Source organism: Bradyrhizobium sp. Rc3b (assembly GCF_900114915.1).
Lineage (GTDB): Bacteria > Pseudomonadota > Alphaproteobacteria > Rhizobiales > Xanthobacteraceae > Bradyrhizobium.
The window spans coordinates 284,458-510,721 of sequence record NZ_FOUS01000002.1 but is presented as its reverse complement, the minus strand read 5'-3'; the positions used below and the strand labels follow the sequence as shown (position 1 = coordinate 510,721).

Below are 226,264 nucleotides of genomic sequence, written 5' to 3'. Positions count from 1 at the left end.
CAGGCCCAGCGCAGTTCGGGGAAACTGCGAAAGGAGCCGTCCTGGAAGGTGATGAGGCGGTCGGGGGATGGCGGGAAGCCGCGCATCCAGCCGAGGGTTTCGGGGTCGGTGGTAGTGACGGATGGCGAAGATTCGGTGCGTGTAGTGGCGACGAACATAGAAACAATTCCGAGTAGCCGATTGGATGTCCTCATCAGAACAGAGCGGAGTAACGAACATTGGCACGAGACTCGAAAATCGAAGTTCGCCCTCCGAAGAACAATGCGGGCAAATTAAAGGACTTCTGTGCACGCCTGGTTCTGCACAAACTGCACCTCGGCTTCTTCCTCCTGGGTCAATATAGAGAGGTGCAGCGGCCGGCCAAACTGATCGACATCAACAGCACGGCGTATCGCGTCCGCAGCACTATCCGTCTCACATACAATGAGTAAATCTATGTCCAACGCGTCGTTCAAACTCTGCTGCGCGGATCCAAAAAGATACCAACGAGCGTCACCAACGTGCGCATTCGTCCTTCGGGCTAGGCCCCTTATCGCAGACATAAGCTCGTCGTTTGTCACGCCTTGTTAAGCCTTCCCATCAGATCGCCGAACTTAAATGCCTCAGCTTCCATCGATGCGGCGGCCTCTTTTGCGGCGGTCGTGATTGAGCCATAGCTACTGATCTTAACTGCAGCATCGAACCTCCCATAGGTCTCTCGCGCATTTCGAACATCCTCAGCAGACATATCATAAGCATCGACGAGAACTACGGTTATAGCCTTAAGACCACGATACCGATGAAGCTTGAAGACCCGATCATATAGGCGCTCTACAGCGCGGACAGCACCGTGCTGCTCGAAGGCTCTCTCGAAAAATTTGTACTCTCGGTGTCTATAAGAGCTAACGTCTTCGTCGCGGGCTGCGCGCCCTAATTCACCAAGCGTGCCGAAAGCTGCTGGTGCACCGTGAATAATCCCAATCGCAGGCCCCGACCAAATTACTTTAGATGGCACGTTCACAACAAACTGAGGCGACCGTACTCCGCCGAACAAGGGAGCAACATGATCCGGCAACACGACGCCCCGAATCCCAATCGCCGCCGCAGTAAACGGAGAGTGATCCTTGCGGACAATCTCAAGATACCCACCACCTACCGCGTTAACTGCCGTGAACTGCTGATCGTTCTGCAGCCTCTCCACAATCCATTTAGCGATGCCCTCGTCTCCGGCCACGCCTAATCCCTCAACAATTCGGCCATCTCTGCCGGAAACCGGGTTGCGCCCTCCTGATATCCGTGCAGGTGACGGGCTTGCAGATCATCAACATGCTGTCGAAACTTCTCGACTGTGTCAGCTTCGTCGCCCCCTAGCAGATGTCTATTTGCATCGACCTGAGCAAGCACCCTCATGTTATTTGGAATAATCTTCTCAAGAACTTTGCGCCTCCAGCGCTCAGCCGCACCACTTTCCGGATTCTGCGCTGCCTCGATTTGAGGGCCATACTCTTCAAAGATGTAATGGTTCTCGCGGAGGAGGCCTTCTATGGCAGCTCGCGCGTCAGCTCGTTTCGCGAATACCGTGACTCCGAATAACGAACGAAGCTTTTCCGCGTGGACTCTCTTCCAACCCGAAACGACCCGATCTGTATAGACCTCAGGGACCTTGTCAATTTTAGTGTGACAGAGTGAGCAGAGCAGGATTAAATTTTCAAAAGCACCTCGATCTTCAGCACTCAGCTCGGCGTTTGCCCGGGGACCAAAATCATTCGCAGCAAATACATGCGCCATTTCTGCGACGTGGAAGAACTTCTTGTCATACTCGACGAAGAGTTCGCGAGCGCATTCGGGGTTCTGACAATATCCGCCCGACGCGGCGAATAATCGTCGCTGCGTGTGTGCGTCAGGAGAAGCCGCGCCTCTCGAGCATGCCACTGTTAGTCCCCTACTCCCACTCAATCGTCCCGGGCGGTTTGCTCGTCACATCGTACACCACCCGGTTCACGCCCTTCACCTCGTTGATGATGCGCGTGGCGGTCTCCCCTAAGAACTTCATGTCGAACTGGTAGAAGTCCGCGGTCATGCCGTCGGTGGAGGTGACGGCGCGCAGGCCGACCACATAGTCATATGTGCGGCCGTCGCCCATGACGCCCACCGTCTTGACCGGGAGCAGCACGGCAAAGGCCTGCCAGATTTCGTCGTAGAGGCCGTGCTTGCGGATCTGGTCGATGTAGACGGCGTCGGCCTTGCGCAGGATGTCGAGCTTGTCGCGGGTGATGTCGCCGGGGCAGCGGATGGCGAGGCCCGGGCCCGGGAACGGGTGGCGGCCGACGAAGATTTCGGGCAGGCCGAGCTCGCGGCCGAGCTTGCGCACCTCGTCCTTGAACAGCTCGCGCAAGGGCTCGACGAGCTTCATGTTCATGCGCTCGGGCAGACCGCCGACATTGTGGTGCGACTTGATGGTGACTGAAGGTCCGCCGGTGAAGGAGACGCTCTCGATCACGTCGGGATAGAGCGTGCCTTGCGCGAGGAAGTCGGCGCCGCCGATCTTCTTGGCTTCCTGCTCGAACACCTCGATGAACAGGCGGCCGATGGTCTTGCGCTTGGTTTCGGGATCGGTGACGCCTTCGAGCTCGCCCAAGAATTGCTTCGAGGCGTCCACGTGCACGAGCGGGATGTTGTAGTGGTGGCGGAACAGGTCGACCACGGTCTTGGCTTCGTCGAGGCGGAGCAGGCCGTGATCGACGAAGACGCAGGTGAGCTGGTCGCCGATCGCCTCATGGATCAGCACGGCAGCGACCGCGGAATCGACGCCGCCGGAGAGGCCGCAGATCACCTTGCCCTTGCCGACCTGGGCGCGGATCTTGGCGATCTCCTCCTCGCGGAAGGCGCGCATGGTCCAGTCGCCGGTGAGCCCTGCGATCTTGCGTACGAAGTTGCGGATGAGTTTTGCGCCGTCGGGCGTGTGCACCACTTCGGGGTGGAACATCAGGCCGTAATATTTGCGCTTCTCGTCCTGGATGATCGCGAACGGCGCGTTCGGCGAGGTGCCGGCGACCGAGAAGCCCGGCGGCATCTTGGTGATGCGGTCGCCGTGGCTCATCCAGACCTGGTTCTTGCCGCCCGATGACCAGACGTCCTCGAACAGCTTGCTCGGCGCCTTCACCTCGACATCGGCGCGGCCGAATTCGCGGTGATGGCCACCCTCGACCTCGCCGCCGAGCTGGGCCGCCATGGTCATCTGGCCGTAGCAGATGCCCATCACGGGCACGCCGGAATCGAAGATCGCTTGCGGGGCGCGAGGCGAGCCGGCCTCGTGGACCGACTCGGGGCCGCCCGAGAGGATCACCGCCTTCGGCTTCATCTCATTGAAGGCGGCTTCGGCCTTGTTGAAAGGGACGATCTCGCAATAGACGCCGTCCTCGCGCACGCGACGCGCGATCAGCTGCGTCACCTGGCTGCCGAAGTCGACGATGAGAATCTTGTCGTGCGCCGAGGCCACCGAGGGCGTCGACGCGGAGCGGTCGTTCTGTGCTGCTGTCATGGCCAGCAGATACGCGACGCGCGGGCCAGCCGCAACCGCGGTGGCGGCGCGCCCACATGCTTCTTTGGGCATGGACAAATCGATATAGGTAAGTATTATTGACCTATTATGCCCACTCTCAAACATGGGCAGATCAGGGAGAACGCCATGCCACAGCATCATCAGCCATCAACGCTTGCCGCCCTCGGCCGGACCTGGGTCGAGGCCTGGAACGCGCGCGATCTCGAGCGCGTGCTCGCGCTCTATGACGAGGCCGCATTGATGACCTCGGACCGGATCCCCATGCTGGGCTTCGACGCGAGCGGCACCGTGCGCGGCAAGGACGCTTTGCGCGCCTATTGGGGGAAAGCGCTCGGGCTGGTGCCGGAGCTGCATTTTTCGCTGATCGAATTGTTCGTCAGCCCTGATAGCGTCGTGGTGTTCTACGCGAACGAGCGCGGCAAGAAGATCTGCGAATATCTGCGGGTGAATGACGCGGGCCTGATCGTGCAGGGCTCGGCGAACCATTTGCCCCACTAGCCCATCCTCGTCATTGCGAGCGCAGCTCTCGTAGGGTGGGCAAAGGCGCGCTTGCGCCGTGCCCACGATCTCTTTCAAGATCGCGAGATATGGTGGGAACGCATCCGCTTCGCTCCTCGAGCGGAAGCTTTGCGCACCCTACGAGACTGCCGGCTCTGAAACAGGACCTTCCCCATGAAACTCCCCGCCTCTCCCTTTACCGTCACCGACTGGAGCAAGGTCGAGGCGACCACGCATCCCGGCGAGACCGGGCAGGCGTTGTGGCGCACGCTCGATATCGGCGAGCTCCGGGTGCGGATGGTGGAGTATTCGCCGGGCTATTTGGCCGACCATTGGTGCGATCGCGGCCACGTGCTCTACGTGCTCAAGGGCGAGCTCGACAGCGAGCTGCGCGACGGGCGCAAATTCAAGCTCACCGCGGGGATGAGCTACCAGGTCTCGGACTACGGCGACGCCCCGCACCGGTCCTCGACCGCGACCGGGGCGACCCTTTTCATCGTGGACTGAGATCCGCCGGGCGGTTAATTTGCACCGCAAAATAGCAAAGTCGCGCGACGCGCCGGGTCACGGGTGGTGCCTTGAACTGGCCCCAAATTCTCGCTATATTGTGATCATCGATACTTGGCCGAACGACTGGGCCGCTTCGCTTCGTTGCTGACGGGCGCGCACGCTTCAGATGAATTCTCCAAACATCGACTCATCAGGGACTATGGGCGCAATGCTGCGTACCGGTCCGCGTGCGTACTCAATCTAACTAACTAAAGGAAATTCCCATGGCTATGGGCACCGTGAAGTGGTTCAACACCCAAAAGGGTTATGGTTTCATCCAGCCGGATGACGGCCAGAAGGACGTGTTCGTGCACATCAGCGCCGTCGAGCGCGCTGGCCTCTCTTCCCTCAACGAGGGTCAGAAGGTCTCGTTCGACATCGTCGCCGATCGTCGCAGCGGCAAGTCCTCGGCTGACAATCTCCGCGTCGGCTAACGCCCGCGCACCGTTCTGACCACGGACGTACCGGCAGAACGTCAAGTTAGAAAACCCCGCGACCGGGATCCGGTCTGCGGGGTTTTTGTTTTGGGGGGAACTGTGGCGCGGCAGATGCGGTGCCGTAGGGTGGGCAAAGCGAAGCGTGCCCACCATTTCAATCGCAACCACGGAGAGGTCGTGGGCACGGCGCTTTCGCGCCTTTGCCCACCCTACGAGACCTTTTTCAGGATCGAGACGAAGAACCCATCCGTCCCGGTCCGCCGCGGCGTCATCAGCAAGCCCTCGGGCGATTGCAGCGCGGCCTCGCCAAACGCCTCCGCCTTGTCCCACAGCACGCTCGCGGTCTGCTCGGGTGGCACGGGCGCGAACTCGGGGTGGCGCGCGACGAACGCCCTCACCTGTTCGCCGTTTTCTTCCGACAGCACCGAGCAGGTGATGTAGGCGATGCGGCCGCCCGGCTTCACCAGCGGCACCGCGCGCTCCAGCACCTCGGCCTGGTCGCGCAGGCGAATCTCCAGCGCGCCGGGACGCATGCGCCATTTGGCGTCGGGGTTACGCCGCCAGGTTCCGGTTCCCGTGCACGGCGCATCGATCACGACGAGGTCGGCGGTGCTGCGGATATCGGCCAGCGGATAGGCCTCGCCCTTGGGCGTGCGGACATCGGCATTGTGCACGCCCGCGCGCGACAGCCGTTCGTGGATCGGCGCGAGCTGGCGCTTGTCGCTGTCGGTCGCGATCAGCCGGCCCTTGCCCTGCATCAGGGCGGCGAGCGCCAGGGTCTTGCCGCCGGCGCCGGCGCAGAGGTCGATCACCTGCTCGCCGGGTTTTGCCGCGGTGAATTGGGCCGCAAGCTGCGAACCCTCATCCTGCACTTCAATCCCGCCCTTGATGAAATCCTCTTCGGCCTGGATCCCGGGGTTGCGCGCATCGGCCGAAAGCGCGATGCGCAGGCCGGTTGCCGACCAAGGCGTCGGTTTCGCATGAAGATGAGCAAGCGACTGCAGCACCTTGTCGCGATTGGATTTTAGCGTGTTGACGCGCAGGTCGAGCGGCGCCCGGCTCGCCATCGCGGCCGCCTCCGCGGCGCGGTCCTCGCCGAACACTTTGGCCAGGTGCGGATCCAGCCATTCGGGATAGTCGCCGGCGATCGCGGCCGGCGCGTCCTTCAGGGACCGCTGGCTGAGCGCCGCCTGCTCAGCCTCGGTCAGCGGCGCCGGCGCAAAGCGGCTGCCGTCGAACAAGGCGCCCATGGTGGCCGTGTCCATGTCGCGCTCGAGCCGGAGCATGCCGATCAGCCTGGCACGCGCGGTATCGGAATCCATCAGGAACGCGCTCGAGGCGTAGCGGCGCAGCACGTCCCAGACGAGGCCGGCGATGGCGGCGCGGTCGCCCGAGCCGGCAAAGCGGTGCGCGGTACCCCACTCCTTCAGCGCCTTGGCCGCGGGCACGCGGTCTTTCTCGATGGTGTCGATCAGTTCGATGGCTGCGGAGAGCCGGGCAGCGGGAGTCATTTGAATCTTTCAGATGGCATTGGCGGATGCGCCTAGATCAGCAACAGCATTTTCAGCGCGAAGTAGATCCACATCGCCAGCAGCACCAGCACGCCGGCGAGCCAGACCGTGGAGCGCCGGCCGAGATCGTTCGAGGAGACGAACACGCCGGCATGGACAAAGCGCGTCACCACGAACACCCAGGACATCAGCACGATGAAGAGATCGGCATGGCGCAGGGGCAGCGCCAGCGCGATCAGAACGTAGAGCAGGACCGGCAGCTCGAACTGGTTGCGGTAGCAATTGGCGATCTGCGTGGCGCCCTTCGGCCAGTTCGGCTCGCCGAGCGCAATGTCGCGGATCTTGGTCTCGCCGGAGACCAGCGTCTTGCGGCGCGCGAAAACCATGCCGATCAGCAGCGCGAAGGTGAGGCCGATCTGGACGAAGACCGGCAGCAAGACCATTTGAACGGACATCGGAACTTTCCCATCCGGCGGGCGGCGCCGGACCGTCCATTAGCTGCCGCTCCTCGTCCTGACAATCAACGAGTTGAACCGGCGTTCCCGCTCTCGCGACCAACCACCGATAGTTAAAGCGATTTCGGCCCCTTTTCGGGCCCAAGGCGAGATCGAGGCGAGATGGCGCCATGACCACCCTGTCCAGCCTTTGGAGCGAATCCGCCGACGGCCGGCTCGGTATCCTGATGTCGGCCCTCTCGGGTATCGCGATGGCGCTTGCGGTCGCGCTGGCGATGACGGTTTACTTTCGCCTGAGCTACCGAACCTGGCGCGATGTCGTCAGGCATGGCCTCGCCGCTCTGGCCGCGACGGCTTTGTTCGCCTTTGCCGCCTACGACATGCGCCACGCCGCGCTCGCCTATCTCGGTCTCAATCCGTCCAAGCCCGCCGTCGAGTTCGAAATCCGCATGCCCCGGGCGATGCTGACGGCGGTGACCGACAGCCAGATCGAGCTGCATACCGACCGCAACCAGACGCTGGCGCTGGTCGAGGGCGTGCGCGACCTCTCGGGCGGCCGCGCGCTGCTGCGCGGCGCGGTCGCGCTCAACCACCGCACCGCGGATCGCGTGCTGGTCGTGAACCTGCCCGGCAAGGGCATTTTCGAGTTCCGCCTCCGTCTGCCCGCCGAGCCGCATCGCTCCCAAGAGTTCGGCCCCTGGCACCTCGCCGACCGCATCGCCTCGCCGCTCGCCGACACCGTCGCGCCGCAGGACGCCTACACGATCCGCTACCGCGTGCTTTAAACTTTGTTCGTTGCGATCTATGCCCGCGCCGTCATCGTTCCGACGCGCGAGCACGGGTACGATGATCGCATGCCCGAATTTCGCCTGACGCAGATTTCCGACACCCATCTCGGCCGGCGCTTCCCCGGCCTGATCGCCAACTTCCAGGCGATCAGCGAGCATATCGACGGCAACCGGCCCGACCTCGTGATCAACACCGGCGATGTCGCCTTCGACGGGCCGACCGGCCGCGACGATGTCGTCTTCGCAAAAGACCTGCACGACGCCCTGCCCGTCGCCTGCCGCTACCTCCCCGGCAATCACGACATCGGCGATAATCCGACCGCGGTCGGCCCGGCGCCGAAGCCGCCGGTCACGGAAGCGCATCGCCGGCAATTCTGTGACCTGATCGGCGAAGACCATTGGGCGTTCGAGGCTGGAGGCTGGCGCTTCATTGGCCTCAACTCGCTGGTGATGAACTCCGGGCTCGCCTTCGAGGCCGAGCAGTTCGACTGGCTGTCGCAGGAGATATCTCGCACGAAGGGCAGACCGGTCGCGCTGTTCCTGCACAAGCCGCTATTTCTCAACCTGCCTGACGATCCCGAAACGCCGGAGACCGCGATCCGCTACGTGCCGCAGCCGGCCCGGGCCCGGCTGATCGAGATGCTCGGGACGATCGATCTGCGCCTCATCGCCAGTGGCCACGTGCACCAGCGGCGCGACTTCACCTATTGCCATACCCGCCATGTCTGGGCGCCGTCGGCCGGCTTCGTCATCAACGATCAGCGCCAGGACCGGATCGCGATCAAGGAGGTCGGGCTGGTGGAATACCGCTTCCGGCCCGACAGTTTTGAAGTCCGCCACGTCAGGGCCGCGGGCCAGGTCGATGTCGACATCGAGGAGTTGCTCGCCCAGATGGGCGGCGAGCATTAAGGCGCGCCGATCGGCTCAGGCGACGCTCTTGAGGTCCTGCTGGATCGCGGCGAGCAAGGATTGCAGCGCCTCGCTGTTCACCGGCTTGGCCGCGAGATCATTGGCAGGCGGCTGCCTGACAGGCTGCGCGGCCTTGACCGGGCGCTTCGGGAACGGCGGGGGCGGCGCCGGCATCGAGGGGCGAGCAAGATCGCCCTCCTCGTCGACATGGACGAACTTGCCATGGATGACGTCGTCGTGGCGGCCCATGACGAACATGGCCAGCCAATAGCCGGCAGCAAGCAGGATAACGCAGAAAACACTGATCTCTAACATCGCAGCACCTAAAATATGCCCGATGATTCAATGCCTTCGCGATCCCGTCAATGAACAGCCGGTCACACCTGCGGCTTTTGCGGGCAGGTGTGACCATTTGGTGACTCTTTCTTAACTATCCCCACGAGGCCTGTGGCTCTGTAACCACGTGAGTCCAAGTCTCTGTCGCGCTAGGCCTTGTCCGGCCCGACGCGGACCAGCTGCTTGCCGAAATTGGCGCCCTTCAAGAGGCCCATGAAGGCGCCGGGCGCGCTGTCCAGGCCTTCGGTGACGAACTCCTTGTACTTGACCTTGCCGTCGCGGACCCATCCCGACATGTCGCGCAGGAAGTCGCCATGGCGGGAGGCGAAGTCGGAGACGATGAAGCCGCGGAAGGTCAGCCGCTTGGTCAGCGTCGCGCGCATCATGCTGGCCGCCCATTTCGGCGCCTTGGCTTCGGTGTCGTTGTAGTGCGCGATCAGGCCGCAAACCGGCACGCGCGCGAACGGATTGAGCAACGGGAACACCGCCTCGAACACGGCGCCGCCGACATTCTCGAAATAGACGTCGATCCCTTTGGGGCAGGCGAATTTTAGCTTGGCCGGAAAATCAGTTTCGCGATGATCGAGACACTCATCGAAGCCGAGCTCCTTCACCACGTAGGCGCACTTGTCCTTGCCTCCGGCGATGCCGACCGCGCGTGCGCCCTTGATCTTGGCGATCTGCCCCACCGCCGAGCCGACCGCACCGGAGGCGCCGGCAACGACGACGGTCTCGCCTGCTTGCGGCTTGCCGATGTCGAGGAGGCCCGTATACGCCGTCATGCCGGGCATGCCGAGCACGCCGATCGAGGTCGAGATCGGACCGAGCTTCGGATCGACCTTGATCAGGCCCTTGCCGTTCGAGATCGCGTGAGACTGCCAACCGGTTCGTGCACGGACGATGTCGCCCTTGGCGAAATCCGGATTGTCGGAGACCGCGACCTCGCTAACCGCCTCGCCTTCCATCACGCCGCCAACCGGCACCGGCGCGGCATAAGACGGACCATCACTCATGCGCCCGCGCATATAGGGATCGAGCGACAGCCAGATCGTGCGCAGCAGGACCTCGCCTGCCGCAGGCGTCGGGACCGCGAATTCCTCCAGGCGAAAATCAGATGCTTTGGGTTCGCCGACGGGACGCGCGGCGAGAACGATGCGCTTGGCTTGGGACATGGCTTCCTCCGATTGTTTTTCGACATGAACGGAAGCGGAGGGAGCGAGGCGCGTCAATACAAAAGCGGCGGAGCCACACACTCGCTTTCATCGCCCGACTTGATCGGGCGATCCAGTATTCCAGAGACGGTCGTAATTGAGCCGAGAAGCCGCGGCGTACTGGATGCCCCGGTCAAGCCGGGGCATGACACCGTCGTTGAGGCAAGCGCGTCGAAACTCACGCGCTCGCGAGATCGGAGCGAGACTAACCTCCGCCCGGATAGTTCGGGCTCTCGCGCGTAATGGTGACGTCGTGGACGTGGCTTTCGCGCAGGCCTGCACCGGTGATGCGGACGAACTGGGCCTTGTCGTGCAGTTCCTTCATGTCGCGTGCGCCGACATAGCCCATCGCGGCGCGCAAGCCGCCGGCGAGCTGGTGCATGACGTTGCCGACAGGGCCCTTGTAGGGCACCTGGCCCTCGATGCCTTCGGGGACGAGCTTGAGCGTATCCTTGATGTCCTGCTGGAAGTAGCGATCGGCCGAGCCGCGCGCCATCGCGCCGACCGAGCCCATGCCGCGATAGGCCTTGTAGGAACGGCCCTGCCACAGGAACACTTCGCCTGGTGTCTCGTCGGTGCCGGCGAGCAGCGAGCCGACCATCGCGATGTCGGCGCCGGCGGCGAGCGCCTTGGCGAGGTCGCCGGAGAACTTGATGCCGCCGTCGGCGATGACGGGGATGTCGGCCTTCTTTGCAGCTTCCACCGCATCCATGATCGCGGTGAGCTGGGGCACGCCGACGCCGGCGACGATGCGCGTGGTGCAGATCGAGCCCGGGCCAATGCCGACCTTGATGCAGTCCGCGCCCGCGTCGATCAAAGCCTGCGTGCCCTCGGTGGTGGCGACGTTGCCCGCGACGACCTGCACGGAGTTGGACAGTCGCTTGATGCGGTTGACGGCGTGCAGCACGTGACGGGAATGGCCGTGCGCGGTATCGACGACGACGAGATCGACGCCAGCATCGATCAGCCGCTCGGTGCGCTCGAAGCCGGTGTCGCCGACCGTGGTGGCGGCGGCAACACGCAGGCGCCCCTGCGCATCCTTGCAGGCGAGCGGATGGGCGACCGCCTTCTCCATGTCCTTGACGGTGATGAGGCCGACGCAGCGATATTGCTCGTCGACCACGAGCAGCTTCTCGATGCGATGCTGATGCAGCATCCGCCGCGCCTCGTCCTGGCTGACATTCTCGCGCACCGTGACGAGGCCTTCATGCGTCATCAGCTCGGAGACTTTTTGCCGGCGGTCGGTGGCAAAGCGCACGTCGCGGTTGGTGAGGATGCCGACCAGCTTGCCCGGCGTATTCTTGCCGGCGCCGGTGACGACGGGAATGCCGGAGATGCCGTGATCGCTCATCAGCTTGAGCGCGTCGTCGAGCGTGGCCTCGGGGCTGATGGTGAGCGGGTTCACCACCATGCCCGACTCGTAGCGCTTGACCTGCCGCACCTGGGCGGCCTGCCCTTCGGGGTCGAAATTGCGGTGGATGACGCCGAGGCCGCCGGCCTGCGCCATGGCGATCGCCATGCGGGCCTCGGTGACGGTGTCCATGGCCGAGGCCATGATCGGGATGTTGAGCGGAATGGCGCGGGTGACGCGCGAGCGGATGTCGACCTCGCCCGGCATGACGTCCGACAGGCCCGGCTTCAGCAACACGTCGTCGAACGTAAAGGCTTCGCGGATGCCCTGAAGTTGCACCGTGGCCATTTGCCAACTCCTTCCTGCGGCCTTGCCGCAAATGCTAATGGATGAGCGCCGCCCTCGGCGTACCTTGCGGCATCGCCTTGAGAATCGGAGCCCATCGGTGGGGTTGACGCGGGTCGATAGCACGGCCGCGTGACGAATCAAAGCAATTCGGACCGCTGGCCAGCCATGCACAGGCTTTTTTGGCCGATTCAGCCGAGCGGTAGCCCACCCTCCCACTGTCATTCCCCGGGCGCGACGAAGTCGCGAACCCGGAATCCATCGCGCAGCGGGCCCTGCGGCCGAATGGATTCCGGGTTCGCGCCGAGGGGCGCGCCCCGGAATGACGGTGGCGGAGGGTCACACCGTTGTTACGCGGGACTTAGGTGCTATGCGTCGATCCGCAATGGTCGGGGACCAGTGGCGGTGATAAGCCGCAACTCCACCCCTCTTCCGATTTTCATTACCAATCCGTCATGGTCGACAAGCAACGCATCATTCCGCTGATCGTGGCCACCGCGCTTTTCATGGAGAACATGGACTCGACGGTGATCGCCACCTCGCTGCCGGCGATAGCGGCCGACATCGGCACCAGCCCGCTGACGCTGAAGCTCGCGATCACATCCTATCTGCTGTCGCTCGCGGTGTTCATCCCGGCGAGCGGATGGACCGCCGACCGGTTCGGCGCGCGAATGGTGTTTGCGATCGCGGTCGGCGTGTTCATGGTGGGCTCGGTGGGCTGCGCGCTCTCCTCCTCGGTCACCGATTTCGTGTTCGCGCGCATCCTGCAAGGCATGGGCGGCGCGATGATGACACCGGTCGGGCGCCTCGTGCTGCTGCGGTCAGTGGACAAGAGCGCTCTGGTCAACGCCATGGCGTGGGTAACGGTCCCTGCCCTCATAGGTCCTGTGATCGGACCACCGCTCGGCGGCTTCATCACCACCTACGCGTCGTGGCACTGGATCTTCCTGATCAACATTCCGATCGGGCTGCTCGGCATCTTCATGGCGCTGAAGTTCATCGACCCGATCAAGAGCGAGGAACGCGAGCCGTTCGACCTCTACGGCATGGTGCTGGCGGGCATTGGCCTTGCCGGCATCGCCTTCGGCCTGTCGGTTGCCGGTCTCAACCTGCTGCCGTGGAGCACCGTCGCCGCACTGATCGCGGGCGGCGCGATCTCGATGACGCTCTACGCCATTCACGCCCGGCGCACGGGCTCGCCGGTGCTCGATTTCTCGCTCCTGAAGCTGCCGACGCTGCGCGCGGCCGTGTTCGGCGGCTTCCTGTTCCGGCTCGGCATCGGCGCGCTGCCGTTCCTGCTGCCGCTCCTGATGCAGATCGGCTTCGGCCTGTCGCCGTTCCATTCCGGCCTCGTCACCTTCGCCTCCTCGCTCGGCGCCATGGGCATGAAGACGCTTGCCGCGCGCATCATCCGCACCTTCGGCTTTCGCAACCTGATGACGGTGAACGCGATCGTCAGCGCGTTCTTCCTCGCCGTCTGCGCGCTGTTCACGGTGACGACGCCGCTGCTGATCATCATGGTCATCCTGGTCATCGGCGGCTTCTTCCGCTCGCTCGAATTCACCGCGATCAACACCGTCGCCTATGCCGACGTCGAGACCGCGCAGATGAGCCGCGCCACCACCCTCGTCAGCGTCAACCAGCAGCTCGCCGTCTCCGCCGGCGTCGCCGTCGGCGCGGCCTGCGTGGAAACGACGATGTGGTTCAACCATGTCAGCGAAATCGACGCCACCGTGTTCGCCCCCGCCTTCCTCGTGGTCGCGCTGACCTCGGCGGCATCGAGCTGGTTCTTCTGGCAGATGCCCGTCGACGCCGGCCACGAGATCTCCGGCCGCAAGGCGGTTGAGATCGCAAGCCGCAAGGGCGCCGGCAAGGGTGCGGAGAAGGCGGCGGTCAAGGCGGCGAGCGAGGATACGCAGGACGTGCGGGATCAGCGGCTTGGATAATCAGAGGCTCGCGATGTCATGCACAGCATCGTGACTTCAAACTGCGCCCGCGCGTCAGCATTCGCCGCGGCGGCGAGAACAGCGCGGACGCCAGGTTCAGAAGCCGGAGAACAAACCTCTACCGGACATTCCCGATATACTTCATTCCCACATAAGGACCGGATAAGGCAAAGTCCGGTTGCGACGGAGGAGTGTTGAAACGGTTTGCGGCAGGATTGGCGTAGCTTCCGGTCTGCAATCCCTGAGGCTGAACCCTTGGCGTATTGGGGTTGGGCAATGTGCGGGACGTCACGCCGGTCCCGACGTTGGGCCTCTGTACATTCTGGGCATTTGCCAAGGCGGGCATCAGGACGGTGCCGAGTACAAGCGTCGCAGCTACGCGGGAAAGCGTTCCGATATGCATTGTGGCTATCCTCAAAATATTCGACCTAAAGTGGAGCACACCCCTCGAGGCCGATCAAGGGCTTGGGGCCGTGCTCCAGACGCGATGGCTGCTCAATTCCACGTGTAGCGGAGGCCGGCTTGAACTCCCGTGGTCTGGGTCGGGCTGTATCCTGCGAGCGGCTTGCTGGGACCGCTGGCCGGTCCGATCGCGTGCACCTCGATATAGGAGGTGAAACTCGGGCTCCAGACAACGGCAATCTTGCCGGACCCGCGATAGCCGATTGCACTTGTGGGAATGATTGGCCCAACAACTCCGAGCGCGCTCGAGTCGGTGATCTGATAGGCGAACAAGGAGACGGATGGCTGAACCGTATAATCCATCCATCTCATTTGGGTACCGAACCGGGCCCCGCCGTGCACCTCCGTCGTATCGGAAATTTTGGTCCCGAAGTTCTCCGAGTAGCCTTCGGAGTAGGTCATTCCGATCCCGGGCTCGATGAACACCGAAAAGGGAAAATCAAACCGGTATTGCACGTTTCCGGTGAAGCCGAGCGAGTTGCCCTCAATGACCGCTGGGGCGAATCCGGAGCCTGACAGCGTGCTTCTAGTCCAGCCGACGAAGCTGGTCAGATCGGCGGAAAGGCCTCCCCTCAGATATGCGACCGTGACCGAGGTCGAAGGTGCGGTGGTGTCGACCGTCAACAGACCGCCCTGGTGGGACCAGGAGCCACCCCCCGTCCCGATGAACGTAAGCGCGTCGTCACCGGCGAAAATCCCGATCTTCGTCACATCGAATGCTCCGGTGACTGACGAGGTGTCGGTCACGATGCCAGCGGTCATGGAGCGGTCTACGCCGCCGATCAAATTGCCGCTGTAGAGCCAGCCTGAAGCGACAGCAGGGACCGCGCCCGGCGCTTTCGCGTAAGCAAGAGCCCGGAAGGGATCATCGACACCACGGGCAGCGAACGGATCACGGTTGTCGAAATCCGATCCGCCTACACCGAACGCGAGTCTGCCGGAGGACGGCAGAACAATGTCTCGCCGGCGCAACTGGTCACGAACGTTCTGCAGAATGTTCTGCACTACGTTGTTGTTGATTTCCTGATAGATGCTGATGCCGCCGGACTGCGCTGCGGCCGGCTGCGCCACCATCAGTGTGAAAGCTGCTGCCGCAACGCTCGAAAATGCTCGAAACTTCATTTTGGCCTCACCCCGGGAATCCCGCGATGAAACTAGCCGAACAATGCGTTGCAGCACTAGTGCAAAACGGGACGTTGCAACCCGCTACAACCCGCCCCGAAATCCCGTCGCCAGCACGTAGCGTTCCGAGGAATCCTGCCGGCTCGCCGCCGGCTTGACATGGCGCACCGTCGCGAAATCGCGCTTGAGCTGGGCGAGCAGATCGGCGTCGGCGCCGCTCTGGAACGTCTTGGCCAGAAACGCGCCGCCGGGCTTGAGCACGTCGCAGGCAAACGCGGCCGCCGTCTCGACCAGGCCGACGATGCGGAGCTGGTCGGTCTTGCGGTGGCCGGTGGTGTTGGCGGCCATGTCGGACATCACGAAATCGGCGCCGCCGCCCAGCATCGCGGTCAGCTTGTCTGGCGCATCGTTGGCCATGAAGTCGAGCTGCGCGAAATCCACGCCGGGAATCTCGGGCATTTCCAACAGGTCGATGGCGACGACCTTGCCTTTGCCCTCTACCGATCCGACGCGCTTGGCCGCGATCTGGCTCCAGCCGCCGGGCGCCGCGCCAAGGTCGACCACGGCCATGCCGGGTTTCAAGAGCCGGAATTTGTCGTCGATCTCCAGAAGCTTGAACGCGGCGCGCGAGCGATAGCCCACCGCCTTGGCCTTCACGACATAGGGATCGTTGAGCTGACGCTCCAGCCACAGCTTCGACGACAATTTGCGCTTGCCGCCGGTCTTGACCTGGACGTGCAAGCGGCCGGTGGTGTCCTTGGCCATCTCACCAGCTCCTGAGCGCGCCGTCCTCGCGCATCATCTCGACCAGCATGCCCTCGCGCAGGCCCCGGTCGGCAACGCGCAGGCGCGGCAGCGGAAAGGCGCGCCTGATAGCATCGAGGATGGCGCAGCCGGCGAGCACGAGATCGGCGCGCTCGACGCTGATGCAGCTGTTGCCGGCGCGCTCCTCGTAGCTCATGCCGAGCAGTTTGTTGATGGTCGCGGTGATGTCGGAATCGTTCATCCAGATGCTGTCGATGCGGCGGCGGTCATAGCGCGCGAGATTGAGATGGATGCCGGCGAGCGTCGTCACAGTGCCTGACGTGCCGAGCAGATGCATGTCGGCGAGATCGCCGCCGTGGACTTCGGCGAACGGCGCAACGTGGTTCGCGACCTCCTGCTCCATCGCGGCGTAGATCTCCGGCGTCACGTCGCGGCCGCCGAACTGCTCGGCGAGCGTGACCACACCGTACGGGATCGACATCCAGGCCTTGATCCGCGGCTCCGGATTGTCCGCGTCGCGCTCGATCCGCACCAGCTCGGTCGAGCCGCCACCGATGTCAAACAGGATCGCGCCGCGTCCCCGCGGATCGACCAGCGGCGAGCAGCCGAGCACGGCGAGCGCGGCCTCGGTCTCGCGGTCGATCACTTCGAGCTCGATGCCAGTTTCGGCCGCGACGCGGCTGCGGAACCCCTCCGCATTCGACGCGGCTCGGCAGGCTTCGGTCGCGATCAGCCGCAACCGGCGCGCTTTGCGCAAATTGATCTTGTCACGGCAGATGCTGAGCGCGGCGATGGCACGCTCGATCGCGGCCTCGCTGATACAGCCGGTCGCCGAGACCCCCTCCCCGAGCCGGATGATGCGCGAGAAGGAATCGACGACGCGAAAGCCGTCCTGGGTCGGACAGGCGATCAGCAGCCTGCAATTGTTGGTGCCGAGGTCCAGCGCCGCATAGACGCCGGTTCCCGACGCCTGCGCGCCGACAGCCGGTTCGGTGGCCAACGCCACCGCCGCCATCGACCCCTCCAGCTCACCGTGCGGCGCATGGCCGTCGCGGAGCCGCGTGTGGTCATTCATACAAACTGTCTTTCCGCGGCCGGTCGGGCCGGTCTGGAATTGATTTTTCGCCTGAAACATTAGCAGCGCAGCCGGCCTGCGCAACAACGCATCACATGGGACCATGCCCATTCGTGCGTTGTCGTGAACGGGGTGGTGGGTTATCTCAAGGGGATCCGGTGCCCCGCTGCCGCGAAAATGCGCAAATGCCGGCTTTTCAGGTCAATTCCATGCAAGAACACACCAAATCGTCCACGCTCGAAAACGCTATTGCACTGCAAAAATATGGCGTCGGGCAGCCCGTCCGCCGCAAGGAGGACGACACGCTGGTGCGCGGCAAGGGCCGCTATACCGACGATTTCAACCTACCCGGCCAGGCCTATGCCGTGGTCATCCGTTCCACCCACGCCCATGGCACCATCCGCGGCATCGGCATTGATGCCGCCAAGGCGATGCCGGGCGTGCTCGGCGTGTGGACCGGCAGGGATCTCGATGCCGCGGGCTATGGCCCCTTCACCTGCGGCCTGCCGCTGAAGAGCCGCGACGGCTCGCCTTTGCTCCAGACCAACCGTCAGCCACTGGCGACCGACAAGGTCCGCTTCGTCGGCGATCCCGTCGCCTTCGTCGTGGCCGAGACGCTGGCGCAGGCGCGCGACGCCGCCGAGGCGGTCGAGCTCGATATCGAGCCGCTGCCGGCTGTGACCGACCCTGAAGAAGCTGCCAAGCCCGGCGCGCCGCAGCTCTATGAGCACATTCCCCACAACGTGGCGCTCGACTACCATTATGGCGACATGGACAAGGTCAACGCGGCCTTCGCCAGCGCCGCCCATGTCACCAGGATGGACATCGAGAACACCCGCGTCGCCGTGGTCTCGATGGAGCCGCGCGTCGGCCTTGCCTCCTACGACAAGACAACCGAGCGCTACACGCTTCAGGTGCCGACGCAGGGCGTCGCCGGCAACCGCGCCAACCTCGCCAAGAACCTGAAAGTGCCGAACGAGAAGGTGCGCATCCTCACCGCCAATGTCGGCGGCTCCTTCGGCATGAAGAACATCAACTATCCCGAGTACATGTGCATCCTGTACGCGGCGAAAGTGCTGGGCCGCCCGGTGAAATGGCTCGACGAGCGCTCGACTGCCTTCCTCTCCGACAGCCATGGACGTGCGCAAAAGATCCATGCCGAGCTCGCGCTCGACGCCGAGGGGCATTTCCTCGCGGCCAAGCTGTCCGGCTACGGCAATCTCGGCGCCTACATCACCGGCGTCGCGCCGGGGCCGCTCTCGCTCAACACCGGCAAGAATTTTTCCAGCGTCTACCGCACGCCGCTGATGGCCGTCGACATCAAGGTGGTGCTGACCAACACCACGCTGATGGGCGCCTATCGCGGCGCCGGCCGGCCGGAGGCGAACTACTACATGGAGCGGTTGATCGATCGCGCCGCCGACGAGATGGGCGTCAACCGGCTGACCTTGCGCAAGCGCAACTTCATCAAGCCGAACCAGATCCCGTTCGCGGCCTCCTCCGGAGTCACCTATGACAGCGGCGACTTCCCGGCCGTGTTCAACAAGGCGCTCGAGATCTCCGACCACGAGAATTTCGCCAAGCGCAAGAAAGAGAGCAAGAAGGCCGGCAAGCTGCGCGGCATCGCGGTCGGCTCCTATCTCGAGGTCACCGCGCCGCCGAGCCCTGAGCTCGGCAAGATCGTGTTCGACGCTGACGGCTCCGTGCAGCTCATCACCGGCACGCTCGATTACGGCCAGGGCCATGCCACGCCATTCGCGCAGGTGCTCAGCGAGCAGCTCGGCGTTCCCTTCGAGAGCATCAAGCTGGTGCAGGGCGACAGCGACATCGTCCACACCGGCAACGGAACCGGCGGCTCGCGCTCGATCACGGCAACCGGCCAGGCCATCGCGGGGGCTGCCAAGCTCGTCATCGAGAAAGGCAAGCGCGCAGCGGCGCATATGCTGGAGGCGTCCGAAGCTGACATCGAATTCGAAGGCGGCAGCTTCACCATCGCCGGCACCGACCGCAGCATCGACATCATGGAGCTCGCCAAGAAGCTGCACGACGGCAAGACGCCGGAAGGCGTGCCCGATAGCCTCGACGTCGATCACACCAGCGAACCGGTCGCCTCGGCGTTTCCGAACGGCTGTCACGTCGCCGAGGTCGAGATCGATCCTGAGACTGGCGTGGTGCAGATCGTGCGCTACAGCGCGGTCAACGATTTCGGCACGGTGATCAACCCGCTGCTGGTCGCAGGCCAGCTCCATGGCGGCGTCGTCCAGGGCATCGGGCAAGCCCTGATGGAGCACATCCGCTACGACGAGAGCGGCCAGCCGATCACGGGCTCGCTGATGGACTACGCCCTGCCGCGCGCCGAGGACGTTCCCAACATGACGGTCGGCGATCACCCGGTGCCGGCCACGACCAATCCGCTCGGCAGCAAGGGCTGCGGCGAAGCGGGATGCGCCGGCAGCCTGTCGACGGTGGTGAACGCGGTGCTCGACGCGCTCTCGGATTACGGCGTGAAGCACATCGACATGCCGCTGACCCCGGAGCGCGTGTGGCGGGCAATCCAGGATGGTAAGGCGAAGGCGGCGTAGTCGTCGTTCACCTCTCCCCGCTTGCGGGGAGAGGTCGAAGCCGGAGCGCAGCAAGGCTTCGGGTGAGGGGGACTCTCCGCGAGTCCAACTTTCATCGTCCTTGCGGAGACTCCCCCTCACCCGCCGCGCGTTCCGTGCGTCGGCCTCTCCCCGCAAGCGGGGCGAGGCGAAGACCCTACACCGCCTGCTCGCGCGGCTGGTAGATCGCAATGTGCTGGCAGTGGGCGAGCGGCGTGGTGCCGTTGGCGACGACGAGCGCGTCGAGCTCGACGAAGCGGTGGCCCTTCTTCTCGTAATTGGCCGTGACCTTCGCCCGCGCGGTGATCTCGTCGCCGGTGCGTACCGCCGACAGCAATTGCATGCGGCTGCCGACATGGATCCACGGGCCGAGAATGGTGTTGTCGACCAGCACGCGGTTCATGACGCGCTGGATCAGGCCGGGATGGCCGAGTCCTTCGCGCGCAAAGATCGGATCGGTTTCCCTGATGTCGGCGAGATAGTCAGCCGCATCCTGCCCGGCCCAGCGCCGGGGCGTCGTGCCCAGCCATTTGCCCATCTCGAACGTCGCGGGACTGACCGGCTTGCGCTCGGCCACCACGGGCATCGCGACATAGTCGCTCGGCGACACCACAGGCGCGGCCGCCGGCAGCGAGGCCGTGCCTGTCGCGCAGAGCTCGGTACGGCTGAACACCTCGATCGTCAGCAAGCCGTTGTGCTCGGTCGCATCGACATCGGCGGTCTCGCCGTCATAGACCGGCTTGATGAAGCGGGCCTCGACCAGCCCGCGGGACAGGAAATCGCGGCCCCAGCGCGCCACCGGCACGTGCATCATGTAGGCGAAGACATCGACGCCCGGGACCAGCCCGCCGGAAAAGCCGAAGCGGCGCGCCACCGTGTCGTCATGCATCTTGTTTTCGGATTGCTTGGCGGTGTTGTAGGCCTCGACGCGCCAGGTTTCGAGCCGGTTCGGCATGGGGTCATCTTCCCTGTTCTTGTTGTTTCGGGCGGATCGTAGGCCCCAGGGAACACCGGTCAATCCCCTCGCCTTTGCAGCCCGAATGGGGTACCACGCGGCGAATGACTGACACCCCCACCCGCATCTATGTCGACGCCGACGCCTGCCCGGTAAAGGACGAAATCTATCGCGTCGCGCTCCGGCACGGCGTGCCGGTGAGCGTGGTCGCCGGCAATTTCATCCGCGTGCCGCACGATCCGCTGATCGAGCGCATCGCCGCAGGCGCCGGCATGGACGCCGCCGACGACTGGATCGTCGAACGCGTCAAGCCCGGCGACGTCGTCGTGACCTCCGACATTCCGCTGGCGAGCCGCTGCGTCAAGGCTGGCGCCGACGTGATCGCGCCGAACGGCAAGCCGTTCACGGAGGAGTCGATCGGGATGACGCTGGCGGTGCGCAATCTGATGACGGATCTGCGCTCGGCCGGCGAAGTCACCGGCGGCCCGCGCTCGTTCTCGCCGCGCGACCGCTCCGCCTTCCTCTCGGCGCTCGACCAGACGCTGCGCCGGATCCAGCGCCGCCGCGCCGATCAGGCCGCGACGAGCCAGAATTTGAGTCAGGGCTGACATGGCGCCGCCGCTGATCCAACTGAAAGACATCAGGCTGACCTTTGGCGGCACGCCGCTGTTGTCGGGCGTCGAGCTCAATGTCGCGCCATCCGAGCGCGTCTGCCTGATCGGTCGCAACGGCTCGGGCAAGTCGACGCTGCTGAAGATCGCGGCCGGCCTGGTGGAGCCCGACGGCGGCGCGCGCTTCGTGCAGCCCGGCGCCACCGTGCGTTACCTGCCGCAGGAGCCCGACTTCGGCGAGCACAAGACCACGCTGGCCTATGTCGAGTCCGGTCTCGCCCCCGGCGACGACCAGCACCAGGCGCGCTACCTGCTGGAGCAGCTCGGACTCACCGGTGACGAGAAACCGCACAATCTCTCCGGCGGCGAGGCCCGCCGCGCGGCGCTGGCCTATGTGCTGGCGCCCTCGCCGGACATTTTGCTGCTGGACGAGCCGACCAACCATCTCGATCTCGCCACCATCGAATGGCTGGAGCAGGAGCTCGACTCCAGGCGCGGCGCACTGGTGATCATCAGCCACGACCGCCGCTTCCTCACCAATCTCTCGCGCGCCACCGCGTGGCTCGACCGCGGCAAGATCAAGCAGATCGACCGCGGCTTTGCCTCGTTCGAGAGCTGGCGCGACGAGGTGCTGGCGGAAGAAGAGCGCGACCAGCACAAGCTCGACCGCAAGATCGTCGACGAAGAGCACTGGCTGCGCCACGGCGTCTCCGGCCGGCGCAAGCGCAACGTCAAGCGCCTCGCCAATCTGCACACGCTGCGCGACCAGCGCCGCAACTACCGCGGCACGGCCGGCACCGCCAGCCTCGCGGCGGCCGAAGCGGAGCAGTCGGGCAAGCTGGTGATCGAGGCCAAGGGCATCACCAAGGCCTATGGCGAGCGCAAGATCGTCGAGAATTTCTCGACCCGCATCCAGCGCGGCGACCGGCTCGGCATCATCGGCCCCAATGGCGCGGGCAAGACCACGCTGGTCAATCTGCTCACCGGCGGCGCAGAGCCGGATTCCGGAATGGTGCGCCTCGGGGCCAATTTGGAGATAGCGACGCTCGATCAGCACCGCGAAAGCCTCGATCCCAAATCGACGCTGGCCGAAGCACTGACCGGCGGTCGTGGCGACCAGATCATGGTCGGCGGCAAGCCGAAGCACGTCGTCGGCTACATGAAGGACTTTCTGTTCGCGCAGGAGCAGCGCGGCACGCCGGTGGAAGTGCTCTCGGGCGGTGAGCGCGGTCGGCTGATGCTGGCGCGCGCGCTGGCAAAACCCTCGAACCTGCTGGTGCTGGACGAGCCGACCAACGACCTCGATCTCGAAACCCTCGACGTCCTCGAGGACATGCTCGGCGATTACGAGGGCACCGTCATCCTGATCAGCCATGACCGCGACTTCCTCGACCGCGTCGTCACCTCGGTGATCGCGCCTGAGGGCAACGGCAAGTGGACCGAATATGCCGGTGGCTACAGCGACATGCTGACCCAGCGCGGTGCGGATCTGAAGCGCGAGACGACGAAGGCCCAGCCGGTTGCGGAGAAGCGGGAGGAGCGCGCCGCTGCTCCCGCCTCCGCACCGAAACGCAAGCTGAGCTTTAACGAGAAACACGCGCTGGAAACGCTGCCGAAGAAAATGGAAACGCTGCAGGCCGATATTGCAAAACTGCAGCGCGTGCTCGACGATCCCAATCTCTATGCGAAAGATCGCAAGAAATTCGACGACACCTCCGCCGCTATCGCCAAGGCGCACGATGAACTGTCTGCCGCTGAAGAGCGCTGGCTCGAACTTGAAATGCTTCGGGAAGAAATAGAGCAGGCCTAGCGCGCATTCCGCAAAAGTGGGCACCAGTTTTGCGATCAGAATGCGCGCCAACTAAGAGACGACTCTCATGACAACTCCCCTCGCTGCAAAAATCGCCCGCGAATACGGCACACCCTGCGCCGTCATCGACATGGACAGGGTCGAGCGCAACATCGCGCGGATCCAGAAAGCCTGCGACGAGGCCGGTGTCGCCAACCGTCCGCACATCAAGACCCACAAGAACCCGACCATCGCCAAGATGCAGGTTGCGGCCGGCGCCAAAGGCATCACCTGCCAGAAGCTCGGCGAAGCCGAGATCATGGCCAACGCCGGCATCGACGACATCCTGATCAGCTACAACCTCCTCGGCGAAGAGAAGATGGCGCGGCTCGGCGCGCTGCAGGCGAAGGCCAACATGACGGTGGCCGCCGACAATTCGACCGTCGTCGCCGGCCTGCCCAAGGCTGCTGCGGCGTCGGGCCGTCCGCTCTCGGTCGTGGTCGAATGCGATACGGGGCGCAAGCGCGCCGGCGTCGAGACCCCGGCGGAGGCGATCGCGCTGGCGCGCGAGATCGCCGCATCCAAGGGGCTGCGGTTCGCCGGCTTCATGCTGTATCCGACCGAGACCGGCTGGGCGGACGCGCAGAAATTCTACGACGAGGCGCTGGTCGGCGTGCGCGCGCACGGGCTGGACGCAAAAATCGTCTCGACCGGCGGCACGCCGAACCTGAAGAATATCGGCAAGCTCAAGGGCGGTACCGAGCATCGCTTCGGCACCTACATCTACAACGACCGCATGCAGGTCGCGGCGGGCTCCGCGACCTGGGACGACTGCGCGCTGCACATCTATTCGACCGTGGTGAGCCGCGCCGCGCCCGAGCGCGGCATCCTCGATGCCGGCTCGAAGACGCTCACCACTGATACCGGCGGTCTCGACGGACACGGCCTGATCCTGGAGCATCCCGAAGCCAAGATCGCGCGCTTCGCCGAGGAGCACGGCTTCCTCGATCTCTCCCGCAGCAACACGCGGCCCAATGTCGGCGACGTCGTCCGCATCGTGCCGAACCATGTCTGCGTCGTCGTCAACATGATGGACGAAGTGGTGATGGTACGTGGCGAGGAGATCATCGGCACACTGCCGGTGGCGGCGCGGGGCAAGCTGCGGTAGGCGAGCACCGTAGGGTGGGCAAAGCGAAGCGTGCCCACGACCTCTCGTCGTAACTGCGAAAGATCATGGGCACGGCGCTTCGCGCCTTTGCCCACCCTACGATTTCTTGAGCCAGCTCAGCACGCCCCTGCCCGCCGCAGCGCCAGTGGCAAACGACGCCTGCAGGAGATATCCGCCGGTCGGCGCCTCCCAATCCAGCATCTCGCCGGCGGCGAACACGCCGGGCAGCTTGCGCAGCATGAAGTGGTCGTCGAGCTCGTCGAAGCCAATTCCACCCGCCGTCGAGATCGCACGATCGATCGGGGCAACGCCCGTGAGCTGCACCGGAATGGTGTTGATCAGATGCGCAAGCTCGGCCGGCGAGAACGCGGCCAGTGGCCGGCCGGACACGATGGCGGCCTCCTGCATCAGGCCGATTCCGACCGGCGACAATTGCGCCGCCTTGCGCAGGAAGTTCGCGAGCGATTGCTTGCCGCGCGTCCCCGATAGCCGCGTGGTCAGAGCGGCGGCGTCGAGGTCGGGCCGCAATGCGATCGAAAGCGTCGCCTGCCCGAGACTGAGCACCTCCTCCCGTAACTCCGCCGACAGCGCGTAGATCGAGCCGCCTTCGATGCCGATACGGGTGATCATGGCTTCGCCGCGCACCGTATGCGCGCCGATCGTCAGCGCCACGCCCTTGAGCGGCTGGCCCTCGAAACGATCGCGGAACACATCGGACCAGGCGACCGTGAAGCCGGAATTGGCTGGCCGCAGCTTTGAGATGGCAACGCCCTTCGCGGCAAGGATGTCGGCCCAGCTGCCATCCGACCCCAGCCGCGGCCAACTGGCGCCGCCAAGCGCGAGCACGGTGGCGCTGGCAGTGACGGCCGCTGCGCCATCGGGCGCTCGAAACACCAGCCGCCCCTCACCGTCCCAGCCGGTCCAGCGATGACGAAAGGCAAACCGCACGCCGCTCGCATCGAGCCGCCGGAGCCACGCGCGCAGCAAGGGCGAGGCCTTGAACGCCTTCGGAAAGACGCGCCCGCTGGTGCCGACGAAGGTCGGCTCGCCCAGCGCGTCGCTCCACGCACGGAGCGCGTCCGGCGAAAACGCCTCGACCGCCGCCTGCAGCTTCGGTGCGGCCTCGCGATAGCGCGCCATGAAATCCAGCAGCGGCTCGCTGTGGGTGAGGTTGAGCCCGCCGCGGCCGGCCATCAGGAATTTTCGGCCCGCGGACGGCATCGCGTCGTACACGGTGACGCGCGCGCCGCCCTGCGCCAGCATCTCCGCCGCCATCAGCCCGGCGGGACCGGCCCCGATGACGGCGACGTCGGTCAGAGCTTGATCCCCGCCCGTGCCGCCGCCTGCGCCACGTATTTCTGGGTCTGCTCGAACGCCCCGGTCAGCGCCTTGGCTTTCGACATGTCGCTGATCTCGGCGAAATGCGCGGCGACGGCGTCCGGCGTCCATTCGGATTCCGGCAGGTTGATGCCCTCGCTCTCCACGATCTTGATCACGGCGAACGATCCTGCGCCGGCGCCCATGATGGTGCGGGTCGGCGCGTCCTCGCTGAGCATGTACTCGACCGCGGGCGTGATCGCGTTCGGCTTCATCAGCTGCAGCGCCTGCGGCGGCAACAGCTCTTCCGTCATGCGGGTCGCCGCCGTCGGCGAGATGATGTTGACGCGGATGTCGGACTTGCGGCCTTCTTCGGCGAGCACGTTCATCAGGCCGACCATGCCGGACTTGGCCGCGCCGTAATTGGCCTGGCCGAAATTACCGTAAAGGCCGGAGGACGACGTCGTCAGCACGATGCGGCCATAGTTGCGGTCGCGCATGCCGGCCCAGGCCGCCTTGCAGCAATAGAAGGTGCCGACGAGATGCACGTCGAGCACCTTTTGGAAGTCGGCCGCTTCCATCTTGCCGAACGACTTGTCGCGCAAAATGCCCGCATTGGCGCACAAGAGGTCGACGCTGCCCCACTCCTTGGTGGCGCGCTCGACCATGGCGGTGACCTGCTCGAAATTGGAGACGTCGGCGCCATCCGCCATCGCGGTGCCGCCGGCCTTGCGGATTTCCTCGACCACGGTCTCGGCCGGCGACAGCGAGCCACCGGTGCCGTCACGCGCGCCGCCGAAATCGTTGACCACGACCTTGGCGCCGCGGCTGGCCAATCCCAGCGCATGCGCCTTGCCGAGACCATTGCCCGCGCCGGTGACGATGGCGACGCGTCCGTCGAACCTGATTGCCATGAGTGAAGGTCTCTATTTCTTCTTCCCTTCTCCCCTTGTGGGAGAAGGTGGCGCGCAGCGCCGGATGAGGGGTCTCTCTCGACAGATGCGCTCGCGGAGAGAGACCCCTCACCCGCCTCGCGTTCCGCGAGGCACCCTCTCCCACAAGGGGAGAGGGTAAAACCCCGCTCTGGGTTGCCTTTTTGAGCAGCGATGGCTGGCCGGGTCAAGCCCGGCCCGGCCTACGCGAAATAGATCAGACCCAGCCACTCCGCGACCAGCGCCGGCTTGTCCTCGCCCTCGATCTCCACGGTGACATTGGTGCGGGACTGCAATTCATTGGCCTTACGGAGCTTGGCTTCGGCCAGCACGAAACGGCCGCGAACGCGCTTGCCCGAGCGCACCGGCGAGATGAAGCGCAGCTTGTCGAAGCCATAATTGACGCCCATCGTGGTGCCCGCGATCACGGGCATCACCTCATAGGACATGATCGACAGCAGCGACATCGTCAGGAAGCCGTGCGCGATGGTGGTGCCGAAGGCGGTCTCCTTCTTGGCGCGTTCAGGATCGACGTGGATGAACTGGTGATCCTCGATCACGTCGGCATAGGTGTCGATGCGCGGCTGATCGATCAGGTGCCACGACGATACGCCGATCTCCTTGCCGACCATGGCCTGGTAGGCTTCCAAGGAAATCGGCGGCTTCTTCCAGACTTCGTTCACTTAGGTCTCACTCCGTGTTTTCGGCAGTTCCGGAAAATCCTCCTCACGGAATTCCCGGCCGCGCAGCGGATCGTTGCGATCATCGTCCCGCTCCAGCCTGCGTAGCTGCACCCGGCGGATTTTGCCAGAGATCGTCTTCGGCAGCTCGGTGACGATTTCGAGGCGACGGATGCGCTTGAACGGGGCGAGCCGCGTGTGCAGGTGCTGGAAGATCGACAGCGCGGTCTCAGGCGTCCGCTCCGCGCCCGAGGTCAGCAGGACGAACGCCTTGGGGATCGCGAGCCGGATCGGGTCCGGGCTCGGCACCACCGCGGCTTCGGCCACCAGCTCGTGCTCGAGCAGAACGCTCTCCAGCTCGAACGGGCTGATTCGGTAGTCCGACGACTTGAACACGTCGTCGGAGCGGCCGACAAAGGTAAGATAGCCCTCGTCATCTTCGAACACGACATCGCCGCTGCGATAGAGCTCGCCTTCGGCACCGGCGAGCTTGCCGTCGTCGCTCTGATAACCCTGCATCAGGCCGGCGGGCCGCTCGGCGCCGAGCACCAGCGTGACCTCGCCTTCCTTCGCCTTGTTGCCGTCGGCATCGCTGATCTGCACGCGATAGCCAGGCAGCGGCCGGCCCATCGAGCCGATCTTGATGTTCTGGCCCGGCGAGTTGCCGGCCAGCGCCGTGGTTTCGGTCTGGCCGTATCCGTCACGGATGGTGAGCCCCCAGGCGGCCCGCACCTGGTCGATCACTTCAGGGTTGAGCGGCTCGCCGGCGCCGCAGACCTCGCGCAAGCTCACCTTGAAGGACGCCAGGTCCTCCTGGATGAACAGCCGCCACACCGTCGGCGGCGCGCACAGCGTGGTGACGCCGCAGCGGCCGATGGTGGCAAGCAGGCTCTTGGCGTCGAAGCGCGGCTGGTTGACCACGAACACGGTGGCGCCCGCGTTCCACGGCGCGAAGAAACAGCTCCAGGCATGCTTGGCCCAGCCGGGCGATGAGATATTGAGATGGACGTCGCCGGGCTGCAGCCCGATCCAGTACATGGTCGACAGATGCCCGACCGGATAGCTGCGCTGGCTGTGCCGGACAAGTTTTGGTTTTGCAGTGGTCCCCGAGGTGAAATAGAGCAGCATCGGGTCGTCGGCATTAGTCGGCCCATCGGCGGTAAAACTCTCCGGGGCCTTTGCGGCCTCATCATAGGAGAGCCATCCGTCGTGAGCCGTGCCGACCACGATGCGAACGATGTTCTCGGCACCAAGGCTTGCGAATTTCGCGACCTGGTCCTCGGCGGCCACCACCGCCCTCGCCTTGCCGCGATCGAGGCGATCACGCAGCTCATCCGCGGTGAGTAGCGTGGTCGCGGGGATCACGACGACGCCGAGCTTCATCGCCGCCAGCATCGTCTCCCACAGCGGAACCACATTGCCGAGCAGCAACAGGAGATGATCGCCGCGCTTCAGGCCCTGCGCGCGGAGGAAATTCGCGACCTGGTTCGAGCGCTTCGAGAGCGCCGCAAAGGACAGTTTTGTCTGGCGATCCTGCGCGGCATCGACGATCCAGAGCGCGGGCCGGTCCTTGGCTTCGGCGTCCTTTGCCAGCTCGTCGAACCAGTCGAGCGCCCAGTTGAAGGGAACCGGATCCGGCCAGCGGAATCCCTTGACCGCGGCCTCGTAATCCGTGCGGTGCTTGAGCAGAAACGCGCGCGCGTCCTGAAATGTCGTCATGTTCCGGGCCCGTCGAATTGATCTTCGAACGTAGCCCGGATGGAGCGAAGCGCAATCGGGGGCCGGCTACGCCATTGGAAGCAGCTGTCCCGGATTTCGCTTCGCTCCATCCGGGCTACGAAGCCTCGCTATTTTCCAGCGAGGCTGCGAACGTGCTTGATAATTCCGGAAAAATCCACCCCGCCCTGCCCGGCTGCGTCGAAAGACTGATAGATCTCCTGCGCATGCTTGCCGAGCGGCGTCGCCGCGCCGGCCGCCTTCGCGGCGTCCTGCGCCAGCGTCAGATCCTTCACCATCAGCGCCGAGGCGAATCCCGGCTTGTAGTCGTTGTTGGCCGGCGAGGTCGGCACCGGGCCCGGCACCGGGCAATAGGTCGTCAGCGACCAGCACTGGCCCGACGAAGTCGAGGCGACGTCGAACAGCGCCTGGTGCGAGAGGCCGAGCTTCTCGCCGAGCGCGAAAGCTTCGCTCACCGCGATCATGGAAATGCCGAGGATCATGTTGTTGCAGATCTTGGCCGCCTGCCCTGCGCCGGCGCCGCCGCAATGCACGATCTTCTTGCCCATGTTCTCCAGCACGGGCTTTGCCGCGGCGAATGCGCTCTCCTCGCCGCCGCACATGAAGGTGAGCGTCGCGCCCTTGGCGCCGCCGGTGCCGCCGGAGACCGGCGCATCCACCGAGAGCACACCGTGCTTGCCGGCGAGCGCATGCGCCTGCCGCGCACTCTCGACGTCGATGGTGGAGCTGTCGATGACCAGCGCGCCCTTGGTCATCGCGGGAAGGACCTCGTTCCAGACGCCGAGCACATGCTTGCCGGCCGGCAGCATGGTGACGACTACGTCGGCGCCCTTCACCGCGCCCGCGGCGCTGTCGGCGATGCTGGCGCCGTCGGCTTTGGCCTGCGCGCGCGAGGCTTCGACGAGGTCGAACGCGACGACCTTGTGGCCGGCCTTCACGAGGTTGGCCGCCATAGGGCCGCCCATGTTGCCGAGACCGATGAACGCGATCGTGGCCATTGTCGTTTCCTCCGCTTCAATCGTTGATTAGTTGAACTTCAGCTCGTCGGCGCCGATCTCTGCGAGATACGGTGCAAGCATTTGCGGCGTCACATCCTCAATTCGTGGCGGCGACCAGATCGGGTTGCGGTCCTTGTCGATCACGGCCGCGCGCACGCCCTCGCGAAAATCATCGCTGCGAAACACCTCCAGCGCGGCACGGTATTCCCGCACCAGGCATTCCTCCAGGCTCGACGCCTCGCGCGCCAGTCGCAACAGTTTCAGCGTCACCACCATGCCGCGCGGCGATTTCTCGTTGAGCGTCTTCAGCGTCGCCAGCGCGAATTCGGAGCCGTCGCGTTTCAGGGCAGCAAAGATGTCTTCCATGCGGTCGAAGCCGAACAATGCGTCGATAGCAGGCTCTTTTGCAGCGACCGGGCCCGCAGTCTCGCCGGTCGCAAAACTGTTGATGAGCTTGGTCACCTCAGCCGCGGTCACGCCCTGACGGAGCCTGGTCAGCGTCTCGCGCAGCGCCGGCCATTTCGCCGCCGGCACCACGGCGTCGGCGAATTTCGCGTGGATCGCGTCGGGCCCGTTCATGGTCTGGCCGGTCAGGCCGAAGTAAGTGCCGACCTCGCCCGGCGAACGCGACAACAGATAGGTGCCGCCGACGTCGGGGAAGAAGCCGAGCCCGACCTCGGGCATCGCCAGCTTCGTGCGATCGGTGACGATGCGATGGCTGGCATGGGCGGAGAGCCCGACACCGCCGCCCATCACGATGCCGTCCATGAAGGCGATATATGGTTTTGGGAATTTCTTGATCCGGGCGTTGAGGATGTATTCCTCGCGCCAGAGTATCTTGCCGAGGTCGCCGTTGACCTTCGAGCTCTCCCAGAGCGTGCGGATGTCGCCGCCGGCACAGAGGCCGCGCTCGCCGGAGCCTTCCAGCACGATCACCGTGACGGCCGGATCGGCCTCGAAGCGGTCGAGCGCCTTGTCGATGTCGCGAAACATCTCCAGCGTGACGGCGTTGATGGCCTTCGGACGATTGAGCCTGATCACGCCGGCCGCGCCCTCGACGCGGGCAACGAGATCGCCCTCTTCCACTGAACTCATCGCGCGCCCTCGATCAGTTTGCGCGCCACGATGAGCCGCATGATTTCATTGGTGCCTTCGAGGATCTGATGCACACGCAAATCGCGCACGATCTTCTCGATGCCGTATTCGCTGAGGTACCCGTAGCCACCGTGAAGCTGCAGCGCATGGTTGGCGACCTCGAAGCCGACGTCGGTGCCGAAGCGTTTTGCCATCGCACACAGCATGGTGGCATCAGGGTCCTTGCGGTCCAGCGCCGCAGCGGCGCGCCACAGGAAGGTACGCGCGGCTTCCAGTTCGATCGCCATGTCGGCGAGGCGAAACTGCAGCGCCTGGAATTCGTCGAGACGCTTTCCGAACGCCTTGCGCTCCTTCATGTAGGCCCGCGCCTTGTCGAGCGCGGTCTGCGCACCACCCAACGAGCACGCGGTGATGTTGAGGCGGCCGCCATCGAGGCCCGCCATCGCGATCTTGAAGCCGATGCCTTCCTCGCCGAGGCGATTGGCCACCGGCACGCGGGCGTTCTCGAACATCACGGCGCGGGTCGGCTGCGCGTTCCAGCCCATCTTGCGCTCATTGGCGCCGAAGGAGACGCCCGGCGTCTTGCCGTCGATGACGAGGGTCGAGATGCCGCCCGGGCCATCGCCGCCGGTGCGCACCATCGCGACCAGCAGATCGGTGCCGCCGGCGCCGGAGATGAACTGCTTCTGGCCGTTGAGCACGTAGTGATCGCCATCGCGCACGGCGCGCGTACGCAGCGCCGCGGCATCCGAGCCCGCGCCCGGCTCGGTCAGGCAGTAGCTGGCGATCAGCTCCATGGTGCAGAGTTTTGGCAGCCATGTGTGGCGCTGGGTGTCGCTGCCGAAGGCATCGATCATCCAGCTCGCCATGTTGTGGATGGAGATGAAGGCCGAAGTGGTCGGACAGCCCGTCGCCAGCGCCTCGAAGATCAGCGCCGCGTCGAACCGCGTCATCGCGGATCCGCCGACATCCTCGCGGATGTAGATGCCGCCCATGCCAAGCGTCGCGGCCTCGCGCATCACGTCGACGGGGAAATGCTTCTCCTCGTCCCAGCGCAGCGCGTGCGGCGCGATCTTCTCCGCCGCAAACGCCAACGCCATGTCGCGAACCGCGATCTGATCCTCGTTCAGAGCGAACTGCATATGAGCCTCGCTCTCAAGGGGATCACTTCATCAGCGGGATCGAAAACTCCGCGCCTTCCTTGACGCCGGACGGCCAGCGCGAGGTCACCGTCTTGGTTTTGGTGTAGAAGCGGACCGAGTCCGGACCGTGCTGGTTGAGATCGCCAAAACCCGACTTCTTCCAGCCGCCAAAGGTGTAATAGGCGATCGGCACCGGGATCGGCACGTTGATGCCGACCATGCCGACATTGACCTTGGCCGCGAAGTCGCGGGCGGCGTCGCCGTCGCGGGTGAAGATGGCAACGCCGTTGCCGTAGTCGTGATCCGACGGCAGCGCCAGCGCCTCCTTGTAGTCGTGCGCACGCACGACCGAGAGCACGGGGCCGAAGATCTCTTCCTTGTAGATCCGCATGTCCTTGGTGACGTTGTCGAACAGCGAGCCGCCGAGATAAAAGCCGTTCTCGTAGCCCTGCATCTTGAAGCCGCGGCCATCGACTGCGAGCGTCGCGCCTTCCTTGATGCCGATGTCGATGTAGCCCTTGACCTTCTCGACCGCCTCGCGCGTGACCAGCGGGCCGTAATCGGCGGACGGATCGATCGAGGTGCCGATCTTGAGGCTCTCGACCCGCGGGATCAGCTTTTCCATGAGACGGTCGGCGGTGGACTTGCCGACGGGGACCGCGACCGAGACGGCCATGCAGCGCTCGCCCGCCGAGCCATAGCCCGCACCGATCAGCGCGTCGACCGCCTGGTCCATGTCGGCATCCGGCATGATGATGGCGTGGTTCTTGGCGCCGCCAAAGCACTGGCAGCGCTTGCCGGTTTGGGCGGCGCGCTCATAGATGTACTGCGCGATCGGCGTGGAGCCGACGAAGCCGACGGCTTTGATATCGGGATCGTCCAGGATGGCGTCGACCGCCTCCTTATCGCCGTTGACGACGTTGAGGATGCCGGCCGGCAGGCCTGCCTCGATCATGAGCTCGGCGAGCAGCATCGGCACGCCGGGATCGCGCTCGGAGGGCTTGAGGATGAAGGCGTTGCCGCAGGCGATCGCGGGCGCGAACTTCCACATCGGGATCATTGCCGGGAAGTTGAACGGCGTGATACCGGCGACGACACCGAGTGCCTGGCGCATCGAATAGATGTCGATCCCGGGGCCGGCGCCTTCGGTGTATTCGCCCTTCATCAGATGCGGGATGCCGCAGGCGAACTCGGCGACCTCGAGGCCGCGCTGGATGTCGCCCTTGGCGTCCGGCACGGTCTTGCCGTGCTCGCGGGCCAGCAGCTCGGCCAGCTTGTCGTAGTCGCGCTGCACCAGCTCGACGAATCTCATCATGACGCGGGCGCGGCGCTGCGGGTTGGTCGCGGCCCATTCGGGCTGTGCCGCGCGGGCGTTCTCGACGGCGGCGCGGACCTCCGCCTTGGACGCCAGCGCCACCTTGGCCTGGACGTCACCGGTCATCGGCTCGAAAACGTCGGCGGTGCGGCCAGAGGTGCCCTTTACTTCCTTGCCACCGATGAAATGTCCGACTGAACGCATGGAATGATCTCCTTGAGGCCGAGCTTGAACGCTTTGACAAATCCTATCGACCTGCATTTTATAGGATTCAAGTCTGAGATAATGCACCATAGATGTGCGAAAATGCTGGATCAAGGCGCTATCGATTGGGACGACTTTCGCTTCGTGCTGGCCATCGTGCGGGGCGGCTCGGTGTCGGCTGCGGCAAAACAGCTCGGAGTGGACCATGCCACGGTGATCCGCCGCGTCGACCGGCTGGAAAAGCACCTGTCGGCCAAGCTGTTCGACCGGCGCAAGACCGGCTACCTCCTCACCGAGGCCGGCCAGCGCGTCGCCGACAGCGCGGAAGCCATGGAATCGACCATCGTCGCCAACCAGGAGCAGGTCGGCGGCTCGGTGGCGCGTCTGACGGGGACGGTGCGGATCGGCGCGCCCGACGGGTTCGGCACGGCCTTCCTGGCACCGCGGCTGGCCCCCTTCGCCGACCGGTATCCCGATCTCGATCTGCAACTTGTGGCCACCGCGCGGCTGTTCAGTCTCTCCAAGCGCGAGGCCGACATCGCCATCAGCCTGACCATGCCGAAGGAAGGCCGCATCGTCGGCCGCAAGCTGCTCGACTACCGCCTCGGCCTCTACGCCGCACCTGGCTATCTCGACCGCTTCCCCGCGATCACCTCTCGGCAGGATCTGCCGCAGCACCGCTTCGTCGGCTACATCGAAGAGCTCTTGTTCACGCCGGAACTCGATTATCTGCCGCAGGTGTCGCCACGGATCTCCGCGCGCTTCCGCAGCGCCAATCTGATTGCGCAGCTCAACGCCACGCTCTCGGGCTTCGGCATCGCAGTGCTGCCGCACTTCATGGCGAGCGATTATCCGCAACTCGTGCCGGTGCTGCCCGAGGAGATCTCGATCACGCGGACGTTCTGGATGCTGATGCACGCCGACAGCAAGGATCTGGCGCGGATCAGAGCGGTGGCGGACTACATCGGCGAGATCGTCGAGCGCGAACGGGCGCTGTTTGCGGGGCGGTAGCGACGGTCCCGTAGGGTGGGCAAAGGCGCAAAGCGCCGTGCCCACCATCTCTCTTCGATAGCGACGAAGTCGTGGGCACGCTTCGCTTTGCCCACCCTACGGCACCTCGCCTAGGTCTTCACCTTCTTCATCGCCGCCGCCTTCGGCTCGCGCTTCGTGCCCTCCAGCGCACTGTCCCGGCCCACCTTCAACACCTCGTCGGACAGCTCGCTCGACCCGGCAATGCGGGCCAGCAGCATGGTGCCGGCCATCGTCGCCAGCGTCGCGACCGCCTGCTTGCGTGCGGCCTTGCGCGGCATGTTCGGAATGTTGTCCGCCAGCTGCTCGATCATCTCGTCGAGCTTGCCGGCAAATGCCTTTCGCGCCTTCGGGCTCTCGCGGGCGATCTCGGCACCGAGAGCGGGAATCGAGCAGCCATGGCCGGGATTGTCGCGATGCAGCGCCGACAGGTAGGCCTCCGCGATTATCGCCAGCCGCTTGTCCGGCGAAACCTCGTCGGTGATCTTGCGCCAGTGCTCCATCGAGCGGTCCATCGCATAACCGAACGCCTCGATCACCAGCGCCTCGCGGGAATCGAAATGCGCGTAGAAGCCGCCATGGGTCAGGCCTGCCTCCTTCATGAGGTCGGCGACGCCGATGCCATGGGCGCCCTTTTCGCGCAGCCGCACGGAGGCCTTCCTCACGATGCGGTCGTGGGTTTCCTGCTTGTGTTCCCGGGAGTAGCGCATGCGGTTCTCATTGAATGTCGATGGTCATCTCATAACACGCAAATGACGAAAAGGGTGCATTAATTCATGTTAAGTTGCTTCCGATCATGGAAAACGTTGCAGTTGCGTGCACCGCAAGGGCGCCCTTGCCGTCCCGGACGAAGCCTTCGGTGTAGCTGGTCTGCCGCCCCAGCTTGATCACCCTGCCTTCGGCCGAGATCAGGCCCGAGCGAACCGAGAGCGGACGCAGGAAGGTCATTTTCAGGTCGAGCGTCACGGAACTCTGCCCGGCTTCCAACCGGGTCGAGATCGCGCATCCCATCGCGGTATCGAGCAGCGCAGCTGCGGTCGCGCCGTGAATCAGTCCGATGGTGTTTTCGAGATCCTCGCGCGGCTCCAGTTCCATGACGATCCGACCCGGCTCGACCACCCCCACATTGAAGCCGATCAGTTTTGCAAAAGGCGGCGGCGGCAGCCGGCCGTCGCGAATGCCCAGCATGGCGTCCATGCCCGACAGGCCCATCGCGACTTTCGCGACCGGCGCCGGCACCTGCCAGTCCACCACGCGCTCGCGCCGCTGCGCGGGCGAAAACAGTTCGAGTTGGTCGGCTTCAGTCATGGGATCCCTTTTGTATGATATATGTCATACTATGCGACGGACTTCGCACTTGCAACTCGCCCCCACCCCGCTTGACAACAAGGACGTTTCGGCCCGGAAGTGGCACCGACCCGCGCGCCTCGCGCCGGTCCACGAAACCTTCGAGATGCCACGATGGAAATGCTCAACCACCACTGCGGCGTGACGCGCGATACGCGCGGGGTCGTTCATGTCGCGATCTGCAACGCCGGCCCGCTCAATATTCTCGGCTCGCCGGTGACCGACGCCGTGCGCGAAGGCCTGCATCGGCTTGCATCCGACCGCAGCATCCGCGTCGTGGTGCTGCGCGGCCAGAGCGAGAAGAGCATGATCGGCGGCGCCGACATCAAGGAGATGGCCAAGCTCGAGCAGAAATCGGCGGAGGCCTTCATCAGCCGCCTGCGCGATCTCTGCGAAGCGGTGCGCCAATTCCCGGCACCGGTGATCGCCCGCATGCCCGGCTGGTGCCTCGGCGGCGGCCTCGAAGTGGCGGCCGCCTGCGATTTCCGGATTGCCGCGCATGATGCGCATTTCGGCATGCCGGAGGTGCGCGTCGGCATCCCCTCGGTGATCCACGCAGCGCTCTTGCCGCGCCTGATCGGCTGGGCCCGAGCGCGCTGGCTGGTGATGACGGCGGAGAACATCGACGCAGCCACCGCGCTCGCCTGGGGGCTGGTCGACAAGGTGGCACTTGAGGGCGGACTGGATGCCGAGATCGAGCATCTCGTGAACGCACTGCTCGCATGCGGCCCCGAGGCACTGCGGTCGCAGAAGGCGCTGCTTCGGCAATGGGAGGAGCTGCCGCTAACGGAGTCGGTGAATCTGAGTGTCAAGGTGTTCGGCGAGTCGTTCCTCACGGACGAGCCGACGCGGCTGATGCAGGCGTTCGTGAACAGGAAGCGGTAGGAGCGCGCCACCCCTCCTCAACCGCACGACCAAATCTCATCCGAGCCCAGACAATTTCTCATCCCCGTCGCGGTTGCATTTTTTGCGGCGCATCATATGATGATCATAATCCTACACATCATCGCCAGGGAGTCCCATCATGGCCGAAGCCGCCGATCCCGTCGTCATCGTCTCCGCCGCCCGCACCCCGCTCGGCCGCTTCATGGGCGAGCTCTCGCCTCTTCCCGCGCACAAGCTCGGGTCACACGTGATCGGCGCGGCGCTGGAGCGCGCAAGACTCGCGCCCGAGAAAGTCGACGAGGTCTTCATGGGCTGCGTGCTGCCGGCCGGCCAGGGCCAGGCGCCCGCGCGGCAGGCGGCGCGCGCGGCCGGGCTGCCCGACGCCACCGGCGCGACCACGGTCAACAAGGTCTGCGGTTCCGGCATGAAGGCAACCATGCTGGCGCACGACATCATTCGCGCCGGCTCGGCCGACATCGTCGTCTCCGGCGGCATGGAGAGCATGAGCAACGCGCCCTATCTCCTCGCCAAGGCGCGCGGCGGCTACCGCGTCGGCCACGACCGCATCATCGACCACATGATGATGGATGGCCTTGAGGACGCCTACGAGACCGGCCGTTCCATGGGCGATTTCGGCGAGGCCACCGCGGAGACGTACCAGTTCACCCGCAAGGACCAGGACGCCTATGCGATGGAGACGCTGAGCCGCGCCCGCAAGGCGGTCGAGGGCGGCGCGTTCAAGGCTGAGATTGCGCCGATCACGCTCGCGGAAAGGGCCGGTCCCCGCATCGTCGCCAATGATGAGCATCCGCTGAAGGTCGATCCGGCCAAGATCCCAGGCCTGAAGCCGGCGTTCCGCGCCAACGGCACCATCACGCCGGCCGCCTCCTCCGCCAATGCTGACGGCGCCGCGGCGCTGGTGCTGGCGAAGCGCTCGCTCGCCGATCGGGGCGGCTTGCCCGTTCTCGCGGAGATCAAGGGCCACGCCACCCACAGCCAGGAGCCGCAATGGTTCACCACGGCGCCGATCCCGGCGATCCGCAAGCTGCTCGACAAGGTCGGTTGGGCTGCCTCCGACGTCGATCTGTTCGAGATCAACGAGGCCTTTGCCGTGGTGGCGATGGCGGCACAGCGCGATCTCGGCATTCCCCGAGATAAGCTGAACATCAATGGCGGCGCCTGCGCGCTCGGGCATCCCATCGGCGCCACCGGCGCGCGGCTGATCGTGACGCTGCTGCATGCGCTCGAGGCGAACAACCTCAAGCGCGGTATCGCCGCGCTCTGCATCGGCGGCGGCGAAGCCACGGCGATCGCGGTGGAGCGGCTGGCGCGCTGACGCGCGGGTGTCCGAAATAGAGGGAAGTCTGTCATTTCAGACTTCCCTTCCCCATGCCAGACTGGAACCATGACGCGAGTCCGACCCGGGCTCGCCAAACCACATTGAGGCCCAATGATCTCGAACTGGCTCGCGGCAGCATTGTCCCGCCGCAACATTCATTACGGCTGGGTGATGGTCGGCGTGACCTTCCTCGCCGCGCTGATCAGCGCCGGCACGGTCGGCGCGCCCGGGGTGTTCATCGTTCCGCTTCAAAAGGAGTTCGGCTGGAGCACGGCGCAGATCTCCTCCGCACTGTCGATCCGTTTCATCCTATTCGGACTGATGGCGCCATTCGCGGCCGCCCTGCTCAACCGCTACGGCCTGCGCAACGTCACGCTGGCGGCACAGCTAATCGTTGTCTCGGCGCTCGTGCTCTCGCTCGGCATGACCGAGGTCTGGCAGCTCGTCGCGCTGTGGGGCGTGGTGATCGGCATCGGCACCGGCATGACCGCGCTGGTGCTCGGCGCAACCATTGCCACGCGCTGGTTCGCGGCACGGCGCGGCCTCGTCGTCGGCATCATGACCGCGAGCGTCGCCACCGGCCAGCTCGTGTTCCTGCCGCTGCTCGCAAGCCTCACCGAACGCTATGGCTGGCGGCTCGCGCTCGGCTTCGTCTGCATCATGCTCGCCGTCTCCGCGCTGGCCGTCCTGCTCGCGATGCGCGACCGGCCGAGCGATGTCGGTCTGCGTCCGTTCGGCGATGAGGGCACCGAGCCCCTGCCCGCCCCGCCTGTGAGCCACGGCTCGATCACGGGCGTGGCGCTCGGCACGCTGCGCGACGCCTCGAAGTCGACTGCATTCTGGATCCTGTTTGCGACCTTCTTCGTGTGCGGCGCTTCCACCAACGGCCTCGTCCAGGTGCACCTGATCCCGATGTGCCTCGATTTCGGCATCCCGCAAGTGCAGGCCGCGAGCCTGCTTGCGGCCATGGGCATCTTCGACTTCTTCGGCACCATCATGTCGGGCTGGCTGTCGGACCGCTATGACAATCGCTATCTCCTGTTCTGGTATTACGGCCTGCGCGGGCTCTCGCTGATCTTCCTTCCCTTCAGCGACTTCTCGTTCTACGGCCTGTCAATCTTCGCGATGTTCTACGGTCTCGACTGGATCGCAACCGTACCGCCGACGGTGCGCCTCACCGCGCAAAAGTTCGGGCCCGAGCGCGCCAATCTGGTGTTCGGCTGGATCTTTGCGGGCCACCAGCTCGGCGCCGGGACCGCCGCCTTCGGCGCTGGTCTCTCGCGGACGGTCTATGAGAGCTACCTGCCCGCGTTCTTCATCGCCGGCGCGCTCTGCGTGTTCGCCTCGCTGATCGTGCTGGCGCTGTCGCGGCAGCCGAAACTACAGCCGGCGGCGGCCTCGGCCTAGTACCGGATCGTGTAGGTGACGCCGAACACCGCGGCGTCACCGATCCGCGAAACACCGCTGGGATCGTTCGGGTTCTGAATTCCGCCCGAGGGGCGGAACACATATTGGAAGTATGGCGCGATCAACCAGCCCGGCTTGACGTGCGCCTCGTAGATCATCTCGATCAGTGTCTCGTTGCTGCGCACCGGGCTGCGGATGCCGGTGAAGGCCTGCGTATCGACGTCGAGATTGCGCGCAGTGTTCGAGATCCGCATGTAGGCCATCGCCACGCCGAACCGGTCGAGCGGACGGCCCGGCGTGAAGCCGACGAAGCCGATGCCGCCGTCCATATAGAGATCGATCAGATTGCGGTCCGGCGGGCTGTAGGCGATGCGGCCGAACGCGGTGATGCCGGGGAGCGAGGCCGACGTGCTGGTCTCGGTGACCTCAGGCGGGCGATAGAGCACCTGCTCGATCACGGCGAAGATGCCGTAATTGCCTTTGAGCCTTGCAGGAATACCGCTGCCGCCGGGATCGGCGATCGACATCCCCTCCGCCGTCAAGCGCTGGCTGTCGAACGAGCCGTAATGCTTCCACGCACCCGGCGTGAAATTGCCGGCGAGCGGGCGGCCGCCGATATCGATGGCGTAGTTGAAGCGGACCTGCCCGATCACCCACGGCGGATCGTTGATGCGGAATGCCAGGCCATGATGATCGCGCAGCTGCGGATCGACATCGCCGGGCCCTGACGGATCGCCGTTGAACACCGCACCATAAGCGGTGATCTTGTCGGTCAGCGCGGCCTTGATGCGAATGCCGGGCACCGCGATCGGCGGCGCCGGGCCGCCGGCCGGAAGGTTGCTGGCCTTGATCGCCGGCCAGCCGAAGGTGCCGTTGACGAAGAGGTCGTCGGTCTGGCTGTCGAAGAACTCGACATCGGCGGCCTGCTGGCCGGCCCGGATGTTCAGGCGGTCATTGAAAAAGCTCTGCTCGAAATAGGCATTGTAGAGCCGCTGGTCCGGCAGCGCCTCGATCTCGCTGATGGTGGCGAGGTTCATCACGTAGTTGCGGGAAAGGCCCTGGCCGTAGATGATGAAGGCATTGGCGTAAAAGCGGCCACCGGTCCAGCCGACCAGCTTGTCGAGGTCGGCATCGACCGACAGATCGAGCCGGCCGAAATGGATGGCGCCGCGCTTCACGCCGCCGGCGGCATTGGCGATATTGTCTGCGATATAGGTGGCGCCAAAATTCAGGCCCTTGCCGGCAAGGCCGTCATGCCACGCGTTGAACCATTTGGGAAACAGCCATGCGGCCGCGCTCTCGTCCTTGGCGCCGGCGCGCGCGCTCGTCGCCGTGCAGGCCATCGCAATCGCGGCCGCTACGGATATTTGGGTCGCCCAACTCACCATCGACACACGCTACTTGAAGATACCGGTGCGCCTCATGAAGAGATAGGCCGCAGCAACCGAGGAGGCCATCAGCACCGCTGCCCAGAGGAATCCGCTCTCGACCTCGGTCAACGGCAGGCCCTTGGTGTTCATGCCGAAGATGCCGGTGATCAGCGTCGGCGGCAGCAACAGCGAGGTCACGATCGAGAGGGTGTGGAGATGGCGATTGCTCTCCTCCTCGTTCTTGAACCGCAGCTCCTCCTCGAGCAGGCGGCTGCGTTCGCGCAGCTCGACGATGTCGTGATCGAGGCCATCGAGCCGCTGCGCGAGCTTGCCGGCCTGGATCCGCAACGCCGGCGACAAATGATCGGTGTTCTTCTGATCGAGACGGTGAAACAGCGTGCGCAATCCCGTGAGCTGCCGATGCAGCCGCACGCAGGTGCGGCGGAGCCGGCCGAGGTTGCGGCGCATCTCGGGCCTGGCGTCATCGGCGAGGATGCGCTCCTCGATATCGTCGATCTCCTGGCCGAGCTTGTCGGCCATCCGGTCCAGCGTGTCGGCGACCTCGTCGACGATCTTTTCGAGCAGATGAGCGACGTTGTCGACGCGGTAGCCGCCTTCGAGCACCCGCCGCGTGGCGTCCGCCGAGCACAGTGCCTGGTGGCGGCCGGAGACCAGCAGCCGCTCGGTCATGGCAAAGCGGAGGAACGCGGTCTCCTCCGTCGCGCTGTCGATCTCGCGTACGAGGTCGGAGAATACGCCGTAGACACAGTGGTCGATGACGTGAAGCTGCTGGAAGGTGTCGCTCGACAGCAGCAGCTCGCGCGCCAGCGGCGGCAGCTGCGACGCTCCGATCCAAGGCCGTGCCCGCGCGTCAGTCAGGTTGAAATGCAGCCAGAGCCGGCCGTCATGGCTGAACTCGATCGGCTGGTCGATCGGCAGCGCCTCGGCACTGCCGTCGCTGTGCAGGCGAAAGGCCCAGACCAGGCCGGGAATGGCGGGATCAGTGCTCGATAAGGCGCTGACAAGCTTTGCCGGCTCAGCCATGGCCAACCCCAACCGCCAACAACTGCCCCATTCCGGACGATGGCTGACGGCATCTTCCGGACCCAGGCGGTACTCAATTACGCCAGTGTTACAGTTTGATGATGCCGCCCTATTCCGCCGCCAGCCCGGTCGCGGCCGCCTCGGCTTGCCTGATGTAGTCGTGCACGACGCGGCCGAACGGCAGCGTCAGATCGGCGATGTAGTGATGCGCGCCGAGGCAGCGGCGCACCGGGAAATCCGCGACCGGCGCGTTGACATGCGGCACCAGATGCAGCCGTCCCGGCCCCATCCAGGAGCCCTTCGGCACGATGTCGACGAGGTTGATCGCGACCAGCTGGCAGACCTCGAGACGGCCGTCGACGCCCGGGATCATCTTCAGATTGATCTGCGTCTTCGACAGCGTGGCGCGGGTGAGATCGCCGTTGCCGGCCATGCTCTCGTGCTTGTAGCCCATGGTGCCCATGGCGACGAGCTGGCCGGCATATTCCAGCGTGCCCGTCAGCGTGTCCTTGACGATCTCGAGCTTGGGATGTGCGTACTTCTTGGGAAAGCCCCAGATCTCGCGGCCGGCGGCGATCGGCGGATCGTCGTCGAGATACATCTGCGAGACGAAATTGACCTCCTCGCCATTGAGGCGCGCGGGGATGACGAGGCCGGATTCGGTGTAGCTGCCGAAGCCGGAGGAGTCAGGCATCCTGATCCATTCGTAATGCACGATCGGCTGGTCGATCGGCTGCAGCGGCTCGGGCAGGCCGGCGCGGATCAGCTCCGGATCGGTCTCGTAGGTGATGACGAGGAATTCGCGGTTGACGAACCGATACGGCCCGGCCGGATAGCTCGGCCCCGCCGCCGGCATGGACGGAAGTCTCAGCACGTCTTCGCTACGCATCGCAGGTCTCCTGTGATCCTGATCGGCGGCAATTGCTAGCGATCCTCATTGACTGCGATGTGAAGCTTTTCCGTCAGCCGCACGACCCCTGCCGTTGCAGCGTGGTCGGTCTGCGTTGCCGGCGCTGCATCGGTGCCGCCTTGTCATCACGCCGTCACCACGGGACGCAATCGTCTGGCGCAAGCAGGAGGCATCGCCATGGACGCCCGCACGTCGCAACCGACATATCAGACACATCAGGCGCCCTCGCGGGGCTGGCGGCCCGAGCGCTGCGATCGCGTCGCGCTGGTGCTGCAGGGCGGCGGCGCGCTCGGCGCCTACCAGGCCGGCGTCTATCAGGCGCTGCACGAGGCCGGCATCGAGCCCGACTGGGTCTGCGGCGTCTCGATCGGCGCGATCAACTCCGCCATCATCGCCGGCAACAAGCCGGAGAAGCGGCTCGAGGCGCTGCGCATCTTCTGGGAGCGCATCACCAACCGCAAGATCTGGCACTACACCCCTGACGGCGACGTCTTCCGCCAGTGGCGCAACCTCACCAGCGCCTGGATGACCTGGGCGATGGGCCAGCCCGGCTTCTTTACCCCGCACCAGGTCAATCCCTGGTTCAGCCCGGTCGGCGCGCGCACCGCGACCAGCTATTACGACACGATGCCGCTGAAGGAGAGCCTGCTCGAGCTGGTCGACTTCGATCTCATCAACGAGAAAAGGGTCCGCTTCGCGGTCGGTGCAGTCAACGTGCTCTCGGGCAATTTCATCTATTTCGACAATTCCCATGACGAGATCGAGCCGGAGCACATCATGGCCTCCGGCGCCCTGCCCCCGGCGCTGCCGATGGTGCGGATCGGCACCGATCATTTCTGGGACGGCGGCATCGTCTCCAACACACCGCTGCAGCATCTGCTCGACCAGGAGGATGCGCTCAACTCGCTGGTGTTCCAGGTCGACCTGTTCAGCGCGCGCGGCGTGCTGCCGCGCTCGATCCAGGACGTGATGGCCCGCCACAAGGACATCATGTATTCCTCGCGCACGCGCCACAACACGGACGTCTATCGCCGCACCCACAATCTCAAGGTCCTGCTCCACAAGGCGCTGGCGAAGCTGCCGGACGAGCAGCTGTCCGACGAGGAGCGCAAGCTGAAGGCGAGCCTGTGCCACATGCCGGAGATCGCGATCCTGCATCTGATCTACCAGCAGAAGGCCTATGAGGGCGACGCCAAGGACCACGAATTCTCGGGCACCTCGATGCGCGAGCACTGGACCAGCGGCTATGAGGACACCAAGCGCACCCTGAAGCGCCGCGACTGGATCAAGATGCCGGAGGAAGGCATGGGCCTCGTGGTGCACGACGTGCACCGGGAGACGGAGAGCGCGTAGGAGCCCTCGTGTCCCGGACGCGCTGCAATGCGTAGCATTGCTGCGCAGAGCCGGGACCCAGACACTGCGCGATCCGTCGCAACATAGGCCCCGGCTCTGCAGCCGCATCGTCGTTCTGGACGATGCTTTGCATCGCCAGGGGGACGCCGCGCTACGTCCGGGGCACGAGACTGCCCATAAAACATGATCCATTCAGAAGACACACTGTCGCAATCTCGCGGCTCATTTCGCCTGAGCTTTGCTCTCTTCGTTGCCCTTCTTGTTCAGAAAGGGCGCAGGGAAGGCCGGGCGCCGGCTGGCACCCGCGGTCCCGTGTGCGAACAAGACGCGCACGGGGTGGACTACAGGTGTAGCCGTGCGACCGGCCTTCCCTGCGCGAATGGCTTTACGGCTTATGTCGCGCTCTCCCCGGGGAGCGATGCACTATTGCCCCCGTCGCCTTGCGGATGACTGATGTACGAACCCGGTTGGGCCGCAACATCACCGCAACACTTGACGCACAGACCCCGGGCGTCAGGACCACACGATTTTGCCGTCCGCGCACATCCCCGTTCCTGTCCCCGATGGCTTGCGTGCGCTCACCATCGAGGCCGAACCGAGGACGCCGTCAGCGCCGTGTCGTATCGCGCGTGCTGCTGCTCACGGGATTCCCGCCCTGCAGCCAGCCCAGCGCGCCGACGCCGTCGCGGCCACCGCCTCCCGGCCCGCGTCTCGTGACGATCGCGAAACGCCCCTTGCGACGGGCGGGATGGGCCATTGATACGACATATCCGAAATTCGGTAAATAGGAATGTTTTTGCGTCGAGGGATTGACAGGGGTGTTTTGCCCGACGGGCGGCGAGCGCGCGCCTGGTCAAGCGTTCGAGCCGCGACATGGAGTACTCGTCAGGTCAATTGCCCGTCAATTTCCACTGCGCAGCTTCGTCAACGGTGCTGACGGTAATTCTCCGGAATTGCTGTTGCGTCTTCCCCGGTCTGGGATGGACCATTCAATGCATCCACTTCGAGACAGACGACTGCCCCTGTATCTGTATCGTACATTGAGTCTGGAGATGATCATGCGCAACATTGCATCGGCGATTGCAATCGTGATCTCGTTGAGCGCGCCGGCTTTGGCTCAGAAGGCCGAGATCGAAGCAAACAACGCGAAATGGATAGAGATGTTCAACAAGGGAGATTTTTCCGGGATTGCGTCCCTCTACAGTGCCGATGCGACCGCGCTCCCGCCCGGCTCCGCGATGGTGCAGGGCCGACCAGCCATCGAGGTCATGTGGAAAAGCATGGCTGAACAAGTGAGCGATCCGAAGCTCACAACGGTGGATGTCAAGTCACTCGGTTCTTCCGCGGCCCGTGAGATCGGCACGTTCGTCCTGAAGACCAAGGGATCGACACCGCAGGACGTGACCGGAAAGTATGTCGTCGTCTGGGAGAAGGTCGGAAACGACTGGAAGCTCGCCACCGACATCTGGAACGACGGCAAGTAGCCGTCTTACCTCCAAGCCAGCGCTTGCGCAGAAGCAGGAGTGATCAAACCGACGCGCGTGTTCATTCGCCGTTGTCATTCGATACGCAGGCGCTATCGTGCGCATGCGGCGCAGCCGCGACATTCATCCGATAATTCTAGTCATGGGAGAATCGCATGAAATTCATAACCACCTGGAGCGTACCTCAAGGCACCTTCAATGCAGCCGTCGCCCGCTTTCTCGAGACCGGTGGCGCACCACCCGAGGGCGTCAAGATGCTGGGTCGCTGGCATGGCATGAATGGACAGGGATTTGCGATCTCTGAATCGAGTGATCCAAAAGCCATGTATCGTTGGCTCGCGCAATGGTCTGACCTGCTCCCGTTGACCGTCACGCCCTGCCTCGAGGACGGGGACGCGGGCGAGGTGATGGCGTCGCTCCCCAAGCGTTGATCATCAATACTCACGTCGCTGCCGCCGCTGAAACCGGCGGTGGTGACGTGTTCAACCGTGGTGAAGTCGCCGCTAAAGCGCATGCGATTAGGATGATTCGTCATCGCGCTTTGAGTTGTTGTTTGAGCATGATCTTTTCGGAAGACCGCTGCGCACTTTTCCGACTCATGCTTTAGCGCTCAGACAGGGGCCGAATCTCCCATCGCTCGAGCGGTCGATTGGCGCGCGGCCGTTCGTGCTGGCCCAGCCAGATCATGAGGAGAACCGGCGCGCCAGCGAGACCGCTGATGCCATCATTGGGCACTTGCGCCATCTTCGTCCTCAATCCTGCAGAATGGTCTCCGACAACAGGGCGGCTGCCTTTTGAAGCGGCGCGATGAACCGGTCCAGTTCGACGAAGCTCACGCGCGCCACCGGCACCGAGACGCCCAGGCAAGCGATCAATTCTCGATCGGGTGACAGAATGGGGACGGCGCACCCCACAACGCCCTTGACGTATTCTTCGTTTGTCTTGGCCCAGCCCTTCTGCCGCGTGTCCTCGAGGGTCTTCATCAGTCCGTGGACATCGACGATCGTCGTGTCCGTGTATCTGGTCAGAGGGAGTGCGCGGCACAAATTCGCCCTCGTCCGCTCAGGCAGTCTGCTCATGTAGATCTTTCCGGTCGACGTGCAGTGTAGCGGCGCCGCTTCTCCCGGATTGAACTGAAGGCCTTGCGGCTCCGAAACGCGAACGCTGTCGACATAGGCAACGACATTGTCGCGGACGACGCCAATCTCGCACTGTTCGCCGATCTCTCCCGCAACCGCCCGAAGCACCGCGTGCCGTCGCGCGGTGCGGAAGGCCGCTCCGATGACGGTCGCGGACAGTGTGACGAGCTGGTTTCCGACAACGTAACGCTTGGTCCCCAACGCCTTCTGAAGCAGTCCGCGGTCCTCGAGATTTCCGATCAACCTGTGCGCCGTCGGCAGCGGCAGCGAGAGAGCCTTTGCGATCTCGGCCGCCGAGACGGCTTTGCGCTGGTCGGCGACGTGCCGAACGATCGCGAAAGCACGATCCAATGGCCCGTCCTTCTGAATGCGCTTCGTCATTGCCCCCGGCCAAATTAGCTAGCGAAATCAAGATTTCGCATGATATTATCATTTTTCGGAATGAAAGATATTGAAAATCGAAAAATAAGTTTGTCGAAACTCCTAAAGCTCATATTCTCGGCGCGGCCGGTGACTGACCAGAAATTGTGCAACGCAGTCTCGCCGTTCCCAGAATCTCGCTCCGCCGCTTGGCCGAGAGCCAAGTCGCTGGCGGGGCGCCAACAGGAGATGTGCATGTCTCGTCACTACGACGTGGACGCCGTGAGGAAGGAATTCCCCGCTGTCGAGCGGATGGTCTATTTGGACTCCGGGTTTCAAACCCCGCTTGCACGCCCGGTGAAGGCCGCGATCGAGCTCTTCCTTCGCGAGGGCTTCGAGACGGCCGGACCGAAGAGCGTCTGGCTCGACCGGGTGGAGCAGACCCGCGCCAAGGTCGCTCGCTTCCTCGGCGTGACGGCGGATGAAATCGCCTTCACGAAAAACACGTCGGAAAGCATGAATGTCGCGGCAAACGCACTGCCGCTCCGGGCCGGTGACAATGTCCTGATGATCCACGGCGATCATCCGAACAACGCCTACGCATTCCTCCACCTGCAACGGAAGGGCGTCGAGGTCCGCTTCATCCCGATGACTGACGTCGTCGATGCCGACAGCTTTGCGCCCTTCATCGACGAGAACACGCGTGCGATCTCGATGTCGCACGTGACCTTCCACGCCGGTCACCGCTTTGACATCGAGAGCGTCGGCGCGATGTGCAGCAGGAAGAAGCTCTACTTCGTGGTGGACGTGATGCAGGCAATCGGCGTGGTGCCGGTCAACGCGAGGGCGATTGGCGCAACCTTCATCGGCTCCGGCAGCCACAAGGGATTGCTGGTTCCGCAAGGACTCGGGCTTCTCTATTGGGACAAGACGCTCAAAGAGCTGGAGCCGGCCTATCTGGCGGCCGCGAGCCTCGCCGAGGTCCCTGATGATCTCATCGCGCGTGCCGACAGAATGGCGCCCTCGCCCGCCGCCAGGCGCTTTGAGCTCGGCAACTTCAATCTGCCCGCGGTCCATGCGCTGAGTGCTTCGCTCGACATGATCGAGCAGATCGGGATCCAGAACATCCAGAACCACTGCTTCGACCTCGGCGATCACCTGATCACGCGCCTGGACGAGCTGGGCGTCGGCCTCGTTGGCCCGCGCGAGCGCAAGCATCGCGCTCCGCACATCTACGTCATCGCCCTGCCGGCATCGGACTGGCTTGGCCATTTCGAGGAGAACGGTGTGCGCGTGTCGCCCGAACGGGATGGCATTCGCGTCTCACTCGGCATGTTCAACACCGCCACCGACATCGATCGCCTGATCGACGTCATCCGCCGGCGAGGGCTCGGACGCCCTTCCGCCGCAGCTTGACCTCGAGAACCGATGGGAAGGGAAAAACCATGAAGACGCTTGTTCAGATGCTCGGACGCCTCTCAGGACTCCTGGCCGTCCTCCTGGCCGTCAGCCCAAGTCCCTCCGCGGCAGCCGACAGCCCGACGCTCGATAAGATCAAATCCAGCGGCGCAATCACGATCGGCCACCGCGAGGCTTCCATACCGTTCTCGTACCTCGGGCCCGATCAGAAGCCCATCGGCTTCTCGCTCGATCTCTGCGCGGCGATCGTCGATCGCATCAAGGAGGAGCTGAAGTTGCCCAACCTCAAAGTCAACTACACGCCAGTGAACTCCTCGAACCGGATTCCGCTGATCCAGAGCGGGACCGTCGACATCGAGTGCGGCGGCACCGCGAACGACAAGAAGCGGCAGGAACAAGTCTCGTTTTCGGTCGCGACGTTCGTCAGCCAACCGCGATGGCTCGTCAAGGCCACCAGCGGCGTGAAGACCGCCGGCGACCTGAAAGGCAAGACGATTGTCGTCACCCAAGGCTCCAACGCAGTCGGTTTCGCGCAGAGCGTCAACGCTAGGGAGCAACTCGGCCTCAACATCGTCCAGGCCAAGGACCATGCGGAATCCTTCCTGATGTTGAACACCGGCCGTGCGGCCGCCTTCATGGAGGACGATATCCTCCTCGCCGGGCTCAAGGCCGCCGCGCCAAATCCGGACGCGCTCCTGTTCCTTCCCGAGGGCTACGCAAAGATCTACTATGGATTGATGTTCACGAAGGGTGATGCCGGCTTCAAGGGCCTCGTCGACGACGTCCTCTCCAAGCAAATGGCATCCGGCCAGTTCGAGAAGACCTACGCGAAATGGTTCACCAAGCCGATTCCGCCCAAGGGTGAGAACCTCGCATTCCCCCTCACGGACGAGTTGATGGCGCGGATCGCGCATCCCAGCGATGCTGTCGACTGATTGACGGAGCTGACCGTCCCGCACGGAAATCCTCGTTCGCACCTGCAACCTGAGGGCTCGCGATGTTCGGAGTGCTTTTTGAACAGACGGCGGACGGCCAGCGCTATATCGACTGGCTTCTGTCGGGTCTCGGTTGGACGTTGGCCCTGGCCTTCTTCGGTTGGTGGATCGCCTTCGGCATCGGTGTGGTCGTCGGCGTAGGCCGCACGGTGCAGAATCGCTTCTTCTCCGTCCCGGCCCGGCTCTATGTCGAGATATTCCGGAACATCCCTGTCCTGGTGCAGATGTTCCTCTGGTACTTCGTCTTCCCGGAGGTCGTGCCCAGCGCGCTGGGCGATGCCATCAAGCAGATCCCGCCACCCTGGGCGTCGTTTTTCCCGGCGCTCCTCTGCCTGGGACTCTACACGGCGTCCCGAATAGCCGAGCAGGTCCGGGCGGGCATCGAAGCGCTCCCAAGGGGACAGATCGAAGCGGCCAACGCTCTCGGCCTCAATGGCTATCTCACTTATCGATACGTCATCGTGCCGCAGGCCTTGCGCCTCATCGTGCCGAGCCTCACCAGCGAGGTGATGGGCATCTACAAGAACACCTCCGTCGCCCTCACGATCGGCTTGATGGAGCTGACCGCCCAGGCGCGCCAGATCAGCGAGGCCACGTTCCAGACATTTACGGCATTTGGCGCAGCGACGATCATCTACCTTTGTCTGGCGCTGGTCGCCTATCAGGCCATGACCCTCATCGACAAAGCCGTCCGCATTCCGGGCAGCGCTCCCGTCAAGCCCGGGACTGACGAGGATCTGGCCACTGAGATGCGGCAAGGCGGCGCCGTGCCCAACGCCATGGAGGTCGTGAAATGAACACCCTCGATTTCTCGATCGTAACGCAATCGTGGCCCTATCTCTGGTCGGGCCTGCTCTTCTCGCTTGCGCTCACGGCCGCCGCATTCGTCATCGGCATGGTTCTCGGAACCTGCCTGGCGCTCGTTCAGCATTTCGAGATTCCGGTGTTCGCCCAGATCATCCGCGGCTACGTTGCGGTCATCCGATCGATTCCGCTGATCCTCGTCCTGTTCTGGTTCTTCTTCCTGGTGCCGATCGTGCTTGGGCATCTCAGCGGCAACGGCCGCCCGATTCCGATCGGCGCCACCTATACGGCCTTCATCACCTTCGGCCTGTTCGAGGCCGCCTACTACTCCGAGATCATCCGTGTCGGGCTGCGAGCGGTGAACAAGGGCCAGTTCGAGGCCTGCCAAGCGCTCGCGCTGTCCACCTACGACACCTACCGCCACATCGTCCTCCCGCAGGTCCTGCGCGTGGCCAGTCCGATCATCCTCAGCCAGACGATCATCCTCTTTCAGGACACCTCGCTCGTTTACGTCCTTTCCCTGACGGATCTTCTGGGTGCCGCTTCCAAGCTTGCACAGCTCAACGGCCGCCTCGTCGAAATGTACCTCGTCGTCGCAGTGGCCTATCTCGCCATCAGCTCGGCAGCTTCCCAGTGTGTCGCTGTCCTTCGCAAACGATACGCGCTCGCCACATCGCGATAACGCCTCTAGTCCGGGAGACGAACATGCATCGAGAGACCTCCAGCAATGCCGCACAGTCCGGTGCGATCGTCGTCGTCGAGAGCTTGGTGAAGCGGTTCGGCGCATTCACCGCGCTGAACGACGTCAATCTCAGCGTCGGCAAAGGCGAGAAGATCGTGCTGTGCGGACCTTCGGGCTCCGGCAAGTCGACGCTGATCCGCTGCATCAACCATATCGAGAAGCACGACGGAGGCCGGATCATCGTGGACGGCACCGAACTGAGCAACCGCCTCGCCGACATCAACAGCGTGCGCTGCGAAACCGGGATGGTGTTTCAGAGTTTCAACCTGTTTCCGCACCTCACGGTCGCCGAGAACTGCATGCTGGCCCCGATGAAGGTTCGCGGCATTTCGCAGGCAGATGCCCGCGATCGCGCACTGGGCTTGCTGCGGAAGGTTCGCATTCAGGATCAGGCGGACAAATATCCTGCACAATTGTCAGGCGGTCAGCAGCAACGCGTTGCCATCGCCCGAGCGCTGTGCATGCAGCCCAAGATCATGCTGTTCGACGAACCGACATCCGCGCTCGATCCCGAGATGGTCAAGGAAGTGCTGGACACCATGGTCGAGTTGGCGCGGGACGGAATGACGATGGTCTGCGTGACACACGAGATGGGCTTCGCCCGCGAGGTTGCCGACCGTGTGGTCTTCATGGATCGCGGAAGCATCGTCGAGGAGGCAGATCCGGAAACATTCTTTCGGGCTCCCCGCACGGAGCGAGCGAAGGGCTTTCTGAACCAGATCATCCACTAAAGGCGCGATGAGATCAGGATGAATCGTCATCGCGCTTTGATTTGGTGTTTGGCTACTTCACATCCTTGTTCAATTCGATCGCGACTTCCGCCATCCAAGAGCCCGGTGCCTCCATCAGGAAGGACTGATGGTTGCTCCTGGTCTGGATCGTCACCAGCGCGGCCACCGTATTTCCCTCTATTCGCGCCTCGATGAGGCCGTCCTTGTTGGTGCCGTAGACCTTGCCGCCCTGCCGGTACTCGCTCTCGAACCAGTTGCCGGAAAGCTCCGTCCCGCTCTGCTCGATGTTCGCGGACAGGACCATCTTGTACGCATCGCTCGCGCAGCGCAGGTCGAGTGTCAACGACCGCCCCGGCCTGGTCACGTTGTACGCCACCTTGCAGCGAACCTTCTCTCGCGGACCGTCCGACGGCTTCATCGTGCCGATGCCCGACCAGGCACCGGCCAGGCTGTCGAACACCGGCTCTGCGCACAATGGGCTGACGCCGCCAAGCACGAGGCAGGCCGCGCCGATGCCCATGCGCGCCGCCGAAAACTTCAATCGCATTCCATCAATCCCGATCTGAAAAGTCCGAGCGCGTTCTACGCCCGAACAGTCGCGGGAAGTTGTCGAAGATGTATAGAAACGTTGCAGAGATTGTCCGAACGTTGCCGCAATCGGCATTTTGGTACTTGGCGACCTGAGCGCGCGCCTCGCCCTTCGAGACGACCGCTTTCAGCGGTCTCCTCAGGATGAGGCTAAGCGGCATCGGAGCTCGTTAAGAGTGCTGCCGCACACTCCGTCCTCATCCTGAGGGCCCGCCAACGGCGGGCGTCTCGAAGGATGGCCACAGAGAAGTCGCCAAATGCGCTTGCCCTGCCTGCAAGCGGGAGAGAGTCGCGGCAGATCGGAGCGAAACCCGCCTCACCCCGGACCGGGCATGTTGCCCGCGAACTGGGGATAGCACTCCCGCAGCTCCTCGCGAATTCGGCCCCGGATCAAGGACAACGTCGCCTCGTCCGGCAAGGGCGTCGTGACCTCGCATTGCTCGTTGTCATACGAGAAGCCGGTTGTGCCTCGAATGTCGCGCCAACCATATCCCGGATGGGTGCTCTCGAGGCGAAAACGTCCCGCCTCCCGGTCAAAGGAAAACAGCGCCGCATTGGTCAGCAGCGCATGAGGACCGCCTCGCCGATAGACCGTCTCGTCGGTAACTCCAGGCGCAGAGACGAAGTCCACGCGCTCCACCAGGGATCGCAAGCTGTGCTCCTCACGGAACAGAATGACCCGCGGCACCAGGAAATACAGATAGGCGGAGCCGAATGAGCCGGGCCATCTGACCGGATTGTTCGGATAGTCGCCGGTGCCAACAAGGTTGACGTTGCCCCGGCCGTCGATCTGGCCGCCGCCGAGAAAGAAGGCGTCGAGACGTCCCTGCGCGGCGCAATCGAACAGCTCCTCGGCACCGCCGGTGAAGGAATTGTGCTTGACCGACCCCAGGATCGAGACCTGCACGTGCTCCAATCCGTCACGCTGGTTGAGCGCACGCAAAAGCATCGCTCCCGCCGCCGGCATCGGCGAGGATTGACCGACCGCAACATGCCGCACGCCCTTCAGCAGCCGCGAGATCGTGTAGATCATCAACTCACGGCTGGTGCACGCCTCGCTCATGCCGCGCTCCCCAGGCCCCGAACGTAGGCCTGGAAGCCTTCCGGCGAGCGCGCCGCGCGCGCGTATTTCTCGATTTCCTGCCCGTCCCTGGGATATTCGGCGTAGAGCCCGGTCGGCCACCCACCCTTCTCGAGCTGCGCCACCGCGCTCACGTAGATTGCGGGCAGCACGCCCGCTGCCATTTTCTCGTCGTCGAGCAGCGACACTTCGGAGATGCGCTCGACGGTCACAAAAGCCTTCTTCGACGCATGGGCCAGCAGCATCGTTTCGCGCCGGCGCCCGAGCCTGACGTTGCCGAACCGGTCCGCTTCAGGTGCATGAAACAAGGCGATGTCGGGCTGGATCGCCGAGACCACGACGATCTTCTCAGCGTCATCGAACGGATTGGACGTCACCTTCCAGTCGTCGCGCTTCTCCAGGACGTCGCTGCCGATGATGCCGCGGATCGGCATGAACGGCACCCCCTTCTCCGCGGCCGTTAACCCTGCGAACACCGCCGGACAAGTGGCATCACGGAGGCGGATGGATCCGTCGCGCACAGCCCGGCTGAAACAAGGCGCGCCGCCCGCTTCGCCGAGACTGACGGCGCTCGTCTCCAGCGTCGCCACGGCGCCGGCGCCGATCAGCATATCGACCTGCATGCCGCCAATCGGCGCGCAGACCACATGAAGATCGCGAATGCCGCGATCGATCAGCATCCGGACCAGTCCGGGGGCCGCGGCGTAGTCGTCCGGCGCCAGGCCGAGCTTGCACCCGGAGGGTATCATCTCCGCCATCTCTCGCGGCGTTACGAAGTCTGTCATGTCTTCACCTCTCCCTCGGGTCCCCATCAACACGCCGTGTCGCGTACGATAGCGCCCTAGTCCTTTGCCGCAAGGTCCCTTGACACGACGTAGCCATCGCGCGTCTGCGGCAGCTTCCAGCCCAGGACCTTGCTGGCAACCAAGGTGCGCAGCACCTGGGCCGTGCCGCCGCCGATCGTGAACATGCGGACATCGCGCGCCATCCGTTCGAGCGGAAAGTCGCGCGAATAGCCGCGGGCGCCGAACACCTGCAGCGCGTCGTTGACGATCTTGATGGCGGCTTCCGAGGCGAAGATCTTCGCCTGAGCGGCAAGCATGGGATCGGGGAATGCGCTGCCGCCCGGCCCCCGTGAAGCCGCCGCCGCGTGCAGCATCAGGCGCGATGCGGTCAGCTGCGTCTGCATATCGGCGAGCATCCAGTGCAGACCTTGAAACTCGCCGATCGGCCGGCCGAACTGCTCGCGCGTCTTGGCCCATGCGATGGCGTGCTCCAGTGCGCCGGCCGCAATCCCCATGGCGACCGTGCCGGCGCCGACACGCTGGCTGTTGTAGGCATTGATGAGGTCGGCGAAGCCGCGCCTGAAGCCCGACGGCGGCAGCAGCACCATGTCCGGCGTGATCTCGAGGTCCTCGAACACGAGCTCGCCCTCGGGCATGCCGCACAGCCCCATCGTCGTCTCGCGCTTGCTGACGCGGAGCCCTTCCGCCTCGCCGCGCACCGCCAGGAAGCCGCCGACGCCCAGCTCCTCTCCGCTCTCGTCGAACACGCGCGCAAAGATCAAATGGAGACGAGACACCCCGGCGCCGGTGATCCAATGCTTCCTGCCGTTGAGCACATAGCGGTTGCCGCGCTTGTCGGCTCGCGTCGTCATTCCGCTCGCGTCGCTCCCCGCATCCGGCTCCGTGATGCAGATGGCCGGCTTGTCGCCATCCAGGACGAGATCGGCCGCGCGCTTTTTCTGCGCGTCGGTCCCGTAGGCCATCACGGTCGAGATGGCGCCCATGTTGGCCTCGACCACGATGCGCGCAGACACGGTGCAGGACCGGGCGATCTCCTCGATGACCAGCACCGTGTCGAGGAAGCTCCGACCCTGGCCGCCATATTCGACCGGAATGGTCATTCCCATGAAGCGCTCGACCTTCAGCGCCTCGACGACGTCCCATGGATATTCACGCGACCGGTCGATGTCGGCGGCACGTTTGCGGATCGTCTCGTTGGAGAGCGCAGCAGCCCTCTCCTTCAGCGCCAGCTGCTGGGTTGAGAGCTCCATGTCCGTTCTCCATGTCCGCGGACGAGCGTGCTTGCCGAACAGGTCAGTCAGCCCGATCAGCCGCGTCCCATGTTATAGAATTCCGGGTTCGGACGCATGCTGGTGACGTTGGCAAGCCGGTTGGAGAGACCGAAGAAGGCCGAGATCGCGGCAATGTCCCAGATGTCGTCTTCCGTGAACCCGTGCGATTTCAGCGTGGCGAAATCGGATTCGGAAACCTTGTAGGCCTCGGTCGAAACGCGCACGGCGAAGTCGAGCATCGCCTTCTGCCGGTCGGTGATATCCGCCTTGCGGTAATTGACCGCGACCTGATCGGCAATCAGCGGATCCTTGGCGCGGATGCGCAGGATCGCGCCATGCGCGATAACGCAATACTGGCATTGATTTAGGTTGCTGGTCGCAACCACGATCATTTCCCGCTCGGCCTTGCTGAGGTTGCCGGGCTTGTCCATCAGCGCGTCGTGATAGGCAAAGAACGCGCGAAACTCGTCCGGCCGGTGCGCCAGCACGAGAAAGACGTTCGGAATGAAGCCGGACTTCTCCTGGACCGCCACGATGCGGGCGCGGATGTCGTCTGGCATGTCGGCCAGATCAGGGACAGGGAAGCGGCTGACTGCAAGTGCCTGGGTCATGGCGTTATCCTCGGTACTCGTCGATGGAAGTTGGTACGATCACGCGTTCCTTGGCCTGGATCATCGCGATAAATCCTCGCGCGAAGACGTCGAGTGCGTCGGGGCGTCTTTCCAGCTTCGCCCGCAGCACCGCGCCCTCCCAGCCGATCCAGAAGAAATGCGCGAGGCTGTCGCAATCGGCGTCTTTCGGAATGTGGCCCGCCTGCTGCGCCGCGTGGAGGCAGCGGGCGGTCCGGGCTTCCCAATCCCTGAGAACGGCAGCGAGGCGCTTTCGAAACGGCTCCGGCAGCGCCCCCATCTCCTGCCCGAGATTGCCGACGAGACAGCCGCGTCGATAGCCGTAGCGCGCCATGCCCGACCGCGCGTCCGCGATGAAATCGCGCAGGCGGTCCAGCGGAGCCCGCGCTGCATCGTCGAACCATCGATCCAGCTTGCGGGCGAAATAGGCGGCGTAAGCATCGATCAGTTCGAGGCCGAAAGCCTCCTTGCTGCCGAAGTAGTGATAGAACGAACCCTTCGGCACGTCGGCGGAGTCCAGGATCTCCTCGACGCCGACGGCGCTGAATCCCTTTTCGGTCAGAATCGCAACGCCCGTGCGCAACAGACGCGCGCGCGGCGCATTCGGTTGCGACTGGTCCTTGGGAGGACGGCCCCGTCGGCGCGGCTCTGATACCGAGGCTGCTCTGTTCATGAAGGTTTATTAGACCGATCGTCTTGTCAAATCAACCCTCTTCCTCCCAAGGCTCAGATCTCTCGCGGAGCGCCTTCGTCACCGGCTGCAGTTCGAGACATCTTGCCGTTAGACTCCCTGCGCCAAACGTGGACAATACCCAGGCACGTCACGTGCGCAGTGCACACCAAGATGCGCCAGGGGAAACGAAAATGCCGGCTGCCTTCCCGTCGTCCGAACCCGCTATTCCAACCACTCCCTTGACTGTCGAGATGCGCGATGCGTTGCGCGCGATCGTGGGTGACAAGGGCCTCATCGAGGATGAGCACGGCAAGCAACCGTTCGTGACGGATTGGCGGGGATTGCTGGTTGGCGGTGCCGGCGCCGTCGTCCGTCCTGGCAGCACCGCGGAAGTTTCGAAAGTGGTCCGGCTTTGCCATGAGCACGGCGTCGCCATCGTGCCGCAGGGCGGCAACACCGGCCTGATGGGTGGGGCGACGCCCTGGCCTGCACACACCGGCATCGTGTTGTCGCTCGGCCGCATGAACCGCGTGCTGAACGTCGATCCCGTCGGCTACGCGATGACGGTCGAGGCCGGCTGCGTGCTGCAGACGCTTCAGGAGACGGCAAGCCGGCACGACAGGTTCCTGCCGCTCAGCCTCGGCGCCCAGGGCTCGTGCATGATCGGCGGCAATCTGTCGACCAACGCTGGCGGCGTGCAGGTGCTGCGCTACGGCAATGCCCGCAATCTCGTGCTGGGGCTCGAAGTCGTCCTGGCAAACGGCGAGGTCTGGGACGGATTGCGCGCGCTCAAGAAGGACAACACCGGTTATGACCTCAAGCACCTCTTCATGGGCGCTGAAGGCACGCTGGGCATCATCACCAAGGCCGTGCTCAAGCTGTGGCCGGCGCCGAAGGACGTCTCTACATCATGGCTCGCGATCCGCGATCCACGCGCGGCCCTGGAGATCCTGTCGGAAGCGCACGCGGCATCCGGAGACAATGTCGGCTCTTGCGAGCTGATGAGCCGCAGCGCGATCGACATGGTGCTGCGCCATATTCCCGGCACCCAGGATCCTCTCAAGGCCGACACGCCGTGGTACCTGCTGCTGGAATGGTCGTCCTCGCGGGCGCGCCAGGACGGCACTGAGGGCATGTCCGAGAAAATGGAGCAGTTTCTCGCCGATCAACTCGAGGCCGGCCGCGTGCTCGATGCGGTGATCGCTCACACGGTCAGTCAATCGCGCAACATGTGGCGCATCCGCGAAAGTGTCGCCGAGGCCTCCCGGGCCGAAGGTCCGGGGCTCAGCTTCGATGTGTCGGTGGCGATCTCAGGGATTCCGGAGTTCATCGCCAAGGGCACCACGGCGGTGCTCGACATTCTCCCGACCATCCGGCCCTATCCTTTGGGGCACATCGGCGATGGCAATCTGCATTTTTCGTTCATGGGGCCGACCGGCATGGATCAGCAGACGCTGACCCAATACAAGGGCGCCATCACTCGGGCCGTGAACGATCTCGTCACCTCGATGGGCGGCTCGATCTCGGCGGAACATGGCATCGGCATCGACAAGCTCGACGAGCTCAGCCATTACCGCTCGAAGACCGAGCTCGACATCATGCGGACCATCAAGCGCGCGCTCGATCCGCAGAACATCATGAATCCCGGCAAGGTGCTGCGGCTGTGACCGACGCTGCGCCCCGCGTCAACGATTGGTCGAGCGTGGGCAGGTCGCAACGATGTTGCGACCCGTCCGCGATCTTGTCGAGAGTGGTGTCCGCGGCCCTCAAGCCGCCGAACCGCCGCGCGGATTCACGATCGCGTACCCTCGCAATGAACGTGCGTGGATTCGCGTAGCGTGTCCGCCCGAGTTGGCGTCATAGGCCATCCAGACATCGCCTCCGAGGTGCTGCTCCAGAACGAAAACGTGTCCTCGGCGCGCAGCAACCATTCCCGGCGCGGGTGATGTCCGCGGAAAGCGCAGCCAATTGGCCGCAAGATTCAATTCCGGCACGATACGACCGAACACGCGCAGAGCCGCGCCGCAGCCGCAGAAGGACGAAGGGCAGCCTGCCGGACGACCGCCGACAACGCGAGCCCCGGAAACACCGGAGACGGTCGCCGGCGTGGCGGCGCCCCCTGCGTCAGTCACTGTCAGCTGCGTCGAGCGGTACGCTTGCAGTGACGGCGTGGAATTCAGTGAGGATCTGGAAGCTAGTGAGTATCTGGAAGTTAGTGAGGACCTGGAAGTCCGCTCGCGCTGCATCTGCGAATACGAGAAGTCGCAGGGCATGGTGACATTGCATTCGGAAGCATGATGAATGCGATAAGGTCGCGCTTCCGAAGGGATAGAGCTCAAGACAACGAAGAGGTACGCAGAAATTACTAGCCTGTACATTGCAGGACTCCAAAATAGAGTGGTCCTGCCCCAGGCAACGAGAAACCAATAACAGTTTGGCTGAAATGGGCCTAAAGAGCGGCTGAAAATGGCTGCATCTGCGCGACGCTGTCTGCAATCATCATAGCCTACAAATAGCGAGCGAAATGATTAACTCGCAGAGAACGAATGAGCGCTCCGCGCGTTCAACGCACTGCATGCAACCAAGTCCAGTTCGCAATGGTCGAGGCTTCTGCAGCAAGCTCTCCCCGTCACTGCGCTGCCCCTGATCGGCACGACGCCGCTATTCACTGCATCATCGCAGCCGCGATCTTCTCCGCCGACATCAACACGGGAAAATTGGTGTTGGCGCATGGCACCACCGGAAAGATCGAGGCGTCGACGACGCGCAGGCCCTGGATGCCCTTGACGCGGCCCTGATTGTCGACCACCGCCATCGGATCGTCGGCGCGGCCCATGCGGCATGAGCAGGAGGCGTGCCACACGCCGATCGTCGCCTTGCGCACGAAGGCCTCCAGCGCCTCGTCGTCGTTCATCACCTGATCGAAGGTGAAACCTTCGACCACGAAATTGTCGATCATGTAGTGGCGCAGCGCCGCCGGCCCGTCCATCAGCGTCGCGGCGATCTTGGTCAAGATCCTGTTCTTGGTGTTGACCACGCCGATCTTGCGGACCTTGTCCGTATAGGCGGCCGGGAACGGCTTGTCCGTCACCGCCTTGACCACGTCGCTCATCTGCACCGCCGCCATCTTGCGGAAGCCGCTCATCAGGCGATCGAGATCGCGCCGGTCGGACAACAGATTGAACTCGACGACCGGCTCTGCCGACGGATCGCGCGAGGCGAGCTTGACCTGTCCGGTCTCCGAATAGGTCTTGTTGACGAAGGTCAGCAGCGAGCCGATCTGCTCGCCGACCGCATGCCAGGCCGACTTGGAGAGCAGGACGACGAACATGTCGCCCTTCGGCACGCCTGCGAGATCGGAGGAATAGCGCAGGCCCAGCTGCATGTGGCGCCTGGTGTGCTCGTTCATGCGCGCGCCGCGGCGGACAAAGGACGACAGCGAGATCGAGGGATGATCCATCAGGCGCTGGCCGACGCCCGGCAGTCCCATCAGCACAGGAATGCCGAGATCCTTGAGGTGGCCGACCGGCCCGATGCCGGCGCGCAACAGATGCGCCGGCGAATGGATGGCGCCGCTGGACAGAATGATCTCGCGTCCGCGGAATTCCTGCTCGCGTCCGTCAACCATCGCTTTGACGCCGACGCAGCGCGTGCCCTCGAACAGCAGCTCGCGCACTTGCGTGTTGGTGGAGATGGTGAGATTGGCGCGCTGGCGGGTGTCGCGATCGAGATAGCCCATCGCGGCGGAGACGCGTTGTTCGGCCTGGTTCGAATGCGTCACCGGGAAGAAGCCGTCGACGAACTCGCCGTTCTGGTCCGGCAGGAATCGGTGGCCGGCCTGCTGGAAAGCATCGGCGAAGGCCTGCGAATGCCGCGTCCAGTGCTCCCTGGGGATGCGGCGGACCGGGATCCGGCCATCCTTGCCATGGTACGGTCCGTCGAAATCGAGGTCGCGCTCGACTTTCTTAAAGAAGGGCAGCACGTCGTTCCAGGTCCACCCTTCGGCGCCGCGCGCGTCCCATTCGTCGTAATCGGTGGGGGCGCCGCGGTTGGCCATCTGGCCGTTGATCGACGAGCCGCCACCGAGCACGCGCGCCTGCTCGTATTTGCGCAAGGGAGGCCGGCCCACGTGTGGGTTGTTGTGGCTGACGACCTGCGTCGTGACCTTGAGCTCGGTCCAGTGGAAGCGCGGATCGAAATAGGCCGTGCCCGGATAGCTGTCCCTGATCTCGGCCGGCTCGTTACCGGGCGGCGTGTCCTGGCCGGCTTCGCACAGCAGGACCTTGTTGGCACTCTTCGCGGAGAGCCGGTGGGCCAGCACGGACCCCGCCGAGCCGCCGCCCACGATAATGAAGTCATACACGATTGGCGCGTCCTCTTGTTCTTGTTCGGGGAACGTAGCGCGTAATTGTTTTGAGGTCACGCCATCGCAGCCGCGACAAGATTGTCGCGCGGCAGCGATGGCCAATATCAAGGCCTGATCGAAAAGTTCTCCGGCGGCCCCGGCTTTCGCAGCGGCTCGGCGAGGCGCGCGAACTCGCACAGCAGCGACCTCGTCTTCCGGGGATCGATGATCTCCTCGACCCAGAACTTTTCGGCCGAGCGGAACGGAGAGCGCAGCTTGTTGAGGCGCACCTCGATCTCCTTGAGCTTCTCCGCCTTGTCCTCGGCCGCGTGGATGTCGGCGCGATAGGCGGCCTCGATGCCGCCTTCGAGCGGCAGCGAGCCCCAATAGGCCGACGGCCAAGCGTAGCGGATCGAGAAGCGGTCGGCCGGCTGATGCACGACACCTGCAACACCAAACGCGTTGCGCAGGATCACGGTACACCAGGGCACGGTGGTCTGGTTCACCGCAGCCATGGCGCGAACGCCGTGGCGGATCGTGGCCGCCTTCTCGGCATCGAGACCGATCATGAAGCCCGGGCAATCCATGAGATAGACGACCGGCAGATGGAAGGTCTCGGCGAAGTCGACCCAGCGCACCACCTTCTGGCAGGCATCCGCGGTCCAGGAGCCGCCATAGTGAAAGCTGTCGCTGGCAAGCAGCAGCACCGCCCTGCCCTCCAGCCGCGCAAGGCCGACGATGACAGGCTTGCCGAAATTCTTGCCGATCTCGAAGAACGAGCCCTTGTCCACGACGGACTCGATAATGGGGCGCATCTTGTAGACCTGCTTGCGGTTGCGCGGCACCGCATTAATCAGCGCCTCTTCGCTCCGCTCCGGATTGTCGGTGCAGGGCAAGGTCGGCGGCAGCTCGTAGACCGACGACGGCAGATAAGACAGGAAACGCCGCGCGCAGGCAAAGGCCTCTTCTTCCGTGTCGACGGCATGATCGACCGCGCCGGCGCGGGTCTGGATGTCGGCGCCGCCGAGCTCCTCCTTCGAGAGGTCCTGCCCCAGCGCCTTCACCACCGGCGGCCCCGCGACGAACATCGCGGACTTCCGGGTCATGATGGAATAGTGGCTGGCGGCAAGGCGGGCGGCGCCAAGGCCTGCGACCGAGCCGAGGCCGAGTGCGACCACCGGCACGCGCGACAAATTCTCCGTCGTGAACCGATACCAGCGCGTGCCGCCGATGCCTCCAGGCAGATTCGCCGCGCCCTTGGTCTCGATGGTCTTGACCGAGCCGCCGCCGCCGGAGCCTTCGATGATGCGGACGATGGGCAGACGGAAATCGTGCGCCATCTCCTCCGCCATCAACGGCTTTGCCGAGATCGACGCATCAGCCGAACCGCCGCGCACCGTGAAATCATCGCCAACCACGACCACGGTGCGGCCGTCGACGCGCGCACGGCCGAACACGCAATTCGCCGGCGTGAGCTTTTTCAAATCGCCGCTGGAATCGTACTCTCCGATGCCGGAGACGGCACCGATCTCGTGAAAGCTGCCTTTGTCGATCAGCTTGTCGATACGCTCCCGAACAGTCAGCCGGCCCTGGTCATGCTGTCGCTTGACCTTGTCAACGCCGCCCATCTCCCGCGCGAAGGCTTCGCGCCGGGCGAGCTCGTCGAGTTCCGGCTTCCAGTTCATTCACTCCCTCCGAATGGATCGGCTTGTTATTGTTATGCACGGCCATTGCGACCGGTTTACGCGGGATACGGTTGGCGAAGGCGTCGCCCTCGGAGCCTTCCATCAGGCTGCCGAGCGAGCGACCGAGCGTAAGCATCAGCGGCGCGACTTCGTCATGCAGACGCTGCTCGTCATACATCGCCGAGAGCAGGCCGATCGTGATGACCACGAAGGTCTGGTACTGCGGCGACCAGATCGGCACCGCGAGGCCGTTGATGTGCGGACTCCACAAGCCGCAGGCCACGACATAGCCGCGCTCTCGCAACATCTGCCGGTTGGCCTCGATGCGGGGCTTCAGGATCTTCGCGGCCTCGGGCGCCTCCCGTTCGAAGTCCGCGATGAAGGCATCGCCGATCTCCGGCGCGAGCGCTGCGGTGTAGGCCGCGCCCGCGGCGGTCGAGGCCATCGAGATGCGACTGCCGGTGCCCTCATGCAGGCCCAGCGCAGAGGGCGAGCGTGCGAACTGGAGATAGACCAGATGAAAGCGGTCGGGCACGACGAACCCCACCGTGCCCGGCAGCTGCTCGGCGACTTCCTGGAGCCGCTGGCGGATCATGCTGCGCAGCTGCGCGCCCTTCATCATCGAAGCGCTCATCGCAACCGCGCTCGGGCCGATGCGATATTTCTGATCGCGCGGCAGATAGACGAGCTGGCCCATCCGCGTCAGCGTATGCGTGAGCCGCGACACCGTCGAGCGCGGCAAGCCGCAGCGATTTGAAATCTCGAGATTGCCGAGCCTTGCCTCGTGGCCCTCGAAGCATCGCAACACGTCGAACGCGCGCGAGACCACCTGGATGACATCACCCTCACCGGCATCGCCAGCGAGCACGCCTTGCCTACTCAACCGCTCCGATCGTCGTCCCATGTGTTCCCTACCGTTGTTCCGCTCTGCGGAATTAAATTCCACTTGCAGACGACGCTACCTCAGGCATTTTGCGACGACAACAAAAAGGGATGGCATGCCAGAAATTAAGATCGTCACGGAGGTCGCCGGGCGCGTCTGCGCAACTCCCGTGCAAGTTGGAGGAACCATTGCGGATGGCGATGAAATTGTAATCGTCGAAGCCATGAAGATGGAAATACCGGTGCTCTCGCCTGCAAGCGGCACGATCACATCGCTTCTCGTCAAGCTCGACGACGTCGTTGCGGAGGGACAGGCGGTCGCGATTGTCGCGTGCTGACAGCGTTATCCGTCGCTTCCGCGGCAATCTGTCAGTTGTGTTCCCGCATGCGCGGTACGGCGTTGCCATCGCCTGACGCGGGTGACATGATCCATCGCAAACAAAACTCTGTTTCAAACAAAGAACGAAAATCTTCGCGGCAAACGCGAAAGATCATTGGAGGGAAACATGCTTCGTGGGCTGCTCGTGCTCGCGCCTGCCTTGGTGGCGGGCATCTCTTTTGCGTCTACACGCTATTCGTTCGCCGAAGACATCAAGCTGCCGGCGACTTTGACGTTTACCGCCTATGACACCGGAACCGCCGGCTTCAACATCGCGGTCGGCGTCGGCAAGATGATGAAGGACAAATACGGCACCGACGTGCGCGTGCTGCCCGCAGGCAACGACGTTGCCCGTCTCGCGCCGCTGCGCGCCAAGCGCGCGGCATCCTCGGCGATGGGATCCGGCACCTACTTCGCGCAGGAAGGCATGTTCGAGTTCGGCGCGAAGGAATGGGGTCCGCAGCTGCTTCAGATCCTGCTTTCGAGCGTCGACTGCAATTGCGGATCGCTCGGCGTCGCCGCCGACACCGGCGTGAAGGAGCTGAAGGACCTCAAGGGCAAGCGTGTCGGCTTCGTGGTCGGCTCACCCGCGCTGAACCAGAACTCGCTCGCCGTGCTCGCCTTCGCCGGGCTGACGCAAAAAGACATCAAGGCCGTCGAATTCGCAAGCTACGGCGCGATGTGGAAAGGGCTGATCAACAACGACGTCGATGCCGCATTCGGCACCACCATCACCGGCCCCGCCAAGGAAGCCGAGACCTCGCCGCGCGGCCTGATCTGGCCGCCGCTGCCTGCCAAGGACAAGGAAGGCTGGGCGCGAATGCAGAAGGTCGGATCGTTCTTCTTCCCACAAGTGGCGACCTGCGGGGCCGGCATCTCGCCGGACAAGCCGGTCGAGCTCGGCAACTACCCCTACCCGATCTTCGTCGCCTATGCCTCGCAGCCGGCCGACCAGGTCTATGCGATCACCAAGGCGATGATCACGAACTACGACGCTTACAAGGATTCGGCGCCCGGTGCCGGCGGGCTCGCGGCCGACCGCCAGACCAAGAACTGGGTGGTGCCGGTGCATCCTGGCTCGGTGAAGGCGTTGAAGGAAGTCGGACAGTGGAGCGACGCGCAGGAGGTGCACAACAACAAGCTGATCAAGCGGCAGGAGGTGCTGGCAGCCGCGTGGGCCGATTACGGCAAGTCCAACCCGCCGTCGGACGACAAGGCGTTCCTCGACGGCTGGATGAAGGCTCGCGCAACAGCACTTGCGAAAGCCGACATGCCGAACGGGTTCGAGGATTGAAGCGCGATGTTGTTGGGCTTGATGGCCGCCGCGCGAGAAGTGCGCTCCCTTTCCCGCTTGCGGGAGAGGGTTGGGGGAGAGGGCATCTCCGCAGTGGGATTCCCCCAGAGGAGACAGCCCTCACCCGGCGCTACGCGCCGACCTCTCCCGCAAGCGGGAAAGGTTGAGGAGCCCGCGGCTTGATCGATTCAACCAACGGCCATTCGCTTAGTTAGTTACCAGCCCACGCGCGGGGTCGACGATGTCTTCTGTTTCCACCTCCACTGCCCCGCAAGACGAGACCAAGCGGATCGTGTTCGACGATCCCCATGGCGCGGCCGGCAACATGCAGGAGGCCGAAGTCACGCGCGTGCGCACCTTGCGCGGCGTCTGGCGCTGGACGCTGGTCGCAGCGACCGCGGCAACGATCCTGCTCTGCATCAACCAGCAGTTCTCGCTGCGCTTCTTCATCGGCTACACCCAGCTCAACACGGAGTATTTCTATCTCCTGATCGCGTTGATGCTTCCCTTCACCTTCCTGATCTTTCCCGGCACCGAGCGCGCCCCGCTCGACCGGATCCCCTGGTACGACCTCGTCTTGTTCGTCGCGACTTTCGCCGCAGCGCTGCTGCTGATGTCGAACGTGCGCAAGGCGGCGGAGGCCGGCTGGGAGTTCGGCGGCGCGCCGAACAACGTGATCGCGGCGGGCCTCGTGATGTGGGCGATGCTGATGGAGGCACTGCGCCGCACCGGCGGCTGGAGCCTGCTGTTGAGCGTGCTTCCCTTCACCGTCTATCCGCTGTTCGCCGAATCCAGCTGGCTCGGCCCGTTCCGCGGCACGCAATCGACGCTGGAGCAGGCGACCGCCTATCACGTGCTGTCGGGCGAGAGCCTGCTCGGTATTCCGATCCAGGCCTTCGCCGACACCGTGATCGGCTTCCTCGTGTTCGGCACCGCGCTGATGATGACCGGCGCCGGAAAATTCTTCATAAACCTTGCCTTCGCGCTGTGCGGCACCTTCCGCGGCGGCGCGGCCAAGGTCTGCATCTTCGCCAGCGGCTTGCTCGGCATGATGTCGGGCTCGATCATCTCCAACGTGCTGACCGCCGGCACCATGACCATCCCCGTGATGAAGAAGAGCGGCTTCCGCGCCTCCTATGCCGGCGCGATCGAAGCCTGCGCCTCGACAGGTGCGGTGCTGGCGCCGCCGGTGATGGGCGCGACCGCGTTCGTGATCGCGCAGTTCCTCAATGTAAGCTACGCCGACGTCGCCCTCGCCGCGATCATTCCGGCTGTGCTCTACTACATCGGCCTGTTCATGCAGGTCGACGCCTATGCTGCCCGCCACAAGCTGAAAGGCATCCCACGCGCCGAGCTGCCGCGCATCATGGATACGATCAAGGACGGCTGGTATTACGTCTTCGTGATCGCGCTCTTGATCGTGATGCTGCTCTACTTCAAGCGCGAAAGCCATGCGCCGTTCTACGCGACCGCGCTGCTGCTCGTGCTCAACCAGTTCTTCTCCAAGGACACGCGCTGGACCTTTGCGACGATCGGCAAATTCCTCGAGGTCAACGGCCGCACCTTCGTCGAGCTGGTCGGCATCCTCGCCGGCTGCGGTCTCCTGATCGGCGCGTTCTCGATGACCGGCGTGGTGTCGAGCCTCGCCAACGACCTCCTGCATATTGCCGGAGACAATCCCTTCCTGCTGCTCGGCATGTGTGCGCTCACCAGCCTGATCCTCGGCCTCGGGCTGACGACGACGGCCTGCTACATCTTCCTCGCCATCCTGGTCGCGCCAGCGCTGGAGAAGCTCGGGCTGAACAAGATGGCCGTGCATATGTTCATCTTCTATTGGGGCATGCTGTCCTCGATCACCCCGCCGGTCGCGATCGCGTCCTTCGCGGCCGCAGGCATTGCCGGCTCGCCGGCGATGAAGACGGGCTGGGAGTCGATGTGGGTCGGCAGCATCATCTATTTCATCCCGTTCTTCTTCGTGCTCAATCCGGCGCTGGTGCTGCAAGGGCCGAGCCCGTATCTCGCCGGTCTCGGCCTGATGGGACTTGCGGCGTTCGGCACGCTCTTCATCTGCGGCGGCATCCAGGGCTATCAGCCCTTCGTCGGTGACCTCCGCCGCGCCGGCGCGCTGGAATGGCCGATCCGCGTGCTTCTGGTGATCGGCGGCTTCGTGGTGGCGACACCGGGCGGCGGGATCATGCCGCTGTCGCAGATGCAGGTGGCGCTACTGGGCCTTGCCATCCTTGTGCCCACGGCTTTGCTCGCCCTGCTGCTGGTCCGGCGGCAGACCGTGGTTCCGAACGGGTTGCGCGAGCCCTGATTGCGTTGCACAAGAGAGGCGATGACCCCGCTCTCGCCTCTCGCCGCCGCCTGGACCCGCTCGAAGCCGCCCTTGCTGCGGTTTCTGGACAATTGCCTCAACGAATTCTCCGCCGAAACTTCGGGCAGCGTCGCCGACTACATTCCCGAGCTGAGCAAGGCTGATCCTGCCTATTTTGGCATCAGCCTCGCGACACTGGACGGCCACGTCTACGAGGTCGGCGACTCCAGGGTGCCCTTCACCATCCAGTCGATGTCAAAACCGTTCGTGTTCGCGCTGGCGCTGGACCTTCTGGGCGCAGGCCGGGTCGAGAGCGCGATCGGCGTCGAACCGTCGGGCGATCCCTTCAACTCGATCCGGCTTAATTCCGAGAACCACCCGTTCAACCCGATGGTCAATGCCGGCGCGATCGCCTGCACCGGGCTGATTTACGACAGCAAGGGCGCAGATGCCTTCGAGCAAATTCGGCTCGCGCTGAGCCGCTTCGCGGGCCGCGATCTCGCCGTGGACGAGGCCGTCTACGGCTCGGAGAGCCAGACCGGCGACCGCAACCGCGCGATCGGTTATCTGCTCAAGACCAACGCGGTGATCTCCGACAACGTTGCAGCCGTGCTCGACGTCTATTTCCGGCAATGCGCCGTGCTGGTCACCGCACGCGACATCGCGGTGATGGCGGCGACACTTGCCAATCGCGGCGTCAATCCGGTCACGGGCGAGCAGGTGCTGACGCCTTACGCCATCTCGCGCACGCTCTCGGTGATGACCTCGTCGGGCATGTACGACTATGCCGGCGAATGGATCTACCGGATCGGCATTCCCGCCAAGAGCGGCGTCGGAGGCGGCATCCTCGCCGCGCTCCCCGCCCGCCTCGGGCTCGGCAGCTATTCGCCGAAGCTCGACAAGCACGGCAACAGCGTGCGCGGCATCAAGGTCTGCGAGGCGCTGTCCTCGCACTACGATCTGCACATGCTCAACCGCAGCGACGATGCCCGCAACGCCGTCATCGCCGATTACGATATCGGCAAGAGCCCGTCACGCCGCGTGCGCCGGCCGCAGGAGCGCGAGATTCTCGCCGCGCATGAGCAGGAGGTGCGGATCATCGAGCTGGTCGGCACGCTGTCGCTGTCCGCGGTCGACTACGTCTCCCGGCGGCTCGCTGCCCGGCCCCGCCCCCAATTCGTGATCTTCGATCTGCATCGCGTCACCTCCACCACGCGCGCCGGCGCGCGGCTGGTCGCCGAAGCGTTCGAGGAGCTCGCCGCTCTGAATGTCACGGTGGTGCTGTCGGGCGTCAGGCGCGCATCCAGGGAGTGGGACACGTTGCGGGAATGGACGGCCGAGCTGAAGAACGTCCGCGACTTCTACCTGCTCGACACCGCGATCGAATGGGCCGAAGATCAGATCGTCTACCGCTACGGCGGCTCGATCGACTTTCATGAGACCACCGAGCTTGCCGAGCAGCCGCTGCTCGAGGGCCTCGGCGAGGACGAGCTGGCGGATCTCGCCTCGATCTGCACCATCCGCACCTATCAGTCCGGCGCGAAGATTCTCACCACCGGCGATCGCGCCGATTCCCTGTTCTTCCTGCGCAGCGGCGCCGTGCACGTCACGCTACCCGACGGCGTGCGGCTCGCGACGCTGACCGCGGGCATGGCGTTCGGCGAGATGGCACTGCTGGAGTCCACGCGCTCGGCCGACGTCTTCGCCGACATGGCGGCGACCGCCTATGAGGCTCCGCTGCAGGAATTCGAACGCTTCCGCCAGCAGCACCCGCACGCCAGCGAGCGCATCATGCGCAATCTCGCCCAGCTCCTCGCCGATCGCCTGATCGTGGCGAACGCGAAGGTGGATATCTTGACGTCGACGTGAGCGAGCCTACCGGCTCGCCGCCTCGCTCAGCCGCCGCTTGATCTTTGCCGCGCTCCTTTCGAGCAGCTCGGACGGTTTCTGGCCGGTCGTCGCGCAGAGGCAGGCCCAGTAGTAGATGACGTCGCCGAGCTCATCGACGAGGCCCGCCTTGTCGAGCCAGTCATCGCGCAACAGCTTCTTGATGTGCTCGGCCACCTCGCCGGCCTCGCCCGCGAGGCCGAGACCGAGATAGGAGAGCCGCTCGTTGGACGGATGTTCATCGACTTTCGCAACGCTCGCGGCCCAGGCCGCATATTCATCGATCGTCATTGGCATCCCTCGCCGCGGTGCTTCGATCAGCCCACCACTTCGGTGACGGGCTGGAGATCGATCTCGAACGTCTCCAGGAATTTCGAGGTCATGATGTAGAAGCCGACCGAGAGCTGGAGCTCGACCAGCGCGGCCGGCGTCAGCTTCGCTGCGATCGCCTTGAAGGTCGCATCCGTCGGCTTCCTGAGCTTCACGATCTCGTCGGTGAAGGCGAGCGCGGCGCGCTGCACCTCGTTGAAGCACGTCGCCGCCTGCCAGTTTTCGAGCGCCTCGTTCTGCGCGTCGGTGACGCCGACATTCTTGCCGATCCGCTTGTGCGCGACGATCTCGTACGGCGCCTCGCACAAGATTCCGGTGCGGGTGATCGCAAGCTCGCGCACGACCGGATCGAGCTCGCCCTTGTGACGGATGGCGCCCCCCAAGCGGCAGTACTGCTCGAAATAGCTGGGCGAGTGCGCCATCATGCGGAAGATGTTGGCGTTGCGGTTCTTGTCGAGAATTTCGCGGGTGCGGTCGGATGCCTTGGACGGGTCGCTGTAGCTGATGCGGGCCATGATTTTCCTGAAGTTTTCCCTGATTTTTTGATGCTTTTTGTCGTCGTCCGCGCAAGTTCCCAAAGACTCTATTCGCGCGAGGACGCAGGAGCAACATTATCGAGTCAAATTGCCGCCGCATTGCTGATCGACCCTGACACAGTCGATATTTGCCGCGTGGGGACAAATCGCGGTGAGTACTCGCAAATGGGGTGTTCCGAGTAAAACAATTGGCCATCGGGTGCGCTAGCCGCACAACGATGAGTCACGCCCAAGTCTAGGGAGAAAAAGGCATGAAGGAAGCCACCAAGGGGGCGGCCTCGGGAGCGATCGCGCATATGCTGGCGGTGACGGCGATGCTCGTCATCGCCAGCATCTTGTTCTACGGGCGTTAGTTGGAGTTCTAGAGTTTTCGTCATTCCGGGGTGGCCCCTCGCACAGGCCAGGCCCAGAATACCCGTTCCAGGCTCGGTCCATGACCGCCCCCGAATGACGAATCCCGTTACATTTCCTTCGTGAAGAACGGCACGAGCTCCCCGGCGAACGGTTTGAAGCTCGCAACGACCGAGTCGCCGATGGCGAGTCCGTTGTCGCCATGCGCCATCATGCGAAAGCCCTCGGCGCAATCGACCAGCAGGATGTTGTAGGGCACGTGTGCGCGCGTCTCGGGCGTCGCGGCGCGGCAGACCAGCGAGGTGGCATAGACCCTGCCCTTGCCGCTGGCGCGCTGTTCGCGCGGATCCGATTCGCCACAAGCCGCGCAGAAGGCGCGGTGGAAGTACTGCACATGCCCGCATGAGTTGCAGGTCTGGTAGGTGATGGCCGCTTCGCCCTTGGTCCAGTCTGCCAGACGCCCACTCATCGCACTCGCTCCAGGAACATGCTCACATGCGACGACAGCACGCCGCCGTCGCCATGCAGCAGCGCAATCGAGGCGTCGCGCACCTGGCGGCTCGCCGCCCGCCCCGTCATCTGCAAATGCGCCTCGACCAGATGCGCCATGGCGCCGCCAACGCCGCAATGACCGTAGCTGAGCAGGCCGCCATGCGTGTTCAGCGGCATCGCGCCGTCGCGGCTGAAATGGCCTGATCGCACGCGGGCTGCGGCCTCACCGCGGCCGGCAAGGCCGAGGTCTTCCAGCAGCATCGCGAGCGTGATGGTAAAACTGTCGTAGATCGCGGCGTAGCGCACGTCGGAGATCGCAAGGCCCGTGGCCTTCTTGGCGCGGGCGATGGAGATCTCGGCGCCGAGTTCAATGAGCGCGGGCGCGGCCGTGACATGCTGATGGGTATGCGCCTGCGCGCAGCCGCGGATGCGCACGCCCGCCTCCCCGGTCCGCTCGCGGCAAATGACGAAGGCGGCGCCGCCGTCGGAGACCGGACAGCAGTCGAGCAGCTTGAGCGGCATCGCCACCGGCTTCGAGGCCATGACGTCGGCAACCGTGATGGGCTCGTGGAATTGCGCGCCGGGATGGGTGCAGGCGTGGCTGCGCATCAGCACGGCGAATTCGGCGAGATCCTCTTCGGTGACGCCGTATTCGTGCATGTACCTGTTGGCGACGAGGCCGTAATAGGCGGGAATGGTCGGCCCCAGCGGCACCTCGTAATCGGGATGGCCGACCTGCGCCAGCGCCTGGATCGAGGCATCGCGGCTCTGCCCGGTGAGGCGGTTCTCGCCGGCGACGACGAGCACATTGCGCGCGACGCCCGAGGTGACGAGGTGATGCGCCAGCATCGTCATCGCCAGCCCCGTGGCGCCGCCGACCTGCACGGCGTGGGCGTAAGACGGGCGAATGCCAAAGTGCTCGGCGAACACGGTCGCCAGCATGATGTGCGGCGAGACGGTGGAATAGCCGCAGAGGATGCCGTCGATGTCCGCACGCTTCAGCCCGGCATCGTCGAGCGCGGCTTGCGCGGCCTGGCTCATCAGGTCGAGCGAGGACGAGCCTTCATGTTTGCCGAAGGATGTGAGGCCGACGCCGGTGATGAAGCTCATGGTGCCTCCCCTACTCCGGCACCGACCGCGTAACACCGTCTCGCACCATGGCGGCGATCTCGTCGGCGGAGTATCCGATCCCGCGAAGAATCTCCGCGCCGTGCTCGTTGAGACGCGGGGCCAGCCGCACCGGCTCGGCCTCCGTCTCCGACCAGGTCGCCGTCACCTTCATGCTGCGGATCGGGCCCTCGGTCGGATGGGTCACGACGGGGAAGAAATTCGTCGCCTCCAGATGCTCGTCGTGCAGGATCGAGGCGAGGTCGTGCATCGGCATCACGGGGACATCGGCCTTGGTCAGCAGATCGATCCATTCGGCGGTCGTGCGCGTCTCGAAGATGCGCGCGAGCTCGGCATAGACGACATCGATATTGGCTGCACGGCCGGCGAAGGTCGCAAATCTGGGATCGGCGCGGAGGTCGTCGCGCGCGGTCGCCTTGAAGAAATTGTCCCACTGCTTGTCGTTGTAGACGATGACGCTGAGATAGCCGTCCGAGGTCTTGTACGGCCTGCGGTCGCGCGAGAGGTGGCGGGCATAGCCGCCCTTGTCGAGCGGCGGCTCATAGGTGAGACCGCCCATGTGATCGCCCATGACGAAGCCGGCCATGGTCTCGAACATCGGGATATCGACCCGCTGGCCGCGTCCGGTGCGGTCGCGATGCACGAGACTGGCGCAGATCGCGCCGACGGCGGTAAGGCCGACGATGCGGTCGACCAGCGCGTTCGGCACATAGCGCGGCACGCCGTCCCCGGTCTGCGCCATCAGCGCCGGCAGCGCGGTGGCGCCCTGGATCAGATCGTCATAGGCGGGCTTTGCGGCATACGGGCCATCCTGGCCAAAGCCGAACACGCCGGCATAGACGAGGCGCGGGTTGATTTTCGAGACGACGTCGTAGCCGAGCTGAAGCCGCGCCATCGCCTGCGGGCGGACGTTGTAGACGAGAACGTCGGCGTCCTTCAGCAGTCGCAACACGGCCTCGCGGCCCGCCGGCTTTTTCAGATCGAGGCAGATCGAGCGCTTGCTGCGGTTGGTGTTGAGGAACACCGGGCCCATGCCGGCGTGGCGCATCGGGCCGATCAGGCGGGTGACGTCGCCATCGAGCGATTCCACCTTGATGACGTCGGCGCCGTAATCGCCGAGCATCTGGGTCGCATAAGGCCCCATCAGCACGGTGGTCATGTCGATGACCTTGATGCCCTTTAGTGGCCCCATCATTGGCTCCCGATTGCGCGGGGGCCAGGCGCGGCCCCGCGATTTCGGTCCAGCTAAAGGCAGCAAAGCCGCGCGCACAAGGGCGGCCGGCGTATGGCCGCATGCGCCGTGCGGTGATATCGGCGGCTATTTCTTCTGGCGGGATTCGCGGATCTTGAGGAGCCGGTCGAGCTCTTCGTTCTGCTGGTTGATCCGGTCGGCGATGCGCGACTCGTTCTGCTCGCCTGAAGCGGCCGCGGCCTGCTCGATGAGCTGCCTTATATTGTCCTCGAGGATCGCAATCCGACCGTTGAGTGCGTCCATCGACAGCGAGTCTTCGTAGTCAGTGCTCATGATGCTCTTCCGCCAATCAATCAGGAGCCATAGGGTGGGCCAGGCGAAGCGGGCCCACCATGATCTAACGCAAGGAAGATGGTGGGCACGGCGCCTTCGCGCCTTTGCCCACCCTACGAGAGCCTACTTCAGCGGCTCCAGCACCGAGACGTAGTTGGCGACCGCGGCGCCGCCCATGTTGAAGATGCCGCCGAGCTTGGCGTTCTTGAGCTGCATGCCCTCGGGCGCCTGGCCTGCGAGCTGCATCGCGGTCATCACGTGCATGGAGACGCCGGTGGCGCCGATCGGATGGCCCTTGGCCTTGAGGCCGCCGGACGGATTGACCGGCAGCTTGCCGTCCTTCAGCGTCCAGCCTTCCTTGATGGCGCGGGCGCCCTGCCCCCGCGGCGTCAGGCCCATCGCTTCGTATTCGATCAGCTCGGCCACGGTGAAGCAGTCATGGGTCTCGACGAAGGAGAGATCGGACAGCGTGACCCCCGCCTTTTCCAGCGCACGCTGCCAGGCGACGGTGCAGCCCTCGAACTGGAGGATGTCGCGCTTGCTCATGGGCAGGAAATCCTGGGCGTGCGCGGTGGCGCGGAAGCCGATCGACTTGGCCATGCCCTTGGCGGTCTCGGCGTCGGCCAGCACCAGCGCGGCGGCGCCGTCGGAGACCAACGAGCAATCGGTGCGCTTCAGGGGGCCGGCGACGTAGGGGTTCTTCTCGCTCTCGGCGCGGCAGAAGTCGAAACCGAAATCCTTGCGCATCTGGGCGAAGGGATTAGCGACGCCGTTCTTGTGGTTCTTGGCCGCGATCAGCGCCAGAGCGTCGGACTGGTCGCCGTATTTCTGGAAATAGGAGCTGGCGATCTTGCCGAACACACCGGCAAAGCCGCCGACGGTGTCGCCGTCCTCGGGCAGGTAGGACGCCTTCAGCAGGTTCTTGCCGATCTCGGCGCCCGGGGTGCGGGTCATCTGCTCGACGCCGACGACCAGGACGATCTTGGCGGCGCCTGCGGCAATCGCGCGCAGGCCCTGGTGCACGGCGGCAGAACCGGTGGCGCAGGCGTTCTCGACACGGGTCGCCGGCTTGAAGCGCAGCTTCGGGTCGGCCTGGAGCACCAGCGAGGCGGTAAAATCCTGCGCCGAGAAGCCGGCGTTGAAATGGCCGAGCACGATCTCGTCGACATCGCCGGCCGAAATGCCGGCATCGGCCATCGCCTCATTGGCGACGCGGGTGACGAGGCTTTCGACGGTTTCGGTGTCGAACTTGCCGAACGGCGTATGCGCCCATCCGACGATGCTGGCGGTCATGGTCATGTCTCCCTGGGGTCTCTCTTCCTGAGCTAAGTCTTAGCGCAGGGATGGCAAGACTTCACGCAGGTTTCAGGGCCTTGAGGGTGCGCTGGCAGATGGCAGTTATGCCGGCCCAGTTCCCGGCCCTGATCTCGGCCGTCGGGCACAGCCAGGAACCGCCGACCGCGACCACGTTGGGCTCGGCGAGCCAGCTCGCCGCGTTGGCCTCACCGATGCCGCCGGTCGGGCAGAACCGCACGTTCGGGAACGGTCCGCCGAGCGAACGCAGGCCCTTGATGCCGCCGGCCTGCTCGGCCGGGAAGAATTTTGCGACGTCGAGGCCGTGCGACAGCGCCAGCATCAGCTCGGACGCCGTGGCGATGCCCGGCGCGAACGGCAGGGAGCTGTGGGCGGCGGCCTTCAGGAGATCGGGGGTCAGGCCGGGGCTGATGCCGAAGGCGACGCCGAGCTTCTCGACACGGGTGAAGTCGGCCGGATTGAGGATCGTGCCGATGCCGACGACCGCCTCCGGGACTTCGGCCATCATCGCCCTCGCCGCCTCGATCGCAACCGGGGTGCGCATGGTCACCTCCAGCGTGCGGACGCCGCCGGCAACCAGCGCGCGCGCCAGCGGCACGGCATCCTGGATGCGCTCGATGGTGAGCACGGGAATGACGGTCGCTGCCTTGAACAGCGCGGCGAGATGGTTCTGTTGGGCAGTCGTGGTCATAGGTCTCGATCTTTACTTGGTCGCTTCTACTTGGTCGCCTGGCGGGAGGTCGCCGGCCGGTGTCGTTTCTTCGGCGGCATGGCATAGCCCGGAATAATGGCACCGGAATAGCAGATCACGAGGCTGGCGAGGCGATGCCCGGCCTGGGCGGCCTCGACCGGATCGGAACCGGCGAGCCGGGCCGCGATATAGGCCGCGGCAAAGCTGTCTCCGGCCGCCGTGGTGTCGACGACGGGCTTGGTCATCGGTTCGGCACGGACCTCGCTCGTTCCGCCGGGGAAGCGCAGCAGGCTCACGGGCTCGGCGAGCCGGAACACCAGCTCGGGCGTCGGGATACGTGCCATCAGCTGATCGTTGCTCTCGTCGGGATAGAGCGCGAGCAGATCCTCGGTGGAGGTCAGCACGATGTCGGCGGCGGTGAAAGCAGCCGCAAATACCTCGCGCGCGACGTCGCGGTCCGGCCACCCCCGCGCGCGAAAATTGGTGTCGAACACGAAGCGAGTGCCGAGCAGGCGTGCGCGCTTGATTGCCGCGAACAGCCGCTCGCGGCCGGGCGCATCGTAGATCGAGAGCGTGATCGCGGAGAGATAGACGATGTCGTAGCTCATCAGCGAGTTGAGGAGCTCATCGGTCTCTGGCAGGCTCATCAGCTGCCGCGCCGCCGCGCTGTCGCGCCAGTGAAAAAACTGACGCTCGCCCTTCGCATCCAACTGGATCATGTAGAGGCCGGGCAGCTTGCCGGCCAGCCGCATGACACGCCTCGTGCCGACATTCTCCGCGTTCCAGGCCGCGATCATCTCGTCGCTGAGGCCGTCATCGCCGAGCGCGGTGAAATAATCGACCTTGACCTCGAGCCGCGCCAGATAGACGGCGGTGTTGAGGGTGTCACCGCCGAAGCCGCGCGAATACAGCCCGCCGCCCTGCCCTTGCCCGGCAGACGCGCCGCCTTGCGCCTGCCTGAGCTCGACCATGCATTCGCCGATGCAAGCAACGCTCGCCATCACCAGGGCCCGCTCAGTCGGAGATCATGCGACGAAGTTGCCGCCGAGCTCGTCTTCGATGTGAATGCGGATGATGTCGTCGAAGGTCTTCTCGGCAGTGGTGAAGCCGAGCTCGAGCGACCGCTTCGCATTGAAATTGCGCGGCCAACCGCCGACGATGCCGACGATGAAGGGATCGGGCTCGCGCTTGATGCGCGCGGCGACCTTCTCGCCCGCAACCCGCTTCAGGGCGGCGATCTGCTCGCCGACCGTTGCCGAAAGTCCCGGCATGGTCAGATTGCGTCGCGGGCCCACCGCGGCAAGATCCATGGTGCCGGCATGGAGCAGGAAGCCGACGGCCGAGCGCGGCGTGGCGTGCCAGTGGCGGACGTCCTCGGACACCGGGAGGATCACGTCCTTGCCGGCCAGCGGCTCGCGCAGGATGCTGGAGAAGAAGCCTGATGCCGCCTTGTTGGGCAGGCCGGGCCGGATGCAGATGGTCGGCAGCCGGATGCCGATGCCGTCGAGGAAGCCGCGGCGCGAATAGTCGGCCAGCAGCAATTCGCCGATCGCCTTCTGAGCGCCGTAGCTGAGCAGCGGGGTGTGGAAGAACTCGTCGCCAATCGCATCCGGGAACGGCGCGCCGAACACCGCGATCGAGGACGTGAACACCACGCGCGGCTTGTAGCCGCCACCGACCAACCGAATGGCATCGAGCAGCATTCGCGTGCCATCGAGATTGATGCGGTAACCCTTGTCGAAATCGAGCTCGGCCTCGCCCGAGACGATCGCGGCGAGATGGAAGATCACGTCCGGGCGGCCGGCGATCAGCTTTTCGGCAGCGCCCGGCACCGCGAAATCGCCCGACACCGTCTCGACGGGAAAACCGGCCTTCTCCGGCTTCTTCGGCTCGACCACGTCATGCATGGTGAGCTTGGTGATGTCGCTCTTGCCCAGCCGGCCGTCACGCAACAGCCGTTCACACAATTTGCGGCCGACCATGCCGGCGGCGCCCAGAACCAGAACGTGCAAGAGCTTAACTCCTTGGTTATTGGCCCGAGCGCGCAGCCTCCGGCGCGCTCCCGTGGCAGACCCCGCGATTATTCCTTCACGGCGCCGGTCATCGCGGACACATAATGCTCCACGAAGAAGGCGTAAAGGATGACGAGCGGCAGCGAGCCGGCCAAGGCTCCGGCCATCAGCGAACCCCAGCGGTAGATGTCACCGTCCACGAACTCGTTGACGATCGCGACCGGCACCGTCTTGTTGCTGGTCGACTGCAGGAAGGTCAACGCGTAGATGAACTCGTTCCAGCACAGCGTGAAGCAGAAGATGAAGGCCGAGATCAGGCCGGGGATTGCGAGCGGCAGAACGATCTTGACCAGGATCTGCCAGCGGCTCGCCCCGTCGATCAGCGCGCATTCCTCGAGCTCGAACGGGATGGTCTTGAAATAGCCCATCAGCAGCCAGGTCGAGAACGGGATCAGGATGGTCGGATAGGTCAGGATCAACGCCAGCGGCGAGTCGAACAGCCCGTACTGGAACACGACGGTGGCGAGCGGGATGAACAGGATCGACGGCGGCACCAGATAAGCGAGGAAGATCAGCCCGCCGACGAGATTGGCGCCCTTGTAGCGCAAGCGCACGATGGCGTAGGCAGCCAACACCGACGCGATGATCGAAAGCACCGTCGCGCAGACGGCCACGTACATCGTGTTCCAGAGCCAGTACGGGTAGTAGCTCTCGAACAGCAGCTTGTGGAAATGCTTGAAGGTCGGATTCCAGGTCCAGAACGGGTTGTACCTGTCGAGATCGAGCAACTGCTCGTCCGGCTTCACCGAGGTCAGCGCCATCCAGTAGAACGGGAACAGCAGAACGATGACGATGATCGCGAGCGGCAGGTACAGCGTCACCATCCGGCGCGGCACCGACTGCAGATAGCTCATGCCCTCGCTGTGATCGTCCTTCGCCACCGTCGGAGAGGATCCCGATAGCACGGCCTTGAGATCAACGGACCTGGTGGGCAGATCAGTCATTGTTCTCTCCCTGCTGCCATTTCCTGCGCTGGAGGCCGAACCACGAGACCATGATTGCGGCGAGCAGGAACGGGATCATGGCGCTCGAGATCGCGGCGCCCTCGCCCAGCTGCCCGGCGATGATCGCGCGCTGGTAGGACAGCGTCGCCATCAGATGGGTGGCGTTGACCGGTCCGCCGCGCGTCATCGCCCAGATCAGCTGGAAGTCGGTGAAGGTGAACAGCACCGAGAAGGTCATCACGACGGCGATGATCGGCGTCAGCAGCGGATAGGTGATGAAGCGGAAATTCTGCCAGCGCGTGGCGCCGTCGAGCGTTGCGGCTTCATAGAGCGAGGGCGACACCGTCTGCAGGCCGGCCAGCAGCGTGATCGCGACGAACGGCACGCCGCGCCAGATATTGGCGAAGATCACGCAAATGCGTGCCCAGGTCGTGTCGCCGAGGAAGTTGATGTTCTGGTCGATCAGGCCGAGATGCCTCAGCGACCAGGAGATGATGGAGAATTGCGAATCGAAGATCCACCAGAACGCCAGCGCCGAGAGCACCGTCGGCACGATGAAGGGGATCAGGACCATCGCGCGCAGCATCGCCTTGAACGGCATGTTCTCGTTCAGCAGCAACGCGAGATAAAGCCCAATCGCGAATTTGAGGGCGCTGGCGATGAAGGTGTAGAGCAGCGTGTTGAACACCGACAGCCAGAAGATGGAATCGTCCCACAGCCACTCATAGTTCTCGGTGGCGACGAAATGCCCGACCCTGCCGATGCGGGTGTCGGTGAAGGACAACCAGATGCCTAGGCCCAGCGGATAAGCCAGGAAAAAGATCAGGAAGGCCATGGCCGGCACCATGAACCAGAAGCCGAGCCAGTTGCGATTGTGTTTGAGCTGGGTCCAGGCGCTGTCCTCGCTCATCTGAGGCTTGGCCCGGGGAATTGCGACATCAGCCATGCCCGATATCCCTGATCGAAATGTTGACGAGCGGGCGGCCGAATGGCCGCCCGCCCCGTGACGCTCAGCGGTAGATGCGCTTCAGCTGGCGCTCGGCTTCCGCCATCGCGCCCTTCGCATCCTTGGTGCCGGTGCAGTAGTTGGCGAACATGTCGACGACGATGAAGTCGGCGATGGCCGTCGCCGCCTTTTCGCCGACCGAACCGATACCGGCCGCCGGCAAAGTGCGCTTGGAGGCCTGCGAGAACACGGCATTCTTGGGATCCGCCGTCCAGATCGGCGCCGACTCATAAGCGTTCAAGGTCTGCGTCAGATAGCCCTGCGCGCCGTCCAGCCACTTCTCGTAGTTCTCCTTCTCCAGCATGAAGGCGACGAAGGCCTTCGCCGCATTCGGATATTTGGTGAAGTTGAAGGCGAGGATCGGCAGCGCAAGCTGCAGCTCGGTCGGCTTGCCCACCGGCCCGACCGGCCAGAGCGCGTGATAGGTGTCCTCGGCGAGCTCCTTCTTGCTCGCATCGGTCTTGGCGGCGACGTAGATCGAGATGCCGTTCGCCGTGCAATAGAGCTCGCCGGCGAGGAACGCCTTGTTGTTGGAGGAATCGTTCCAGGACGCGGTGCCCGGGATGAAGGCATCGTACAGCGACTTGCAATATTCAAGCGCCTTTGCCGTCTCCGGCGAATTGATGATGATCTTGTCGTTCTGGTCGACCGTGTAGGCGCCGTGGCCCCACAGCACCCAGTGCAGCCACGAATTGCCGTCGCCCGAGGCGTGCCCGAGAGCGAAGCCGGCCGGCGTGTTGTTCGCCTTCAGCGCCTTGCACATCTCGAGGAAGCTGGGGAAGTCCTTCGGGAATTCCTTGAACCCCGCCTTGTCGAGCGCCGACTTGCGGTACGTCATGTAACCGCCGTTGGTCGCGACGGGAATGCCGAGCCAGTCATTGCCTTGCTTGCAGGTCTTGGCGGCCGCATCGGTCCAGCCGCCGTACTTCTTGCCGAGATAATCGGCGACGTCGTTCATCTTCAGCACTTTGGTGGGGAACAGCTGCGGCAGCGTGTGCAGGCCCCAGGCGAGATCGAGCCCGGAGCCGGTATTGGCCGCAACCGAAGCCTTCGGCTGCACGTCCTCGAAGGATTCGCTGAACACGTTCATCTCGGTGCCGGTGGCAGCCTTGAACGCCGCGACCATTGCGTTGAACGCATCGTCCTCAGCCGGCACGAAGCGCTTCCACCGCATCACGGTCAGCTTGGCACCGGGCTCCGCCTTCCAGGGCGCGCTCTGCGCCCAGGCCTTGGCGAAATCGAACAGTGCCGGCCCGGTGAGCATGCCGGTCGCAGCCAGTGCCGTTCCGCCTTGAAGCAGAGTCCGGCGGGTAAAGTCTTGCATGTCGTCCTCCCTGTGATGCTTTTTATTGTCTTGACTTAAACTTACGCTACGCGTTCAGGCGCTTTCCCGTCGCCTCGTCGAACAGATGCACCAGTGACGGGTCCGGCTTCAGCCGGACCTTGTCGCCCGGGTTGAACTGGTGGCGTTCGCGGAAGACCGCGACGACCTGCTCGCCGCCGATCTTGGCAAACACCTGCGTCTCCGAGCCGGTCGGCTCGACCACGATGATCTCGGCTTCGGCGCCGTCGTCGGCAATGGTGAAATGCTCGGGCCGCACGCCATAGACCGCGGGACGGCCGTCGGACGCCGCGGGCGCGGTCTTGAGCGGCAGCTTGACACCGTTCGGTCCCTCGAAGGTCGCAACGCCGTTGACGCGCACATGCCCCTTCAGGAAGTTCATCGCGGGCGAGCCGATGAAGCCGGCAACGAACTGATTGTCGGGCTTGTCATAGAGCTCGAGCGGCGTGCCCATCTGCTCGACGATGCCGTCATGCATGACGACGATCTTGTCGGCCATGGTCATGGCTTCGATCTGGTCGTGGGTGACGTAGACGGTCGTCGTCTTCAGCCGCTGGTGCAGCTCCTTGATCTCGGTGCGCATGGCGACGCGCAGCTTGGCGTCGAGGTTGGACAAGGGCTCGTCGAACAGGAAGACTTGCGGGTCGCGCACGATGGCGCGGCCCATCGCGACGCGCTGCCGCTGGCCGCCGGAGAGCTGGCGCGGATAGCGATCGAGCAGCGGCGACAGCGCGAGGATCTCGGCGGCGCGCTTGACGCGCTTGTTGATCTCGTCGGCGCCCGCATTCCGCAGCTTCAGCGAGAAGCCCATGTTGTCGGCGACCGTCATGTGCGGATAGAGCGCGTAGTTCTGGAACACCATCGCAATGTCCCGCTCCTTGGGCTGGACATTGTTGACGACGCGGTCGCCGATCGAGATCGTGCCGGAGGTGATGTTCTCGAGACCGGCGAGCATGCGCAGAAGCGTCGACTTGCCGCAGCCGGAGGGGCCGACCAGAACGACGAACTGGCCGTCCTCAATCGGTACAGTCACGCCGTGCAGGACTTCAAAATTGCCGAACGATTTCCGCACGTCGCGGATTTGCACAGACGACATCTAGCTCCCTCCTCGAAAGTCCACGGCGCCTCGAGCGCCGCGACCGTCTTGTTTTTTCAGACTTCACCGAACTCGGCCCGATCTTAGCGGGCAACATTGTCGGCAGTTTGTGCGGTTTTGGCAATTTGTCTTTGGTTAGTCGTTGCTGGTAGCGCTGTCAACGTTCCTTTGTTTGCGGGACTGACTGTGTTAAGAGCAGCAAATGGGTCGAAAACGCACCAAGTCAGGCAAGATCCGGCTGGCGGAAGTCGCCGAGCTTGCCGGCGTCAGCCCGATTACGGCGTCCCGCTTCTTCCGTAATCCGGAGGCCCTCTCGGTTGCCAAGCGGACACGGGTCGAGAGCGCCGCCAAGGAGCTCGGCTATGTGCCGAACCTTGCGGCCCGCGCGCTGGCCTCGCAACGCACCGAGGTGATCGGTGTCTTGATCCCCTCCCTCACCAACAACGTGTTCTCGGACGTGCTGCGCGGCATCTACGACGCGTCCGAAGGCAGCCGTTACTCGATCCAGCTGTCCAACACGCGCTACAGCATCCTCCAGGAAGAGAAGCTGCTGCGACTGTTTCTGGCGCAGAAGCCGGCCGGGCTGATCGTCACCGGCATCGACCAGACCACGGAATCGCGCGCCATGCTGGAGGCCGCCGATTGCCCGATCGTGCAGATCATGGAGATCGGCCCCGACCCGGTCGACATGATGATCGGCTTTTCGCACTATGATGCAGCCCGCGCAGCGGTTGCGCACCTGTTCGAGCAGGGCCGCCGCAAGATCGGCTTCGTCGGTGCGCGCATGGACCCGCGGGTGCAGCGGCGGCTGGACGGATATGTCTCGGCGATGAAGGATGCCGCACTGTTCGAGCAGCGCCTCGTCGTCACCACGGCGACACCGACCTCCGTGACGCTGGGCGGCGCCCTGTTCACCGATCTCCTGGCGCGCGAGCCGAATCTCGATGCGGTGTTCTGTGCCAATGACGACCTTGCGCTCGGCGTGCTGTTCGAATGCCGGCGCCGGGAGATCGCTGTCCCCGAGCAGATCGCGATCGTCGGCTTCAACGACCTCGAATTCATGGCCTCCGCCGTCCCCACCCTTACCAGCGTGCGCACCAACCGCTACGAGATGGGCAAAACGGCCGCCACCATGCTGATCGAGGCGATCGACGGACGGCGCCCGGAGCAGCCGGTGCTCGATCTCGGCTTCCGGGTGATCGAGCGGCAAAGCTCGTCGCCGCGCCATTCAGACAGCCGGCCGACTGTCTCGGGCGTGGGCACGGCGAACAAAATGGTAGCGTTACCAAGTAGCCATGACTAGTATCGCATTTGTGAGGAAACGACCCGCCAGCGGGCCAGCGATCCGTCATTCGCGCCGTTGGGCATCGCACAAGCCGACACCCTAGGACGGACGCCAGTGCGTTTGCATTGCAGGAGAAACCAATGACAAAAAAACCGACCAATGGGCATGCGCCCGCCGGCAACGGCTCCCGACGCCACCTTCGCTCCCAGGAATGGTTCAACAACCCGCATAATCCGGGCATGACGGCGCTCTACATGGAGCGCTACCTCAATTACGGCCTCACCCGTGCCGAGCTGCAATCCGGCAAGCCGATCATCGGCATCGCCCAGACCGGCAACGACCTCTCTCCCTGCAACCGCCACCATATCGAGCTGGCCCACCGCGTCCGCGAGGGCATCCGCGAGGCCGGCGGCATCGCGATGGAATTCCCGACCCATCCGATCCAGGAGACCGGCAAGCGCCCGACCGCCGCGCTCGACCGCAACCTCGCCTATCTCGGCCTGGTCGAGATCCTCTACGGCTATCCGCTCGACGGCGTCGTGCTCACCACCGGCTGCGACAAGACCACGCCGGCCTGCATGATGGCGGCTGCGACCGTCAACCTGCCCGCGATCGTGCTGTCGGGCGGCCCGATGCTCAACGGCTGGCATGCCGGCGAACGCACCGGCTCGGGCACCATCGTCTGGAAGTCGCGCGAGCGGCTCGCCGCGGGCGAGATCGACTATGAAGAGTTCATGGAGATCGTGGCCTCGTCGGCACCCTCGGTCGGCCATTGCAACACCATGGGCACCGCCTCGACCATGAACGGTCTTGCCGAAGCGCTCGGCTTCTCGCTGCCGGGGTGCGCGGCGATCCCCGCCCCCTACCGCGAGCGCGGCCAGATCGCCTACGAAACCGGCAAGCGCGCCGTCGAGATGGTCTGGGAAGACCTCAAGCCCTCGGACATCCTGACCCGCAAGGCGTTCGAGAACTGCATCGTGATCAATTCGGCGATCGGCGGCTCGACCAACGCGCCGATCCACATCAACGCGCTGGCCCGCCACATCGGCGTCGAGCTCACCATCGAGGACTGGCAGAAGGTCGGCCACGACGTGCCGCTCCTGGTCAACATGCAGCCGGCCGGCTTCTATCTCGGCGAGGAATTCCACCGTGCCGGCGGCGTACCTGCGGTGGTGCGCGAGTTGATGAAGCACAAGCGCATCCATGAGGACGCCGTCACCGTCAACGGCCGCGGCATCGGCGAGAACTGCAAGGACGCGCCGGTCCCCGACAACGACGTGATCTGGGCTTACGACAAGCCGCTGGTGAAGGACGCCGGCTTCCTGGTGCTGAAGGGCAATCTGTTCGATTCCGCGATCATGAAGACCTCAGTGATCTCCAAGGAATTCCGCGATCGCTATCTCAGCAATCCGAAAGACCCCAACGCATTCGAGGGCCGCGCCATCGTGTTCGAGGGTCCGGAGGACTATCACGAGCGGATCGACGACGCCTCGCTCGATATCGACGAGCACTGCGTGTTGTTCATCCGCGGCACCGGGCCGATCGGCTATCCTGGTGGAGCCGAGGTCGTGAACATGCAGCCCCCGGCAGCGCTGATCAAACGCGGTATCCTGTCCCTGCCCTGCATCGGCGACGGCCGCCAGTCCGGCACCTCGGGCTCGCCCTCGATCCTGAACGCCTCGCCGGAAGCTGCCGCCAATGGCGGGCTTGCGGTCCTCAAGACCGGCGACAAGGTCCGCGTCGACCTCAACAAGGGCAGCGCCAACATCCTGATCTCGGACGAGGAGCTGAAGAAGCGTCACGCCGAGCTCAAGGCCAATGGCGGCTTCAAGCATCCGCAGAACCAGACGCCGTGGCAGGAGATCTATCGCAACACTGTCGGCCAGCAATCGACCGGCGCCTGCATGGAACTCGCCACACGCTACCAGAACGTCGCCGGCACGTTTGGTGTGGCGCGGGATAATCACTGAACTGGGCACCCGTAGCCCGGATGGAGCGTAGCGAAATCCGGGTTCACCATCCGCGAACGCAGGATCCCGGATTACGCTGGCGCTCCATCCGGGCTACGGCGTCACGGCAATGAAGAAATCGAGGAGAACAAGAAAATGGCAGACCGCCTCAAGGGCAAACGCGCCGTCGTCACGGCTGCGGCCGCCGGCATCGGGCGCGCATGCGCCCTCGCATTCGCGCGTGAAGGCGCAACCGTCATCGCCACCGACATCAATGAAGCCGGCATCGCCGGCCTGACCAAGGAAGGCATCGCCGAGGTCGCAAAGCTCGACGTCCGCAACACCGCCGACGTCAACGCCTTCGCCAAGCGTATCGGCAAAATCGACATCCTGCTCAACGCGGCCGGCTTCGTGCATCACGGCACCATCCTGGAATGCTCGGAAGAGGATTTCGATTTCTCGTTCGACCTCAACGTCAAATCGATGCACCGGACCATCAGGGCCTTCCTGCCCGACATGATCGCGGGCGGCGGCGGCAGCATCGTCAACATCTCCTCCTGCGCGGCCTTGAGGCCGCCGGCGAACCGCTACGTCTACAGCTCGTCGAAGGCGGCAGTGTCGCTGCTATCGCGTGCGGTCGCGCTCGATTTCATCACCAAGGGCATCCGCTGCAACTCGATCTGCCCCGGCACCGTCGAGACGCCCTCGATGCTCGACCGCGCCGCCGCGCAGGGACCGCAAGGCAAGGAGATGTTCATCTCCCGCCAGAAGATGGGCCGGCTCGGCACCGCCGACGAGATCGCATCCATGGCGGTCTATCTCGGCAGCGACGAGAGCGCCTTCACCACCGGCGTCGACCTCGTCGTCGACGGCGGCTACATGCTCTGATCCCAGAGGCACCCGGCATGAACAAGATCGACCTCAACGGCCGCGTCGCCATCGTCACCGGCGGCGCGCAGGGCTTTGGCCGCGCCATCACCGAGCGCCTCACCGCCTCCGGCGCCAAGGTCGCGATCTGGGATTTTGACTCCGCGCTGGCCGAGAAGACGGCGAAAGAGATCGGCGGCAAGACCAAGGTCTTCAAGGTCGATGTCACCGACACCGCGGCCGTCGAGCAGGCGCGCGATGCGACGCTCGCCGCGTTCGGCAAGATCGACATCCTCGTCAACAATGCCGGCATCGCCGGCGTCAACAAGCCGGTCTGGGAAACCGACCTCGATGAATGGCGCAAGGTGCTGCGCATCAACCTCGACGGTCCCTTCATCGTCTGCAAGGCCATCGTGCCCGCGATGCTCAAGCAGAAATACGGGCGCATCGTGAACATCGCCTCGATCGCCGGCAAGGAAGGCAACCCGAACGCCTCGCACTATTCGGCGTCCAAGGCCGGCCTGATCGCGCTGACAAAGTCGCTCGGCAAGGAGCTCGCCGCGCATGACATCCTCGTCAACGCGGTGACGCCGGCCGCGGCCAAGACCGCGATCTTCGACCAGATGACGCAGCAGCATATCGACTTCATGCTGTCGAAGATCCCGAAGGGGCGCTTCGTGCTGGTCGAAGAGCTCGCCGCGATGGTGGCCTGGCTCGCGTCCGAGGACTGCGCCTTCTCGACCGGCGCGGTGTTCGACATCTCGGGCGGACGCGCAACCTATTGAGGGCAGCATGATCCGGGAAGGCGGATGCCTGTGCGGCGCGGTCCGGTTCAAGGCGGAGGGCGAGCCGCTCAACGTTCGCGTCTGCCATTGCCGCAACTGTCAGAAGGCGATGGGCTCGCCCTTCTTCGCCCGCGCGCAGTTCGACCAGCGCGCGCTGAGCGTCGAAGGCGAGACCGAGCGCTATGCATCGTCCGAGGCGATCGACCGCGTGTTCTGCAAACGCTGCGGCACCCGCCTGTTCGCCTGGCGGCGCAACGGCACGCTCGCGGGCGTCGCCCTCTCCGTGTTCGATGATCGCAATGCCTTCGCGCCGACCGAGCACATCTGGGTCTCGGAGAAGCCGATCTGGCTGAAGCTCGACGACGGCCTGGTGCAATATCCGGGAACGATCCCGGCGTGATGTCAGGCTTGGCCTGACGCAGACGCGCTTGCCGCCGGCGCCCGCCGGCCCGTTGTCGTCGCGATCCAGATCCCGCCAAACACCGCGACGATGCCGGCCGCCAGATTCCAGCGCAACGGCTCGTTCAGCAGCCAAGCGCCGACCAGCGACGCCGTGATCGGGTTGACCGTCACCGAGATCGCGACACGCGTCGGCGTCGTCCGCTCCAGCGCGAAAGCCCAGAGATAGAAGGTCAGCGCCGCGCCGAATGCACCGAGATAGAGAGCCGCCAGCCATTGCGGCGCGCCGAAGCCCGCGACCGGCGCAAAGCTACCGCGGATCCAAGAGAGCAGGATGAGGCAGGCAGCGCCCGCCGCCATGCTCATGGTGGTGAAGGCGATCGGGCTGGAGCGCCGGATCGGTGGCTTCGACCAGATACCATACAGTGCCATGCACAGTGCGGCCGCCATCATCAGGAGATCACCGCGCCAGGCGCCCGGCGGTGCCGAGGTCAGGTCGGAGAGAAGCGCTACAGCAACACCCAATGTCGCAATCACCACGCCGATCGATTTGCGCCAGGTCAGCGCTTCGGCACCGAGCGCGGCGCCGATCACGAGGGATAACAGCGGCAGCGTGGATAAGGCGAGCGCCCCGCGCGCGGCAGTCGTGAAGATCAACGATGCATTGAACAGGATCGGAAACAAAACGAAGAACAGCATGCCGAGCCCGATTGCGGCGGCCCAGTCCCCTCGCAGTGGCCAGCGATCTGCGCGCAGCAGCGTCAGTGGTAACAGCAGGAGAAAGCCGATGCCGAAGCGGAACGAACCGATCGCCAGCGGGTCGAGGTTGCTCACGAGATAGCGCGTGGCGCCGATCGAGGTGCCGCCAAGACCGCTCGACAGCATGGCGGCCAGAACGCCGGAGATTTCGCCCACGCTTCCTCCCGTCGATACTTCGAAGGCAGCATACGAGGCACGCCGAAACAGGGAATGGAATTTCCGTGATGCTGGGATAAGTTTTCGTCATGAGCGCACCCGATCTCGATCCCGAGCTGCTGAAGGCGTTTCTCGCGGTCGACGAGCATCGTTCGTTCACGCGCGCGGCCGATGTGCTCAATCGCACGCAATCGGCGGTGAGCGTCCAGATCAGGCGGCTGGAGGAGCGGCTTGGCACCAAGCTGTTTCAGCGCACCAGGGCTGGGGTCGTGCCGACCGCGACGGGCGAAGAGTTGCGCGCTTATGCGCGGCGCATTCTCGCACTCAACGCGGAGGCCGTCGGGGCGCTCCGCGCACGCAAGGCCGACGCCGTCGTCCGTCTCGGCGTGATGGACGATTACGGCACCATCGTCATTCCGCCCCTGCTGGCGAGCTTTGCCAGGCACCATCCACTGGTCAGGGTCGAGATCGAGACGGGATTGACCGCGACGATGCCGGCGCGGCTCGGCGAGGCCTACGACCTCGTCATCGCCATGCATCCACAAGGATGCGGCGATGGCGAGTTATTGAGGCGCGAACAGGCGGTCTGGGCCGCCGCCCCATCCTATCGGACAGCGGCGCAGTGTCCCCTTCCCATGGCGCTCTACCCGCCGGGCTGTCTGTTTCGCCAGTGGGCTGCGGAAGCGCTCGACGCCGCGGACCTGCCCTGGCGTCTCGCCTATGTCAGCCGGACGCTCGCTGCGGTCGAGACGATCGCGGCTCAAGGTCTCGCAGTGACGGTGGTAAAGGCCGGGACCTTGCCGCCGAGCCTTCGTGCGCTGTCCGATCGTGACGGCATGCCGCCGTTGCCGGCGGCGGAGATCCGCCTCCACCGCGCGAACGACCTGTCGACCGCAGGCGCCCTCCTTGCAGATCATTTGCAACGGGCAATTTCGGAATTGGGCGCCATATAACGCTAGATCGTGAAGGATTGTGGCCCTATACGGCCTGCTTTGCGAAGCGCGCAGGCAAACCAGAACGGACGAGCCGTGAACATTTCCTTTTATGACCTTTCCGTCTGGGTGCTGCCGCTGGTGCTTGCCATCACCTTCCACGAGGCCGCGCACGCCTTCGTCGCCGACCGGCTTGGCGACAACACAGCCGCACAGCTCGGCCGCGTCAGCTTCAACCCCATCAGGCATATTGACCCGTTCGGCACCCTGATCCTACCGGCGATGCTGCTGTTCGCGCACTCGCCGTTCCTGTTCGGCTATGCCAAGCCGGTGCCGGTCAACTTCCGCAAGCTGAACAACCCCAAACTGGACATGGTCTGGGTGGCATTGGCGGGGCCTGTCACCAACATCCTGCTGGCGCTTGCAGTGGCCCTCGCCTTCCACGCCCTGCCCCTTGTCCCCGCAAGCTCGGCGAAATGGGTCGCCGACAACCTCAAGAATGCGCTCATCATCAACGCCATCCTCGCGGTCTTCAACATGATGCCGATCCCGCCGCTCGATGGCGGGCGCGTTGCGGTCGGGCTGTTGCCGCGCCCGCTCGCCATGCCACTGGCCCGGCTCGAGCCATTCGGGATGCTGATCCTGATCGGCCTGTTGATCCTGCTGCCCCTTGCAGGTTCCCAGTTCGGTCTAAATCTTGATGTTATTTCAGCAATACTGCGAACGTTGACCGGTTATGTGATTCAGGCTGTTCTGTTCCTGACCGGCAATGCGTAGTTGAACAACCGCACCCGAACTTTAAGCCGAAGGGCCAGAGGCCGACTTGGTCAAAGCTGCCGATATGCTGATCGCGCGACGCGCGGACACCCGCGCCCGCGCCGATTTTGCCACCTGGAAGATGATGGCCAAGCTCAATGGGGCGTCCGCGCTCCCACCGGAGGCCCAGGAGTTTCTGGCGAGCTACCAGAACCTGCTGGCGCAGATGAGCGAGGGCGAGGCCACCGAGGCGACCATCGGTGCGATCTACAAGGCCTATTATGCCGAGATGGGTGGCGCGGGAACGGCACCCGACGTCCGCCCTCGCCCGCCTGAAGCAGCGGCGGACAATGTTACCGCTTTCCGCCGCCCGGCGCCGAAGCCAAAGACGACCAGCTTTTTCGGGGCTGGCGCGGCAGCTGGAACCCAGAAACGGCCGCTCCCGGTGGCGCTGATCTTCGCCTGCCTCGTCGTCGTCTATGTCGGGATCCGGCTCTACTGGCGCTGAGCCGTCTTCTTCTTTTTCGCGTCGGCCGGCGTGAAGATGATATCGACGGTCCGCTCGAACCGATCCTCGGTCAGCCCGGCAGGCGGCTGCGGGATCGGATCGGACTTGCGGACAATCGAGACCGCGGCCGCGTCGTAGGCTGAATCCCCGGATGACTCCACGACATCCACCGACAGCACGTTGCCCTTCCGGTTGATCGCGAAGCTCACCTTGACCTTCTGGTTATTGGGCTGCTTGCCTTCCGGATTGATCTTGTGCAGCGACAAATGCGCGCTGATCTTGCGGTTCCAGTCGGCGGTCAGCTTCAGGATGTCCTTGCCGATGCCGATGACGGGCGCCAGCGCCTTCTCGGCCTCGCGCGCGTCCTCCTCGAGCGTCTGCCGTGCCGTCGCAACCGATTTCGGCGAGGCCTCGGCGGCCGGCGTTTCGACCGCCTGAATCTTCGGATCGTCTTCCGTCGGCTTCTTCGCGTTGTTCTCGGTCACGACGCGATCGGGATCCTCGACCTGCTGCGACTGGTCCTTCGGAAGCTCCGTCTCCTTGGTCTCGGCCTTTTGCTCGGGAAGCGCCTGCTGCTCCTGCATCGCTTCGCTGTCGGGCCCGGGCGGCAGATCGGTTTCGGGCGCCTTGGGCGATGCCATCTCCACGGCGAATTCCGCACCGTTCGCACCGAGGCCATCGCCGTCGTCGTCAGCACGCAAATGAGCCAGCGCGAGCGCAGCACCGCCCAGATGGAGCACGAGCGCGGCCACCGCCGCCAGGATCCAGAGCTTCCGGGATGGTCTGTGTTCGTCCGACATAGCGGGCCTCTAAGGCTGAGCGGTGCCTGCCGCAGGCGCTCCCGGTGCGCCTTCCAGCGCCACCAGTTTCACCCGCGTATAGCCGCCTGAGCGCAGGAGCTCCATGACGCCCATCAACTCCCCGTACGGCACCGAACGATCGGCGCGCAGGAAGACGTACTTGTCCTTGCTCATGTCGGACAGTCCGTCGAGCGTCCCGATCAGCTCGGCCCGGTGAACGGGGTTCTCCCCGAGGGCAAGCGTCAGATCGGGCTTGATGCTGAGATAGGTCGGCTTGTCCGGCTTCTTCTGCGGCGTCGCGCTCGACGTCGGCAAATCGATCGGCAGGTCGACCGTGGAGAGCGGCGCTGCGACCATGAAGATGATCAGCAGCACCAGGATGACGTCGATGAACGGCGTGACGTTGATGTCATGCGTTTCCGAGAAATCGTCGTCGTCGCCGTCGTTGTCTGCGAGCGAAACGCCCATGGCTCACTCCGCTGCGCGCGAATGCACGCTGCCGTGGCTGCGGTCGAGATCGCGCGAGAGCAGCCGCGCCGCCGCACCCGAGGCGCGGCTGACGAGCTCGAGATAGCCCTTCGTCACGCGCGAGAAGTGATTGTAGATGATGACGGCGGGAATGGCGGCGACGAGGCCGATCGCCGTGGCGAGCAGCGCTTCGGCGATGCCGGGCGCGACGACGGCGAGGTTCGTGGTCTGCGACTTCGAGATGCCGATGAAGCTGTTCATGATGCCCCAGACCGTGCCGAACAGGCCGACGAAGGGCGAGGTCGAGCCGATGGTCGCAAGCACGCCCATGCCGATGCGGATCCGCCGCGCCTCGGCGCGCACGATCTCGGAAAAGCTGGAGGCTGCGCGCTCCTTGATGCCGGCGTCGCTGGACAGGCCGGCCGACATCCGCGCCTCGCGCAGGGCCGCCGTCAGGAACGACGGCAGGATACCCTCCTTGGCTCCGAGCGCCATCTGCGCTTCGGCGAGGGAGCGCGTCTCCGCAACCTTCTTCAGCGCCGAACGAAGCTTGGAGGATGCGACCGACAGCTCGATCGACTTGGCGATGAAGACGGTCCAGGTCATCAGCGATGCGAAGGCGAGCCCGATCATCACCGCCTTCACGATGACGTCCGCCGACATGAACATCACCCAGGGCGACAATTCCTTCATCGCCGGCGCGATGCCAGCCGCGGCATCAGGCTTGGCGGTGGTCGAAACGGCGGCCGCGGAGGGCGCCGTCGGAGCAACCGGGGTGGCTGCCGTCGAAGCCGAAGGCGCCGGGACCGCAGGCGTGGTCGCCGCGGGCGCCGCCGGAGCCGGAGCGACCGGGGCCGGCTGAGCCGTCGACTGCGCCGGTGCCGAGGGGGGTTGTGTCTGGGCGGAAACGGGGGATGCGAGCCAGGCGGCCGCCAGCATCAAGGCTGCGGCAAGGCTTGCTTGGAAGGTCATGGTCTTCATACTTCGGCCCAGTAGCGAATGAGGTTGTGATAGATACCCGTCAATTTGACCGTTTCGGGATCGTCACGCCCGAGCCGGTCCACCAGCGCCTGAATCGCGGTGTCGAGGTCGAAGATCATGCTCCGGGCTTGATCGTCCCGTATCATGCTCTGAAGCCAGAAGAAAGACGCAACCCGTGTTCCCCTGGTCACCGGCGTGACGAGGTGGAGGCTGGTCGAGGGGTAGAGCACGCAGTCGCCGGCTGGCAACTTGACTTCGTGCGAGCCGTAAGTGTCCTCGATCACAAGTTCGCCACCGTCGTACTCTTCCGGCTCGGCGAGGAACAGCGTCACCGAGAGGTCCGTGCGGATGCGAAGGCCGGTCAGACGGTCGCCGCGGATCGCATTGTCGACATGCAGGCCGAAATGGTGGCCGCTATCCGCCGCATAGCGGTTGAACAGCGGCGGGAAGATCTGGAGCGGTATAGCCGCCGCGATGAAGCGCGGGTTCGATGTCAGCGCCGAGATGATGCGGTTGCCGAGTTTTCGCGCGACTTCGCTATCGGGCGGCAATTGCTCGTTGCGCTTGACCATCGCCGACTGCGCGCCGGCGGTGGACCGGCCATCCTCCCATTCGCTGGCGTCCATGATGCGGCGGAAATCCGCCACATCATCCTTGCTGAGAACGCCTGGCAGGCACGTCAACATGATCAGAACTTCGCTGTCGTCACGACATAGAACGCGCGCCCGGGCGCGACCGCTACGAACGGTACGTTGCTGCGATAGAACGAGTCGTAATAGAGCTTGTTGGTCAGGTTCTGAGCGTAGAACTTCATGGTCCAGTTCTTGTCGATCTTCTTCTCGACGAAGGCATCGAAGCGCCAATAGCTCGGCAGCTCGTTGGTGTTGGCCGCGAACGTGCCGCCGTAAACCTTCGAGCGGTACACCGCCTGCCCGCCGAGCTCCCAGCCGTCATCGAACTTGTACTTGGTCAGCATGCTGAACGACTGGTGGGCAATGTTGGCGAGCTGCAGGCCGAGATTGGAGGCAACCCCGCTCTGGGTGACCTTGGACTGCATCAGCACCAGGCCGCCGAAGATGCTCCAACGATCGGTGATCTTGCCCTCGGCTTCGATGTCGATGCCCTGGATCCTGTAGGCAGCGCCCGAGGTCAGCAGGCCGTTGACGGTCTCGCGCGCGTTGTCCTTGGTGGTCTGGAACAGCGCGCCGGTCACCAGCAGGTGGCGGTCGGCGAGTTCCCATTTGGTGCCGAGCTCGATCGCCTTGTTGCGCTCGGGCCCGAGCAAGAGGGTCGAGTTGGGCGGAACGCCGCCGTAATCGGTGCCGGTCGCGTCAAGCTCCGAACCGAACGGATTGGCCGAGGTCGCATAGGCTGCATAGATGCTGCCGATCGACATCGGCTTGTAGACCAGGCCGACGTTGTAGTTCACGAGATCCGCGTTCTGCTTCACGAAGCTCGAATTGTTCGACGCGCTCTGGCTGTAGCCGTCGTAGCGCACGCCGCCATTGACGATGATCGTGTCCTGCCAGTTCGCGGTGTCCATGACATAGACGCTGCTGGTGTTGACGCCGTAGCGCGTCGGGTTTCCGAGGAGTGACGGAATGCCGAAGGGAATGTTGGTGTATTGCGGGGAGTAGAGATTGACCCCTGTCACGGCACCGTTGCTCGTGAAGGGCGAGCCGGACAGCTCCGACGCGAGGCCGGCATAGCGGTCGATCGAGATGTTCTCGTTCGAATATTCGACTCCGAACACGGCGGTGTGCTTGACCCCGCCGGTGTCGAGCTTGAACGTGGCCTCGTTCTGGTTGGCCCACACGTCCACGGTCTGGTAGCGGCTCTGCGCGCTCGCCGTCGTGGTCCAGAGCAGCGGATTGGGGCTGGTCGTATTCGGATTCTGCGGCAGCGTGCCGATATAGTTGAGCACCGAGTGCTCGCCGCGCACCTTGCTGGTCAGCGTGATGGCCTCGTTGACCTTGTACTCGATCGTGCCGGTACCGAAATCCTGCCGCGCCGTCTGGAAGTCGCGATTGAGGAAGCCGTACCAATTGCCGCGCGGAATGCCGGCCGAGGTCACCGGCACATTGCCCTGCTTGTAATAGGGTACGCCGAAATCCGGCAGGCCGCTGAGGTCGGTGTGGACGTAGTTCGTGGTGATCTTGATGTCGTTGGTCGGGGTGTACTTGGTCGAGATGAAGGTGCCCCAGCGATTGTCGGTCACGTAGTCGCGGCCGGCGACGTTGGCATCCTGGAACAGGCCGCCGGTGCGCACCGAGAAGGTCGGGTCGATGACCTGGTTGACGTCGAGCGTGACGCGCTTGGTCTGATCGGTGCCGAACTCGGAGTCCATGCGCTTGAAGTTGACGTCGCCAGCCTGCTTGGTGACGATGTTGATGGCACCGCCGGCGGTGCCGCGGCCGGCGTAGGAGGATGCCGGCCCGCGCAGGATCTCGATCTGCTCGGTGAAGAAGTTCTCGCGGATGGAAACCGCGGGATCGCGGATGCCGTCGATGAACACGTCGTTGCGCGCATCGAAGCCGCGGATGAAGAAACGGTCGCCGAACGCGTTGCCGCCCTCGCCCGAGCCGAGCGTCACGCCCGCGGTCGAGCGCCCGATCTCCTTCAGCGTCGTCGCGTTCTTGTCCTCGAGCACTTCCTTGCTGAGCACCGTGATCGACTTGGGCGTGTTCAGCATCTTCTCGGGAAACTTGCCGCTGGCCTGGACGTGGTCGACCTTGTAGGGCGCGGCCGGATCGGCATAGGGATTGCCGTCGGGAGCGCCTGACGGCGTGGTCGGCGCCGTCTGCTGTGCCGCCTGCTCGCGCTGCGCGGCGCGACGAATCGCATTGCGGGCGCGGACCTGCTCCGGCGAAGGCTTCGACGACGTTGGACGCGGACGTTCGACGGGAGCATCGACCGTTACCGGCGGCAGGTTGGACTGCTGCGCCTGCGCGCCACTCGACACCGACGCCACCGCGATCAAGCTCGCAACTGCCGAGACCTTCTTGCCGGAAACACCTGCGAACTTTTCATCCACCAGACCGAATGCTGCGACCGAACGCAACGACTTCGGTGCGACCACCTGCCCCATTACCAAACGCCCCATCTTCCTGTTCGCTCACTCACTTTGACGAACGATGAGTTGTTGGTATCGGCCGCAAAATAGCGGGTCAATGCGAGCGCCTCGCAAGAACCCTTGAATCGGTCCAGTTCAAAACAATTCTAAATTACAGTTTGAAATCGTTCTAAACTGATATTGGACTCGTTCTAAAAAACAGCGCACCGAAGGCCGGGCAATCGATGGCTCGCTCACAGCATCAATCGCTGCTCGGCGGCTTCATCAGCGAAAACAATTCGTCGACGGTTTTCAGCGCAACAGCGCGCACGCGATCGGTTGAGTCCATGCCGGCGATGTTGACGCCGCTCACGACCGCTTTGATCTCGTCCCGGAAGTCGGTGAGGAAGCGCAAGGGATCACGCTGCTCATTGGCGACACGCGCGATCAATCCCGTGATCAGAATCTGACACGCGATCAGCTTGCCGTTCAGCTCGTCCATCCTGCGCTCCCGTTGTGGCGGCGCCGATATGGACGATGCTGAAATCCCTGACAACCGAAACGGCTTCCGCCCGACTTAGAACCATTCTTGTTACCGATACCGACCGGCGGCTCGACCCGGCGCCATTCGGCCCGAGCACACCGTCCGGGAGTGCTGCTTGAGGTGTGTTCGCCGATCGCGCCTGCCGGGAAAATGCAGCACTGCACACCGCCGCGCCAGACCTCTGCCCAGACGGTGCAAAGCTTTCCAATTGTTTAGGATTCTCAACTGATAGTGCTGTTTACACTGGAACTTGGCGTGTATTATACAAACGCTCTGGAACCCTACGATTGCCCCAATAATTCGTAGCTGAGGGCACAAGAGCCGACACGAGACGATATGAAAAAGTCCCGGCCGATCCTCTGGATTCTGATCATCGCGGCCGTGGCCTCCGCGGGTTACTATGGTTGGCAGAAATTCGACGCCTCCCAGGCTGGAAAAACCCAGACCGCCCAGAAGGGTCCACCCCGCCCGCCCGCCGTCCCCGTCAGCATTGCCCCGGTCCAGAAGGTCGATTTCCCGGTCTATCTGACCGGTCTCGGCACGGTTCAGGGGTTCAACACCGTGCAAGTCCGCACCCGCGTGGATGGCCAGATCGACAAGCTCGCCTTCCGCGAAGGCCAGATCGTCCAGCAGGGCGAGCTTCTGGTCTCGATCGATCCCCGTCCCTATCAAGCCACGCTCGACCAAGCCAAGGCCAAGAAGGCGCAGGACGAGGCTAGTCTGGCCAACGCCAATCTCGAACTTCAGCGCGCCACGAAGCTCGGCGAATTCGCGACCGCCCAGCGGGTCGACACCCAGCGCACGACCGTCGCCCAGCTCACCGCCCAGATCGCCGCCGATGACGCCGCGATCGCCAACGCCCAGACCCAGCTCGACTACACCCAGGTCAAGGCGCCGATCACCGGCGTCGCCGGCCTGCGCCAGGTCGACATCGGCAACATCGTCAACGCCTCGACGCAGACGGGCATCGTCACGATCTCGCAAGTCGAGCCGATCTCCGTGATCTTCACCGCGCCGGAAGACCAGCTGCCCTATATCACCGAAGGCCAGAAGAGCGGCGCGCTCAAGGTGATCGCCTTCACCACCGACGGCAAGAAGACGCTGGCCGAGGGCAAGCTTGCGGTCATCAACAACCAGGTCGACACCAGCAGCGGAACGATCCGGCTCAAGGCGGTGTTCGACAACAGGGACCACACGCTGTGGCCGGGCCAGTCGGTTTCGACGCGGCTTCTGGTGCGGACGCTGAAGGATGCGACCGTGGTTCCGGATGACGCGGTCCAGCATTCGACCAACGGCCTCTACGCTTATACCGTCAATCAGGACAACAAGGCCGAGGTGCACAAGGTCAAGGTCACCTACGCTATCGATGGACATTCGGTCATCGAAGAAGGGCTGAGCCCCGGTCAGCAGGTGATCACCGGCGGCCAGTTCAAGGTGCAGCCCGGAAGCCTCGTCTCGACGGCGGTGGCGAGTTCGAACCCGGCCCAGAACGCCCAGAACAAGGTACGACAGGAATGACCGAGGGCGGGATTTCGGCACCTTTCATCCGTTATCCCATCGGCACCTCGCTGCTGATGGCCGGCATCCTCTTCGTCGGTCTCGTCGCCTATCCCCTGCTCCCGGTCGCACCGCTGCCGCAGGTCGACTTCCCGACCATCCAGATCACCGCCAATTTGCCGGGCGGCAGTCCCGAGACGATGGCTTCGTCGGTGGCGCAGCCGCTGGAGCGGCAGTTCGCCCAGATTCCCGGCATCGCGCAGATGACCTCGACGAGCTATCTGGGCACCGCGTCGATCACCATCCAGTTCGATCTCAACCGCAGCATCGACGGTGCTGCCAATGACGTGCAGGGTGCCATCAACGCCGCCAGCGGCCAGTTGCCGAAGAATCTTCCCTCGCCGCCGACCTACCGCAAGGTCAACCCGGCCGATGCGCCGATCCTGCTGCTGTCGGCGACATCGGAGACGTTGCCTCTGACCAGCGTCAGCGACGCGGTCGACGCCCAGCTCGCCCAGCAGATCAGCCAGCTCTCCGGCGTCGCCCAGGTCTTCATCGGCGGCCAGCAGAAACCCTCCATCCGCGTTCAGGTCGATCCCGCGAAACTGGTCGCCAAGGGCCTGTCGATGGAGGACGTACGCAGCCAGATCGCGATCACCACGGTCGACAGTCCGAAGGGCAATATCGACGGCGAGAAGCGCGCCTACACGATCTACGCCAACGACCAGCTCACGCACGCGAAGGACTGGAACGACGTCATCATCGCCTATCGCAACGGCGCTCCGTTGCGAATCCGCGACATCGGCCAGGCGGTCAGCGCCGCTGAAGACGCCAAGCAGGCGGCCTGGGCCAACGGCAAGCGCGGCGTGTTCCTGGTGATCTTCAAGCAGCCGGGCGCCAACGTCATCGAGACCGTCGATCGGATCAAGGCGACCCTGCCCCGCCTCGTGGCGGCGATCCCGCCCGCCATCAAGATCGAGCTCATCAGCGACCGTACCACGACCATCCGCGCCGCGGTCGAGGACGTCCAGTTCACCTTGCTGCTGACCATCGCGCTCGTGGTCATGGTCATCTTCATCTTCCTGCGCAGCTTCTGGGCCACCGTCATTCCCGCCATCACGGTTCCGCTGGCGCTGCTCGGCGCCTGCGCGCTGATGTGGGTCGTCGGCTATTCGCTCGACAATCTGTCGCTGATGGCGCTCACCATCGCGGTCGGATTCGTCGTCGACGATGCCATCGTGATGCTCGAGAACATCACGCGCTACATCGAGGAAGGCGAATCGCCGATGGCGGCTGCCTTCCGTGGCTCGAAGGAAATCGGCTTCACCATCGTGTCGATCAGCATCTCGCTGGTCGCGGTGCTGATCCCGCTGCTCTTGATGGGCGGCATCATCGGGCGCCTGTTCCGCGAATTCGCCGTCGTGCTGGCGATGACCATCTTCGTCTCGATGTTCGTGTCGCTGACCCTGACGCCGATGATGGCTTCGCGCTTCCTGCGCGCCCATGGCGAGGTGCGCCACGGTCGCTTCTATCAATGGAGCGAGCGCGCCTTCGATGCGATGCTGCGCGGCTACGAATACGTTCTCGATCACGCCCTGGCCTGGCGGCGCACCACGCTGGCGATCTTCTTCGCCACGCTCGGACTGTCGATCTATTTGTTCGTCCTGATCCCGAAGGGATTCTTCCCGCAGCAGGATGTCGGCCTGATCACGGCGACTTCGGAAGCCTCGCAGGACATTTCGTTCAAGGAGATGACCCGGCGTCAGGAACAGCTCGGTAAGATCATCCTCGCCGATCCCGATGTTGCCAGCGTCGCCATGTCGATCGGCGGCAGCGGCCGCGCCGGCAACAACGGCAACATATTCATCACGCTGAAGGCTCGCGACAAGCGCGATGCCTCGGCTCAGCAGATCATCGCGCGACTGCGTCCGCAGTTCGACAAGGTCGAGGGCGCCCGCGTCTACATGCAGGCGGCCCAGGACGTGCGGCTCGGCGGGCGGCCGACGCGCACCCAATTCGAGTTCACCTTGCAGGACGCCGACCTCGCCGAGCTCAACGAGTGGGCGCCGAAAATCCTCGCCAAGATGCAGACGCTGCCGGAGCTGCGCGACGTCGCGACCGACCAGCAGACCCAGGGCACCACGGTCCAGCTCAAGATCAACCGCGACACCGCCGCGCGCTACGGCATCCAGCCGCAGCTGATCGACGACACGCTGTATGATGCCTTCGGACAACGACAGGTCACGCAGTATTTCACCCAGCTCAACACCTACAAGGTGATCCTGGAGATCCTGCCGGAGATGCAGGGCAATCTCGACAGCCTGAACAAGCTCTATCTGAAGTCGCCGCTGACCGGCGACCAGGTGCCGCTGTCGACCTTCGCGACCTGGACCACCGATCCGGTCCGTCCGCTTTCGATCAGCCACCAGGGCCAATTCCCGGCGATCACCATCAGCTTCAACCTCGGCCAGGGCGTCGCGCTCGGCCAGGCGACGGAAGCCGTGCAGAAGGCGATGGCCGAGCTCGGCGCGCCGCCGACGCTGAACTCGAGCTTCCAGGGCACGGCGCAGGCGTTCCAGCAATCGCTCGGCACCGTGCCGCTGCTGATCCTTGCGGCGCTGGTCGTGGTCTACCTGATCCTCGGCATCCTCTACGAGAGCTATATCCATCCGATCACGATTCTGTCGACGCTGCCCTCGGCCGGCGTCGGCGCGCTCGCGATCCTGATGGCGGCCGGGTTCGACTTCAGCCTCATTGCCTTGATCGGAATCATTCTCCTGATCGGCATCGTGAAGAAGAACGGCATCATGATGGTCGACTTCGCCATCGCCGCCGAACGCGACGAGCACAAGACGCCGGCGGAATCGATCCGCCAGGCCGCCCTGCTCCGCTTCCGCCCGATCATGATGACGACGATGGCCGCGCTGCTCGGCGGCGTGCCGCTGATGCTCGGTCACGGCACCGGCGCCGAGATCCGCCAGCCGCTCGGCTACGCCATGGTCGGCGGCCTGATCGTCAGCCAGGCGCTGACGCTGTTCACCACGCCGGTGGTCTATCTCTATCTCGACGAGCTCAACAACTGGTTCTCGGGCTGGGGCCGTTCGGGTGACGGCGAAGGCGGCGAGGCGGTGGAGCACGGCACCGTTAAGGAAGCTGCCGAGTAGCGGCTTGCACGGCGCTTCCGGCGACGCTACAGCGAGGCCCCCGGTTCACGCCAACGCGGTTTCGCCATGCTCATGCAATCCAGACTTGTCGCCCTCACCGCAGCTGTCCTGTTGCCCTTGGGCGCCGCGCATGCCCAACAAGCCGCCAAGAAGAACGCTCCCGCTCCTGCGGCGCAGCCGGCACCGGCTCCGACGCAGCCACAGGCTGACGGCGCGCCGGCGCAACAGCCCGGCTGGATCGTGCGCTGCACCAGCGCCAGCCGTGACGCGCCGCTCGAATGTGCGATGGAGCAGAACGCGGTGCTGACAAAGACCGGCCAGACCATCGTGCTGATCAACATCCGCATCGCGCCCGACACCCGCACGCCGGTGGCGCTGCTGCAATTGCCGCTCGGCCTCAACCTTCCCATCGGCGCCAAGCTCCAGGTCGACGAGGGCAAGACGGTCGATCTCCAGATCCAGACCTGCGAGAACCGCGGCTGCTACGCCTCGGCGCCGATCGCGCCGGATCTGCTTGCCGCGTTGCGGTCGGGCAAGCAGCTCAAAGTCTCCTTCCAGAACATGGCCAAGGAGACGATCGCGATTCCGATGCCGCTGGGCGATTTCGCTTCCGCTTACGACAAGATCAAGTAACGCAAGTCCCCGTTACTGCCTCGCCATCTGCGCGTTGCCGACGGCATCGCCATCGAGCCGCTGGTCATTGTGATGGTGACGGCGTGCAGCAGCCCCGTCGATCAGCAGCGTGTATTCGGTGATGGAGGCGCGGCTCGCCGGCTGCCTGTTGCTGCTGCTGCAGGCCGAAGTCGACCGCGCGCCTCCGAGATAGGCTTTCTCCCCCGCCTGTCAGCTGACGACGTCGCTCGCCCGGAGCAAGGTCGTGAAGCCGCCATAGATCATGCGCTTGCCGTCGAACGGCATGCCCTCCATCTTCAGCCGCGGGTCCTCCATCACCTTCTTGTTGACGGCATCGCGGGTCTCCCGGTCGCGGTAGACGATCCAGGCGAACACCACGACCTCGTCCTCCTTCGCCATCACCGCGCGCGGAAACGAGGTGAGCTCGCCATAGGGGACATCGTCAGCGACGCATTCGACATAATCGAGCGCGCCGTGCTCCATCCAGAGCGCGCAGGCGGTCGTCGACAGCGTCTTGTAGGCCTCGATCTTGTCCTTCGGCACAGCCAGAACGAAACCATCGACATAGGGCATCAGGAATCTCCTTGAGTTGTGTGACCCAAGGACGATGCAGACCACGGCGATCCGACCGGGGAAATGCGATTTCAGATGAGGCAAACGGTCGCGACCGGCGGCGCGGCCCGTGGACCGTCACTGTCACCGAAGGACCTGAAGATCTGGACTTTTGGGCATGCCCGGAACTGGCTGGGGAACCTGGATTCGAACCAAGACAAACAGAGTCAGAGTCTGTTGTGCTACCGTTACACCATTCCCCACCGAAGCGCTTGAAATCGCTAAGCTTTCTTCGGAAGTTCTGCGAGGGCGGGCTGACAGCTTTGCAAATCAGCGGCTCGCAGGCCGCTCATATAGCCGCGCTGACCTTCGCGGTCCAGCCCTTCTGTGAACATCTCGGCTTGTTCTGGCTGCGTTCGCACCGACAGACGGACTGTCTCAAGCCTTCCCGAAGGAATCCTGCGGCCCTTTGCGGTTGTAGAACAGCGATCGGCGCGCCCGATCGATCCATCGCTGCACCGTGAACTCGAAGGCGAGCGCGACGACCGTGGATGCGAGCAGGATGCCCAAGGTCTGAAACAGAATTCGCCAATGGCTCACAATGTGCGGATTGGTCAGCGTGATCGGATCAAAGACCTGCAGATTGATCGCGATCTGGATGAAGAGAAAATGCGAGAGATAGACGCCATAGGAGGCATCGCCCAACGCGGTCGACAGGGGTCCGTTGATCCTTGAGAAGAGCGTCGGAATAACGATGCAGGTTGCGATAACCAGCGGCACGCCCTGAACGATGCCCCCGTGATAGTCGACGTCGGCATAGACGTCGGCGAGGAGATAGAGGCAGTAGAGAGCCGCGAGCCAGTAGCCCGCACGCGTCGACCATGTCAGGCGATCTCGCAACGAGAAGAGCACAACGCCGGTGCCGAAATAGCCGATCTGGCTGTAAAACGGGAAGTAAGCCCATTTCCATTCGTAGACGTGCAGAATGGTCATCTTGATCGCGAAGGCGGCGACAACCAACCCGGCGAGCCATTTTCTGTTCAGGAGAAGCAAGGCAGGCAGCAACGCGTAGAAGACGATCTCCGCGCTGATCGACCACGCCTGCGGAACCAGGAGATACGTGGTGCTGTGCATGGCCGAATAGAGATCGAGACCCAGCAGCGACAGGTTGATCACATAGGGCCGCTCTTCCGTTCGGAGGGAATTGAAGATGCCGCTCTCGTTCGCCGGGTTCCACAGGTGTAGCGCGAACGTAGCTACCAGGACAGCGAGGTAGAACGGATAAAGCCTCGCGAAGCGGCTGGCGAAGAATGCAGCAGGCCGTCCCGGATAGTGCCGCTCATAGGCGGCGGCCATGTAGAAGCCACTGATGATGTAGAAGACTTCTACAGCGGCCAAACCTCCGATTGTCTGGTGAATGACGCCAAATTGGCAATGAAATCCAACGACGATCGCCGCCAGCAGAAAACGAACAGTCCCCATCAGCCCCGCACCCGTTGGCTGATGCGAACTTAGACCGACGACCGGCGCTGAACAAGCGGCCGCCCCATCTGCATGCGGCGGCCGGCTCATCTCATCGCGTGCCGCCCTAATCCAGCTTGATGTTGGCGGCCTCGATCACCTTCTTCCAGCGCGCCGTCTCGGCGTTGATGTAGGCAGCGAACGGTTCGGAATCCACGGCGACCGCGGTGGCACCGAGTTCGGCCATCTTCTGCACCGTCTCCGGCTGCGCCATGAAGGCGCGAATCTCGGCCGAGAGCTTTTCGACGATCGGCTTGGGCGTGCCCGCGGGCACAATGAAACCGTGCCAGGCCACCGCCTCGAAGCCGGGCAGGAATTCGGCCACGGCCGGAGCTTCGGGATCGAAGGCGGCGCGCTTCGGCGTTGCGGTCGCGAGCAGCGCGAGCTGGCCGGTCTTCACCTGCGGCAGCAGCAGCGGAACGTTGTCGAAGGCGAGATCGATCTGGCCGCTGAGCAGGTCCGTCAGCATCTGGCTGGAGCCCTTGTAGGGCACGTGCACCATCTTAGTGCCCGTCATCTGCTGGAATAGCTCGCTGGCAAGGTGCTGCGAGGTGCCGACGCCGGCCGAGCCGAACGAGACCTTGTCCGGATTCGCCTTCAGATAGGCAATCAGCTCCGGCACGGTACGCGCCTTGATCTTGTTGGGATTGACGACGAGAACATTGGGCACGACGCTGATCTGGGCGACCGGCACCAGATCCTTGTCCGGCTGGTAGCTGAGCTTCGGCCCGTAGAGCGACGGGTTGATCGCAAGCGCGGACGTGCTGGCAAGGCCGAGCGTGATGCCATCCGGCGTCGATTTCGCCACCCGCGTCACGCCGAGGATCGAGCCGGCACCGCCGACATTCTCGACTACGAAGGGCTTGCCGAACTTCGCCTGCAAATGGTTGGAGACCATCCGCGCGAAGATGTCCGCGGTGCCGCCGGCGGCGAAGGGAACGACCACCGTCACCTGCTTGGACGGATAGCCGTCCTGCGCCTTTGCGGGTGAGGCCGCCAGCACCAAGGCTGAGGCAAGGACAAGCCACATCGATCTCATAGAAGTTTCCTCTGTTTTCCGTGTTGTTGATTGGTTGCCGCGCGCGAGCCGCGGAGACGGTCAGAACGCGACCTCGTACATGTTCAGGATCGCATCCCGGCCGAGGTCGCGCGGATTGTTGTCGAGCAGGCGGCGAATGGCGTGCGCCTCGTCGGCCATCACGCCGAAATCGTCCCGAGGCACGCCGAGCGCGGACAGCCGCATCTCGATGCCGAGATCGCTGCAGAACTTGTAGCTTGCCTCGAACGCGAGCTTCGGATCGCCCTGCTCCGGCAGGCCGAGCGCCTGGAGCACCGCGATCGTCTTCGCTTCCACCGCCGGCATGTTGAACGCCAGCGTATGCGGGAAGATCACCGCACAGGCGAGGCCATGTGCCACGTGGTGCCGCGTGCCGAGCGGATACGCCACCGCGTGGCCGGCTGTCGTGTTCACCGGTCCCAGGCAATAGCCGCCATAGAGCGAGGCCAGCGCGAGGCCCGCACGCGCCTCGCGATCGCCGCCATCGGCCACCGCGCGCTTGAGATAACGTCCGACCAGCCGCGCGCCTTCGAGCGCGTAGAGGTCGATCGTCGGATGCGCCTTGCGGCTGGTATAGGCCTCGACGCAATGCGCCAGCGCATCGACCCCGGTTGCCGCGGTGACCTCTTTCGGCACGGTCATCGTCAGATCCGGATCGACGATGGCGATGTCGGCCAGCATGAAGCGGCTCTGCACCGCCTGCTTGTTCTGGCTGACGGGATCGGTGACGAGCGCACGGGTGCCGGCTTCGCTGCCGGTGCCCGACGTGGTCGGAATCTGCATCAGCGCGACGCTGCGGCCGGCCACCTTCTCCGGCCCGACGATGTCGGCAAAGGGCACGTCGCTCGTGCACATCACCGCGACCAGCTTGGCGAGATCCATCGCGCTGCCGCCGCCGAAGCCGACGACGAGATCGGGCTTGACGTCCTTCGCCATCGCCACCGCCTTCTCGAGATTAGGCAGGTCCGGCTCGGGCTTGACGTCACCGAACACCTTCACCGCACCCGGCAGCGCCAGCATGTCGACGCGGCGTGCGTTGAACGGATCCGAGATCACCAGCGGCCGCCTGGCGCCGATCCGCTCGGCGTAGCGCGCCGCAGCCCCGATCGTGCCGTTGCCGAACTCGAGGATGGTGGGGCGCTGGATTTCGATGGGCGTGAAGGCGTTGGTCATCGTGCGTTCGAACTCATGATTTGGATACGGAGGCGCCAGCGGCGAGCCGCTCGGCATAGTCGATGGCCTCGATCAGGCTGTGCTCGTTGGCGATGCCCTTGCCGGCGATGTCGAAGGCGGTGCCGTGATCGACGGAGGTGCGGATGATCGGCAGGCCCAGCGTGATGTTGACGCCGGACAATTCCTGCCAGCGGCCGGTCGCGGGATCGACCTGGAAGCCGAGCAGCTTGACCGGAATGTGCCCCTGGTCGTGATACATTGCGACGGCGGCATCGTACTGGCCGGCGCGCAGCTTGACGAAGATGGTATCGCCCGGCACGGGCCCGACGACGTCGAGGCCGTCGGCGACCGCTTTCGCGATCGTCGGTGCAGACACGTCGATGTCCTGCCGGCCGAACAGGCCGCCCTCGCCGGCATGCGGATTGAGCGCCGCGATCGCGATCTTCGGTTTGGCAATTCCGAGCCGCAGCAGGGCATCGTTGGTGAGGTCGATCACCATGCGCAGACGCTCCGGCGTCAGGCGCTTCGGCACGTCCTCCAGCGCCACATGGGTCGAGACATGGCTGACGCGCATGTTGCCATGGGCGAGCAGCATCACCGAGCCGCGCACGCCGGTGAGATGCGCCAGCATCTCGGTATGACCAGGGAAATGATAGCCGGCCTTGTTGAGCGCTTCCTTGTTGAGCGGCGCCGTGACGATCGCCGCGGTCCGGCCCGCCTGCGTCAGACGCACGCCCTGCTCGATCGCCTTGTAGGCAAAGCGGCCGCCATCGGCGCTGAGCACTCCGGGCTTGATCGGGTCGCCCTCGATGTCGGCCTGGAGGAAGCAGAGGTTCGGCCAGTCGCGATCCTCGGCGCGCACTTCGGGAATCGCAATGCCGGCACCGAGCGCGGCTTTCGCGCCATCGAGCGCCGCGCCGTTGCCGATGATGAGGATCCGCAGATCGCCTTTCGCGATCCGGTCCTTCAGCCCGACGCAGGCCTTGACGATGATCTCCGGTCCGATCCCGGCGGGATCGCCCATGGTGATGGCAAGATGACGAGAGGTCATGTCGGACTCCCCTTGCTGAGCAAATGATTATCCCGAAGCAGGTCGCGCCACAGCTCGCTGGGACCGAACGCGCCGGACTTCGAGATGACATCGACGCTGGCCCAGCGGCCGCCTTGCAAGGTCGAGCGCGGCAATCCGGGCACGATACGTCCTGTCACCTCGAGCGCATGCGCGCCAACGGCAACGCAAGCGGCCTTCAGTGTTTCTCCCCCGGCAACAACCAGCGTGCCCGGTGGTTCGAGTGCTGCGATCAGCCGCGTCATCTCGTGCGCGATCCGCCGCGCCGCCTCGGCCCGCGTCAAGCCGTCAGCGAGGGCGAATTTGACCAGCGCCACGCCCTCGTCGGCCAGCTTGCGTCGAACGCCCGCGCCGCCCTCCCCCTCGGCCAGCGCGATGGTGGCGTGACCACATGCCGCGAGCTGGGATGCGGTGGCAGCCTGGTCGGAGCCGAACAGCCCCAACACCGGCCGCTTCAGTTGCGACGGCGCAGCGGCGCCTTGACCGCGGGCAAGCGCACCGGCCAGGCCGCCGCTGCCACACCACAACACGGGCCCCGGCATGCGCCGCGCCATTTCGACGACGCGATCGAGGTCGAGGTCGCTCTCGGCATCGAACACCTGAACGCCGCCTTGCGAGAGCGTTTCGGCCGTGCCCTGTCGTGCTTCGATGCCGTCTTGCCGCAACTGATCCAGCAAATTGTCGCCGACCCTGTGCCAATCGCCATGCACGGTGCGGGCGAATTGCTGGCCACCGACGGTGCGGCGTCCCTGATAATCGAACGCCGGCGCGACCACGCAAGAAGCCCAATGGCCGCTGCGCAGGCAGGCGTCGAGCTCAGCCGCCCACGCGCCCCGAAGGAGGCTATCGACCTTCTTGTAGGCGATCGTCCCGCCCTGAAGGTGGGACGCCAGTCGCCCAACGATTTCGACGCTCTCGGCCTTCGACCGCTCACGGGTGCCGCTATCGATTGCCAGGCTCCCGGACTCCAGCGGCGCAAGCGCGCCCGACCAGACGACATCGAACGGACCGCACAGGCCGACGAACTCCGCCGCGGTGTCGAGCGCACCGGTGAGATCGTCGGCAAGCAGGCGGACGCTCGTCATGGTTATGCCGCTCCCGCACCAAAAATCTTGCCGGGATTCATCAAGCCCTTCGGATCGAGCAATTTCTTGATATCGCGCATCAGCTCGACGTCGAGAGGATCGGCAACACGGGCAAGCCGGCCGCGATTGGTGATGCCGATGCCGTGCTCGGCACTGATCGCACCGCCCTGCGCTGCGGTCTCGTCGTCAACGATCTCGTTGATCTCGGCCACCAGCGCCGCCGTCGCCGCCGGATCCTGGCAACGCGCGCGGTCGATCAGGGCGATGACGTGGATGTTGCCGTCGCCGATGTGGCCATGCATCACGACCCGCGCGTGCGGTACCGCGGCGTTGATCCGGGCCTCGACATTGGTGACGAAGGCGGCCTGGCGCTCCAGCGGAACGACACTGTCGTGCGAGACGACATAGCCGCTACGCTTGTTGCCTTCGGACACGCTGTGCCTGACAGCCCAGATCGCCTTCGCCTGTGCGAGGTTGGAGGCCAGGATCACGTCGTCGGCAAGGCCGGCCTCCATCGCCTCCGCCAGCGCGGTGGCGAGCGGCTCGTCGAGGTCGACGCCGGCGAGCGTGTCGGTCAGTTCGACGATCAGATACCACGGCGTCGTCAGCTCGAAGGGGATCGTGACATGCGGCACGGACTCTGCGATCGCCTCGATCTGCGCGCGCGACATGATCTCGAGGCTGCCGAGCCGGTCGCCGACCGTGCCGCGCAGACGCTGCATGATCTCGAGCGCCTGCTCCACGCCCTGCAATTTCAGCAGCGCCAGCGCCGAGCTGCGCGGCGGCGCGAACAGCTTCAACGCCGCCGCGGTGACGATGCCGAGCGTCCCCTCCGCCCCGATGAACAGCTGCTTGAGCGCGTAACCGGTATTGTCCTTGCGCAGTGCGCGCAGGCCGTTGAAGATTCGCCCGTCGGGCAGCACGACCTCCAGCCCGAGCACGAGATCGCGCGTCGGCCCGTAGCGCAGCACCGCTGTGCCGCCGGCATTGGTCGAGATATTGCCGCCGATCTGGCAGGAGCCTTCGGCACCCAGGCTCAAGGGAAAGTAGCGATCGACCTCGCGCGCCGCATTCTGCACCTCCGCGAGGATGCAGCCGGCCTCGACTGTGATCGTGTTCGCGAGCGGGCTGACGTCGCGCACGGCCCGCATCCGGTCGAGCCGGATCACCACATTGCCGGCCCGATCGTCCGGCGTTGCCGCCCCGCACATGCCGGTGTTGCCGCCCTGCGGCACGATCGCGAGCTGCCGTGCCGCACAGAATTTGACGACGGCGGCGACCTCGGCGGTGGAGCCGGGCTTCACCACCGCAACCGCGCGGCCGTGATAACGCCCGCGCCAGTCCACCACATAAGGCTCCTGGTCGGGTCCGGACGCGATGATTTGCTTGTCGCCGACGATCGCGGCAAGCCCGGAAAGCGCGTCCTGGAAGGAGTCCGACATCGGATCGCCTCGTCGTCGCGCCGGCTACAAAGCGGCTGCGAATGCCGCAGCATTCGCGAGCAGCTCTTTCACCTGCTCGGGCGGCAACGACTCCAGCGGCGGTCGCAGGCGCTGCCATCCTGCGTGGCCAGTGCGCTCTGCCACCAATGTCTTCAGCGAGGCCATCTGCGGGAAGCGCGAGACCAGCTCGCGCGCTTTCACGATGCGCGCCTGCGCCGTCTTGAGCGCCGCGTCGTCGTCGCTATCGCGAAAATGCTTGTAGACATAGGCAAGGTCCCGCGCGACCAGATTGGAGGACGCCGTGATGCAGCCGGCGCCGCCCTTGCGCAGCAGCGGCAGCAGCAACGGATCGGCTCCGACCAGAACCGAAAAGCCGGGGAAGCGCTCGACCATCGCGGTCATGTTCGCGAAGTCACCGGAGGAATCCTTGATACCCACGAACGTTGCCGGATAAGCCGTTCGCAGCCGCTCGATCAGCGCATGCGAGATCGGCTGCGCCGACATCTGCGGGATGTGATAGAGCACGACCTTGAGCCTGGCATCGCCAATGCGCTGCACGATTTCGCTATAGGACGCGTAAACGCCGTCGTCCGTGACACCCTTGTAATAGAACGGCGGCAGCATCACGACGGTGTCGACGCCGACCGAGAGTGCGTGGCGCGTCAGGACAATGGTCTCGCTGAGCGCGGCCACGCCGGTGCCCGGCAGAAGACGTTGCGGCGCGATGCCGGCAGCCACCACCGCCTCGAGCAGCGCCATGCGCTCCGCCGCGGAGAAGGAGTTCGCCTCGCCCGTCGTGCCGAGCAGCGCGATACCGTCGCAGCCCTCATCGAGGAGATAGCGGCAATGCGCGATGAAGCGCGCATGATCGGGAGCGAGCTGGGCGTCGAGCGGGGTCAGCGCGGCGGAAAACACGCCATGAGGGTGCAGCGATGGTGTCGACAAACTTCCTCCGATCGTCAAATCAGTTGTTCGGAATGCGAACATTTGTTATTGGCTTCGACCAGTCGTAAAATCAGCTTGCCGCCGCGTCAAGGGCGGTGGCTGTCATGGCAAGGCATTCGGGCATGGCCAAGGTCGAAAAGAAGGCCACAAAGCGCAAATCGGAATCGCCCCCGAAAAACCCCAAGAATCATGTGGCGTCCGTCGGCAAGGCCTTTGCCGTGCTCAAGAGCTTCAGCAGCGAGGCCTTCGAGCTCACCCTGAGTGAGATTGCCGCACGGGCCGATCTCGATCGCGGAACGGCGTTCCGGTTGATTCAGACCCTGACCGAGATCGGCTATCTCCAGGCCGTGCCGCAGAGCCGCCGGTTCCGCCTCGGCGTTGCCTGCCTCGACCTCGGTTACACCGTGCTATCGCATGGGTCGTTGCGCCCAATGGTCGAGCCGTTGCTGCGCGATCTCGTGCCCGATGTCGGCGATGCGGCTTCGCTCGGCATCCTCGACGGCGGCGACGTGGTCTATCTCGCGCGCGTCGGCGCCGGCCTCGACCGCCACAAGATGGATCGCCGGCCGGGCACGCGCATTCCCGCCTATAGCGCCGCACTCGGTCATGTCATGCTGGCGCATCTGGCGCGGGACGAGCAAATCGAGCGACTGGAATCGCGCCCTCGCGTCAAACTGTCGGAGCGCACGCTGACCGATCTCGATGCCCTGCTCGCCCGGCTCGATCAGGTGAAGAAGAAAGGCCACGCCGTCTCCGACGGCGAAAACGCCTACGGCCTGCGCACGCTGTCAACGCCGATCTTCGACGCCCAGGGCTCGGTGATCGGGGGATTGAGCATCACGGTCGATGCCATGCGCATGGACATGGCGGCCTTCCGCGACCAGGCGCTGCCGCGGCTGATGGAGCTGACCAGTCAGGTACAGGATCTCGCGATCAAGTCGGGATTGACGAGCTGAGCGATCTCTTCGCGGGCGTGTCCCGTGCGACGTCACAGCTGACGATCTGCATCCGAAGATCATTGTGAAAACGCTTTCGCGACCTATATCGTCAAGGCTTCCTTCCGAAACCCGATTTCCCCTTGCGAAGAGCCGTGCTCATTTTCTTCCTGCTCCTGTTCGTGCCGATCGGCCTATCGGCCGCACGGTACTATTGGCTTGGAGATGGCCGCGGCAATTGGCAGACGGCTGACCGTTCCAGCGCAGGCCTGCTGCCGCCGGCTTCTTCCCATCCCGATGCCCTGATCCGGGTTTATGCGGCCCGAACGGTCCGGTGGCGAAGCATCTTCGCCGTCCACACGTGGATCGTCGTCAAGGAAAAGGATGCGACCAGCTACAGCCGATACGACTACACCGCGTGGGGCGAACCGATCCGGAGCAACGGCTTCGCTCCCGATGGAAGGTGGTTCGGCGCCCTGCCGGAAACCGTCGTCGCGGTAGATGGGTCACGGGCCGAGTTCCTCATTCCCAGGATTCGGACTGTGATCGAGACCTACAAGTTTCGAACCTACGGCGACTACAGCGCCTGGCCGGGACCGAATTCAAACACCTTCGTTCAAGCCGCTCTTGATGCCGTGCCGGAACTTCGCGCGGTTCTGCCACCGACCGCGATCGGCAAGGATTATCCCTATTCCGGGGAATGGATTGGGCTGACCGCCTCGCGCACCGGCTTCTATGCCTCGCTCTTCGGCTATCTCGGCCTGACCCTCGGCTGGGTCGAAGGCCTCGAGATCAACTTCTTCGGCGCCGTGCTCGGCCTCGACATCCGCCGGCCCGCCGTCAAGCTGCCGGGCATCGGCCGCCTCGGTGTTGCCGCCGGTCTGTAGAGCCGGACGAGACCGCGACTGGCGATTTCGTCGCGACGGCTAGACCACGATGTGATCGAAGTCGGCGGCGATCCGGGTGTTCGGAAAGATCCTCGCCGCCTCGGCGAGAATCTCTTCGTCCTCATAGCGTCCCGACATATGGGTCAGCACGAGCTGCTTCACATTGCTCGCTGCCGCAAACGACGCCGCTTCTGCCGCGGTGAGATGGCCGTAATCCCGCGCGATCGACGCGTCACGATCGAGGAACGTTGCCTCGATCACCAACATGTCGGCATCAACGACGTGTTGCGCCAGCCCCTCGGTGGTTTCGGTGTCGCCGATCACGACAAGTTTCCTGCCGCCGCTCGGCGGTCCCAGGACATCTTCCGGATCGATCGTTCGATCGCCGTCGATCACGACCGCCCGGCCTGCGGCCAACTCGCCGCGCAAGGGACCGTCGGGAACGTCCAGCGCTGCCAGCAGATTTGGCTGAAGGTGGCGGCGAGCGGGGCTTTGGAAGACGAATCCAAAACTGTCGGTGTCGCGATGGCGGACCGGAAAACAGTCGATGGTGAAGTCGCCGGCGTCGACGAACCGTCCTGCGGCCAAGGGAGCGAATTCCACCGGAAGCGGCGCCCTGCCCGCACCCCACAACCCGGCCAGCATCTGGATGACCGTCTCGAGCGTCGCTGGACCGCCATGAACCATCATCACCTCGGCGCTCTGCCGCAAGCGCAGCGTCGAGAACAGGCCGGGGATGCCGAGCACATGATCGAGATGCGCATGCGTCAGCAGAATGCGGTCGAGCCGGCGAAAACCTGCGCCACTGCGCAGCAACTGGCGCTGCGTGCCTTCGCCGCAATCGACCAGCATGCGCTGTCCGGCGGCCTCGATCAGCAGGGCCGGATGGTTGCGCTCCGCGGAAGGAACGCTCGCCGAGGTGCCGAGGAATGTCAGGGCAAACATGGTCGTCGATGTCCAGCGACCGCCCCTCTCCGCGACGGTACGGTGAACGGTCTCACCGTCCCCAATGCCACGCGAGCAACAGCGCGTACAGCCCCATCGACGCGGCGTAGAGTGCGGCAAGAAGTGCGTAGCCCGCGATTTGGCGACTGATCGCCGCCTTCGGCGCGACCCACCAGTCGAGTGCCTTGAAGGCCGCTGGCACTAGCCACCAGCCGAGCAACTGGGTGCTGACGAGATTGCCGACGAACAGCGACAGCCAGATCGGCACGCCATGACTGTCGATCAGCGGTCGGCTGATGAAAGTGCCCCAGAGATAGACCACGGGATAGAGCACCAGCAGGACGATGAGGTTGCTCTTCCAGATCAGGGCCGGGCCCTGCTCCGGCGCTTGGGCTTTGCCGGCGGGAAACCAAAAATTGAAGCCGTAGCTTGCGCGCTTCACGTTCATGCCCGCGTTGAAGCGCTCGCCCTCCTTCAGCAGGGTCTGCCGGACGGGCGAGCCCAGCCATGCATTGAGGTTGGCATCGCTGTCGAACGACAGGATGACGATCCATTCGTCGCGCAAGCCCGGAATCGGCCGCTCGATCTTGTGGCGCAAGAACCCCTTGAACTCGGCCTCGGCAGCCTGGATGCGCTGCTGCCATTTCAGAAACGCGTCCTCCAGTCCATCCGGCACCTTGAAGGAGATGACGGCCGACACCGCGCTGTCGCGCTGGATGCCGGTGTCGGGCAGGATATGAACATCCTCCGAACCGACGAAGAAGCGCTGCACCTCTCCGATCAGCTTCGCCCGCATCTCGCTCTGGAGCCAGGCGCGCGCCGCGGCCGGGCTGGCGAAGCGCAAAATCGTCACCCAGTCGACATGCGCCGGCGGCTCCGGCGGCACCACCTCCTGCCCCAGGAAACCGGGCCAGGCCTTGAGCGCCTCGCCCACCTCGCCGTTCCACCGCGCGAACGCGGCAAAGCCCTCGTCAGCGATGCGGCGCTGGATGACGAGGGCGACCGGCTTGCCGGCTATATCCGGAGACGTGCTCATCGTCGCGGTCCGCTTCAGCTCTTCTTGTAGAGCCGCTTGCCCATCACCCAGGTCTCGTCGACGCAGCGATCGTCGCCGACCATCATCACCGCGAACAGCATGCTCGCGGCCTCGTCCATCGTGCGCGGGCCGGCGCCCTCGGCGATCAGCGATTGGTGCCACGCTTGGGCGATCTGCCCGCCGTTCGGATCGAGCGCGACGAAATCGGCTTCCTTGCCGGGCTCGAAATTGCCGAGCTTGTCGTCGATGTAGAGGCCCTCGGCGCCGCCGAGCGTGATCGACCAGAAGCCGCGATAGGGCGAGAGCTTGTTGCGCTCGGCTTCCGCAAGGTCCTTCCGCGTGGGATCGATGCTGCCGTCGAGCAGCGTGTTGTTGCACATGCCGACCTTGTAGGCGTCGTCGAGCACGGAGATCATCGAGAAGCGGTTGCCGCCGCCGACGTCGGTACCGAACGACATCTTCACGCGATGCTCGGGATCGGTGGCGCGGCCGAGGCGGAACAGACCGCTGCCGAGGAACAGGTTGGAACACGGGCAGAACACCACCGCCGCGCCCTTCTTCGACATGCGCCGGAATTCGTTGTTGGAGAGATAGACGCCGTGGCCACCGGAGAATTTCGGCCCGACCAGGTCGAACTTCTCGTAGACGCCAAGATAGTCCTGGCAGTCCGGGTGCTCGACCAGCACGCCACTGCATTCAGCCGGGTTCTCGGAGATGTGGGTATTGACCCAGCAGTCCGGATGCTCGTGCTTGAGGCGCTGACAGGCTTTGAGCAATTCCGGCGAAGCGCCGAAGGCGAAACGCGGCGTGATGGCGTAGAGGTTGCGGCCCTTGTTGTGATACTCTGCGATCAGCCGCTTGCTGTCGCGATAGAAATTCTCCGGGGTATCAATGAAGTCCGCCGGCGCGTTGCGATCGATGCCGGTGAGGCCCGCGATCACGCGCATGTTGCGGCGGGCCGCTTCCTCGAACAACTCCTCGGTTGAAACTGGCGAGGAGCTCGTGAAGGCCTGGCAGGTGGTGGTGCCGGAGGCCAGCAGCGCATCGAGGAAACGCTTGACGCCCTCGCGCGCGTAGTTGCGATCCCGGTATTTGAGCTCTTCCGGATAGACCCATTTCTGCAGCCACGGCAACAGCTGCTCGCCATAGGCCCCGAGCACGCGGGTCTGCGGCAGATGGATGTGGCCGTCGATGAAGCCGGGGACGATGATCCGGCCCTTGATACGGGTGATCTCAGCGCCGGGATGGGCGGCGGCGATCGTCTCGTAGGGTCCGAACGCCTTGATGACGCCGTCCGTGACGATCATGAGGCCGTCGTGATGAAAGCGCGCGGCGGTCTGCTCGTTGCCAGCGTGCTTCCAGGGATCGTCGACGAAGTCGAAGAACGTGCCGCGAATACCGACCGTGGTCATGATTGGGTCCCTTCCTTAAGATTGTTTGGCTGGCGCACTGACGGCAAGGAGATCGCGAGCAGCGTGCCCGCGATGGCGCAGAGGCCGAGATAGAGCCACCCGATCGGCGCCTGCGTTGCTTCAGGCAACACCGCCGCGATCGCCATGGCGCCGCTCACGGCGAGATAGCAGAGCGCGCTGATGAGGCCGCCGATCAGGCCGTGGTCGCGTTCGAACAGGCCGAGCGCCATGCCGTACATCATCGGACACAGCACGCCGCAGCCGCCGAGCACCAGCGCGCCGCCGATCGTGATCGACGCAAAATCGAGACCGACGACCATGCCTGTCACGGTCAGCACCGCGGAGCCGGCGAGAAACAGCGCGAAGGCGCCGAAGCCCAGCATGCGGGCCGGCATGACGCGCGCGAAATGGGCGCAGCCGAGTTCGCCGGCGAGGTTGACCCCGCCGAGGCCGAGCGCGACGAGGCCGTAGATCGCCGCCGAGTAACCGAGGCCGGTCTGGTAGAAGAACGGTGCGACGACGCCGAATGCCAGCTGCGCGCTCGCGGCCGCAGCGAACACCAGCACGAAAGCCAGGAAGCCCGGGCGGACCACCGCCTCGCGCAAGATATCCGCGGTACGGCGCGGATCGAACGGCGCGCGCCGCTCGGCCGGCAATGTCTCGGGCAGAAGAAACACGACGATCGCAGCGACGATGGCCGCAGCAATCGCAATGATGACGAAGACACCACGCCATGACGTCAACTCGACGATGAAGCCGCCGGCCGCGGGCGCTAGCACCGGCGCGAGCCCCCAGGCAGCGCCAAGCAGGCCGGAGATGGCGGTGAGCTCACGGCCGCGATAGCAATCGGCCGCAACCGCATAGGCGACGACGAGGCAGGTGCAGCCGCCGATCCCTTGCAGGAAACGCAAGCCGAGCAGCAGCGAGGCGCTAGTGGCGAGCGCGCAGGCGATGCTCATCGCGATCAGCACCGAAAGGCCTGCGAGGAGGACGTTGCGGCGGCCCAGCGTGTCGGAGGCGATGCCGACCGGCACCAGCGCCAGACTCATGCCGAGCATGTAGGCGGTGACGGTGTTCTGCATCGAGGCGGGATCGGCGGCCAGATCCACCACCATCTGCGGCAGGCCGGGCGTATAGGCATCGAGCGGGATCTGGCTGAACGGCACGACGCACAGCAGGATCGGCACGATCCCCCGCTTCGCGCAACCGGCGTCCGAAGCAAATGCGGTCATGAGCAACGCCCCCTTGATCTCCGCGGGCCCCATCTTTTCGTGCGCGCAGTGAGACGCGACGATGCAGGTTGCGGGAACTTTGACGCGCGGGAGCGTGCCAGAACTGTGTGTAAGAATTCTTAGGAGCGCCCGTATCGATACGGTCTTTGACGGCTGATGCCCTGGCCCGGGGGACGCCCAAACAAAAAACGCGAAAACAACCCCATGCAAAGTACAAATCATTGAAGAATTTCGCGCCGCACGCCGCCAAGGCCTGCCCGCGCGGACGTTTGACACGTCGGGCAAAGCAGGCGCTGACTCGCCTGATGGCCGATTGTGAATCCCGCCAGCGCGCCGGTCCGTTAACGGGTCGGAAGGCATAGCGTTTCGAAGCCCGGCCTCCGCACTGGTGCCCCCGGCAAGCAGATCTGGTGCCCGTTGCGCCGCCTCCTCATCCCCCTTTCAAAATCGCATGTTCGGTGCCCCGAGCGATCTGCAGCGGGGTAGCGTCGACACCGCGATGAGATACATTGGAGTTCGTGATGACCGCAGATGCTGCTGACTTGAACTACGGCTCGATCAGAGCACTGGCGAGCGCCCTGCACGCGCGCAAGATATCTGCGTCGGAACTGCTCGAACACACGATCGCGCGCATCGAGGCACTCGACGGTCAGATCAACGCGGTCATCGTGCGCGATTTCGACCGCGCGAGAGCGGCGGCGCGCGCTGCCGATGCCGCGCTTGGCGGCGGCGAGCAACGGCCATTGCTCGGCATCCCCGTGACCTTGAAAGAGCCCTTCAACGTCGCGGGCCTGCCGACGAATTGGGGCTTTCCGCATTTCAGGGATTTCCAGCCGGCGGAGGATGCCCTCGTCGTCTCGCGGTTGAAGGCGGCCGGCGCCATCGTCATCGGCAAGACCAATATCCCGATCGGCCTCAGGGATTTCCAGAGCTACAACGAGATCTACGGGACGACTAACAACCCGTGGGACCTCGGCCGGTCGCCCGGCGGCTCCTCCGGCGGATGCGGCGCGGCGCTGGCCGCAGGCTTCGGTCCGCTCTCGATCGGCTCGGATATCGGCGGCTCGATCCGGGTCCCCTCGCATTTCTGCGGCGTGTTCGGACACAAGCCGAGCCTCGGCCTGGTCCCGCTCCGCGGATACGGCCTTCCGCCGGCACCGCCCGTCCCCGGCCAGGGCGATCTCGCAGTCGTTGGACCGATGGCGCGTACAGCTTCGGACCTTGCACTGGCACTCGACGTGATCGCCGGCCCGGACGAGACGCGCGACGGGATCGGCTATCGGCTTGCGCTGCCCGCCCCGCGCCATGATCATCTCGGGGATTTCAGGATCCTCGTGGTCGACACGCACCCGTTGATGCCGACGGGCGAGGCCGTGCGTTCAGCCATTGGACGATTGGCCGAGCGGCTCGGCAGTTCGGGCGCGCAGGTGGGACGCTCGAGCACGCTGCTGCCCGATCTCGCCGAGTCTGCGCGGCTCTACATGAAGCTGCTCAACGCCGCGCGAAGCCCGCGCCTGACAGCGATCGCCCTCGCCGAGGCGCAAGAAGCTGCCGCCGCACTCTCCCCCGACGACCGCAGCCTGCAGGCCGAGCGCGCCCGCGGCTGGGGCATGATCCATCGCGAATGGCTCGCGACCGATGCGGCGCGCTTGCAGCTGCAACGACGGTGGCAGCAGCTATTCCGTGAGTTCGACGCCGTGATCTACCCGGCCGCCGCCGTGCCGGCCTTTCCGCATGACCATTCCGAACCGTTCGACGCACGGCAGCTCGACATCGATGGCAAGCTCTACAACTACTCCGATGCGTGCTTCATCTGGGCCGACCCCGCGTCGACCTGCGGTTTGCCGGCAACCGCCGTTCCGATCGAGCGCACAGCGACGGGTCTCCCGGTCGGCGTCCAGATCATCGGGCCCTATCTGGAGGATCGTACGACGATTGCGCTGGCCGACTTGATCGAACGCGAGTTCGGCGGCTTCGTGCCGCCGCCGGCGCTGTCTGCATAAGCTGCGGGATGACAGCCGCCGGCGCTTACGGCCATCACGCTCGGTCGGCCGACTGCGCCTCGACCGCCTGCACGGCGACGCTCGCCACCTGCCGCAGCGCTTCGCGATCTGCGCCCGAGGATGCCATCACGCCCATGCCGACCGCGACGGCCGAGACGTAGCGCGCGAGCGCGGCGGGATCGGCGCTCTCCTTGAGATCGCCATCGGCCTTGGCACGGACAAAACGGTCCCGGAGTTGGTCCTCGTTCTGGGCGCGGCGGGCGGCGAGCTCGAACGGGACGTTTTCGGAGCCGGTGCCGCAGGCGATGCCGCCCTGCACGAGCAGGCAGCCGGGCGGATTGGCGGGATCGGTCTGCTTCTCGGCGATGCCCATCAGCATCCGTTCGGCGACGTCGCGGGCGGTGGACGCGGCCACCACCTCGTCCATCCAGACGCCGCGCAGCTTGGTGTAGCGATCGAGCGCAGCCTTCAGCAGACCTTCCTTGTTGCCAAAACAGGCATAGAGGCTGGGCGGATTGATGCCCATGGCCTCGGTCAGCTGCGCGATCGTGGCGCCCTCATAGCCATGGCGCCAAAACACTTCCATCGCCTGGTCCAACGCCGTTTCGGCGTTGAATTCGCGGGGGCGTCCCATGCGCATGTGCCTGTCTCCTCGGAATCGGCGGCCTGTATCAGCTTAACGCCGGTCCTATCTATTTGTTCTGGCTTTCTTTTTCTTGTGTCTTTCAATCGTCGCGGTATCGGCGTACATTTTTCTTAGTGAATGGTACATAAGTATCTTGCACTGCGAGATCCAGCTCCACATCTGTAGTGAACACTACATATCTGGAGCGCGCAAATGCCCCCCTCCCAAAATACCTCCCGTGCCGGCCGCCTTCGCCGCCTTCTTGGCGGCGTCGCCATCGTGGGCGCCCTCGCCGTAGCCGGTACAATTGCGACCGGCCACTATCTTCGTTCCGCCCAGGCAACTGCAACGGCCGTCGCGGCTGAACAGGCGGTGCCCGTCACCGTCGCCATGATCGAGCCGCGGCAGACCGCGCTGTGGGACGATTTCTCCGGCCGGCTGGAAGCCATCCACCGTGTCGAGCTCCGCCCGCGCGTTGCCGGTGCGATCCTTTCCACCAACTTCACCGAAGGCGCGCTGGTGAAGGCTGGCGACGTGCTGTTCAAGATCGATCCGGCGCCTTACGCCGCCGAGGTCGACAAGGCCAACGCCCAACTCGAGGCCGCAAAGGCGCGCGTGGTATTCACCACCAGCGAGGTCGAACGCGGCGCGCAGCTGGTCGGCAACGCCGTCGTGACACGCCGCGATTTCGACCAGCGCGAGAACGCCAACCGCGAAGCGATCGCCAGCGTGAAGGCGGCCGAGGCAACGCTCCAGACTGCAAAGCTCAATCTCGACTACACCGAGGTGCGCGCGCCCGTGGACGGTCGCGTCGGCAAGATCGAGATCACCGTCGGCAATCTCGTCGCTGCGGGCACCGCCTCCCCGGTGCTGACCTCGCTGGTCTCGGTCAATCCGATCTATGCGTCATTCGATGCGGACGAAGAGGTCGTGCTGCGTGCGCTGAACTCGATCGCGGACGCCAAGGGCGGACGCGGCAAGCTCGACCAGATCCCGGTTGAGATGGCGACCTCCGGCGGCCTCTCGGCAAAAGGCCACATCCAGCTCATCGACAACCAGGTCAACGGCCAGAGCGGCACCATCCGGGTGCGTGCGGTGTTCCGGAACGAGGACGGGCGTCTGATCCCCGGCCAGTTCGCCCGCGTGCGCATGGGCCAGCCGAAGCAACAGACGCTGGTGATGATCGACGAGCGCGCGATCGGGACCGATCAGGACAAGAAGTTCGTGATGGCGGTCGGCGACGACAGCCGCGCGGTGTACCGTCCGATCACGCTCGGCAGCGCCGTCGACGGGCTTCGCATCGTCACCTCGGGCCTGAAGTCCGGCGATCGTATCGTCGTCAACGGCCTGCAGCGCGTGCGTCCCGGCGCCCTCCTCAAGACGGAGGTCGCAGCGATGGGCGCGCGTGGGCAGCAGGCTTCGAACCACAGCAACCAGGACGTCGTGCAACGCTAGTGTTCTCTGTCATTCCGGGGCGCGCGTAGCGCGAACCCGGAATCCAGCAGTTTGGAAACTCCGATCCATCTCACCTCTGAATTCCGGGTTCGCGCGCTGAGCGCGCGCCTCGGAATGACGGGGTGAGTTGGCGGAGACACGCAGGATATTGCCCAGGGGCAAAGCCATGAATCTCTCAAAGTTCTTCATCGATCGTCCGATTTTTGCCGGCGTGCTGTCGGTCCTGATTTTCCTTGCCGGCCTGATCTCGCTGTTCGCGATGCCGATCTCGGAATATCCGGACGTGGTGCCGCCCTCCGTCGTGGTGCGCGCCACCTATCCCGGCGCCAATCCCAAGGTGATCGCGGAGACGGTCGCGACCCCGATCGAGGAGCAGATCAACGGCGTCGAGAACATGCTCTACATGTCGAGCCAGGCGACCACCGACGGCGCGATGACGCTGACGGTGACGTTCCGGCTTGGCACCGACCCCGACAAGGCGACGCAGCTGGTGCAGAACCGCGTGCAGCAGGCCGAGCCGCGCCTCCCGGCCGTGGTGCGCCAGCTCGGCATCGTCACCAAGAAGTCCTCGCCCGACCTCACCATGGTCGTGCATCTGTTGTCGCCAAACGGCCGCTACGACATGACGTATTTGCGCAACTACGCGGTGCTCAACGTCAAGGACCGGCTGGCGCGGATCGACGGCGTCGGCGACGTCCAGCTCTACGGCGCCGGTGACTATTCGATGCGGATCTGGGTCGATCCGCAGAAGGCGGCCGAGCACGGCCTGACTGCGAGCGACATCGTCAAATCGATCCAGGCGCAGAACGTCGAGGCCGCCGCCGGAGTTGTCGGCTCCTCCCCAAACGTGCAGGGCATCGACCTGCAACTGTCCGTCAATGCGGAAGGCCGGCTGTCCAGCGAAGAGCAGTTCGGCGATATCGTGGTCAAGACCGGTACGCGCGGCGAGGTCGTGCGGTTGCGCGACGTCGCGCGGATCGAGCTCGGCGCCTCGCAATATGGCCTGCGCTCGCTGCTCGACAACAAGCAGGCGGTCGCGATTCCGATCTTCCAGGCGCCGGGCTCCAATGCGCTGCAGATTTCCGACAACGTCCGCGCCACCATGGCCGAGATCAAGAAGAACATGCCGGAAGGCGTGTCCTACCAGATCGTCTACGACCCCACCCAGTTCGTACGCTCCTCGATCGAGGCTGTCATCCACACGCTGCTGGAAGCGATCGCGCTGGTGGTGCTGGTGGTGATCCTGTTCCTCCAGACCTGGCGGGCCTCGATCATCCCGCTGCTGGCCGTGCCGGTGTCGATCGTCGGCACGTTCGCGGTAATGCACGTGTTCGGCTTCTCCATCAACGCGCTCAGCCTGTTCGGCCTCGTGCTCGCGATCGGCATCGTCGTCGACGACGCCATCGTCGTGGTCGAGAATGTCGAGCGCAACATCGAGGCCGGGTTGTCGCCGCGCGACGCCACCTATCAGGCCATGCGCGAGGTATCGGGTCCGATCATCGCCATCGCCATGGTGCTGATCGCGGTGTTCGTGCCGCTGGCCTTCATCTCCGGCCTCACCGGGCAGTTCTACAAGCAGTTCGCACTGACGATCGCGATCTCGACCGTGATCTCGGCGGTCAACTCGCTGACACTGTCGCCGGCGCTGTCAGCGCTGCTGCTCAAGGGCCACAACGAGCCGAAGGACCGGCTGACGCTCATCATGGAAAAGAGCCTTGGCTGGTTCTTCCGCGGCTTCAACAAGGCCTTCACGCGCTCCTCGGACAATTACAGCGGCACCGTCACCAAGGTGATCTCGGGCAAGGCCGCGGTGATGGGGCTCTACGTGGTCCTGGTCGGCCTCACCGCCCTCTTGTTCCAGCAGGTGCCGAGCGGCTTCGTGCCGGGCCAGGACAAGCAATATCTGGTCGGCTTTGCGCGCCTGCCCGATGGCGCAACGCTCGACCGCACCGAAGAGGTCATCCGCAAGATGAGCGACGTCGCGCTGACCCAGCCTGGCGTCGAGAGCTCCGTGGCCTTCCCCGGCCTGTCGATCTCCGGATTCACCAACTCGTCCAATGCCGGCATCGTGTTCTCGACGCTGAAGCCATTCGACGAGCGCAAGGGCCCGGCCCTGAGCGGGAATGCCATCGCGGCCGACCTGAACAAGAAATATGCCGGCATCCAGGAGGCCTTCATCGCCATGTTCCCGCCGCCGCCGGTCAACGGCCTCGGCACCATCGGCGGCTTCAAGCTCCAGATCGAGGACCGTGCCGGCCTCGGCTATGAGGCGCTGAACGAAGCGACGAAAGCGTTCATGGCGGCGATGCAGAAGGCGCCGGAGATCGCCGGCGTGTTCTCGAGCTTCCAGGTCAACGTGCCCCAGCTCTTCGCCGACATCGACCGCACCAAGGCGCTGCAGCTTGGCGTGCCCGTGACTGAGGTGTTCAACACGCTGCAGATTTATCTGGGGTCCTACTACGTCAACGACTTCAACAAGTTCGGCCGCACCTATTCGGTCTATGTGCAGGCCGACGCGCCGTTCCGTGCACGCGCCGATGACATCAGGCAGTTGAAGGTGCGCTCGTCCTCGGGCGACATGGTGCCGTTGTCGGCGCTGCTCAATATCCGCCAGAGCGCGGGACCGGAGCGTGCGATCCGCTACAACGGATTCCTGTCGTCCGATATCAACGCCGCCGCCGCGCCCGGCTTCTCGTCGGGCCAGGCGCAGGAGGCGGCAACCCGGATCGCGGCGGAGACGTTGCCACCCGGCTTTGCCTTCGAGTGGACCGACCTGACCTATCAGGAGTTCATCGCGGGCAATTCCGGTCTCTGGGTGTTTCCGCTGGCGATCCTGCTGGTGTTCCTGGTGCTGGCCGCGCTCTACGAGAGCCTGACCCTGCCGCTTTCGATCATCATGATCGTGCCGATGGGCCTGCTCGCCGCCATGTTCGGCGTCTGGATCTCCAAGGGCGACAACAACGTTTTCACCCAGATCGGCCTGATCGTTCTCGTGGGACTCTCGGCCAAGAACGCGATCCTGATCGTCGAGTTCGCGCGTGAGCTCGAATTCGCCGGGCGCACCCCGATCCGCGCCGCGATCGAGGCGAGCCGCTTAAGGCTTCGCCCGATCCTGATGACGTCAATGGCCTTCATCATGGGCGTGCTGCCGCTGGTGCTGTCGACCGGCGCGGGCTCGGAGATGCGGCGAGCCATGGGCGTGGCCGTGTTCTCCGGCATGATCGGCGTCACCGTTTTCGGCCTGTTCCTGACGCCGGTGTTCTATGTGCTGCTGCGGACCGTGACCGGTAACAAGCCGCTGGTGCATCACGGCAGCGACATCAGCGCGGCGCCGGTCCAGGGACTTCACGAAGTCCAAGGACACTAGATCAGGGATATCCCCGACACGAGCAACAGAACGAGCACGGTCTTGCGAAAGACCGTCTCGTTGACCCGGTGGAAAGCGATCACGCCGAGCGCCGAGCCGGCGAACAACGCCGGCAGGCTGACGGCGAGGTCGACGAAGACCTTCGACGACAGGTCCTGATGCCCGACCAGCAGTGCGATGGCAAACAGCTGCATTGCCGCGATGAAGGGCTGCACCAGGCCGCGCTGCTCGCTCTTGGGCATGCCGCGCATGTCGCACCAGATCGTCGGGATCGCGCCCGGCATCGCGGTGAGTCCGCCGACGAGCCCTCCCCCAAATCCGATCAGCGCCACCCAGTGCCGGCCGACCGCCTCGCCTGCCGTCACCAGCGTCGGCCGCAGCAGCATATAGGCCGCATAGAGCGCGACGATGATGCCGAAGCCGCGCCTGAGCAGATGCGTATCCGCGCTCTGCAACAGCGACACCGCGATGGGCACACCGATCAATCCGCCGACGATCAGCAGCAGACTGCCTTCCCAGCGGATGCTGCGCCGGAGCGCCCACAGATTGGTCGCCTGCACGCCGATGCTGCACGCCATCATCAGCGGCACGGCTTCGAGCGGCTGAAACACCCGCAGCAGGATCGCGCCCGCGACGGCCGAAAACGCGAAACCCGAGAGTCCTGATACGAAGGCGCCGGCGAATACGGCAACGCTAAGCAGAATCAGAGTCGTGACGTCAGGCACGGACCGTCCTCCGGTCAATCATAGGGGATCTGCGGAACGACAGCATCCGGGTTCTCGGTGCAGACGGCCGCCTCGCGCGGAAACGACATTTGCATCGCATGGGCGTGGGATCGTTCCAGAAGCGCCAGCCCGACCAGTTGAAGGGTGACGAGCGCCCCGGTCAGCGCAATCGCGACGATGTTGAAATTACGCGCCCTCGTAGGCGGGCTCGCCGGCGGCGCGCTCGCGCGCATCAGATCCGTGGGCATTTCCTGAAACATCCTCTTGTTTGCTGACCGGAATGATTTCGTTCAAAGGCAATGCTTCGCCGGGCTGGGACAGCAAGTGGTGATAGCGTTGCAATGCGCGCTGCGCGTCGATCTTGCGCTGCTCACGGAAAACGGCGCCGACGCGAGCGACGATGTCGCGGAACCTGTCGGCCATCGCAAGTGACGTCTTTCGCATGACGACTTCCTCTCAACCTGTGCGCGAGAATGGTGAGATTCACCCCAGCCTGCTGTGAGTTGCTTCACAAAGAAGTCTGATACGTCGAACAAGAAATCGTGTGACGCGTCTGTAGAAGGAAACGCAAAAAAACGCGTCATTCGATCGAATGACGCGCGATAACTTTCTAATGATGTCTCTGTTTGAACCTATCCGCGTGCTGCCGCGAAGAGCGACGCGAGGCGCGTGCGCGTCAGTGCAGAAGCGGATTGGAAAATCCCGCCGCAAGCTTGACCAGATCGGCCTGACGGGACACGCCGGTCTTGGCAAATACACGGTGCAGATGCGTCTTCACCGTGGTCTCGGCGATCCCGAGGGCGGCCGCGGTCTCCGGCACACCGCCGACCTCGACGATCGATTGCAGAACCCTCAGTTCCGCGGGCGTCAGTTCGAACGTGCGGTCGATCAGGCCGGCACATGAGCGGCTGTCGAGTTCCGCCTTCCAGACCAGCAAGGCTCCGACGGCCAAGGTGCGCTCGGTCGCACCATCGCGGAGCAGCGAGGGCAGTGCAATCACGTGCACGACGTAGTGCGAACCGTCGTGCGACGTCAGAGGGATCTTTCGACCTTCGGCCGCAGCCAGAGCCACCTCTCCCGGATCGCGGAAGATATTGCGAAGGGCCAGATTGGCCTCGGAGGATCTCGTCACCAGCCGGCCCGAGATGGAGCGCAGGACATCGTCTGCGGCCAGGATCGTCTCGGCCGCCGGATTGCTGTGGACGATCCGACAGGCTGCATCGAGCAGGATGACGCCGGCATTCAGGCGATCCACGACGTCGGCCAGTGCGGTCGCGCGTTGCTGCTTCCGCTCGATCGCGCGGTTGATCATCAGCGCCCGGCTCGCATGCGGGACCAGGAACTGCATTCGCGCGCGCTGCTCGGCATCGAGCATCTCCCTGCCCGGGATGACGGTCAGCAACATCGGGCACGGCGACTTCGATTGCTCCAGCACCACGTTGGCGACGTCGACGCAGCCCTGGGGCTGCAGCCATTCCTGGTAGAATCGCCCCCGGCGGTACTCGTCGAAATTCACGAGGTCCGGGATGTTGCGCACCTCGCCATACCCAGGAAGCCGGGCGAGTGGATCGTACCGGGAGTAGGTTTCTGAATAGAGCTGGATGTAGTGCGGATCGACCCCGCAATAATAATGGGTCGCCCCGGACTTGCTGACCGTATCCTTCGAAATCAGGCCGCAGGCCTGACTGCCGATGAAGGCATTGAGCATGACGACGACCTCGGTCCACAACTCAGGGTGGAGCCCGGCATCATAGATGCTCTCGATCAGGTCGGAATGTCTTGGAAGTCGGGGCATCGGAAGAGCCAATGGTCAAATTCGAAGATTTGCGGATTTCTTCGTGCCCGGCGGCTCCTGTGAGTCTGTCGCGGGAGAAAAAGGTTCAACGCCGACGGCGAGCTTCAGTGGACGAGCGGATTGGCAAAACCCGCGGCGAGCTTGACGAGATCGACCTGCCGGGACACGCCGGTCTTGGCAAAGACGCGATGCAGATGCGTTTTAGCAGTCGTCTCTGCGATACCGAGCGCTGCCGCCGTCTCGGGGATGCCGCCGACGTCGACGATCGACAGGAACACGCGAAGCTCCGCCGGCGTCAGCTCGAAAGTCCGCGCGATCAATTCGCCACAGGACTGTCCGCCGAGCGATACCTTGCGCACAAGCAGCGCACCGGCGGCGTCGGCCACGCGCTCGCTGCCGTTGCGCAGCAGGGACGACAACGGCAGCATGTGAGCGACGTAACGCTCGCCGGTGGCGGACAACAGTGGAATCGCATGGCCGCCTGCGGCACGCACTGCACCGTCGCGATGGTCCGCAAACGCCTTGCGCAGGATCTGATTGGCTTCAGCGCTGCCGGTCACGAGTTGCCCGGCAACGGACCGGACCATATCATCGGCCGCGAGCAGGACCTGACCGGCCGAATTCGCATGCACCAGGCGGCAGAAGCCATCGAGCAGGAAGATCCCGACCGTCAAACTGTCGAGCACGTCAGCCAGTGCCGTCGCCAGCGTCAGTTGCGCGGTCATGGCGCGGTTGATCAGCAGCGCGCGGCTGGCGTGCGGCACCAGCAGCGAGAGGCGCTGCTTCATGCCCCGATCGACCATGCGGCGGCCCGACAGCACGGTCATCATCACCGGGCAGCTCGCATTCGATATCTCGAGCACGACATTGGCCGCATCGCTGCACCCCTGCGGCTGCATCCATTCCTGATAGAAGCGGCCGCGCCGGTACTCTTCGAAATTGACGAGATCCGGAATGCTCACAATCTTGCCGTGTGGCGGCAGAACAGTCAGCGGATCGAACTTCGAATGGGTCTCGGCATAGAGCTGGATGTAGTGCGGGTCCGCTCCGCAATAGTAATGCGTGACACCGGATTTGCTGATCGAATCCTTCGAGAACAGCCCGCAGGCCTGGCCCCCGACGAAATCCCGGATGCCGGCCACCGCGTTATTCCACAGCGAGGGATCGAGCCCGGCATCGTAGATGGACTCGACGAGATCTGGCAGCTTTTGCGATCCGTGCATGGCTCAAAATGGCACTGAATGATCAATGCCGGCGAACCTAACACAACCGTAGCATGCGACATCCTCCGATCGGAGGAGGCGCCGGCCGGGCGGATGGAGCCCGGCCGGCGGGCATCGCGTTCGAGCCGCCAGGGCTGATGCCGGCTCAGAACGCGACGCGAACGCCACCCTTGGCCGTGCCGGTGCGGCTCTGGTCGGACATCATCATGCCCTCGACCGCGCCGAACACGGACAAATTGGCCCCGGTGCGGTAGTCGAAGCCGAGGCCGGCCACCGCGGCGTCGAACTGGTGCAGAGTTGCTGCACCGAAGCGGCGCTCACGCCTGGTCCCAGCCCCGCTTCTCCGCGCATTCCGACCAGACCGGGGCGCGATAGATTTCGCGGCCGCTGTTGTCCCTGACGCGGATCCAGGCGTCGCGGTCACGCAGATCATCACGCCAGACGAACAGATGGTTTGCCATCTCGTTGGCCACCACGAATGTCGCTTCCGCACATTCGAACACCATGCCGCCCGGGTCGATCTTCACGATGTTGCCGACCAGGAGGTCGAAAAAGAAACGGCGCATTCAATACTCCGGCTGCGGATGCCGCACGCAACGCTTGGGTCATGGCTTCGCAATCAAGGATCACGTCGGACCCCTGTCTGCTGGCTGAAATCGGCAGTTGGCTGCAATTCAGTCGCGCGCGGTCACGACATTTCGCCGCTCCTGATGTCGCTCGGCGTCGCGTTATAGGTCCGCCGGAAACAGCGGTTGAAATAAGAGAGATCGCCGAAGCCGACGTCGTAGGCGATCGAACTCACCGTTCGCTCGGCGTATCCGGGCTCCCGCAGCATGCGATGCGCGCGCTTGACGCGTTGTTCGATCAGGAATGAGGAGAACGTCTTGCCGTCGGCCTCGAACAGGCGCTGCAGATAGCGCGGCGTCACGCCGAGTTCCTGGGCGACCGAGGCCACCGACAGATCCTGCCGCCAGCAATTGTTGGCGATGGAGACTTTCGCCTTCTGGAGCCGCGCCGCCTTGACGCCACGCCGTCCGGCCAGCTCCCGCGCTTCACCGGTGGCACCGAGGACGAGCGCCAGTAGATCGTGCAGATGCCCGACCCCGAGCTGCCGCAGCAAAGGCGTCACGAACGCCTTCTCCCGTACCAGCGTCACCGCATAGTCGACCAGCAGCCTCAGTCCGGCGGAGCTTTCCGGCATGACGCGCATCACGGCATCGTCGACGTCCACGATCATCGGCGCCAGCACGCGCCTCGGCACGCGCAGCGAGAAGCAGCTTCCCAGCGACAGCCGCTCGAACGTCGTGACGTCCTCCGCGCTCGTCAACACCGCCTCCCCTGCATGAAGCCTCAGATCGTGCCCCCGCTCGGATATGCCGAGAACGCCGGACCTGTTCACGATCAGCGCGAGGCTGTCGTCGCCATCGGCCACCAGTTGCTTGGTGCGAATGACCCGCGCGCCGCACAGGCCCCCGATCAACAACTGGGCTTCCGGCAAGACATGAGAGGTGAAGCTCGCCGCGGCCGGCTTTCCATCCCTTGCCTCGACCTCCGCCTTCAGCACCCCGCGGCAGTAGAAATCGCGGAGCAACGGGATGCGCTCGTTTTCGGGAATTTCGTTCGTTGAAACATTGAGAACGGAAAAATCAACCATGCTGCTCACTGCAATCTCTCCAGCCGACGAGCAGACCGGCCACACGCTGTCGTTTCCTCAGACGCGCGTTCGGTGCCGTTGTGGCAAGCTTCGCGGCGCTCGCTGCTCTTCAATTATCCGAAGCGCGATATACGAAAGTCCTGAATGACTCGCGTCCTGCATTCGGATGACCCGCGAGCGCCGATCATCACAATGGATTGAGAACGCGGCACGTAACATCGAGGCATGTGAAATGAATCACGCGGCGCCGTCATCGCCGCTCGTTCGCCGCGCGAACGGCACGGCAAAGCCGGCGGCGATCTTCACCAGATCAGCCTGCCTGCCGGCGCCCGTCTTCTCGAACAGGCGACCGAGATGCGTCTTCACCGTCGTCTCGGCGATGCCGAGTTTTGCGGCGATGTTGGGGACACCGCCGATCTCGATGATCGCCATCAGCACGCGCAATTCGGACGGCGTCAGCCTGAAGGCTGCGGCGATCGCGTCGGCTGCGAGCAGCGGCAGCATGGAAGCTCTTTGAACGAAGAGCATCGTGGCTGCAACGTCCCTTGGCAGGCTGCGATCCCGCTTCAGTGGAAAAGCATGGAGCAGATAATGCTGCCCATCGGCCGACGTCGCAAGTTCGATCTGACGACGAGCCGCGGAATGTGTGCCTTCATCGAATTCGCACAGGCCGCGGAATATTTTGTCGGTTCGGGTGTTGCGGGCCACGATCCGGTCGCCGACGATCGCAAGCAGATTGGCATCGGCGAACAACTGACGGCATGCCGCATTGGCATGGACGACGCGGCCGTCCGCGTCGAGCAGGCAGATCGCGGTGTTCAATCCGTCGAGGACGTCGGCAAGGTCGTCCACCGTATGCGAGCGTGCCCTGATCTGACGGCCCATGATCTGCGACCGATGGATGTGCGGAGCGAGCAGCCGCATGCGCTCGCGCATCGCCTCGTCGACGGTTCCGCGGGAGCGATGGCGCAACACCTGCAGGATCGTGGTGCGCGCGGCCGTCTTCTCGAGCGCGACGGTCGCAAGGTCTATCGCCCCTTGCGGCTCCACCCACTCGCGGTGGAAGCTCGTCTCGAGGAAGTCCGCATGGGGCATGATGTCGGTCACGCCGATCGTCTGTTCGGGCGCGAGGGTGAGATGACGGTCGAGCAGAGGATCGAGCTCCACATACCGGTCGCGATAAAGCTGACGGAAGCGGGCGTCGGTTCCAAAATGCTGGTGAATCTCGATCGAAAGCCGCGCTGAGTCCCTGGACAGGATCATCGCGGCGCAACCACCGACGAACTGCGAAACCTGCTCCAACGCGCCGCTGCGCAAGGCGGGGTCAACCGCCGCGTCGTAGATCTCGCCGATCAGAGACGAGAACCGATTTGCCTGATGGGTCGTCATCGGACGGACGACGCCATCAGCGTGCGGCCCGTCCGGGACGGAGAGCTCGCGATCCGGGAACTGACGGAGAAGACGGGCCGGTCAATTGCCGCCTTCGACGAGGAAAAAACGTTGCAGCCAGATGCTGGAATATCGAACATCGTCCTTGCGTAACGTCAACCGCAGGGTGCGGCTTGGACTGTTTCGCCAAAGACTAGGATAAATGCGAACAGCGCGCGGACTGTGTGCGATGAGTCACGCGCCGGTTCGTTGCCACCTACTTCGTTGCCGACGTCCTGCCGCTTTCACGGCCGGCAGCGGCAACTTATTTCCGGTTCTCCTCGCAGAACTTCAACGCCGCCAGCGCTTCGCCGGCACGCGGTACCTGCATCTCGATACTGTCGTCGTCATCGTCCTCGAGATCGAGCGTCAGGCGCCTCGCCTTCGACAGGCGGTCCATCATCGACTGGTCGTACTCGAAGATGCCGCGCACGGTGGTCTTGTCCATGACCTCCCACTTCGCCTTCTTCATGATGTCCGCATCATCAGTGCCGACATCGGCCCGAAGGATCTCGCCGACATTCTCCCATTCCCAGCCATCGTAGATCATCACGATCACGATCGCCTTCTCGGAATAGGTGATCACGATGACGTAGTCGCGGTTCTCGTCATCCTTGTCCTTGTAGCCGCGGCTTGCATTGCAATGCGTGTCCTGCGTGCGCTTTTCGATGGTCCAGTCGCCGACCCTGGATTGTTGCGCATGCGCCGGCCCGGCGCTTAAGGCGCCCGTCGCGATCAGCAAAGCGGCAAGAAGGAATCGTTTCATGTCAGCCTCCAGCGCGTTCCCCGGGCCGAGATGACCACCTCCGCGGGAGGGCCGCAAGGGCTTACCCGGGACAGAACGGCGGCGCCTGTGCCTATCCTCGTCGCGGCACGATCGCGATGGGGGTGAAGGTGTAAACCTCCTCGCCGCTCTGGTTGAACATGGTCCATTTCACCAGCGCGATACCCTGCGGCTTCGACTTCGAGGGCGTCAGGCTCATGACCTCCCCGACCAGATGCAGGCGATCATTGGGCCGCACCGGCATCGTCCAGCGCAGGCCGTCGACGCCGGCGCCGATCAGCGGGTGCGGGCCGAATGGGCGGGTCTGGATCGCGAGGTTCATGGCAATCGCCGCGGTGTGCCATCCCGATGCAGCAAGGCCCTTGAACAGGGTCGCCTTGGCCGCCTCGTGGTCGAGATGCATGGGCTGGGGATCGAACTCGGCCGCGAAGCGCTTGATGTCGGCTTCGGTGACCACGACCTCGGGCGACCTAAACCGCATTCCGATCGCCAGATCATCGAACCATTCGACCTGCGCCATGATTTTGCCTCGCAATGTCTTGCGCCGCCTTCGAAGAGGCGGCCAAAGGGCTCCAGCAATAGCGGGACCGCAGCGCACAAAACCAGCCCCGAGGTTCCCCGCGAAACCCCTTTCCCGAGGCGACGAAACACCGCTGAAACAGATCGCCGCTTAAGTCGTTGTCAAAATAAATACAGGGACGGCTACCATGCAATTCCTTCTCGACCTGATCTACGACTATTCCTGCTGCCGCAACCTCGTTGCCCATTCACTACGGGAGGACGAGCTATGATCGAGCTGATCTCGGGCCTGCTCGCCCTTTGCAGCGCCGGTGTCTTCGCGGCGCACGCGCTGGACGCCTACCGCACCACGCACCACTAACCACCGACCGCTTCGCTGTTTCAGCCGCTAGAAAGGCCGCCGGTAGAAGTGCTCCGAATGCGTTGCCGGCGGAAAGCGGTTGGCGAGAGAGAGCGCGCCTGTCTCATCCGTCTCGAGCGCGATCTTCTGCGCCAGCATGACGTCGCCCGGCACCAGGAAGCCTGACGGGACGAAGCACCATCCCATCGTCGCGCGGCCTTCGCCGTCGATTTCGTGGACATTGGCGGCGGTGCCGTAGTGAATGCGGTAGATCTTGCCGGTGTCGCATCCGATGACGTCGAAATACCGGTGCTCTTCGAATTGGGCGCGCTGTGCGGGCGAGAGCCAATCGAAGAGCAGCCGGCGGCCACGGGCATCCGGCGTGTTCTCGCCGAAGAAGCGCCGGTACAGTTCACGCAGCGCATGCAGACGCGCACGCGCCGGCGCGCGGAGCCAAACCGCCGTAATCATGAGCAGCTCAGATCAACCGCCGACCAGGCGGGGATAGAACAGGGTTTCCTGCGCGGTCGGGTCGAACGATCTGATACGAGTGACTTCGCCGGGTCCGTTGCGAAGGGCCGCGGTGAAGCCGGCTCCGGTCAGCTCCCGAAAGCGCCGTTCGGCTCGCGCCAGCGCTTCGGCATTGCCAGGATCAAACTCGTGGCGCGTATCGCCAGTCTGGTCCATCACGATCTGGGTTGCCATGTTGAGTCTCCTCATGCCCAGCCCTGAATCTGATCAAAGCAAACCTCGTGCCCTCGGTTCCTGATGGCAACAACTTTCTCATGCCGGCCTATCACGCCTTGCTGAGCAAGAGCGTTTTCGAGCGAAGTGGACGGGTTTTCGTCAGCGCGAGGCCGCCGCTCCGCCGCCCTCGTCGATCTGCCGGCCCATCAGCGCGATCGCCTTCTGATAAACACCGGCCGCATTCCAGGCCTCGATGGCGGCGAAATTCGGCTCGCCCGGCTGGTAACCGGCTCCTGCTTTCCAGCCATGACCTTTGAGGAAATTCGCCGTCGAGTTCAGCGCGTTGGCGGCCACCTCGAGGTTGCCGGTGCCATAGGCCAGGATGTTCTTGGGCATGAACTGGGTCTGGCCGACCTCGCCATGCATGGAGCCGCGGGTCGCCCCCGACAGCGTGCCGCGGTCGACCAGCTTCAAGGCCGCGTAGAGCTGGTCGGTGAAGAATTCGGGACGGCGGCAGTCATAAGCCAGGGTTGCGATCGACGACAGCATGTTCTGGTTGCCGCGCTGGCTGCCGAAACCGGTCTCCATGCCCCAGATCGCGATCAGCGGGCCGGGCGGGACGCCATAGCGCTGCTGGATGGAGGCGAACAAGGCAGCCTGCGACTGCTTGAGCTGGCGCCCCTTGGCGACGATAGTGGTGGCGCCGCGCTTGGCGAGAAACTGGTCGAGCGTCAGCGAAAAGCTGCGCTGGCCGCGGTCGGCCGCAATGGTGGCACTGGCGTAGTTGGTCTGCATCAGCGCCGAGAGCGCGGTCTGGCCGATGCCCTTGCCCTGCGCCTCTGCGCTGAACTCGCGTTTCCAGGCTTCGAACCCGCCCGGCCCGTTGCCGCAGGTGGCGGCCTCGGCGCGGGGCGCCAGAGAGAGCACCAGCGCTGTGGCGCCGATCATGGCCGTCGCAACGGTCCTGCCCTTGGTCATTCCTCTTATCCTCTCCTCAAATACGCGACCGGCTCGCGCGAGCGCATGATCCTACGTCGGCTTTGATCGCTCAAGCCCCGCGGAGCGCAACGGGCGCCTTGACATCCGGGCGGATCACCGCCCTTCGCCACGGCCGAGCAGGAAATCCACCATGATCCCCTGGTGCTGCTCGTACATGTCCGTGCCGGTCCCGGTCACGCAGCCGGCCTGTCGGGCCGCCGCGATGAAGGGCGAGATTTCGGGCTTGGTGATGACACAGCCGCAATAGGCCGAGGGCGCAAGCCGAGCGACATCGACCGGCGGCGGATCGCCTTCTTTCATCCCTGCCGGTGTCGCATTGGCGACAAATTCAAAGCCGGTGGGATCCGTGGTGCCGGCCCGCACTAGCGCCTTGCCGAGCCCGTTGAGTTGCCCGATCAGCGCGTCGCGGCGCTCAGTTGCGCTATCGTGAATGGCGAGCTTGCTCACGCCGGCCTCCACCAGCGCGAGCGCGATGGCCGAGCCCGCGCCGCCAGCGCCGATGAGCAGCGCCCGCAGGCCCGCAGGGTTGACCCCTTTCGCCCGCGCGGCACCGACGAAGCCAAGGCCGTCGACCATGTCGCCATGCCATGCGCCGTCGGCGCGCCGGCGCATGAGGTTGACGCTGCGCAGGAAGTGAGCGCGCTCCGTCGCACTCGTGCAAGCCTGGTAGCAGGTGAATTTGTGCGGGATGGTCACGACGAGGCCGTCGAGATTCTTCAGGCGCGGTGCCAATGAGAGGAAATCCGGCAGATCCGCGACCGAGACCTGAACCGGAACGAGAATGCCGTCATGGCCGCGGGCCGCGAAGGCTGCGGTCACGCCTGCGGGCGAGCGCACCTGGGCGATGGGATCGCCGACGATGACATAGAGGCGCGTGGCGCCCGCGGGTGGCGGGATCATGCCGCTCAAGCCGACAACGGAGAGCCGCCTGCCTCCGCCGCGGTCCCATAGGTCAACTCCAGTCCGTCCAGATTGCCCTCCTTCCGCCATTTGTCGAGCAGCCGCAGGAACGCCACCGGCCCGCGCCAATATTGGCTGTTTCTTGCCGCGATCGGATCGAACACGCCCTCGTTGTTGTAGTAACCGGGCGTGCATTCGGCGAGATAGGTCTGGCGGCCGAGCGCGGCCTTGACGACCTCCTCGACCCAGGCGTTTTCCGCGGCCAGCGTCGGCTCCAGCGTTCGGGCTTTGCGCTTGCGCGCTTCGGCGATCACATAGGCGATGTGCTGCGACTGCTCGTCGATGATGTGCGGGAAGTTGGCGCTCTGGCCAGCCTGCACCGTAACGATCAGGAAGCAGTTCGGAAAGCCGCGGCTGTAGAATCCATGCATCGTCTTGACGCCGCCCTGCCAGCGCTCGGTCAGGCTCATGCCGTCGCGGCCGTAGACCTCGAAGCCCATGCGGCGGGCGTAATCGGTGCCGACCTCGAAGCCGCTGGCATAGATCAGGCAGTCGAGCTCGTAAGCCTTGCCGCCAGCCACGACGGCGTTCTCGGTGATGCGCTCGACGCCCTGCCCTTTGGTGTCGACGAGATGCACGTTGGGACGATTGAAGACATCGAGATATTCGTCGTGGAAGCACGGCCGCTTGCAGAACGCCTTGTACCAGGGCTTGAGCGCGTCCGCGGTCGCCGTGTCCTTGACCACCGCATCGACGCGGGCGCGGATCTCCTCCATCTTGCGGTAGTCGGCCTGCTCGATGACTTTCAGCGCCTCTTCCATCGAGGTCACCGGCTGCGGCTGACGGCGCGGCGCCAGCAGGATCTCGCCGAGCAGGCCGGTCCAGCCGTCCTGCACCAGGTCCCATTCGACCGGCTCGCCGGAGATCACGGCGGTGAAATTGTCCATGCGCTCGCGCTGCCAGCCGGGCCTGAGGCTCTGCGCCCAGTTTTGATCCGTCGACCGGTCGTCCCGCACGCCGATCGCCGACGGTGTGCGCTGGAAGACATAGAGCTCCTTCGCAGCGCGTCCGAGATGCGGCACGCATTGCACGGCGGTGGCGCCGGTGCCGATGATGCCGACGCGCTTGTCGGCAAGTCCGGTCAGACCACCATCCGCATTGCCGCCGGTGTAGGCGTAGTCCCACCGACTGGTATGGAAGCTGTGGCTCTTGAAGGTCTCGATGCCGGGAATGCCCGGCAGCTTCGGTCTGCTGAGCGGACCTCCGGCGAGAATGACGAAGCGCGCACGGATGCGATCGCCCCGATCGGTCTCGACCAGCCAACGCGCCTCCTGCTCCTGCCATGCCATCCGCGAGATGACGGTCTGAAACAGCGCGCGGTCGTAGAGGCCGAAATGGCGGCCGATGCGGCGGGAGTGCTCGTAGATTTCCGGCGCGCGCGCATATTTGCGCACCGGCATGTAGCCGGTCTCTTCCAGCAGCGGCAGATAGATGTAGCTCTCGGTATCGCAGGCGGCGCCAGGATAGCGATTCCAGTACCAGGTGCCGCCGAAGTCGGCAGCCTTTTCCACGATGCGGAAATCATCGATGCCGGCTTCGCGCAAACGCGCGGCACAGAGAAGCCCGCCAAAGCCGCCACCAACGATGAGCACTTCAGTCTCTTCACTGACAGCTGCGCGCGCAAATCCGGGATCGGCCCAGGGGTCGTCGAGGTAGCGGCCGAATTCCCCTGTTACCTCGACATACTGGGCCTTGCCCTCGGCACGCAAACGGCGGTCGCGCTCGTCGCGATAGCGCGCGCGGAGGGCTGCAATATCGACGGTAGGTTCGCCGGCTGCACCGGTCTTGTGTCTTTCCGCTGACATGCATTTCCTCCACGGAGAACGCTGCTTCGCCGGCAGCTCGGATCAGTTAGCCCTGAAAAAGTGACGCATGCAATCGCGTCCAATGTTTTTTGCGTGAACGCCGCGCGACGTTCCGCTAACCTCACGCGCAAATCACAAGCACAACGCCACGCAACGACGTGGCCGTGGAGGAGACCATGCAGGGATTGATGATGGACATGCCGCTTCTGATCAGCGGCCTGATCCAGTATGCCGCGGACTATCACGGCGAGGCCGAGATCGTCGCGCGCGAGATCGAAGGCGACATCCATCGCTACACCTATGCCGACGCCCATCCGCGCATCAAGCGCATGGCGCTGGCGCTGAAGCGGCTCGGCATGAATCCCGGCGATCGCGTCGGCACGCTGGCCTGGAATACGCATCGTCATTTCGAGATGTTCTATGCCGCGCCGGGCATGGGCTATGTGCTGCACACCGTCAACCCGCGACTGTTTCCCGAGCAGCTCATCTACATCATCAACCACGCCGAAGACCGCCTGCTGTTCATCGACCGCGCCACGCTGCCGATCGTCGAGGCGATCGCGCCGCAGCTCAAGACGATCGAAGCCTATGTCGTGATGTCGTCGCGCGAGCGGATGCCCGAAACCAAGCTCGCCAACGTGCATTGCTACGAGGAGCTTCTGGAAAAAGAGAACGACGCCGGCTTCGTCTGGCCGGAGTTCGACGAAAAGTCCGCCTCGACCATCTGCTACACCTCAGGCACGACGGGCAATCCCAAGGGCGTGATCTATTCGCACCGCGCCGCGATCCTGCAGACCATGACGTGCTGCAATTTCGACTTCCTGCCGGGGCATGTCGAAGGCGTGCGCGAGGTGATGATGCCGATGGCGCCGCTGTTCCACGGCAATGGCTGGAACATGCCGTTCACCGCCCCCTATACCGGCTCGAAGCTGGTGCTGCCCGGCCGCAATTACGAGCCCGACAAGCTCTACGAATTGCTCGAAGGCGAGAAGGTGACGCTGTCGGCGGGCGTGCCGAGCTTCTGGCTGATCCTGCTCGACTGGCTGGGGCGCACCGGCAACAAATTCTCCACGCTGCGGGCAACGCTGTCGTCGGGCTCGGCGCCGCCGCGCGCGATGGTCGAGAAGCTGAAGCGCGACTACAATATCGACTACATCCAGGCCTGGGGCATGACCGAGGCCCTGGGCTGCTCCATGCCGGGCTTGCGGCCGGGCTCGGAGCACCTCACCGACAAGGAGAAGTTCGACCGGCGCCAGGTGTCCGGCCGCGCCTGTTTCGGTACAACTCTTCGCATCGTCGACGACAGCGGCGTCGAGCTGCCACGCGACGGCAAGTCCGTCGGCCATTTGCGCGCCCGCGGTCCCTGGGTCGCCTCCGGCTACATGAAGTTGGAGGAAGGTCTCGACCGCGACGGCTGGCTGATCACCGGCGACATGGCGGTGATCGACCCGCAGGGCCACGTCACGCTCACCGACCGCTCCAAGGACGTGATCAAGTCCGGCGGCGAATGGATCTCCTCGATCCAGCTCGAGGACGTCGCCTTGTCTCACCCCGATGTGCTTCAGGCAGCCGTGGTCGCGATCAACCATGAGAAATGGCAGGAGCGTCCCCTCCTCCTCGTCGTCCGCAAGAAGGGCGCGACCGTCGACGGCAAGACGCTGCTCGACCACATGCGCCCGAAGGTCGCGAGCTGGTGGATGCCGGACGCCGTCGAATTCCTCGACGAATTCCCGATGACGGGGACCGGCAAGGTGTTGAAATCGGCTCTGCGCGAGAAGTTCAGGGAGTATCGCGTCGCATGAACGGCACGCGATCACATGCGGGCCGTTCCGTATCCGATCGTCTTCATCTTTTGGTGGATTTGGGGGCGATATAGCGAAACGTCGCTAATCGCTCATCGAGGACATCATGGCGTTTTCCGGATTGGGCCTGCATCTCGGCAATCTGTCGCGCCTGTCGAACGCGCAGACGCGTTCGATCAGCCCCGAGAACTTCACCGGCGAGAAGGGCAAGGGCGGCATGTCCGTCGATGGCCCCGCCGCCCGCCAGGCGCGCGATCTCGGACAGGGCTGGAAGGTCTCGCCCTATGTCGTCATCGAACCGGGCACGACCTTCGCGCTCGGCGACATCGCCGGGCAAGGCGCGATCCAGCAGATCTGGATGACGCTGGCGCGCGGACGGCTGCGGCATTCGATCCTGCGCATCTACTGGGACGACCAAACGCTGCCGAGCGTCGAGTGCCCGGCCGGCGATTTCTTCGCCTGCGGATGGGAGGAGTTCGCGCAGGTGTCCTCCCTCGCGGTCTGCGTCAATCCCGGCCGCGCCTTCAACTGCTATTGGGAGATGCCGTTTCGCAAGCGCGCGCGCGTCACGCTGGAGAACCGCAGCGAGGAGCAACTCACCGTCTACTACCAGATCAACTACACCCTGACCGACGTGCCGGAGGATTGCGCCTACTTCCATGCCCAGTTCCGCCGCACCAACCCGCTGCCTTACAAGGCGGTCTATACCATCCTCGACGGCATCAGCGGCGCGGGCCACTATGTCGGCACCTACATGGCCTGGGGCGTCAACAACAACGGCTGGTGGGGAGAAGGCGAAATCAAGTTCTACATCGACGGCGACGGTGACTTCCCGACGATCTGCGGCACCGGCACCGAGGACTATTTCTGCGGTGCCTATAATTTCGATCCCTATGTCGCCCATTCCGGCCAGGGCCAGCAATCGCGCTACCAGGAATTCACCACGCCCTATGCCGGCCTGCCCCAGGTGATCCGCCCCGACGGCGTCTACAAATCGCAGCAACGCTTCGGCATGTATCGCTGGCACATCCCCGATCCCGTGCGCTTCCGCTCCGATCTGCGCGTGACGATCCAGGCGCTGGGCTGGTTGCCGGGCACCAAGGAAGCCAAATACCTTCCGCTGCAGGACGATATCGCCTCCGTCGCGTTCTGGTATCAGACCCTGCCGACGGCGCCTTTCCCGAAACTGCCCGGCCCGGATTATCTCGAAATCGGCTGATCCTGCCGCCGATCAATCAAGGAGACCAGAGATGCTCTACCCGATGTCGCCAAAAGTCGTCGAGCTCAAGCGCAAGCTCGAGAGCTTCATGGACCGGCACATCTACCCGAACGAGGAGCGCTTCTATCGCGAGGCGGAAGAGCTGGGACCCTGGAAGGTCTATCCTGTCGTCGAGGAGTTGAAGCCGCTGGCACGTGCGGAAGGCCTCTGGAACCTGTTCCTGCCGGAGTCCGGCCATGGCGCAGGCCTGACCAATCTCGAATATGCCCCGCTCTGCGAGGTGATGGGCCGATCGCATCTGGCGCCCGAAGTGTTCAACTGCTCGGCGCCCGATACCGGCAACATGGAGGTGCTGGAGCGCTACGGTTCGGAGAAGGACAAGGAGCGTTGGCTGAAGCCGCTGCTCGCAGGTGAAATCCGCTCATGCTTCGCCATGACGGAGCCTGCGGTCGCCTCATCCGATGCGACCAACATCGAGAGTTCGATCCTGCGCGATGGCGACCATTACGTCATCAACGGCCGTAAATGGTATACGACCAATGCGACCGACCCGCGCTGCAAGATCTGCATCTTCATGGGCAAGACCGATCCTGACAATCCGGACCGCCACAAGCAGCAATCGATGATCCTGGTGCCGATGGACACGCCTGGCATCGAGGTGAAACGTCCCCTGCCCGTGTTCGGCTTCTACGGCGTGCCCGACCGGGCGTCCGAAGTCGTCTTCACCAATGTGCGGGTCCCCAAGGAGAACATGCTGCTCGGCGAAGGCCGTGGCTTCGAGATCGCACAGGGCCGCCTGGGGCCCGGCCGCATCCATCACTGCATGCGGCTGATCGGCCTTGCCGAACGCACGCTGGAGAAGATGTGCCGCCGCGTGCGCAGCCGCGTCGCCTTCGGCAAGCCGGTCTCCGAACAGACGGTGACGCAAGAGCGCATTGCAGAATCCCGCATCATGATCGAGCAGGCCCGGCTGCTCACGCTGAACGCGGCCTACGCGATGGACACGGTCGGCAACAAGGTCGCGAAGGCCGAGATCGCGATGATCAAGGTCGCCGTGCCCAACATGGCCTGCCAGATCATCGACTGGGCGATCCAGGCCCATGGCGGCGGCGGCACCTCGAACGATTTCGGTTTGACCCAGGCCTATGCCACTGCGCGTTTGCTGCGGCTTGCCGATGGACCGGATGAGGTCCACCGGAACCAGATCGCCCGGTTCGAGCTGAAGAAATATTCGAACGCTTAGAGCGCTTACTCACCGAGAGCACGGTGCCATCTTCCCTTCTCCCCTTGTGGGAGAAGGTGGCGCGAAGCGCCGGATGAGGGGTCTGCATCCATGGAGACAGACCCCTCACCCGAATGAACGCGCCTCAACAGCGGAGATGCCCTCTCCCACAAGGGGAGAGGCGCAATAATGGGCAGCGCGAAGCCCGCGATCTGCTGGCGCCTCGGCGCCCTCGCCTCAGTTCGCCAGATACACGTCCGGATCGGCGCTCCAGCTCGGCTTCTTGAAGGCGTTGCGCAGGGCAGGCGACATCGGGACGTTGTAGTTGAGGCCGTTCGGCGGCGTCGGGGACTGCAGCCATTTCTTGTAGAGCACCTCGATCTCCGGGCTTGCATAGAGCTCCGCAGTCGCGCGGTCGGCGAGCGCCTTGAACGGCGCATCCTCCCGCCGCAGCATGATGCCGTAAGGCTCCGGCTTGGAGAACGCCTCCTCGCTGATCATGAAGGCTTGCGGCTCCTTCGAGCGCGCGATCGCGACCGCGAGCTGCACGTCGTCGAGTGCGTAGGCCTGGGCGCGGTCGGTTTCCAAGAGCAGGAAGGCTTCGGCCTGATCCTTCGCCGGCATCAGACTGATGCCGAGATTGCGTTCCGTATTGACCTTGGCGAGCTGCGTCAGGTTGACCGAGCCGGCGACCGCCGTGACCGCCTTGCCCTTGAGATCGTCGATGGTGTTGATCTTTGCGGCCTTCTTGGCGGCGAACCGCGTCGCACTGAGGAAATGCGTGTTGGTGAAGGCGACCTGCTTCTGGCGGTCGGCGTTGTTGGTGGTCGCCGAGCAGTGCAGGTCGAGCGTGCCGTTCACCATCAAGGGGATCCGGTTCGACGAGGTCACGGCGAGCGTGTCGACGACGATGTCGGGCATGCCCAGCTGTTTCTTCACGACGTCGACGATCTTGAGGCAGATGTCCATGGCGAAGCCGACCGGCTTCTGGTTGCCGTCAAGATAGCTGAACGGGACCGAGGCTTCCTGATAGCCCAGGGTGATCTTTTTGGTCTCCTTGACCTTCTGGAGCGTGCCCGACAGATCTTCGGCTGAAGCTGCGCCCGCAAGACATGTCAGGGCCAGGATAACGGTGGGTAGACGCATCGGCTGCTCCTAAAGGGGGCTCGCGCCTCCATCCCGGGCGCGATCGCGGGATTTGATAGCGCAGGCGCAGGCCAGCCGCCAGACGGGCTCGCGCCTATCAGCTATCGCAGCTTTCGATATGACGAGCGGCCGTTCGGCTCCGCCCGTGCCGAGACGGATATTACGCGTCGATGCCGCGTTGGACCAGGATGCGTTCGGCGCTATCGTTCCAGACATCCATCTTGGTGATCTTGCCGTTGCGCACCACGAAGCGGTCGACGTAACGGTTGCCCTCGAACGGAGTGCCGTCCTTCCATTCGCCGTAGAGGGTGCCGACGCTGTAAACCACGGTCTCGCCGTCGCCGGGGCAGACATCGAACCGGTCCATCTTCTTCTTGACCCAGCGGTAGCGCTTGGCATTGAAGCCGGTCGGGCCGCGCGGATGATCGAACTCGCGCCCGCCGGTGAATGTAATGACGGTGCCCGGCGCCATATAGGTGGCCGCAGCGTCGGGATCGGGGATCATCGATGCTGTGAGATAGGCCTCCACGATCGCGGCGTCGGATAAATCAGCAGTTTCGGCTCTGGCGGCAACGGACATGGCAGGCTCTCCCGGGTTCGCGGAATATTACCGCCACTGTCGCGGAATCCATGCATATATTTTGCACACTTGCCTCGCTACACTGCCGGCAATCTGGAGCCGCCGATCCCCGCCGATTGCTCTAAGTTCCGTCCGCAAGAGCCATGATCACCCAGCCCGCCTTCGACCTGATCTTCCGTAACGCACTGTTGCGATCATCCGCCGCGCCTGTCGACATCGGCGTGAAAGCCGGCCGGATCGCCGCGATCGAGCCAAAACTCGCCTGCGAAGCGGTCGAGGTCGATATCGGCGGTCACCTCGCCCTGCCCGGTTTCGTCGACACCCACATCCATCTCGACAAGGCCTGTCTGCTCGACCGCTGCGGCCACGATCACGGCAGTCTCGGTGACGCCATCCGGGCTGTGTCAGCCGTGAAGCGCGACTTCACCGTCGAGGATGTTTACGCGCGCGGCGCCAAGGTGCTCGAACGCGCGATCCTGCATGGCACGACGCGCATGCGCACGCATGTGGAAATCGATCCGCGGATTGGTCTGCGAAGCTTCGAGGGGGTGAAGGCGCTGAAGCGCGACTATGCATGGGCGCTCGACCTGTCGCTCTGCGTGTTCCCGCAGGAGGGGCTAACCAACGATCCCGGAGCTGAGGAGCTCCTGGTCCAAGCGCTGCGCGACGGCGGCGAGACGATCGGCGGCTGTCCCTATACCGACACCGATCCGACCGCGCATCTTGCGCGCATCTTCGATCTCGCCCAGGAGTTCGACGTCGACGTCGATCTCCATCTCGACTTTGATCTCGATCCTTCCTGGTGGCATCTCGACGAGGTCTGCCGCCAGACCGAGCGGCGCAACTATCACGGCCGCGTCACGATCGGCCATGCGACAAAGCTCTCGGCCCTGCCGCCGGAGCGGATGAAGACGGCCACGGTGCAACTGGCGAAAGCCGGCGTCGCCGTCACGGTGCTGCCCGCGACCGATCTCTATCTGATGGGGCGCGACGCCACCCACAACGCACCGCGCGGGCTGACCCTCGCCCACAAGCTCGCGGGCGACGGCGTGGTTTGCTCGGTCGCCACCAACAACGTGCTCAATCCCTTCACGCCGTTCGGCGACGCCTCGTTGCTGCGGATGGCGAACTTCTACGCCAATGTCGCGCACGCCTCGGTGAGGGATTTCGACACCTGCCTCGATCTCGTGACCGAGCTGCCGGCGCGGCTGATGAACCTCGACGATTACGGCATCAAGGTCGGCAATCCCGCCGATCTCATCGTGCTTGATACGCAAGACAGCCGCTTCGCCATCGCCGAGCTGCCCGACGTCATGATGGGCTTCAAGGATGGCCGGCAGACGTTCGCACGGCAGCGGCCCGCGCTGTTCCGGCCTGGGGCCTGAACGCGTTCCGGTCCACTCTCCAACGGTAAAATCGTCGGGAACACGGCTGATCGTCGGACCGTTTCGTACCAATTTGCGGCCGATCCGTCCTCAGATCCGAGCCCGGTAGAATCCCGGACCGTAGCTGTGCGCATTGCACAACAGGCCGCCCGGATCATATTAAAGGGGCGCACTGAACGACCTGTTCAGTGGGGAAGCATGTACATGTTCAGCGCATTCAGTAGCATGGATTATCGCTCCATTCGGGCCGACTCGCCGGCGGAAACGGCCGTCAAGCGCCTGAAGGGAATCGGCGAAGTCCTATCTGGCCTCGATATCTCGGCGATCCACACGCAGGACGACATGACCCGCGCGCTCTGGACGCTGGATACTGCCGACAAGTGCATCCGCATGATTCTCGCAGAGTTCCGCACCGCGCCCGCCAAGGAGCAGGTCGTCCGCGAGGCCAAGTGCCTGGCCGACTTGATCGAGCTCGCCCGTGACGAAATCTCGAACTATCGCGACCGCGGCAGGGTTTTGAGCTCAACCTACGCGTTCGGCGTCAGCGTTTGATCTTGCTCAGGATTCGATCTGCCTCGGTACGCCAATCAGCGCTGCGCGCAAACTCCTTGGTGCCCCTGGCGCCGAACAGCCCTTCATCGGCGAGATCAGCGACCCAGGCCTGACGCTCGGCTGTGCTCAGCGCGGACCATGGTGTCAGTCCCGCCTCCCGCACGGTCTCGGCGACCTCACGCACCTCCTCGGCGCGCCGGCGACCGTGCTCGATGACGCGCTGGAAGAAATAGGCGCCCTGCTTCTCCCAGTTGATCGCGGGAAAGGTCTCCGCGAGCGAGGCCAGCACGGCATCCTCGACCCCATAGGCCCGCGCGGTCGTAAAACTCTCGATGACCATGGCCTCCAGGCCCTTGATCATGATGCTGCGGCACATCTTCACGGCCGAGGACACGCCGAGCTTGTCGCTGGCAACCTTGGCGGCAAAGCCGATCGCGTTGAGCAGCGGCTCCAACTCGCTCGCGCCGGGACCGCCGAGCAGCAACGGCACCTTGATGCGATATGGCGGCACCGAGGTCATCACGGCACCTTCGACATAGCGGCCGCCTCCGCCATCGATCAGCGCAGCGGCGCGCTGCTTGGCGCCGGGCGATGCCGAGTTGAAATCGAGGAACCAAGTGCCCTGATTGACCGCAGCGGCGCAGGCCTTTGCCACCGGAACGGCCTGGCTTGCTGTGACCGCGGAGATGATGAAGTCCGATTTCGCGGTCAGCTCAGCGTGCGACGCCGCCAGCGTCACACCAAACTTTATCGCATGCTCCTTCAGCGAAGCGCCCTGCTCGCCTCCGAGCTTGATGTCATAGGCCGAGACCTTGATATCCTGCTGGCGCAAATCCTCGGCCAGGATCCTGCCGACTTCGCCATAGCCGATAAGCCCGATCTGCCATCGTTTCGGATCCACCATCAGTTCAATCCTCGTGTCGTCTCGTCGAACAGCTCCTCGATCGCATAGCGGCGCGGAATCAGCGCCTGCTGGAATGCGTAGTCGACGATCAACTCCAGCGGCTTCCGGTTGGCCTCGATCCCGAACGGGACAAGGTCGGGCGTTGCCGCAGGCCCCACCTGCGCCTTGTCCTGCTTGAGGAGATCATAGACGCCCGCAACGATCCCGGGACGCGTTCTCGCCAGTTGCTCGGTCACGACCACGAGATGATTGACCGGTACGACACCGCGCTTGGCGTACCATTTCGCGGCCTCCGCGGCCGGATCCGGGAACAGCGGCTTCAGCCTGGGACTATCAGAGGTCTCGCCGAGAACTGCGTCGAGCTCGCCGTCGAGCAGCATCTGCAGGATCTTCTTGTCCTTCGGGGCGCGCTCGGTGGTGTCGACATATTCGGCGACGTGCGGATCCTCGAAGGTGACCCAGCGGATCTTGTCGAGATTGACGCCGTAATCGTTGGCGAGAATGCCCCTGATCCAGGCGCCGGTCGTCGTCGTGAACGAGCGGATGCCGACGCGCTTGCCTTCGAGATCGGACGGTCCGAGCGTTCCCTTCGTGGGATTGTAGAGCGCATAGGAATGCTGGAAGCGCCCAAGCATGGTCGCCGGCAGCAGCACCAGCGGCTTGCCGTGGGCTTTCGCCATCAGATAGGTGACAATCGCCATCTCGCAGACATCGAAGGCCTGCTCCCGCACCATCGGCTTGAACGCGGTGTTGGTCGGCGTGTACGTGATGAAGTCGAGATCGAAAAGATCGGAGCGGAGCGCGCCGCTCTTCACGGCCTGCACGTGGGGATGATTGCCGAGCACGGCCTTCAGCTTGAGACGATCCATCCGCCCGCTCCGCTAATCTTCAGACGTCCTCGGGATTGTCGACATAGACGAGCCCGGCCTTCGCCAGCGCCTCGCGCATGCCGTACATGTCGAGACCCAGTTCGCCCGAGGCAAGGCGCTTGCGCTTGCCGCCTTCGTCAGCGTTGCGCTTCCTCGCCTTCTCGGCAACCTCGGCGGCGTAGCGCTTCGGGACCACGACGACGCCATCGTCATCGGCGACGATGATGTCGCCGGGATCGACATTGACGCCGGCACAGACCACGGGAATGTTGACCGAGCCGAGCGTCGCCTTGACTGTGCCCTTGGCCGAGACAGCGCGCGACCATACCGGAAATTTCATCTCGTGCAGCGCATTGACGTCGCGGCAGCCGGCATCGATGATCAGCCCCTGCACGCCGCGTGCCTGCAGCGAGGTCGCCAGCAATTCGCCGAACATGCCATCGGTATTGTCGGTGGTGCAGCCGACGACGAGGATGTCGCCCTTTTTGCACTGCTCGACCGCGACATGGATCATCCAATTGTCGCCGGGCTGCGCCAATACGGTGACGGCGGGCCCGGCGATCGACGCGCCCGCCCAGACCGGGCGCAAATAGGGCTTCATCAGACCCATGCGCCCGTAAGCCTCGTGCACGGTCGAGACGCCATACGCCGCCATGTTGGCGGGATCGGCGCGCTCAATGTTGCGAACGACGACCGGCTTCATGCCAGCTCCTCCGCAACCGTCGGGAACAGGCGCTGATAGGCCTCGCCATAGGTCATGGGCACGCCGGTGTTGCGGCTGCCCTGAATGCCGCGGTTGAGCGCGACGCGCTCGTAATAACCCCAGAGATGTTTTTGCGCGGCGAGGATCTGGAATGCCTCGTACTTCTCCTTCCAGACCTCATCGATCTTGAGGAGCAGATCCGGCTTGTAGTTGCACTGCTCAGGCTGATGCGGCTCGAACAGGAACACCGGTGGCGCCGAATATTTGTACTGCACGCCGGGCTTGTGGCCCATGGCCTGCGCGACCACACGCGTCTCCTGGGCGAAATGCGCCGCGTTGGGATGGTCGAAATTATAAGGGTCTTCCAGCGCGTGGGTCAGCACGAAGCTGGGATTGAGCTCGCGGTAGATGTCGACCATGCGGTCGAAATGCGCCTCCGTGAGCTTCAGCGGATAGTCGCCGCAGTCGAAGAACTCGATCTCCGCGCCTAGCAGCTTTGCCGCCCGCTCCGCCTCGTCCTTGCGGCCGGCCTTGACCGATTCCAGCGTCGCGCCCTTTTCCTTCCAGGCAAACTGGCTCTCGCCGCGCTCGCCAAAGGACAGGCAGACGATCTTCATGCGATAGCCCTTCTTCGCATGCAGCGCGATCGCGCCGCCGGCGCGCCAGACGAAATCGCCGGGATGGGCGGTGATGACGAGACCTGTCTTCATGGGAGAAACTCCCCTCTCTTGTTCGTAAGCATCATAAGCCGCCTGCGTCGCGCCGGAAGCCAATTCATCGGATCGCAGCGGCCGCTTGTTCCTCGCCGTCGAGCACGCGCCTCAACCGTTCGCCGTCGAGCGCGCCTTCCCATTTGGCAATCGCGATGGTCGCGACCGCGTTCCCGATCAGATTGGTCGGCGTCAGCCCCTGCGACATCAGGCGATGGATGCCGAGCACCAGTGCCACGCTCGTCACCGGGATGGTGCCGGTCGCCGACAGCGTCGCCGCCAGCACGACGAAGGCGGCGCCCGCGATCCCCGCCGCGCCCTTGGAGGTCACCAGCAGGATCAGCAAGAGCTCGATCTGCTCGGCAAGCCCGAACGGCGTGTTGGTCGCCTGCGCCAGGAACACCGAGGCCGCGGCAAGGTAGAGGCAGGTGCCGTCGAGATTGAAGGAGTAGCCGGTCGGGATCACGAGCCCGACCACGCTCTTCTCGCAGCCCGCCTTCTCCAGCTTGGTCAGCATCCGCGGCAGCACCGTCTCCGACGACGTCGTAGCGATGCAGATCAGCAGCTCTTCCCAGATGTAACGGATCAGCTTGAGCAGCGAGAAGCCGCAGAGCCGCGCGACGGGGCCGAGCGCCGCGACGACGAAGACCAGGCAGGTGAGATAAAAGCCGCCGAGGAGCTTGCCGAGCGAGGCCAGCGATCCCACGCCGAACTTGCCGACCGTGAAGGCGATGGCGCCGAATGCACCGATCGGCGCCGCCCACATCACGAAGCCGACGACGGCGAACACCATCTTAGCGGCGATATCGATCAGATGGACCAGCGGCAAGGCCCGTTCGCCGAGCTGCACCAGCGCAAAGCCGCAAAGGACGGAGATGAACAGCACCTGGAGGATGTTGCCTTCGGCGAAGGCGCCGATGAACGTCGCGGGCACGATGTTCATCAGGAATGGCACGAAGCCGATGACGCTGGTCTGCTTGACGTAAGGCTCGATCGCGCTAGCATTGATGCTGGCGGGATCGATGTTCATGCCGACGCCGGGCTTGAGCAGGTTGATCGCGATGAGACCGATGATCAGCGCGATCGTGGTCATGATCTCGAAATAAACTATCGCCTTCACCGCGACGCGCCCGACCCGCGCCATGTCAGCCATGTGCGCGATGCCGTGCACGACGGTGCAGAAGATGATCGGCGCGATCAGCATCCGGATCGCCTTGATGAAGGCATCCCCGAGCGGCTGCATCTTGGCGCCCGCCTCCGGACTGGCGATCCCAAGCGCGATGCCGGCCGCCATGGCGATGAGCACCTGGATCCAGAGCTCCCTCCACCAGGGCCGCCCGCGCGGCTTGTCGATCGCGATCGCCGTCATCGGTCGAACTCGAACAGGCGCGCCGGATTGTCGACGAGGATCTTCTGCTGGAACTCCGGCTCCGGCGCGAACAACGGGATCAGATCGACGAGGTCGCCGTCATTCGGCATCGCCTTGACGTTGGGATGCGGCCAGTCGGTGCCCCAGATGACGCGGTCGGGCGCGGTCTCGACGATCTTTCGCGCGAACGGCACCGCGTCGGTAAAGGGCGGACCGCTGGAGGACACCCGCTCCGAGCCACAGATCTTGACCCAGCATTTTTCGTCGCGCTGCATCAGCTCGATCAAAATCTTGAACGGCAACTGGTCGAGCCCCTCAGAGGCCTTCACCCGTCCCATATGATCGATGGTGTAGCTCAGCGGCAGCCTTGCCAGCATGTCGGCATAATCAAACAGGTCGATCGCATCGAAATGCAGGTCGATGTGCCAGCCGAGCGGCGCGACCATGGCGATGACGCGATCGAACACGCCCTTGTCAGGGACGCCGCCGAGATGGCGGACGAAATTGAAGCGGCAGCCGCGAAAACCGCCCTCGTGCAGCGCACGAAGCCCGCGCTCGGTGATGGTGTCGTCGATATTGGCGACTGCGCGATAGGCGCCGCTACTCTGCGCGATGGCATCGAGCGCCACACTGTTGTCGGTGCCGTGCACGCTGGCGTTGACGATGACGGCGCGCTCGACACCGAGCTTGGCATGCAGCGCGCGGAAATCCTCCAGCGGCGCATCCGGCGGCGTGTAGGATCGGTCAGGCGCGTAAGGGTATTTCGAGCCGGGCCCGAAGATGTGGCAGTGCGCATCGCAGGACAGTTTTGGCAGCTTGAACTTCGGCGTGCGCGTGTTCCGATCGGGCGGCGGAATGGTGGGAGTGTACATCATCGTCATCAGGTGAACTTGAACAGGCGTGCGGGATTGTCGACCAGCAGCTTTTGCCGGACCTTTGCGTCGGGCGCGTAGAGCGGAATCAGGTCAACGATCTCGCCGTCGTTCGGCATGACCTTGACGTTAGGGTGCGGCCAATCGGTGCCCCAGAGCACGCGATCGGGCGCGTTGTCGATCAGCGCCTTGGCAAACGGCACCGCATCGTGGAACGGCTTGCCGACGGCGGAGGCGCGCTCGAGCCCGGTGATCTTGACCCAGCACTTCTCGTCCTTTTTCTGAAGGTCGAGCAGCGCGGTGAAGCCGGGATCGTCAAGCCCCTTCCCGGCCTGCACCGTGCCCATGTGATCGATCACATAAGGCGTCGGCAGCGCAGTCAGGAGGCCTGCGAATTCGGCGATCGTGCCCGGCTCAAAATAGACGTCGATGTGCCAGCCGAGCTCGGCAACGCGGTGCACGATGCGCTGGAACTTACCCATATCGCCGACGCCGCCGAGACGCCTGAGGAAGGCAAAACGGCAGCCGCAGATGCCAGCCTTGTCGAGCGCCGCCAGCTCCTTCTCGGTCATCTCGTCATTGACGTTGGCGATGCCCCTATAGGCCCCCTCGCTCTGGGCGATGGCGTCGGTGACGACGCGATTGTCGGTGCCGTGCACGGTCGCATTCACGATCACGCAGCGCTCGACGCCGATTGTCTCGTGGACGCTGCGAAACGCCTCCAGTGGCGCATCAGCCGTGTTGTAGGGGCGCTTTTCCGCGAAGGGGTAACGCGACGCCGGCCCGAAGATGTGGGTATGGCTGTCGCAGGATTTTGCCGGCAGCTTGAACAACGGCGTCGTGGGATTTGGGTCCGGCGGCGTGATCGTCGACATCGCTTTCGGCTCTGCGCCTTGCGCACACGCCTCGCTCGCAAGCGCCGCACCGGCCAGTCCGGTCAAGAGATGCAAGCACTCCCGCCTGTTCATGTTCCCAACACCCTGTCACACCGTCCGCCTGCGAGCGGAAGCGCTGTTACGCGCCTCCCCTCGGGTGGCTTCTTTCAAGTCTTGCTGCTGACGACCGGCCGCCGCCGCGCCGGCGCGGCATGATCGAGCGGCGGCGCCTGGAATGAGGCGACCGTGGCCTGCACCAGCTGCTCGATAGCGCTGGCGGCATCGCCGCCATCGGCCTCGCCGCGCGACAGGCGCGAGACGCGATCCGGTGTCACCAACGAGTAATAGAGTGCGCCGAGCAGGAAGTGACTGCGCCAGACGATGTCGGTGCGCGGAATGTGCGGCAAGCTCTCGTGGATCGCATCGATGAAGGCGTGACTGGTGTCGTCAAAGGTCTGCGCTATGATTTTTCGCGCGACCTCGTTGCCCTCGGCCGACATCACGGCGCGCAGCCGCGTGAAGCGCGCACCGCCGCCGGCAAGGTCGCTGCCCGAGGTGAAAGCCGGCACGACGTAGGCCCGCACCACAGCCTCCAGCCGGTCCTGGAGATCGCGCACCCGCCTGGCGGCGGCGAGCAGCTCCGAACGTCGCAAATTCATCGGCCCGCAATGGCGCCGGTAGATCTCCAGCAGCAGGCCGTCCTTGGTCTTGAAATGATAGGTCACGCTGCCGGGATTGGCTCCGGCAGCCTGCGCGATGTCGCGCACCGAGACGGCGTTGAAGCCGTTGATGGCGAACAGCTCCTCGGCCGCGGCGAGGATTGCCTCGCGCATGTTCGGCTTGCGGGCCGTTTCCTTGCTGGTGGGCTTGCGTACCATGTGATTTGTACTATCGTACAAAAGATCAGGTCTCGTCAACAAAAACCATGGGCGGCGTCCGGACGGCCTGGAAGACCGATGCAAGGATGCGTGCGCCCGCAAGGAGTGCTGGGAAAATGCTGGGTATGAACAAGACAATCGGCGGATTGATGCTGGGCGCCGGTTTGCTGCTCGCGGGCAGCGCCGCGCAGGCCGCCGACACTTATCCGAGCAAGCCGGTTCACATCCTCGTACCTTACGCGGCCGGTGGCGCGGTCGACGTGCTCGCGCGCACGCTGAGCCAGGCGCTGGCCAAGTCCTGGGGTCAGCAGCCGGTAGTCGACAATCGTCCCGGCGCCGGCGGCATCGTTGCCTCGCAGGCGCTGACGCAGGCCGCGCCCGACGGCTACACGCTGATCCTGGTCGCGAGCGGCCATCCGCTCAACCAGTTCATCTATCCGAGCGTGCCCTACGACACGTTCAGGGATTTTACCGCAATCACCGAAGTCGCCTCCTCACCGCTCGCGATCGTGGTGGCCAAGGACAGCCCCTACAAGACGCTCGGCGATCTCCTGGCTGCGGCGAAGAAAGATCCGGACAAGCTATCTTACGGCATGTCCGGAAACGGTACCTCGGCGCATCTGGCCGGCGAACTGTTGAAGCACATGTCCGGCAGCAAGATCGTCGCGATCCCCTACAAGGGCGGCGCGCCGGCACTGACGGCCGTGATCGCAGGCGAGATCCCGCTCAGCATCAATCCGCTCGCGGAAGCGATCGGACAGCTCGAAGGCGGTCCGGTGCGCGCACTTGCCGTGACCTCGGCCGAGCGCTCCAAGGCATTACCTGACGTCCCGACCGTCGCAGAATCCGGCGTCGCCGGTTACGACGTTTCGGTGTGGTGGGGCGTGCTTGGTCCGGCAAAAATGCCGCCGGAGATCGTGGCGAAGCTCGAGACCGATCTGAAGGCGGCGCTGCAGGATCCAAACGTGCTGTCGACGCTCGGCAAGATCGGCGCCGCTCCGGTCGGCTCCTCCGCCAAGGAGTTTGACGCCTACATGCGCGCCGAGGCGACCAAATGGGAGCCGGTGCTGAAGGCGGCCAACATCCGCGCGCAGTGAGGCTCTTTGCATGAGGGCCTTCTCTGGACGCCTCGCCCGCACCGCCCTCTTGGTGGCCGCAATCATCAGCCTGTTCGGCGCGTCCGCGCGCGCCGACGGCGAGGCAAAGCTGCTGGCGCCGAGCGGCAGCTTGCGCGTCGGCATCTATCCGGGCAGCCCGACCTCGATGGTGACGGATGCCGTCGGCAAGCCGCACGGCCTCGCCTATGATCTCGGCGCCGAGCTCGCCCAGCGGCTCGGCGTTGGCGTCGATTATGTCAGGTTCGAGCGCGTTGCCGACATCGTCAGCGCGATCCACGATGGCAAGATCGACTTCACCGTGACCAACGCCACGCCGGCCCGCGCCAACGAGGTGAGCTTCAGCCGGCCCGTGCTGGCAATCGAGCTCGGCTTTCTCGTCCCGGCGAATTCGCCGATCAGAGAGGTCGAGGACATCGACAAGCCCGGTGTGAAGATCGGCGTCACCAAAGGCTCGACCTCCGAGCGCACGCTGCCGACAAAATTCAAGAACGCGACCATCGTTCCCGCCGCAAGCGTCAAGGCCGCCATCGCGATGTTCGGGAGCAGTGAGATCGATCTCTACGCGACCAACAAGCCGACGCTGTTCGAAATGTCCGACCAGATGCCGGGCGCAAGGATTCTCGACGGCAATTGGGGCCTGGAGCACATGGCCATCGCGATCCCCAGAGGACGCGAAGAGGCGCTGTCCCTGCTCAACAGCTTCGTTGCGGAGAAACAGTCGTCCGGCGCGTTGGAGACGATCCAACGTCAGGCTGGCTTGCGCGGCGCGATGAAGGTAACGCGCGAGTAGGTCTCGCCGAGCGAGACCGCACGACGCAGCTGCTGCAGTCTCTCGAAAACCTGCGAACGATTGGCGATCGCAGCATCGCGATAGCCTCGCGTCCATTTGCTGCAAATCAACGCGGCAAGGTGGACAAAGCGTCATTTGTCTTCGGGGCTGCGCTAGGCGACCAGTGCCAAGATCGCCGGAGACCGAAGAATGAACAAACCCCTGTTGTTGACACTCCATCGCTGGATCACGCTGGTCTTTGCGCTTCCCCTGTTCGCGATCATCACCACCGGCCTGATCCTGGCGTTCGAGCCGCTGATGCAAGTCAATGGCATCGGCGGTCCGGCGATCGATGCCGCGCGCGTCGTCGAGCTGGTGAAGACGTACGATGCACACAACAAGGCGCGCGGGCTTTCGATCAATGCGGCTAGCCAGCGGATGACGCTGCAAGGCTCCGGCGCGCCGGCCATCGACCTCGTGACCGGCGCACCCGCTGCGGCCAGCTCCGGCCCGACCGATCTCTTCCGGTGGGCGCGGATCACGCATGAACGGCTGCTCGGCCAGGCGTGGCTGGTGACAAGCTCGACCATCGCCATGGTCATCCTGATCCTGCTCGGCAGCCTCATGGGACTGCCGCGGCTGCGCAACACGCTCTCCGGATGGCACAAGGGCACGGCCTGGTTCGCGCTGCCGCTCGTCCTGTTGAGCCCGCTGACCGGCCTGTGCATGGCGTTCGGCCTGACGTTTCAGAGCGGAGGCGTTCCGGCCGGCAGCGGCCGTCCCCTCGCCCTGCCCGACGCGATACGCATGGTCGCGGCCTCCCACGATCTCACGCACGTGATCTCGATCGGTATGCGCGGTGGCCACATGATGGCGCGAATCTATGACGGAGGAGAACTACGCGCCTATGCCGTCAATTCATCGGAGGTCACGCCACTGCCACGCAATTGGCCGCGCCTGATCCATGAGGGAAACTGGTCGGCCCTGATCGCCTCGTCGCTCAATGTGGTGACGTCGATCGCGCTGCTCACGCTGCTGTCGACCGGTCTCCTGATCTGGGCCCGACGTAAACTGCGCAAGCGGCGACCGCGCTCCGACCGCCAGGCTGGCGCGGCCGTGGTCGGCGCCCGCTGATCGCTCGGACGGTCAATTATGCGCGCTCGCCCGCATCTTCTCCGGCCGCGCGACGGGCCGCAGGAGATCGGCATCATCGTCGGCCGACGGGATCAGGATCGCGCGCTCGCGCGGCAGCGCCTCCGGCATCTCGTCGCGGATGAAGGCGACGAGCTTTTCCCTGATCTCGCAGCGCAGGTCCCAGGATTGCGGCGCGTTTCTTGCGCTGACCAGCGCACGTAGCTCGATGGTCCGGGAGTCCGCGTCGATCACCTGGAGATTGACCACCGCGCCATCCCAGAGCTTGGACTGCTTCACGGCATCCTCCAGCCAACGCCGGATGCGCGGCACGTCGGCGCGATAATCGACGTGCAGCGCGATCACGCCGATCAGGGAGGCGGTGTCGCGGGTCCAGTTCTGGAACGGCTTTTCGATGAAGTAGGACAGCGGTACCACCATGCGGCGCCAGTCCCACAGCCGGATCACGACATAGGTCGAGGCGATGTCCTCCACCCAGCCCCATTCGTTCTCGATGATCACGGCATCCTCGATGCGGATCGGCTGCGTGATCGCAATCTGCAGGCCGGCGATCAGGTTGCTGAGCAGCGGCCGTGCGGCAAGACCGACGATGATGCCGGCCGCGCCGGCGGAGGCGAACAGGCTGACGCCGTATTGCCTCACCGAATCGAACGTCATCAGCGCGGTGGACACCGTAATGACGACGATGATGGTATCGGTGACCCGCTTGAACACGCGAACTTGCGTGACGTGCTTGCGCGCGACGAAATTCTCGGTGACATCGCGGAAATTCTGCAAGTACCGCGCCGCGCTCATGTCCACGACCCGGATCGAGATCCAGCCGATCAGGGCGATGACGGCCACGACGAACAGGCGCATCAGCGGCGTGCGGATCATGTCGTCGAGCGGGGCAAGCGGCAGGACCAATGCGACGGCCGCCAGGCAAAGCGCCAGTTGGGCCGGGCCCGCGGTGCGATCGATGAATACGCTCAGCAGCGGAAGGCGGGTTCCGAAGGCGCGCGCGAGCAGCCATACGGCGACCCGGTAGACGAACAGCGCAAGCAAGATCGCGCCGAGAACCAGACCGAGGCCGACAAACCACGACGGTATCCAGCCGAACATCCTGTCGATGTCGGCCATCAGGGCCTGCAGATTCATCGATTGTCCCCGTCATTGCATTTGCGTAGCCCGCTCAACGCCTCCCGGCCGGCTTGGCTCCCCTCTCTCGTGCAACGCAGCATTCCGCAGATGCAACCGTCGCCGAACTGCGCTAATTTAGGGGCACGATGACCAGACGTACCGGCAGCGCCGATCTTCCCTTGCACACCGGGCGGGTTCCGCCGTGGCTTGCGAGCCGCATGGCTTCGCTCGGATCGATCGTCACGCAGGCGATCGTGCATCATTACGGCCGCGATGCGTTTCTTCAGCGGCTGTCGCATCCATTCTGGTTCCAGTCGTTCGGCGCCGTGATGGGAATGGACTGGCACTCCTCCGGCATCACCACATCCGTAATCGGCGCGCTGAAGCGCGGGCTCGGGCCGCTTCAGGATGAGCTTGGCATCTATGTCTGTGGCGGACGCGGCCAGCATTCGCGCAAGACGCCGGACGAGTTGATGCAGCTCGGCGACCGCGTCGGATTCGACGGCGCAAAGCTGACCCGCGCCAGCCGCCTGGTGGCGAAGGTCGACAGCGCGGCCGTGCAGGACGGCTTCGATCTCTATCTCCACGGCTTCTTCGTGACCGCCGACGGCAAATGGACGGTGGTGCAGCAGGGCATGAACGGCGACAAGCGGCAGGCCCGCCGCTATCACTGGCATTCCGAGGCGCTGAAGAGCTTTGTCGATACGCCGCACAGCGCGATCGACGGTCCGCAACAAGGCGAGATCGTCAATCTGACCGACCACCGCGCCGATGTCTCGCGCAACGCGCAGCTCGAGCTCCTCAGCGATCTCGGCCCCGATCGCATCCTCACTGAATTCGAGCGGCTCACCGGGACTGCGCCTGAGCCTGCGCAGGCCATGCTGCCGCATCTGATCATGCCCGCGCATCACGATGTCCGGCCGAAGGATGTGTTCGCGCGGCGCCTGCACGGCACCCTCGCCGCAGCCGCCGAGCGCGGCCCGATCGATTTCCCGGAGCTGCTGCTGACGCCCGGCGTCGGCGCGCGCACCGTGCGCTCACTGGCGATGGTCGCCGAGGTCGTGCACGGCGCGCCCTATCGCTTCAAGGATCCCGCGCGCTTCTCGCTCGCCCATGGCGGCAAGGATCGGCATCCCTACCCTGTCCCGATCAAGGTCTACGACGAGACCATTCGCGTGCTGAAGGGCGCGATCCAGAGCGCCAAGCTCGGACGTGACGAAGAGATGCAGGCGATCAGGCGCCTCGACGACCAGGCGCGTCGGCTGGAACGCACCGCGCGCGGCCCGTCGGTCGAGACCTATATCGCCGGCGAGCGTGCGGCCTCACCCGACCTCGACGGCCGCTCCGTGTTCGGCTGGGAGCGCGACCTCGTGCCGACAAAAAAGCGGACCGGCTGAAGACCGGTCCGCGAGTTCAGCGGGAGGAACGCCCCTCTCAGGTCTCATCAGTCTCCGGCGTCTCGTCGAGCCGGTTGGCTGCGTGATCCTGATACTGTTCGGTCTGAATGGACTTGCCGTCCATGCCGCGAATGTCCGAATGCTGGGCCTTGTCGCGGTTGGACAGGACCATGTTATCGCCGATCTTCTCCTTGGGCACATCGGTCAATGCACCGGTGCCGTCGCCCTTGCCATGCATGCCGGATCTGAAGTGCGTCTTGCTGCCGTGCCCACTTGGCATCAGTCTCTCCTCTTGGCTCGGTAGGTCCGTTGTACCGGCATTGGTCGCGGCGGCTGCTGTGGTCTATCTGCCGCCGCCCTTGCCGGCCGCATCGTGGCGGTGATGGGAATCCTGCTCGCCTCCACCACCGGAGACGCGGCTGTGGCTTCGCTGCTCATCGTCCGCAGGCGGCTTCTTCACTTCCAGCGGCGCCTTCGCGTTCTCATGCGATGCGCCGGGGCCGCCCTGGCGAATACTGTTGGGTGTCTTGGTGGATGTCGACATGAATGTCGCCTCCTCAACGGTCTTGCTGGTATCCCTGATTGGTCGTGTTCTGCCTGATGTTGCCTTGCTGTCCCTGTTGGTCCGGATTTTCCGCGCGCTGCTGACCGCGCGGAGTCTGATCGGCCGATGTTTGCTTGGTGTCGCCAGTTCCCTTCCGGCTCTGATTGGCCGGCGGAACATTCGGCATTTTGCTGGTCATGATCCAACCTCTTCGAGAGATGGGACTTCTGGGCCCGGAACTGTTCCGTCGCGTGCCTCAGGTCCCGGTGGACAACAGCAAGCGCCGCAGGCCGTTCCGAGCGGATCATGGTCAGCGACGATTTGCCGAAGGAGAGAGCTTCACTCCGCCCGCACGGGAGAACGATCAGCCATCGCTGGCGCCGCAGCGGCAAATGTTCCGTGGATCTCGGCCGTGACGGGAAGCTTCGCAATCATGCGAATCCCCGGGCGCTTGCGCCAATGGATCTGCGAGGGGTCGACGGCCAGACCAAGTTTCGGCCAGCGCACGAACAGCGCTTCCAGCGCGCAGGCCGCCTCGATCCGCGCAAGCTGATGGCCGAGGCAGAAATGGATTCCCGTCCCGAACGAGAGGTGACGGTTCGGCTTGCGCTCGAGATCGAGGCTTTCGGGACGATCATGCATCGCCGGATCCATATTGGCGGCGGCGAGCATCACCATGACACGGTCGCCCTTCTTCAGACGCACGCCTTCGACCTCGACGTCCCGCCGCACATAGCGCGGTTTTGAAAATTGCACCGGGGAGACGAAACGCAGGAACTCCTCGACGGCGAGACCGGCGCGGCTCCAATCCTGCTCCAGCCAATTGCGGAGGCCAGGACTTCTGAGCAGCTCGTAGGCGGAACCGCTGATGAGATGCGTGGTCGTCTCAGAGCCGGCTGCAAGCAGCAGAAACACCATCGAGACCATTTCATCCGGCGTGATCCGGGCACCCTCGCGCTCGACCTGGACCAGTTCGGCGATCAGGCCTTCGCCGCCCTGCACGCGCGCGGCCTGCAATTGCTGCTCCAGGTAGCTCCGCATCTTTCGGAACGCCCACAGCAAGCGGAAGAAGCTGACGACATTCGTCAGCGAGGACATCGCGTTGCCCCAGGCGATGAATTTGGGCCGGTCGGCCAGAGGCAATCCCAGAAGCTCGGAGATCACTGCGAGCGGCAGGATGCGCGCGTAGCGCTGGATTAGATCGGCTGGCCGTCCCTCCGCGAACAGCTCGTCGGCCAGGCCGTCGGCAATGGCACGGATGCGCGGCTCCATCGCGACGATGGCACGACGGCGAAAGGCCTCGTCCACGATGCTGCGGAGCCTGGTATGGTCAGGCTCGTCCATCGTCAGCATGTTGTTGGCGATGGTTCTGACGAAGCTCGGCATCCACCAGCGCAGAGCCGCAACGTCGCCATCCTCCTTGCGCAGCGTGAAGGTAGCGCCGTCCTTCAGCACCTGAGCCGTCGCGTCATGGGTCGTGGTGATCCAGACATCGCCGACCAGAGGAAATCGCGTCGCGACGAGAGGACCGGACATGCGCAACGCCGCGATCGCCTTGGGCGGATCGCGAAAGAAGGCCTCGCTGGTAAAATCGAGGCGCGCTGTCATGGGATCACCGGAGTGATTGTTGGCGTCTCACCCAGATGGTATGCGCGGGCCAACCCGCAAGTCGGAACCCGCGCGAGGAGACGGCGATCTATCCACGCCCCGGCGAGCGCTGGCCGGTCTTGCGCTGCTGCTGGTTGGTATAGGCGTCCCAATGGCTCCAACTGCCGTTGCTGAGGCTCTGCATGTCGGTGCCGAGCGGACGGCGCGTGCGCTTGTCGTGATCGGCGATCACGCGCTCGGACTGGACGATCTTGCGCTTGAGTTCCGCGATCGCCTTCTGGGTCTGGCCGTTCCGCTTCGAGGAGGCGATCTCGCCCATCGTAAAGCGCGCCGTCTCCAGCGCCTTCAACTCGGCGCGGTTCTTCTTCAACTGGACCCGGTGCCAGGCGATGTTGCTGTCGCTGTCCGCAACCATGTGGGAACTCCGCTGATTCGTTCCCACAGTGTATCAAGCGCCGAATCGGCGCCGCAACGGGCCCCACGCGGCGAAAATGCGGTCTTCTCAAGCTAGAATTGCGCGTTAGCGCTCGGCAAAGGCCTTTTCGACCACGAATTGGGCCGGCTCGCCGTGATTGCCCTCGATAAAGCCGCGCTCACCCAGGAGCACGCGGGTATCAGCGACCAGTGCCGGGCTGCCGCAAATCATGACGCGGTCGTGGGCGGCCTCCAGCGCCGGCAGGCCAATATCGGCGAACAGCTTGCCTGTGGTGATGAGGTCGGTGATGCGGCCGCGGTTGCGGAAGGGATCACGCGTCACGGTCGGATAATAGATCAGCTGATTCTGAATGTACTCGCCGATCAGTTCGTCCTTCGGCAGCGTCTCGGTGATCATCTCGCCATAGGCGAGCTCCTTGACGTGCCGGCAGCCATGCAACAGCACGACCTTCTCGAACCGCTCATAGGTCTCGGGGTCCTTGATCACGCTCAGGAACGGCGCAAGGCCCGTGCCGGTGCCGATGAGGTAGAGGTTGCGCCCCTCCTCCAGATTGTCGATCACCAGCGTGCCGGTGGCCTTGCGGCTGACGATGATCTCGTCGCCTTCCCTCAAATGCTGGAGCCGCGAGGTCAGCGGACCGTCCGGCACCTTGATCGAGAAGAACTCCAGCGTGTCCTCGTAATTGGCGCTGGCGACGCTGTAGGCCCGCAGCAGCGGCTTCTCGCCGACCTTGAGCCCGATCATGGTGAATTCGCCGTTGCGGAAGCGGAAAGTCGGGCTGCGCGTGGTCTTGAAGGAGAACAGCGTATCGGTCCAGTGGTGGACGCTCAAAACGCTTTCCTGGTTGAAATTGCTCATCTCACCTTCCCTGTCGCTTCCAATGCGGTTCCGAGGCGGGCAGCTATGCGTCGTTTGTACACGATCATTCGTATACTAATGAATAATCCTGCTTGATCCCGCGGTCAAGGCTGCCCAAGATCGAAAGCGTTGCAGTTAGGAATAAGGAGCCCCTTCCATGGCGCATGACGCACCCCAGGCCACCGGACCCTCGAAGCTCGTGATCCGGAATATCGGCCTGATCCTGTCCGGCGCCCTGGAAAAGCCGATCCTGGATGGCGACACCATCGTCGCCGAGAACGGCAAGATCACCGCGATCGGCCGCTTCAAGGACATCGACATCGAAGGCGCGACCACGATCGTCGAGGCCAACGGGACCACGGTCGCGCCGGGCCTGATCGACAGCCACGTCCACCCTGTGGCGGGCGACTGGACGCCGCGTCAGAACCAGATCGGGTGGATCGACAGCAACCTCCACGGCGGCGTTACCACCATGATCTCCGCCGGCGAGGTGCACATGCCCGGCCGCCCCCGCGACGTCGTCGGGCTGAAGGCGATGGCGATCTTTGCGCAGCGCGCATTCTGGAATTTGCGCCCCGGCGGCGTGAAGGTTCACGCCGGTGCGCCGGTGATCGAATGCGAGATGGTCGAGGAGGACTTCAAGGAGCTGGCCGCCGCCGGCGTCAAGCTGCTCGGCGAGGTCGGCCTCGGCGGCGTCAAGGACGGTCCCACTGCACGCAAGATGGTCGGCTGGGCACGCAAATACGGCATCCAGAGCACCATCCACACCGGCGGCCCCTCGATCCCCGGCTCCGGCCTGATCGACAAGGACGTGGTGCTGGAGGCCGATACCGACGTGGTCGGCCACATCAACGGCGGTCACACCGCCCTGCCCGACGATCAGATCCGCTGCATCTGCGAGGGCTGCAAGCGCGGCCTCGAGCTCGTGCATAACGGCAACGAGCGCTCCGCTCTGTTCACGCTGCGCACCGCGCGCGAGATGGGCGATCTGCACCGGGTCATCCTCGGTACCGACGCGCCCGCCGGCTCCGGCGTGCAGCCGCTCGGCATTTTGCGCATGGTCTCGATGCTGTCCTCGCTCGGCGAGCTGCCGGCCGAGCTTGCGTTCTGTCTCGCCACCGGCAACACCGCCCGGATGCGCGAGCTCGATTGCGGCCTCATTGAAGTCGGCCGTTCCGCCGACTTCGTCATCATGGACAAGGCCCAACACTCGCCAGGCAAGAACATCCTGGAGAGCGTCCAGCTCGGCGACCTCCCGGGCATCGGCATGACTATCATCGACGGCATCGTGCGCACCCAGCGCAGCCGGAACACGCCGCCCGCGGGGAAAGTGCCGGAGGTGGTGGCGAAGTGACGCAGACGGAGCGGCACACCGCTCGGCATCGCCCCTCGATGGCGTTGAACAAGTCTGCGACCTGCTGCGTCTAACGCAGGCAGCCCCCGGCGGCGGCATTTCATTGCTGGACGATCGAGGGAAACATGAAGAACTCATCGCGAATAGCCGTCGGCGTTGCTGGCGCGGTGGCGGGCTATGTCGCGATCTTTGTGCTGTTTTCCCTGTTCGATTTCGGCAACCGCGCGGACCCGATCACCTCGGGTCTATTGGGCCTGTTCGTTTACTCCCCCATCGGCGCGATCGCCGGCGCTGTGTTTGCCAACTGGCTGGTGAGGCGTTCAGGCCACGACGCAGGCAATGGCAGCATCGCGCGCAACAGCCTGAAGTCTCTCGGCGTCGTCGTCCTGCTCTGCGTCGCCGGGATCGGCATCTACGTCGCCTACGCCTATGCGACTGCGACGCCATGGCTCAACCGGAACGGCGGCAATCCCCTGCTCGTATTTGAGGTCCGTTTTCCGGCCGGGGTCGCGGTGCCGACATCGGCCCAGGGCATCACCATCGAATTGCAGACCGACCTCAACACGATGCCGGGCGAAGTGACCCCGGCCGCCTTCTATCGTGACGGCGACCAGCCCGTCATCGCAGGCGAAGTCGAGCTCGCGTTTCGAACCTCGCACCGGCAGCTCGCTGTCAATATCGAGGGCCAACCGAGCCGAATCTATCCGATCGACTTGACGGCCCGGGCGCCGCATACGCCGGGGTTCGGGACCTGGCGGCGGCTCGCCGACGGCAGCGAAATCCGCTACCGCGCCAAATGGCCGGGCAAGACGTAAGCATTCAAGATCAGCGCTTCTTCGTGATCTCACATCGCACATAGGTCTGGCGCTTGGCCTGCCCGACCGGTCCGTTGTCCATCACCAGCTTGCCGTCCACGGCGATGGAGACCCGGGGATTGGAGCGAAACTTCTCGCCCTCGCCTTCGCAAGCGAGCTTCATCTTCCAGCCGAGCTTTCCGTCGGCGGCGATCTCGCTGGCGCGGCAGCGCGTCTCGTACCAGTAGAGGCGATTGCCGCCTTCGATGCTCATGCGGTTGGGGCTGTCGTCATCGCGGCAGTCTTTTTTGGTGGACGCCCAGAAGCCCTCGTAGGGCTGCGCGGCAAAGGCAGGCGCGCAACTGCCCGCCAGCGCCGCACTGAGAGTGAGGAGCATTACAAATTTCGTGGCGACTCTCATAACTAATACCTCGACAAGTCCTTTATCGAGGTTAGTCGCCCGTGCCCGCACCTTGTTCAACTGCCGTAGGGTGGGCAAAGCGACTTGTCCGCCATAGCTCGAAGAGCGACGGCGGAAGCGTGCCACCATTGAGAAGTGGTGGGCACGGCGCTTCGCGCCTTTGCCCACCCTACGAGACCGCCTACGGCACCCTCACCGCAGCTTGTTCAACAGCGTCATCAGCATCTCGCGCTCTTTCGTGTCGAGCGGCGCCAGCGTCTCGCGGGTGATGGCGAGCGCGTTCGGCGCGACCTTCTCCGAAAGCTGCTGACCGGCGCGCGTCAGGCTGACCAGCAGCCGCCGACCGTCCTCGGGATCCTGGCTGGTCTCGGTCAGGCCACGCGCCGTGAGCCGATCGATCACGCCCTTGATCGTCGCGACGTCCATCGCCGTCAGCCGGCCGAGCTGGTTCTGCGAGCACGGCCCGGTCTCGGCGAGCTTCGACAATGCCGCCCACTGCGTCGGCGTCAAATTGGTGCCGATATCGCGGGAGAAGATCGAGCTGTGGCGCTGCCAGACCTGGCGCAGGATGAAACCGACCTGCTCGTCGAGCACATAAGGCGGTTTTGCCGGTTTGACGCCCTTCTTCACCGCGACACTTCTCGCCATCCGTCCCCCGCCTCTCACAACGACAGATGCGCGTCGCGGATATCCGGACGCGCGTCGAGCTCGGCCATGGTGCCGCCGAAGCAGATGCGGCCGCGCTCGATGATGTAGGCGCGATCGGAAATCAACCGCGCGAAATGCAGATTCTGCTCGGAGACGACGATGCTGACGCCCTCCTTCTTCATGGTCAGGATGGCGTCGACCATCTGCTCCACGATCTTCGGCGACAGGCCCTCCGAGGGCTCGTCCAGCAGCACCAGCGACGGATTGCCCATCAGCGTGCGCGCAATCGTCAGCATCTGCTGCTCGCCGCCGCTCATGCGGCCGCCGGGACGGTTCTTCATCTCGCCGAGATTTGGAAACAGCGCGAACAGCTTTTCGCGCGTCCAATGCGGCGCGTTCGGACGCTTGGGCTGCTTGCCCACTTCGAGATTTTCCTCGACGGTCAGGTCGGTGAATATCCGGCGCTCCTCCGGCACATAGCCGAGCCCCTCGCGCACGATCTCGTGGGTCGGCTTGGCCGAGACGTCCTTGCCCTCGAACATGATGCGGCCGGTTCGTTGCGCGACCAGGCCGACGATCGAGCGGAACGTCGTCGACTTGCCGGCACCGTTGCGCCCGAGCAGCGCAACCACCTCGCCCTCGCCGACCTCGAAGCCGATGTCGAACAGGATATGCGCCGGGCCATAATGGCTGTTGAGGCCCTCGACGGTGAGCTTCATGTTGATGCTCCCTCGCGATGGCGGGCATCGTAGACCAGGCCCTCGCCGAGATAGACCGCCTGCACCTGCGGATTGCCGCGCACCTCGGCTGGCGTGCCCTCGGCGATCAACGTCCCTCGATTCAACACGATGATGCGGTCGGCGTGCTCGAACACCACGTCCATGTCGTGCTCGGTGAAGAGCACGCCGATCGATTTCTCCCGCGCAATGCTCGCGGTCAGCCGCATCAGGTCGACCCGTTCGCGCGGCGCCATGCCGGCGGTCGGCTCGTCCATCAACAGCAGCTTGGGCTGGTTGGCGAGCGCCACCGCAAGCTCGAGGCGCTTGAGGTCGCCATACGCAAGCTCACCGCAGGGCCGATCGGCATAGCCGCCCATGCCGACCAATTCGAGCAGACGGCCGGCCTCGCCGCGGTCGAACTTCGGTGCCGAACCGAACAGATTGAACAGCTGCTTGCCGTGCGAAATTAGTGCGACCTGCACGTTCTCGCGCACGGTCATGGTGGCGAAGGTCGCGGTGATCTGGAAGGTGCGCCCGACGCCGAGCCGCCAGACCTCCCGCGGCTTCCTGCCCGTGATCTCTTCACCGAGCAGGCGAACATGGCCGGTATCGGGCTTGTTCTGGCCGTTGAGCATGTCGAAGCAGGTGCTTTTTCCCGCGCCGTTCGGCCCGATCAGCGCCAGAATCTCGCCGGCTCGCAGCGAGAACGACACGCCGCGCACGGCGTGGATGCCGCCATACGATTTGGTCAAGCCTTCAACGGCGAGAAGTGGAGGTGCAACACTCATTCGGCAGACTCGATCGGCTTGGCAAGCAAGGGAGACCCCGGCGGCGATGCCTTCCTGCGGCGCTGCGCCAGCATCTCCAGCATGCCGACAATGCCCTTGGGGAAGACGACGACGATCAACATGATGAAGCCGCCGAGCACGAGCTTCGACAAATCGGTCTGGCTGACCAGCCAGATGTTCAAGGCCTTGTAGACGATGGCGCCGATCACCGCGCCGGACACCGTCTCGACACCGCCGAGCAGCACCATCACCAGCGCATCGACCGAGAGCGAAATGCCGAGATTGTCTGGGAAGACACTGCCCTTGAGGTAGGCAAACAGCGCGCCGCCGATGCCGGCGGTCGTCCCTGCGATCACGAAGGCCGTCCACTGGATGCGCTTGGCATTGATGCCGATCGCCTCGGTGCGCAGCAAAGAGTCGCGCGTCGCCCTTAGCGCGTAGCCGAATGGCGAGAACACCATCGCCCGCAGCGCGATGGTCACCAGCGTAGCAACGCCGAGCGCCAACCAGTAGAAGTGCGACGGGCTCGCCGCCCATTTTTCCGGCCAGACGCCCAAGATGCCGTTGTCGCCGCCGGTGACGCTCACCCATTGGAACGCGATCGACCAGACGATCTGCGCGAAGGCGAGCGTCAGCATGGCGAAGTAGACGCCGGAGAGCTGCACGGCGAAGAAGCCGAACACGGCGGCGCCCATGCAGCCGAGCAACGGCCCGAGCAGCAGGCACACGATCATCGGCAGCCCCGCCATCTTGGCGAGGAAAGCGACGCCATAGGCGCCGAGGCCAAAATAAGCGGCATGGCCGAAGGACGCGAGCCCACCGACCGACATCAGGAAGTGCAGGCTGACGGCGAAGATGACGAAGATCGCGATCTCCGAGCCGACGGTCAGCGCGTAGTTACCGGCGAACAGCGGCAGCGTCGCTGCAATCACGAGCGCGGCAAGCGCCATCAGCCGCTCGTTCTGCGTCAGCGGCCGCCACGGATTGACGGTGAGACCGGGCGTCTTGCGCGCGGGCGCCTCCGGCTTGCCGAATAGGCCCCAGGGGCGCACGATCAGCACCACCGCCATCACCAGGAAGACCAGGATGATGGAGATCTTCGGGAAGATCAGGATGCCGAAGGCATTGAGCTCGGAGACCAGCACCGCCGCGACGAACGCGCCGACGATGCTGCCGAGGCCGCCGATCACGACCACGACGAAGACTTCGACGATGATGCGCAGATCCATCGCGTGATGCACGGCATCGCGCGGGATCTGAAGCGCGCCGCCCAGCGCGGCGAGGAAGACACCGACCGCGAACACGGACGTGAACAGCCATTTCTGATTGACGCCGAGGGCTGCGACCATGTCGCGGTCCTGCGTCGCCGCGCGCACCAAAACGCCCCAGCGCGTGCGCTGGAACAGCAGCCAGAGAATGCCGAGCACGACGGGGCCCAGCACGATCAGGAACAGGTCGTAGCTCGGGATGTTCTGGCCGAAGAAATCGATCGCCCCCTTGAATCCGGGCGCACGACGGCCGACGAGATCGTCAGGCCCCCAGATCAGCACCACGAGATCCTCGACCATCAAGGTCAGGCCGAAGGTTGCGAGCAGCTGGAACAGCTCCGGCGCGTGATAGATGCGCCGGAGCAGCACCATCTCGACCAGCACACCGATCAGCGCCACGGCAATCGCCGCGAGCACGATGCCGCCCCAGAAGCCGAAGGCACCCGACAGGCGCTCCGTCAGCGTGAAGGCGATGTAGGCGCCGATCATGTAGAAGGCGCCATGCGCGAAATTCACGATCCGCGTCACGCCGAAGATGATCGACAGGCCCGAGGCCACCAGGAACAGCGACGCCGCGCTGGCGAGACCGGTCAGAAACTGTACGACGTAAAAGGCCATCGGCGGTCCGGGTTGGTGTTGCATGCCGCGGCACGCGGGTCTTGGTTCACCTCTCCCCGCTTGCGCGGGAGAGGTCGAATTTGCGCGATGCGCAAGTTCGGGTGAGGGGGAGTCTCCGCAAGGCTCGCTGTCACCTCCCTCACGGAGGCTCCCCCTCTCCCCGCAAGCGGGGCGAGGGAGAAGGAAGACATCAATCCTTCGGACGCAGCTTCTCGACTTCGGCATCGCTGGGCAGATAGTCCGCGCCCTTCTTGTAAGCCGAATCCACCATCACGCCCTTGCCGTCCTTCAGCGCGGTCTTGCCGACGAAAGCACCGAGCGTCGACTGATGGTCGATCTTGCGGAAGGTGATCGCGCCGAATGGCGAGGGCATCGACAGTCCCTCCGCGGCAGCGATCAGCTTCTCCGGATCGGTCGAGCCCGCCTTCGCCAGGATCGCGGCGGCCGCCTTGATGGTCTGGTAGCCGACGATCGAGCCGAGGCGCGGATAGTCGTTGTACTTGGCTTGGTACGCCTTCAGGAACGCGTCATGCTCGGGCGTCTTGATCGAGTACCAGGGGTACCCGGTGACGATCCAGCCCTCGGGCGTCTCATCCTTGAGCGGATCAAGATACTCCGGCTCGCCGGTCAGGAAGGAGACGACCTCGCGCCCCTTGAACAGGCCGCGGGTGTTGCCTTCGCGCACGAGCTTGACGAGGTCGGCACCGAAGGTGACGTTGAGGATCGCTTCGGGATTGGCGGCGGCAACCGCCTGCACCACGGGGCCCGCGTCGATCTTGCCCTGCGGCGGCCATTGCTCGTCGACCCACTGGATGTCAGGGCGCTTCTCCGACATCAGCTTCTTGAACACGGCAACGGCGGACTGACCGTACTCATAGTTCGGCGCGATCGTCGCCCAGCGCTTGGCCGGCAGCTTTGCGGCTGCTTCCACCAGCATCGCCGCCTGCATGTAGTTGGAGGGACGCAGGCGGAAGGTGTATTTGTTGCCCTTGGACCAGGTCACGGCATCCGTCAGCGGCTCGGCCGCGAGGAAAAACACCTTCTTCTGGTTGGCGAAATCGCTGACGGCGAGGCCGATGTTCGACAGGAACGTACCCGTCAGCATCGCGACGCCCTCGCTCGACACCAGCTCATTCGCCGCAGTCTGCGCGTCCGCCGGCTTGCCGCCGTCGTCCTTCGAGACCACAACCAGCTTCTTGCCGTTGATGCCGCCGGCCGCGTTGATCTCTTCGACCGCGAGCTGCCAGCCCTTGCGATAGGGTTCGGTGAACGCCGGCAGCAGCGAATAGCTGTTGATCTCGCCGATCTTGATGTCCTGCGCCAGGGCCGAATGAGCCATGCCGCCCGCCAGAAGCGCGAAGGCCGCGCCGACGAAGTAATTTCTTGCTCGCATCCCAACCTCCAGTTTTGAACTCTTTACGTCTTCTGCGTGATCTCATCCGAGAGGCTGTGCCCGCCTCCCGCTTCGAGCCCTATCTCAGACCGTCCTCGCCCTTCACTTCCGCAACCGTGAGCCCGCCGACGCGCGGCAGCGGACGGCCGCTGTCGGTAACGGCGACCGCGACCATGATCTCGTTGGCACGCGGCGCGTCGTTGATCTGCACTTCCATGCCGTCGAAATGGCTGCGCACGAACGCGGCGTCCTTGTGCCCCAGCGGGATGTCGAGCGTCGTGCCCGGCCCGCTGCGCTTTTTCGACGACGGGATCAATGCTGCGCCCTTGCTCAGCACCTTGCGAACCGGCGCGCCCATCTTGGGGTGAAGGATCGCGGCGGCATGTTCCAGCTCACCATTCTCGCCGACGGCGGCGGCCTTGCCATAGCTCTGCGCCTTCGCGCCATCGATGCCGAGCGCCGCCACGGCGCGCTTCGACAGCAGCTCGCCCAGCTCCTCGCCGATCGCGATCAGCGGCGAGAGATCCTCGACATACTGTCCGGCAAAGGGATTTTCGATGACTGCGATCGCCGCGGCACGCCGGGTCGGCGGCGAGACCTGGCGGCCCATCTCCATCTGCGTCTCTTCGACGACGGTGACGATCTTGCGGATGATCGCGCTCATGTTTCGCTTCCCCGTTCAGGCACAGACCGCGTTCTCCAGCACAAGCGGGCGCGTTCGTTGCTCTTCTATATCCTTAGGTCCGATGACAAGCATATCACCACAAAGCCGCACCACGGCACCCTCGATCAATCCGCGATCGAACAATTGGCGTGCACATTCCGCGCCAGATTCGAGCGCGACGGCGATCTCGTCCTGCGACAACTCGCCGACGTCGCGCGTCACGAGACGCTCGCCGAGATCGCTGTCGGACTGCAGCTCGTTTGCAGGCGTCCGGATAATGGCGGGATGCCCGGGCAGATCGACAGCGTTGCCGATGATCGTGGCCGCCGCATCGGCCTGCGACGCCGTTGCCGCCAGCACCGTCACGGCGTCAGCAATGCCGAGCGAAAAGCTGCGACCGTGGCGTCCGCTGGTCGCAATGCCCCGCACGGGGTCATCCGCATCAACCCTCATCGTCCGCATCACGCCAGCGCGATCGGGGCGGTCCATCAGGCCGACCGAAAAACGCTCGCCCTTGCCGAGATGAAGCGCGATATCGCCGCCATTGTTGACATAGGCCTGATCCAGCGTCGCATCGCCCAGCATGGCGCCCAGGATCTCCTCCGCCACGCTACCGGCAACAGCCGCCATCGGCGTGATGAAGCAATCGGAGGCATGGGGTGCGACAGCGGCATGCATCCGGCGGGCCACCACGCCCTTCAGCGAAGTCCGATTCCCGGCGGCCGTGCGCAGCTCCGGCAATTCGGCGCAGAGTTCGTCGAGCAGTCCAGTGAAGCGGCGCACAGCCGCCTCATAGGCTGCACGCACATCGTCCGTGCGCCCCCTCGCCTCAACGACCAGATCAATCGGTCCATCCTGCAAATGCAGCCGCCGGCCATCAGACAGCAATGCGATTTGCGGGAGCCTTGTCATGCCCGAGGCCCCGGGATCGGGTTCTGCCAGGGCAGCTGGCGGACGTCGTCGCCGTTCTGGACCTCGGAGAGCGGCTTCACATAATCCATGTGCCCGCCGAGCGCGGCGTAGTCGGACAGCTTCATCGTGAACTCGATCGGCGCGACCAGCGCCGGCGTCGGCACGTAGCCGAACGCGCCCGCCGGCATCTGCGTCACATCGACCATGTAGGTGATGCCGCCCCCCGGCCAGACATAGACCGGTGCGCCGCCGCTGGTGACGCGCGTCAGCGCGTCCTTCACCGAGCGCGTCAGCCGCACCGGATTGTCGGTGACACCGGCACGCAGCGAGCCGCCGGCACCGGCCATGAACAGCACCGTGCACAGCGCCGGCTCGCAATTCTCCTGGATGCGCTCGATCGAGAATTTCAGGTCGTCAGGCATCTCGGTCTCGACCGGCTTCAGGGCCTCGTCAAGCACGTAGTAAGACGAATGCTCGCCGGTCGTGGAGACCATCAGCATCGAGAGACCCGGTTTTGCCTCCTTGGCATCGAACGGCCCGAGGATGGCCAGCGGATCCGAGATGTTGGTGCCACCCCACCCCGTGCCGGGATCTGCGACCTGGAAATAGCGGCCGGGCGTCGAGCGGCGGCCCTTCATCTTGATGCCGGTGTCGGCGATGTCGAGCAGCTTGCCGGCCTGATGCTCCGAGAGCACGCCGGTGATGTGGTCGTCGACCACGACGACTTCGTCGACCTTGCCGTGCCATTGCTTGGCGAACATGCCGATCGTCGCCGAGCCGCAGCCGACGCGCATGCGCTCTTCTTTCATGCCGTTGACGATCGGCGGTTGGCCGGCCTGGACGACGACGCTCGCGCCGCCGTCGATGGTCAGCTCGACCGCCTTACAATTGGCCAGATCCATCAGCGTGTCACAGGTGATGCGGCCCTCCTTCTTGGAGCCGCCGGTGAGATGATGCACGCCGCCCAGCGACAGCATCTGCGAGCCGTATTCGCTCGTGGTGACATGGCCGACCGCCTCGCCCTGCGCGCGCACGGTCGCGGTCTCCGGCCCCAGATAGCGGTCGGTGTCGATCTTCACCTTGATGCCGCAATAGGAGAAGATGCCTTCGGTGACGACAGTCACCATGTCGACGCCGTCGACCTCCGCGGAGACGATGAACGGCGCCGGCTTGTAATCGGGATAGGTCGTGCCCGCACCGATCGCAGTCACAAAGGTCGAAGGTTCGTGGACGATCTTGCCGTCCCAGTCTTCGGTGCGGCTGAACGGGACCAGCTTGCCGCCATGCGAGACCGTGCGCTCCAGGATCACATGCGGATCGACGCGGACGAGCTTGCCGTCGTGGTTGGCGTAGCGATCGCAGGCGCCCGCCGCGCCCGGCTTGATGTAGCACATCACCGGACAAGCATCGCAGCGGATCTTGTCGATAGCAGCGCTCGTCGTTTCCATCACCATGTCAGAGCCAGCGAGACCGCGGTTATCATTCGTATACGAACGATGGTGCGCGCGCCCCGGATGGCTGTCAAGCGGCGGTGCAGCGCAAAAGATGCGGCTGCTGCATAAAACCTCATTTGCCTATCCGCTCTGTCCACAAAGAAGGCAGTCGCGCTGCAGTGCGGCATGCATGGCTTGCACGTTTGTGTACAAACGGTATCGTCGCGACGTAGATTTTCGCCATGACTTGGCCGAGCGCTTGGAAACGAGGATGACGCAGACACCGATCCGCCTCACCGTGAACGGGGGGATCCACGAGGTCGCTGCAGCGCCGGAGACGCCGCTGCTCTACGTGCTGCGCAACGATCTCGCGCTCAACGGCCCGAAATATGGATGCGGCCTCGGCGAATGCGGCACCTGCACTGTCCTGATCGATGGGACGGCGGCCCGCTCCTGCGTGATTCCCGTCGGTGGCTGCGCCGGCCGCGACATCGTGACGCTCGAAGGGCTCGGCACGCGCGACAAGCCTGACCTCGTGCAGCAGGCCTTCATCGACGAGCAGGCCGCGCAATGCGGCTATTGCCTCAACGGCATGATCATGACCACCAAGGCGCTGCTCGCGATCAACCCGCGGCCGACCGAGCAGGAAGCGCTGGCGGCGCTGCGCTACAATCTCTGCCGTTGCGGCACGCATGTCGAAATCCTGCGCGCCGTGATGCGCGCTTCAGGCCAGCTCACCGAGGCCGTTGATTGATGGCCTCCCCTGCCCCTGATGGAGCTGAGCGCCAGTCCGGTTCGCTCGTCGTCGTCCGCACCGTGGATGAACTCACGTCCGAGACTTTCATCCGCATCACCGCGGATGGATCGATCAGCGCGTATAACGGCCATGTCGATCTCGGCACCGGCATCCGCACCGCGCTCGGCCAGATCGTCGCCGAAGAGCTGGAAGTGTCCTTTGCGCGCGTCGTCGTGGTGCTCGGCGACACTGCGGTGGTGCCGAACCAGGGCGCGACGATCGCAAGCGAGACCATCCAGATCACGGCTGTTCCCCTACGCAAGGCCGCGGCGCAAGCCCGTCACTTCCTGATCGCGCGCGCGGCCGAGCGGCTGGAGCTGCCGGCGGCGGACCTCAGAATCGAGGACGGTCTCGTGCGCGGCCGCGACAACCGCAGCGTCAGCTACGGCGAATTGATCGGCGACGAGACGATCCGCCTGGAGTTGGCCGACGACGTCACCGTCAAAGCGGTCGGCGATTATGCCATCGTCGGTCAGTCGACGCCGCGCGTCGACCTGCCCGCCAAGGCCACGGGCGAATTGACCTTCGTGCACGATATCCGCGTCCCCGGCATGCTGCACGGCCGCGTGGTGCGACCGCCCTATGCCGGTGTCGATGCCGGGCCGTTCGTCGGCACCAGCCTGATCGCGGTCGATGAAGCGTCAGTACGCGACATTCCTGGCCTCGTGGCTGTGGTGCGCATCGGCGACTTCGTCGGAATCGTCGCCGAACGTGAGGAAAATGCGATCCGCGCGGCGGAGCAGCTCAAGGTGAGCTGGAAGCCGACGCCTACCCTCACCGATCTCGCCGACGTCGAGACCGCGCTGCGCGCCAATCCATCGACACCGCGCACGCTGATCGACAAGGGCGACGTCGATGCGGCGATATCAGGCGCGGCCAAGCCGATGCAGCGCACTTATGTGTGGCCGTATCAGATGCACGCCTCGATCGGCCCGTCCTGTGCGGTTGCCGACTTCCAGGACGACAACATCCGGGTCTGGTCGGGCACGCAAAATCCGCACGTGCTGCGCAGCGACCTCGCACTGTTGATCGAGCGCCCCGAGAGCGAGGTCGAGGTGATCCGGCTGGAAGCCGCCGGCTGCTACGGGCGCAATTGCGCTGACGATGTCACCGCGGATGCACTATTGCTGTCGCGCGCCGTCGGCCGGCCCGTCCGCGTACAGCTGACACGCGAGCAGGAGCACGCCTGGGAGCCCAAGGGCACCGCGCAGCTCATCGACGTCAATGGCGGTCTGGATGCGAACGGCGGTATCGCAGCGTATGATCTCGCCACGCGTTATCCCTCGAATGCCGCACCGACGCTGGCGCTGCTGCTCACTGGTCGCATTCCATCCGAGCCTGCCGTGCTGCAGATGGGCGACCGCACGGCGATCCCGCCCTACGATTACGACCACATGCGCGTCGTCGCCCATGACATGCCGCCGATCGTGCGCGCCTCCTGGTTCCGCGGCGTCTCCGCGCTGCCGAACACGTTTGCGCACGAATCCTACATCGACGAAGCCGCGACCGAGGCCGGCGTCGATCCGATCGAATACCGCCTGCGCTACCTCAAGGACCAGCGCGCCGTCGATCTCGTCAATGCCGTGGCCGAACGCGCGGGCTGGGCGCCGCGACCGGTGCGCGAAGAGAAGGACGGCGAGATCGTGCACGGCCGCGGCTTTGCCTATGCGCTCTACGTCCACAGCAAGTTTCCCGGCTACGGCGCGGCGTGGTCGGCGTGGATCGCCGACGTCGCGGTGAACAAATCGACCGGCGATGTCAGCGTGACGCGCGTGGTTGCGGGACAGGATTCCGGATTGATGATCAATCCGGACGGCGTACGCCACCAGATCCACGGCAACGTCATCCAGTCCACCAGCCGCGCGCTGATGGAGGAAGTCTCGTTCGAGCGCGGCGCGGTGGCGGCGCGCGAATGGGGCGCCTATCCGATCATCCCCTTCCCCGATGTGCCCAAGATCGACGTCTTGATGCTGCCGCGTCAGGACCAGCCGCCGCTCGGCGTCGGCGAATCCGCGTCCGTCCCGAGCGCGGCAGCGATAGCGAACGCGATCTTCGATGCCACTGGCGTGCGCTTTCGCGAGCCGCCCTTTACGCCCGAACGCATCCTGAGGGGATTGCACGGTGAAACATCGCCCGTGCCGCAGGCCCTGCCCGCGCCGGCTGCGCCACAGCCGTCGCGCATCTGGGAGAATCCCTTCGCCAATCGCGCCGGCATCTTGGCTGCGATTGCCGCCGTCTGCACCGCCGCGATCGGCATCGGCGCGGCACTTCTGCCGGGGCGCGCGATTGCGCCAATCGCGCGGCCCGACGCATCGGTCTATTCCGCCGCGACGATCGCACGGGGAGAGCAGCTTGCTGCGCTCGGCAATTGCGCGGAGTGCCACACCAATATCGGCGGCGTACTCAATGCCGGCGGCCGCGCATTGGAGACGCCATTCGGCACGATCTATTCAACCAACATCACGCCCGATGTCGAGACCGGCATCGGCGCCTGGTCCTATCCCGCCTTCGAGCGCGCGATGCGCGATGGCTTGCATCGCGACGGCCGGCAGCTCTATCCCGCCTTCCCCTACACGCATTTTACCAGGACCAGCGAAGCCGACCTCCAGGCGCTCTATGCCTATCTGATGGCGCAGCCTGCAGTGCGCGCGACGGCGCCGGCGAACACGCTCGCCTTCCCGTTCAACCTGCGCCCGCTGCTCGCGGGTTGGAATGCGCTCTTCCACCAGGCAAAGGAATTCAAGCCCGACCCCACCAAGTCCGAGGCCTGGAATCGCGGCGCCTATCTCGTCGAGGGCCTCGGCCATTGCAGCGGCTGCCACTCGCCGCGCAATGCGCTCGGCGCCGAGCAGCGCAATTCCTATCTCGCCGGCGGCTTTGCGGAGGGCTGGGAGGCGCCGCCGCTGACCTCGCTGTCGCATGCGCCGATCCCATGGAGCGAGGATGAGCTGTTCGCCTATTTGCGCACCGGCCATTCACGCTATCACGGCGTCGCCGCCGGCCCAATGGCACCTGTTGTCAGGGATCTCAAGGCCCTGCCCGACCAGGACATCCGCGCGATGGCGGTCTATCTCAATTCGTTCAACGACGCCGCGGTCGATGCGCCTGCGCTCGTGGTAAAACTCGAGGGCGCAACGCAAGTCACCGTCGCCTCGTCCACCGGCGCGCGGCTCTATCAGGGAGCCTGCGCCGTCTGCCACGAGGTCGGCGGCCTGCCGTTGTTCGGCAGCCGGCCCTCGCTCGCGCTCAACAGCAATCTGCACAGCGCCACATCGGACAATCTCGTGCAGGTGATCCTGCACGGCATCGCCGAGCCGGTGTCGAGCGATCTGGGCTACATGCCGGCGTTCCGGAACAGCATGAGCGACGCACAGGTGGAGGAGCTCGTCAGCTTCCTGCGCCAGCAATTCGCGCCGGGCAAGCCGGCATGGACAGGCGTCCGCGAGACGATCGCGCGGGTGCGCAATTCAATCCACTAACCGTGCTTCTTCGCCTCCACCGGCGGCGTGCCGTGGGTGTGGAAGGACTCGATCGTCTTCAGCCCCCACGCCTGGCCCTTCTTGCGCTCCTCCTCGGTCCACACGATCGGCTTCCAGTCCGGCGCGAGGATCAGGCGTGCGCCGGCATTGGCGACTTCGACGCGGTTGCCGCCGGGCTCGTAGACGTAGAGGAAGAAGGTCTGCTGGATCGCGTGCTTGTGCGGGCCGGTCTCGATGTGGATGCCGTTCTCCAGGAAGATGTCGGCAGCACGCAGAATCTCCTCGCGGCTGTCGAGCGCGTAGGTGACGTGGTGGAAGCGGCCCGGCACGCCTGAATGGTCGAGCGAATAAGCGAAGTCATAGCTCTTGTTCGACATCGTCAGCCACATCGCAGCTTCACGGCCGTCATTGAGCACGATCTGCTCGGTGAGGCGGCAGCCGAGGTAATTCTCGAAGAACTCGCGGTTGGCCTTGATGTCGACGGCGAGGCAATTGAGATGATCGAGCCGGCGGACATTGACGCCGCGCGCGGGAAAGCGCTGCGCCTGGTTCTTCAGTGCGGGCATCAGCTCGGGCGGCGCCTGATACCATTCGGTCTCATAATAGAGCTCGACGATGTGACCATCAGGATCGCGGCAGCGGAAGGTCGGCCCCTGCCCCATGTCGCCGTCGATCCAGCCGATGTCGAAACCGGAACCCTTGAGCGCGGCGACGCGGCGCTCCAGCGCCTGCTGGCTGCGCGCGCGCAGCGCCATGTGCTCCATGCCCGACGTCTTCGATGCCGTCAGCTTGAGCGAATAGCGTTCGTAATCGTCCCAGCCGCGCAAGTAGACCGACTCACCCTTCTGGCCGCTGACAGTCATGCCCATGACGTCGACGAAGAATTTCAGGCTCTCATCGGGCTTGGGCGTCAGCAGCTCCATATGGCCGAGATGAGCGAGATCGAAGATCGGTTCGGGTTGCATGCTTTCCTCCGGGGCACAGCTGGCGATCCGCCGACCGAATCGCATCATCGGGAGCAAGGCTGCAACGCGCTCATACGTCCAAGGTGGTCACGAGGCCCCGCCAGCTATTTGTACTAATGTACAAATGATTAAGTCCCGTCAACAAATCAAACACCCCTGGATCGAAGGAAGACGTTCCCCCAACGATGGACTGACTGGCCGGATGGTAAAATGTTCCTTAATTGTCTTTGGGCTCCAACGGCCTGAAATAGCGCTGATTTCCCGCCGTTTCCGCCCGCAAGTATGCAATCGGAACAAACTTCCCGGCCGAATTGTCGTGGATTTAACGAAGTGCCCGCGCCTGGCGCTTAACCGTTTGTGCAGCCACGGCCGCGCATAGTCCGGGCAAATCCCTCGCTCTCGCCAGGTTCATTCATCGTGACATCCTTTGGACGCGTGATTTCGGTTCGCGGATCGCTGGCCCGGGTCGGGCTGCTGGCAGAAAGCCAGATGCCGATCTCGGAAGTTCGGGCGACCGTCGGCCGCTTCGTCAGTATTCGCAGCGCCAGCTCGGTCATCGTCGCGATGATCACCGAGGTGTCCTGCGAGAACCTGTCGAGCAGCGACAGTTATATCGCGGTTGCCTCGGTCGACCTGCTCGGCGAGATCCTCAACGCCAGCGACAAGCCGAAATTCCAGCGCGGCGTCACCAACTATCCGACCATCGGCGATTCCGTCGATCTGATTACCAGCCAGGAGCTGCGCACGATCTACGCGCCGACCGGCTCGGACCAGATCAATGTCGGCTTCCTCCAGCAGGATCGCTCGGTCGTCGCCTATGTCGATGTCGAGGAAATGCTGTCCAAGCATTTTGCAGTGCTGGGATCGACCGGCGTCGGCAAATCCACCGGCGTGTCGCTGCTGCTCAACGAGATCCTGAAGGCGCGCCCGAACCTGCGCATCTTCCTGCTCGACGTGCACAACGAATATGGCCGCTGCTTCGGCGACCGCGCGCTGGTGCTCAACCCGCGAAACCTGAAGCTACCGTTCTGGCTGTTCAATTTCGAGGAAATCGTCGACGTGCTGTTCGGCGGCCGCGCCGGCGTACCCGAGGAGCTCGACATCCTGGCCGAGGTGATCCCGCTCGCCAAGGGCGTCTACACCCAATACCAGAACGCCGACCGCATCGGCCTCAAGCGCATCGATCCCAAGCAGATCGGCTACACCGTCGACACCCCGGTGCCGTACCGCCTGGTCGACCTGATGTCGCTGATCGACGAGCGCATGGGCAAGCTCGAGAACCGCTCCTCGCGCATCATCTATCACAAGCTGATCTCACGCATCGAAGCGGTGCGCAACGACCCCCGCTACGCCTTCATGTTCGACAACGCCAATGTCGGCGGCGACACCATGGCCGAGGTCATCAGCCATCTGTTCCGCCTGCCGGCGAACGGCAAGCCGATGACGGTGATGCAGCTCGCCGGCTTCCCCGCCGAGGTGATCGATTCCGTCGTCTCGGTGCTGTGCCGCATGGCCTTCGATTTCGGCCTGTGGAGCGACGGCGTCTCGCCGCTGCTGTTCGTCTGCGAGGAAGCGCATCGCTACGCCTCCGCCGACCGCAATATCGGCTTCGGCCCGACCCGCAAGGCGGTGTCGCGAATCGCCAAGGAAGGCCGCAAATACGGCGTCTATCTCGGCCTCATCACCCAGCGGCCGGCCGAGCTCGATGCCACCATCATCTCCCAATGCAATACGCTGTTCACGATGCGTCTTGCCAACGAGCGCGACCAGGCGCTGCTGCGCGCCGCTGTGTCGGACGCCGCCGCGAACCTGCTCTCCTTCGTGCCCTCGCTCGGCACGCGTGAAGTGCTGGCCTTCGGCGAAGGCGTCGCACTACCGACCCGGTTGCGCTTCAAGGAGGTGCCACCGCACCAATTGCCGCGCGGCGAGGCTACCATCAGCAGCGTCCCTTCGGTCACCTCCGGCCACGACATGCATTTCGTCAGCGCCGTGCTCGAACGCTGGCGCGGCGCCACCTCGCAGCGCGACGTGCCGAATGACCCTGTGTTCTCGGCTCCGCCCGCCAAGACGCTCTCCAATGTCGAGGCCCCGATGCTGCAGCCCTCGATGGGGCTCGATCCGGACCGCTTCTCGCTGCTGAAGAAGCCGCTGCGGTAAAGACTCTCCTGTCCCGGGCGCGCTGCAGCGTGAAACGCTGCTGCGCACAGCCGGGACCCACGCCGCGCACACCCTCCTCTCCGACATTCTGGGCCCCGGCTCAGCAGCGCACCGCAACGGACGATGCTTCGCATCGCCGGGAGCGCCGCGCTGCGTCCGGGGCACGAGACGTAACGACTCCTCTGGAGCCTCTCGCCCGCATCGACTATGTTTTGCCGGTACGAAGCCGACGTTCTACACATGACGAACCCTCGCTCGAACGCATGGGACGCGTGCCGAAGAAGTGACTAGATGACGAAATGGACTGGCCCGAAATCCTGCTGCGCCTCGGCACCGCGACGCTCGCCGGTAGCGCGATCGGCTTGAACCGCGACCTGCACGGCAAGCCGATCGGGCTGAAGACGCTCGGCATCGTCGGGCTCTCCACCGCGGCCGTCGTGCTGCTCGCGGTCCAGTTCGCCGAGCCCGGCAAGATCACCGATGCGACGAGCCGTGTGATCCAGGGCATCCTGACCGGCATCGGCTTCCTCGGAGCCGGCGTCATCGTCCACGAGAGCGACCGTTTTCGCGTGCGCGGCCTGACCAGCGCGGCCTGCACCTTCCTCGCCGCCTGTCTCGGCATTGCGTGCGGCGCCGGGCAATGGAAAATCGTCATGGTCGCGCTGGCGTTCACTTTCGTGCTGCTCACGATCGGCCGCCGCGTCGAACGCTGGCTGCATCGGATGCTTGGCGGCAAGGATGAGAGACGTGACGTCGGCCACGACATCGAAGCACGCGATTTGTCAGAGCCCGATCGGCATCCATAGACCTCAGCGCGGTTGATCCGCGCGACGCCAGCAGAAGATGGCCAGAACGACCGGCAGCGACAACGCCAGCCACGAAAGCGCGTCCCAGACATCGTCTCCGACCAGCGCAAGGCCGAGCCCTGCGCCGCAGACGATGCCGACGAGGAGAGGCCAGCGGAAGACGTCCCACACGCTTCTGTGAACCCGAGGCTGGTTCGAGACGGGAGTGACCATGGGCTATGCGCCGACTGCCGCGGTGCGGCCCGCGTCGAGCGGCTTGCGGCGGGCCGGTGACTTCCGCCGCGCCGCCCAGAGATAGATCCCGCTGACGAGAATGATGATCGTGATTATGTCCAGCAGCGCCCAGATGATCTTCAGCGGAAGCCCACCATAGTCGCCGAAATGCAGCGGGCGGGAGACCTGAAGCGTCTTCAAATACCAGGGCACCTCGGGGGCCACGATGGTCTTGCCGTCATTGGCGTCGACGAGCATCGGCTGGAGCATGCGCGCCGTGAAGGGCGTCGCGCCCTTGGTCCAGACGACCAGATGCTGCGGGCTGCCGAAGCGTGCCGATGTCGGCATCGTCACCGAGGTGACCAGACGATCCGGAAATCTTGCGCGGACGAGCTCGACGGCAGTCTGAACCGACGGGATCGGAGCCACGGGCTTGCCGAGATGAGGCGCCAGCAAGACCGGGATCAACTGCGCGCGCCACAGGTCGAACAGCGGCGTCGCCAGCGTGTTGATCATGCCGGTGAGACCCACAACCATCGCCCAGGTCACGGTGACGATGCCGAAGAGATTATGGGTATCGAGCCATTTGGCGCGCGGAGACGATCGCCGGCGGATCGTGCCGAAATCGAGCCGCCGCATGAACGGCCAATAGACGACCACACCGGACATGATCGACGCGGCGAACACAAGACCCATCGCGCCGAGAAACAATTCGCCCGGCAGGCCTGCGAACATGTCCTTGTGAATCCGCAACACGAAATCCATGACGCTCTGATGTGGAGCCTCCTCCCCGAGCATTTCGGCCGTCCGCGCATCGAACGTTAGACGATGGAAGTTACCCGGCGCCGGGACAGCGGTCGGAGACACCGCGACCGTCACCAGCGGCTCCGTCTGCTTGAGATTGAGAAGCAGGACGTAGTGCCTCGGAAAGCGCGCTTGAGCCGCAGCGATCATCCGGTCGAGCGAGAGACGCGGCGTTCCCTCCGGCATGGCGGGCGCCGCGATCTCATCCTCGAGCAGATCGTCGATCTCGTCGTGGAAGACCAGCGGAAGCCCGGTCACGCACAGCATCAGCAGGAACAGCATGCACACCAGCGACGTCCAGGTGTGAATGCGCGACCATAGCCGGATCGTGCGTGCCTGAACCATGATCTCTACCAGCGATAGCTGACGGTGCCCGTGATGGTGCGCGGGCTGGTATATTGGCAGCCGCCGTTCGCCGTGCAGGCAAGCGTGACGCGATCGGCGATGTTCTTCACGTTGAGCGCCAGGTTGACGCCCTTCGGCTGGCGATAATGCAGGCCGGCATCGAACACGACGTAGCCCTCGTTGACGATGGTGTTGGTGATATCGGCGAAGGTCGGCCCGTTGTAGCGGACGCCGCCGCCAAGACCCCAGCCGTCCCATGTGCCGCCCTGGACAGTGTAGTCGAGATAGGCCGACGCCATCTGGCGGGCGACCAGCGTCGGCACCTTGCCGAGGTCGGTGCCAGTGCTTTGCGTCACCTTCACATCCTGGTTGGTGTAGGTCGCCACCAGGTTCAGCCCGGGCATGATCTGCGCCAGCGTCTCGAACTCGAAGCCGCGCGAATTCACCTCGCCGAGCTGGACCGAGAAGCCGAGATGCGATGGATCGCTCGTGAGCGAGTTTTGCCGCGTCAAATCATACAGCGCCAGCGTCATCAACAAGGTCCGCGACGGTTGGTACTTGACGCCGACCTCATGCTGCTGCGCCCTCGTCGGCTTGAACGGGCTGCCCGCAAAGTCCGTGCCCGGCGTCGGCAGAAACGATTCCGAATAGCTGTAGTAAGGCGCCACTCCGGAATCGAACACGTAGGAGACGGCTCCTCGCTTGGTGAAGGCCGTGTCCTTGGTATCGGTGGTCTTGTTGGTCGCCAAGGCGTAGGTGTTCTGTTCCGAGGCGTCGTAACGTCCGCCCAACGTGAAGATCCAGTTCTGGATCTTCATCTGGTCCTGCGCATAGACGCCGACTTGGTCGATCGTCTGGTTCGCTGAGGGGGCAGTGAGCGCAGTCGGAACCGCAATGGCCTGGTCATAGACGGGATTGATCTTGCTCAGCGGCGGTGCAGCTCCGAAATAGGTCCGGTCCGTCATGTTGAACGTCAGATAGTCGACGCCGGAGACCACCGTATGTTGGAGCGGCCCGGTGCTGAACTTGCTGATCAGGTGGTTGTCGGTCGACAGTGTGTCGATCTGCTCCTGGATACGCATCGAACGTCGCGGAAAAACCGCGGTCGTATCGAGCGGAGTTCCGATGAACGTCAGATACCGATAGTCGAGTTCGGTGTGACCATAACGAGCCTTGGATTCGAAGATCAGGTTGTTGCTGAAGCGGTGCTCGAGCTGGTAGCCGACGCGCTCCTGCTCCTGGTCGAATTTGTTGTAGCTGGGGTCGCCGAGAAACACCGGCAACGCCGTGATGCCGGTGACCTTCCCGCCCGTCACATGGACCATCGACAGCGGAAAGGCATTTCCAGTCACATCGTGCGTGTAGTCGGCGAGAATGGTCAGCGTCGTATCGTTGGTCGGCTTCCAGGTCACGGCCGGAGCGATATAGGTCCGGTTGTCCTTCACGAAATTCGAGAAGTTCGCGATCTGCGCATCGGAATCCCTGAACACGCCGGTCAGCCGATAGAGCAGCGTACCGTCCTTGGTCGCGGGACCGCCGAAATCGAAAGCGCCCTGGAAGCGGTCGTAATTACCGAACTGGCCGACGATCTCGCCGAAGGCCCGTTCGGGCGGCCGCTTGCTGATGACGTCAACGAGGCCGCCCGGCGCGCCCTGCCCGTACATGACCGAGCTCGGTCCCTTGATGACGTCGATGCGTTCGAAGCCGTAGGGCTCGTTGCGGAACAGCGACAAGAAGTTGGGATCGCCGACCTCACGAAGCCCGTCGCGATAGGCACCGTAGCCATTGTTGTCGAAGCCGCGGATGAAGACGTTGTCGAAGCGCGGGTCTTTGCCGCCCGGCTGGATGGCGAGACCTGCAACATACTGCAATCCTTCGACAAGCGTCGTGGCCGAGCGCGCATCGAGCCGATCGCGGCTGACCACCGAAACGGATTGAGGTGTCTCAAGAATAGGTGTGTCGGACTTCATCGCAGCCGAGCTGACGACGGGCACAAACCCCTTCACCGGATCCGTACCGCGTTCCACCGCAGCGGAGGCCGGCTGAGAACCGGCCTCGGCAGCCTGTCCTGCCACGTGTGATCGCGCACGTCGGACACTCGCAGATCGCGAGCTGCGCGATGTCGTGACCTGACGCTTGTTCGCGCGGCCTTGCTCGACCACGACGGGCGGAAGATCCGATGCTCCACTCACGCCCTGGGCTTGCGCGTTGCCGCCAAAGGCGATGGCCGGAGGAAGCACGAGAAGACCGCACAACGTCGACACGCATCCGCGCTTCGTTGCGCGTGCGTGAAACACAAATTCCAGCATTCCCAGTCCCCGAATTTACGGGGACGACCATGCAAAGACTCCGAACGCACAATCAAAGTCTTTCGGACATTCACGTCGTAGAATCTATGTAGACTAGACCTGTTCTAATGAAACGACGTCAGCATCTCGCAGGCGTCTTCCGTTGGCTGCACGAATTCCCGACGCTGAACGAATTCCGCCGCGCGCCGCGATGAGCGATCGACCTGCCGCGTCACGATCTAGAATCGCAAGCGTCGTGCCCATATGGGTTTCAGCAGTTCGAGCACCGTGAGCACCAGCAATCCCGCGCCGAGCGTGACCATCAGATCGTCCAGGTGCAGGGGGCCGAAACGAAACAGACTGGACGCGGGTGACCAGAACAGGGCCGCGGCGAGAACGAGCGCGATCGACAGGAATATCCAGAGCAAAGCCGGGTTCGGACGGAAGAAGGCTGACAAGAACGACGCGCTGAAGGACCGGTTGACCAGCACCAGCGCGACGACGCAGACGACCAGCGCGATGAAAGCCAGCGTACGCGCCTCGTCGGGTGGAATACCGGAACGAAGCGCAACGACGAAGATCACGGCGATCAAGGCAAATGCCATGACGCCTTGAAGGATGCTCCAGCCGACCAAAGCCCACGAGAACAATTCCGCATCGGCGCGCCGCGGCGGGCGCATCATGACATCGCGCTCCTCCCGCTCGGCTTCGAACACGAGCGAGCAGACCGGGTCGATGATCAGCTCCAGAAACGCAATGTGAACGGGTCCGAGAATCAGAGGCAGCCCGAAAACCAGCGGAAGCAGGGCCAGCCCCGCGATCGGAACGTGGACGGCGAAAATGAAGGCCATCGCCTTGCGGAGATTGTCGTAGATCCGGCGCCCCAGCCGGATCGATGCAACGATGGAGCCGAAATCGTCGTCGAGCAGGACGATCGAGGATGCCTCGCGGGCGACATCGGTGCCGCGGCCGCCCATCGCGATCCCGATATGGGCCGCCTTCAGGGACGGCGCGTCGTTGACGCCGTCGCCGGTCATCGCGACGATCTCGCCGTTGCGCTTCATCGCCTGAACGATCCGCAGCTTCTGCTCCGGCAGGACCCGCGCGAACACGTTCACGTTCCCGACGAGGGCCTCCAGCCCGCTCTCGTCCGCGAGCTTGATCTGCTCACCGGTCGCGACCTCGTTGACGTCGAGCCCGGCCTGCCCGGCGATCGCCATGGCGGTCGCCGGATAGTCGCCCGTGATCATGACGACGCGGATGCCGGCCGAACGACATTCGGCCACCGCCTCGGGGACGTGCGGACGCAGCGGATCGGCCAACCCGACCAGACCGAGGAAGCGAAACGAAAAACCTTCCTGCGAGCTCGGCAGGATCTCAGCCTCGCAGGTCGCTGCGGCCACGCCGAGCACGCGAAGACCGTCCTTCGCCATCGCCGCGACCGCATCCCGCAGCGCGTCCTGGTCCGCACCGTCCAATTTACAGAGGCGCGCAATCGCTTCGGGAGCACCTTTGGCCGAGGCGAACAATCCCTGGGACGATTGCCAAACCTGGGTCATCGCCAGCAGCTCGGGACGCAGGCCGTAGGTGCGGATCAAGGTTCGAGCACCCGGGAATTCATCACCCTCCGGCAGGCTCGCCTGCGCGAACGCGTGCAGGGCCTTCTCCATTGGATCGAATGGTTGGGGCGAGCTCGCCAGAGCACTGCAACGCGCCAGCTCGAAAAACTCCGCTCCGACGGACGCCGGTCGCGAAGACACGAGGCGCACGCTCGTCCCGTCGCGTAGCCTCAGCTCCGCAACCGACATCCGGTTCTGCGTCAGCGTGCCGGTCTTGTCGGTGCACAGCACTGTAGCGGAGCCGAGCACCTCGATCGCGGCCGCGCGCCGCGTCAGCACCCGCGCCTTCGAGATCCGCCAGGCGCCCATGGCCATGAACACCGTGAGGACGACGGCGAACTCCTCAGGCAGCATGGACATGCCGATCGCGATGCCTCCGAGCATCGCCTGCAGCCAATCCCCGCGCAGCGTTCCGTAAAGCAGGACGGCCGCCAAGCTGATCATCGCGCCGCCGAGAAAGCAAAGCCGGACGAGCCGTGCGGTCTGCTGCTGCAGCCGCGGCGGCTCCGGCTGCAAGCCATGCAGCGACAGTCCGATCTTCCCGATCTCGCTGCGAGGGCCGGTAGCCTTGACCTCGGCGAGGCCCTCGCCTCGCACGACCAGCGAGCCCGAATACACGAAAGGCAAATCATCGCCGCCCGGGCGATGCTCAGCCAAGCCGGCCTTTTCAGTCAAGGAAGCTTTGGCGACCGGCGCGTTGAGGGCCTGCTTGCGAACCGGGAACGATTCTCCGGTCAGCAGGGACTCATCGACCGCCAGATCACGCGCGCTGACGAGCACCGCATCCGCCGGAATCCGATCGCCCTCGGCCAGGACGAGGAGATCGCCGCGGACGACGTCCCGGCCCGCGATGCGCCGGCGCTCCCCGTCCCTGACCACGAGCGCTCGCGGACTGGTCAACTCTCGCAACGCCTCCAGCACGCGCTCGGTGCGGGTTTCCTGCACGATCGTGATCACGACGGAGATGGCGCCGAATGCCAGCAGGAGCAGCGCCTCGCGAAGGTCGCCGAGCAGCAGGTAGACCAGCCCGCCGCACAGAAGGAGGGCGAGCATCGGCTCGCGCAGCACCTCGAGCACGATGCGCAGCGGCGTGCGCCGTTCGGGCCGAGGCAGTTCGTTGTAACCTTCCTGCTGCAGCCGCAGCCCGGCCTCGGTTTCGCTGAGCCCGGGCGAACCGCCGCTTTCTGTCTTTCTCACGTCTTCCGCCGCATGCTCCAGAGACTTCCAGCCCCCACGACGGCTGTCACCAGCAGGACGGCGACGAAGGTCTGGATGATGGTGAAGTTCAGGGCATCTCGCGCGACGAACAGCGCGGTGACCGCGCCGGCGACGATAAAGACGATGCGAAAGATGATGCTCACGGCCGTGCCTCCAGTCTTGCATGACTTGGAGCCCGGGCCCGCGACGTCGGGGCACAACGCTGCTTCTGCAACCATGCAGGCAGACTCTAACCGGTCACAGCGACGCAGACTTGCGGCAGGTCAAGCCTCACTCGGCCATCGCCGCACCTGGCCGGTCGACGGGTGCGACCTGATGTCCACGTCGGAGTGATCAGCCGCTAGCGCTTCGCCATCAACTCGAGCGCCGGAGCAAAGCGCTCCGCGAACGTCAACGACTTGGCGTGGTGAACTGCGGCAAACGATGCCGAAATCCCGACCGAAGCGACCGCGAGCAAAGCAATTGCGAAAGCCAGACGGCGCATGTTCGCCTCCTGTGTGAGCTCGTCTACCCCATAGAGATGGGACGGCTCTGTTTCAGGACGGTTTCATGGGCGCGGAAATTGATTTCACTCAAGCGCCTGTGATGGGATCCGGCTTATCTGGACGCATTCCGTAACCAACTAACAATGGTCGACGTATTTTGCAGAGGAGCGCGGCCGTGTTGGGAATTCTACATCCGCGGACACGATCCTGAGCACTGCGGCGACCAGCAGCATTCGCTGGAATGGGAGTCATCAAGGACTATTCAAATGAATATCGTGATCCAGAAGCTCAATGGCCTGTGGCACCTCATCGTCGGGTCGTACCAGATCCGAACGCCCTTCCTGGACACCCAGGACCGCGCGCTCGTGGTCACTTACGCCCGCCGCGCCTATCCCGGCGCCAGGATCTTCCAGCGCGACTGACGGGAGCGCAGGCGCCTATTCCGTTCAGAGGCACGGGGTATATCCGGTCGCCTGGAGCCCCACGATCTTTCCATCTGGATTGGCCGACCACTTCACCGAGACGTGCGTAGATCCGCAGACGAAATTGACCGGCCCGCGGTACTCGTAAGTCATCTCCCGTGAACCCGCAGGGCATGATCCGTAGCGGCGCATCGATCCCGGCCGTATCTCCGGCAACCTGCACAACGGGCGCGGCCGCGCGACGTCCGAAAAACCATCTTTCAGCAAGGATGCTCTCAACACTGCCTCGTCGGTCCCTTCCGGGAACTGCGCATTCAGGGTCGCCGTCATTGGACCATCACGGTCATTCAGAGGCGAGGCAAGCGGCTCCGCCAGGATTCTTGGAGGCGCCCAGTTGTAGCTGAGGAATAGATTCAGCGCATATCCGGTAATGGCGAAGAACAGCGAATAGAGCGCTATGGTCCGTATCCAGAGAGACGTCTCCGCTGAGACGGCCGGCAGGCGCAAGCTCAATCCGCCGCACGCCAATCCGAACGACGCAATGATGAGCAGGATCGCAACTGGCACCAAGTATGGATAGCTGGCCAGCCAGCACACCAGAACGACGGCCAGCAAGCTCCAGCCCAGCGCCCGCCCATCCCGACGGAGAAGGGCAATGAGCGGCGCGATTGCCGCCATCATCGTGAAGATGAAAACGCCCTGCTGAGGCATCACAGCACGCGGTTCCCGCTGCGCCTAATCATCGTCCTCCGGACCGCACCAGCCGGGCAGGTAAATCGCATCCTTGCTCTTGGCCGCCGACATCGCCTTCTCGATCGCCTTGTCGAAATCAGCCTCCACCGCCTTGCGCGAGACTTTTCGGCGCAGGAAATCGGCCCAGAGGAATTCGGAGAACGGCGTGGTGTCCTTGGCGAAGCCGCCCAGGCGGCGCAATTCGCCGGCAAGGCTGCGGAACGGATCGTCCTTGAGATCGGCAACCGATTTCGGCAGGTCGCGGAACTGTCGCCGTTCGCCCTTGGCGTCGTAAGGATAGACCCAACGCTTGTTGTCCATCACGCCCCAGAAGGCCTCGCGCTCGACCATGCGGAGGTCGCCGACGATGGTCACCAGCACCTCCTTGACGCCTTCGTCGTGCAGCGCGCGGCCGAGATGATGATGGTCTATCACATAGTACCGCGCGTCGGGGCCGTAGACGACGGGGATCATGTGCTTGCCGAGAAGATCGGCCTGCTTCTTCTTGTCATGCTCGCGCCAGCGCTTGCGCTTCTCCTTGACCTCGCGCATGCCGACCGTCATCTGCGTCGGCCGCAGCGACAGGATCGGGACCGGGTGCACTCTCGGCTCACGCGCGTTGGTCGTGGTCATGGTCGAAGGCCCCTCGCATGGATGCAGCTGACGGTTCAGGTTCCCCCGACTATGACATGGGCCTTGCGGCGGCAAAACGTGTTCGGAAGGACGCGGAGATCACAAGCCGATGTAGAGGGGAACGAAGGCGTGAAGTCCTTGGCTTGCTACCTCTGTGTTGCAGCGCAACCCCTGCATCTCTGCCGCCGACACGACGGCTGGTTCCGCGGTTGCTTCCCACCGTCCATGCACAAATAGTGCGAGCGCACAAATGCACGCTGGCATTGCGAAGATTTTCTGCAACACGTTCATCCCGTGTGCTATCTAAAATCGCTGCTTCGGAGTGATCCCCGCCCCATGACTACCCAGCGGCCCATAAGCTCTGACGACGAGCACCGGGTGCTCCAGTTCAGGCCGCGCACCTCGCCTTCCCCGACGGTCCACCGCGGTAGCGGCACCGTGCAGCCGTTGCGAGTCGCCCCCGAACCACTCGACCTGTCGCGCTACGAGAAGCCCCGCGCCGAGCCGGACGATTTCCGCCATCGCATGCTCGCCAACATCGCGGCGCTGGCCTTTACCATCGCGCTGACCGCAATCGGAATTTGGCTCGCGGTCAGCATCGCCGACCTGCGCCGGACCCAGGATTGCGTGCTGATGGGCCGTCGCGACTGCGTCAAGATCACGACGCCACATATCTAGGCCCGCCTCGCCCCGGCCCCGGCGGGCAAGGGACTCCAGCGGGGCATCCCCAGCCCTCTCTCGCCGCCTGCCCGGCTCCATTGAACTCAGGGCGGCGCTCCGATATACGGGCTTTCGACCCGGCCAGAGGGGGGTTTGAGGGCGTCATCAGGGGCGCGATGCCCACCCACCGTGCCACTCTGGATCATCTGACAAATATCCGCAATATATCAAAGGCTTAGTGATGTCTTCCACATTCGATCAGGTCGCCACGATCATCGCTGAAACCTGCGACATCCCGCGCGACACGATCACGCCGGATAGTCATGCCATTGACGATCTCGGCATCGACAGCCTCGATTTCCTCGATATCGCGTTTGCGATCGACAAGCAGTTCGGCATCAAGCTCCCGCTGGAAAAGTGGACCCAGGAGGTCAACGACGGCAAGGCGACCACCGAGCAGTATTTCGTGCTGAAGAATCTGTGCGCCCGCATCGACGAACTGGTTGCGGCCAAGGGCGCGAGCGCCTAAGCGCGCGGTCATGCAACTCGAATACTTCCACATGATTGATCGCATCGTCGACCTCAAGGTCGACGAGAAGACGATCGTCGTCGAAGCGCAGGTCCCGCAGGAGAGCACCATCTTCGAGGGGCACTTCCCGGGTTACCCCTTGATGCCCGGCGTGCTCCTGATCGAATCGATGGCGCAGGCTTCGGGCTGGCTTCAACTCGGCGTGTTCAAGTTCGAGCGCATGCCGATCCTTGCCGCCGTGAAGGAGGCCAAGGTCCGCGGCTCGGTCTTCCCAGGCGATCTCATGAGCATCGAGGCGAGCCTCGTCCATGAAGGCTCCGGCTATGCCATGACCGAAGCCAAGATCAGGGTCGGCGGCAAGCTGCGCGCGAACTCGGCGCTGACCTTCACGCTGATCCCCTTCCCCAATGCGGATATGCGCGGCTACATGGCGAAAGTCGCCGAGCGCGTCGGCTTTCCGCAACAGGCCGTATCGCCATGACTGACACTGCTTCGAAGCCCGGCCAGACCGAAGTCTGGATCACCGGCATTGGACTCGCGACCTCGCTCGGCGAGGGCCTGGACGCCAACTGGGCCGCGCTTGCCGAGAAGCGCATCAATGTCGACGAGAAGGGCTTTGCGCCCTACGTCGTGCATCCCTTGACGCCTGTTAGCTTCGACAGCCAGATCCCGAAGAAGGGCGACCAGCGCCAGATGGAAGCCTGGCAGCGCATCGGCACCTATGCCGCCGGCCTTGCGCTCGATTCCGCCGGGATCAAGGGCAACAAGGACATCCTGTCGAAGATCGACATGGTGGTGGCCGCAGGCGGCGGCGAGCGCGATCTCAACGTCGACACCGGCGTCTTGACGGCCGAGGCCAAGGGGGCGAACGCGCCCGGCTTCCTCAACGAACGGCTGATGAGCGATCTCAGGCCGACGCTGTTCCTGGCGCAGCTCTCCAACCTGCTCGCGGGAAACATCGCCATCGTGCACGGACTTGGCGGCACCTCGCGCACTTTCATGGGCGAAGAGGTCGCCGGCGCCGATGCCGCCCGCATCGCGCTTGCACGCATCGCCTCGGGCGAGAGCGACATCGCGCTGGTCGGCGGCTCGCATAACGGCGAGCGCAAGGATTTGCTCGTCCTCTACGAATTCGGCGATTTCAACCTCAAGGACAAGTTCGCTCCGGTCTGGGCGCGCAAGGACCACGCTGGCTTCGCGCTGGGATCTGCCGGCGCCTTCCTGGTGCTGGAGTCGAAAGCGCACGCGCAAGCGCGCGGCGCAAAGCCGTTCGCAAGACTGTCGAGCGTGGTCGCCGACCTCGCCCGGCGCAAGCAGCCCGGCGACATGGCCGCGACGCTGGAGCAGCTGTGGGCCAAGCTGCCCAGGCGCGAAGGCAAAGGCGCGATCATCTCAGGCGCGACCGGTGCGGAGCCGGCGACCTCGGAGGAGCGCGACTTCCTGAAAGGCCATGCCGACTTCCCGGTGCGTTCGACCGGCACGATGTTCGGCCACACCATGGAGACGCAATTCCCGCTCGGCATCGCGCTCGCCGCGCTGTCGATCTCGCGCGGTGCGCTGTTCCCGCCGAACGATTCCACCGGCACCGAGATTGAAATGCAGGGAGCGCCCACCCAGATTGTGGTGGTGGGAGCCGGACACTGGCGCGGCGAAGGCATGGCGCTGGTCGAGGCAGTTAGCTAGCTCACCCGGGGGAATCGACATGACTGCACCACGCGATAAACTCGGGCGCCCCGTCGTCGTCGTCACCGGCATGGGCATCATGACCTCGCTCGGTGCCGGCAAGGCCGACAATTGGGCCAAGCTCGTTGCCGGCGAATCCGGCATCCGCACCATCACGCGCTTTCCGGTCGACGGCCTGAAGACCACGATGGCCGGCACTGTCGATTTCGTCAGCGTCGATCCGTTCTCCTCCACCGGCCTGTCCGAGCGGATGGCTGAGCTCGTGACGGAGGAAGCGCTCGAGCAGGCCGGCATCGGCGCCAAGGCCGATTTCCCGGGGCCCCTCTTCCTCGCGGTTGCGCCGGTCGAGGTCGAATGGCCGCAGCGCCGCGAGCTCGGCCGCGCCGTCGGCGCGCTCGACTTCAACTATGACGATCTCTTGCGTATCTCCGGCGGCGGCAAGTACAGCGCCTATCATCACCGCTTCATGTTCGGCTCGGTAGCCGCACATCTCGCCGAGACCTTCGGCACCAAGGGCTCGCCGATCTCGCTGTCGACGGCCTGCGCGTCCGGAGCCACCTCGATCCAGCTCGGCGTCGAGGCGATCCGCCGCGGCGAGACCGACGCTGCGCTGTGCGTCGCGACCGACGGCACCGTGAATCCGGAAGCCCTGGTACGCTTCTCGCTGCTTTCGGCGCTGTCGACCCAGAACGATCCGCCGCAGGCGGCCTCCCGCCCCTTCTCCAAGAACCGCGACGGCTTCGTCATGGCCGAAGGCGCCGGCGCGCTCGTGCTGGAAAGCTTTGAGGCCGCCACCGCGCGCGGCGCAAAGATTCTCGGCGTGATCGCCGGCTGCGGCGAGCTCACCGATTCCTTCCATCGCACCCGCTCTTCGCCCGACGGCAAGCCGATCATCGGCTGCATGAACAAGACGTTGGCCGATGCCGGCATGACGCCGGACCAGATCGACCACATCAACGCGCACGGCACCGCGACGCCCGAGAACGACAAGATGGAGTTCAACACGACATCGGCCGTGTTCGGCGAGCTCGCGCAGAAGATTCCGGTGACCTCCAACAAGTCGATGGTCGGCCACACCATCTCGGCGGCCGGCGCGGTGGAGGCGATCTTCTCGCTGCTGACGCTCGAGCATCAGCGCATCCCGCCGACGATCAACTACGAGACGCCGGATCCCACGATCCTGTTCAACGTCGTCGGCAACAAGGCGCGCGACGCCCGCGTCACCGCGGTGATGTCGAACTCGTTCGGCTTCGGCGGCCAGAACGCCTCGCTGATCCTGACCCGCGAACCGGCCTGACCGGACGCATGGCGCTGCTTCCTGCGAGGACGAAGGCCCGCGCGCGGGAGGCTGCAAAATCGATCGGCGGCAGCCTGATCGGCGCCGCCACCGTGGGCATGCTGCGCACCACGCGCTATTTCGATCCGGCCAAGACCTCGGACTTTTTCGCGCGCGTGGTGAAGCTGATCGGCCCGCGCCTGCGCGAGCACCGCATCGGCCGCGCCAACCTCACCGCGGCGTTTCCAGAGAAGTCGGCCGAAGAGATCGAAGCCATCCTGATGGGCGTCTGGGACAATCTCGGCCGCGTCGGTGCCGAATTCGCCCATATCGACCATGTCTGGGATTACGATCGCGACCATCCGGAAAAAAGCCGGATCGAATTGTCGCCGCGCAGCATCGAGCTGTTCGACCAGATTCGCGACGACGGCAAGCCGGCGCTGATCTTTGCCGCGCATCTCGCCAATTGGGAGCTGCCGGCGCTCGCTGCCGTCGCGCATGAGCTGGATACCGCGATCCTCTATCGCCGGCCGAACATCGCCTCCGCCGACCGCATCATCCAGGAGATGCGCCAGGTCAACATGGGCACGCTGATCCCGGCGGGCCGCGACGCGCCGCTGCGGCTCGCGCAGGCGCTCAAGGACGGCAAGCATGTCGCCATGCTGATCGACCAGTATCTGACCGCCGGCGTCGAGGTCACCTTCTTCGGCCGCAAGACCCGCGCCAACCCGATGCTGGCCCGCCTCTTGCGCCAGGTCGAATGCCCGATCCACGGCGTCCGCATCATCCGCCTGCCCGATGGCCGCTTTCGAGGCGAGCTCACCGAAGAGGTCAAGCCGGTGCGCGACGCCGACGGCAAGATCGACATCCAGGGCACGACCCAGGCAATCACCAGCGTGGTGGAAGGCTGGGTGCGCGAGCATCCCGAGCAGTGGCTCTGGCTGCATCGCAGGTGGCGGTAGTTACGCCGTCATTGCGAAGAGCGGAGCGACGAATGCCCCTCACCGCCCCGTCTTCACCTTGGTCCAGAGCCGGTTGATGATGCGCTGGGTCGCCGGCTCGCGCGCCGTGATGACGAACAGTTTTGCGAGCGTCGCCTCGTCCGGATAGATGTTCTTGTCGTTCAAAATCTTCGGATCGACCAGCTTCTGGCTGGCGAGGTTGCCGCTCGCGTAGGACAGGAAGTCCGAGTTCTTGGCGGCGACATCGGGCCGATAGAGATAGTTGATCAGCTCGTAGGCTTCCCTCACGTTCTTCGCATCCGCGGGGATCGCGAGATTGTCGAAGAACATCTGTGCGCCCTCCTTCGGAATGGCGTAGCCGATCTCGATGCCACTCTTCGCCTCGGCAGCACGCGCGCGGGCCTGCATGATGTCGCCGGACCAGCCGACCACGAAGCAGATCTCGCCGGTCGCGAGCGCGCTCAGATATTCAGACGAGTGGAACTTGCGCACGAAGGGGCGGACTTTTGCGACGACATCGGCGGCCTTCTCAAGGTCGGCTTGCTTGGTCGAGTTCGGATCGAGCCCGAGATAGTTCAGCGCCGCCGGAAAGACGTCGTCGGCGGAGTCGAGCATGTGCACGCCGCAGTCTCTGAACTTGGCGAGGTTCTCCGGCTTGAAGACGATGTCCCAGCTGTCGATCTTGGCATCCGGCCCCAGGATCTGCTTCACCTTGGCGACGTTGTAGCCGATGCCCGTCGTGCCCCACATGTAGTTGGCGGCGTAGTTGTTGCCGGGATCGTAGGTCGCAAGGTTCTTGGTCACCATCGGCCAGGCATTTTCCAGGTTCGGCAGCTTCGCCTTGTCGAGCGTCTGGAAGATGTTGGCCTTGATCTGGCGCTGCAGGAAATAGGCCGTGGGCACCACGACGTCGTAGCCGGACTTGCCGGCCATCAGGCGCGTCTCCAGCGTCTCGTTGGCATCGAAGGTGTCGTAGACGACCTTGATGCCGGTCTCCTTGGTGAAGGCCTCGAGGACATCCGGCGCCATATAGTTGGACCAGTTGTAGAAATTGACGACCCGCTCCTCGGCCCTGACGGGAGCGGAAAGCAACGTCAGCGCGGCGGCGATTGCAAAAGCACGGCAAATCCCGGAGCGGCCGACATTGGTCATCTCTACCTCTTGCGTCCACGCACCGCGTCCGACAGCCGCTCCAGCGCGGTGTCGAGCGTCTCGTCCTTCTTGGCAAAGCAGAAGCGCACCACCGAGGTCACGGGGTCCTGCTCGTAGAACGCCGACACCGGGATCGCCGCCACCTTGTAGTCCTTGACAATCCGCCAGCAGAACTCGGTGTCGCTCTCGTTGAGCCCGAGCGGCGACAGGTCGACGGTGAGGAAGTAGGTGCCTTGCGACTTCAGCACGGGGAAGCCGAGGCTTTCCAGCCCCTTGGTCAGGCGGTCCCTGCTCCGCGTCAGGTCTTTCCGCATCGACAGGAAATATTCGTCCGGCTTGCCGAGGCCGTAGGCGACGGCGGCCTGCAGGTTCGGCGCCGTGGTGAAGGTCAGGAACTGGTGCACCTTGGCTGCGACGCGCAAGAGCGGCGGCGCGGCGCAGACGAAGCCGATCTTCCAGCCCGTCAGCGAGAAGATCTTGCCGGCCGAGCCGACCTTGATGGTGCGCTCGCGCATGCCGGGAATGGTGATCAGCGGGATGTGCTTGTGCTCGTCGAAGGTGACGTGCTCCCAGACCTCGTCGCAGATCGCGATGACGTCGAACTCCTGACAGTAGCGTGCGAGCAGCTCGAGATCCTCGCGCGGAAAAACCACCGCGCTAGGATTCAAGGGGTTGTTGAACAGCACCGCCTTGGTCTTTGAATTGAAGACGCTTTTCAGCATGTCCTCATTCAGCCGCCAGTGCGGCGGCTCGAGCCGTACGAGGCGCGGAATGCCACCGGCCTGGCGGATGATCGGCAGATAGGAATCGTAGACCGGCTGGAAGCAGACCACCTCGTCGCCGGGCTGGACCACCGCGAGGATGGCCGAGGTCAGCGCCTCGGTGCCGCCGGAGGTCACCATCACCTCGCTCATCGGATCGAGCTTGAGCCCGTGCCAATGGCCGTAATGGGTCGCGATCGCCTGGCGCAGTTCCGGCAGGCCCATCATCGAGGGGTACTGGTTGTAGCCGTTCAGCGAGGCCTCGGCCGCGGCGCGGCGGATGTCCTCGGGGCCCGGATCGTCGGGAAAGCCCTGGCCGAGATTGATGGCGGCATTGTCGCGCGCGGCCTGCGACATCGCCTCGAAGATGGTGACGGGAAGGTCGGCGAAGACCTTGTTCAGCGAGGAGCTCTTGGACGTCATCGCGAGGTCAGCCACCGACCTTGCTGGGAAGCCCCGCCGCCTTCCAGCCGAGCATGCCGCCGGCCAGATGCTTGTCGTAAGGCAGGCCCGCCGCCTGCGCCGCGAGCGAGGCCGTCACCGAGCGTTTGCCCGAGCGGCAGGCGAACACGACGTCCTTGCCTTGGGGATCGGGGATCGCCTTGGGATCGAAGGTCGAGAGCGGAACCACGACGCCGTAGGGATAGGCCTCGGCTTCGACCTCGTTCGGCTCGCGCACGTCGACGAGGAGATAGCGGCCCTCCGCGACACCCTTGGAGACCTCTTCCGGGGTCAGATCCTGCACCTGGTTTGCCACATCATCCTCCAACGTCGCGCGTGCCAGCCGGACCTATCCCGGCCGGCGGCAACCTCGCCTCTCGGCTCACGAAAATCAAGCGCTACAAAGGCTTGAGCCGCGCGGCGCAAGTTAAAGCTAAATCGCAGCGACTTGAAGTGCGGCGTTGATTCGGCCGCCTAGATCGTCACCTGCGTTCCGACCTCGACCACGCGGCCAGAGGGGATCTGGAAATAGTCCGTGGCGTCGTTGGCCGACCGGCTGAGCGAGATGAACAGCCGGTCCTGCCAGCGCGGCATTCCGGAATGGACGGCAGGCTTCAGCGCCCGGCGCGACAGGAAGAACGAGGTCGACATGATGTCGAACTGCCAGCCCAGCTTGCGGGCGATGGCGAGCGCCTTCGGCACGTTGGGCGATTCCATGAAGCCGAACTTCAGCGTCACCTTGGAGAAGGTCGGCGAGATCTGCTCCAGCTTGACCCGCTCGGCCGGATCGATGCGGGGGGTCTGCGCGGTTTCGATGGTGAGAATGACGTTCTTCTCATGGAGCACCTTGTAGTGCTTCAGACTATGCATCAGCGCCGTCGGCGCGCTGAGCGGGTCGGAGGTCAGGAACACGGCGGTTCCCGGCACCCGCTGCGGCGGCCGCTTCTCCAGCATCGCGACGAGGTCGGCCAGCGGGAATTCGAGCTTGCGCGACTTCTCGAACAAGAGCCGGCTGCCGCGCCGCCACGTGTACATCAGGATGATCATGAGCGTGCCGAGCGCGAGCGGCACCCATCCGCCCTCGAATACCTTCAGCAAATTGGCGGCGAGGAAGGTCAGGTCGAGGAACAGGAACGGCGCAATCAGAGCGGCCGCGGTGAACGGCGACCATCGCCAGACCTTCCAGATCACGACGAAGCCCATCATCGCCGTCACCACCATGGTCCCCGTGACGGCGATGCCATATGCGGACGCCAGCGCACTGGAGGAACGGAACAAGAGCACCATCAGTATCACGGCGACCAGCAGCAGCTGGTTGATGCGCGGGATGAAGATCTGGCCGGAATGGGCTTCGGATGTATGGCGAATTTCAAAGCGCGGCAGCAGCCCGAGCTGGATCGCTTGGCGCGTCAGCGAATAGGCGCCGGTAATGACCGCCTGGCTCGCGATCACGGTGGCCATGATAGCAAGCAGGACCATTGCGCCCCGGATCCAGCCTTGCGGAAACAACTGGAAGAACGGGCTCACGATCGCGCCGGGATCATCCAGGACGAGTGCCCCCTGCCCCAGATAGTTCAGCGCCAGCGACGGCAGCACGACGAACAGCCAGGCGGTCTGGATCGGCCGCTTGCCGAAATGGCCGAGGTCGGCATAGAGCGCCTCGGCGCCGGTCACCGCCAGGAACACCGCGCCCAGCGTCACGAAGCCGATGATGCCGTGGTGGATCATGAACGACACGGCGTAGAGCGGGTTCAGCGCCAGCAGCACCAGCGGCTGCCGCATGATCGGACCGACCGCGGCGATCGCGATCGCCGCGAACCAGACGCACATGACCGGACCGAAGAACGCCGCGACGCTCGCCGTGCCGCGCGATTGCACGGCGAACAGGCAGACAAGGATCACCAAAGTCAGCGGAACAATGTAAGGCTCGAATGTGAGCGTGATGTCCTTCATGCCTTCGACGGCCGACAGCACCGATTGCGCCGGCGTGATCACGGCGTCGCCGTAGAACAAGGCGCCGGAAATGATGCCGAGCAGGACGATGGTGGTGCCGCCGGTGCCGACCGCGCGCTGGGCCAGCGCCATCAGCGCCAGCGTGCCGCCCTCGCCGTTGTTGTCGGCGCGGAGCAGGATCACGACATATTTGAGCGTCACCACGACGATGAGCGCCCACAGGATCAGCGAGAGCACGCCCAGCACGGCCGCGGGCGTCGCGAGCCCTTCGGTGCCCGAGGCCGCCGTCACCGCCTCGCGGAACGCGTAGAGCGGGCTGGTGCCGATGTCGCCGTAGACGACGCCGATGCTGCCGAGGGTCAGCGCACCGAAACGGGCGGTGGTGTGGGCCTCGCCATGGCCATTGGCCGCCGCCGTTTCCGGGGCGGAAATCACTACATCGCTTGTCATGGGAGAGCCCAGTGGCCTCTAAAATGCTTCACTGCACAACGGCGGAAGAGCGCGCGGCTTATAGTCCTGCGCTACCGGCATAGCCTAGCCCGATTCCGGGGCTTAGACATGCAAATTTGCATGACTAAGGCAGTTGCGTTCTAGATGGTGACTTGGGTTCCGACTTCAACCACCCGTCCCGTGGGGATCTGGAAGTAATCGGTGGCGTCGTTGGCGGACCGGCTCAGCGCGATGAACAAATGGTCCTGCCAGAGCGGCATGCCCGACTGCGCCGACGCCTTCAGCGACCTCCGGGACACGAAGAATGACGTCGACATGATGTCGAACTGCCAGCCCTGCTTGCGCGCGATCGCAAGTGCCTTGGGCACGTTCGGCTGCTCCATGTAGCCGAAGCGCAGGCGGACTTTCGAGAACTTGTCGCTGATCTTCTCCATACGGAAACGCTCCGCCAGATCGACCCGGGGCGTATGCGCGGTCTCGATGGTCAGGATCACGTTGTGCTCGTGCAGCACCTTGTTGTGCTTGAGATTGTGCAGCAGCGCGGTCGGCACAAAGGAGGGATCGCTGGTCAGGAACACCGCGGTGCCCTTGACGATGTGCGGGGGCCGCTTCTCCAGGCTGCGGATCAGATCGTCCAGCGGCACCTCGATCCGGCGCGTCTTCTGGATCAGGATTCCGGAGCCCTTCCGCCAGGTCCAGATCGTTCCCGCCATGGCCACGCCGAACAGCAGCGGCACCCAGGCGCCCTCAAGCAGCTTCAAGAGATTGGCGCTGAAGAAGCTCAGATCGACGATGACGAAGGGCATGATCACGGCCGCAGCCGTGGCAGCGCGCCAATTCCACAATTTCCAGATCACGATGAAGCCCATGATGCCGTCGGCGACCATGGTGGTGGAGACTGCGATGCCGTAGGCCGAGGCCAGATTGCTGGGAGTGTGGAACAGCAGCACCAGCAGCATCACGCCGATCAGCAGCAGCCGGTTCACCCGCGGCAGGTAGATCTGGCCGGCGTGAGTCTCGGAGGTGTAGCGGACCTCGAAGCGCGGCAAGAGACCGAGCTGTACCGCCTGATAGACCAGCGAATAGGCGCCGGTGATCACCGCCTGGCTCGCGATCACCGTCGCGGCGGTCGCAAGCCCGACCAGCGGCAGCACCAGGCTCTCGGGCACCATGCGATAGAACGAGTGCTCGATCGCGCTGGGATCGGACAGCACCAGCGCGCCCTGCCCGAAATAGTTGATCAAGAGCGCGGGCAGCACGAAGAACATCCAGGCCGACTGGATCGGCTTGCGGCCGAAATGGCCGAGATCGGCATAGAGCGCCTCGCCCCCGGTCACCGCCAGGAACACTGCGCCGAGGGTCACAAGACCAATCGTGCCGTGCGACAGCACGAACTGCACGGCGTAATAGGGATTGATCGCCGCCAGCACGGACGGATCGTCGGCGATGTGGACGGCTCCCATCACGGCGATGACGGTGAACCAGATCACCATCACCGGCCCGAAGGCCGAGGCGACCAGCGCGGTCCCCTTGCTCTGGACCGCGAACAGCAACGCCAGAATAAGGACCGTGAGCGGCACGACGTAATGCTCGAACGCGGGGGTTGCGAGCTTCAGGCCTTCGACCGCCGATAGCACTGAGATCGCCGGCGTGATCATGGAATCGCCGATGAACATGGAGGCGCCGACCACACCGAGGGCGAGCAGGAACCAGCTCCGCCGCCCGAGCGCGCGCTGCCCGAGCGCCATCAGCGAGAGCGTGCCGCCCTCCCCGTTGTTGTCGGCCCGCAGCAGCAGCAGCACGTATTTGGCGGTGACGACGATCAGCAGCGCCCACAGGATCAGGGAGAGCACGCCGAGAACCATGACCCGCGAGACTGGCTCGCCATGGGCGGCGCCCCTGACAGCCTCGTGGAATGCGTAGAGCGGCGAAGTGCCGATATCGCCGAAGACGACGCCGATGCTCCCGAGCGTAAGGGACCAAAAGCCTGAAGTGACCGGCCCGTCCTGGGTCTCGGCCTGTGTGATGCTCGCCGTCATGAGGGTGGAAAACGCTTCTTCCCTGGAATTGATCCGGCGCCTTTTGACGCTTCCGGCGCGCCTGTCAATCGGCGCACCACCATAGCAGGCGCCGAGCTGGATGCTGTGACGCCGCAGCCACGCTCATCGCCAGCGCGACGACATGCCTCAGGTAAGATGGTAGCGCAAGGGGGTTAGGGCTTCAGATTCGGCGGCAGCGGCGGATCTTCGCGCATCAGGGTGATGGTCACCCGCCGGTTGGCCGCGAGCGAAGGATCGTCCGGAAACAGCGGCTGGGTGTCCGCCTTGCCGGAGACAGCGAAGATGTGCGACGGCGGCAGGCCCTCGCGTTCGAGGATCTGGCGCACGGCATTGGCGCGGTCGGCCGACAGATCGAAGGCGCCGTAGTCGCTGCGGGTCGGCACGAAGCCGGCCGCAGTGTGGCCGGCGATGGAGACGCGCAGCGGCGTGGCCTTGAGCGGGATCGCGAGCTTCTCGACCAGACGGCGGGTGCGATCATAGGGCACCTTGGAGCCGTCGGCGAACATCGAACGGCCGTCCTGGTCGACAATCTCCAGATTGAGACCCTGCTTGGTCTCCTCGAACATGATATGCTTGGACATCTCGGTCAGCTCCGGCATGTCCTGCAACGCCTGGCGCAGCGAGGCTGCGGCGAGCGCGAAATTGCGGTCGACCTTGATCTTCGCGCCCGACGTGCGGTCGCGATCCTCCTGGTCCGGCGTCGGCGTGTTGGAGGCATCCTCGGGCTGGATATGGTCGACGTTCTTCAGCCGCGGGCGGGTCGGCAAACCGTCGGACTCGACGATGCCGGCATAGCGCGCTTCGCTCTGCACGCCGAAGGCGTCGCGCATCGATCCCGCGACGATCTTCAGCTTGTTGGCGTCCTGCGTCGAGAACGCCACGAGCATCACGAAGAAGCTCATCATCAGGCCCATGAGGTCGGCGAAGGTCACGAACCAGCCGTGACCGCCTCCATGGGCATCGCCGCGTTTCTTCTTGGCCATGTCTCAAATCCCGGCGGGCGGACTTACGCCGGCACCGGCTCGCCCTCGGCGTGGCGATGCTTCTCCGGCAGGTAGGCCAGCAGCATTTCGCGCACCAGGGTCGGGCTCTTGGAGTCGCGGATCATCAGGATGCCGTCGATGATCAGCGTGCGGTTGGTCTCCTCGTCCAGCAGCTTGCCGTGCAGCTTGTCGGCGATCGGCAGACAGAACAGGTTCGCGACCAGCGCGCCGTAAAGCGTGGCGAGCAGCGCGGTCGCCATGAACGGGCCGAGCTTGGAAGGGTCGGTCATGTTGGCGAACATCTGCACCATGCCGATCAGGGTGCCGATCATGCCGAAGGCCGGAGCGCAGTCGCCGATGGCGCGGTAGATCTTGCTGCCCTCGTCGAGGTGCATGAGGAAGTTGTCGCGGTCGCGCTCGAGATTGTCGCGGATGAAGTCGAGGTCGTAGCCGTCGGCGACGTAGCGGATGCCCTTGGCGAGGAAGGGCTCGTCGGTCTCGACCTTTTCCAGACCCACCGGGCCCTGCTTGCGGGCGATCTCGGCGATGCGGGCGAGCTCGTCGACGAGGTCGTGCGCCGACAGGCGGCTCATGGTGAAGGCGAACTTGGCGCCGAGCGGAAGGCCGTGCAGGAGCGCCGAGAGCGGAAAGCGGATCATGGTGGCGGAGATCGAGCCGCCGAAGATGATGATCATGGCATGTTCGGAGATGAACATGTGAAGGTCGCCGCCCATGAAGATCATCATCGTGATGACGATGATGCCCGCAATGAGCCCGACGCTCGTCATGATATCCATGGGATACTCCAACGCGTACGCAACAACGGCCGTCCTGGCCGCTGGCGCGGCCCAACCCCGAACCGCATCGGAAACCCTAGAGTGCCGCCCTTAAAGCCGCGTAAAGGTTAAGTTGAGCCGGCGCGCCAGACCGGCGTAGCGCATCGGGATGAGGCCGGCTTTGCCGATGGCCGACACGAATTTCAACACTTTGCTAACCATGATTGCGGCGCGCTAGCGTGCCAGGCCCGTCAGCTTCAGGCTCAGTTCGCGCAGGCGCTTGCGGGCAGCTGCATCGTAGGCCTGCGGATTGGCACGCGCCTCGTTCATGCCGTTGAAGAACAGCCCGCTCTTGCCTGCGACATCGTCACCCTCGACGAGGCGCAGGATCGCCGCGCCGCCCTGCTCCACCGTCGAGATCGGCGTGACGCCGCCGGCGCGCACCATCGTGGTGTTCATGTAGGTCGCCGGATGCAGCGCATTCACGGTGATGCCCGCGCCCTTCAGTTCGTCCGCGAGGTCGATGGTGAACATGATCTGGGAGAGCTTGCTCTGTGCATAGGCACGCGAACCGCTGTAGCCCTGCGTGATCATGACGTCATCGAAATCGATCGGATGCTGGCCGAGGGAGGCGACGTTGACGATCCGCGACGGCGCCGCGGACTTCAGCAGCGGCAGCAACAGATGGGCCAGCAAGAAACCCGAGAGATAGTTTACGGCAAACCGCAGCTCGTGACCGTCGGCGCTAACTTGCCGCTGCGGGCCGTCGTTCTGCGAACCGATGCCGGCGTTGCTGACGAAGACGTCGAGACGCTGGTGATCGCGGATGAGCGCTTCGGCGAGCGCACGCGTACCCGACATCGACGACAGATCGGCCTGATAGAAGGTCGGCGCGGCACCGCCGGCTTTCGCGATCTCGTCGCTCAACACCTTCGCACGCGCCGCATCGCGGCCATGGATCAGGACCCTTGCACCGTCTTCGGCCAGCCGGCGCGCGACGTAGCGGCCGACGCCGTCGGTCGAGCCGGTTACCAGGATCGTCTTGCCATTCATCTTCATCGTGCGTCCTCCGGCTGCGGCCCTGCGCCACGGGGGCGGAACCAGGGATGACTGCTATTCTAGCCCTGCAGCATGCTCCATCGCGGGAGCCGTTTTGCAATGTTGACGCTGTTCAGTCTTCTCACCGCGCTGCCTGCGGTGTTGGCGCTCCACCTGCTCGAGCCGGAACTCGTTCTACCGGCCTTCAGCCTCGTGCTGTTTGCCGAGGCCGCCTTCGCGGTGATCGCAGCGCGCTTGATCCACCTTCCGGACAATACGGAGGACATCACGCTGTGGGACCTTGCAGGCGGCTTCACCCTGATCGGGTGCGCCGCTGCAGTGTTCGGCGAGCCGGATCAGGCCGCCCTGTTTCTGACGGAACAGGGGGGCCCACGGCCGGTGTCGCAGCCTTAGGCGGCCTATCCCCCCTCAGTGAATCTCCGCCGAGCGCTTCAGCGCGGCCTTCAGCTTCTCGAGCGAGAAGTCGGGACTGCGGGCGATCTCCAGGATCGGCGTCTCGCGGCGGCCGCAGAGCTCGGCGGCCTCCGGCAGCTTTGCGGCGATGTCGAGCGGGATCACGATCGCACCGTGCTGGTCGGCATGGATCAGGTCGTCGGACTTCACGGTCATGCCGGCAACGCGAACCTCGCCGCCAAAGCTTTCCGCATGCACCCAGGCGTGCGACGGGCCGATCGAGCCGGCCAGCGCCTGGAAGCCCGGCGCCCATTGCGGAATGTCGCGGATCGAGCCGTCGGTGATGACGCCGAGACAACCGAGCGCCTTGTGCACGTTACTCTGCACCTCTCCCCAGAACGCGCCGTAGCCGACGTCGGGACCGTCGATGTCCTGGATCACCGAGATGCGCGGACCATGGCCGGTGCCGACATATTCGTAATATTCGATGCGGCGCCTGGACTGCTCTTCGGCCGGAAGCGAGGATTTCAGCACCGAGCGGATCGCGACCGTGCGGGCATAGCCGACGATCGGCGGCAGGTCGGGAAACGGGCAGACCAGTTGCTTGGTGGTGTAGCCGATCAGTCGGCGCTCGGGCGCCACGATCTCCATGGCATTGCAGATCGTCGGCGTGTCGTAGCGGCCCAGCGCTTCGAGGACGGAAGCGGGCAGCGGCCCGGTCGCTTTATCAGTCACGGCGTTCTCTCCCAGATTGGCGGTCGCTGTTGGCGCGATGCCGCCGGCACAGGGCGATATAGCCGAGATCAGGCCTTAACCCAACTCGGGGGGCCTCATGGCAGATATCCGCGTGTGGCCGCTCAGTGCAGCCGTCCGGGCCGATCGTCGTCGTCGTTGGGCGGCTCCGACAAATTCGCCAGCGTCGGCGCCGACGGCGGCGAGGTGACCTCGCCTCCCGACGGCGCGGTGGCGTCCATCGCGCGGGCCTGGTCGCGATAGGATTTGTAGCCGAGCGGCAAAGCGAGAAGATACAGCACCGTGCCAATCGATAGCACGTGCCAGGGATAGGCGATCAGCAGCGCGATGAAGACGATCACCGCGACGAACGCCGGTAGCACCAGCTCCGGCGGCACGCGCATGCGCTTGGTCTTGCCGGAGAACACCGGCAGGCGCGACACCATCAGGAAGGCGATCAGCAGTGTGTAGGCGGCGGTCAACCCTGCGGGCCAGCGGCCGAGATCGAGGAACGCGACATAGATCGGCAGCAGCACGGTGATCGCGCCGGCCGGCGCCGGCACGCCGGTGAAGAAATTGGCAGCGAAGGCCGGCTTGTTCGGGTCGTCCATGGTGGCATTGAAGCGCGCCAGGCGCAGGCCGCCGGAAATCGCGAACACCATGGCGGCGATCCAGCCGGCATTGCCGAGCTCGTGCAGCTGCCAGAAATACAGCATCAACCCTGGCGCGACGCCGAAATTGACGAAATCGGCGAGGCTGTCGAGCTCGGCGCCGAACTTGGACTGGCCCTTGATCATGCGCGCGATGCGCCCGTCGATACCGTCGAGCGCGGCCGCGAACACGATGGCATAGACCGCGAGCGACATCCGCCCCTCGATCGACAGCCGGATCGAGGTCAGGCCGGCGCAGATCGCCAGCAGCGTGATGACGTTGGGCACCAGCATCCGCACCGGAATCGGACGGAACCGCCGGCGGCGCGTATCGGGGTATTTGAAGTCATAGGGCGTCATCGCGGGTCCTCACCTCAAGGCGAGATATAGCAAGCCGCGTCCCCCTTCGCCATTGCGGCGGAAGGCCCCCACAGACCGACTTATTGGTTAATTGGCGCGGAAGGCGCGGCTGGGGTCGTCTCCGGAAAGGTCGGCCAAAATCGTCTCGCCGGCGATCGCGGTCTGCCCTTCCGAGACCAGCGCTTTGCTCCCCACGGGCAGATAGACATCGAGCCGGGAGCCGAAGCGGATCAGGCCGAAGCGCTCGCCGGCGCCGATCGCCTGGCCCTCCCTGACGAAGCAGACGATGCGCTTGGCGACGAGCCCTGCGATCTGCACCACGCCGATCCGCGCCGTCGCTGTCGAGATGACCAGCGAGTTGCGCTCATTGTCCTCGCTGGCCTTGTCGAGCTCGGCATTGATGAAAAGGCCGGGCCGGTAGGCGATGCGGTCCACCCTGCCCGCTACGGGAGCGCGGTTCACGTGGCAGTTGAACACGCTCATGAACACCGAGATGCGCGGCAGCGGCCGGTCGCCGAGCCCGAGCTCGGCCGGCGGCAGCGCCATGGTGATCATCGAGACGCGGCCATCGGCCGGCGACACCACAAGCCCCTCGCGCACCGGCGTCACGCGGACGGGGTCGCGGAAGAACAGCGCGCACCACACGGTCAGGATCGTGCCGATCCACCCCAAAGGCGACCACAGCCAGAACAGGACGAGGCTTGCCAGCGCAAAGCCGCCGATGAAGGGATAGCCCTCCTTGTGGATCGGCGGGATCTGACGCTGGATCGAATCGAGAATGGACATCGGTATCTGCCGCTCGGGGTTAATGGCACGGGTCGTCGCGCGGGCCTGTTTAGGCCAGAGTTGGGACCGGAGACAAGGTCACTCCGCTGCCGCAGGCGCCGTCAGGGCGTCATCGACCGGCGGCGGCTCCCGGTTGGGTGCCTCGCTGGTATCGGCCATCTTGGCCAGCTTCTCGCGTGCCGCCTCGGCCTCACGCTGCCTGTTCCACATGCTGGCATAGAGACCGCCATGCGCGAGCAACTGGCCATGGGTCCCCCGCTCGGCAATGCGGCCCTGATCCAGCACGATGATCTCGTCAGCCCCGACGATGGTCGAAAGCCGGTGCGCGATCACCAGCGAGGTGCGGTTCTTCGCCACGCGGTCGAGCGCGCCCTGGATCTCGTGCTCGGTATGGGTATCGAGCGCCGAGGTCGCCTCGTCCAGCACCAGGATCGGCGGCGCCTTCAGGACGGTGCGCGCGATCGCGACGCGCTGCTTCTCGCCGCCGGACAGTTTGAGCCCGCGCTCGCCGACCTGGGTCTCGTAGCCCATCGGCGCCATGCGGATGAAATGGTCGATCTGCGCCAGCTGCGCCGCCTCTTCGACTTCAGCGTCATCGGCGTCCCAGCGACCGTAGCGGATGTTGTAGCGGATGGTGTCGTTGAACAGCACGGTGTCCTGAGGCACCATGCCGATCGAGGCCCGAAGCGAATCCTGCGTCACCGAGCGGATGTCCTGGCCGTCGACCAGGATCCTGCCGCCGGAGACATCATAGAGGCGAAACAGAAGCCGCGAGATGGTCGACTTGCCTGCGCCCGACGGGCCGACGATGGCAACGGTCTTGCCGGCCGGCACCTCGAAGCTGATGCCCTTGAGGATCGGGCGGGTCGGCTCATAGGCAAAGCGCACATCCTCGAAACGCACGGTGCCGGCGGAGATGACGAGGGGCGTTGCATCGGGCGCGTCCTTGATCTCGGCCTCGCGGCCGATCACGCCGAACATCTTCTCGATGTCGATGATCGCCTGCTTGATCTCGCGATAGACCATGCCCATGAAGTTGAGCGGCTGGTAGAGCTGGATCATCATGGCGTTGACCAGCACGAAATCGCCGACCGTGTTGGTGCCGTTGCGCACGCCGATCGCACACATCAGCATCGTCGCGGTCAGCCCCAGCGTGAAGATCACGGCCTGCCCGGTGTTGAGCACCGCGAGCGAGGTGTAGGTGTGGACGCTCGCCTCCTCGTAGCGCGCGACCGACTTGTCGTAGCGCTGCGCCTCGCGGGCCTCGGCGCCGAAATACTTCACGGTTTCGTAGTTGAGCAGCGAGTCGATCGCCTTGGTGTTCGCCTCGGTGTCGGAATCGTTCATCCGGCGGCGGATGCCGATCCGCCACTCGGTCGCGATGTAGGTGTAGTACATGTAGAGCGTGACCGTGATCAGGGTGGCGACCACGTAACGCCAGTCGAACTGCCAGAGCAGCACGGCCATCAGCAGCGAGACCTCGACGATGGTCGGGATCAGCTGCAGGATCACCATGCGCACGATGACCTCGATGCCCTCACGCCCGCGCTCGAGCACGCGCGTCAGACCGCCGGTCTTGCGCTCGAGGTGGAAGCGCAATGACAGCTCGTGCATGTGGACGAAGGTGATGGTGGCGAGCTTGCGCACCGCATGCATGGCGACGCGCGCGAAGATGCCGTCGCGCCATTGCGTCAGCAGCGCCATCAAGATGCGCATCACGCCGTAGCTCACGGTCAGCAACAGCGGCGAGGCGATCACCCAGAGGTGCCAATTGTCCGCCTGCACCGGCGCCGTGTTGGCGCCGGTCAGCGCATCCGTCGCCCATTTGAAGCTGAACGGCACCGTCAGCGTGATCAGCTTGGCAGCGAGCAGCAGCACAAGCGACCACACCACGCGCATCTTCAGGTCGAAGCGGTCGCCCGGCCAGATATAGGGCCACAGATGCGCCAGCGTGCCCATCAGTGTCGCCCGCTCCGGTGCGCCGCCGGGAGGAGGATCGGGAACGTCGGCGCCGTCGAACGATTGAGGTTGGTCCATCAAAAAGCCTGAAAGCCCGCCGGATGCGGGCGTCGCTGCGATTAACGATTTTCGCACGTCATATAGAGCCTTCCCGATGCCAGCGCACCCCGCCAGATGGCGAATCTTCGATTGTTTGCCGCCATTTACCGGTAGATTTCCGGGTGATCCGAATCACCGATTGGGCTTGACGCCTCTTCGCTGCAATGCATCATGGCACCAATGAGCACTATTAAAACCGTCTGTGTCTATTGCGGCTCCGGCCCCGGAACCAATCCCCGCTTCACCGAAGGCGCCAAGGCGTTCGGCAAGGCGCTCGCCGAGAACAACGTTCGGCTCGTCTATGGCGGCGGCTCGCTCGGCCTGATGGGCTCGGTCGCGACCTCCGTGCTCGATCACGGCGGCACCGTCACCGGCATCATCCCGGAATTCCTGCGGATGCGCGAAAACGCGCTGACACGCGTGCAGGAGATGATCGTCACCCCTGACATGCACGAGCGCAAGCGCTTGATGTTCGAACGCTCCGACGCCTTCGTGGCGTTGCCCGGCGGCGTCGGCACGCTGGAAGAGCTGGTCGAGCAGTTGACCTGGAAACAGCTCGGTCGCCACGCCAAGCCGGTGCTGCTGGCGAACATCGACAATTTCTGGGAGCCGCTGTTCTCGCTGCTGTCGCACATGCGCCAGACCGAGTTCATCCGCGCCGGCCTTTCGGTCGACATCCTCAAGGCCGATCGGGTCGAGGACATCTTGCCGAAGCTGAAGGCGGCCGCGGCCCAGATCGACGAGGCCGAGAAGAAGCTCGCGCCGGAAGTGGCCCGCAAGCTCTGACGTCCTACTCGCTTGGAAACGTCACCGCCTCGATCCGGTTACCATCGGGGTCGGTGACGAAGGCCGCGTAGTAGCGCACGCGGTCGTGCGGACGGATGCCGGGCGCACCGTCCGAGGCGCCGCCGGTGGACAGCGCTGCGGCGTGAAACGCATCGACCTCGCTTGTCGTCTTCGCCCGCAGGCAGATGTGAACGCCGCTTTCGGGGGCTACGAGCGGCATGGCCTCGCGTAGATTGATCCAGAATTCCGGATAGGCCTTGCCGAAACCGACCGTGCGCGGCCGCGTGACGAGGCGCGAAAGGCCGAGGGCGGCGAGCGTTGCCTCGTAGAATTTCGCGGCGCGCTCGAGATCGCTGACGCCGACGGAGATGTGGTCGATCATGCCCTGCCCTTTCCTTACCTCCGAGCCGCGCGAGAGCAACCGAGAAGCCGCGGCGCACTGGATATCCCGCCTTCGCGGGGTATGACAGTCGTCGTGGGACCTACGCCGGCGCGCCCGACTTCACGAGCTTGTAGATCACCGAATCCATCAGCGCCTGGAACGAAGCGTCGATGATGTTGGGGGAGACGCCGACCGTGGTCCAGCTATCGCCATTCTCGTCCTCGCTCTCGATCAGGACGCGCGTGACCGCGCCGGTACCGCCGTTGAGGATACGCACGCGGTAGTCGATTAGCTTCAGCCCCTCGATGTATCTCTGGTACTTGCCGAGGTCCTTGCGCAGGGCAACGTCGAGGGCGTTGACGGGACCGTTGCCTTCGGCAGCCGAGATCAGGTGCTCGCCGGCGACGTCGACCTTCACCACGGCCAAAGCGACGGTGACACGTTCGCCATGCGAATTGTAGCGCTGCTCGACATTGACGTCGAACTGCTCGACCTCGAAATAATGCGGTACCTTGCCGAGCGTACGGCGCGCCAACAGTTCGAACGAGGCGTTGGCGGATTCATAGGCGTAGCCGGCCGCCTCGCGCTCCTTCAACTCTTCGACGAGGCGCGTCAGCTTCGGATCGCTCTTCTCGTAGGGAATGCCGGCGCGGTCGAGCTCGGCGATGACGTTGGAACGTCCGGCCTGGTCCGAGACCAGGACCTTGCGGTGGTTGCCGACCGTCTCCGGCAGCACGTGCTCGTATGTCTGCGGGTCCTTCAGCACCGCGGACGCATGGATGCCGGTCTTGGTGACGAAGGCGCTCTCGCCGACGTAAGGAGCATGCCGGTTCGGCACCCGGTTGAGCATGTCGTCGAGCGTGCGCGAGACCTTGACCAGAGTTGCCAGCTTCTCGGCCGTGACGCCGATCTCGAAGGCGTCCGAAAACTCCGGCTTCAGCTTCAGCGTGGGGATCAGCGAGCAGAGATTGGCGTTGCCGCAGCGCTCGCCAAGGCCGTTCAGCGTGCCCTGGATCTGCCGCGCGCCGGCACGCACCGCGGCGAGCGAATTGGCCACCGCCTGCTCGGTGTCGTTATGGGCGTGGATGCCGACGCGGTCGCCGGGGACGTGCTTAGTAACTTCGGTGACGATGGCCTCGACCTCGTGCGGCATGGTGCCGCCATTGGTGTCGCACAGCACCACCCAGCGCGCGCCGGCCTCGAAGGCGGCCTTGGCGCAGGCGAGCGCGAAGCTCGCATCTTCCTTGTAGCCGTCGAAGAAATGCTCGCAATCGAGCATGACCTCGCGACCGGCGGCCTTCGCGGCCGCGACGCTGTCGCGGATCGAGGCGAGGTTTTCCTCCTTCGTCGTCTCGAGCGCGACGCGCACCTGATAGGCGGATGCCTTCGCGACGAAGCAGATCGCGTCGGCCTTCGCTGCCAAAAGCCCGGCCACACCGGGATCGTTCGAGACCGAGCGCCCGGCCCGTCGCGTCATGCCGAACGCCGTGAAGCGCGCATGGGCGAGCTTAGGCTTGCTGCCGAAGAACTCGGTGTCGAGCGGATTGGCGCCGGGATAGCCGCCTTCGACATAATCGATGCCGAGGTCATCGAGCATCACGGCGATGACCTGCTTGTCGGTCAGCGTGAAATCGACGCCGTTGGTCTGCGCGCCGTCGCGCAGCGTGGTGTCGAACAGATAAAGGCGCTCTTTGCTCATTGCCCCGCTCCGAGCGTCTTCTTCATGGTGGTGTTGGCAAGCCATTCGTCATTGATGGTGACGCTATTGCGCTGCTGGGCAGTGTAGCCGCGCTTGGCGAAAAAGCCTTGCGCGGTGTCGCTGGCATCGACGTTGAGGCTTTGGGCGCCGCGGCCGCCGGCAAGCTTTTCTAGCGCATCGACCAGCATGGTGGCGATGCCCTGCCCGCTGACGGCCGGATGCACATAGAGCATGCGGATGTGGTCATTGCCGCGCAGCGAAGCAAAACCAACCGGCGAGCCATCGAGCGTCGCGATCAGCGTCAGGTCTGACGCGAGGTGCTTGCCGAACTCTTCGCTGTCCGCCACCTCCATCCAGGCCTGCTGCTGCGCCTCGCTATAGTCGTCGCCAGTCAGCTCCTCGATGCTGGCGGTGAAGATCGCAGCAAGAATTGGCACGTCCGCCGGCAGGAACGGCCGCAAGCCGGGCTTTGGCAAAGTCTGTCCCATCGTCCTCACCACATCCCATAGAGCTTGAGAACCAGCGCCACGGCACCCGCGAGCAGCGCGATCTTCAGCGCGATGTAATAGAGCCAGTGCCGCGGGAAAGGCGTGTCGGGCCGTTTCATCGCGCGACCTCCCACGTCGTTCCTTCCTTGGAGTCCTTGATCGCGACGCCCATTGCAGCGAGCAGATCGCGAATGCGGTCGGATTCCCTGAAGTCCTTGCGGCTACGGGCCGCCGTCCGCTCCGCGATCAGGCGCTCGACTTCCCCGGCATCGACGCCGCTCGCCTGCTGCTTGCGTCCTTCCCACTGCGCTGCGCTCTCGGACAAGAAGCCGAGCAGGCGCAACGAGCCCGCCAGAGCGCCCACGTCACCTCCACGCAGGCCATGCAACGCCGCGATCGCCAGCGGCGTGTTGAGATCGTCGAGCAGCGGCTCGACCACCGACGCGGCCGGCTCGCCGGGCGCGACGTCGGCGGCAACGCGATACCAGTCGTCGAGCGTCTTGGCGCTCTCCTCCAGCGACTTCATGGTCCAGTCGATCGGCGAGCGGTAGTGCGTCTTGAGCATGTTCAAGCGCAGTACCTCGCCGGGCCAATCCGCGAGCAGCTCATGGATCGTGATGAAGTTGCCGAGGCTCTTCGACATCTTCTCGCTTTCGACCTGCAGGAAGCCGTTGTGCATCCAATAATTCGCCATGCGCTCTCGGTGGAAGGCGCAGCAGGTCTGTGCGACCTCGTTCTCGTGATGCGGAAACACGAGATCGATGCCGCCGCCATGGATGTCGAAATGCTCGCCGAGATGCTTCCAGGCCATGGCCGAGCACTCGATGTGCCAGCCGGGACGCCCCTCGGCCTTGATGCCGGCCGGTGACGGCCATGACGGCTCGCCCGGCTTGGACGGCTTCCACAGCACGAAGTCGGTGGCATCGCGCTTGTAAGGCGCGACATCGACGCGGGCGCCGGCGATCATCTCGTCGAGCGATCGCTTCGACAGCGCACCGTAGCGGGGCAGCGAGGAATTTGCTGCGTTCATCGCCTGCGGCGAGAACAAAACATGGTCCTCGGCGGCATAGGCAAAGCCGCCCTTGATCAGCCGCTCGATGATCTCGCGCATCTCGCCGATATGCTCCGTCGCGCGCGGCTCGACGCTCGGCCGAAGCGCGCCGAGCGCGTCGACATCGGCGTGAAACTGCTTGCCGGTCTGCTCGGTGACCTTGCGAATGGCCTCGTTCAGCGGCAGGCCCGGGAAATCGCGCGCGGCGCGGTCATTGATCTTGTCGTCGACGTCGGTGATGTTACGGACATATTTGACGTGCGCCTCGCCATAGAGATGGCGCAGCAGCCGAAACAGCACGTCGAACACGATCACCGGCCGTGCATTGCCGATATGGGCGAAGTCATAGACGGTCGGCCCGCAGACATACATGCGGACGTCTTTCGCATCGAGCGGCGCGAAGATGCGTTTTTCCTTCGTCAGCGTATCGTAAAGGCGCAATTCCATATGGATACCCGTCGGCTGTTGGCCGGGCGTCCAGGGCTCTCAATGTTTTTGAGAAAAGACGGCTCCAGCCAGCGAATCGCTAGCTCATAATCTCGCGGCAAATGGCGCAAATGGCGAGGAGACCGTTCATGCGGCCACATATGGGCTATGAGGCGGCCCCGCGTCAAGGGAGCCGCGAGAATGCCGTTTTATGTTCGCAAAGCGCGCAGCCCGCCGGGATGGTTCGTGATCCTTAACTATTTGAGCCCATTCTGGAACCAGATTGTTCCCTTTTTTGCCTCCCGGTATTTTCATGCGATCCTTGCTCGCGCTCATTTTCAGCGCCTCGATCCTCGCGGCATCCGGCGCCGGCGCCGAGACCCGCGTCTTCATCATCGCCAACCAGGCTGACGGCTACGGCGTCGATCAGTGCCTGGCCAAGGGCGAGAAATGCGGCGCCTCCGTCGCCCGCACCTACTGCCAGTCACGAGATTTTGCCCAGGCATCAAGCTATCGCCGGGTCGATCCCGACGAAATTACCGGCTCTGTCCCCAAATCCGGCGCAAACTGCTCCCATGGCCATTGCGACGAATATGTCGCAATCACTTGCCAGCGCTGAATTCGCTCGGAGCTGGTGCAGCTTAGGCCCGGTCCATTGGCCCCCAAAACGACGTGACGATGCCGCAGGAAGCGGCTATTGGGAGGGCGCGCTTCGGCCCCCCAAAATCGCTTCGGCGTCCAAGTCGCTTCAGTCCAAGTCACATTGGGCCATGACCTCGCTAGAATGGCGGATATGCCTGAATTCTTGTCCCTCTCTCGTGCTCGCTTGCTTCTTGCCTGCACCGTGCTCTTGAGCACGGCCGTGCTCGTCACCGGCGCCCTCGCGCAGGCCGGTCCGCCCGGACCGCCGCCTCAACCCGGTCAGAACGGACTTGGGCCCAATCCGATGTGCGTGCGGTTGGAAGGCCAGCTCGCGGCGCTGGACCGCGGCGGCGGTGGTGACCCCGCGCGCGAAGATCAAATCCGCCGCTACCAGGATTCCCAGGCCAAGCAGCAGGCCGAGCTGGACCGCGTCACCATGCAGGCCAAGCGCATGGGCTGCGATTCCTCCGGCTTCTTCTCGCTGTTCAACGGCCAGTCGGCCCAATGCGGACCGGTCAACACCCAGATCCAGCAGATGCGCGCCAATCTGGACCAGATCACCGGCAATCTCGAGCGTTTGCGCGGCGGTGGCGGCTTCAGCGCGGAACGCGACAGTCAGCGCCGCTCGGTGCTGGTTGCGCTGGCGCAGAACAATTGCGGCCCGCAATATGCCAACGCCGTGCAGTCGCAAGGCGGCGGCAACTTCCTCAGCAATCTGTTCGGCGGCAACAACGCGGGCAATCCGCAAGGCGTGCCGCCCTCCGATCTCGGGCCGCAATCCGGCACCTATCGCACCGTATGCGTGCGCACCTGCGACGGCGCCTATTTCCCGGTCTCATTTGCAACGGTGCCGGCGCGCTTCCCCGACGACGAGAAGACCTGCAAGGCACTCTGCCCGGCCGCGGAAGCCGTGCTCTACACCCATCGCAATCCCGGCGAAGACATGAACTCCGCGGTCTCGGTCAGCGGCCAGCCCTACACGGCGCTGCCGACCGCTTTCAAATTCCGCAGCGAGTTCAACCCGTCCTGCTCCTGCAAGGCTGCAGGACAGACCTGGGCGGACGCATTGAAATCGGCCGATGACAAGGCGGCAGCCGAGCAGCAGGGCGACATCATCGTCACCGAGGAGAGCGCCAAGAAGATGCAGCAGCAGCGGCTCAACAAGGGCACGGCTGCGAATGCCAAGAAGGGCGCAGCTCCCGCGCCGACGACGGCGAATGCACCGGCCGCGACGCCGCCGGCAGATACCGCCCCCCCTGCGAGCTCCGAGAACAAGCCGATCCGCTCGGTCGGGCCGACCTTCCTGCCGCAGCAGCAGAAGTAAATCACCTTTTGCTCAACTGTCATGCCCCGCGACCCGGCTACGCCAAGGCTTCGCCGGGGTGTGAGGTCTTGGCTCGCCGAAGCTTCAGCGTAGGCGGCAAGCGGGGCATCCAGTACTCCGTGTCGACAGTTGGCGCGCACCGGCAGCGCCGCGGAGTATTGGATCATCCGCTTTCGCGGATGATCCAATACTCAATGGGGCGCGATCGCCCGTCTCACTCTCCCTCGCGGCTCCACGGGAAGAGATTGGCCGGAAAGTCCGCCGCGTAGCGCCTTCCCTTCCTGGGCGGCGGCGGCGCGTCCGGTGGATTCGGATTCGGCTCGACCACCCGCCGATAGAGGTGCCAGGTGGCATGGCCAAGCACCGGCAGGACGACAGCGAGACCGACGAAGAGCGGTACCGAGCCGATCACGAGCAGCACCGCGACGATGAGGCCCCATCCGGCCATCGCAACCGGGTTCGCCGCTACTGCTCGGAGCGAGGTGCGGATCGCGTCGATCGCAGTCGCATGCCGGTCGAGCATCAACGGAAACGACACGACGCTGACGCACAAGGCCACAACCGCAAACAGGAAGCCGACACCGCAACCGACGATGATGAGCGACCAGCCTTCCGGTGTCGTCAGCACGCGCGTTGCGAAGTCGGGAATGCTTGCGGCCGCCGCATGACCGAAGATTGAGACATAGATTGCGTTCGCGACACCGATCCAGGCCCCGAACAGGACCAGCAGGAGCACGCCGAGTTCGACCATGGCGCCCAACGACGGTGCGCGCAGCACCTTGACCGCATCCCATGCATCGACCTCCTCGCCGCGCTCACGACGCCGGCTGAGTTCGTAGAGACCGATCGCGGCAAACGGTCCAATCAGGGCAAAGCCGGCGGCCAGTGGAAATAGTAGCGGCAGCACCGAATAGCCGAGAACCATCCTGAACAGGACGAGACCGAGAACGGGATAAATCACGCATACGACGATCGCGTGACTCGGCATCGCCTGGAAATCCTCCCAACCCAGGCGCAGGGCCTCGGTCAGATCGGACAGGCTGATCTTGCGAACGGGATAAGAGGCCGCTTCGCCGAATACGTGCCGCCTGATGATGTCGTGGGAGTACAGAGTGGCCATGAACGGACCCTCCCGTGCTGAAAATCGCGGTTTCGATAACACGCGCTTTCCAGCCACGCGTGTCCGCCTGATGAGCAGGAAACGCGATGGGTCGAGTACGGCAACCCAGGTTCAACGAGCGAGCCTGGCCGGACGGAACCCGTCGCGACCTGCCTCGCAAAGTTTAGCGCTTGCGGCGCAAGGCTGCACTCACGGTTGGGTGAATTGTGCACTGGCACGGATTTGTGCGTTGCATCACCCAGACCCAACCTGCGCGCCTGATGCTCTGTCGGCTTTGCCAGCACGGCGATCAACCACGTCGGGGCACCTACATTGCGCTATTGACGCCGGGTTAGGCTGGTATCATTTTAGACGCAGACGCCCTTAGAGTTGATGGTCGCGAATATTCTCTTGATTTCGCGGCCAGTGGAATGGGCGAGGCAAGAGGCCGGCGATGGCATAAGTGCCAACCGAAAAAGGCCAGCCATCGCGACAGACATGAGCTCCGCCCTGGATTCGTATCCGTAGCCTTCGATGGCAAGGATGGATCAGGATGGCTGTCGCACTGATACTGCTTCTGGTCGCGATCGGCTCGGTGCTGTTTCACATCTACAGCCCATGGTGGTGGACGCCGATCGCCACGAACTGGGCCTATATCGATCACACCATCAACATCACGTTCTGGATCACGGGCTTCGTTTTCGTCGCGGTCATCGCCTTCATGGCCTATTGCGTCTTCCGCTTTCACCACAAGGAGGGAAGACGGGCTGACTACAATCCTGAAAACAAAAAGCTCGAATGGTGGCTGAGCGTGGGAACCGGAATCGGCGTCGCGGCGATGCTCGCCCCCGGCCTCGTGGTCTGGCACCAGTTCGTGACGGTCCCTGCGGATGCCACCGAGGTCGAGGTGATGGGCCAGCAATGGCAATGGAGCTTCCGCCTTCCGGGCAAGGATGGGCGGTTGGGCACATCCGATGTCCGCAACATCGCGTCCGAAAATCCGATGGGGCTCAATCGCGATGATCCGCATGCGCAGGACGACGTCGTGATCGAGAACGGCGACCTGCACCTTCAACTGGGAAAGCCGGTCAAGGTTCTGCTCCGCTCGGTTGATGTCCTGCACGATTTCTACGTGCCCGAATTCCGGGCCAAGATGGACATGGTTCCGGGCATGGTGACTTATTTCTGGATTACGCCGATCCGAACCGGAACGTTCGACGTTCTCTGTGCGGAGCTTTGTGGCGCGGCTCACTATCAGATGCGGGCCAAGGTCATCGTCGACGAAGAGCGTGAATATCACGCCTGGCTGGAGCAACAGAAAACGTTTGCAGGATTGCCGCCTGCAAGCACCGTCGTGAAGGCGACATATCAATCCGGCGGCAAGTAGCAAGCGCCGCCGCGAAGATGGATCGGGTGCGTGAGACCAACTCGTCGCCCCCGATGGAAACGACCGAGGAGGTTTTCTATGGTCGATATTCCATATGAAGGGATCGCAGGCACTCCGCCTGCCGAAGTACCTGATGTCGAGCTCTATCATCCGAGGAGCTGGTGGACACGGTATGTCTTCTCGCAGGACGCCAAGGTGATCGCCATTCAGTACTCGCTGACGGCCTCGGCCATCGGGCTGGTGGCCCTGGTGCTCTCTTGGCTGATGCGACTGCAACTGGGATTCCCCGGCACCTTCTCCTTCATCGATGCCAACCAGTACCTCCAGTTCATCACCATGCACGGCATGATCATGGTGATCTACCTGCTCACCGCATTGTTCCTGGGCGGCTTCGGCAACTACCTGATCCCGCTGATGGTCGGCGCCCGGGACATGGTCTTCCCCTATGTGAACATGCTGAGCTATTGGGTCTACCTGCTCGCAGTCCTCGTGCTGGCCTCGACCTTCTTCGTGCCCGGCGGCCCGACCGGCGCCGGCTGGACGCTGTACCCGCCGCAAGCAATCCTCTCCGGAACGCCCGGGCAGGATTGGGGCATCATTCTCATGATGTCGTCCCTGATCCTGTTCATCATCGGCTTCACCATGGGCGGGCTGAATTACGTGGTGACGGTGCTCCAGGCACGCACCCGCGGCATGACGTTGATGCGCCTGCCCCTGACGGTGTGGGGCATTTTCACGGCAACCGTGATGGCGTTGCTGGCATTCCCTGCACTTTTCGTTGCCTCGGTCATGCTGCTGCTCGACCGCCTGCTGGGAACCAGTTTCTTCATGCCCTCCCTCGTCGAGATGGGCCAGCTATCGAAATATGGCGGGGGCAGCCCGCTGCTCTTCCAGCACCTGTTCTGGTTCTTCGGCCACCCCGAGGTCTACATCGTTGCCCTGCCCGCCTTCGGCATCGTTTCCGATCTGATCAGCACGCATGCACGCAAGAACATCTTCGGTTACCGCATGATGGTCTGGGCGATCGTGGCCATCGGCGCGCTCAGCTTCATCGTATGGGCGCACCACATGTATGTGAGCGGCATGTTCCCGCAATTCGGGTACTTCTTCGCCACCACGACGCTCATCATCGCCATCCCCACCGCGATCAAAGTCTACAACTGGGTGCTGACCCTGTGGCGCGGCGACATCCATCTCAGGGTGCCGATGCTGTTCGCCCTCGGCTTCATCATCACCTTCGTGAATGGCGGGCTCACCGGCCTCTTCCTCGGCAACGTCGTCGTCGACGTGCCCCTCTCGGATACCATGTTCGTGGTCGCGCATTTCCACATGGTGATGGGCGTGGCGCCGATCATGGTCGTGCTCGGGGCGATCTATCACTGGTACCCCAAGGTCACGGGGCGAATGTACAATGACGCACTCGGCAAGTTTCACTTCTGGGTCACTTTCCTCGGCGCCTACCTGATCTTCTTCCCGATGCACTATCTTGGACTGCTCGGGGTTCCGCGCCGGTATTTCGAACTCGGAGATACGTCGTTCATCCCGTCCTCGGCCCATTCACTGAACGCCTTCATCTCCGTGGTGGCCTTGACCGTCGGCTTCAGCCAGATGGTGTTCCTGTTCAATCTTGCCTGGAGCCTGTTCAAAGGTGAGGCCTCAGGCGGCAATCCGTGGCGGGCGACGACGCTGGAATGGCAGACGCCGGAGACGCCTCCGGGGCACGGCAACTGGGGCAAGGAGCTCCCGGTCGTGTACCGCTGGGCCTATGATTACAGTGTGCCTGGCGCCGCGGAGGACTTCATTCCGCAGAACCAGCCGCCGCACGCGACGCAGCTCATTCAGGGAGCTGCTTCGTGAGCGCCATCATCCTTTTCCTGGCTGTGCTTGCGGTGATCGCCGGGTGGTGGCTGTCGCAGCAGCGGCTGACGGCCAAGCCCTGGCTGGAGGAAGGCCCGGCTGGTGATTTCCCCGGCGGCGATGCCATGACCTGGCCGGCAGCGAAGGTCGGACTTGGCGTGTTTCTCGCCGTCGCGAGCGCATTGTTCGTCCTCTTCATCAGCGCCTACTCGATGCGCATGGACGTGGCGGACTGGCGGACGCTGCCCGTGCCGCGGCTGCTGTGGTTCAACACGGGCGTCCTGATCCTGAGCAGCGTCGCGCTGCAATGGTCCTACGTGGCCGCGTACCGAGACGACGCTGAAGGCGTCATGATCGGCCTGCTCGCGGGCGGCGCAGCTGCCGTGATCTTCCTCGGCGGACAGCTTCTGGCCTGGCAACAGCTCGGCGCGGCCGGATATTTCGTGGCGTCCAATCCGGCGAACTCCTTCTTCTACCTGTTGACCGCAGTGCACGGGCTGCATCTGACCGGTGGTCTGGTGGCTTTGGGCCGAACCTCGACCAAGATGTGGCGCGGCGCCGGGATCGCCGACATGCGCTTGAGCGTGGAGCTGTGCGCCATCTACTGGCATTTCCTGCTGCTGGTCTGGCTTGTGCTGCTCGGGCTTCTCACGGGCTGGACCGACGATTTCGTCAACATCTGTCGCCGATTGCTGAGCTAGGGAGGCGAGACCAGATGGCAGAGACCGTGCTGACAAATCCGGGCCATTCGACTGCGCGGCTTGAGGGCTGGCGCGGGATCGCCGCCGACTGGGCGTCCGATCAGCGCGCCTTCAAGAACGTGTCCTGGGGCAAGGCCATGATGTGGATCTTCCTCCTCAGCGACACCTTCATCTTCAGCTGCTTCCTGCTTTCCTACATGACGGCGCGCATGTCGACGACCGTGCCGTGGCCCAATCCCAGCGAAGTCTTCGCCCTCAATATCGGCGGCAACCACATCCCCCTGATCCTGATCGCCATCATGACCTTCGTGCTGATCAGCAGCAGCGGAACGATGGCGATGGCCGTCAACTTCGGCTACCGCCGCGATCGCGTCAGAACCGCAGCCTTGATGCTGGCCACGGCGGCGTTCGGCGCAACCTTCGTCGGCATGCAGGCCTTCGAATGGACCAAGCTGATCATGGAGGGTGTCCGGCCCTGGGGCAATCCGTGGGGCGCACCGCAGTTCGGCGCGAGCTTCTTCATGATCACGGGCTTCCACGGCACCCACGTGACGATCGGCGTGATCTTCCTGATCGCCATTGCGCGGAAGGTCTTGCGCGGCGACTTCGACGTCGAGAGGCGCGGCTTCTTCACCAGCCGCAAGGGGTATTACGAGATCGTCGAGATCATGGGCCTGTACTGGCACTTCGTCGATCTCGTGTGGGTGTTCATCTTTGCATTCTTCTATCTTTGGTGAGGTCGGCGCATGACAAACGCGGCGGTACACATGGAAGGACAGCTCCACGCTCCGGCGCATGGCGCAGTCGCAACGGGAGCCGTTCACGCCAAGGGTCAACAGCACCCGATCAAGCTCTACTTGGTGGTCTGGGGCTGGTTGTTCGTCCTCAGCACGGGCTCCTACCTCGTCGACTATTTTGGCCTGCATGGCTATCTGAGGTGGTCGCTGATCCTGCTGTTCATGATGTTGAAGGCCGGCCTGATCGTCGCCGTCTTCATGCACATGGCCTGGGAGCGACTGGCCTTGGCCTATGCCATCCTACTGCCGCCGATCGCGGTGTTGGTCTTTGTGTCGATCATGGTGCTCGAATCCGAATACACGCACTTCCTGCGGGTGCTGTTTTTCGCAACCCCGTCGTAGCGGCAATCTGAGTTCTCACCGCCATTACTTTGCGAGGTGGGCATCTGGTTACGCCAGCTCGCTGCGAAGCCTGCGGTCGATTGCGCGCAGCAGTTCGCCAACCCGCCCTCCACCGGACGGTGCGAGCGGGTAGCGGCGCAGAACCTCGACGAGCCCAGGCGTCGCGCGCCGGGCGGCACGCTCAACATAGTCGGCACCAACATCTGCAGCATCGCCCGCTGCAAGTTCAGTGGCCCGGGCTGCAAGGGCGGGCGCGCCGAGAATGTGCCCGACCTGAGCCGATCGAGCCAAGGGATGGAGATAGGCCGCGGATGAGGCACACATCGCGGCGCGCGCAGCTTGGCTGGCTGCTGCATTTTCGGCTTCCTTTGCTGCCTTCAGCGCGGCCCAGGCAGCATCGCGCAAGGCCTTCACCCGCTTGCCTCCTCTTGCGAACGTCCGGGCGGTTTCGAGCGCATCGCGCGGACGGGAATCTGCGGGATACGATTGCTCGAATATCTCCAGCACGTCCGCGGCATTTTCCGCCGCGTAGGCAGCGACCTCACGGAGATCCTCAATATCTAGGATGAACTCGTCTGCCATGCCTCACCTGCTCGACACCAGCGCGGGGCCATCCCTATTGACGCGCTATGGCCGAAGTCGGTCGTCTCAATATCCGCCGCGGAGTACTGGATCATCCGCCGTCGCGGATGATGACAGCGAACCATGGGGCGCTATCGTCCTCACACCGAAAGCTTCACCCCTCGAACGCGTCGATCGACGCCTTGCTGCCGCGCGAGACCAGCGTCTCGTCGACGGCGGGCAGCCCCTCGCCCTTGTCGCGAAAGCGGTTGGTGATGGGATAGCGGCGGTCGCGGCCGAAATTCCTCGGCGTCACCTTCACGCCGGGCGCGGCCTGGCGGCGCTTGTATTCGGCGACGTTGAGCAGATGGTCGATGCGGGTGACCGTTTCGCGATCGAAACCGGCCGCGATGATCTGATCCAGCGGCTGCTCGCGCTCGACAAGACGCTCCAGGATGGCATCGAGCAGCTCATAGGGCGGCAGCGAATCCTGGTCGGTCTGGTTCTCGCGCAGTTCCGCGCTCGGCGGCCGTGTGATGATGTCGGGCGGGATCACCTCGCCCGCCGGCCCGAGCGCGTCATCGGGCTTCCAGCCGTTGCGCAGGCTCGCCAGCCGAAACACCTGCGTCTTGTAGATGTCCTTGATCGGGTTGAAGCCGCCGTTCATGTCGCCATAGAGCGTGGCGTAGCCGACCGACATTTCCGACTTGTTGCCTGTCGTCACCACCATCAACCCGGTCTTGTTGGAGATCGCCATCAAGAGCGTGCCGCGGCTGCGGGCCTGGAGGTTTTCCTCGGTGATATCGGGCGGCAGATTCTTGAAGAGGCCTGAGAGGATGGTCTCGAAGCCGGTCACGGCCTCCGCGATCGGCAGCACCTCATAGCGGATGCCGAGATGGCCGGCGAGCTCGCCCGCATCGGCGATCGAGTGTGCTGCAGTGTAGCGATACGGCAGCATCACGCCATGCACCTGATCGGCGCCGAGCGCATCGACCGCGATCGCCGCGCAGAGGGCCGAGTCGATACCGCCGGAAATGCCGAGCAGCACGCCGGGAAAACCGTTCTTGCCGACGTAGTCGCGCAGGCCCAGCACGCAGGCGGCGTAATCGGCGTTGTCGCCCTCGGGTGGCTCGGCGATCGGGCCCGTGCAGCGCCAGTCGTCGCCATTTCTCACAAAGCGCAGCGTGACGATGCTCTCGTCGAACGACGGCAATTGCGCCGCAAGCGAGAGATCGCCGTTGAGCGCGAAGGACGCGCCGTCGAACACGAGTTCGTCCTGACCGCCGATCTGGTTGAGATAAACCAGCGGCAGGCCGCTCTCGGTGACGCGGGCGACCGCGACCGACAGGCGCACGTCGTTCTTGTCGCGGGCGTAAGGCGAGCCGTTCGGCACCAGGATGATCTCGGCGCCGGTCTCGGCCAGCGTCTCGACCACGTTCTCGTAGTCCTCGGATTCCTCCAGCCAGATGTCCTCGCAGATCGGCACGCCAATCCGCACGCCGCGCACCGTCACCGGGCCCGCAGCGGGGCCGCGCGAAAACAGCCGCTTCTCGTCGAACACGCCGTAATTCGGCAGATTGCATTTGAAACGCAAGCCAGCGATGCGCCCGCCGTCGAGCAGCGCGCAGGCATTGTAGAGCTTGCCGTCCTCGACCCAGGGCGTGCCGACCAGCATGGCCGGCCCGCCATCGGCGGTCTCGCGGGCCAGTGCCTCGATCGCAGCGCGGCAGGCCGCCTGGAAGGCCGGCTTCTGCACGAGGTCTTCCGGCGGATAGCCGGCGATGAACAATTCCGGAAACAGCACGAGATCAGCGCCGTCGGCGATGGCTCTCGCGCGCGCATTGCGCGCCTTGGCGGCGTTGCCCTCGATATCGCCCAGGGTCGGATTGAGCTGGGCGAGCGTGACCGCGAATGCTTTGAGACGTTCGGTCATGGCCGCCGCGCTCCGATCAGATAAATCCCAGTCGCTCGATGATGGCGATGATCCAGAACGCGCCTGCCATCAGCAGCGCGACGCCGACGGCCGCCGAGCCCATGTCCTTGACCCGCCCGATCTGCTTATCGTGATCCATCGTCAGCCGGTCGGCCAGCTTTTCGATCGCGGTGTTGAGCAGCTCGACTGTCAGCACGAACGCAACCGAACAGACCAGCTCGACCGCGCGCATCGCGGTCGCGCCGACCAACCAGGCCAGCGGCAGCGACACCAGGAGCGCAAAAATCTCCTCGCGGACGGCCTGCTCCGATCGGAACGCAAAGGCCAGACCGTTACGGGAATTGATCGTGGCCTTCCAGATCCGCAGCAAGATCCTAGAGTCCCGCTGCGGCCGGCATCGGCGTGGCCTTGCCCGCGCGTTCCTGCTTGAGGAGCTCGGCGATCAGGAAAGCCATGTCGATGGATTGCTCGGCATTGAGGCGGGGATCGCAGACCGTGTGATAGCGGTCGTTGAGGTCCTCGTCCGTGATCGCCCGGGCGCCGCCGATACACTCGGTGACGTCCTGCCCGGTCATCTCCAGATGCACGCCGCCGGCATGGGTGCCTTCGGCGGCATGGATCGTGAAGAAAGACTTCACCTCCGACAGGACGCGGTCGAACGGGCGCGTCTTGTAGCCCGAGGTCGAGGTGATGGTGTTGCCGTGCATGGGATCGCACGACCAGACCACCACTTTGCCCTCGCGCTTCACGGCGCGGATCATGTTCGGCAGATGCTCGCCGACCTTGTCCGAGCCGAAGCGGCCGATCAGCGTCAGCCGGCCCGGCTCGTTGTCGGGATTAAGCACGTCGATAAGCTTCAACAGCTCGTCGGATTTGAGCGACGGGCCGCATTTCAGCCCGATCGGATTCTTGATGCCGCGGAAATACTCGATATGGCCGTGAT

215 protein-coding genes and 1 tRNA gene (2 of these 216 running past the window's edge) are annotated in these 226,264 nt (G+C 64.3%); 74 read left to right on the top strand and 142 right to left on the bottom strand.

Annotation, left to right across the window (positions count from 1 at the left end; translation table 11 throughout):
* From BM190_RS05915 to guaA, 4 genes are all read right to left on the bottom strand, one after another.
* Nucleotides 1-158, bottom strand: the start of a protein-coding gene (locus BM190_RS05915) for a serine hydrolase domain-containing protein (protein WP_092252719.1). It extends 1,102 nt beyond the left edge of the window; only the first 158 of its 1,260 coding nucleotides appear in the window; it begins with the start codon at nt 156-158; its stop codon lies off the left edge, out of view.
* A 398-nt stretch (nt 159-556) separates the two neighbouring features.
* Nucleotides 557-1,213, bottom strand: a complete 657-nt coding sequence (locus tag BM190_RS05905) for a hypothetical protein (RefSeq protein ID WP_092252715.1) — start codon at nt 1,211-1,213, stop codon at nt 557-559.
* A gap of 2 nt (nt 1,214-1,215) precedes the next feature.
* Nucleotides 1,216-1,911: a hypothetical protein gene (locus tag BM190_RS05900; protein WP_092252713.1), complete on the bottom strand. Its 696-nt coding sequence runs from the start codon at nt 1,909-1,911 to the stop codon at nt 1,216-1,218.
* A gap of 10 nt (nt 1,912-1,921) precedes the next feature.
* A complete protein-coding gene (gene guaA / locus BM190_RS05895) occupies nt 1,922-3,520 on the bottom strand; it encodes a glutamine-hydrolyzing GMP synthase (RefSeq protein WP_092253065.1) in 1,599 nt (532 codons plus the stop codon).
* 147 nt (nt 3,521-3,667) lie between these two features.
* Here guaA and BM190_RS05890 point away from each other — a divergent pair, with 147 nt between their 5' ends.
* From BM190_RS05890 to BM190_RS05880, 3 genes are all read left to right on the top strand, one after another.
* Nucleotides 3,668-4,039 carry a nuclear transport factor 2 family protein gene (locus tag BM190_RS05890; protein WP_092252711.1) on the top strand — a complete coding sequence of 124 codons (372 nt, stop codon included), beginning with the start codon at nt 3,668-3,670 and terminating at the stop codon, nt 4,037-4,039.
* Between the two features lie 174 nt (nt 4,040-4,213).
* Complete coding sequence (locus BM190_RS05885; RefSeq protein WP_092252709.1) at nt 4,214-4,546, top strand: DHCW motif cupin fold protein; 333 nt, start codon at nt 4,214-4,216, stop codon at nt 4,544-4,546.
* A 266-nt stretch (nt 4,547-4,812) separates the two neighbouring features.
* Entirely contained in the window at nt 4,813-5,022 is a 210-nt protein-coding gene (locus tag BM190_RS05880; protein ID WP_008141931.1) for a cold-shock protein, read from the top strand.
* 212 nt (nt 5,023-5,234) lie between these two features.
* Here the strand turns inward: BM190_RS05880 and BM190_RS05875 are convergent, their stop codons facing one another.
* Complete coding sequence (locus tag BM190_RS05875; RefSeq protein ID WP_092252707.1) at nt 5,235-6,536, bottom strand: RsmB/NOP family class I SAM-dependent RNA methyltransferase; 1,302 nt, start codon at nt 6,534-6,536, stop codon at nt 5,235-5,237.
* A 32-nt stretch (nt 6,537-6,568) separates the two neighbouring features.
* A complete protein-coding gene (locus BM190_RS05870; RefSeq protein WP_092252705.1) occupies nt 6,569-6,991 on the bottom strand; it encodes an MAPEG family protein in 423 nt (140 codons plus the stop codon).
* 170 nt (nt 6,992-7,161) lie between these two features.
* Here BM190_RS05870 and BM190_RS40290 point away from each other — a divergent pair, with 170 nt between their 5' ends.
* Both BM190_RS40290 and BM190_RS05860 read left to right on the top strand, forming a co-directional pair.
* Nucleotides 7,162-7,776, top strand: coding sequence for an acriflavin resistance protein (locus BM190_RS40290; protein WP_177236928.1), 615 nt, complete (start codon nt 7,162-7,164; stop codon nt 7,774-7,776).
* Nucleotides 7,777-7,845: 69 nt separating this feature from the next.
* On the top strand, nt 7,846-8,688 hold the full coding sequence (locus BM190_RS05860; protein ID WP_092252703.1) for a metallophosphoesterase family protein: 843 nt from the start codon (nt 7,846-7,848) through the stop codon (nt 8,686-8,688).
* A 15-nt stretch (nt 8,689-8,703) separates the two neighbouring features.
* On the opposite strand, the gene BM190_RS05855 is transcribed toward BM190_RS05860, so the two are convergent.
* From BM190_RS05855 to guaB, 3 genes are all read right to left on the bottom strand, one after another.
* Nucleotides 8,704-9,003: a hypothetical protein gene (locus BM190_RS05855; protein WP_092252700.1), complete on the bottom strand. Its 300-nt coding sequence runs from the start codon at nt 9,001-9,003 to the stop codon at nt 8,704-8,706.
* Between the two features lie 170 nt (nt 9,004-9,173).
* Nucleotides 9,174-10,196, bottom strand: a complete 1,023-nt coding sequence (gene curA, locus BM190_RS05850; RefSeq protein WP_092252698.1) for an NADPH-dependent curcumin/dihydrocurcumin reductase — start codon at nt 10,194-10,196, stop codon at nt 9,174-9,176.
* 244 nt (nt 10,197-10,440) lie between these two features.
* Complete coding sequence (guaB, locus tag BM190_RS05845) at nt 10,441-11,934, bottom strand: IMP dehydrogenase (RefSeq protein ID WP_018317668.1); 1,494 nt, start codon at nt 11,932-11,934, stop codon at nt 10,441-10,443.
* 452 nt (nt 11,935-12,386) lie between these two features.
* On the opposite strand from guaB, the gene BM190_RS05840 reads away from it, so the two are divergent.
* The gene (locus BM190_RS05840) at nt 12,387-13,877 is read left to right on the top strand and encodes an MFS transporter (protein WP_092252696.1); all 1,491 of its coding nucleotides are present in this window, start codon (nt 12,387-12,389) and stop codon (nt 13,875-13,877) included.
* A 495-nt stretch (nt 13,878-14,372) separates the two neighbouring features.
* Here BM190_RS05840 and BM190_RS05835 read toward each other — a convergent pair whose 3' ends face one another.
* The 3 genes from BM190_RS05835 to BM190_RS05825 form a co-directional block, all read right to left on the bottom strand.
* Nucleotides 14,373-15,461 (bottom strand): hypothetical protein, encoded by a 1,089-nt coding sequence (locus tag BM190_RS05835; protein WP_143109016.1) that lies wholly within the window; start codon nt 15,459-15,461, stop codon nt 14,373-14,375.
* An 84-nt stretch (nt 15,462-15,545) separates the two neighbouring features.
* Nucleotides 15,546-16,226: an RlmE family RNA methyltransferase gene (locus tag BM190_RS05830; protein WP_092252692.1), complete on the bottom strand. Its 681-nt coding sequence runs from the start codon at nt 16,224-16,226 to the stop codon at nt 15,546-15,548.
* Between the two features lies 1 nt (nt 16,227).
* Nucleotides 16,228-17,301 carry a Ppx/GppA phosphatase family protein gene (locus BM190_RS05825; protein WP_018317671.1) on the bottom strand — a complete coding sequence of 358 codons (1,074 nt, stop codon included), beginning with the start codon at nt 17,299-17,301 and terminating at the stop codon, nt 16,228-16,230.
* Nucleotides 17,302-17,510: 209 nt separating this feature from the next.
* On the opposite strand from BM190_RS05825, the gene BM190_RS05820 reads away from it, so the two are divergent.
* Nucleotides 17,511-19,883, top strand: a complete 2,373-nt coding sequence (locus BM190_RS05820) for a xanthine dehydrogenase family protein molybdopterin-binding subunit (RefSeq protein ID WP_092253063.1) — start codon at nt 17,511-17,513, stop codon at nt 19,881-19,883.
* A 175-nt stretch (nt 19,884-20,058) separates the two neighbouring features.
* Here BM190_RS05820 and BM190_RS05815 read toward each other — a convergent pair whose 3' ends face one another.
* Nucleotides 20,059-20,856: a hotdog family protein gene (locus BM190_RS05815; protein ID WP_092252690.1), complete on the bottom strand. Its 798-nt coding sequence runs from the start codon at nt 20,854-20,856 to the stop codon at nt 20,059-20,061.
* A gap of 104 nt (nt 20,857-20,960) precedes the next feature.
* On the opposite strand from BM190_RS05815, the gene BM190_RS05810 reads away from it, so the two are divergent.
* The 3 genes from BM190_RS05810 to BM190_RS05800 all read left to right on the top strand — a co-directional run bounded on the left by BM190_RS05810 (nt 20,961) and on the right by BM190_RS05800 (nt 24,424).
* Nucleotides 20,961-21,464: a YaiI/YqxD family protein gene (locus BM190_RS05810; RefSeq protein WP_092252688.1), complete on the top strand. Its 504-nt coding sequence runs from the start codon at nt 20,961-20,963 to the stop codon at nt 21,462-21,464.
* A gap of 1 nt (nt 21,465) precedes the next feature.
* A complete protein-coding gene (locus tag BM190_RS05805; RefSeq protein ID WP_092252686.1) occupies nt 21,466-23,277 on the top strand; it encodes an ABC-F family ATP-binding cassette domain-containing protein in 1,812 nt (603 codons plus the stop codon).
* Nucleotides 23,278-23,344: 67 nt separating this feature from the next.
* Nucleotides 23,345-24,424, top strand: coding sequence for a D-TA family PLP-dependent enzyme (locus BM190_RS05800; RefSeq protein WP_092252684.1), 1,080 nt, complete (start codon nt 23,345-23,347; stop codon nt 24,422-24,424).
* Between the two features lie 96 nt (nt 24,425-24,520).
* On the opposite strand, the gene BM190_RS05795 is transcribed toward BM190_RS05800, so the two are convergent.
* The 8 genes from BM190_RS05795 to BM190_RS05760 all read right to left on the bottom strand — a co-directional run bounded on the left by BM190_RS05795 (nt 24,521) and on the right by BM190_RS05760 (nt 33,844).
* Nucleotides 24,521-25,741, bottom strand: a complete 1,221-nt coding sequence (locus BM190_RS05795; RefSeq protein ID WP_092253061.1) for a BaiN/RdsA family NAD(P)/FAD-dependent oxidoreductase — start codon at nt 25,739-25,741, stop codon at nt 24,521-24,523.
* Nucleotides 25,738-26,655: an SDR family NAD(P)-dependent oxidoreductase gene (locus BM190_RS05790; RefSeq protein ID WP_092252683.1), complete on the bottom strand. Its 918-nt coding sequence runs from the start codon at nt 26,653-26,655 to the stop codon at nt 25,738-25,740. The genes BM190_RS05795 and BM190_RS05790 overlap by 4 nt, the downstream gene beginning before the upstream one ends.
* 221 nt (nt 26,656-26,876) lie before the next feature.
* Nucleotides 26,877-27,356, bottom strand: coding sequence for a MaoC family dehydratase (locus tag BM190_RS05785; protein WP_092252682.1), 480 nt, complete (start codon nt 27,354-27,356; stop codon nt 26,877-26,879).
* Nucleotides 27,357-29,072 carry an AMP-binding protein gene (locus tag BM190_RS05780; RefSeq protein WP_092252680.1) on the bottom strand — a complete coding sequence of 572 codons (1,716 nt, stop codon included), beginning with the start codon at nt 29,070-29,072 and terminating at the stop codon, nt 27,357-27,359.
* Nucleotides 29,073-29,200: 128 nt separating this feature from the next.
* Complete coding sequence (gene mmsB, locus BM190_RS05775; protein ID WP_312012759.1) at nt 29,201-30,109, bottom strand: 3-hydroxyisobutyrate dehydrogenase; 909 nt, start codon at nt 30,107-30,109, stop codon at nt 29,201-29,203.
* A 6-nt stretch (nt 30,110-30,115) separates the two neighbouring features.
* Nucleotides 30,116-31,183 (bottom strand): enoyl-CoA hydratase/isomerase family protein, encoded by a 1,068-nt coding sequence (locus tag BM190_RS05770; RefSeq protein WP_092252676.1) that lies wholly within the window; start codon nt 31,181-31,183, stop codon nt 30,116-30,118.
* A complete protein-coding gene (locus tag BM190_RS05765; RefSeq protein ID WP_092252673.1) occupies nt 31,180-32,325 on the bottom strand; it encodes an isobutyryl-CoA dehydrogenase in 1,146 nt (381 codons plus the stop codon). The genes BM190_RS05770 and BM190_RS05765 overlap by 4 nt, the downstream gene beginning before the upstream one ends.
* 22 nt (nt 32,326-32,347) lie before the next feature.
* The gene (locus BM190_RS05760; RefSeq protein WP_018319880.1) at nt 32,348-33,844 is read right to left on the bottom strand and encodes a CoA-acylating methylmalonate-semialdehyde dehydrogenase; all 1,497 of its coding nucleotides are present in this window, start codon (nt 33,842-33,844) and stop codon (nt 32,348-32,350) included.
* Nucleotides 33,845-33,946: 102 nt separating this feature from the next.
* On the opposite strand from BM190_RS05760, the gene BM190_RS05755 reads away from it, so the two are divergent.
* Nucleotides 33,947-34,855, top strand: coding sequence for a LysR family transcriptional regulator (locus BM190_RS05755; RefSeq protein ID WP_092252671.1), 909 nt, complete (start codon nt 33,947-33,949; stop codon nt 34,853-34,855).
* Between the two features lie 110 nt (nt 34,856-34,965).
* On the opposite strand, the gene BM190_RS05750 is transcribed toward BM190_RS05755, so the two are convergent.
* Together BM190_RS05750 and BM190_RS05745 are read right to left on the bottom strand one after the other, a co-directional pair.
* Nucleotides 34,966-35,583, bottom strand: coding sequence for a TetR/AcrR family transcriptional regulator (locus tag BM190_RS05750; protein ID WP_092252669.1), 618 nt, complete (start codon nt 35,581-35,583; stop codon nt 34,966-34,968).
* Between the two features lie 64 nt (nt 35,584-35,647).
* Nucleotides 35,648-36,181 carry a PaaI family thioesterase gene (locus BM190_RS05745; protein WP_018319877.1) on the bottom strand — a complete coding sequence of 178 codons (534 nt, stop codon included), beginning with the start codon at nt 36,179-36,181 and terminating at the stop codon, nt 35,648-35,650.
* 153 nt (nt 36,182-36,334) lie between these two features.
* Between BM190_RS05745 and BM190_RS05740 the strand changes: the two genes are divergently transcribed.
* The 3 genes from BM190_RS05740 to BM190_RS05730 all read left to right on the top strand — a co-directional run bounded on the left by BM190_RS05740 (nt 36,335) and on the right by BM190_RS05730 (nt 39,851).
* Complete coding sequence (locus tag BM190_RS05740) at nt 36,335-37,105, top strand: enoyl-CoA hydratase (protein ID WP_092252667.1); 771 nt, start codon at nt 36,335-36,337, stop codon at nt 37,103-37,105.
* A gap of 139 nt (nt 37,106-37,244) precedes the next feature.
* Nucleotides 37,245-38,441, top strand: a complete 1,197-nt coding sequence (locus tag BM190_RS05735) for an acetyl-CoA C-acyltransferase (protein ID WP_092252665.1) — start codon at nt 37,245-37,247, stop codon at nt 38,439-38,441.
* Between the two features lie 114 nt (nt 38,442-38,555).
* Nucleotides 38,556-39,851, top strand: a complete 1,296-nt coding sequence (locus BM190_RS05730; RefSeq protein WP_092252663.1) for an MFS transporter — start codon at nt 38,556-38,558, stop codon at nt 39,849-39,851.
* On the opposite strand, the gene BM190_RS05725 is transcribed toward BM190_RS05730, so the two are convergent.
* The 3 genes from BM190_RS05725 to BM190_RS05715 form a co-directional block, all read right to left on the bottom strand.
* Nucleotides 39,848-41,194 (bottom strand): carbohydrate porin, encoded by a 1,347-nt coding sequence (locus tag BM190_RS05725; protein ID WP_409362479.1) that lies wholly within the window; start codon nt 41,192-41,194, stop codon nt 39,848-39,850. The genes BM190_RS05730 and BM190_RS05725 overlap by 4 nt on opposite strands.
* Before the next feature lie 54 nt (nt 41,195-41,248).
* A complete protein-coding gene (locus BM190_RS05720; RefSeq protein ID WP_092252659.1) occupies nt 41,249-42,265 on the bottom strand; it encodes a transporter in 1,017 nt (338 codons plus the stop codon).
* Between the two features lie 109 nt (nt 42,266-42,374).
* Nucleotides 42,375-43,154 (bottom strand): acetoacetate decarboxylase, encoded by a 780-nt coding sequence (locus tag BM190_RS05715; protein ID WP_092252657.1) that lies wholly within the window; start codon nt 43,152-43,154, stop codon nt 42,375-42,377.
* 198 nt (nt 43,155-43,352) lie between these two features.
* Between BM190_RS05715 and BM190_RS05710 the strand changes: the two genes are divergently transcribed.
* From BM190_RS05710 to BM190_RS05700, 3 genes are all read left to right on the top strand, one after another.
* The gene (locus tag BM190_RS05710; protein WP_092252655.1) at nt 43,353-44,528 is read left to right on the top strand and encodes a patatin-like phospholipase family protein; all 1,176 of its coding nucleotides are present in this window, start codon (nt 43,353-43,355) and stop codon (nt 44,526-44,528) included.
* A gap of 1,058 nt (nt 44,529-45,586) precedes the next feature.
* Nucleotides 45,587-46,012 (top strand): YybH family protein, encoded by a 426-nt coding sequence (locus BM190_RS05705; RefSeq protein ID WP_244550601.1) that lies wholly within the window; start codon nt 45,587-45,589, stop codon nt 46,010-46,012.
* A 155-nt stretch (nt 46,013-46,167) separates the two neighbouring features.
* Complete coding sequence (locus tag BM190_RS05700; protein ID WP_018319867.1) at nt 46,168-46,443, top strand: DUF3303 domain-containing protein; 276 nt, start codon at nt 46,168-46,170, stop codon at nt 46,441-46,443.
* A 321-nt stretch (nt 46,444-46,764) separates the two neighbouring features.
* On the opposite strand, the gene BM190_RS05695 is transcribed toward BM190_RS05700, so the two are convergent.
* Nucleotides 46,765-47,532, bottom strand: a complete 768-nt coding sequence (locus tag BM190_RS05695) for an IclR family transcriptional regulator (protein WP_092252650.1) — start codon at nt 47,530-47,532, stop codon at nt 46,765-46,767.
* A 234-nt stretch (nt 47,533-47,766) separates the two neighbouring features.
* Between BM190_RS05695 and BM190_RS05690 the strand changes: the two genes are divergently transcribed.
* The 5 genes from BM190_RS05690 to BM190_RS05670 all read left to right on the top strand — a co-directional run bounded on the left by BM190_RS05690 (nt 47,767) and on the right by BM190_RS05670 (nt 52,202).
* Complete coding sequence (locus BM190_RS05690) at nt 47,767-48,927, top strand: aminotransferase class V-fold PLP-dependent enzyme (RefSeq protein ID WP_177236927.1); 1,161 nt, start codon at nt 47,767-47,769, stop codon at nt 48,925-48,927.
* Between the two features lie 29 nt (nt 48,928-48,956).
* Nucleotides 48,957-49,865, top strand: coding sequence for an amino acid ABC transporter substrate-binding protein (locus tag BM190_RS05685; protein ID WP_092252646.1), 909 nt, complete (start codon nt 48,957-48,959; stop codon nt 49,863-49,865).
* Between the two features lie 62 nt (nt 49,866-49,927).
* Nucleotides 49,928-50,722 carry an amino acid ABC transporter permease gene (locus BM190_RS05680; RefSeq protein ID WP_092252644.1) on the top strand — a complete coding sequence of 265 codons (795 nt, stop codon included), beginning with the start codon at nt 49,928-49,930 and terminating at the stop codon, nt 50,720-50,722.
* On the top strand, nt 50,719-51,411 hold the full coding sequence (locus tag BM190_RS05675) for an amino acid ABC transporter permease (RefSeq protein WP_018319862.1): 693 nt from the start codon (nt 50,719-50,721) through the stop codon (nt 51,409-51,411). Before BM190_RS05680 ends, BM190_RS05675 begins: the two co-directional genes overlap by 4 nt.
* Before the next feature lie 23 nt (nt 51,412-51,434).
* A complete protein-coding gene (locus BM190_RS05670) occupies nt 51,435-52,202 on the top strand; it encodes an amino acid ABC transporter ATP-binding protein (RefSeq protein WP_092252642.1) in 768 nt (255 codons plus the stop codon).
* A 52-nt stretch (nt 52,203-52,254) separates the two neighbouring features.
* Here the strand turns inward: BM190_RS05670 and BM190_RS05665 are convergent, their stop codons facing one another.
* The 6 genes from BM190_RS05665 to acuR form a co-directional block, all read right to left on the bottom strand.
* Entirely contained in the window at nt 52,255-52,749 is a 495-nt protein-coding gene (locus BM190_RS05665; protein ID WP_092252640.1) for a hypothetical protein, read from the bottom strand.
* A 357-nt stretch (nt 52,750-53,106) separates the two neighbouring features.
* On the bottom strand, nt 53,107-53,853 hold the full coding sequence (locus BM190_RS05660; RefSeq protein ID WP_092252638.1) for a CoA-transferase: 747 nt from the start codon (nt 53,851-53,853) through the stop codon (nt 53,107-53,109).
* The gene (locus tag BM190_RS05655) at nt 53,850-54,656 is read right to left on the bottom strand and encodes a CoA transferase subunit A (protein WP_177236926.1); all 807 of its coding nucleotides are present in this window, start codon (nt 54,654-54,656) and stop codon (nt 53,850-53,852) included. Before BM190_RS05655 ends, BM190_RS05660 begins: the two co-directional genes overlap by 4 nt.
* 56 nt (nt 54,657-54,712) lie before the next feature.
* Nucleotides 54,713-55,927: a 3-sulfinopropanoyl-CoA desulfinase gene (acdA, locus tag BM190_RS05650; protein ID WP_092252636.1), complete on the bottom strand. Its 1,215-nt coding sequence runs from the start codon at nt 55,925-55,927 to the stop codon at nt 54,713-54,715.
* Between the two features lie 56 nt (nt 55,928-55,983).
* The gene (locus BM190_RS05645) at nt 55,984-56,559 is read right to left on the bottom strand and encodes a peroxidase-related enzyme (protein WP_092252634.1); all 576 of its coding nucleotides are present in this window, start codon (nt 56,557-56,559) and stop codon (nt 55,984-55,986) included.
* Between the two features lie 4 nt (nt 56,560-56,563).
* Nucleotides 56,564-57,250 carry an acrylate utilization transcriptional regulator AcuR gene (gene acuR / locus BM190_RS05640; protein ID WP_092252632.1) on the bottom strand — a complete coding sequence of 229 codons (687 nt, stop codon included), beginning with the start codon at nt 57,248-57,250 and terminating at the stop codon, nt 56,564-56,566.
* A gap of 191 nt (nt 57,251-57,441) precedes the next feature.
* Between acuR and BM190_RS05635 the strand changes: the two genes are divergently transcribed.
* Nucleotides 57,442-58,917, top strand: coding sequence for an FAD-binding oxidoreductase (locus tag BM190_RS05635; RefSeq protein ID WP_092252629.1), 1,476 nt, complete (start codon nt 57,442-57,444; stop codon nt 58,915-58,917).
* A 998-nt stretch (nt 58,918-59,915) separates the two neighbouring features.
* On the opposite strand, the gene BM190_RS05625 is transcribed toward BM190_RS05635, so the two are convergent.
* The 3 genes from BM190_RS05625 to BM190_RS05615 form a co-directional block, all read right to left on the bottom strand.
* Complete coding sequence (locus BM190_RS05625) at nt 59,916-61,613, bottom strand: GMC family oxidoreductase (RefSeq protein WP_092252627.1); 1,698 nt, start codon at nt 61,611-61,613, stop codon at nt 59,916-59,918.
* Nucleotides 61,614-61,720: 107 nt separating this feature from the next.
* Entirely contained in the window at nt 61,721-63,280 is a 1,560-nt protein-coding gene (locus BM190_RS05620) for an acyl-CoA carboxylase subunit beta (RefSeq protein WP_092252625.1), read from the bottom strand.
* Nucleotides 63,210-64,184, bottom strand: coding sequence for an IclR family transcriptional regulator (locus BM190_RS05615; RefSeq protein ID WP_092252623.1), 975 nt, complete (start codon nt 64,182-64,184; stop codon nt 63,210-63,212). The genes BM190_RS05620 and BM190_RS05615 overlap by 71 nt, the downstream gene beginning before the upstream one ends.
* A gap of 94 nt (nt 64,185-64,278) precedes the next feature.
* On the opposite strand from BM190_RS05615, the gene BM190_RS05610 reads away from it, so the two are divergent.
* The 4 genes from BM190_RS05610 to glsA all read left to right on the top strand — a co-directional run bounded on the left by BM190_RS05610 (nt 64,279) and on the right by glsA (nt 70,021).
* A complete protein-coding gene (locus tag BM190_RS05610) occupies nt 64,279-64,500 on the top strand; it encodes an acyl-CoA carboxylase biotin carboxyl carrier protein subunit (RefSeq protein ID WP_091954359.1) in 222 nt (73 codons plus the stop codon).
* Nucleotides 64,501-64,668: 168 nt separating this feature from the next.
* Nucleotides 64,669-65,835: a TAXI family TRAP transporter solute-binding subunit gene (locus BM190_RS05605; RefSeq protein WP_092252621.1), complete on the top strand. Its 1,167-nt coding sequence runs from the start codon at nt 64,669-64,671 to the stop codon at nt 65,833-65,835.
* A gap of 241 nt (nt 65,836-66,076) precedes the next feature.
* Nucleotides 66,077-68,152, top strand: a complete 2,076-nt coding sequence (locus BM190_RS05595; protein WP_092252619.1) for a TRAP transporter permease — start codon at nt 66,077-66,079, stop codon at nt 68,150-68,152.
* 21 nt (nt 68,153-68,173) lie between these two features.
* Nucleotides 68,174-70,021 carry a glutaminase A gene (gene glsA, locus BM190_RS05590; RefSeq protein WP_092252617.1) on the top strand — a complete coding sequence of 616 codons (1,848 nt, stop codon included), beginning with the start codon at nt 68,174-68,176 and terminating at the stop codon, nt 70,019-70,021.
* A 6-nt stretch (nt 70,022-70,027) separates the two neighbouring features.
* Here glsA and BM190_RS05585 read toward each other — a convergent pair whose 3' ends face one another.
* The 14 genes from BM190_RS05585 to BM190_RS05520 form a co-directional block, all read right to left on the bottom strand.
* Nucleotides 70,028-70,330: a nucleoside triphosphate pyrophosphohydrolase family protein gene (locus tag BM190_RS05585; RefSeq protein WP_028145149.1), complete on the bottom strand. Its 303-nt coding sequence runs from the start codon at nt 70,328-70,330 to the stop codon at nt 70,028-70,030.
* Between the two features lie 26 nt (nt 70,331-70,356).
* Complete coding sequence (locus tag BM190_RS05580; protein WP_018319845.1) at nt 70,357-70,884, bottom strand: carboxymuconolactone decarboxylase family protein; 528 nt, start codon at nt 70,882-70,884, stop codon at nt 70,357-70,359.
* 481 nt (nt 70,885-71,365) lie between these two features.
* On the bottom strand, nt 71,366-71,725 hold the full coding sequence (locus tag BM190_RS05575; protein ID WP_092252614.1) for a Zn-ribbon domain-containing OB-fold protein: 360 nt from the start codon (nt 71,723-71,725) through the stop codon (nt 71,366-71,368).
* Nucleotides 71,722-72,858 carry a thiolase family protein gene (locus BM190_RS05570; protein ID WP_092252612.1) on the bottom strand — a complete coding sequence of 379 codons (1,137 nt, stop codon included), beginning with the start codon at nt 72,856-72,858 and terminating at the stop codon, nt 71,722-71,724. Before BM190_RS05570 ends, BM190_RS05575 begins: the two co-directional genes overlap by 4 nt.
* A 10-nt stretch (nt 72,859-72,868) precedes the next feature.
* Nucleotides 72,869-74,068, bottom strand: coding sequence for a CaiB/BaiF CoA transferase family protein (locus BM190_RS05565; RefSeq protein ID WP_092253059.1), 1,200 nt, complete (start codon nt 74,066-74,068; stop codon nt 72,869-72,871).
* A gap of 126 nt (nt 74,069-74,194) precedes the next feature.
* Nucleotides 74,195-74,401 carry a hypothetical protein gene (locus BM190_RS05560; RefSeq protein WP_018319840.1) on the bottom strand — a complete coding sequence of 69 codons (207 nt, stop codon included), beginning with the start codon at nt 74,399-74,401 and terminating at the stop codon, nt 74,195-74,197.
* A gap of 123 nt (nt 74,402-74,524) precedes the next feature.
* On the bottom strand, nt 74,525-75,694 hold the full coding sequence (locus tag BM190_RS05555) for an acetyl-CoA acetyltransferase (RefSeq protein ID WP_092253057.1): 1,170 nt from the start codon (nt 75,692-75,694) through the stop codon (nt 74,525-74,527).
* Between the two features lie 61 nt (nt 75,695-75,755).
* Entirely contained in the window at nt 75,756-76,406 is a 651-nt protein-coding gene (gene eda, locus BM190_RS05550; RefSeq protein ID WP_092252610.1) for a bifunctional 4-hydroxy-2-oxoglutarate aldolase/2-dehydro-3-deoxy-phosphogluconate aldolase, read from the bottom strand.
* Nucleotides 76,407-76,432: 26 nt separating this feature from the next.
* Entirely contained in the window at nt 76,433-77,407 is a 975-nt protein-coding gene (locus BM190_RS05545; RefSeq protein WP_092252608.1) for a sugar kinase, read from the bottom strand.
* Nucleotides 77,408-77,431: 24 nt separating this feature from the next.
* Nucleotides 77,432-78,418, bottom strand: a complete 987-nt coding sequence (gene denD / locus BM190_RS05540; RefSeq protein WP_092252606.1) for a D-erythronate dehydrogenase — start codon at nt 78,416-78,418, stop codon at nt 77,432-77,434.
* Between the two features lie 68 nt (nt 78,419-78,486).
* Nucleotides 78,487-79,422: a carbohydrate ABC transporter permease gene (locus tag BM190_RS05535; protein ID WP_018319835.1), complete on the bottom strand. Its 936-nt coding sequence runs from the start codon at nt 79,420-79,422 to the stop codon at nt 78,487-78,489.
* Nucleotides 79,415-80,332, bottom strand: a complete 918-nt coding sequence (locus BM190_RS05530) for a carbohydrate ABC transporter permease (protein WP_177236940.1) — start codon at nt 80,330-80,332, stop codon at nt 79,415-79,417. The genes BM190_RS05535 and BM190_RS05530 overlap by 8 nt, the downstream gene beginning before the upstream one ends.
* 100 nt (nt 80,333-80,432) lie before the next feature.
* Complete coding sequence (locus BM190_RS05525; protein ID WP_018319833.1) at nt 80,433-81,752, bottom strand: ABC transporter substrate-binding protein; 1,320 nt, start codon at nt 81,750-81,752, stop codon at nt 80,433-80,435.
* A gap of 46 nt (nt 81,753-81,798) precedes the next feature.
* Nucleotides 81,799-82,866 (bottom strand): ABC transporter ATP-binding protein, encoded by a 1,068-nt coding sequence (locus tag BM190_RS05520; protein ID WP_091954325.1) that lies wholly within the window; start codon nt 82,864-82,866, stop codon nt 81,799-81,801.
* 202 nt (nt 82,867-83,068) lie between these two features.
* On the opposite strand from BM190_RS05520, the gene gntR reads away from it, so the two are divergent.
* The 5 genes from gntR (at nt 83,069) to BM190_RS05495 (ending at nt 88,152) form a co-directional block, all read left to right on the top strand.
* Entirely contained in the window at nt 83,069-84,169 is a 1,101-nt protein-coding gene (gntR, locus tag BM190_RS05515; RefSeq protein ID WP_092252602.1) for an HTH-type transcriptional regulator GntR, read from the top strand.
* 122 nt (nt 84,170-84,291) lie between these two features.
* Complete coding sequence (locus BM190_RS05510; RefSeq protein WP_018319830.1) at nt 84,292-86,121, top strand: IlvD/Edd family dehydratase; 1,830 nt, start codon at nt 84,292-84,294, stop codon at nt 86,119-86,121.
* A 135-nt stretch (nt 86,122-86,256) separates the two neighbouring features.
* Complete coding sequence (locus tag BM190_RS05505; RefSeq protein WP_018319829.1) at nt 86,257-86,988, top strand: SDR family oxidoreductase; 732 nt, start codon at nt 86,257-86,259, stop codon at nt 86,986-86,988.
* A 17-nt stretch (nt 86,989-87,005) separates the two neighbouring features.
* Complete coding sequence (locus BM190_RS05500; RefSeq protein WP_092252600.1) at nt 87,006-87,752, top strand: SDR family NAD(P)-dependent oxidoreductase; 747 nt, start codon at nt 87,006-87,008, stop codon at nt 87,750-87,752.
* Between the two features lie 7 nt (nt 87,753-87,759).
* Entirely contained in the window at nt 87,760-88,152 is a 393-nt protein-coding gene (locus BM190_RS05495) for a GFA family protein (RefSeq protein WP_092252598.1), read from the top strand.
* A gap of 2 nt (nt 88,153-88,154) precedes the next feature.
* Here the strand turns inward: BM190_RS05495 and BM190_RS05490 are convergent, their stop codons facing one another.
* The gene (locus BM190_RS05490) at nt 88,155-89,066 is read right to left on the bottom strand and encodes a DMT family transporter (RefSeq protein WP_092252596.1); all 912 of its coding nucleotides are present in this window, start codon (nt 89,064-89,066) and stop codon (nt 88,155-88,157) included.
* Between the two features lie 89 nt (nt 89,067-89,155).
* Between BM190_RS05490 and BM190_RS05485 the strand changes: the two genes are divergently transcribed.
* From BM190_RS05485 to BM190_RS05475, 3 genes are all read left to right on the top strand, one after another.
* Nucleotides 89,156-90,019: a LysR family transcriptional regulator gene (locus BM190_RS05485; RefSeq protein ID WP_092252594.1), complete on the top strand. Its 864-nt coding sequence runs from the start codon at nt 89,156-89,158 to the stop codon at nt 90,017-90,019.
* A gap of 75 nt (nt 90,020-90,094) precedes the next feature.
* On the top strand, nt 90,095-90,775 hold the full coding sequence (locus BM190_RS05480) for a site-2 protease family protein (protein WP_092252592.1): 681 nt from the start codon (nt 90,095-90,097) through the stop codon (nt 90,773-90,775).
* Between the two features lie 64 nt (nt 90,776-90,839).
* Nucleotides 90,840-91,262, top strand: a complete 423-nt coding sequence (locus BM190_RS05475; RefSeq protein ID WP_092253054.1) for a hypothetical protein — start codon at nt 90,840-90,842, stop codon at nt 91,260-91,262.
* Here BM190_RS05475 and BM190_RS05470 read toward each other — a convergent pair.
* From BM190_RS05470 to BM190_RS05445, 6 genes are all read right to left on the bottom strand, one after another.
* Nucleotides 91,250-92,062: an energy transducer TonB family protein gene (locus BM190_RS05470; protein ID WP_028145170.1), complete on the bottom strand. Its 813-nt coding sequence runs from the start codon at nt 92,060-92,062 to the stop codon at nt 91,250-91,252. The genes BM190_RS05475 and BM190_RS05470 overlap by 13 nt on opposite strands.
* 9 nt (nt 92,063-92,071) lie before the next feature.
* Nucleotides 92,072-92,530, bottom strand: a complete 459-nt coding sequence (exbD, locus tag BM190_RS05465; protein WP_092252590.1) for a TonB system transport protein ExbD — start codon at nt 92,528-92,530, stop codon at nt 92,072-92,074.
* 3 nt (nt 92,531-92,533) lie between these two features.
* Nucleotides 92,534-93,511, bottom strand: a complete 978-nt coding sequence (gene exbB, locus BM190_RS05460; protein ID WP_092252588.1) for a tonB-system energizer ExbB — start codon at nt 93,509-93,511, stop codon at nt 92,534-92,536.
* Nucleotides 93,508-94,197: a Fe2+-dependent dioxygenase gene (locus BM190_RS05455; protein ID WP_018319819.1), complete on the bottom strand. Its 690-nt coding sequence runs from the start codon at nt 94,195-94,197 to the stop codon at nt 93,508-93,510. Before BM190_RS05455 ends, exbB begins: the two co-directional genes overlap by 4 nt.
* A gap of 2 nt (nt 94,198-94,199) precedes the next feature.
* Complete coding sequence (locus BM190_RS05450) at nt 94,200-96,599, bottom strand: TonB-dependent receptor (protein ID WP_092252586.1); 2,400 nt, start codon at nt 96,597-96,599, stop codon at nt 94,200-94,202.
* A gap of 226 nt (nt 96,600-96,825) precedes the next feature.
* Entirely contained in the window at nt 96,826-97,065 is a 240-nt protein-coding gene (locus BM190_RS05445; protein ID WP_092252584.1) for a hypothetical protein, read from the bottom strand.
* Nucleotides 97,066-97,443: 378 nt separating this feature from the next.
* Here BM190_RS05445 and BM190_RS05440 point away from each other — a divergent pair, with 378 nt between their 5' ends.
* The 3 genes from BM190_RS05440 to BM190_RS05430 all read left to right on the top strand — a co-directional run bounded on the left by BM190_RS05440 (nt 97,444) and on the right by BM190_RS05430 (nt 102,401).
* Nucleotides 97,444-98,625, top strand: coding sequence for an efflux RND transporter periplasmic adaptor subunit (locus BM190_RS05440; protein WP_177236925.1), 1,182 nt, complete (start codon nt 97,444-97,446; stop codon nt 98,623-98,625).
* On the top strand, nt 98,622-101,768 hold the full coding sequence (locus tag BM190_RS05435) for a multidrug efflux RND transporter permease subunit (protein ID WP_092252580.1): 3,147 nt from the start codon (nt 98,622-98,624) through the stop codon (nt 101,766-101,768). Before BM190_RS05440 ends, BM190_RS05435 begins: the two co-directional genes overlap by 4 nt.
* Before the next feature lie 66 nt (nt 101,769-101,834).
* Nucleotides 101,835-102,401 carry an invasion associated locus B family protein gene (locus BM190_RS05430; RefSeq protein WP_177236924.1) on the top strand — a complete coding sequence of 189 codons (567 nt, stop codon included), beginning with the start codon at nt 101,835-101,837 and terminating at the stop codon, nt 102,399-102,401.
* 210 nt (nt 102,402-102,611) lie between these two features.
* Here BM190_RS05430 and BM190_RS05425 read toward each other — a convergent pair whose 3' ends face one another.
* The 9 genes from BM190_RS05425 to BM190_RS05385 all read right to left on the bottom strand — a co-directional run bounded on the left by BM190_RS05425 (nt 102,612) and on the right by BM190_RS05385 (nt 111,245).
* Nucleotides 102,612-102,974 carry a DUF1428 domain-containing protein gene (locus tag BM190_RS05425; protein ID WP_026202257.1) on the bottom strand — a complete coding sequence of 121 codons (363 nt, stop codon included), beginning with the start codon at nt 102,972-102,974 and terminating at the stop codon, nt 102,612-102,614.
* 168 nt (nt 102,975-103,142) lie between these two features.
* A tRNA-Gln gene (locus BM190_RS05420) sits at nt 103,143-103,216 on the bottom strand.
* 175 nt (nt 103,217-103,391) lie between these two features.
* Nucleotides 103,392-104,525 carry an acyltransferase family protein gene (locus BM190_RS05415; RefSeq protein WP_092252578.1) on the bottom strand — a complete coding sequence of 378 codons (1,134 nt, stop codon included), beginning with the start codon at nt 104,523-104,525 and terminating at the stop codon, nt 103,392-103,394.
* Between the two features lie 16 nt (nt 104,526-104,541).
* Nucleotides 104,542-105,504 (bottom strand): Bug family tripartite tricarboxylate transporter substrate binding protein, encoded by a 963-nt coding sequence (locus BM190_RS05410; protein WP_244550600.1) that lies wholly within the window; start codon nt 105,502-105,504, stop codon nt 104,542-104,544.
* Nucleotides 105,505-105,573: 69 nt separating this feature from the next.
* The gene (locus BM190_RS05405) at nt 105,574-106,761 is read right to left on the bottom strand and encodes an iron-containing alcohol dehydrogenase (protein WP_092252574.1); all 1,188 of its coding nucleotides are present in this window, start codon (nt 106,759-106,761) and stop codon (nt 105,574-105,576) included.
* On the bottom strand, nt 106,718-107,755 hold the full coding sequence (gene pdxA / locus BM190_RS05400; protein ID WP_092252572.1) for a 4-hydroxythreonine-4-phosphate dehydrogenase PdxA: 1,038 nt from the start codon (nt 107,753-107,755) through the stop codon (nt 106,718-106,720). The genes BM190_RS05405 and pdxA overlap by 44 nt, the downstream gene beginning before the upstream one ends.
* Nucleotides 107,752-108,858, bottom strand: coding sequence for a four-carbon acid sugar kinase family protein (locus BM190_RS05395; RefSeq protein ID WP_092252571.1), 1,107 nt, complete (start codon nt 108,856-108,858; stop codon nt 107,752-107,754). Before BM190_RS05395 ends, pdxA begins: the two co-directional genes overlap by 4 nt.
* A gap of 2 nt (nt 108,859-108,860) precedes the next feature.
* Nucleotides 108,861-110,300, bottom strand: coding sequence for an FAD-binding oxidoreductase (locus BM190_RS05390; protein WP_092252569.1), 1,440 nt, complete (start codon nt 110,298-110,300; stop codon nt 108,861-108,863).
* Nucleotides 110,301-110,324: 24 nt separating this feature from the next.
* Entirely contained in the window at nt 110,325-111,245 is a 921-nt protein-coding gene (locus BM190_RS05385; RefSeq protein ID WP_177236923.1) for a dihydrodipicolinate synthase family protein, read from the bottom strand.
* Between the two features lie 104 nt (nt 111,246-111,349).
* Here BM190_RS05385 and BM190_RS05380 point away from each other — a divergent pair, with 104 nt between their 5' ends.
* Together BM190_RS05380 and BM190_RS05375 are read left to right on the top strand one after the other, a co-directional pair.
* The gene (locus tag BM190_RS05380) at nt 111,350-112,201 is read left to right on the top strand and encodes an IclR family transcriptional regulator (protein ID WP_244550599.1); all 852 of its coding nucleotides are present in this window, start codon (nt 111,350-111,352) and stop codon (nt 112,199-112,201) included.
* A gap of 134 nt (nt 112,202-112,335) precedes the next feature.
* Entirely contained in the window at nt 112,336-113,067 is a 732-nt protein-coding gene (locus BM190_RS05375; RefSeq protein ID WP_092252563.1) for a DUF3750 domain-containing protein, read from the top strand.
* Nucleotides 113,068-113,106: 39 nt separating this feature from the next.
* Here the strand turns inward: BM190_RS05375 and rnz are convergent, their stop codons facing one another.
* From rnz to BM190_RS05355, 4 genes are read right to left on the bottom strand one after another with little or no spacing between them, the layout of a single operon-like run.
* On the bottom strand, nt 113,107-114,012 hold the full coding sequence (gene rnz, locus BM190_RS05370; RefSeq protein WP_092252561.1) for a ribonuclease Z: 906 nt from the start codon (nt 114,010-114,012) through the stop codon (nt 113,107-113,109).
* 52 nt (nt 114,013-114,064) lie between these two features.
* Nucleotides 114,065-115,048 (bottom strand): antibiotic biosynthesis monooxygenase, encoded by a 984-nt coding sequence (locus tag BM190_RS05365; protein ID WP_092252559.1) that lies wholly within the window; start codon nt 115,046-115,048, stop codon nt 114,065-114,067.
* Nucleotides 115,049-115,062: 14 nt separating this feature from the next.
* Complete coding sequence (gene guaD / locus BM190_RS05360) at nt 115,063-116,460, bottom strand: guanine deaminase (protein ID WP_092252557.1); 1,398 nt, start codon at nt 116,458-116,460, stop codon at nt 115,063-115,065.
* Nucleotides 116,457-117,692, bottom strand: a complete 1,236-nt coding sequence (locus tag BM190_RS05355; RefSeq protein ID WP_092253050.1) for a multidrug effflux MFS transporter — start codon at nt 117,690-117,692, stop codon at nt 116,457-116,459. Before BM190_RS05355 ends, guaD begins: the two co-directional genes overlap by 4 nt.
* A 521-nt stretch (nt 117,693-118,213) precedes the next feature.
* On the opposite strand from BM190_RS05355, the gene BM190_RS05350 reads away from it, so the two are divergent.
* Nucleotides 118,214-119,695: an amidase gene (locus tag BM190_RS05350; protein WP_177236922.1), complete on the top strand. Its 1,482-nt coding sequence runs from the start codon at nt 118,214-118,216 to the stop codon at nt 119,693-119,695.
* 34 nt (nt 119,696-119,729) lie between these two features.
* Here the strand turns inward: BM190_RS05350 and BM190_RS05345 are convergent, their stop codons facing one another.
* Nucleotides 119,730-120,335: a TetR/AcrR family transcriptional regulator gene (locus tag BM190_RS05345; protein WP_092252553.1), complete on the bottom strand. Its 606-nt coding sequence runs from the start codon at nt 120,333-120,335 to the stop codon at nt 119,730-119,732.
* 198 nt (nt 120,336-120,533) lie between these two features.
* On the opposite strand from BM190_RS05345, the gene BM190_RS05340 reads away from it, so the two are divergent.
* Entirely contained in the window at nt 120,534-121,775 is a 1,242-nt protein-coding gene (locus BM190_RS05340) for an efflux RND transporter periplasmic adaptor subunit (RefSeq protein WP_092252551.1), read from the top strand.
* 166 nt (nt 121,776-121,941) lie between these two features.
* Nucleotides 121,942-125,142 carry an efflux RND transporter permease subunit gene (locus BM190_RS05335; protein ID WP_092252549.1) on the top strand — a complete coding sequence of 1,067 codons (3,201 nt, stop codon included), beginning with the start codon at nt 121,942-121,944 and terminating at the stop codon, nt 125,140-125,142.
* Here BM190_RS05335 and BM190_RS05330 read toward each other — a convergent pair.
* The 15 genes from BM190_RS05330 to BM190_RS05260 all read right to left on the bottom strand — a co-directional run bounded on the left by BM190_RS05330 (nt 125,139) and on the right by BM190_RS05260 (nt 138,061).
* Nucleotides 125,139-125,867, bottom strand: a complete 729-nt coding sequence (locus tag BM190_RS05330; RefSeq protein WP_018319795.1) for a sulfite exporter TauE/SafE family protein — start codon at nt 125,865-125,867, stop codon at nt 125,139-125,141. The two genes, BM190_RS05335 and BM190_RS05330, sit on opposite strands and share 4 nt — an antisense overlap.
* A 186-nt stretch (nt 125,868-126,053) precedes the next feature.
* Nucleotides 126,054-126,311 carry a hypothetical protein gene (locus tag BM190_RS05320; protein WP_092252545.1) on the bottom strand — a complete coding sequence of 86 codons (258 nt, stop codon included), beginning with the start codon at nt 126,309-126,311 and terminating at the stop codon, nt 126,054-126,056.
* Between the two features lie 232 nt (nt 126,312-126,543).
* Nucleotides 126,544-127,662, bottom strand: a complete 1,119-nt coding sequence (locus BM190_RS05315) for a helix-turn-helix transcriptional regulator (protein ID WP_092252543.1) — start codon at nt 127,660-127,662, stop codon at nt 126,544-126,546.
* A 104-nt stretch (nt 127,663-127,766) separates the two neighbouring features.
* Complete coding sequence (locus BM190_RS05310; protein ID WP_092252540.1) at nt 127,767-128,885, bottom strand: helix-turn-helix transcriptional regulator; 1,119 nt, start codon at nt 128,883-128,885, stop codon at nt 127,767-127,769.
* Between the two features lie 145 nt (nt 128,886-129,030).
* Nucleotides 129,031-129,159: a hypothetical protein gene (locus BM190_RS41590; RefSeq protein WP_283806117.1), complete on the bottom strand. Its 129-nt coding sequence runs from the start codon at nt 129,157-129,159 to the stop codon at nt 129,031-129,033.
* A gap of 43 nt (nt 129,160-129,202) precedes the next feature.
* Nucleotides 129,203-129,451, bottom strand: coding sequence for a DUF6894 family protein (locus BM190_RS05305; protein ID WP_092252538.1), 249 nt, complete (start codon nt 129,449-129,451; stop codon nt 129,203-129,205).
* A gap of 122 nt (nt 129,452-129,573) precedes the next feature.
* Nucleotides 129,574-130,539 (bottom strand): helix-turn-helix transcriptional regulator, encoded by a 966-nt coding sequence (locus tag BM190_RS05300; protein ID WP_177236939.1) that lies wholly within the window; start codon nt 130,537-130,539, stop codon nt 129,574-129,576.
* Between the two features lie 237 nt (nt 130,540-130,776).
* Nucleotides 130,777-131,928 (bottom strand): helix-turn-helix transcriptional regulator, encoded by a 1,152-nt coding sequence (locus BM190_RS05295; RefSeq protein ID WP_092252534.1) that lies wholly within the window; start codon nt 131,926-131,928, stop codon nt 130,777-130,779.
* 304 nt (nt 131,929-132,232) lie between these two features.
* Complete coding sequence (locus tag BM190_RS05290; protein ID WP_092252532.1) at nt 132,233-132,733, bottom strand: hypothetical protein; 501 nt, start codon at nt 132,731-132,733, stop codon at nt 132,233-132,235.
* Nucleotides 132,734-132,824: 91 nt separating this feature from the next.
* Nucleotides 132,825-133,271: a MaoC family dehydratase gene (locus BM190_RS05285; protein WP_018319786.1), complete on the bottom strand. Its 447-nt coding sequence runs from the start codon at nt 133,269-133,271 to the stop codon at nt 132,825-132,827.
* A gap of 387 nt (nt 133,272-133,658) precedes the next feature.
* Nucleotides 133,659-134,081 (bottom strand): hypothetical protein, encoded by a 423-nt coding sequence (locus BM190_RS05280; RefSeq protein ID WP_092252530.1) that lies wholly within the window; start codon nt 134,079-134,081, stop codon nt 133,659-133,661.
* A gap of 12 nt (nt 134,082-134,093) precedes the next feature.
* Entirely contained in the window at nt 134,094-134,315 is a 222-nt protein-coding gene (locus tag BM190_RS05275; RefSeq protein ID WP_018319783.1) for a hypothetical protein, read from the bottom strand.
* Nucleotides 134,316-134,456: 141 nt separating this feature from the next.
* Nucleotides 134,457-135,275 carry a lytic murein transglycosylase gene (locus tag BM190_RS05270; RefSeq protein ID WP_018319782.1) on the bottom strand — a complete coding sequence of 273 codons (819 nt, stop codon included), beginning with the start codon at nt 135,273-135,275 and terminating at the stop codon, nt 134,457-134,459.
* A 114-nt stretch (nt 135,276-135,389) separates the two neighbouring features.
* On the bottom strand, nt 135,390-136,196 hold the full coding sequence (locus BM190_RS05265) for a shikimate dehydrogenase family protein (protein WP_092252528.1): 807 nt from the start codon (nt 136,194-136,196) through the stop codon (nt 135,390-135,392).
* A 5-nt stretch (nt 136,197-136,201) separates the two neighbouring features.
* The gene (locus BM190_RS05260; RefSeq protein ID WP_092252526.1) at nt 136,202-138,061 is read right to left on the bottom strand and encodes a flavin-containing monooxygenase; all 1,860 of its coding nucleotides are present in this window, start codon (nt 138,059-138,061) and stop codon (nt 136,202-136,204) included.
* Nucleotides 138,062-138,237: 176 nt separating this feature from the next.
* On the opposite strand from BM190_RS05260, the gene BM190_RS05255 reads away from it, so the two are divergent.
* The 3 genes from BM190_RS05255 to BM190_RS05245 all read left to right on the top strand — a co-directional run bounded on the left by BM190_RS05255 (nt 138,238) and on the right by BM190_RS05245 (nt 142,325).
* Nucleotides 138,238-139,863 carry a long-chain fatty acid--CoA ligase gene (locus BM190_RS05255; protein ID WP_092253048.1) on the top strand — a complete coding sequence of 542 codons (1,626 nt, stop codon included), beginning with the start codon at nt 138,238-138,240 and terminating at the stop codon, nt 139,861-139,863.
* 106 nt (nt 139,864-139,969) lie between these two features.
* A complete protein-coding gene (locus tag BM190_RS05250; protein WP_092252524.1) occupies nt 139,970-141,082 on the top strand; it encodes a glycoside hydrolase family 172 protein in 1,113 nt (370 codons plus the stop codon).
* A gap of 31 nt (nt 141,083-141,113) precedes the next feature.
* On the top strand, nt 141,114-142,325 hold the full coding sequence (locus BM190_RS05245; protein WP_018319777.1) for an acyl-CoA dehydrogenase family protein: 1,212 nt from the start codon (nt 141,114-141,116) through the stop codon (nt 142,323-142,325).
* 216 nt (nt 142,326-142,541) lie between these two features.
* Here BM190_RS05245 and BM190_RS05240 read toward each other — a convergent pair whose 3' ends face one another.
* Together BM190_RS05240 and BM190_RS05235 are read right to left on the bottom strand one after the other, a co-directional pair.
* The gene (locus tag BM190_RS05240) at nt 142,542-143,450 is read right to left on the bottom strand and encodes an amino acid ABC transporter substrate-binding protein (RefSeq protein ID WP_018321001.1); all 909 of its coding nucleotides are present in this window, start codon (nt 143,448-143,450) and stop codon (nt 142,542-142,544) included.
* 160 nt (nt 143,451-143,610) lie between these two features.
* The gene (locus BM190_RS05235) at nt 143,611-144,030 is read right to left on the bottom strand and encodes a nuclear transport factor 2 family protein (RefSeq protein WP_092252522.1); all 420 of its coding nucleotides are present in this window, start codon (nt 144,028-144,030) and stop codon (nt 143,611-143,613) included.
* 143 nt (nt 144,031-144,173) lie between these two features.
* Here BM190_RS05235 and BM190_RS05230 point away from each other — a divergent pair, with 143 nt between their 5' ends.
* Complete coding sequence (locus tag BM190_RS05230; protein ID WP_092252520.1) at nt 144,174-145,415, top strand: amidohydrolase family protein; 1,242 nt, start codon at nt 144,174-144,176, stop codon at nt 145,413-145,415.
* Nucleotides 145,416-145,619: 204 nt separating this feature from the next.
* The gene (locus BM190_RS05225) at nt 145,620-145,967 is read left to right on the top strand and encodes a hypothetical protein (protein WP_177236921.1); all 348 of its coding nucleotides are present in this window, start codon (nt 145,620-145,622) and stop codon (nt 145,965-145,967) included.
* On the opposite strand, the gene BM190_RS05220 is transcribed toward BM190_RS05225, so the two are convergent.
* From BM190_RS05220 to BM190_RS05185, 8 genes are all read right to left on the bottom strand, one after another.
* Complete coding sequence (locus BM190_RS05220; RefSeq protein ID WP_092252516.1) at nt 145,957-146,871, bottom strand: DUF1932 domain-containing protein; 915 nt, start codon at nt 146,869-146,871, stop codon at nt 145,957-145,959. The genes BM190_RS05225 and BM190_RS05220 overlap by 11 nt on opposite strands.
* Nucleotides 146,871-147,740: a substrate-binding domain-containing protein gene (locus BM190_RS05215; protein ID WP_092252514.1), complete on the bottom strand. Its 870-nt coding sequence runs from the start codon at nt 147,738-147,740 to the stop codon at nt 146,871-146,873. The genes BM190_RS05220 and BM190_RS05215 overlap by 1 nt, the downstream gene beginning before the upstream one ends.
* Nucleotides 147,741-147,759: 19 nt before the next feature.
* On the bottom strand, nt 147,760-148,443 hold the full coding sequence (locus tag BM190_RS05210; RefSeq protein WP_092252512.1) for a 4-carboxy-4-hydroxy-2-oxoadipate aldolase/oxaloacetate decarboxylase: 684 nt from the start codon (nt 148,441-148,443) through the stop codon (nt 147,760-147,762).
* A complete protein-coding gene (locus BM190_RS05205) occupies nt 148,440-149,153 on the bottom strand; it encodes a PIG-L deacetylase family protein (RefSeq protein ID WP_092252510.1) in 714 nt (237 codons plus the stop codon). Before BM190_RS05205 ends, BM190_RS05210 begins: the two co-directional genes overlap by 4 nt.
* A 64-nt stretch (nt 149,154-149,217) precedes the next feature.
* A complete protein-coding gene (gene dctA, locus BM190_RS05200) occupies nt 149,218-150,522 on the bottom strand; it encodes a C4-dicarboxylate transporter DctA (RefSeq protein ID WP_092252508.1) in 1,305 nt (434 codons plus the stop codon).
* Entirely contained in the window at nt 150,519-151,403 is an 885-nt protein-coding gene (locus BM190_RS05195; protein WP_092252507.1) for an amidohydrolase family protein, read from the bottom strand. Before BM190_RS05195 ends, dctA begins: the two co-directional genes overlap by 4 nt.
* A complete protein-coding gene (locus BM190_RS05190) occupies nt 151,403-152,362 on the bottom strand; it encodes an amidohydrolase family protein (RefSeq protein WP_092252504.1) in 960 nt (319 codons plus the stop codon). Before BM190_RS05190 ends, BM190_RS05195 begins: the two co-directional genes overlap by 1 nt.
* Before the next feature lie 74 nt (nt 152,363-152,436).
* A complete protein-coding gene (locus BM190_RS05185; protein ID WP_092252502.1) occupies nt 152,437-153,147 on the bottom strand; it encodes a TetR/AcrR family transcriptional regulator in 711 nt (236 codons plus the stop codon).
* Nucleotides 153,148-153,263: 116 nt separating this feature from the next.
* Between BM190_RS05185 and BM190_RS05180 the strand changes: the two genes are divergently transcribed.
* From BM190_RS05180 to BM190_RS05170, 3 genes are all read left to right on the top strand, one after another.
* The gene (locus BM190_RS05180; protein ID WP_092252500.1) at nt 153,264-154,244 is read left to right on the top strand and encodes a tripartite tricarboxylate transporter substrate binding protein; all 981 of its coding nucleotides are present in this window, start codon (nt 153,264-153,266) and stop codon (nt 154,242-154,244) included.
* Nucleotides 154,245-154,254: 10 nt separating this feature from the next.
* A complete protein-coding gene (locus BM190_RS05175) occupies nt 154,255-155,055 on the top strand; it encodes an ABC transporter substrate-binding protein (RefSeq protein ID WP_092252498.1) in 801 nt (266 codons plus the stop codon).
* Between the two features lie 189 nt (nt 155,056-155,244).
* On the top strand, nt 155,245-156,168 hold the full coding sequence (locus BM190_RS05170; RefSeq protein WP_092252496.1) for a PepSY domain-containing protein: 924 nt from the start codon (nt 155,245-155,247) through the stop codon (nt 156,166-156,168).
* 12 nt (nt 156,169-156,180) lie between these two features.
* Here the strand turns inward: BM190_RS05170 and BM190_RS05165 are convergent, their stop codons facing one another.
* Nucleotides 156,181-157,323 carry a mechanosensitive ion channel family protein gene (locus BM190_RS05165; RefSeq protein WP_092252494.1) on the bottom strand — a complete coding sequence of 381 codons (1,143 nt, stop codon included), beginning with the start codon at nt 157,321-157,323 and terminating at the stop codon, nt 156,181-156,183.
* A 128-nt stretch (nt 157,324-157,451) separates the two neighbouring features.
* Here BM190_RS05165 and BM190_RS05160 point away from each other — a divergent pair, with 128 nt between their 5' ends.
* Nucleotides 157,452-158,702: a DUF763 domain-containing protein gene (locus tag BM190_RS05160; protein WP_092252492.1), complete on the top strand. Its 1,251-nt coding sequence runs from the start codon at nt 157,452-157,454 to the stop codon at nt 158,700-158,702.
* Between the two features lie 37 nt (nt 158,703-158,739).
* Here BM190_RS05160 and BM190_RS05155 read toward each other — a convergent pair whose 3' ends face one another.
* From BM190_RS05155 to BM190_RS05130, 6 genes are all read right to left on the bottom strand, one after another.
* Complete coding sequence (locus BM190_RS05155; protein ID WP_092252490.1) at nt 158,740-158,982, bottom strand: hypothetical protein; 243 nt, start codon at nt 158,980-158,982, stop codon at nt 158,740-158,742.
* Between the two features lie 63 nt (nt 158,983-159,045).
* Nucleotides 159,046-159,246 carry a hypothetical protein gene (locus BM190_RS05150; RefSeq protein ID WP_018320983.1) on the bottom strand — a complete coding sequence of 67 codons (201 nt, stop codon included), beginning with the start codon at nt 159,244-159,246 and terminating at the stop codon, nt 159,046-159,048.
* A gap of 13 nt (nt 159,247-159,259) precedes the next feature.
* Nucleotides 159,260-159,445, bottom strand: a complete 186-nt coding sequence (locus BM190_RS05145) for a hypothetical protein (RefSeq protein WP_092252488.1) — start codon at nt 159,443-159,445, stop codon at nt 159,260-159,262.
* A 140-nt stretch (nt 159,446-159,585) separates the two neighbouring features.
* A complete protein-coding gene (locus tag BM190_RS05140) occupies nt 159,586-160,854 on the bottom strand; it encodes a cytochrome P450 (RefSeq protein ID WP_092252486.1) in 1,269 nt (422 codons plus the stop codon).
* Between the two features lie 88 nt (nt 160,855-160,942).
* Nucleotides 160,943-161,269: a hypothetical protein gene (locus BM190_RS05135; RefSeq protein ID WP_092252484.1), complete on the bottom strand. Its 327-nt coding sequence runs from the start codon at nt 161,267-161,269 to the stop codon at nt 160,943-160,945.
* A gap of 105 nt (nt 161,270-161,374) precedes the next feature.
* On the bottom strand, nt 161,375-162,148 hold the full coding sequence (locus BM190_RS05130; protein ID WP_092252482.1) for a ferredoxin--NADP reductase: 774 nt from the start codon (nt 162,146-162,148) through the stop codon (nt 161,375-161,377).
* Between the two features lie 157 nt (nt 162,149-162,305).
* Here BM190_RS05130 and BM190_RS05125 point away from each other — a divergent pair, with 157 nt between their 5' ends.
* A complete protein-coding gene (locus BM190_RS05125; protein ID WP_018320978.1) occupies nt 162,306-163,502 on the top strand; it encodes an amidohydrolase family protein in 1,197 nt (398 codons plus the stop codon).
* A gap of 125 nt (nt 163,503-163,627) precedes the next feature.
* Nucleotides 163,628-164,317: a hypothetical protein gene (locus tag BM190_RS05120; protein ID WP_092252480.1), complete on the top strand. Its 690-nt coding sequence runs from the start codon at nt 163,628-163,630 to the stop codon at nt 164,315-164,317.
* A 10-nt stretch (nt 164,318-164,327) separates the two neighbouring features.
* Here the strand turns inward: BM190_RS05120 and BM190_RS05115 are convergent, their stop codons facing one another.
* From BM190_RS05115 to BM190_RS05075, 9 genes are all read right to left on the bottom strand, one after another.
* Nucleotides 164,328-164,717, bottom strand: a complete 390-nt coding sequence (locus BM190_RS05115; protein WP_092252478.1) for a hypothetical protein — start codon at nt 164,715-164,717, stop codon at nt 164,328-164,330.
* A gap of 192 nt (nt 164,718-164,909) precedes the next feature.
* Nucleotides 164,910-165,365, bottom strand: coding sequence for a MarR family winged helix-turn-helix transcriptional regulator (locus BM190_RS05110; protein ID WP_092252476.1), 456 nt, complete (start codon nt 165,363-165,365; stop codon nt 164,910-164,912).
* Between the two features lie 14 nt (nt 165,366-165,379).
* Nucleotides 165,380-166,084 (bottom strand): ABC transporter ATP-binding protein, encoded by a 705-nt coding sequence (locus BM190_RS05105; RefSeq protein ID WP_018320974.1) that lies wholly within the window; start codon nt 166,082-166,084, stop codon nt 165,380-165,382.
* The gene (locus tag BM190_RS05100) at nt 166,081-166,872 is read right to left on the bottom strand and encodes an ABC transporter ATP-binding protein (protein ID WP_018320973.1); all 792 of its coding nucleotides are present in this window, start codon (nt 166,870-166,872) and stop codon (nt 166,081-166,083) included. Before BM190_RS05100 ends, BM190_RS05105 begins: the two co-directional genes overlap by 4 nt.
* Nucleotides 166,869-168,758: an ABC transporter permease gene (locus tag BM190_RS05095; protein WP_092252474.1), complete on the bottom strand. Its 1,890-nt coding sequence runs from the start codon at nt 168,756-168,758 to the stop codon at nt 166,869-166,871. The genes BM190_RS05100 and BM190_RS05095 overlap by 4 nt, the downstream gene beginning before the upstream one ends.
* Before the next feature lie 190 nt (nt 168,759-168,948).
* Nucleotides 168,949-170,151: an ABC transporter substrate-binding protein gene (locus BM190_RS05090; protein WP_092252472.1), complete on the bottom strand. Its 1,203-nt coding sequence runs from the start codon at nt 170,149-170,151 to the stop codon at nt 168,949-168,951.
* A 79-nt stretch (nt 170,152-170,230) separates the two neighbouring features.
* Nucleotides 170,231-170,815, bottom strand: a complete 585-nt coding sequence (locus BM190_RS05085; RefSeq protein ID WP_018320970.1) for an amino acid synthesis family protein — start codon at nt 170,813-170,815, stop codon at nt 170,231-170,233.
* Nucleotides 170,816-170,830: 15 nt separating this feature from the next.
* The gene (locus BM190_RS05080) at nt 170,831-171,727 is read right to left on the bottom strand and encodes a UPF0280 family protein (RefSeq protein WP_092252470.1); all 897 of its coding nucleotides are present in this window, start codon (nt 171,725-171,727) and stop codon (nt 170,831-170,833) included.
* Nucleotides 171,724-173,181 carry a 6-hydroxynicotinate reductase gene (locus tag BM190_RS05075; RefSeq protein WP_092252467.1) on the bottom strand — a complete coding sequence of 486 codons (1,458 nt, stop codon included), beginning with the start codon at nt 173,179-173,181 and terminating at the stop codon, nt 171,724-171,726. Before BM190_RS05075 ends, BM190_RS05080 begins: the two co-directional genes overlap by 4 nt.
* Before the next feature lie 250 nt (nt 173,182-173,431).
* On the opposite strand from BM190_RS05075, the gene BM190_RS05070 reads away from it, so the two are divergent.
* Together BM190_RS05070 and BM190_RS05065 are read left to right on the top strand one after the other, a co-directional pair.
* Nucleotides 173,432-173,914, top strand: coding sequence for a (2Fe-2S)-binding protein (locus BM190_RS05070; protein WP_018320967.1), 483 nt, complete (start codon nt 173,432-173,434; stop codon nt 173,912-173,914).
* On the top strand, nt 173,914-177,435 hold the full coding sequence (locus BM190_RS05065; RefSeq protein WP_092252465.1) for a molybdopterin cofactor-binding domain-containing protein: 3,522 nt from the start codon (nt 173,914-173,916) through the stop codon (nt 177,433-177,435). Before BM190_RS05070 ends, BM190_RS05065 begins: the two co-directional genes overlap by 1 nt.
* On the opposite strand, the gene BM190_RS05060 is transcribed toward BM190_RS05065, so the two are convergent.
* Nucleotides 177,432-178,400 (bottom strand): catechol 2,3-dioxygenase, encoded by a 969-nt coding sequence (locus BM190_RS05060; RefSeq protein WP_092253046.1) that lies wholly within the window; start codon nt 178,398-178,400, stop codon nt 177,432-177,434. The two genes, BM190_RS05065 and BM190_RS05060, sit on opposite strands and share 4 nt — an antisense overlap.
* Nucleotides 178,401-178,817: 417 nt before the next feature.
* Here BM190_RS05060 and BM190_RS05055 point away from each other — a divergent pair, with 417 nt between their 5' ends.
* A complete protein-coding gene (locus tag BM190_RS05055; RefSeq protein WP_026202466.1) occupies nt 178,818-180,557 on the top strand; it encodes an ATP-binding protein in 1,740 nt (579 codons plus the stop codon).
* 299 nt (nt 180,558-180,856) lie between these two features.
* On the top strand, nt 180,857-181,363 hold the full coding sequence (locus BM190_RS05050; RefSeq protein ID WP_092252463.1) for an MgtC/SapB family protein: 507 nt from the start codon (nt 180,857-180,859) through the stop codon (nt 181,361-181,363).
* A 3-nt stretch (nt 181,364-181,366) separates the two neighbouring features.
* Here BM190_RS05050 and BM190_RS05045 read toward each other — a convergent pair whose 3' ends face one another.
* The 6 genes from BM190_RS05045 to BM190_RS40280 form a co-directional block, all read right to left on the bottom strand.
* Entirely contained in the window at nt 181,367-181,576 is a 210-nt protein-coding gene (locus BM190_RS05045; RefSeq protein WP_092252461.1) for a hypothetical protein, read from the bottom strand.
* 3 nt (nt 181,577-181,579) lie between these two features.
* Complete coding sequence (locus tag BM190_RS05040) at nt 181,580-182,725, bottom strand: PepSY-associated TM helix domain-containing protein (protein WP_092252459.1); 1,146 nt, start codon at nt 182,723-182,725, stop codon at nt 181,580-181,582.
* Between the two features lie 5 nt (nt 182,726-182,730).
* On the bottom strand, nt 182,731-184,800 hold the full coding sequence (locus BM190_RS05035) for a TonB-dependent siderophore receptor (RefSeq protein WP_244550598.1): 2,070 nt from the start codon (nt 184,798-184,800) through the stop codon (nt 182,731-182,733).
* 452 nt (nt 184,801-185,252) lie between these two features.
* The gene (locus BM190_RS05030) at nt 185,253-187,829 is read right to left on the bottom strand and encodes an HAD-IC family P-type ATPase (protein WP_092252457.1); all 2,577 of its coding nucleotides are present in this window, start codon (nt 187,827-187,829) and stop codon (nt 185,253-185,255) included.
* The gene (locus tag BM190_RS40285; protein WP_177236920.1) at nt 187,826-187,993 is read right to left on the bottom strand and encodes a hypothetical protein; all 168 of its coding nucleotides are present in this window, start codon (nt 187,991-187,993) and stop codon (nt 187,826-187,828) included. The genes BM190_RS05030 and BM190_RS40285 overlap by 4 nt, the downstream gene beginning before the upstream one ends.
* Nucleotides 187,994-188,190: 197 nt before the next feature.
* Nucleotides 188,191-188,334 (bottom strand): hypothetical protein, encoded by a 144-nt coding sequence (locus tag BM190_RS40280; protein WP_177236919.1) that lies wholly within the window; start codon nt 188,332-188,334, stop codon nt 188,191-188,193.
* 267 nt (nt 188,335-188,601) lie between these two features.
* On the opposite strand from BM190_RS40280, the gene BM190_RS40275 reads away from it, so the two are divergent.
* Nucleotides 188,602-188,757: a hypothetical protein gene (locus BM190_RS40275; protein ID WP_177236918.1), complete on the top strand. Its 156-nt coding sequence runs from the start codon at nt 188,602-188,604 to the stop codon at nt 188,755-188,757.
* 24 nt (nt 188,758-188,781) lie between these two features.
* On the opposite strand, the gene BM190_RS05020 is transcribed toward BM190_RS40275, so the two are convergent.
* Together BM190_RS05020 and BM190_RS05015 are read right to left on the bottom strand one after the other, a co-directional pair.
* Nucleotides 188,782-189,468, bottom strand: coding sequence for a hypothetical protein (locus BM190_RS05020; RefSeq protein ID WP_092252453.1), 687 nt, complete (start codon nt 189,466-189,468; stop codon nt 188,782-188,784).
* Nucleotides 189,469-189,492: 24 nt separating this feature from the next.
* Nucleotides 189,493-190,122, bottom strand: a complete 630-nt coding sequence (locus BM190_RS05015) for a ParB-like protein (protein ID WP_092252451.1) — start codon at nt 190,120-190,122, stop codon at nt 189,493-189,495.
* Between the two features lie 336 nt (nt 190,123-190,458).
* On the opposite strand from BM190_RS05015, the gene BM190_RS05005 reads away from it, so the two are divergent.
* From BM190_RS05005 to BM190_RS04980, 6 genes are all read left to right on the top strand, one after another.
* The gene (locus tag BM190_RS05005) at nt 190,459-190,800 is read left to right on the top strand and encodes a hypothetical protein (protein ID WP_018320952.1); all 342 of its coding nucleotides are present in this window, start codon (nt 190,459-190,461) and stop codon (nt 190,798-190,800) included.
* 223 nt (nt 190,801-191,023) lie between these two features.
* Nucleotides 191,024-191,311: an acyl carrier protein gene (locus BM190_RS05000; protein WP_007592476.1), complete on the top strand. Its 288-nt coding sequence runs from the start codon at nt 191,024-191,026 to the stop codon at nt 191,309-191,311.
* Between the two features lie 10 nt (nt 191,312-191,321).
* On the top strand, nt 191,322-191,792 hold the full coding sequence (locus BM190_RS04995) for a 3-hydroxyacyl-ACP dehydratase FabZ family protein (RefSeq protein ID WP_092252447.1): 471 nt from the start codon (nt 191,322-191,324) through the stop codon (nt 191,790-191,792).
* Nucleotides 191,789-192,994, top strand: coding sequence for a beta-ketoacyl-ACP synthase (locus BM190_RS04990; protein ID WP_018320950.1), 1,206 nt, complete (start codon nt 191,789-191,791; stop codon nt 192,992-192,994). The genes BM190_RS04995 and BM190_RS04990 overlap by 4 nt, the downstream gene beginning before the upstream one ends.
* Nucleotides 192,995-193,013: 19 nt before the next feature.
* Nucleotides 193,014-194,291 (top strand): beta-ketoacyl-ACP synthase, encoded by a 1,278-nt coding sequence (locus BM190_RS04985; protein WP_018320949.1) that lies wholly within the window; start codon nt 193,014-193,016, stop codon nt 194,289-194,291.
* Nucleotides 194,292-194,299: 8 nt separating this feature from the next.
* Nucleotides 194,300-195,232, top strand: coding sequence for a lipid A biosynthesis lauroyl acyltransferase (locus tag BM190_RS04980; RefSeq protein ID WP_092252445.1), 933 nt, complete (start codon nt 194,300-194,302; stop codon nt 195,230-195,232).
* Between the two features lie 39 nt (nt 195,233-195,271).
* Here BM190_RS04980 and BM190_RS04975 read toward each other — a convergent pair whose 3' ends face one another.
* The 8 genes from BM190_RS04975 to BM190_RS04940 form a co-directional block, all read right to left on the bottom strand.
* Entirely contained in the window at nt 195,272-196,384 is a 1,113-nt protein-coding gene (locus tag BM190_RS04975) for a polyamine ABC transporter substrate-binding protein (RefSeq protein ID WP_092252443.1), read from the bottom strand.
* 2 nt (nt 196,385-196,386) lie between these two features.
* Nucleotides 196,387-197,568 carry an aminotransferase gene (locus BM190_RS04970; RefSeq protein WP_092253042.1) on the bottom strand — a complete coding sequence of 394 codons (1,182 nt, stop codon included), beginning with the start codon at nt 197,566-197,568 and terminating at the stop codon, nt 196,387-196,389.
* A 7-nt stretch (nt 197,569-197,575) separates the two neighbouring features.
* Nucleotides 197,576-197,902, bottom strand: a complete 327-nt coding sequence (locus BM190_RS04965) for a rhodanese-like domain-containing protein (protein WP_177236917.1) — start codon at nt 197,900-197,902, stop codon at nt 197,576-197,578.
* A 158-nt stretch (nt 197,903-198,060) separates the two neighbouring features.
* The gene (locus tag BM190_RS04960; protein ID WP_092252439.1) at nt 198,061-199,989 is read right to left on the bottom strand and encodes a potassium transporter Kup; all 1,929 of its coding nucleotides are present in this window, start codon (nt 199,987-199,989) and stop codon (nt 198,061-198,063) included.
* A gap of 140 nt (nt 199,990-200,129) precedes the next feature.
* Nucleotides 200,130-202,028 (bottom strand): potassium transporter Kup, encoded by a 1,899-nt coding sequence (locus BM190_RS04955; RefSeq protein WP_018320943.1) that lies wholly within the window; start codon nt 202,026-202,028, stop codon nt 200,130-200,132.
* A 173-nt stretch (nt 202,029-202,201) separates the two neighbouring features.
* Nucleotides 202,202-203,032 (bottom strand): OmpA/MotB family protein, encoded by an 831-nt coding sequence (locus BM190_RS04950; RefSeq protein WP_018320942.1) that lies wholly within the window; start codon nt 203,030-203,032, stop codon nt 202,202-202,204.
* 23 nt (nt 203,033-203,055) lie between these two features.
* Entirely contained in the window at nt 203,056-203,829 is a 774-nt protein-coding gene (locus BM190_RS04945; protein WP_018320941.1) for a motility protein A, read from the bottom strand.
* Between the two features lie 213 nt (nt 203,830-204,042).
* Complete coding sequence (locus BM190_RS04940; RefSeq protein WP_092252437.1) at nt 204,043-204,867, bottom strand: SDR family NAD(P)-dependent oxidoreductase; 825 nt, start codon at nt 204,865-204,867, stop codon at nt 204,043-204,045.
* A gap of 99 nt (nt 204,868-204,966) precedes the next feature.
* Between BM190_RS04940 and BM190_RS04935 the strand changes: the two genes are divergently transcribed.
* Nucleotides 204,967-205,260, top strand: a complete 294-nt coding sequence (locus BM190_RS04935; RefSeq protein WP_092252435.1) for a hypothetical protein — start codon at nt 204,967-204,969, stop codon at nt 205,258-205,260.
* 15 nt (nt 205,261-205,275) lie between these two features.
* On the opposite strand, the gene BM190_RS04930 is transcribed toward BM190_RS04935, so the two are convergent.
* From BM190_RS04930 to BM190_RS04915, 4 genes are all read right to left on the bottom strand, one after another.
* Nucleotides 205,276-205,995: an RraA family protein gene (locus tag BM190_RS04930; protein ID WP_028145264.1), complete on the bottom strand. Its 720-nt coding sequence runs from the start codon at nt 205,993-205,995 to the stop codon at nt 205,276-205,278.
* A 122-nt stretch (nt 205,996-206,117) separates the two neighbouring features.
* Nucleotides 206,118-207,002: a CDP-alcohol phosphatidyltransferase family protein gene (locus BM190_RS04925; RefSeq protein ID WP_018320936.1), complete on the bottom strand. Its 885-nt coding sequence runs from the start codon at nt 207,000-207,002 to the stop codon at nt 206,118-206,120.
* 87 nt (nt 207,003-207,089) lie between these two features.
* Nucleotides 207,090-207,812 (bottom strand): phosphatidylserine decarboxylase, encoded by a 723-nt coding sequence (locus tag BM190_RS04920; protein ID WP_256375108.1) that lies wholly within the window; start codon nt 207,810-207,812, stop codon nt 207,090-207,092.
* A gap of 54 nt (nt 207,813-207,866) precedes the next feature.
* A complete protein-coding gene (locus BM190_RS04915) occupies nt 207,867-209,825 on the bottom strand; it encodes an ABCB family ABC transporter ATP-binding protein/permease (RefSeq protein ID WP_092252433.1) in 1,959 nt (652 codons plus the stop codon).
* 201 nt (nt 209,826-210,026) lie between these two features.
* Between BM190_RS04915 and BM190_RS04910 the strand changes: the two genes are divergently transcribed.
* Complete coding sequence (locus BM190_RS04910) at nt 210,027-210,632, top strand: LOG family protein (RefSeq protein ID WP_026202462.1); 606 nt, start codon at nt 210,027-210,029, stop codon at nt 210,630-210,632.
* A gap of 4 nt (nt 210,633-210,636) precedes the next feature.
* Here the strand turns inward: BM190_RS04910 and BM190_RS04905 are convergent, their stop codons facing one another.
* The 4 genes from BM190_RS04905 to cysS form a co-directional block, all read right to left on the bottom strand.
* Entirely contained in the window at nt 210,637-211,014 is a 378-nt protein-coding gene (locus tag BM190_RS04905) for a VOC family protein (RefSeq protein WP_092252431.1), read from the bottom strand.
* Between the two features lie 100 nt (nt 211,015-211,114).
* Nucleotides 211,115-212,713: a citramalate synthase gene (gene cimA / locus BM190_RS04900; RefSeq protein WP_092252429.1), complete on the bottom strand. Its 1,599-nt coding sequence runs from the start codon at nt 212,711-212,713 to the stop codon at nt 211,115-211,117.
* A complete protein-coding gene (locus BM190_RS04895) occupies nt 212,710-213,201 on the bottom strand; it encodes a GNAT family N-acetyltransferase (protein ID WP_177236916.1) in 492 nt (163 codons plus the stop codon). Before BM190_RS04895 ends, cimA begins: the two co-directional genes overlap by 4 nt.
* A gap of 115 nt (nt 213,202-213,316) precedes the next feature.
* Nucleotides 213,317-214,699 (bottom strand): cysteine--tRNA ligase, encoded by a 1,383-nt coding sequence (gene cysS / locus BM190_RS04890; RefSeq protein WP_092252424.1) that lies wholly within the window; start codon nt 214,697-214,699, stop codon nt 213,317-213,319.
* A gap of 292 nt (nt 214,700-214,991) precedes the next feature.
* Between cysS and BM190_RS04885 the strand changes: the two genes are divergently transcribed.
* Together BM190_RS04885 and BM190_RS04880 are read left to right on the top strand one after the other, a co-directional pair.
* The gene (locus tag BM190_RS04885) at nt 214,992-215,297 is read left to right on the top strand and encodes a hypothetical protein (protein WP_177236915.1); all 306 of its coding nucleotides are present in this window, start codon (nt 214,992-214,994) and stop codon (nt 215,295-215,297) included.
* 165 nt (nt 215,298-215,462) lie between these two features.
* Complete coding sequence (locus tag BM190_RS04880; protein WP_092252420.1) at nt 215,463-216,644, top strand: DUF2865 domain-containing protein; 1,182 nt, start codon at nt 215,463-215,465, stop codon at nt 216,642-216,644.
* 214 nt (nt 216,645-216,858) lie between these two features.
* Here BM190_RS04880 and BM190_RS04875 read toward each other — a convergent pair whose 3' ends face one another.
* Nucleotides 216,859-217,764, bottom strand: coding sequence for a DUF2189 domain-containing protein (locus tag BM190_RS04875; protein ID WP_092252418.1), 906 nt, complete (start codon nt 217,762-217,764; stop codon nt 216,859-216,861).
* Nucleotides 217,765-218,296: 532 nt separating this feature from the next.
* Here BM190_RS04875 and BM190_RS04870 point away from each other — a divergent pair.
* The 5 genes from BM190_RS04870 to BM190_RS04850 all read left to right on the top strand — a co-directional run bounded on the left by BM190_RS04870 (nt 218,297) and on the right by BM190_RS04850 (nt 222,827).
* On the top strand, nt 218,297-219,130 hold the full coding sequence (locus tag BM190_RS04870) for a cytochrome c oxidase subunit II (protein ID WP_092252416.1): 834 nt from the start codon (nt 218,297-218,299) through the stop codon (nt 219,128-219,130).
* Nucleotides 219,131-219,208: 78 nt separating this feature from the next.
* The gene (locus BM190_RS04865) at nt 219,209-220,987 is read left to right on the top strand and encodes a cbb3-type cytochrome c oxidase subunit I (RefSeq protein ID WP_018320923.1); all 1,779 of its coding nucleotides are present in this window, start codon (nt 219,209-219,211) and stop codon (nt 220,985-220,987) included.
* A complete protein-coding gene (locus BM190_RS04860) occupies nt 220,984-221,688 on the top strand; it encodes a cytochrome c oxidase subunit 3 (RefSeq protein ID WP_092252414.1) in 705 nt (234 codons plus the stop codon). Before BM190_RS04865 ends, BM190_RS04860 begins: the two co-directional genes overlap by 4 nt.
* 14 nt (nt 221,689-221,702) lie before the next feature.
* Nucleotides 221,703-222,425 (top strand): heme-copper oxidase subunit III family protein, encoded by a 723-nt coding sequence (locus BM190_RS04855; RefSeq protein ID WP_092252412.1) that lies wholly within the window; start codon nt 221,703-221,705, stop codon nt 222,423-222,425.
* 9 nt (nt 222,426-222,434) lie between these two features.
* On the top strand, nt 222,435-222,827 hold the full coding sequence (locus tag BM190_RS04850; protein WP_018645522.1) for a cytochrome C oxidase subunit IV family protein: 393 nt from the start codon (nt 222,435-222,437) through the stop codon (nt 222,825-222,827).
* A gap of 48 nt (nt 222,828-222,875) precedes the next feature.
* Here the strand turns inward: BM190_RS04850 and BM190_RS04845 are convergent, their stop codons facing one another.
* The 4 genes from BM190_RS04845 to BM190_RS04830 form a co-directional block, all read right to left on the bottom strand.
* Nucleotides 222,876-223,409, bottom strand: a complete 534-nt coding sequence (locus BM190_RS04845) for a putative immunity protein (protein WP_092252409.1) — start codon at nt 223,407-223,409, stop codon at nt 222,876-222,878.
* Between the two features lie 154 nt (nt 223,410-223,563).
* Nucleotides 223,564-225,321: an NAD+ synthase gene (locus BM190_RS04840; RefSeq protein WP_092252407.1), complete on the bottom strand. Its 1,758-nt coding sequence runs from the start codon at nt 225,319-225,321 to the stop codon at nt 223,564-223,566.
* 16 nt (nt 225,322-225,337) lie between these two features.
* On the bottom strand, nt 225,338-225,691 hold the full coding sequence (locus BM190_RS04835; RefSeq protein WP_018320918.1) for a diacylglycerol kinase: 354 nt from the start codon (nt 225,689-225,691) through the stop codon (nt 225,338-225,340).
* Between the two features lie 4 nt (nt 225,692-225,695).
* On the bottom strand, nt 225,696-226,264 hold the 3' portion of the coding sequence (locus BM190_RS04830; RefSeq protein ID WP_092252405.1) for a class II 3-deoxy-7-phosphoheptulonate synthase. It continues 820 nt past the right edge of the window; the window shows 569 of its 1,389 coding nt (coding positions 821-1,389); its start codon lies off the right edge, out of view — the gene reads right to left on this strand; the stop codon is at nt 225,696-225,698.

Bases quoted from the DNA above. Each gene is read 5' to 3' on its own strand.
- BM190_RS04840 (WP_092252407.1), bottom strand. From the start codon at position 225,321: ATGACCGAACGTCTCAAAGCATTCGCGGTCACGCTCGCCCAGCTCAAT.
- BM190_RS05620 (WP_092252625.1), bottom strand. From the start codon at position 63,280: ATGAACTGGAAGCCGGAACTCGACGAGCTCGCCCGGCGCGAAGCCTTC.
- BM190_RS05585 (WP_028145149.1), bottom strand. From the start codon at position 70,330: ATGACGATCGATGAATATGCGGCCTGGGCCGCGAGCGTTGCGAAAGTC.
- cimA (WP_092252429.1), bottom strand. From the start codon at position 212,713: ATGAGCAAAGAGCGCCTTTATCTGTTCGACACCACGCTGCGCGACGGC.
- BM190_RS05085 (WP_018320970.1), bottom strand. From the start codon at position 170,815: ATGAGCGCGATCATCCGCAAGATCGTCACCGTCGTCGAAGAGACGCAG.
- BM190_RS04935 (WP_092252435.1), top strand. From the start codon at position 204,967: ATGTTGACGCTGTTCAGTCTTCTCACCGCGCTGCCTGCGGTGTTGGCG.
- BM190_RS04955 (WP_018320943.1), bottom strand. From the start codon at position 202,028: ATGACGGCGAGCATCACACAGGCCGAGACCCAGGACGGGCCGGTCACT.
- BM190_RS05840 (WP_092252696.1), top strand. From the start codon at position 12,387: ATGGTCGACAAGCAACGCATCATTCCGCTGATCGTGGCCACCGCGCTT.
- curA (WP_092252698.1), bottom strand. From the start codon at position 10,196: ATGTCCCAAGCCAAGCGCATCGTTCTCGCCGCGCGTCCCGTCGGCGAA.
- BM190_RS05715 (WP_092252657.1), bottom strand. From the start codon at position 43,154: ATGCGTAGCGAAGACGTGCTGAGACTTCCGTCCATGCCGGCGGCGGGG.
- BM190_RS05280 (WP_092252530.1), bottom strand. From the start codon at position 134,081: ATGATTACGGCGGTTTGGCTCCGCGCGCCGGCGCGTGCGCGTCTGCAT.
- BM190_RS05750 (WP_092252669.1), bottom strand. From the start codon at position 35,583: ATGCGCTACTCCCGGGAACACAAGCAGGAAACCCACGACCGCATCGTG.
- BM190_RS05535 (WP_018319835.1), bottom strand. From the start codon at position 79,422: ATGACTGATCTGCCCACCAGGTCCGTTGATCTCAAGGCCGTGCTATCG.
- BM190_RS05165 (WP_092252494.1), bottom strand. From the start codon at position 157,323: ATGAATCTGCAGGCCCTGATGGCCGACATCGACAGGATGTTCGGCTGG.
- BM190_RS05220 (WP_092252516.1), bottom strand. From the start codon at position 146,871: ATGGTGGATCCGAAACGATGGCAGATCGGGCTTATCGGCTATGGCGAA.
- BM190_RS05710 (WP_092252655.1), top strand. From the start codon at position 43,353: ATGGACGCCCGCACGTCGCAACCGACATATCAGACACATCAGGCGCCC.
- BM190_RS05270 (WP_018319782.1), bottom strand. From the start codon at position 135,275: ATGACCAAGGGCAGGACCGTTGCGACGGCCATGATCGGCGCCACAGCG.
- BM190_RS04845 (WP_092252409.1), bottom strand. From the start codon at position 223,409: ATGGCAGACGAGTTCATCCTAGATATTGAGGATCTCCGTGAGGTCGCT.
- guaA (WP_092253065.1), bottom strand. From the start codon at position 3,520: ATGACAGCAGCACAGAACGACCGCTCCGCGTCGACGCCCTCGGTGGCC.
- BM190_RS05075 (WP_092252467.1), bottom strand. From the start codon at position 173,181: ATGGTGATGGAAACGACGAGCGCTGCTATCGACAAGATCCGCTGCGAT.
- BM190_RS05700 (WP_018319867.1), top strand. From the start codon at position 46,168: ATGAAATTCATAACCACCTGGAGCGTACCTCAAGGCACCTTCAATGCA.
- BM190_RS05130 (WP_092252482.1), bottom strand. From the start codon at position 162,148: ATGAGCAATTTCAACCAGGAAAGCGTTTTGAGCGTCCACCACTGGACC.
- BM190_RS05275 (WP_018319783.1), bottom strand. From the start codon at position 134,315: ATGGCAACCCAGATCGTGATGGACCAGACTGGCGATACGCGCCACGAG.
- BM190_RS05855 (WP_092252700.1), bottom strand. From the start codon at position 9,003: ATGTTAGAGATCAGTGTTTTCTGCGTTATCCTGCTTGCTGCCGGCTAT.
- BM190_RS05120 (WP_092252480.1), top strand. From the start codon at position 163,628: ATGAAGAACTCATCGCGAATAGCCGTCGGCGTTGCTGGCGCGGTGGCG.
- guaD (WP_092252557.1), bottom strand. From the start codon at position 116,460: ATGACCACGGTCGGTATTCGCGGCACGTTCTTCGACTTCGTCGACGAT.
- BM190_RS05135 (WP_092252484.1), bottom strand. From the start codon at position 161,269: ATGGTTGCGGACAGCGACAGCAACATCGCCTGGCACCGGGTCCAGTTG.
- BM190_RS05875 (WP_092252707.1), bottom strand. From the start codon at position 6,536: ATGACTCCCGCTGCCCGGCTCTCCGCAGCCATCGAACTGATCGACACC.
- rnz (WP_092252561.1), bottom strand. From the start codon at position 114,012: ATGTTTGCCCTGACATTCCTCGGCACCTCGGCGAGCGTTCCTTCCGCG.
- BM190_RS05635 (WP_092252629.1), top strand. From the start codon at position 57,442: ATGCCGGCTGCCTTCCCGTCGTCCGAACCCGCTATTCCAACCACTCCC.
- BM190_RS04895 (WP_177236916.1), bottom strand. From the start codon at position 213,201: ATGGGACAGACTTTGCCAAAGCCCGGCTTGCGGCCGTTCCTGCCGGCG.
- BM190_RS04975 (WP_092252443.1), bottom strand. From the start codon at position 196,384: ATGACCAATGTCGGCCGCTCCGGGATTTGCCGTGCTTTTGCAATCGCC.
- BM190_RS05210 (WP_092252512.1), bottom strand. From the start codon at position 148,443: ATGAAGCCGGTCGTCGTTCGCAACATTGAGCGCGCCGATCCCGCCAAC.
- BM190_RS04915 (WP_092252433.1), bottom strand. From the start codon at position 209,825: ATGGACCAACCTCAATCGTTCGACGGCGCCGACGTTCCCGATCCTCCT.
- BM190_RS04970 (WP_092253042.1), bottom strand. From the start codon at position 197,568: ATGACGTCCAAGAGCTCCTCGCTGAACAAGGTCTTCGCCGACCTTCCC.
- BM190_RS05885 (WP_092252709.1), top strand. From the start codon at position 4,214: ATGAAACTCCCCGCCTCTCCCTTTACCGTCACCGACTGGAGCAAGGTC.
- BM190_RS05520 (WP_091954325.1), bottom strand. From the start codon at position 82,866: ATGTCGTCTGTGCAAATCCGCGACGTGCGGAAATCGTTCGGCAATTTT.
- BM190_RS05815 (WP_092252690.1), bottom strand. From the start codon at position 20,856: ATGCCGAACCGGCTCGAAACCTGGCGCGTCGAGGCCTACAACACCGCC.
- BM190_RS05185 (WP_092252502.1), bottom strand. From the start codon at position 153,147: ATGGTACGCAAGCCCACCAGCAAGGAAACGGCCCGCAAGCCGAACATG.
- BM190_RS05305 (WP_092252538.1), bottom strand. From the start codon at position 129,451: ATGCGCCGTTTCTTTTTCGACCTCCTGGTCGGCAACATCGTGAAGATC.
- BM190_RS05525 (WP_018319833.1), bottom strand. From the start codon at position 81,752: ATGCAAGACTTTACCCGCCGGACTCTGCTTCAAGGCGGAACGGCACTG.
- BM190_RS05265 (WP_092252528.1), bottom strand. From the start codon at position 136,196: ATGATCCCGCCACCCGCGGGCGCCACGCGCCTCTATGTCATCGTCGGC.
- BM190_RS05170 (WP_092252496.1), top strand. From the start codon at position 155,245: ATGAACAAACCCCTGTTGTTGACACTCCATCGCTGGATCACGCTGGTC.
- BM190_RS05595 (WP_092252619.1), top strand. From the start codon at position 66,077: ATGTCTTCTGTTTCCACCTCCACTGCCCCGCAAGACGAGACCAAGCGG.
- BM190_RS05425 (WP_026202257.1), bottom strand. From the start codon at position 102,974: ATGCCCTATGTCGATGGTTTCGTTCTGGCTGTGCCGAAGGACAAGATC.
- BM190_RS05350 (WP_177236922.1), top strand. From the start codon at position 118,214: ATGACCGCAGATGCTGCTGACTTGAACTACGGCTCGATCAGAGCACTG.
- BM190_RS05145 (WP_092252488.1), bottom strand. From the start codon at position 159,445: ATGACCAGCAAAATGCCGAATGTTCCGCCGGCCAATCAGAGCCGGAAG.
- BM190_RS05245 (WP_018319777.1), top strand. From the start codon at position 141,114: ATGCTCTACCCGATGTCGCCAAAAGTCGTCGAGCTCAAGCGCAAGCTC.
- BM190_RS04940 (WP_092252437.1), bottom strand. From the start codon at position 204,867: ATGAAGATGAATGGCAAGACGATCCTGGTAACCGGCTCGACCGACGGC.
- BM190_RS05445 (WP_092252584.1), bottom strand. From the start codon at position 97,065: ATGGACGAGCTGAACGGCAAGCTGATCGCGTGTCAGATTCTGATCACG.
- BM190_RS05770 (WP_092252676.1), bottom strand. From the start codon at position 31,183: ATGAGTTCAGTGGAAGAGGGCGATCTCGTTGCCCGCGTCGAGGGCGCG.
- BM190_RS05100 (WP_018320973.1), bottom strand. From the start codon at position 166,872: ATGAGTGTTGCACCTCCACTTCTCGCCGTTGAAGGCTTGACCAAATCG.
- BM190_RS05105 (WP_018320974.1), bottom strand. From the start codon at position 166,084: ATGAAGCTCACCGTCGAGGGCCTCAACAGCCATTATGGCCCGGCGCAT.
- BM190_RS05805 (WP_092252686.1), top strand. From the start codon at position 21,466: ATGGCGCCGCCGCTGATCCAACTGAAAGACATCAGGCTGACCTTTGGC.
- glsA (WP_092252617.1), top strand. From the start codon at position 68,174: ATGACCCCGCTCTCGCCTCTCGCCGCCGCCTGGACCCGCTCGAAGCCG.
- BM190_RS04960 (WP_092252439.1), bottom strand. From the start codon at position 199,989: ATGACAAGCGATGTAGTGATTTCCGCCCCGGAAACGGCGGCGGCCAAT.
- BM190_RS05000 (WP_007592476.1), top strand. From the start codon at position 191,024: ATGTCTTCCACATTCGATCAGGTCGCCACGATCATCGCTGAAACCTGC.
- BM190_RS05340 (WP_092252551.1), top strand. From the start codon at position 120,534: ATGCCCCCCTCCCAAAATACCTCCCGTGCCGGCCGCCTTCGCCGCCTT.
- guaB (WP_018317668.1), bottom strand. From the start codon at position 11,934: ATGGCCACGGTGCAACTTCAGGGCATCCGCGAAGCCTTTACGTTCGAC.
- BM190_RS04950 (WP_018320942.1), bottom strand. From the start codon at position 203,032: ATGGCCAAGAAGAAACGCGGCGATGCCCATGGAGGCGGTCACGGCTGG.
- BM190_RS05725 (WP_409362479.1), bottom strand. From the start codon at position 41,194: ATGGCCTGCACGGCGACGAGCGCGCGCGCCGGCGCCAAGGACGAGAGC.
- BM190_RS05695 (WP_092252650.1), bottom strand. From the start codon at position 47,532: ATGACGAAGCGCATTCAGAAGGACGGGCCATTGGATCGTGCTTTCGCG.
- BM190_RS05870 (WP_092252705.1), bottom strand. From the start codon at position 6,991: ATGTCCGTTCAAATGGTCTTGCTGCCGGTCTTCGTCCAGATCGGCCTC.
- BM190_RS05015 (WP_092252451.1), bottom strand. From the start codon at position 190,122: ATGACCACGACCAACGCGCGTGAGCCGAGAGTGCACCCGGTCCCGATC.
- BM190_RS04865 (WP_018320923.1), top strand. From the start codon at position 219,209: ATGGTCGATATTCCATATGAAGGGATCGCAGGCACTCCGCCTGCCGAA.
- BM190_RS05285 (WP_018319786.1), bottom strand. From the start codon at position 133,271: ATGGCGCAGGTCGAATGGTTCGATGATCTGGCGATCGGAATGCGGTTT.
- BM190_RS40290 (WP_177236928.1), top strand. From the start codon at position 7,162: ATGACCACCCTGTCCAGCCTTTGGAGCGAATCCGCCGACGGCCGGCTC.
- BM190_RS05160 (WP_092252492.1), top strand. From the start codon at position 157,452: ATGACCAGACGTACCGGCAGCGCCGATCTTCCCTTGCACACCGGGCGG.
- BM190_RS05260 (WP_092252526.1), bottom strand. From the start codon at position 138,061: ATGTCAGCGGAAAGACACAAGACCGGTGCAGCCGGCGAACCTACCGTC.
- BM190_RS05500 (WP_092252600.1), top strand. From the start codon at position 87,006: ATGAACAAGATCGACCTCAACGGCCGCGTCGCCATCGTCACCGGCGGC.
- BM190_RS05665 (WP_092252640.1), bottom strand. From the start codon at position 52,749: ATGCGATTGAAGTTTTCGGCGGCGCGCATGGGCATCGGCGCGGCCTGC.
- BM190_RS05110 (WP_092252476.1), bottom strand. From the start codon at position 165,365: ATGGCGAGAAGTGTCGCGGTGAAGAAGGGCGTCAAACCGGCAAAACCG.
- BM190_RS04855 (WP_092252412.1), top strand. From the start codon at position 221,703: ATGGCAGAGACCGTGCTGACAAATCCGGGCCATTCGACTGCGCGGCTT.
- cysS (WP_092252424.1), bottom strand. From the start codon at position 214,699: ATGGAATTGCGCCTTTACGATACGCTGACGAAGGAAAAACGCATCTTC.
- BM190_RS05610 (WP_091954359.1), top strand. From the start codon at position 64,279: ATGCCAGAAATTAAGATCGTCACGGAGGTCGCCGGGCGCGTCTGCGCA.
- BM190_RS05830 (WP_092252692.1), bottom strand. From the start codon at position 16,226: ATGGCCAAGGACACCACCGGCCGCTTGCACGTCCAGGTCAAGACCGGC.
- BM190_RS04910 (WP_026202462.1), top strand. From the start codon at position 210,027: ATGAGCACTATTAAAACCGTCTGTGTCTATTGCGGCTCCGGCCCCGGA.
- BM190_RS05175 (WP_092252498.1), top strand. From the start codon at position 154,255: ATGAGGGCCTTCTCTGGACGCCTCGCCCGCACCGCCCTCTTGGTGGCC.
- BM190_RS05495 (WP_092252598.1), top strand. From the start codon at position 87,760: ATGATCCGGGAAGGCGGATGCCTGTGCGGCGCGGTCCGGTTCAAGGCG.
- BM190_RS05050 (WP_092252463.1), top strand. From the start codon at position 180,857: ATGGACTGGCCCGAAATCCTGCTGCGCCTCGGCACCGCGACGCTCGCC.
- BM190_RS05080 (WP_092252470.1), bottom strand. From the start codon at position 171,727: ATGACAAGGCTCCCGCAAATCGCATTGCTGTCTGATGGCCGGCGGCTG.
- BM190_RS05755 (WP_092252671.1), top strand. From the start codon at position 33,947: ATGCTGGATCAAGGCGCTATCGATTGGGACGACTTTCGCTTCGTGCTG.
- BM190_RS05675 (WP_018319862.1), top strand. From the start codon at position 50,719: ATGAACACCCTCGATTTCTCGATCGTAACGCAATCGTGGCCCTATCTC.
- BM190_RS05295 (WP_092252534.1), bottom strand. From the start codon at position 131,928: ATGACGACCCATCAGGCAAATCGGTTCTCGTCTCTGATCGGCGAGATC.
- BM190_RS05140 (WP_092252486.1), bottom strand. From the start codon at position 160,854: ATGACAGCGCGCCTCGATTTTACCAGCGAGGCCTTCTTTCGCGATCCG.
- BM190_RS05440 (WP_177236925.1), top strand. From the start codon at position 97,444: ATGAAAAAGTCCCGGCCGATCCTCTGGATTCTGATCATCGCGGCCGTG.
- BM190_RS04850 (WP_018645522.1), top strand. From the start codon at position 222,435: ATGACAAACGCGGCGGTACACATGGAAGGACAGCTCCACGCTCCGGCG.
- BM190_RS05310 (WP_092252540.1), bottom strand. From the start codon at position 128,885: ATGCACGGATCGCAAAAGCTGCCAGATCTCGTCGAGTCCATCTACGAT.
- BM190_RS05780 (WP_092252680.1), bottom strand. From the start codon at position 29,072: ATGACGACATTTCAGGACGCGCGCGCGTTTCTGCTCAAGCACCGCACG.
- BM190_RS05745 (WP_018319877.1), bottom strand. From the start codon at position 36,181: ATGACTGAAGCCGACCAACTCGAACTGTTTTCGCCCGCGCAGCGGCGC.
- BM190_RS05450 (WP_092252586.1), bottom strand. From the start codon at position 96,599: ATGGGGCAGGTGGTCGCACCGAAGTCGTTGCGTTCGGTCGCAGCATTC.
- BM190_RS05505 (WP_018319829.1), top strand. From the start codon at position 86,257: ATGGCAGACCGCCTCAAGGGCAAACGCGCCGTCGTCACGGCTGCGGCC.
- BM190_RS05180 (WP_092252500.1), top strand. From the start codon at position 153,264: ATGCTGGGTATGAACAAGACAATCGGCGGATTGATGCTGGGCGCCGGT.
- dctA (WP_092252508.1), bottom strand. From the start codon at position 150,522: ATGACGGCGATCGCGATCGACAAGCCGCGCGGGCGGCCCTGGTGGAGG.
- BM190_RS05760 (WP_018319880.1), bottom strand. From the start codon at position 33,844: ATGCGTTCAGTCGGACATTTCATCGGTGGCAAGGAAGTAAAGGGCACC.
- BM190_RS05510 (WP_018319830.1), top strand. From the start codon at position 84,292: ATGACAAAAAAACCGACCAATGGGCATGCGCCCGCCGGCAACGGCTCC.
- BM190_RS05255 (WP_092253048.1), top strand. From the start codon at position 138,238: ATGCAGGGATTGATGATGGACATGCCGCTTCTGATCAGCGGCCTGATC.
- BM190_RS04985 (WP_018320949.1), top strand. From the start codon at position 193,014: ATGACTGCACCACGCGATAAACTCGGGCGCCCCGTCGTCGTCGTCACC.
- BM190_RS05290 (WP_092252532.1), bottom strand. From the start codon at position 132,733: ATGAAACGATTCCTTCTTGCCGCTTTGCTGATCGCGACGGGCGCCTTA.
- BM190_RS05315 (WP_092252543.1), bottom strand. From the start codon at position 127,662: ATGCCCCGACTTCCAAGACATTCCGACCTGATCGAGAGCATCTATGAT.
- BM190_RS05190 (WP_092252504.1), bottom strand. From the start codon at position 152,362: ATGAACAGGCGGGAGTGCTTGCATCTCTTGACCGGACTGGCCGGTGCG.
- BM190_RS05060 (WP_092253046.1), bottom strand. From the start codon at position 178,400: ATGCAACCCGAACCGATCTTCGATCTCGCTCATCTCGGCCATATGGAG.
- exbB (WP_092252588.1), bottom strand. From the start codon at position 93,511: ATGAAGACCATGACCTTCCAAGCAAGCCTTGCCGCAGCCTTGATGCTG.
- BM190_RS04995 (WP_092252447.1), top strand. From the start codon at position 191,322: ATGCAACTCGAATACTTCCACATGATTGATCGCATCGTCGACCTCAAG.
- BM190_RS05215 (WP_092252514.1), bottom strand. From the start codon at position 147,740: ATGGATCGTCTCAAGCTGAAGGCCGTGCTCGGCAATCATCCCCACGTG.
- BM190_RS05685 (WP_092252646.1), top strand. From the start codon at position 48,957: ATGAAGACGCTTGTTCAGATGCTCGGACGCCTCTCAGGACTCCTGGCC.
- BM190_RS05235 (WP_092252522.1), bottom strand. From the start codon at position 144,030: ATGTCCGTTGCCGCCAGAGCCGAAACTGCTGATTTATCCGACGCCGCG.
- BM190_RS05345 (WP_092252553.1), bottom strand. From the start codon at position 120,335: ATGCGCATGGGACGCCCCCGCGAATTCAACGCCGAAACGGCGTTGGAC.
- BM190_RS05230 (WP_092252520.1), top strand. From the start codon at position 144,174: ATGATCACCCAGCCCGCCTTCGACCTGATCTTCCGTAACGCACTGTTG.
- BM190_RS05565 (WP_092253059.1), bottom strand. From the start codon at position 74,068: ATGGGGCCACTAAAGGGCATCAAGGTCATCGACATGACCACCGTGCTG.
- BM190_RS05860 (WP_092252703.1), top strand. From the start codon at position 7,846: ATGCCCGAATTTCGCCTGACGCAGATTTCCGACACCCATCTCGGCCGG.
- BM190_RS05560 (WP_018319840.1), bottom strand. From the start codon at position 74,401: ATGAGCACTGACTACGAAGACTCGCTGTCGATGGACGCACTCAACGGT.
- BM190_RS05225 (WP_177236921.1), top strand. From the start codon at position 145,620: ATGTTCAGCGCATTCAGTAGCATGGATTATCGCTCCATTCGGGCCGAC.
- BM190_RS05115 (WP_092252478.1), bottom strand. From the start codon at position 164,717: ATGAGAGTCGCCACGAAATTTGTAATGCTCCTCACTCTCAGTGCGGCG.
- BM190_RS05570 (WP_092252612.1), bottom strand. From the start codon at position 72,858: ATGAGCTTCATCACCGGCGTCGGCCTCACATCCTTCGGCAAACATGAA.
- BM190_RS05670 (WP_092252642.1), top strand. From the start codon at position 51,435: ATGCATCGAGAGACCTCCAGCAATGCCGCACAGTCCGGTGCGATCGTC.
- BM190_RS05765 (WP_092252673.1), bottom strand. From the start codon at position 32,325: ATGCAGTTCGCTCTGAACGAGGATCAGATCGCGGTTCGCGACATGGCG.
- BM190_RS05580 (WP_018319845.1), bottom strand. From the start codon at position 70,884: ATGGCCCGCATCAGCTACAGCGACCCGTCCAAGGCATCCGACCGCACC.
- BM190_RS05680 (WP_092252644.1), top strand. From the start codon at position 49,928: ATGTTCGGAGTGCTTTTTGAACAGACGGCGGACGGCCAGCGCTATATC.
- BM190_RS05880 (WP_008141931.1), top strand. From the start codon at position 4,813: ATGGCTATGGGCACCGTGAAGTGGTTCAACACCCAAAAGGGTTATGGT.
- BM190_RS05045 (WP_092252461.1), bottom strand. From the start codon at position 181,576: ATGGTCACTCCCGTCTCGAACCAGCCTCGGGTTCACAGAAGCGTGTGG.
- BM190_RS05730 (WP_092252663.1), top strand. From the start codon at position 38,556: ATGATCTCGAACTGGCTCGCGGCAGCATTGTCCCGCCGCAACATTCAT.
- BM190_RS05155 (WP_092252490.1), bottom strand. From the start codon at position 158,982: ATGCCAAGTGGGCACGGCAGCAAGACGCACTTCAGATCCGGCATGCAT.
- BM190_RS05410 (WP_244550600.1), bottom strand. From the start codon at position 105,504: ATGTGGCTTGTCCTTGCCTCAGCCTTGGTGCTGGCGGCCTCACCCGCA.
- BM190_RS05005 (WP_018320952.1), top strand. From the start codon at position 190,459: ATGACTACCCAGCGGCCCATAAGCTCTGACGACGAGCACCGGGTGCTC.
- BM190_RS40275 (WP_177236918.1), top strand. From the start codon at position 188,602: ATGAATATCGTGATCCAGAAGCTCAATGGCCTGTGGCACCTCATCGTC.
- BM190_RS05355 (WP_092253050.1), bottom strand. From the start codon at position 117,692: ATGACCGCATTTGCTTCGGACGCCGGTTGCGCGAAGCGGGGGATCGTG.
- BM190_RS05380 (WP_244550599.1), top strand. From the start codon at position 111,350: ATGGCAAGGCATTCGGGCATGGCCAAGGTCGAAAAGAAGGCCACAAAG.
- BM190_RS05435 (WP_092252580.1), top strand. From the start codon at position 98,622: ATGACCGAGGGCGGGATTTCGGCACCTTTCATCCGTTATCCCATCGGC.
- BM190_RS05605 (WP_092252621.1), top strand. From the start codon at position 64,669: ATGCTTCGTGGGCTGCTCGTGCTCGCGCCTGCCTTGGTGGCGGGCATC.
- BM190_RS05645 (WP_092252634.1), bottom strand. From the start codon at position 56,559: ATGACCCAGGCACTTGCAGTCAGCCGCTTCCCTGTCCCTGATCTGGCC.
- BM190_RS40280 (WP_177236919.1), bottom strand. From the start codon at position 188,334: ATGCGCCGTCTGGCTTTCGCAATTGCTTTGCTCGCGGTCGCTTCGGTC.
- BM190_RS05455 (WP_018319819.1), bottom strand. From the start codon at position 94,197: ATGTTGACGTGCCTGCCAGGCGTTCTCAGCAAGGATGATGTGGCGGAT.
- BM190_RS05555 (WP_092253057.1), bottom strand. From the start codon at position 75,694: ATGACCGCCAGCATCGTCGGATGGGCGCATACGCCGTTCGGCAAGTTC.
- BM190_RS05530 (WP_177236940.1), bottom strand. From the start codon at position 80,332: ATGAGCGAGGACAGCGCCTGGACCCAGCTCAAACACAATCGCAACTGG.
- BM190_RS05655 (WP_177236926.1), bottom strand. From the start codon at position 54,656: ATGACAGACTTCGTAACGCCGCGAGAGATGGCGGAGATGATACCCTCC.
- BM190_RS05820 (WP_092253063.1), top strand. From the start codon at position 17,511: ATGCAAGAACACACCAAATCGTCCACGCTCGAAAACGCTATTGCACTG.
- BM190_RS05800 (WP_092252684.1), top strand. From the start codon at position 23,345: ATGACAACTCCCCTCGCTGCAAAAATCGCCCGCGAATACGGCACACCC.
- BM190_RS05545 (WP_092252608.1), bottom strand. From the start codon at position 77,407: ATGGCGAGCGTTGCTTGCATCGGCGAATGCATGGTCGAGCTCAGGCAG.
- BM190_RS05090 (WP_092252472.1), bottom strand. From the start codon at position 170,151: ATGCGAGCAAGAAATTACTTCGTCGGCGCGGCCTTCGCGCTTCTGGCG.
- gntR (WP_092252602.1), top strand. From the start codon at position 83,069: ATGGGTCGAAAACGCACCAAGTCAGGCAAGATCCGGCTGGCGGAAGTC.
- BM190_RS05125 (WP_018320978.1), top strand. From the start codon at position 162,306: ATGGCGCATGACGCACCCCAGGCCACCGGACCCTCGAAGCTCGTGATC.
- BM190_RS05405 (WP_092252574.1), bottom strand. From the start codon at position 106,761: ATGCCGAGCGGCTCGCCGCTGGCGCCTCCGTATCCAAATCATGAGTTC.
- BM190_RS04875 (WP_092252418.1), bottom strand. From the start codon at position 217,764: ATGGCCACTCTGTACTCCCACGACATCATCAGGCGGCACGTATTCGGC.
- BM190_RS04990 (WP_018320950.1), top strand. From the start codon at position 191,789: ATGACTGACACTGCTTCGAAGCCCGGCCAGACCGAAGTCTGGATCACC.
- BM190_RS05735 (WP_092252665.1), top strand. From the start codon at position 37,245: ATGGCCGAAGCCGCCGATCCCGTCGTCATCGTCTCCGCCGCCCGCACC.
- BM190_RS05320 (WP_092252545.1), bottom strand. From the start codon at position 126,311: ATGCGAAAGACGTCACTTGCGATGGCCGACAGGTTCCGCGACATCGTC.
- BM190_RS05415 (WP_092252578.1), bottom strand. From the start codon at position 104,525: ATGAGCCGGCCGCCGCATGCAGATGGGGCGGCCGCTTGTTCAGCGCCG.
- BM190_RS04905 (WP_092252431.1), bottom strand. From the start codon at position 211,014: ATGATCGACCACATCTCCGTCGGCGTCAGCGATCTCGAGCGCGCCGCG.
- BM190_RS05300 (WP_177236939.1), bottom strand. From the start codon at position 130,539: ATGGTTGATTTTTCCGTTCTCAATGTTTCAACGAACGAAATTCCCGAA.
- eda (WP_092252610.1), bottom strand. From the start codon at position 76,406: ATGACCACGACTGCCCAACAGAACCATCTCGCCGCGCTGTTCAAGGCA.
- BM190_RS05205 (WP_092252510.1), bottom strand. From the start codon at position 149,153: ATGAAGACAGGTCTCGTCATCACCGCCCATCCCGGCGATTTCGTCTGG.
- BM190_RS05660 (WP_092252638.1), bottom strand. From the start codon at position 53,853: ATGAGCGAGGCGTGCACCAGCCGTGAGTTGATGATCTACACGATCTCG.
- BM190_RS05835 (WP_143109016.1), bottom strand. From the start codon at position 15,461: ATGAAGTTTCGAGCATTTTCGAGCGTTGCGGCAGCAGCTTTCACACTG.
- BM190_RS05825 (WP_018317671.1), bottom strand. From the start codon at position 17,301: ATGAATGACCACACGCGGCTCCGCGACGGCCATGCGCCGCACGGTGAG.
- BM190_RS05690 (WP_177236927.1), top strand. From the start codon at position 47,767: ATGTCTCGTCACTACGACGTGGACGCCGTGAGGAAGGAATTCCCCGCT.
- BM190_RS05475 (WP_092253054.1), top strand. From the start codon at position 90,840: ATGCTGATCGCGCGACGCGCGGACACCCGCGCCCGCGCCGATTTTGCC.
- BM190_RS05250 (WP_092252524.1), top strand. From the start codon at position 139,970: ATGGCGTTTTCCGGATTGGGCCTGCATCTCGGCAATCTGTCGCGCCTG.
- BM190_RS04945 (WP_018320941.1), bottom strand. From the start codon at position 203,829: ATGGATATCATGACGAGCGTCGGGCTCATTGCGGGCATCATCGTCATC.
- BM190_RS04880 (WP_092252420.1), top strand. From the start codon at position 215,463: ATGGCGGATATGCCTGAATTCTTGTCCCTCTCTCGTGCTCGCTTGCTT.
- BM190_RS05705 (WP_244550601.1), top strand. From the start codon at position 45,587: ATGCGCAACATTGCATCGGCGATTGCAATCGTGATCTCGTTGAGCGCG.
- BM190_RS05365 (WP_092252559.1), bottom strand. From the start codon at position 115,048: ATGAGCACGTCTCCGGATATAGCCGGCAAGCCGGTCGCCCTCGTCATC.
- BM190_RS05020 (WP_092252453.1), bottom strand. From the start codon at position 189,468: ATGCCTCAGCAGGGCGTTTTCATCTTCACGATGATGGCGGCAATCGCG.
- BM190_RS05395 (WP_092252571.1), bottom strand. From the start codon at position 108,858: ATGACGAGCGTCCGCCTGCTTGCCGACGATCTCACCGGTGCGCTCGAC.
- BM190_RS05040 (WP_092252459.1), bottom strand. From the start codon at position 182,725: ATGGTTCAGGCACGCACGATCCGGCTATGGTCGCGCATTCACACCTGG.
- BM190_RS04885 (WP_177236915.1), top strand. From the start codon at position 214,992: ATGCGATCCTTGCTCGCGCTCATTTTCAGCGCCTCGATCCTCGCGGCA.
- BM190_RS05390 (WP_092252569.1), bottom strand. From the start codon at position 110,300: ATGTCGGACTCCTTCCAGGACGCGCTTTCCGGGCTTGCCGCGATCGTC.
- acuR (WP_092252632.1), bottom strand. From the start codon at position 57,250: ATGAACAGAGCAGCCTCGGTATCAGAGCCGCGCCGACGGGGCCGTCCT.
- BM190_RS05240 (WP_018321001.1), bottom strand. From the start codon at position 143,450: ATGCGTCTACCCACCGTTATCCTGGCCCTGACATGTCTTGCGGGCGCA.
- BM190_RS05065 (WP_092252465.1), top strand. From the start codon at position 173,914: ATGGCCTCCCCTGCCCCTGATGGAGCTGAGCGCCAGTCCGGTTCGCTC.
- BM190_RS05740 (WP_092252667.1), top strand. From the start codon at position 36,335: ATGGAAATGCTCAACCACCACTGCGGCGTGACGCGCGATACGCGCGGG.
- BM190_RS05575 (WP_092252614.1), bottom strand. From the start codon at position 71,725: ATGAGTGGGCGTCTGGCAGACTGGACCAAGGGCGAAGCGGCCATCACC.
- BM190_RS04925 (WP_018320936.1), bottom strand. From the start codon at position 207,002: ATGACGCCCTATGACTTCAAATACCCCGATACGCGCCGCCGGCGGTTC.
- BM190_RS05195 (WP_092252507.1), bottom strand. From the start codon at position 151,403: ATGACGATGATGTACACTCCCACCATTCCGCCGCCCGATCGGAACACG.
- BM190_RS04870 (WP_092252416.1), top strand. From the start codon at position 218,297: ATGGCTGTCGCACTGATACTGCTTCTGGTCGCGATCGGCTCGGTGCTG.
- BM190_RS05810 (WP_092252688.1), top strand. From the start codon at position 20,961: ATGACTGACACCCCCACCCGCATCTATGTCGACGCCGACGCCTGCCCG.
- BM190_RS05720 (WP_092252659.1), bottom strand. From the start codon at position 42,265: ATGGCTGAGCCGGCAAAGCTTGTCAGCGCCTTATCGAGCACTGATCCC.
- BM190_RS05335 (WP_092252549.1), top strand. From the start codon at position 121,942: ATGAATCTCTCAAAGTTCTTCATCGATCGTCCGATTTTTGCCGGCGTG.
- BM190_RS05070 (WP_018320967.1), top strand. From the start codon at position 173,432: ATGACGCAGACACCGATCCGCCTCACCGTGAACGGGGGGATCCACGAG.
- BM190_RS05890 (WP_092252711.1), top strand. From the start codon at position 3,668: ATGCCACAGCATCATCAGCCATCAACGCTTGCCGCCCTCGGCCGGACC.
- BM190_RS05095 (WP_092252474.1), bottom strand. From the start codon at position 168,758: ATGGCCTTTTACGTCGTACAGTTTCTGACCGGTCTCGCCAGCGCGGCG.
- BM190_RS05470 (WP_028145170.1), bottom strand. From the start codon at position 92,062: ATGTCGGACGAACACAGACCATCCCGGAAGCTCTGGATCCTGGCGGCG.
- BM190_RS04980 (WP_092252445.1), top strand. From the start codon at position 194,300: ATGGCGCTGCTTCCTGCGAGGACGAAGGCCCGCGCGCGGGAGGCTGCA.
- pdxA (WP_092252572.1), bottom strand. From the start codon at position 107,755: ATGACCTCTCGTCATCTTGCCATCACCATGGGCGATCCCGCCGGGATC.
- BM190_RS05485 (WP_092252594.1), top strand. From the start codon at position 89,156: ATGAGCGCACCCGATCTCGATCCCGAGCTGCTGAAGGCGTTTCTCGCG.
- BM190_RS05150 (WP_018320983.1), bottom strand. From the start codon at position 159,246: ATGTCGACATCCACCAAGACACCCAACAGTATTCGCCAGGGCGGCCCC.
- BM190_RS05430 (WP_177236924.1), top strand. From the start codon at position 101,835: ATGCTCATGCAATCCAGACTTGTCGCCCTCACCGCAGCTGTCCTGTTG.
- BM190_RS05615 (WP_092252623.1), bottom strand. From the start codon at position 64,184: ATGGGACGACGATCGGAGCGGTTGAGTAGGCAAGGCGTGCTCGCTGGC.
- exbD (WP_092252590.1), bottom strand. From the start codon at position 92,530: ATGGGCGTTTCGCTCGCAGACAACGACGGCGACGACGACGATTTCTCG.
- acdA (WP_092252636.1), bottom strand. From the start codon at position 55,927: ATGGAGCTCTCAACCCAGCAGCTGGCGCTGAAGGAGAGGGCTGCTGCG.
- BM190_RS05790 (WP_092252683.1), bottom strand. From the start codon at position 26,655: ATGGCAATCAGGTTCGACGGACGCGTCGCCATCGTCACCGGCGCGGGC.